At 73.2% G+C, this 222,732-nt stretch carries 216 protein-coding genes and 1 pseudogene (1 of these 217 running past the window's edge); 103 read left to right on the forward strand and 114 right to left on the reverse strand.

Annotated elements, in window-relative coordinates; genetic code table 11:
* The first annotated feature begins 16 nt into the window (after positions 1-16).
* The 3 genes from SLAV_RS16185 to SLAV_RS16195 all read left to right on the forward strand — a co-directional run bounded on the left by SLAV_RS16185 (position 17) and on the right by SLAV_RS16195 (position 2,060).
* On the forward strand, positions 17-637 hold the full coding sequence (locus SLAV_RS16185) for a hypothetical protein (RefSeq protein WP_030236309.1): 621 nt from the start codon (positions 17-19) through the stop codon (positions 635-637).
* A gap of 96 nt (positions 638-733) precedes the next feature.
* On the forward strand, positions 734-1,351 hold the full coding sequence (locus SLAV_RS16190; RefSeq protein ID WP_030236312.1) for a hypothetical protein: 618 nt from the start codon (positions 734-736) through the stop codon (positions 1,349-1,351).
* A gap of 109 nt (positions 1,352-1,460) precedes the next feature.
* Positions 1,461-2,060, forward strand: a complete 600-nt coding sequence (locus SLAV_RS16195) for a Uma2 family endonuclease (RefSeq protein ID WP_100660891.1) — start codon at positions 1,461-1,463, stop codon at positions 2,058-2,060.
* A 63-nt stretch (positions 2,061-2,123) separates the two neighbouring features.
* Here the strand turns inward: SLAV_RS16195 and nuoN are convergent, their stop codons facing one another.
* Genes nuoN through SLAV_RS16265 form a run of 14 tightly spaced genes read right to left on the reverse strand, consistent with a single transcriptional unit; the run spans position 2,124 to position 17,963 of the window.
* Positions 2,124-3,779, reverse strand: a complete 1,656-nt coding sequence (gene nuoN / locus SLAV_RS16200; RefSeq protein ID WP_037688037.1) for an NADH-quinone oxidoreductase subunit NuoN — start codon at positions 3,777-3,779, stop codon at positions 2,124-2,126.
* Positions 3,776-5,368 (reverse strand): NADH-quinone oxidoreductase subunit M, encoded by a 1,593-nt coding sequence (locus tag SLAV_RS16205; RefSeq protein WP_030236320.1) that lies wholly within the window; start codon positions 5,366-5,368, stop codon positions 3,776-3,778. Before SLAV_RS16205 ends, nuoN begins: the two co-directional genes overlap by 4 nt.
* 1 nt (position 5,369) lies before the next feature.
* Positions 5,370-7,265 (reverse strand): NADH-quinone oxidoreductase subunit L, encoded by a 1,896-nt coding sequence (gene nuoL, locus SLAV_RS16210; RefSeq protein ID WP_030236322.1) that lies wholly within the window; start codon positions 7,263-7,265, stop codon positions 5,370-5,372.
* 14 nt (positions 7,266-7,279) lie between these two features.
* A complete protein-coding gene (nuoK, locus tag SLAV_RS16215) occupies positions 7,280-7,579 on the reverse strand; it encodes an NADH-quinone oxidoreductase subunit NuoK (protein WP_030236326.1) in 300 nt (99 codons plus the stop codon).
* Positions 7,576-8,391, reverse strand: coding sequence for an NADH-quinone oxidoreductase subunit J (locus SLAV_RS16220; protein ID WP_030236329.1), 816 nt, complete (start codon positions 8,389-8,391; stop codon positions 7,576-7,578). The genes nuoK and SLAV_RS16220 overlap by 4 nt, the downstream gene beginning before the upstream one ends.
* Positions 8,388-8,921: an NADH-quinone oxidoreductase subunit NuoI gene (nuoI, locus tag SLAV_RS16225; protein WP_234333797.1), complete on the reverse strand. Its 534-nt coding sequence runs from the start codon at positions 8,919-8,921 to the stop codon at positions 8,388-8,390. Before nuoI ends, SLAV_RS16220 begins: the two co-directional genes overlap by 4 nt.
* 60 nt (positions 8,922-8,981) lie before the next feature.
* Positions 8,982-10,340: an NADH-quinone oxidoreductase subunit NuoH gene (nuoH, locus tag SLAV_RS16230; protein ID WP_030236334.1), complete on the reverse strand. Its 1,359-nt coding sequence runs from the start codon at positions 10,338-10,340 to the stop codon at positions 8,982-8,984.
* Positions 10,337-12,841: an NADH-quinone oxidoreductase subunit G gene (locus tag SLAV_RS16235; RefSeq protein ID WP_030236338.1), complete on the reverse strand. Its 2,505-nt coding sequence runs from the start codon at positions 12,839-12,841 to the stop codon at positions 10,337-10,339. Before SLAV_RS16235 ends, nuoH begins: the two co-directional genes overlap by 4 nt.
* A complete protein-coding gene (nuoF, locus tag SLAV_RS16240) occupies positions 12,838-14,217 on the reverse strand; it encodes an NADH-quinone oxidoreductase subunit NuoF (protein WP_030236341.1) in 1,380 nt (459 codons plus the stop codon). The genes SLAV_RS16235 and nuoF overlap by 4 nt, the downstream gene beginning before the upstream one ends.
* Entirely contained in the window at positions 14,217-14,984 is a 768-nt protein-coding gene (nuoE, locus tag SLAV_RS16245; protein ID WP_030236342.1) for an NADH-quinone oxidoreductase subunit NuoE, read from the reverse strand. The genes nuoF and nuoE overlap by 1 nt, the downstream gene beginning before the upstream one ends.
* A complete protein-coding gene (locus SLAV_RS16250) occupies positions 14,981-16,315 on the reverse strand; it encodes an NADH-quinone oxidoreductase subunit D (protein WP_030236345.1) in 1,335 nt (444 codons plus the stop codon). The genes nuoE and SLAV_RS16250 overlap by 4 nt, the downstream gene beginning before the upstream one ends.
* Positions 16,315-17,037 (reverse strand): NADH-quinone oxidoreductase subunit C, encoded by a 723-nt coding sequence (locus SLAV_RS16255; protein WP_030236347.1) that lies wholly within the window; start codon positions 17,035-17,037, stop codon positions 16,315-16,317. The genes SLAV_RS16250 and SLAV_RS16255 overlap by 1 nt, the downstream gene beginning before the upstream one ends.
* A complete protein-coding gene (locus SLAV_RS16260) occupies positions 17,034-17,588 on the reverse strand; it encodes a NuoB/complex I 20 kDa subunit family protein (protein WP_007265818.1) in 555 nt (184 codons plus the stop codon). Before SLAV_RS16260 ends, SLAV_RS16255 begins: the two co-directional genes overlap by 4 nt.
* A gap of 15 nt (positions 17,589-17,603) precedes the next feature.
* Positions 17,604-17,963, reverse strand: a complete 360-nt coding sequence (locus SLAV_RS16265; protein ID WP_030236351.1) for an NADH-quinone oxidoreductase subunit A — start codon at positions 17,961-17,963, stop codon at positions 17,604-17,606.
* 790 nt (positions 17,964-18,753) lie between these two features.
* On the opposite strand from SLAV_RS16265, the gene SLAV_RS16270 reads away from it, so the two are divergent.
* Both SLAV_RS16270 and SLAV_RS16275 read left to right on the forward strand, forming a co-directional pair.
* Positions 18,754-19,629 (forward strand): C40 family peptidase, encoded by an 876-nt coding sequence (locus tag SLAV_RS16270; protein WP_030236353.1) that lies wholly within the window; start codon positions 18,754-18,756, stop codon positions 19,627-19,629.
* 172 nt (positions 19,630-19,801) lie between these two features.
* Positions 19,802-20,065, forward strand: a complete 264-nt coding sequence (locus SLAV_RS16275; RefSeq protein ID WP_030236356.1) for an LPXTG cell wall anchor domain-containing protein — start codon at positions 19,802-19,804, stop codon at positions 20,063-20,065.
* 51 nt (positions 20,066-20,116) lie between these two features.
* Here the strand turns inward: SLAV_RS16275 and SLAV_RS16280 are convergent, their stop codons facing one another.
* Positions 20,117-21,400, reverse strand: coding sequence for a geranylgeranyl reductase family protein (locus SLAV_RS16280; protein ID WP_030236359.1), 1,284 nt, complete (start codon positions 21,398-21,400; stop codon positions 20,117-20,119).
* Positions 21,401-21,499: 99 nt separating this feature from the next.
* Between SLAV_RS16280 and SLAV_RS16285 the strand changes: the two genes are divergently transcribed.
* Positions 21,500-22,030 carry a GNAT family N-acetyltransferase gene (locus tag SLAV_RS16285; RefSeq protein ID WP_030236362.1) on the forward strand — a complete coding sequence of 177 codons (531 nt, stop codon included), beginning with the start codon at positions 21,500-21,502 and terminating at the stop codon, positions 22,028-22,030.
* A gap of 322 nt (positions 22,031-22,352) precedes the next feature.
* Here the strand turns inward: SLAV_RS16285 and SLAV_RS16290 are convergent, their stop codons facing one another.
* Together SLAV_RS16290 and SLAV_RS16295 are read right to left on the reverse strand one after the other, a co-directional pair.
* Positions 22,353-23,279: a glutaminase gene (locus SLAV_RS16290; protein ID WP_030236364.1), complete on the reverse strand. Its 927-nt coding sequence runs from the start codon at positions 23,277-23,279 to the stop codon at positions 22,353-22,355.
* 6 nt (positions 23,280-23,285) lie between these two features.
* Positions 23,286-23,978 (reverse strand): demethylmenaquinone methyltransferase, encoded by a 693-nt coding sequence (locus SLAV_RS16295; protein WP_030236367.1) that lies wholly within the window; start codon positions 23,976-23,978, stop codon positions 23,286-23,288.
* Between the two features lie 167 nt (positions 23,979-24,145).
* Here SLAV_RS16295 and SLAV_RS16300 point away from each other — a divergent pair, with 167 nt between their 5' ends.
* On the forward strand, positions 24,146-24,922 hold the full coding sequence (locus SLAV_RS16300) for a DUF3152 domain-containing protein (RefSeq protein WP_030236370.1): 777 nt from the start codon (positions 24,146-24,148) through the stop codon (positions 24,920-24,922).
* 11 nt (positions 24,923-24,933) lie between these two features.
* Here SLAV_RS16300 and SLAV_RS16305 read toward each other — a convergent pair whose 3' ends face one another.
* The 5 genes from SLAV_RS16305 to SLAV_RS16325 form a co-directional block, all read right to left on the reverse strand.
* Positions 24,934-25,578, reverse strand: coding sequence for an imidazolonepropionase-like domain-containing protein (locus SLAV_RS16305; protein WP_030236372.1), 645 nt, complete (start codon positions 25,576-25,578; stop codon positions 24,934-24,936).
* A 9-nt stretch (positions 25,579-25,587) separates the two neighbouring features.
* Complete coding sequence (gene mqnC / locus SLAV_RS16310) at positions 25,588-26,787, reverse strand: cyclic dehypoxanthinyl futalosine synthase (RefSeq protein WP_030236374.1); 1,200 nt, start codon at positions 26,785-26,787, stop codon at positions 25,588-25,590.
* A gap of 96 nt (positions 26,788-26,883) precedes the next feature.
* Complete coding sequence (locus SLAV_RS16315; protein WP_030236377.1) at positions 26,884-28,692, reverse strand: serine/threonine-protein kinase; 1,809 nt, start codon at positions 28,690-28,692, stop codon at positions 26,884-26,886.
* A gap of 325 nt (positions 28,693-29,017) precedes the next feature.
* Positions 29,018-29,725 carry a hypothetical protein gene (locus tag SLAV_RS16320; protein WP_158740797.1) on the reverse strand — a complete coding sequence of 236 codons (708 nt, stop codon included), beginning with the start codon at positions 29,723-29,725 and terminating at the stop codon, positions 29,018-29,020.
* A 122-nt stretch (positions 29,726-29,847) separates the two neighbouring features.
* Positions 29,848-30,711 carry a menaquinone biosynthetic enzyme MqnA/MqnD family protein gene (locus SLAV_RS16325; RefSeq protein WP_030236383.1) on the reverse strand — a complete coding sequence of 288 codons (864 nt, stop codon included), beginning with the start codon at positions 30,709-30,711 and terminating at the stop codon, positions 29,848-29,850.
* A 237-nt stretch (positions 30,712-30,948) separates the two neighbouring features.
* On the opposite strand from SLAV_RS16325, the gene SLAV_RS16330 reads away from it, so the two are divergent.
* A complete protein-coding gene (locus tag SLAV_RS16330; protein ID WP_007265804.1) occupies positions 30,949-31,152 on the forward strand; it encodes a cold-shock protein in 204 nt (67 codons plus the stop codon).
* A gap of 198 nt (positions 31,153-31,350) precedes the next feature.
* Here the strand turns inward: SLAV_RS16330 and SLAV_RS16335 are convergent, their stop codons facing one another.
* Complete coding sequence (locus tag SLAV_RS16335; RefSeq protein WP_100660892.1) at positions 31,351-33,069, reverse strand: lytic transglycosylase domain-containing protein; 1,719 nt, start codon at positions 33,067-33,069, stop codon at positions 31,351-31,353.
* 446 nt (positions 33,070-33,515) lie between these two features.
* Here SLAV_RS16335 and SLAV_RS16340 point away from each other — a divergent pair, with 446 nt between their 5' ends.
* From SLAV_RS16340 to SLAV_RS16350, 3 genes are all read left to right on the forward strand, one after another.
* The gene (locus SLAV_RS16340; protein WP_100660893.1) at positions 33,516-34,151 is read left to right on the forward strand and encodes a hypothetical protein; all 636 of its coding nucleotides are present in this window, start codon (positions 33,516-33,518) and stop codon (positions 34,149-34,151) included.
* Positions 34,152-34,302: 151 nt separating this feature from the next.
* The gene (locus SLAV_RS16345) at positions 34,303-35,088 is read left to right on the forward strand and encodes an SDR family oxidoreductase (RefSeq protein WP_030236390.1); all 786 of its coding nucleotides are present in this window, start codon (positions 34,303-34,305) and stop codon (positions 35,086-35,088) included.
* A 40-nt stretch (positions 35,089-35,128) separates the two neighbouring features.
* Positions 35,129-37,705 carry a bifunctional FO biosynthesis protein CofGH gene (locus SLAV_RS16350; protein WP_030236397.1) on the forward strand — a complete coding sequence of 859 codons (2,577 nt, stop codon included), beginning with the start codon at positions 35,129-35,131 and terminating at the stop codon, positions 37,703-37,705.
* 64 nt (positions 37,706-37,769) lie between these two features.
* Here the strand turns inward: SLAV_RS16350 and SLAV_RS16355 are convergent, their stop codons facing one another.
* Complete coding sequence (locus tag SLAV_RS16355; protein WP_030236400.1) at positions 37,770-38,852, reverse strand: tyrosine-protein phosphatase; 1,083 nt, start codon at positions 38,850-38,852, stop codon at positions 37,770-37,772.
* A 201-nt stretch (positions 38,853-39,053) separates the two neighbouring features.
* Here SLAV_RS16355 and SLAV_RS16360 point away from each other — a divergent pair, with 201 nt between their 5' ends.
* From SLAV_RS16360 to SLAV_RS16380, 5 genes are all read left to right on the forward strand, one after another.
* Positions 39,054-40,289 (forward strand): ADP-ribosylglycohydrolase family protein, encoded by a 1,236-nt coding sequence (locus SLAV_RS16360; RefSeq protein ID WP_078950530.1) that lies wholly within the window; start codon positions 39,054-39,056, stop codon positions 40,287-40,289.
* Positions 40,290-40,391: 102 nt separating this feature from the next.
* Positions 40,392-41,252 carry a TIGR03619 family F420-dependent LLM class oxidoreductase gene (locus SLAV_RS16365; protein ID WP_030236405.1) on the forward strand — a complete coding sequence of 287 codons (861 nt, stop codon included), beginning with the start codon at positions 40,392-40,394 and terminating at the stop codon, positions 41,250-41,252.
* 124 nt (positions 41,253-41,376) lie between these two features.
* Positions 41,377-41,868, forward strand: a complete 492-nt coding sequence (locus tag SLAV_RS16370) for a hypothetical protein (protein ID WP_234333791.1) — start codon at positions 41,377-41,379, stop codon at positions 41,866-41,868.
* Between the two features lie 16 nt (positions 41,869-41,884).
* Positions 41,885-42,139 carry a hypothetical protein gene (locus tag SLAV_RS16375; protein WP_030236411.1) on the forward strand — a complete coding sequence of 85 codons (255 nt, stop codon included), beginning with the start codon at positions 41,885-41,887 and terminating at the stop codon, positions 42,137-42,139.
* A gap of 74 nt (positions 42,140-42,213) precedes the next feature.
* Complete coding sequence (locus SLAV_RS16380) at positions 42,214-42,846, forward strand: GNAT family N-acetyltransferase (protein WP_078950531.1); 633 nt, start codon at positions 42,214-42,216, stop codon at positions 42,844-42,846.
* A 155-nt stretch (positions 42,847-43,001) separates the two neighbouring features.
* Here SLAV_RS16380 and SLAV_RS16385 read toward each other — a convergent pair whose 3' ends face one another.
* Positions 43,002-43,340, reverse strand: a complete 339-nt coding sequence (locus SLAV_RS16385; protein WP_030236416.1) for a hypothetical protein — start codon at positions 43,338-43,340, stop codon at positions 43,002-43,004.
* Between the two features lie 212 nt (positions 43,341-43,552).
* Here SLAV_RS16385 and SLAV_RS16390 point away from each other — a divergent pair, with 212 nt between their 5' ends.
* Positions 43,553-43,951 carry a VOC family protein gene (locus tag SLAV_RS16390; RefSeq protein ID WP_030236420.1) on the forward strand — a complete coding sequence of 133 codons (399 nt, stop codon included), beginning with the start codon at positions 43,553-43,555 and terminating at the stop codon, positions 43,949-43,951.
* A gap of 37 nt (positions 43,952-43,988) precedes the next feature.
* Here the strand turns inward: SLAV_RS16390 and SLAV_RS16395 are convergent, their stop codons facing one another.
* The 7 genes from SLAV_RS16395 to SLAV_RS16425 form a co-directional block, all read right to left on the reverse strand.
* Positions 43,989-44,285 carry a hypothetical protein gene (locus tag SLAV_RS16395; RefSeq protein ID WP_030236421.1) on the reverse strand — a complete coding sequence of 99 codons (297 nt, stop codon included), beginning with the start codon at positions 44,283-44,285 and terminating at the stop codon, positions 43,989-43,991.
* A 149-nt stretch (positions 44,286-44,434) separates the two neighbouring features.
* Complete coding sequence (locus SLAV_RS16400; protein ID WP_030236423.1) at positions 44,435-46,018, reverse strand: APC family permease; 1,584 nt, start codon at positions 46,016-46,018, stop codon at positions 44,435-44,437.
* Between the two features lie 230 nt (positions 46,019-46,248).
* On the reverse strand, positions 46,249-47,718 hold the full coding sequence (locus tag SLAV_RS16405; RefSeq protein ID WP_030236425.1) for an aldehyde dehydrogenase family protein: 1,470 nt from the start codon (positions 47,716-47,718) through the stop codon (positions 46,249-46,251).
* The gene (locus SLAV_RS16410) at positions 47,715-49,454 is read right to left on the reverse strand and encodes an N-acyl-D-amino-acid deacylase family protein (protein ID WP_030236427.1); all 1,740 of its coding nucleotides are present in this window, start codon (positions 49,452-49,454) and stop codon (positions 47,715-47,717) included. Before SLAV_RS16410 ends, SLAV_RS16405 begins: the two co-directional genes overlap by 4 nt.
* A gap of 166 nt (positions 49,455-49,620) precedes the next feature.
* Positions 49,621-50,742: an LLM class flavin-dependent oxidoreductase gene (locus SLAV_RS16415; protein WP_030236428.1), complete on the reverse strand. Its 1,122-nt coding sequence runs from the start codon at positions 50,740-50,742 to the stop codon at positions 49,621-49,623.
* 110 nt (positions 50,743-50,852) lie between these two features.
* Positions 50,853-51,638: an SDR family NAD(P)-dependent oxidoreductase gene (locus tag SLAV_RS16420; protein WP_030236429.1), complete on the reverse strand. Its 786-nt coding sequence runs from the start codon at positions 51,636-51,638 to the stop codon at positions 50,853-50,855.
* Positions 51,639-51,652: 14 nt separating this feature from the next.
* A complete protein-coding gene (locus tag SLAV_RS16425) occupies positions 51,653-52,600 on the reverse strand; it encodes a TIGR03619 family F420-dependent LLM class oxidoreductase (RefSeq protein WP_234333792.1) in 948 nt (315 codons plus the stop codon).
* Positions 52,601-52,676: 76 nt separating this feature from the next.
* On the opposite strand from SLAV_RS16425, the gene SLAV_RS16430 reads away from it, so the two are divergent.
* Positions 52,677-53,441 (forward strand): transmembrane-type terpene cyclase, encoded by a 765-nt coding sequence (locus tag SLAV_RS16430; protein WP_435846469.1) that lies wholly within the window; start codon positions 52,677-52,679, stop codon positions 53,439-53,441.
* Here SLAV_RS16430 and SLAV_RS16435 read toward each other — a convergent pair.
* The 3 genes from SLAV_RS16435 to SLAV_RS16445 all read right to left on the reverse strand — a co-directional run bounded on the left by SLAV_RS16435 (position 53,413) and on the right by SLAV_RS16445 (position 56,332).
* Entirely contained in the window at positions 53,413-54,246 is an 834-nt protein-coding gene (locus SLAV_RS16435) for a hypothetical protein (RefSeq protein ID WP_030236438.1), read from the reverse strand. The two genes, SLAV_RS16430 and SLAV_RS16435, sit on opposite strands and share 29 nt — an antisense overlap.
* 65 nt (positions 54,247-54,311) lie before the next feature.
* The gene (locus SLAV_RS16440) at positions 54,312-55,637 is read right to left on the reverse strand and encodes a sensor histidine kinase (protein ID WP_078950533.1); all 1,326 of its coding nucleotides are present in this window, start codon (positions 55,635-55,637) and stop codon (positions 54,312-54,314) included.
* Entirely contained in the window at positions 55,634-56,332 is a 699-nt protein-coding gene (locus SLAV_RS16445; RefSeq protein WP_030236443.1) for a response regulator transcription factor, read from the reverse strand. Before SLAV_RS16445 ends, SLAV_RS16440 begins: the two co-directional genes overlap by 4 nt.
* A gap of 89 nt (positions 56,333-56,421) precedes the next feature.
* Between SLAV_RS16445 and SLAV_RS16450 the strand changes: the two genes are divergently transcribed.
* The 6 genes from SLAV_RS16450 to SLAV_RS16475 all read left to right on the forward strand — a co-directional run bounded on the left by SLAV_RS16450 (position 56,422) and on the right by SLAV_RS16475 (position 61,124).
* Positions 56,422-56,952 carry a hypothetical protein gene (locus tag SLAV_RS16450; RefSeq protein ID WP_051841264.1) on the forward strand — a complete coding sequence of 177 codons (531 nt, stop codon included), beginning with the start codon at positions 56,422-56,424 and terminating at the stop codon, positions 56,950-56,952.
* Positions 56,937-58,103: a peptidoglycan-binding protein gene (locus SLAV_RS16455; RefSeq protein WP_234333793.1), complete on the forward strand. Its 1,167-nt coding sequence runs from the start codon at positions 56,937-56,939 to the stop codon at positions 58,101-58,103. The genes SLAV_RS16450 and SLAV_RS16455 overlap by 16 nt, the downstream gene beginning before the upstream one ends.
* Entirely contained in the window at positions 58,100-58,831 is a 732-nt protein-coding gene (locus SLAV_RS16460; RefSeq protein ID WP_030236452.1) for an ABC transporter ATP-binding protein, read from the forward strand. The genes SLAV_RS16455 and SLAV_RS16460 overlap by 4 nt, the downstream gene beginning before the upstream one ends.
* Positions 58,831-60,045 (forward strand): ABC transporter permease, encoded by a 1,215-nt coding sequence (locus SLAV_RS16465; RefSeq protein WP_030236455.1) that lies wholly within the window; start codon positions 58,831-58,833, stop codon positions 60,043-60,045. The genes SLAV_RS16460 and SLAV_RS16465 overlap by 1 nt, the downstream gene beginning before the upstream one ends.
* A 182-nt stretch (positions 60,046-60,227) precedes the next feature.
* Entirely contained in the window at positions 60,228-60,557 is a 330-nt protein-coding gene (locus SLAV_RS16470) for a hypothetical protein (protein WP_030236457.1), read from the forward strand.
* A gap of 126 nt (positions 60,558-60,683) precedes the next feature.
* Entirely contained in the window at positions 60,684-61,124 is a 441-nt protein-coding gene (locus SLAV_RS16475; RefSeq protein ID WP_030236459.1) for an NUDIX hydrolase, read from the forward strand.
* A 51-nt stretch (positions 61,125-61,175) separates the two neighbouring features.
* On the opposite strand, the gene SLAV_RS41030 is transcribed toward SLAV_RS16475, so the two are convergent.
* The 3 genes from SLAV_RS41030 to SLAV_RS16500 all read right to left on the reverse strand — a co-directional run bounded on the left by SLAV_RS41030 (position 61,176) and on the right by SLAV_RS16500 (position 64,581).
* Positions 61,176-61,799 (reverse strand): hypothetical protein, encoded by a 624-nt coding sequence (locus SLAV_RS41030; protein WP_158740799.1) that lies wholly within the window; start codon positions 61,797-61,799, stop codon positions 61,176-61,178.
* 155 nt (positions 61,800-61,954) lie between these two features.
* Positions 61,955-62,797, reverse strand: coding sequence for a trypsin-like serine peptidase (locus tag SLAV_RS16490; protein WP_234333794.1), 843 nt, complete (start codon positions 62,795-62,797; stop codon positions 61,955-61,957).
* 545 nt (positions 62,798-63,342) lie between these two features.
* Positions 63,343-64,581: a glycosyltransferase gene (locus tag SLAV_RS16500; protein WP_030236466.1), complete on the reverse strand. Its 1,239-nt coding sequence runs from the start codon at positions 64,579-64,581 to the stop codon at positions 63,343-63,345.
* A 661-nt stretch (positions 64,582-65,242) separates the two neighbouring features.
* Here SLAV_RS16500 and SLAV_RS16510 point away from each other — a divergent pair.
* Entirely contained in the window at positions 65,243-66,325 is a 1,083-nt protein-coding gene (locus tag SLAV_RS16510; protein WP_030236469.1) for an alpha/beta fold hydrolase, read from the forward strand.
* Positions 66,326-66,341: 16 nt separating this feature from the next.
* On the opposite strand, the gene SLAV_RS16515 is transcribed toward SLAV_RS16510, so the two are convergent.
* The 3 genes from SLAV_RS16515 to SLAV_RS16525 form a co-directional block, all read right to left on the reverse strand.
* A complete protein-coding gene (locus SLAV_RS16515) occupies positions 66,342-66,758 on the reverse strand; it encodes a PIN domain nuclease (protein ID WP_030236472.1) in 417 nt (138 codons plus the stop codon).
* On the reverse strand, positions 66,755-66,985 hold the full coding sequence (locus SLAV_RS16520; RefSeq protein ID WP_030236475.1) for a type II toxin-antitoxin system VapB family antitoxin: 231 nt from the start codon (positions 66,983-66,985) through the stop codon (positions 66,755-66,757). The genes SLAV_RS16515 and SLAV_RS16520 overlap by 4 nt, the downstream gene beginning before the upstream one ends.
* A 106-nt stretch (positions 66,986-67,091) precedes the next feature.
* The gene (locus SLAV_RS16525; protein ID WP_030236479.1) at positions 67,092-68,312 is read right to left on the reverse strand and encodes an amidohydrolase family protein; all 1,221 of its coding nucleotides are present in this window, start codon (positions 68,310-68,312) and stop codon (positions 67,092-67,094) included.
* A gap of 155 nt (positions 68,313-68,467) precedes the next feature.
* On the opposite strand from SLAV_RS16525, the gene afsR reads away from it, so the two are divergent.
* From afsR to SLAV_RS16540, 3 genes are all read left to right on the forward strand, one after another.
* A complete protein-coding gene (gene afsR, locus SLAV_RS16530; protein WP_030236481.1) occupies positions 68,468-71,545 on the forward strand; it encodes an SARP-family global regulator AfsR in 3,078 nt (1,025 codons plus the stop codon).
* Positions 71,546-71,741: 196 nt separating this feature from the next.
* A complete protein-coding gene (locus SLAV_RS16535; RefSeq protein WP_030236484.1) occupies positions 71,742-71,942 on the forward strand; it encodes a hypothetical protein in 201 nt (66 codons plus the stop codon).
* A gap of 373 nt (positions 71,943-72,315) precedes the next feature.
* The gene (locus SLAV_RS16540; protein WP_030236487.1) at positions 72,316-73,050 is read left to right on the forward strand and encodes a class I SAM-dependent methyltransferase; all 735 of its coding nucleotides are present in this window, start codon (positions 72,316-72,318) and stop codon (positions 73,048-73,050) included.
* On the opposite strand, the gene SLAV_RS16545 is transcribed toward SLAV_RS16540, so the two are convergent.
* Complete coding sequence (locus SLAV_RS16545) at positions 73,051-74,997, reverse strand: sialidase family protein (protein WP_078950534.1); 1,947 nt, start codon at positions 74,995-74,997, stop codon at positions 73,051-73,053.
* Between the two features lie 107 nt (positions 74,998-75,104).
* Positions 75,105-76,940, reverse strand: coding sequence for a FadD3 family acyl-CoA ligase (locus SLAV_RS16550; protein WP_234333796.1), 1,836 nt, complete (start codon positions 76,938-76,940; stop codon positions 75,105-75,107).
* A 94-nt stretch (positions 76,941-77,034) separates the two neighbouring features.
* On the opposite strand from SLAV_RS16550, the gene SLAV_RS16555 reads away from it, so the two are divergent.
* Genes SLAV_RS16555 through SLAV_RS16565 form a run of 3 tightly spaced genes read left to right on the forward strand, consistent with a single transcriptional unit; the run spans position 77,035 to position 79,422 of the window.
* Positions 77,035-78,186: a lipid-transfer protein gene (locus SLAV_RS16555; RefSeq protein WP_030236493.1), complete on the forward strand. Its 1,152-nt coding sequence runs from the start codon at positions 77,035-77,037 to the stop codon at positions 78,184-78,186.
* 10 nt (positions 78,187-78,196) lie between these two features.
* A complete protein-coding gene (locus tag SLAV_RS16560; protein ID WP_030236495.1) occupies positions 78,197-78,649 on the forward strand; it encodes a Zn-ribbon domain-containing OB-fold protein in 453 nt (150 codons plus the stop codon).
* The gene (locus tag SLAV_RS16565; protein ID WP_030236498.1) at positions 78,646-79,422 is read left to right on the forward strand and encodes an enoyl-CoA hydratase/isomerase family protein; all 777 of its coding nucleotides are present in this window, start codon (positions 78,646-78,648) and stop codon (positions 79,420-79,422) included. Before SLAV_RS16560 ends, SLAV_RS16565 begins: the two co-directional genes overlap by 4 nt.
* Here SLAV_RS16565 and SLAV_RS16570 read toward each other — a convergent pair whose 3' ends face one another.
* Complete coding sequence (locus tag SLAV_RS16570) at positions 79,423-80,049, reverse strand: hypothetical protein (RefSeq protein ID WP_051841266.1); 627 nt, start codon at positions 80,047-80,049, stop codon at positions 79,423-79,425.
* Between the two features lie 270 nt (positions 80,050-80,319).
* On the opposite strand from SLAV_RS16570, the gene SLAV_RS16575 reads away from it, so the two are divergent.
* The gene (locus SLAV_RS16575) at positions 80,320-80,763 is read left to right on the forward strand and encodes an SRPBCC domain-containing protein (protein ID WP_030236503.1); all 444 of its coding nucleotides are present in this window, start codon (positions 80,320-80,322) and stop codon (positions 80,761-80,763) included.
* Between the two features lie 11 nt (positions 80,764-80,774).
* Here SLAV_RS16575 and SLAV_RS16580 read toward each other — a convergent pair whose 3' ends face one another.
* The gene (locus SLAV_RS16580; RefSeq protein ID WP_030236507.1) at positions 80,775-81,590 is read right to left on the reverse strand and encodes a class I SAM-dependent methyltransferase; all 816 of its coding nucleotides are present in this window, start codon (positions 81,588-81,590) and stop codon (positions 80,775-80,777) included.
* Between the two features lie 86 nt (positions 81,591-81,676).
* Between SLAV_RS16580 and SLAV_RS16585 the strand changes: the two genes are divergently transcribed.
* Positions 81,677-82,447: a GntR family transcriptional regulator gene (locus SLAV_RS16585; RefSeq protein WP_051841267.1), complete on the forward strand. Its 771-nt coding sequence runs from the start codon at positions 81,677-81,679 to the stop codon at positions 82,445-82,447.
* Between the two features lie 83 nt (positions 82,448-82,530).
* The gene (locus SLAV_RS16590; RefSeq protein ID WP_244225242.1) at positions 82,531-82,929 is read left to right on the forward strand and encodes an ATP-binding protein; all 399 of its coding nucleotides are present in this window, start codon (positions 82,531-82,533) and stop codon (positions 82,927-82,929) included.
* 94 nt (positions 82,930-83,023) lie between these two features.
* Here the strand turns inward: SLAV_RS16590 and SLAV_RS16595 are convergent, their stop codons facing one another.
* The 3 genes from SLAV_RS16595 to SLAV_RS16605 form a co-directional block, all read right to left on the reverse strand.
* Positions 83,024-83,521, reverse strand: coding sequence for a peptidylprolyl isomerase (locus SLAV_RS16595; RefSeq protein WP_030236514.1), 498 nt, complete (start codon positions 83,519-83,521; stop codon positions 83,024-83,026).
* A 99-nt stretch (positions 83,522-83,620) separates the two neighbouring features.
* Positions 83,621-86,074 carry a protein serine/threonine kinase AfsK gene (gene afsK, locus SLAV_RS16600; RefSeq protein ID WP_208754736.1) on the reverse strand — a complete coding sequence of 818 codons (2,454 nt, stop codon included), beginning with the start codon at positions 86,072-86,074 and terminating at the stop codon, positions 83,621-83,623.
* A 131-nt stretch (positions 86,075-86,205) separates the two neighbouring features.
* Positions 86,206-87,006 carry a VOC family protein gene (locus SLAV_RS16605; protein WP_030236519.1) on the reverse strand — a complete coding sequence of 267 codons (801 nt, stop codon included), beginning with the start codon at positions 87,004-87,006 and terminating at the stop codon, positions 86,206-86,208.
* A 316-nt stretch (positions 87,007-87,322) separates the two neighbouring features.
* Here SLAV_RS16605 and SLAV_RS16615 point away from each other — a divergent pair, with 316 nt between their 5' ends.
* Entirely contained in the window at positions 87,323-87,970 is a 648-nt protein-coding gene (locus SLAV_RS16615) for a TetR family transcriptional regulator (protein ID WP_030236522.1), read from the forward strand.
* Between the two features lie 129 nt (positions 87,971-88,099).
* Here SLAV_RS16615 and SLAV_RS16620 read toward each other — a convergent pair whose 3' ends face one another.
* Positions 88,100-88,573 (reverse strand): nitroreductase family deazaflavin-dependent oxidoreductase, encoded by a 474-nt coding sequence (locus SLAV_RS16620; RefSeq protein ID WP_030236531.1) that lies wholly within the window; start codon positions 88,571-88,573, stop codon positions 88,100-88,102.
* Positions 88,573-89,817, reverse strand: a complete 1,245-nt coding sequence (locus tag SLAV_RS16625) for an acyl-CoA dehydrogenase family protein (RefSeq protein ID WP_030236539.1) — start codon at positions 89,815-89,817, stop codon at positions 88,573-88,575. The genes SLAV_RS16620 and SLAV_RS16625 overlap by 1 nt, the downstream gene beginning before the upstream one ends.
* 148 nt (positions 89,818-89,965) lie before the next feature.
* Here SLAV_RS16625 and SLAV_RS16630 point away from each other — a divergent pair, with 148 nt between their 5' ends.
* Positions 89,966-91,186, forward strand: coding sequence for a thiolase C-terminal domain-containing protein (locus tag SLAV_RS16630; protein ID WP_051841268.1), 1,221 nt, complete (start codon positions 89,966-89,968; stop codon positions 91,184-91,186).
* 1,065 nt (positions 91,187-92,251) lie between these two features.
* On the opposite strand, the gene SLAV_RS16635 is transcribed toward SLAV_RS16630, so the two are convergent.
* Positions 92,252-92,605, reverse strand: a complete 354-nt coding sequence (locus tag SLAV_RS16635) for a hypothetical protein (protein WP_030241104.1) — start codon at positions 92,603-92,605, stop codon at positions 92,252-92,254.
* A gap of 97 nt (positions 92,606-92,702) precedes the next feature.
* On the opposite strand from SLAV_RS16635, the gene SLAV_RS16640 reads away from it, so the two are divergent.
* Positions 92,703-93,542 carry a PhzF family phenazine biosynthesis protein gene (locus SLAV_RS16640; RefSeq protein ID WP_030241106.1) on the forward strand — a complete coding sequence of 280 codons (840 nt, stop codon included), beginning with the start codon at positions 92,703-92,705 and terminating at the stop codon, positions 93,540-93,542.
* Between the two features lie 39 nt (positions 93,543-93,581).
* Here SLAV_RS16640 and SLAV_RS16645 read toward each other — a convergent pair whose 3' ends face one another.
* The gene (locus tag SLAV_RS16645) at positions 93,582-94,157 is read right to left on the reverse strand and encodes a hypothetical protein (RefSeq protein WP_158741003.1); all 576 of its coding nucleotides are present in this window, start codon (positions 94,155-94,157) and stop codon (positions 93,582-93,584) included.
* Between the two features lie 24 nt (positions 94,158-94,181).
* Here SLAV_RS16645 and SLAV_RS16650 point away from each other — a divergent pair, with 24 nt between their 5' ends.
* Entirely contained in the window at positions 94,182-94,841 is a 660-nt protein-coding gene (locus tag SLAV_RS16650) for a pyridoxine/pyridoxamine 5'-phosphate oxidase (protein ID WP_030241110.1), read from the forward strand.
* 23 nt (positions 94,842-94,864) lie between these two features.
* On the opposite strand, the gene SLAV_RS16655 is transcribed toward SLAV_RS16650, so the two are convergent.
* From SLAV_RS16655 to SLAV_RS16665, 3 genes are all read right to left on the reverse strand, one after another.
* Positions 94,865-95,278 carry a Zn-ribbon domain-containing OB-fold protein gene (locus SLAV_RS16655; RefSeq protein WP_030241112.1) on the reverse strand — a complete coding sequence of 138 codons (414 nt, stop codon included), beginning with the start codon at positions 95,276-95,278 and terminating at the stop codon, positions 94,865-94,867.
* Entirely contained in the window at positions 95,275-95,727 is a 453-nt protein-coding gene (locus SLAV_RS16660; protein WP_030241115.1) for a DoxX family membrane protein, read from the reverse strand. The genes SLAV_RS16655 and SLAV_RS16660 overlap by 4 nt, the downstream gene beginning before the upstream one ends.
* A 177-nt stretch (positions 95,728-95,904) precedes the next feature.
* On the reverse strand, positions 95,905-96,675 hold the full coding sequence (locus SLAV_RS16665; RefSeq protein ID WP_030241117.1) for a maleate cis-trans isomerase family protein: 771 nt from the start codon (positions 96,673-96,675) through the stop codon (positions 95,905-95,907).
* 169 nt (positions 96,676-96,844) lie between these two features.
* Between SLAV_RS16665 and SLAV_RS16670 the strand changes: the two genes are divergently transcribed.
* The 3 genes from SLAV_RS16670 (at position 96,845) to SLAV_RS16680 (ending at position 101,586) form a co-directional block, all read left to right on the forward strand.
* Complete coding sequence (locus tag SLAV_RS16670) at positions 96,845-98,035, forward strand: flavin-containing monooxygenase (protein WP_030241119.1); 1,191 nt, start codon at positions 96,845-96,847, stop codon at positions 98,033-98,035.
* Positions 98,036-98,406: 371 nt separating this feature from the next.
* Complete coding sequence (locus SLAV_RS16675; protein WP_030241121.1) at positions 98,407-100,641, forward strand: acetate--CoA ligase family protein; 2,235 nt, start codon at positions 98,407-98,409, stop codon at positions 100,639-100,641.
* A gap of 129 nt (positions 100,642-100,770) precedes the next feature.
* Positions 100,771-101,586: an enoyl-CoA hydratase/isomerase family protein gene (locus SLAV_RS16680; RefSeq protein WP_030241123.1), complete on the forward strand. Its 816-nt coding sequence runs from the start codon at positions 100,771-100,773 to the stop codon at positions 101,584-101,586.
* Between the two features lie 7 nt (positions 101,587-101,593).
* On the opposite strand, the gene SLAV_RS16685 is transcribed toward SLAV_RS16680, so the two are convergent.
* Entirely contained in the window at positions 101,594-102,388 is a 795-nt protein-coding gene (locus SLAV_RS16685; RefSeq protein WP_030241125.1) for a VOC family protein, read from the reverse strand.
* A 163-nt stretch (positions 102,389-102,551) separates the two neighbouring features.
* Between SLAV_RS16685 and SLAV_RS16690 the strand changes: the two genes are divergently transcribed.
* The 3 genes from SLAV_RS16690 (at position 102,552) to SLAV_RS16700 (ending at position 104,691) form a co-directional block, all read left to right on the forward strand.
* Positions 102,552-103,178, forward strand: a complete 627-nt coding sequence (locus SLAV_RS16690; protein WP_234333954.1) for a flavin reductase family protein — start codon at positions 102,552-102,554, stop codon at positions 103,176-103,178.
* Positions 103,179-103,337: 159 nt separating this feature from the next.
* Positions 103,338-103,892, forward strand: a complete 555-nt coding sequence (locus SLAV_RS16695) for a hypothetical protein (RefSeq protein ID WP_051841518.1) — start codon at positions 103,338-103,340, stop codon at positions 103,890-103,892.
* Between the two features lie 43 nt (positions 103,893-103,935).
* On the forward strand, positions 103,936-104,691 hold the full coding sequence (locus SLAV_RS16700) for a hypothetical protein (RefSeq protein WP_037689173.1): 756 nt from the start codon (positions 103,936-103,938) through the stop codon (positions 104,689-104,691).
* Here the strand turns inward: SLAV_RS16700 and SLAV_RS16705 are convergent.
* From SLAV_RS16705 to SLAV_RS16715, 3 genes are read right to left on the reverse strand one after another with little or no spacing between them, the layout of a single operon-like run.
* On the reverse strand, positions 104,688-105,755 hold the full coding sequence (locus SLAV_RS16705; RefSeq protein WP_030241140.1) for a Zn-dependent alcohol dehydrogenase: 1,068 nt from the start codon (positions 105,753-105,755) through the stop codon (positions 104,688-104,690). The two genes, SLAV_RS16700 and SLAV_RS16705, sit on opposite strands and share 4 nt — an antisense overlap.
* Positions 105,752-106,951 (reverse strand): acyl-CoA dehydrogenase family protein, encoded by a 1,200-nt coding sequence (locus SLAV_RS16710; RefSeq protein ID WP_030241142.1) that lies wholly within the window; start codon positions 106,949-106,951, stop codon positions 105,752-105,754. The genes SLAV_RS16705 and SLAV_RS16710 overlap by 4 nt, the downstream gene beginning before the upstream one ends.
* 10 nt (positions 106,952-106,961) lie before the next feature.
* Positions 106,962-107,873, reverse strand: a complete 912-nt coding sequence (locus SLAV_RS16715) for an SDR family NAD(P)-dependent oxidoreductase (RefSeq protein ID WP_030241144.1) — start codon at positions 107,871-107,873, stop codon at positions 106,962-106,964.
* Between the two features lie 107 nt (positions 107,874-107,980).
* On the opposite strand from SLAV_RS16715, the gene SLAV_RS16720 reads away from it, so the two are divergent.
* The 3 genes from SLAV_RS16720 (at position 107,981) to SLAV_RS16730 (ending at position 110,653) form a co-directional block, all read left to right on the forward strand.
* Complete coding sequence (locus tag SLAV_RS16720) at positions 107,981-108,910, forward strand: cyclase family protein (protein WP_030241146.1); 930 nt, start codon at positions 107,981-107,983, stop codon at positions 108,908-108,910.
* Positions 108,911-108,981: 71 nt separating this feature from the next.
* A complete protein-coding gene (locus tag SLAV_RS16725) occupies positions 108,982-109,773 on the forward strand; it encodes a DUF2785 domain-containing protein (RefSeq protein WP_030241149.1) in 792 nt (263 codons plus the stop codon).
* Positions 109,774-110,107: 334 nt separating this feature from the next.
* Positions 110,108-110,653, forward strand: coding sequence for a hypothetical protein (locus tag SLAV_RS16730; RefSeq protein ID WP_030241152.1), 546 nt, complete (start codon positions 110,108-110,110; stop codon positions 110,651-110,653).
* A gap of 63 nt (positions 110,654-110,716) precedes the next feature.
* Here the strand turns inward: SLAV_RS16730 and SLAV_RS16735 are convergent, their stop codons facing one another.
* Positions 110,717-111,157: an ATP-binding protein gene (locus SLAV_RS16735; RefSeq protein ID WP_063760389.1), complete on the reverse strand. Its 441-nt coding sequence runs from the start codon at positions 111,155-111,157 to the stop codon at positions 110,717-110,719.
* Positions 111,158-111,394: 237 nt separating this feature from the next.
* Here SLAV_RS16735 and SLAV_RS16740 point away from each other — a divergent pair, with 237 nt between their 5' ends.
* The 9 genes from SLAV_RS16740 to SLAV_RS16780 all read left to right on the forward strand — a co-directional run bounded on the left by SLAV_RS16740 (position 111,395) and on the right by SLAV_RS16780 (position 119,029).
* Positions 111,395-112,246: a Scr1 family TA system antitoxin-like transcriptional regulator gene (locus tag SLAV_RS16740; protein WP_030241157.1), complete on the forward strand. Its 852-nt coding sequence runs from the start codon at positions 111,395-111,397 to the stop codon at positions 112,244-112,246.
* Between the two features lie 13 nt (positions 112,247-112,259).
* The gene (locus tag SLAV_RS42445) at positions 112,260-112,451 is read left to right on the forward strand and encodes a DUF397 domain-containing protein (RefSeq protein ID WP_030241160.1); all 192 of its coding nucleotides are present in this window, start codon (positions 112,260-112,262) and stop codon (positions 112,449-112,451) included.
* A 286-nt stretch (positions 112,452-112,737) separates the two neighbouring features.
* A complete protein-coding gene (locus SLAV_RS16750; RefSeq protein WP_051841520.1) occupies positions 112,738-113,142 on the forward strand; it encodes a hypothetical protein in 405 nt (134 codons plus the stop codon).
* An 83-nt stretch (positions 113,143-113,225) separates the two neighbouring features.
* Positions 113,226-113,426: a DUF397 domain-containing protein gene (locus SLAV_RS16755; protein WP_030241176.1), complete on the forward strand. Its 201-nt coding sequence runs from the start codon at positions 113,226-113,228 to the stop codon at positions 113,424-113,426.
* A gap of 61 nt (positions 113,427-113,487) precedes the next feature.
* Positions 113,488-113,688 (forward strand): DUF397 domain-containing protein, encoded by a 201-nt coding sequence (locus tag SLAV_RS16760; RefSeq protein WP_030241178.1) that lies wholly within the window; start codon positions 113,488-113,490, stop codon positions 113,686-113,688.
* An 87-nt stretch (positions 113,689-113,775) separates the two neighbouring features.
* A complete protein-coding gene (locus SLAV_RS42450; RefSeq protein WP_234333953.1) occupies positions 113,776-115,191 on the forward strand; it encodes a pentapeptide repeat-containing protein in 1,416 nt (471 codons plus the stop codon).
* Positions 115,192-115,353: 162 nt separating this feature from the next.
* Positions 115,354-117,705: a hypothetical protein gene (locus SLAV_RS16770; RefSeq protein WP_100660897.1), complete on the forward strand. Its 2,352-nt coding sequence runs from the start codon at positions 115,354-115,356 to the stop codon at positions 117,703-117,705.
* Positions 117,702-118,463 carry a hypothetical protein gene (locus tag SLAV_RS16775; RefSeq protein ID WP_051841553.1) on the forward strand — a complete coding sequence of 254 codons (762 nt, stop codon included), beginning with the start codon at positions 117,702-117,704 and terminating at the stop codon, positions 118,461-118,463. Before SLAV_RS16770 ends, SLAV_RS16775 begins: the two co-directional genes overlap by 4 nt.
* A gap of 32 nt (positions 118,464-118,495) precedes the next feature.
* Positions 118,496-119,029 (forward strand): hypothetical protein, encoded by a 534-nt coding sequence (locus tag SLAV_RS16780; RefSeq protein ID WP_158741025.1) that lies wholly within the window; start codon positions 118,496-118,498, stop codon positions 119,027-119,029.
* A gap of 12 nt (positions 119,030-119,041) precedes the next feature.
* Here SLAV_RS16780 and SLAV_RS16785 read toward each other — a convergent pair whose 3' ends face one another.
* Complete coding sequence (locus tag SLAV_RS16785) at positions 119,042-121,324, reverse strand: S9 family peptidase (protein ID WP_030241740.1); 2,283 nt, start codon at positions 121,322-121,324, stop codon at positions 119,042-119,044.
* A 49-nt stretch (positions 121,325-121,373) separates the two neighbouring features.
* On the reverse strand, positions 121,374-122,042 hold the full coding sequence (locus SLAV_RS16790; protein ID WP_030241743.1) for a DUF4097 family beta strand repeat-containing protein: 669 nt from the start codon (positions 122,040-122,042) through the stop codon (positions 121,374-121,376).
* Between the two features lie 262 nt (positions 122,043-122,304).
* Here SLAV_RS16790 and SLAV_RS16795 point away from each other — a divergent pair, with 262 nt between their 5' ends.
* Positions 122,305-123,108: a GbsR/MarR family transcriptional regulator gene (locus SLAV_RS16795; protein WP_051841555.1), complete on the forward strand. Its 804-nt coding sequence runs from the start codon at positions 122,305-122,307 to the stop codon at positions 123,106-123,108.
* 48 nt (positions 123,109-123,156) lie between these two features.
* Here SLAV_RS16795 and SLAV_RS16800 read toward each other — a convergent pair whose 3' ends face one another.
* Positions 123,157-123,519, reverse strand: a complete 363-nt coding sequence (locus SLAV_RS16800) for an ArsR/SmtB family transcription factor (protein ID WP_030241747.1) — start codon at positions 123,517-123,519, stop codon at positions 123,157-123,159.
* A complete protein-coding gene (locus SLAV_RS16805) occupies positions 123,516-123,962 on the reverse strand; it encodes an SRPBCC domain-containing protein (RefSeq protein ID WP_030241750.1) in 447 nt (148 codons plus the stop codon). The genes SLAV_RS16800 and SLAV_RS16805 overlap by 4 nt, the downstream gene beginning before the upstream one ends.
* Before the next feature lie 142 nt (positions 123,963-124,104).
* Between SLAV_RS16805 and SLAV_RS16810 the strand changes: the two genes are divergently transcribed.
* Positions 124,105-124,536: a pentapeptide repeat-containing protein gene (locus tag SLAV_RS16810; RefSeq protein ID WP_051841556.1), complete on the forward strand. Its 432-nt coding sequence runs from the start codon at positions 124,105-124,107 to the stop codon at positions 124,534-124,536.
* A 182-nt stretch (positions 124,537-124,718) separates the two neighbouring features.
* Here the strand turns inward: SLAV_RS16810 and SLAV_RS16815 are convergent, their stop codons facing one another.
* The 6 genes and pseudogenes from SLAV_RS16815 to SLAV_RS16840 form a co-directional block, all read right to left on the reverse strand.
* A complete protein-coding gene (locus SLAV_RS16815) occupies positions 124,719-125,111 on the reverse strand; it encodes a CAP domain-containing protein (RefSeq protein WP_158741027.1) in 393 nt (130 codons plus the stop codon).
* 243 nt (positions 125,112-125,354) lie between these two features.
* Positions 125,355-125,420: pseudogene (locus tag SLAV_RS42455) on the reverse strand (DUF4291 domain-containing protein); the annotation flags it as partial.
* 237 nt (positions 125,421-125,657) lie between these two features.
* Positions 125,658-126,113: an ATP-binding protein gene (locus SLAV_RS16825; RefSeq protein WP_030241756.1), complete on the reverse strand. Its 456-nt coding sequence runs from the start codon at positions 126,111-126,113 to the stop codon at positions 125,658-125,660.
* Between the two features lie 372 nt (positions 126,114-126,485).
* The gene (locus SLAV_RS16830) at positions 126,486-127,394 is read right to left on the reverse strand and encodes an acyl-CoA dehydrogenase family protein (RefSeq protein WP_030241758.1); all 909 of its coding nucleotides are present in this window, start codon (positions 127,392-127,394) and stop codon (positions 126,486-126,488) included.
* Positions 127,395-127,399: 5 nt separating this feature from the next.
* Positions 127,400-128,554 (reverse strand): acyl-CoA dehydrogenase, encoded by a 1,155-nt coding sequence (locus SLAV_RS16835; RefSeq protein WP_030241761.1) that lies wholly within the window; start codon positions 128,552-128,554, stop codon positions 127,400-127,402.
* Positions 128,554-129,741 (reverse strand): amidohydrolase family protein, encoded by a 1,188-nt coding sequence (locus tag SLAV_RS16840; protein ID WP_030241762.1) that lies wholly within the window; start codon positions 129,739-129,741, stop codon positions 128,554-128,556. The genes SLAV_RS16835 and SLAV_RS16840 overlap by 1 nt, the downstream gene beginning before the upstream one ends.
* Positions 129,742-129,895: 154 nt before the next feature.
* Here SLAV_RS16840 and SLAV_RS16845 point away from each other — a divergent pair, with 154 nt between their 5' ends.
* The 4 genes from SLAV_RS16845 (at position 129,896) to SLAV_RS43155 (ending at position 135,117) form a co-directional block, all read left to right on the forward strand.
* A complete protein-coding gene (locus SLAV_RS16845; RefSeq protein ID WP_030241765.1) occupies positions 129,896-131,449 on the forward strand; it encodes an AMP-binding protein in 1,554 nt (517 codons plus the stop codon).
* Between the two features lie 289 nt (positions 131,450-131,738).
* The gene (locus SLAV_RS16850) at positions 131,739-132,017 is read left to right on the forward strand and encodes a hypothetical protein (RefSeq protein WP_030241766.1); all 279 of its coding nucleotides are present in this window, start codon (positions 131,739-131,741) and stop codon (positions 132,015-132,017) included.
* 241 nt (positions 132,018-132,258) lie between these two features.
* Positions 132,259-133,710: a CHAP domain-containing protein gene (locus tag SLAV_RS16855; protein WP_100660898.1), complete on the forward strand. Its 1,452-nt coding sequence runs from the start codon at positions 132,259-132,261 to the stop codon at positions 133,708-133,710.
* Positions 133,711-133,812: 102 nt separating this feature from the next.
* Complete coding sequence (locus SLAV_RS43155; RefSeq protein ID WP_100660899.1) at positions 133,813-135,117, forward strand: transglycosylase family protein; 1,305 nt, start codon at positions 133,813-133,815, stop codon at positions 135,115-135,117.
* Positions 135,118-135,174: 57 nt separating this feature from the next.
* On the opposite strand, the gene SLAV_RS16865 is transcribed toward SLAV_RS43155, so the two are convergent.
* Both SLAV_RS16865 and SLAV_RS16870 read right to left on the reverse strand, forming a co-directional pair.
* On the reverse strand, positions 135,175-136,437 hold the full coding sequence (locus SLAV_RS16865; RefSeq protein ID WP_106979801.1) for a maleylpyruvate isomerase N-terminal domain-containing protein: 1,263 nt from the start codon (positions 136,435-136,437) through the stop codon (positions 135,175-135,177).
* Complete coding sequence (locus SLAV_RS16870; RefSeq protein ID WP_030241695.1) at positions 136,437-136,997, reverse strand: sigma-70 family RNA polymerase sigma factor; 561 nt, start codon at positions 136,995-136,997, stop codon at positions 136,437-136,439. The genes SLAV_RS16865 and SLAV_RS16870 overlap by 1 nt, the downstream gene beginning before the upstream one ends.
* Before the next feature lie 267 nt (positions 136,998-137,264).
* Here SLAV_RS16870 and SLAV_RS16875 point away from each other — a divergent pair, with 267 nt between their 5' ends.
* Positions 137,265-137,786: an EF-hand domain-containing protein gene (locus SLAV_RS16875; protein WP_100660900.1), complete on the forward strand. Its 522-nt coding sequence runs from the start codon at positions 137,265-137,267 to the stop codon at positions 137,784-137,786.
* A 64-nt stretch (positions 137,787-137,850) separates the two neighbouring features.
* Here SLAV_RS16875 and purU read toward each other — a convergent pair whose 3' ends face one another.
* Both purU and SLAV_RS16885 read right to left on the reverse strand, forming a co-directional pair.
* The gene (gene purU / locus SLAV_RS16880; protein WP_030241701.1) at positions 137,851-138,729 is read right to left on the reverse strand and encodes a formyltetrahydrofolate deformylase; all 879 of its coding nucleotides are present in this window, start codon (positions 138,727-138,729) and stop codon (positions 137,851-137,853) included.
* A gap of 14 nt (positions 138,730-138,743) precedes the next feature.
* Positions 138,744-139,190, reverse strand: a complete 447-nt coding sequence (locus tag SLAV_RS16885) for an SCO4402 family protein (protein WP_030241704.1) — start codon at positions 139,188-139,190, stop codon at positions 138,744-138,746.
* A gap of 196 nt (positions 139,191-139,386) precedes the next feature.
* On the opposite strand from SLAV_RS16885, the gene SLAV_RS16890 reads away from it, so the two are divergent.
* The gene (locus SLAV_RS16890) at positions 139,387-140,856 is read left to right on the forward strand and encodes an ABC transporter substrate-binding protein (protein ID WP_030241707.1); all 1,470 of its coding nucleotides are present in this window, start codon (positions 139,387-139,389) and stop codon (positions 140,854-140,856) included.
* Between the two features lie 8 nt (positions 140,857-140,864).
* Here the strand turns inward: SLAV_RS16890 and SLAV_RS16895 are convergent, their stop codons facing one another.
* Together SLAV_RS16895 and SLAV_RS16900 are read right to left on the reverse strand one after the other, a co-directional pair.
* Positions 140,865-142,460, reverse strand: a complete 1,596-nt coding sequence (locus SLAV_RS16895; protein WP_234333972.1) for a hypothetical protein — start codon at positions 142,458-142,460, stop codon at positions 140,865-140,867.
* A gap of 78 nt (positions 142,461-142,538) precedes the next feature.
* The gene (locus SLAV_RS16900) at positions 142,539-143,921 is read right to left on the reverse strand and encodes an NsdA family TPR-like regulatory protein (RefSeq protein ID WP_030241711.1); all 1,383 of its coding nucleotides are present in this window, start codon (positions 143,919-143,921) and stop codon (positions 142,539-142,541) included.
* A 215-nt stretch (positions 143,922-144,136) separates the two neighbouring features.
* On the opposite strand from SLAV_RS16900, the gene SLAV_RS16905 reads away from it, so the two are divergent.
* From SLAV_RS16905 to SLAV_RS16935, 7 genes are all read left to right on the forward strand, one after another.
* The gene (locus tag SLAV_RS16905; protein WP_030241713.1) at positions 144,137-144,823 is read left to right on the forward strand and encodes a bifunctional DNA primase/polymerase; all 687 of its coding nucleotides are present in this window, start codon (positions 144,137-144,139) and stop codon (positions 144,821-144,823) included.
* A gap of 105 nt (positions 144,824-144,928) precedes the next feature.
* A complete protein-coding gene (locus SLAV_RS16910) occupies positions 144,929-145,759 on the forward strand; it encodes an ABC transporter ATP-binding protein (RefSeq protein ID WP_030241716.1) in 831 nt (276 codons plus the stop codon).
* Positions 145,756-147,399 (forward strand): hypothetical protein, encoded by a 1,644-nt coding sequence (locus SLAV_RS16915; RefSeq protein WP_030241718.1) that lies wholly within the window; start codon positions 145,756-145,758, stop codon positions 147,397-147,399. The genes SLAV_RS16910 and SLAV_RS16915 overlap by 4 nt, the downstream gene beginning before the upstream one ends.
* Before the next feature lie 118 nt (positions 147,400-147,517).
* The gene (locus SLAV_RS16920) at positions 147,518-147,916 is read left to right on the forward strand and encodes a contact-dependent growth inhibition system immunity protein (RefSeq protein WP_051841550.1); all 399 of its coding nucleotides are present in this window, start codon (positions 147,518-147,520) and stop codon (positions 147,914-147,916) included.
* A 9-nt stretch (positions 147,917-147,925) separates the two neighbouring features.
* Positions 147,926-148,282, forward strand: a complete 357-nt coding sequence (locus tag SLAV_RS16925) for a colicin immunity domain-containing protein (protein ID WP_106979802.1) — start codon at positions 147,926-147,928, stop codon at positions 148,280-148,282.
* A gap of 2 nt (positions 148,283-148,284) precedes the next feature.
* On the forward strand, positions 148,285-148,716 hold the full coding sequence (locus SLAV_RS16930) for a hypothetical protein (RefSeq protein ID WP_030241722.1): 432 nt from the start codon (positions 148,285-148,287) through the stop codon (positions 148,714-148,716).
* 120 nt (positions 148,717-148,836) lie between these two features.
* Positions 148,837-149,901 (forward strand): hypothetical protein, encoded by a 1,065-nt coding sequence (locus tag SLAV_RS16935; protein ID WP_030241724.1) that lies wholly within the window; start codon positions 148,837-148,839, stop codon positions 149,899-149,901.
* 6 nt (positions 149,902-149,907) lie between these two features.
* On the opposite strand, the gene SLAV_RS16940 is transcribed toward SLAV_RS16935, so the two are convergent.
* The gene (locus tag SLAV_RS16940; RefSeq protein ID WP_030241725.1) at positions 149,908-150,312 is read right to left on the reverse strand and encodes an ATP-binding protein; all 405 of its coding nucleotides are present in this window, start codon (positions 150,310-150,312) and stop codon (positions 149,908-149,910) included.
* A gap of 199 nt (positions 150,313-150,511) precedes the next feature.
* On the opposite strand from SLAV_RS16940, the gene SLAV_RS16945 reads away from it, so the two are divergent.
* Both SLAV_RS16945 and SLAV_RS16950 read left to right on the forward strand, forming a co-directional pair.
* A complete protein-coding gene (locus SLAV_RS16945) occupies positions 150,512-151,366 on the forward strand; it encodes a helix-turn-helix domain-containing protein (protein WP_030241728.1) in 855 nt (284 codons plus the stop codon).
* Between the two features lie 10 nt (positions 151,367-151,376).
* On the forward strand, positions 151,377-151,559 hold the full coding sequence (locus SLAV_RS16950) for a DUF397 domain-containing protein (RefSeq protein WP_030241730.1): 183 nt from the start codon (positions 151,377-151,379) through the stop codon (positions 151,557-151,559).
* A 97-nt stretch (positions 151,560-151,656) separates the two neighbouring features.
* Here the strand turns inward: SLAV_RS16950 and SLAV_RS16955 are convergent, their stop codons facing one another.
* Genes SLAV_RS16955 through SLAV_RS16965 form a run of 3 tightly spaced genes read right to left on the reverse strand, consistent with a single transcriptional unit; the run spans position 151,657 to position 154,101 of the window.
* Positions 151,657-152,448, reverse strand: a complete 792-nt coding sequence (locus SLAV_RS16955; protein ID WP_030242446.1) for an ABC transporter permease — start codon at positions 152,446-152,448, stop codon at positions 151,657-151,659.
* Positions 152,445-153,401, reverse strand: coding sequence for an ATP-binding cassette domain-containing protein (locus SLAV_RS16960; protein WP_100660901.1), 957 nt, complete (start codon positions 153,399-153,401; stop codon positions 152,445-152,447). The genes SLAV_RS16955 and SLAV_RS16960 overlap by 4 nt, the downstream gene beginning before the upstream one ends.
* 28 nt (positions 153,402-153,429) lie before the next feature.
* Positions 153,430-154,101, reverse strand: coding sequence for a DUF4097 family beta strand repeat-containing protein (locus SLAV_RS16965; protein WP_030241406.1), 672 nt, complete (start codon positions 154,099-154,101; stop codon positions 153,430-153,432).
* A 52-nt stretch (positions 154,102-154,153) separates the two neighbouring features.
* Here SLAV_RS16965 and SLAV_RS41035 point away from each other — a divergent pair, with 52 nt between their 5' ends.
* Both SLAV_RS41035 and SLAV_RS16970 read left to right on the forward strand, forming a co-directional pair.
* Positions 154,154-154,327, forward strand: coding sequence for a hypothetical protein (locus SLAV_RS41035; RefSeq protein ID WP_158741005.1), 174 nt, complete (start codon positions 154,154-154,156; stop codon positions 154,325-154,327).
* A 26-nt stretch (positions 154,328-154,353) separates the two neighbouring features.
* Positions 154,354-155,022 carry an alpha/beta fold hydrolase gene (locus tag SLAV_RS16970; RefSeq protein ID WP_030241403.1) on the forward strand — a complete coding sequence of 223 codons (669 nt, stop codon included), beginning with the start codon at positions 154,354-154,356 and terminating at the stop codon, positions 155,020-155,022.
* On the opposite strand, the gene SLAV_RS16975 is transcribed toward SLAV_RS16970, so the two are convergent.
* Positions 155,019-155,846, reverse strand: coding sequence for a DUF2182 domain-containing protein (locus SLAV_RS16975; protein WP_030241402.1), 828 nt, complete (start codon positions 155,844-155,846; stop codon positions 155,019-155,021). The genes SLAV_RS16970 and SLAV_RS16975 overlap by 4 nt on opposite strands.
* 240 nt (positions 155,847-156,086) lie before the next feature.
* On the opposite strand from SLAV_RS16975, the gene SLAV_RS16980 reads away from it, so the two are divergent.
* On the forward strand, positions 156,087-156,740 hold the full coding sequence (locus SLAV_RS16980) for a DUF1326 domain-containing protein (protein ID WP_030241398.1): 654 nt from the start codon (positions 156,087-156,089) through the stop codon (positions 156,738-156,740).
* 5 nt (positions 156,741-156,745) lie between these two features.
* On the opposite strand, the gene SLAV_RS16985 is transcribed toward SLAV_RS16980, so the two are convergent.
* A complete protein-coding gene (locus tag SLAV_RS16985; RefSeq protein WP_030241396.1) occupies positions 156,746-157,618 on the reverse strand; it encodes an AraC family transcriptional regulator in 873 nt (290 codons plus the stop codon).
* 257 nt (positions 157,619-157,875) lie between these two features.
* On the opposite strand from SLAV_RS16985, the gene SLAV_RS16990 reads away from it, so the two are divergent.
* On the forward strand, positions 157,876-158,247 hold the full coding sequence (locus tag SLAV_RS16990) for a hypothetical protein (protein ID WP_030241394.1): 372 nt from the start codon (positions 157,876-157,878) through the stop codon (positions 158,245-158,247).
* A 96-nt stretch (positions 158,248-158,343) separates the two neighbouring features.
* Here the strand turns inward: SLAV_RS16990 and SLAV_RS16995 are convergent, their stop codons facing one another.
* Both SLAV_RS16995 and SLAV_RS17000 read right to left on the reverse strand, forming a co-directional pair.
* Entirely contained in the window at positions 158,344-159,216 is an 873-nt protein-coding gene (locus SLAV_RS16995) for an alpha/beta fold hydrolase (protein ID WP_030241391.1), read from the reverse strand.
* A gap of 276 nt (positions 159,217-159,492) precedes the next feature.
* Positions 159,493-160,185, reverse strand: coding sequence for an iron-dependent transcriptional repressor DtxR (locus SLAV_RS17000; RefSeq protein ID WP_030241389.1), 693 nt, complete (start codon positions 160,183-160,185; stop codon positions 159,493-159,495).
* Between the two features lie 267 nt (positions 160,186-160,452).
* Between SLAV_RS17000 and SLAV_RS17005 the strand changes: the two genes are divergently transcribed.
* Both SLAV_RS17005 and SLAV_RS17010 read left to right on the forward strand, forming a co-directional pair.
* Positions 160,453-161,208, forward strand: coding sequence for an SIS domain-containing protein (locus SLAV_RS17005; RefSeq protein ID WP_030241386.1), 756 nt, complete (start codon positions 160,453-160,455; stop codon positions 161,206-161,208).
* Between the two features lie 123 nt (positions 161,209-161,331).
* The gene (locus SLAV_RS17010; protein ID WP_100660902.1) at positions 161,332-162,585 is read left to right on the forward strand and encodes a serine hydrolase domain-containing protein; all 1,254 of its coding nucleotides are present in this window, start codon (positions 161,332-161,334) and stop codon (positions 162,583-162,585) included.
* Positions 162,586-162,592: 7 nt separating this feature from the next.
* Here the strand turns inward: SLAV_RS17010 and SLAV_RS17015 are convergent, their stop codons facing one another.
* The 3 genes from SLAV_RS17015 to pdxH all read right to left on the reverse strand — a co-directional run bounded on the left by SLAV_RS17015 (position 162,593) and on the right by pdxH (position 165,688).
* Positions 162,593-163,918: a PAS domain-containing protein gene (locus tag SLAV_RS17015; protein WP_030241382.1), complete on the reverse strand. Its 1,326-nt coding sequence runs from the start codon at positions 163,916-163,918 to the stop codon at positions 162,593-162,595.
* Between the two features lie 112 nt (positions 163,919-164,030).
* Positions 164,031-164,636 (reverse strand): PH domain-containing protein, encoded by a 606-nt coding sequence (locus tag SLAV_RS17020; protein WP_030241379.1) that lies wholly within the window; start codon positions 164,634-164,636, stop codon positions 164,031-164,033.
* A 389-nt stretch (positions 164,637-165,025) separates the two neighbouring features.
* The gene (gene pdxH, locus SLAV_RS17025; protein WP_030241377.1) at positions 165,026-165,688 is read right to left on the reverse strand and encodes a pyridoxamine 5'-phosphate oxidase; all 663 of its coding nucleotides are present in this window, start codon (positions 165,686-165,688) and stop codon (positions 165,026-165,028) included.
* 200 nt (positions 165,689-165,888) lie between these two features.
* Here pdxH and SLAV_RS17030 point away from each other — a divergent pair, with 200 nt between their 5' ends.
* The gene (locus SLAV_RS17030; RefSeq protein WP_030241373.1) at positions 165,889-166,995 is read left to right on the forward strand and encodes a citrate synthase 2; all 1,107 of its coding nucleotides are present in this window, start codon (positions 165,889-165,891) and stop codon (positions 166,993-166,995) included.
* Between the two features lie 54 nt (positions 166,996-167,049).
* Here the strand turns inward: SLAV_RS17030 and SLAV_RS17035 are convergent, their stop codons facing one another.
* The 7 genes from SLAV_RS17035 to SLAV_RS17065 form a co-directional block, all read right to left on the reverse strand.
* Entirely contained in the window at positions 167,050-167,673 is a 624-nt protein-coding gene (locus SLAV_RS17035; RefSeq protein WP_030241370.1) for a TetR/AcrR family transcriptional regulator, read from the reverse strand.
* Positions 167,661-168,401: an enoyl-CoA hydratase family protein gene (locus SLAV_RS17040; protein WP_030241369.1), complete on the reverse strand. Its 741-nt coding sequence runs from the start codon at positions 168,399-168,401 to the stop codon at positions 167,661-167,663. The genes SLAV_RS17035 and SLAV_RS17040 overlap by 13 nt, the downstream gene beginning before the upstream one ends.
* 204 nt (positions 168,402-168,605) lie before the next feature.
* A complete protein-coding gene (locus SLAV_RS17045; RefSeq protein WP_030241366.1) occupies positions 168,606-169,766 on the reverse strand; it encodes an acyl-CoA dehydrogenase family protein in 1,161 nt (386 codons plus the stop codon).
* The gene (locus SLAV_RS17050; protein ID WP_030241364.1) at positions 169,763-171,664 is read right to left on the reverse strand and encodes an acetyl/propionyl/methylcrotonyl-CoA carboxylase subunit alpha; all 1,902 of its coding nucleotides are present in this window, start codon (positions 171,662-171,664) and stop codon (positions 169,763-169,765) included. Before SLAV_RS17050 ends, SLAV_RS17045 begins: the two co-directional genes overlap by 4 nt.
* A gap of 8 nt (positions 171,665-171,672) precedes the next feature.
* The gene (locus SLAV_RS17055; RefSeq protein WP_030241362.1) at positions 171,673-173,271 is read right to left on the reverse strand and encodes an acyl-CoA carboxylase subunit beta; all 1,599 of its coding nucleotides are present in this window, start codon (positions 173,269-173,271) and stop codon (positions 171,673-171,675) included.
* Positions 173,268-174,977, reverse strand: coding sequence for an acyclic terpene utilization AtuA family protein (locus SLAV_RS17060; RefSeq protein WP_244225286.1), 1,710 nt, complete (start codon positions 174,975-174,977; stop codon positions 173,268-173,270). The genes SLAV_RS17055 and SLAV_RS17060 overlap by 4 nt, the downstream gene beginning before the upstream one ends.
* A 68-nt stretch (positions 174,978-175,045) precedes the next feature.
* Positions 175,046-175,846 (reverse strand): TIGR03084 family metal-binding protein, encoded by an 801-nt coding sequence (locus tag SLAV_RS17065; RefSeq protein ID WP_030239325.1) that lies wholly within the window; start codon positions 175,844-175,846, stop codon positions 175,046-175,048.
* 313 nt (positions 175,847-176,159) lie between these two features.
* Here SLAV_RS17065 and SLAV_RS17070 point away from each other — a divergent pair, with 313 nt between their 5' ends.
* The gene (locus tag SLAV_RS17070) at positions 176,160-177,782 is read left to right on the forward strand and encodes a CocE/NonD family hydrolase (protein WP_030239322.1); all 1,623 of its coding nucleotides are present in this window, start codon (positions 176,160-176,162) and stop codon (positions 177,780-177,782) included.
* 26 nt (positions 177,783-177,808) lie between these two features.
* Here the strand turns inward: SLAV_RS17070 and SLAV_RS17075 are convergent, their stop codons facing one another.
* From SLAV_RS17075 to SLAV_RS17095, 5 genes are all read right to left on the reverse strand, one after another.
* Positions 177,809-178,396, reverse strand: a complete 588-nt coding sequence (locus SLAV_RS17075) for an isochorismatase family protein (RefSeq protein WP_030239321.1) — start codon at positions 178,394-178,396, stop codon at positions 177,809-177,811.
* Positions 178,397-178,498: 102 nt separating this feature from the next.
* Positions 178,499-179,482, reverse strand: a complete 984-nt coding sequence (locus SLAV_RS17080) for a GlxA family transcriptional regulator (protein WP_030239319.1) — start codon at positions 179,480-179,482, stop codon at positions 178,499-178,501.
* A 77-nt stretch (positions 179,483-179,559) separates the two neighbouring features.
* Positions 179,560-179,919, reverse strand: a complete 360-nt coding sequence (locus SLAV_RS17085; protein ID WP_030239316.1) for an iron chaperone — start codon at positions 179,917-179,919, stop codon at positions 179,560-179,562.
* Positions 179,916-180,881, reverse strand: coding sequence for an EamA family transporter (locus SLAV_RS17090; protein WP_030239315.1), 966 nt, complete (start codon positions 180,879-180,881; stop codon positions 179,916-179,918). Before SLAV_RS17090 ends, SLAV_RS17085 begins: the two co-directional genes overlap by 4 nt.
* A 118-nt stretch (positions 180,882-180,999) precedes the next feature.
* A complete protein-coding gene (locus SLAV_RS17095; protein WP_234333869.1) occupies positions 181,000-183,660 on the reverse strand; it encodes an FAD-binding and (Fe-S)-binding domain-containing protein in 2,661 nt (886 codons plus the stop codon).
* Between the two features lie 174 nt (positions 183,661-183,834).
* Here SLAV_RS17095 and serC point away from each other — a divergent pair, with 174 nt between their 5' ends.
* The 4 genes from serC (at position 183,835) to SLAV_RS17115 (ending at position 189,918) form a co-directional block, all read left to right on the forward strand.
* Positions 183,835-184,953, forward strand: a complete 1,119-nt coding sequence (gene serC / locus SLAV_RS17100) for a phosphoserine transaminase (protein ID WP_030239310.1) — start codon at positions 183,835-183,837, stop codon at positions 184,951-184,953.
* A gap of 317 nt (positions 184,954-185,270) precedes the next feature.
* A complete protein-coding gene (locus tag SLAV_RS17105) occupies positions 185,271-186,092 on the forward strand; it encodes a hypothetical protein (protein ID WP_030239307.1) in 822 nt (273 codons plus the stop codon).
* Positions 186,085-186,723, forward strand: a complete 639-nt coding sequence (locus SLAV_RS17110) for a class F sortase (RefSeq protein WP_051841382.1) — start codon at positions 186,085-186,087, stop codon at positions 186,721-186,723. Before SLAV_RS17105 ends, SLAV_RS17110 begins: the two co-directional genes overlap by 8 nt.
* A gap of 111 nt (positions 186,724-186,834) precedes the next feature.
* Complete coding sequence (locus SLAV_RS17115; RefSeq protein WP_030239302.1) at positions 186,835-189,918, forward strand: sacsin N-terminal ATP-binding-like domain-containing protein; 3,084 nt, start codon at positions 186,835-186,837, stop codon at positions 189,916-189,918.
* A gap of 19 nt (positions 189,919-189,937) precedes the next feature.
* Here the strand turns inward: SLAV_RS17115 and SLAV_RS17120 are convergent, their stop codons facing one another.
* The 3 genes from SLAV_RS17120 to SLAV_RS17130 all read right to left on the reverse strand — a co-directional run bounded on the left by SLAV_RS17120 (position 189,938) and on the right by SLAV_RS17130 (position 194,211).
* Positions 189,938-191,128, reverse strand: coding sequence for a serine hydrolase domain-containing protein (locus SLAV_RS17120; RefSeq protein ID WP_030239298.1), 1,191 nt, complete (start codon positions 191,126-191,128; stop codon positions 189,938-189,940).
* Between the two features lie 172 nt (positions 191,129-191,300).
* Positions 191,301-193,760: an HAD-IC family P-type ATPase gene (locus tag SLAV_RS17125; RefSeq protein ID WP_030239296.1), complete on the reverse strand. Its 2,460-nt coding sequence runs from the start codon at positions 193,758-193,760 to the stop codon at positions 191,301-191,303.
* Between the two features lie 130 nt (positions 193,761-193,890).
* Positions 193,891-194,211: a DUF2530 domain-containing protein gene (locus tag SLAV_RS17130; RefSeq protein WP_037688675.1), complete on the reverse strand. Its 321-nt coding sequence runs from the start codon at positions 194,209-194,211 to the stop codon at positions 193,891-193,893.
* Between the two features lie 139 nt (positions 194,212-194,350).
* Here SLAV_RS17130 and SLAV_RS17135 point away from each other — a divergent pair, with 139 nt between their 5' ends.
* Positions 194,351-195,778 (forward strand): NCS2 family permease, encoded by a 1,428-nt coding sequence (locus SLAV_RS17135; protein WP_030239292.1) that lies wholly within the window; start codon positions 194,351-194,353, stop codon positions 195,776-195,778.
* 38 nt (positions 195,779-195,816) lie between these two features.
* On the opposite strand, the gene SLAV_RS17140 is transcribed toward SLAV_RS17135, so the two are convergent.
* Positions 195,817-195,999 (reverse strand): ribbon-helix-helix protein, CopG family, encoded by a 183-nt coding sequence (locus tag SLAV_RS17140; RefSeq protein WP_030239290.1) that lies wholly within the window; start codon positions 195,997-195,999, stop codon positions 195,817-195,819.
* A 119-nt stretch (positions 196,000-196,118) separates the two neighbouring features.
* Here SLAV_RS17140 and SLAV_RS17145 point away from each other — a divergent pair, with 119 nt between their 5' ends.
* From SLAV_RS17145 to SLAV_RS17165, 5 genes are all read left to right on the forward strand, one after another.
* Positions 196,119-196,556 (forward strand): MarR family winged helix-turn-helix transcriptional regulator, encoded by a 438-nt coding sequence (locus SLAV_RS17145; RefSeq protein ID WP_030239287.1) that lies wholly within the window; start codon positions 196,119-196,121, stop codon positions 196,554-196,556.
* Between the two features lie 25 nt (positions 196,557-196,581).
* Complete coding sequence (locus SLAV_RS17150; RefSeq protein WP_030239284.1) at positions 196,582-197,928, forward strand: MFS transporter; 1,347 nt, start codon at positions 196,582-196,584, stop codon at positions 197,926-197,928.
* A gap of 94 nt (positions 197,929-198,022) precedes the next feature.
* Positions 198,023-198,577, forward strand: coding sequence for an RNA 2',3'-cyclic phosphodiesterase (gene thpR, locus SLAV_RS17155; RefSeq protein WP_030239281.1), 555 nt, complete (start codon positions 198,023-198,025; stop codon positions 198,575-198,577).
* A gap of 239 nt (positions 198,578-198,816) precedes the next feature.
* The gene (gene ddaH, locus SLAV_RS17160) at positions 198,817-199,665 is read left to right on the forward strand and encodes a dimethylargininase (protein ID WP_030239278.1); all 849 of its coding nucleotides are present in this window, start codon (positions 198,817-198,819) and stop codon (positions 199,663-199,665) included.
* A 32-nt stretch (positions 199,666-199,697) separates the two neighbouring features.
* Positions 199,698-200,222 (forward strand): YbaK/EbsC family protein, encoded by a 525-nt coding sequence (locus SLAV_RS17165; RefSeq protein ID WP_030239277.1) that lies wholly within the window; start codon positions 199,698-199,700, stop codon positions 200,220-200,222.
* Positions 200,223-200,228: 6 nt separating this feature from the next.
* On the opposite strand, the gene SLAV_RS17170 is transcribed toward SLAV_RS17165, so the two are convergent.
* From SLAV_RS17170 to SLAV_RS17180, 3 genes are all read right to left on the reverse strand, one after another.
* The gene (locus SLAV_RS17170) at positions 200,229-201,200 is read right to left on the reverse strand and encodes an MmcQ/YjbR family DNA-binding protein (protein WP_234333867.1); all 972 of its coding nucleotides are present in this window, start codon (positions 201,198-201,200) and stop codon (positions 200,229-200,231) included.
* Between the two features lie 181 nt (positions 201,201-201,381).
* Positions 201,382-202,371: an aldo/keto reductase gene (locus SLAV_RS17175; RefSeq protein WP_030239271.1), complete on the reverse strand. Its 990-nt coding sequence runs from the start codon at positions 202,369-202,371 to the stop codon at positions 201,382-201,384.
* A gap of 59 nt (positions 202,372-202,430) precedes the next feature.
* Positions 202,431-203,123: a GDSL-type esterase/lipase family protein gene (locus SLAV_RS17180; protein WP_030239267.1), complete on the reverse strand. Its 693-nt coding sequence runs from the start codon at positions 203,121-203,123 to the stop codon at positions 202,431-202,433.
* Between the two features lie 84 nt (positions 203,124-203,207).
* Here SLAV_RS17180 and SLAV_RS17185 point away from each other — a divergent pair, with 84 nt between their 5' ends.
* Both SLAV_RS17185 and SLAV_RS17190 read left to right on the forward strand, forming a co-directional pair.
* Complete coding sequence (locus tag SLAV_RS17185; RefSeq protein WP_030239264.1) at positions 203,208-204,266, forward strand: hypothetical protein; 1,059 nt, start codon at positions 203,208-203,210, stop codon at positions 204,264-204,266.
* Positions 204,267-204,367: 101 nt separating this feature from the next.
* Complete coding sequence (locus SLAV_RS17190; protein WP_030239261.1) at positions 204,368-205,348, forward strand: AraC-like ligand-binding domain-containing protein; 981 nt, start codon at positions 204,368-204,370, stop codon at positions 205,346-205,348.
* 225 nt (positions 205,349-205,573) lie between these two features.
* Here the strand turns inward: SLAV_RS17190 and SLAV_RS17195 are convergent, their stop codons facing one another.
* A complete protein-coding gene (locus SLAV_RS17195) occupies positions 205,574-207,088 on the reverse strand; it encodes an SPFH domain-containing protein (protein ID WP_037688668.1) in 1,515 nt (504 codons plus the stop codon).
* A gap of 204 nt (positions 207,089-207,292) precedes the next feature.
* Here SLAV_RS17195 and SLAV_RS17200 point away from each other — a divergent pair, with 204 nt between their 5' ends.
* On the forward strand, positions 207,293-207,817 hold the full coding sequence (locus tag SLAV_RS17200) for a MepB family protein (protein ID WP_030239245.1): 525 nt from the start codon (positions 207,293-207,295) through the stop codon (positions 207,815-207,817).
* Here SLAV_RS17200 and SLAV_RS17205 read toward each other — a convergent pair.
* Both SLAV_RS17205 and SLAV_RS17210 read right to left on the reverse strand, forming a co-directional pair.
* Positions 207,802-208,029: an NfeD C-terminal domain-containing protein gene (locus SLAV_RS17205; protein WP_030239242.1), complete on the reverse strand. Its 228-nt coding sequence runs from the start codon at positions 208,027-208,029 to the stop codon at positions 207,802-207,804. The genes SLAV_RS17200 and SLAV_RS17205 overlap by 16 nt on opposite strands.
* Before the next feature lie 39 nt (positions 208,030-208,068).
* Positions 208,069-208,989, reverse strand: coding sequence for a DUF3027 domain-containing protein (locus tag SLAV_RS17210; RefSeq protein WP_030239239.1), 921 nt, complete (start codon positions 208,987-208,989; stop codon positions 208,069-208,071).
* A 333-nt stretch (positions 208,990-209,322) separates the two neighbouring features.
* On the opposite strand from SLAV_RS17210, the gene SLAV_RS17220 reads away from it, so the two are divergent.
* The 4 genes from SLAV_RS17220 to SLAV_RS17235 all read left to right on the forward strand — a co-directional run bounded on the left by SLAV_RS17220 (position 209,323) and on the right by SLAV_RS17235 (position 212,902).
* The gene (locus SLAV_RS17220; RefSeq protein ID WP_030239237.1) at positions 209,323-210,687 is read left to right on the forward strand and encodes an MFS transporter; all 1,365 of its coding nucleotides are present in this window, start codon (positions 209,323-209,325) and stop codon (positions 210,685-210,687) included.
* 149 nt (positions 210,688-210,836) lie between these two features.
* Positions 210,837-211,325, forward strand: a complete 489-nt coding sequence (locus tag SLAV_RS17225; protein ID WP_030239234.1) for a hypothetical protein — start codon at positions 210,837-210,839, stop codon at positions 211,323-211,325.
* 13 nt (positions 211,326-211,338) lie between these two features.
* Positions 211,339-212,064, forward strand: a complete 726-nt coding sequence (locus SLAV_RS17230; protein ID WP_037688665.1) for a futalosine hydrolase — start codon at positions 211,339-211,341, stop codon at positions 212,062-212,064.
* Entirely contained in the window at positions 212,051-212,902 is an 852-nt protein-coding gene (locus SLAV_RS17235) for a 1,4-dihydroxy-6-naphtoate synthase (protein WP_030239230.1), read from the forward strand. The genes SLAV_RS17230 and SLAV_RS17235 overlap by 14 nt, the downstream gene beginning before the upstream one ends.
* A gap of 80 nt (positions 212,903-212,982) precedes the next feature.
* Here SLAV_RS17235 and SLAV_RS43160 read toward each other — a convergent pair whose 3' ends face one another.
* Positions 212,983-213,366 (reverse strand): cold-shock protein, encoded by a 384-nt coding sequence (locus SLAV_RS43160; RefSeq protein WP_030239227.1) that lies wholly within the window; start codon positions 213,364-213,366, stop codon positions 212,983-212,985.
* Positions 213,367-213,543: 177 nt separating this feature from the next.
* Here SLAV_RS43160 and SLAV_RS17245 point away from each other — a divergent pair, with 177 nt between their 5' ends.
* Positions 213,544-213,798 carry a hypothetical protein gene (locus SLAV_RS17245; protein ID WP_030239224.1) on the forward strand — a complete coding sequence of 85 codons (255 nt, stop codon included), beginning with the start codon at positions 213,544-213,546 and terminating at the stop codon, positions 213,796-213,798.
* Positions 213,799-213,815: 17 nt separating this feature from the next.
* Here SLAV_RS17245 and SLAV_RS17250 read toward each other — a convergent pair whose 3' ends face one another.
* The gene (locus SLAV_RS17250) at positions 213,816-214,475 is read right to left on the reverse strand and encodes an HAD family hydrolase (RefSeq protein ID WP_167456793.1); all 660 of its coding nucleotides are present in this window, start codon (positions 214,473-214,475) and stop codon (positions 213,816-213,818) included.
* A gap of 315 nt (positions 214,476-214,790) precedes the next feature.
* Positions 214,791-215,792: a hypothetical protein gene (locus SLAV_RS17255; protein WP_030239219.1), complete on the reverse strand. Its 1,002-nt coding sequence runs from the start codon at positions 215,790-215,792 to the stop codon at positions 214,791-214,793.
* Positions 215,793-215,925: 133 nt separating this feature from the next.
* Between SLAV_RS17255 and SLAV_RS17260 the strand changes: the two genes are divergently transcribed.
* The 3 genes from SLAV_RS17260 (at position 215,926) to SLAV_RS17270 (ending at position 220,981) form a co-directional block, all read left to right on the forward strand.
* On the forward strand, positions 215,926-218,355 hold the full coding sequence (locus SLAV_RS17260; RefSeq protein ID WP_030239217.1) for a helicase C-terminal domain-containing protein: 2,430 nt from the start codon (positions 215,926-215,928) through the stop codon (positions 218,353-218,355).
* 43 nt (positions 218,356-218,398) lie between these two features.
* The gene (locus tag SLAV_RS17265; protein WP_078950626.1) at positions 218,399-219,082 is read left to right on the forward strand and encodes a DUF4291 domain-containing protein; all 684 of its coding nucleotides are present in this window, start codon (positions 218,399-218,401) and stop codon (positions 219,080-219,082) included.
* Positions 219,083-219,337: 255 nt separating this feature from the next.
* The gene (locus tag SLAV_RS17270; RefSeq protein ID WP_030239212.1) at positions 219,338-220,981 is read left to right on the forward strand and encodes a DNA repair helicase XPB; all 1,644 of its coding nucleotides are present in this window, start codon (positions 219,338-219,340) and stop codon (positions 220,979-220,981) included.
* Here the strand turns inward: SLAV_RS17270 and SLAV_RS17275 are convergent.
* A complete protein-coding gene (locus SLAV_RS17275; RefSeq protein WP_051841381.1) occupies positions 220,947-221,786 on the reverse strand; it encodes a glycosyltransferase family 87 protein in 840 nt (279 codons plus the stop codon). The two genes, SLAV_RS17270 and SLAV_RS17275, sit on opposite strands and share 35 nt — an antisense overlap.
* Before the next feature lie 64 nt (positions 221,787-221,850).
* Positions 221,851-222,036 carry a hypothetical protein gene (locus tag SLAV_RS17280; RefSeq protein ID WP_030239208.1) on the reverse strand — a complete coding sequence of 62 codons (186 nt, stop codon included), beginning with the start codon at positions 222,034-222,036 and terminating at the stop codon, positions 221,851-221,853.
* 405 nt (positions 222,037-222,441) lie between these two features.
* Here SLAV_RS17280 and SLAV_RS17285 point away from each other — a divergent pair, with 405 nt between their 5' ends.
* A protein-coding gene (locus tag SLAV_RS17285; protein ID WP_394298632.1) for a HelD family protein crosses the window boundary here: on the forward strand, positions 222,442-222,732 show its beginning. Its footprint extends 1,683 nt past the window's final position; 291 of the gene's 1,974 nt are visible here — the first part of the coding sequence; its start codon is at positions 222,442-222,444; the stop codon falls past the right edge of the window.

The following is a 222,732-nucleotide window of genomic DNA, read 5'->3' on the forward strand; positions in this document are numbered from 1 at the left end:
AGGCGACGCTGCTGGCATGTCCCCTCGCCACGCGAAGCGCTTCCCCCTGGTCCCCCTGGCCCTCGCGGCCGCCGCGACGCTGGCGGCCGCACCGTCGGCCGCCGCCGCCGCGCCGACCCCGCCCGCCCCGCCCGCCGGGCCGTCGTCCCGGCTCGCGCCCTCCGCCCAGCTGGCCCTGACCTACCGGGCCACCGCGAAGTACCACCGGCACAGCGTCGGCGTCGCCGCCGGGTACGTCCCCGACAAGTACTGCGTCACGAACCCGTCCGGCGGCACCGGGTCCCTCGGCTACCCGCACTTCAACCACGCCTACGACGGCTCGCTCGACCCGCAGAAGCCCACCGCCCTGCTCTACGAGGGCGACGGCAAGGGCCGCTGGCGCCTGGCCGGCCTCGAATGGATGGTCGTGGACAAGGACGGCCTGGTGGAGACCGACGACGACCGCCCGTCCCTGTTCGGGGAGCCCTTCCGCGGCCCGCTGCCGCCCCGCTTCCCGGGCCAGAAGGTGCACTACTCGCTGCACCTGTGGCTGTGGAAGGACAACCCCGCCGGACGGTTCGAGCCCTTCAACACCGCGATCACCTGCCGCCCCGGCACCACCAGACCCCGCCCGGTCGCCCCCGCCACCACCCCGTAGGGACGGGGGCGGCCCCCGTTCGGGGGCCCGCCGCGTGCAGGGCGTCCCGAGCACCGTGATGGTGGACGAAACGGCCCCACGCCTCCAGGAGTTCCGATGTCCGTACGCAGCCTGAAGCCCGTTCTCGCCTGCGCGGCCGCCGTGTCGCTCGGCCTCGCCGCCGTGCCGGCGGCCCACGCGGTGGACGGTCCCGCGCCCGACCCGCGCAACCGGCAGGCCATGCGGGACATGGCGACGGCGATGGCGGTGACGGCCAAGTACGTGGACGAGCGGGAGGCCATCAAGGACGGCTACGTCCCGCACGGCGAGGCGTGCATGAGCAACCCGTTCGGGGTCGGCTCCATGGGCTACCACTACGTCAAGGAGGCCTACTGGGGTTCGAAGGACCCCGCCAAGCCGACGGCCCTCCTCTACAGCTACACGAAGGACCGCAACGGCCGGCGCAAGCTCCAGACCGTGGAGTGGATGTCCACCGACCGCGACCAGGACCTGAAGACCACCGACGACCGGCCGAGCATGTTCGGGCTGCCCTTCGACGGGCCGATGCCGGGCCACTGGGCGGGCATGCCCAAGCACTACGACCTCCACATGTGGGCGTACGAGAAGAACCCGGCGGGCCGCTTCCACAACTGGAACCCGGCCCTGCCCTGCCCGAACAAGCCCCCGGTGGTACCGGGCGCCACCAGCCCGTCGACGCACGCGCACGGCCATTAGCCTGTACCCAAACCGTCCGTCAAGTGCTTCTCGCATATGCCTCACCCGTAAGGACGGTGTTCCGCGGATCCCCGGCGATACGCTGGTCGCACTCGCGAGACTGCGGCTCATGGGAGCACTGATGAACCCGGAACACAGCTGGCCGATCCCGCCTGCGGGCGGCTGGACCGCGGACGACCTGGACACGCTTCCGAATCTGCCTCCGCACACGGAGCTGATCGACGGGAGCCTGATCTTCGTGAGTCCGCAGACCCGATTCCACTCAGAGACGGTCGACCATGTGACCTGGGAACTGCGTTCTCAGGTCCCCGAGTCCCTCGGAGTCCTGCGCGAATTCACGATCGACATCGACCGGCGCAATCGTCCCGAACCCGACGTCATCGTGTTCCGTGACGATGTCAGCCATGGCCTCGAACAGACCCGTCTGCCTGCCGAGTCTGTTCTCCTGGCCATCGAAGTCGTATCTCCGGAGTCGATCGACCGGGATCGCGAGACCAAGCCGATCAAATACGCGCGGGCGGGAATCCTCCACTACTGGCGAGTGGAGAACAAGGACGGCCGCGCCGTCGTCTACGTGTACGAGCTCGACCCGGCGACCAAGGCGTACGTCGCCACCGGCATCTTCCACGACCGGCTGAAGGTCTCGGCCCCCTTCCCCATCGACCTCGACCTCACCGCCATCACGGCCAAGCGGACACGGCCCGAGTAGACGACCGCACACGCCAGGGCCCGGCTCCCCCGAGGGAGCCGGGCCCTGTCGCGTACAGCAGGATCAGCGGACGAACGTGCTCGCCTGCCCCGCGAGGTCCAGGAAGTACTGCGGGGCCAGACCCAGCACCAGGGTGACGGCCACGCCGACCGCGATGGTCGTCATCGTCAGCGGCGAGGGGACGGCCACGGTCGGGCCGTCTGCCTTCGGCTCGCTGAAGAACATCAGCACGATCACCCGGATGTAGAAGAACGCGGCGATCGCGGACGAGAGCACACCGACCACGACCAGCACCCCCGCACCGCCGTCCGCCGCCGCCTTGAACACGGCGAACTTGCCCGCGAAGCCCGAGGTCAGCGGGATGCCCGCGAAGGCCAGCAGGAACACCGCGAAGACCGCCGCCGTCAGCGGGGAGCGCCGGCCGAGGCCCGCCCACTTCGACAGGTGCGTGGCCTCGCCGCCCGCGTCGCGCACCAGCGTGACCACCGCGAAGGCGCCGATCGTCACGAAGGAGTAGGCCAGCAGGTAGAAGAGGACGGACTGGACGCCCTGCGCCGAGGTGGCGATCACACCGGCCAGGATGAAGCCCGCGTGCGCGATCGAGGAGTACGCCAGGAGCCGCTTCACGTCGGTCTGGGTCACGGCGATCACCGCGCCCGCCAGCATCGTGACGATCGCGACGCCCCACATGACCGGCCGCCAGTCCCAGCGCAGGCCGGGCAGGACCACGTAGAGCAGGCGCAGCAGCGCGCCGAAGGCGGCCACCTTGGTCGCGGCGGCCATGAAGCCGGTGACCGGGGTCGGGGCGCCCTGGTAGACGTCCGGGGTCCACATGTGGAAGGGGACCGCGCCGACCTTGAACAGCAGGCCCATCAGGATCAGCGCGCCGCCGATCAGCAGCAGCGCGTCGTTGCCCATGGTGGAGGCGAGGGCCGGGTCGAGCTTGGCGACGGTGCCGTCGACCACGTCGGCGATCACCGCGTAGGAGACCGAGCCCGCGTAGCCGTAGATCAGCGCGATGCCGAAGAGGAGGAAGGCGGAGGAGAACGCGCCGAGCAGGAAGTACTTGACCGCGGCCTCCTGCGACATCAGCCGCTGGCGGCGGGCGACGGCGCAGAGCAGGTACAGCGGGAGGGAGAAGACCTCCAGGGCGATGAACAGCGTCAGCAGGTCGTTGGCCGCCGGGAAGATCAGCATGCCGGCGATGGCGAACAGCGCCAGCGGGAAGACCTCGGTGGTGGTGAACCCGGCCTTGACGGCGGCCTTCTCGCTGTCGCTGCCCGGTACGGACGCGGCCTGGGCGGCGAAGGAGTCCACCCGGTTGCCGTGCGCCTTCGGGTCGAGGCGGCGCTCGGCGAAGGTGAACACGGCCACGATGGAGGCCAGCAGGATCGTGCCCTGGAGGAACAGGGCCGGGCCGTCCACGGCGATGGCGCCCATCGCCGCGATGTGCGCCTTGGTGCTGCCGTAGCCGCCGGCGGCGAGGCCGACGACCGCCGCGAAGGCCGAGGCCAGCGCGGCGACGGCGAGGAACACCTGGACGTAGTAGCGGGACCTGCGCGGGACGAAGGCCTCGACGAGGACTCCGAGGACGGCCGCGCCCACCACGATCAGCGTGGGCGCCAGCTGCGCGTACTCGATGTGCGGGGCCGGGATCTTGTCGGCCGGTCCGTTGGCCGCCAGGGTCAGCAGGGCCTGGGCAGCAGTCGCGGTGCTCACTTCGCCGCCTCCCCATTCTTGGCCTCGACGGCCACCTCGGGCTTCGGGTCGGTCTGCTTCACGTCCGACATGGTGTGCTCCACCGCCGGGTTGACGATCGTGGTGAGCGGCTGCGGGTAGACGCCCAGTGCGATCAGCAGCGCGATCAGCGGGGCGACCACGAGGACCTCGCGCAGGCGCAGGTCCCGCATGCCGGAGACCTCCTCCTTGACGGGGCCGGTCATGGTGCGCTGGTACAGGACCAGGGTGTAGAGCGCCGCCAGCACGATGCCGACGGTGGCGATGATCCCGACGACCGGGTAGCGGGCGAACGTGCCGACCAGGACGAGGAATTCGCTGACGAAGGGCGCCAGGCCCGGCAGCGACAGGGTGGCGAGGCCGCCGATCAGGAAGGTGCCGGCGAGGACCGGGGCCACCTTCTGGACACCGCCGTAGTCGGCGATGAGCCGCGAGCCGCGCCGGGAGATCAGGAATCCGGCGACGAGCATCAGCGCGGCCGTCGAGATGCCGTGGTTGACCATGTAGAGCGTCGCGCCCGACTGGCCCTGGGAGGTCATCGCGAAGATGCCCAGGATGATGAAGCCGAAGTGCGAGATCGACGCGTACGCGACCAGCCGCTTGATGTCCCGCTGCCCGACCGCGAGGAGGGCGCCGTAGACGATGCTGATCAGGGCCAGGACGAGGATCACCGGGGTGGCCCACTTGCTGGCGTCGGGGAAGAGCCCGAGGCAGAAGCGGAGCATCGCGAAGGTGCCGACCTTGTCGACGACCGCGGTGATCAGGACGGCGACCGGGGCGGTGGCCTCGCCCATCGCGTTCGGCAGCCAGGTGTGCAGCGGCCACAGCGGGGCCTTCACCGCGAAGGCGAAGAAGAAGCCGAGGAAGAGCAGCCGCTCGGTGTTGGTGGCCATGTCCAGGGTGCCCGCGGCGCGGGCGGCGGTGATCTCCTGGAGGGAGAAGTTCCCGGCGACCACGTACAGCCCGATGACGGCGGCCAGCATGATCAGGCCGCCGACCAGGTTGTAGAGGAGGAACTTGACCGCCGCGTACGAGCGCTGCGCGGCCGCGTTCTCGTCGGTCCCGGAGTGCGCCCGGTCCCCGAAGCCGCCGATGAGGAAGTACATCGGGATCAGCATGGCTTCGAAGAAGACGTAGAAGAGGAAGACGTCGGTGGCCTCGAAGGAGATGATCACCATCGCCTCGACCATCAGGATCAGGGCGAAGAAGCCCTGCGTCGGCCGCCAGCGGGAGGAGTTGGTCTCCAGCGGGTCGGCGTCGTTCCAGCCGGCGCCGATCACGAAGGGGATCAGCAGGGCGGTGAGCGCGATCAGCGCCACCCCGATGCCGTCGACGCCCAGTTCGTAGCGGACGCCGAAGTCCTTGATCCAGGCGTGGGACTCGGTGAGCTGGTAGCGGTCGCCACCGGGCTCGAAGCGGACCGCGACCAGCACGGCCAGGGCCAGCGTGGCCAGGGAGAACAGCAGCGCGAGCCACTTGGCGGCGGTCCTGCGGGAGGCCGGGACGGCCGCCGTGAGGATCGCGCCGACCGCGGGCACGGCCGCCGTCACCGTCAGAAGCGGGAAGTTCATGTCACACCGCCCTCATCAGCAGGGTCGCGGCGATCAGGATCGCCGTGCCCCCGAACATCGAGACCGCGTAGCTGCGGGCGTAGCCGTTCTGCAGCTTGCGCAGCCGGCCCGAGAGCCCGCCGACCGAGGCGGCCGTCCCGTTGACGACTCCGTCGACCAGGCTGTGGTCCACGTAGACGAGCGAGCGGGTCAGGTGCTCTCCGCCGCGCACCAGCACGACGTGGTTGAAGTCGTCCTGGTACAGGTCGCGGCGGGCCGCCCGGGTGAGGAGCGAGCCGCGCGGGGCGACGACCGGGACGGGCTTCCTGCCGTACATCCCCCAGGCGATGGCGACACCGATCACCAGGACCACCATGGTGGACAGGGTGACCGTCAGGGCGCTGATCGGCGGGTTGCCGTGCGCCTCGCCGGTGACCGGCTCCAGCCAGTCCACGAAGCGGTCGCCGATCGAGAAGAACCCGCCGGCGAAGACCGATCCGAAGGCGAGGACGATCATCGGGAAGGTCATGGACTTCGGGGACTCGTGCGGGTGCGGGGCGTGGCCCTCAGCGTCCGGCTGCCAGCGCTTCTCGCCGAAGAAGGTGAGGAGCATGACCCGGGTCATGTAGAAGGCGGTGATCGCCGCGCCCAGCAGGGCCACTCCGCCGAGGATCCAGCCCTCGGTGCCGCCCTTCGCGAAGGCCGCCTCGATGATCTTGTCCTTGGAGAAGAAGCCCGACAGGCCCGGGAAGCCGATGATGGCGAGGTAGCCGAGACCGAAGGTCACGAAGGTGATCGGCATGTACGTCCGCAGACCGCCGTACCTGCGCATGTCCACCTCGTCGTTCATCCCGTGCATCACGGAACCGGCGCCGAGGAAGAGGCCCGCCTTGAAGAAGCCGTGCGTGACCAGGTGCATGATCGCGAAGACGTAGCCGATCGGGCCGAGGCCCGCCGCGAGGATCATGTAGCCGATCTGCGACATCGTGGACCCGGCGAGGGCCTTCTTGATGTCGTCCTTCGCGCAACCGACGATCGCACCGAAGAGCAGCGTGACCGCGCCGACGACCGTGACCACCAGCTGGGCGTCCGGCGCCCCGTTGAAGATCGCGGCCGAGCGGACGATCAGGTAGACGCCGGCGGTGACCATCGTCGCCGCGTGGATCAGGGCCGAGACCGGGGTCGGGCCCTCCATCGCGTCACCGAGCCAGGACTGCAGCGGCACCTGCGCCGACTTGCCGCAGGCGGCCAGCAGCAGCATCAGGCCGATCGCCGTCAGCTTGCCCTCGCTCGCCTGGCCCACCGCGCCGAAGACCGGCCCGAAGGCGAAGGTCCCGAACGTGGTGAACATCAGCATGATCGCGATCGACAGGCCGATGTCACCGACGCGGTTGACCAGGAAGGCCTTCTTCGCGGCCGTGGCCGCGCTGGGCTTGTGCTGCCAGAAACCGATCAGGAGGTACGAGGCCAGGCCCACGCCCTCCCAGCCGAAGTACAGCAGCAGGTAGTTGTCGGCGAGGACGAGCAGCAGCATCGCCGCGACGAACAGGTTGAGGTAGCCGAAGAAGCGGCGGCGGCGCTCGTCGTGCTCCATGTAGCCGATGGAGTAGATGTGGATGAGCGTGCCCACGCCGGAGATCAGCAGGACGAAGGTCAGCGACAGCTGGTCCAGCTGGAACGCCATGTCCGCCTGGAAGCCCTCCACCGGGATCCAGGTGTACAGGCGCTGGAACATCGTCCGGTCGTCGGCGCTGCGCCCCAGCATGTCGATGAACAGGGCCACGCCGATGCCGAAGGAGACGGCGGCGAACAGGGTGCCGAGCCAGTGCCCGGCCTTGTCGAGGCGCCGGCCGCCGCAGAGCAGCACCACCGCTCCGAGCAGGGGCGCCGCGATCAGCAGCGCAATCAGATTCTCCACTGTGTGAACGCCCCTTACAGCTTCATCAGGCTGGCGTCGTCGACCGAGGCCGAGTGGCGGGTACGGAACAGCGACACGATGATCGCGAGGCCCACCACGACCTCCGCGGCGGCGACGACCATCGTGAAGAAGGCGATGATCTGGCCGTCGAGGTTGCCGTGCATCCGGGAGAAGGCCACGAACGCGAGGTTGCAGGCGTTGAGCATCAGCTCGATGCACATGAACAGCACGATCGCGTTCTTCCGGACGAGCACGCCGGCCGCGCCGATGGTGAACAGCAGGGCCGCCAGGTACAGGTAGTTGACCGGGTTCACTTCGAGGCCTCCTCACGGCCGAGGCGCTCCGCGGAGGCCTGCTCCAGCGCCTTGAGGTCCTCCAAGGCCTGGCCCGACACGTCGCGTACCTGACCGCGGGCCCGCAGGGTCTTGCTGACGGTCAGCTCGGACGGGGTGCCGTCCGGGAGCAGGCCGGCCACGTCGACCGCGTTGTGCCGGGCGTAGACGCCGGGCGCCGGCAGCGGCGGGAGCTGTACGCCCTCGCGCACGCGCTTCTCGGCGAGTTCGCGCTGGGTGGCGGCCCGCTCGGTGCGCTCGCGGTGGGTGAGCACCATCGCGCCGACGGCCGCCGTGATCAGCAGGGCGCCGGTGATCTCGAAGGCGAAGATGTAACGGGTGAAGATCAGCTCGGCCAGGCCCTGGACGTGCCCGGCGGAGTTGACCCGGCCGAGCCCGTTGAAGTGGGTGAGCCCGGCGTTGGCGATGCCGGCGATCAGCAGGATGCCGAAGCCGAGCCCGCACAGGACGGCCAGCCAGCGCTGCCCCTTGAGGGTCTCCTTCAGCGAGTCCGCCGCCGTGACGCCGACGAGCATGACCACGAAGAGGAAGAGCATCATGATGGCGCCGGTGTAGACGATGACCTGGACGACGCCCAGGAAGTACGCCCCGTTGGCGAGGTAGAACACCGCCAGGATGATCATCGTCCCGGCGAGGCAGAGGGCGCTGTGGACGGCCTTGCGCATCAGGACCGTGCACAGCGCGCCGATGACGGCGACGGTGCCCAGCACCCAGAACTGCACGGCCTCGCCCGTGGACGTGAGGGTGGCACCGGAGGCTGCGAGGGCGCTCATGCCTGCACCTCCCCGGCGGGGTCCGCGGCCGTCTCGCCCTTGGAGACCGCCACCTGCCGGACCGTGCCCGGGGCGGCGCCCGTCACCAGCCCTCGGTAGTAGTCCTGCTCGTCCGTCCCGGGGAAGATCGAGTGCGGGGTCTCCACCATGCCCTCGGTCAGACCCGCGAGGAGCTGCTCCTTGGTGTAGATCAGCGCCTCGCGGCTGGAGTCGGCGAGTTCGAACTCGTTCGTCATCGTCAGCGCCCGGGTGGGGCAGGCCTCGATGCACAGCCCGCACAGGATGCAGCGGGCGTAGTTGATCTGGTAGACGCGGCCGTACCGCTCGCCCGGGGAGTAGCGCTCCTCCTCGGTGTTGTCCGCGCCCTCCACGTAGATCGCGTCGGCGGGACAGGCCCAGGCGCACAGCTCGCACCCGATGCACTTCTCCAGACCGTCGGGGTGGCGGTTGAGCTGGTGCCGTCCGTGGAAGCGCGGAGCGGTGGTCTTCTCCTGCTCCGGGTACTGCTCGGTGAGGCGCTTCTTGAACATGGCCTTGAAGGTCACGCCGAACCCGGCGACCGGGTTCTGCCACTTTTCGTCGGACACGTCTCAACCCTCCTCTCGGTCACTGTCGGGGTTCGCCCCGCCGCTGACGATCAGCTCCCGCTCCGCGCGGGGCCGCCGGCGCGGTACGGGCGCCAGGTGCTGGCCGGGCTTGGGCGGTACGGGGAAGCCGCCCGCCATCGGGTCGAAGGACGAGGCCGCCTCGGCCTGGCCGGCCTCCTCGGCCGCCGCCTTCTCCCGCTTGTCGCGGAAGAGGTCCGCGACGAAGGAGAGCAGCAGGATCGCGACGACCGCCCCGCCCACGTAGAGGACGATCTCGCTGAAGTCGTAGCGCTCGTTGCGCAGCGCCCGGACGGTGGCGACCAGCATCAGCCAGACCACGGAGACCGGGATCAGCACCTTCCAGCCGAGCTTCATCAGCTGGTCGTAGCGCACGCGGGGCAGCGTGCCGCGCAGCCAGATGAAGAAGAACAGCAGCAGCTGGACCTTGATGACGAACCAGAGCATCGGCCACCAGCCGTGGTTCGCGCCTTCCCAGAAGTGGCTGATCGGGTACGGGGCCCGCCAGCCGCCGAGGAAGAGGGTGACCGACACCGCCGAGACGGTGACCATGTTGACGTACTCGGCCAGCATGAACAGCGCGAACTTGATGGAGGAGTACTCGGTGTTGAAACCGCCGACCAGGTCGCCCTCGGACTCCGGCATGTCGAAGGGAGCGCGGTTGGTCTCGCCGACCATCGTGATCACGTAGATGATGAAGGACACCGGCAGCAGCACGATGTACCAGCGGTCCGCCTGCGCCTCCACGATCGCCGAGGTCGACATCGACCCGGAGTAGAGGAACACCGAGGCGAAGGCCGCGCCCATCGCGATCTCGTACGAGATCATCTGCGCGCAGGAGCGCAGGCCGCCGAGGAGCGGGTACGTGGAGCCGGAGGACCAGCCCGCGAGGACGATGCCGTAGATGCCGACGGAGGCCACGGCGAGGACGTAGAGCATCGCGATGGGCAGGTCGGTCAGCTGCATCGTGGTGCGCTGGCCGAAGATGGAGACCTGGTCGTCGGCCGGCCCGAAGGGGATCACCGCGATGGCCATGAAGGCCGGGATCGCCGCGATGATCGGGGCCAGGACGTAGACCACCTTGTCGGCCCGCTTGACGACGAGGTCTTCCTTCAGCATCAGCTTCACGCCGTCGGCGAGCGACTGGAGCATGCCCCAGGGGCCGTGCCGGTTGGGGCCGATGCGCAACTGCATCCAGGCGACGACCTTGCGCTCCCACACGATGGAGAAGAGCACGGTCACCATCAGGAAGGCGAAGCAGAACACCGCCTTGACGAGGACCAGCCACCAGACGTCCCTGCCGAACAGGGAGAGGTCCTCGGCAGCGAGCTGTACCGCGTTCACGCGCCCACCTCCGCATCGGGGTCGCTGCTGTCGGCCGGGGTCGCCGGGCCGATCCGCACGAGGGTGCCCGGACGGGCGCCGGTGTCGGCGAGGACGCCCCGTCCGGTGGAGTTCAGCGGGAGCCAGACCACCCGGTCGGGCATCTCGGTGACCCGCAGCGGGAGTTCCACCGAGCCGGCCGGGCCGGTGACGGCGAGGACGTCCCCGTCCTTGACGCCGGTCTCGGCGGCCGTGGCGGCCGACAGCCGGGCGTTCGCCTCGTGCCGGGTACCGGCCAGGGCGTCGTCGCCCTGCTGGAGCAGGCCCTGGTCCAGCAGCAGCCGGTGGCCCGCGAGGACCGCCTCGCCCGCGCCGGGGCGGGGCAGCGGCTCGGTGGCCGTGGACTGCTCGGCCGCGAGCTCCCCCTCCCAGGGGCCGAGCCGCTCCAGCTCGCGCCGTACGGCGTGTACGTCGGGCAGCGCGATCGGCCGGTCGGCCGCGTCGGCCAGCATGTGCAGCACGCGGGCGTCGGCGGGGGCGAGCCGGCGGGTCATCTGGTCGGGCTTGAGGGCGGCCTCGAACGGCCGGACCCTGCCTTCCCAGTTGATGAACGTGCCGGCCTTCTCGGCGACGGCGGCGACCGGCAGGACCACGTCCGCGTGGTCGGTGACCGCGCCGGGCCGCAGCTCCAGGGAGACCACGAAGGCCTCCTCCAGGGCGGTCCGCGCCCGCTGCGGGTCCGGCAGGTCGGCGAGCTCGACGCCCGCGACCAGCAGGGCGGACAGCTCGCGGGTGGCGGCGGCCTCCACGATCTGCCCGGTGTCCCGGCCGTAGCGGTGCGGGAGTTCGTCCAGCCCCCAGGCGGTGGCGACCTCGGCGCGGGCCCGCGGGTCGGTGGCCGGGCGGCCGCCCGGCAGCAGGGACGGCAGCGCGCCCGCCTCGACGGCGGCCCGCTCACCGGCCCGGCGCGGGATCCACACCAGCCGGGCCCCGGTCGCGGTCGCGGCCCGTACGGCGGCGGTCAGCGCGCCGGGCACGGCCGCCAGCCGTTCCCCGACCACGAGGACCGCGCCGGGCTTGCGCAGCGCCTCGGCGGCCTCGGCGCCGCCGGCCTCCAGTCCGGTCCGGGTCGCGAGGGCCTCCAGCCACTCGGGCTCGGTGCCGGGGGCGGCGGCCAGCAGGGTGCCGCCCGCCTTGGCGAGGCCGCGGGTGGCGAAGGGGGCCAGGGCGAAGGTGTGCTGCTTGTGCCTGCGGTGGGCCTTGCGCAGCCGCAGGAAGACCCCGGGGGCCTCCTCCTCGGCCTCGATCCCGGCGAGCAGCACGGTGGGCGCCGCCTCCAGGGAGGCGTACGTGACGCCCGTGCCGTCGAGGTCCTTGCCGGTGCCCGCCACGGTGGCGGCCAGGAAGTCGGCCTCCTCCGCGCTGTGCACCCGGGCCCGGAAGTCGATGTCGTTGGTGTCGAGCACGACCCGGGCGAACTTGGCGTACGCGTAGGCGTCCTCGACGGTGAGCCGGCCTCCGGTCAGCACCCCGGCCCGGCCGCGCGCGGCGGCCAGCCCCTTCGCGGCGGCCTCCAGGGCCTCCGGCCAGCTCGCCGGGGCCAGGACCCCGTCGGCGCCGCGCACCAGCGGGGTGGTCAGCCGGTCCGGGCGCTGCGCGTAGCGGAACCCGAAGCGGCCCTTGTCACAGATCCACTCCTCGTTGACCTCGGGGTCCTCGGCGGCGAGGCGGCGCATCACCTTGCCGCGCCGGTGGTCGGTCCGGGTCGCGCAGCCGCCCGCGCAGTGCTCGCACACGCTCGGGGAGGAGACGAGGTCGAAGGGGCGGGAGCGGAAGCGGTAGGCGGCCGAGGTGAGGGCGCCGACGGGGCAGATCTGGATGGTGTTGCCGGAGAAGTACGACTGGAAGGGGTCGCCCTCGCCGGTGCCGACCTGCTGGAGCGCGCCGCGTTCGAGCAGCTCGATCATGGGGTCGCCGGCGATCTCGTTGGAGAAGCGGGTGCAGCGCGCGCACAGGACGCACCGCTCGCGGTCCAGGAGCACCTGCGTGGAGATCGGGACGGGCTTCTCGTAGGTGCGCTTGTGGCCCTCGAAGCGGGATTCGGCGTTGCCGTGGGTCATCGCCTGGTTCTGCAGGGGGCATTCGCCGCCCTTGTCGCAGACGGGGCAGTCCAGCGGGTGGTTGATGAGCAGCAGCTCCATCACCCCGCGCTGGGCCTTGTCGGCGACCGGGGAGGTCAGCTGGGTCTTGACGACCATGCCGTCGGTGCAGGTGATCGTGCAGGAGGCCATCGGCTTGCGCTGGCCCTCGACCTCGACGATGCACTGGCGGCAGGCGCCGGCCGGGGGGAGGAGGGGGTGGTCGCAGAACCGGGGGATCTCGATGCCGAGCTGTTCGGCGGCCCGGATGACGAGGGTGCCCTTGGGGACCGACAGTTCGAGTCCGTCGATGGTCAGGGTGACGGAGTCGGGGGGTACGGCGGCCTCTCCGCCACCGGTCGGAGCGTTCGTGGTGACGGTCATGCGTTCACCTCCGTGTCAGCCCAGAGGGTCGACTTCCTGGGGTCGAAGGGGCAGCCCTTGCCCGTGATGTGCTGTTCGTACTCGGCGCGGAAGTACTTCAGCGAGGAGAAGATGGGGCTGGCGGCGCCGTCGCCGAGGGCGCAGAAGGACTTGCCGTTGATGTTGTCGGCGATGTCGTTCAGCTTGTCGAGGTCGGACATGACGCCCTTGCCGGCCTCGATGTCGCGCAGCAGCTGGACGAGCCAGTACGTGCCCTCGCGGCAGGGGGTGCACTTGCCGCAGGACTCGTGGGCGTAGAACTCGGTCCAGCGGGTGACGGCGCGCACCACGCAGGTGGTCTCGTCGAAGCACTGCAGAGCCTTGGTGCCGAGCATGGACCCGGCCGCGCCGACGCCCTCGTAGTCCAGCGGGACGTCGAGGTGCTCGTCGGTGAACATGGGGGTGGAGGAGCCGCCGGGGGTCCAGAACTTCAGCCGGTGGCCGGGGCGCATGCCGCCGCTCATGTCGAGGAGCTGGCGCAGGGTGATGCCGAGGGGGGCCTCGTACTGGCCGGGGCCCGCGACGTGCCCGGACAGCGAATAGAGCGTGAAGCCGGGGGACTTCTCCGTCCCCATCGCCTTGAACCAGTCCTTGCCCTTGTTGAGGATCGCGGGAACCGAGGCGATGGATTCGACGTTGTTGACGACAGTGGGGCACGCGTAGAGCCCCTCGACCGCGGGGAAGGGAGGGCGCAGCCGGGGCTGACCGCGCCGGCCTTCGAGGGAGTCGAGCAGTGCCGTCTCCTCGCCGCAGATGTACGCGCCCGCTCCCGCGTGCACGGTGATGTCGAGGTTGCGTCCGCTGCCGCCGATGTCCTTGCCGAGGTACCCGGCCGCGTACGCCTCGCGCACGGCCTCGTGCAGGCGCCGCAGCACGGGGACGGTCTCGCCGCGCAGGTAGATGAAGGCGTGCTCCGACCGGATCGCGTAACAGGCGATGATCATTCCCTCGACGAGGGAGTGCGGGTTGGCGAAGAGGAGGGGAATGTCCTTGCAGGTTCCCGGCTCCGACTCGTCCGCGTTCACGACGAGGTAGTGGGGCTTGCCGTCACCCTGCGGGATGAACTGCCACTTCATTCCGGTGGGGAAGCCCGCGCCGCCGCGTCCGCGCAGTCCGGAGTCCTTGACGTAGGCGATCACCTCGTCCGGGGTCATCGCGAGCGCCTTGCGCAGGCCCTCGTAGCCCTCGTGGCGCCGGTAGGTCTCCAGCGTCCACGACTCGGGCTCGTCCCAGAACGCCGACAGGACGGGCGCGAGGAGTTTCTCCGGGCTGGTGCCTCCCCCAGCCTCCGGCTGGGAGGTGCCCCCGTGCCTTTCCTTCGGGGTGGACACGCTCATCACTCCCCTCCCTCTGTGGTGGTCTCGCCGCGGGCCTCGCCGCGAGGGTGCACGACCGGGGCGTGCGGGGACTCGCCGCGGGCGATGCGCAGTCCGATCAGGGAGGCGGGTCCGGCGCCGCCGCTCGCGGCCACCGCGCCCTCGCGCTCGTCCGGGAAGCCCGCCAGGATCCGGGCGGTCTCCTTGTACGTGCACAGCGGCGCGCCCCGGGTCGGTTCGACGGGGCGCCCGGCCAGCAGGTCGTCGACGAGGGCCTTGGCGGATTCGGGGGTCTGGTTGTCGAAGAACTCCCAGTTGACCATCACCACGGGGGCGTAGTCGCAGGCCGCGTTGCACTCGATGTGCTCCAGCGTCACCTTGCCGTCGGGGGTGGTCTCGTTGTTGCCGACCCCCAGGTGCTGCTTGAGCTCGTCGAAGATGGCGTCGCCGCCCATGACGGCGCACAGGGTGTTGGTGCAGACGCCGACCTGGTAGTCGCCGGAGGGCTTACGGCGGTACATCGTGTAGAAGGTGGCGACCGCGGTGACCTCGGCGGTGGTCAGCCCCAGCACCTCGGCGCAGAAGCGGATGCCGGTGCGCGAGACGTGGCCCTCCTCGGACTGCGTCAGGTGCAGCAGCGGCAGCAGCGCGGAGCGGCTGTCGGGGTAGCGGGCGATGACCTCGGCGGCGTCGGCCTCCAGCCGGGCGCGTACGTCGGCCGGGAAGTCGGGGGCCGGAAGCTGGGGCATCCCCAGACTCACCCCTTGACCAGTCGGATTGGCTGTCATCGGTCGACGCCTCCCATCACGGGGTCGATGGAGGCGACGGCGACGATGACGTCGGCGACCTGGCCGCCTTCGCACATCGCGGCCATGGCCTGCAGGTTGGTGAAGGACGGGTCGCGGAAGTGGACCCGGTAGGGGCGGGTTCCGCCGTCGGAGACGACGTGGACGCCGAGCTCGCCCTTGGGGGACTCGACGGCGGCGTAGGCCTGTCCGGCCGGTACCCGGAAGCCCTCGGTGACGAGCTTGAAGTGGTGGATCAGGGCCTCCATGGAGGTGCCCATGATGTTCTTGATGTGGTCGAGGGAGTTGCCGAGGCCGTCGGGTCCCATCGCGAGCTGCGCGGGCCAGGCGATCTTCTTGTCGGCGACCATGACCGGGCCGGGCTCCAGCCGGTCCAGGCACTGCTCGACGATCCGCAGGGACTGGCGCATCTCCTCCAGGCGGACCAGGAAGCGTCCGTAGGAGTCGCAGCTCTCGGTGGTGGGGACGTCGAACTCGTAGGTGTCGTAGCCGCAGTACGGGTCCGACTTGCGCAGGTCGTGCGGCAGGCCGGCGGAGCGCAGGATCGGGCCGGTGGCGCCGAGGGCCATGCAGCCGGTGAGGTCGAGGTAGCCGACGTCCTGCATGCGGGCCTTGAAGATGGGGTTGCCGGTGGCGAGCTTGTCGTACTCCGGCAGGTTCTTCTTCATGGTCTTCACGAACTCGCGCAGCTGGTCGACCGCGCCGGGGGGCAGGTCCTGGGCGAGGCCGCCGGGGCGGACGAACGCGTGGTTCATGCGCAGGCCGGTGATCAGCTCGAAGACGTCGAGGATCAGCTCGCGGTCCCGGAACCCGTAGATCATGATCGTGGTCGCGCCCAGTTCCATGCCGCCGGTGGCGATGCACACCAGGTGGGAGGAGAGCCGGTTGAGCTCCATCAGCAGGACGCGGATGACGGAGGCGCGGTCCGGGATCTGGTCGGTGATGCCGAGGAGCTTCTCGACGCCGAGGCAGTACGCCGTCTCGTTGAAGAACGGCGTCAGGTAGTCCATGCGCGTGACGAAGGTGGTGCCCTGCGTCCAGTTGCGGAATTCGAGGTTCTTCTCGATGCCGGTGTGCAGGTAGCCGATGCCGCAGCGGGCTTCGGTGACCGTCTCGCCGTCGATCTCCAGGATCAGGCGGAGCACCCCGTGGGTGGAGGGGTGCTGGGGGCCCATGTTGACGACGATGCGCTCGTCGTCCGCGCGGGCCGCCGACTGGACGATCTCGTCCCAGTCGCCGCCGGTGACGGTGTAGACGGTGCCCTCGGTGGTCTCGCGGGAGGACGCGGGGTGCGATGCGTTCGGGGTGTTCATCAGCTGTACGACCTCCGCTGGTCGGGAGCCGGGATCTGGGCGCCCTTGTACTCGACGGCGATGCCGCCGAGCGGGTAGTCCTTGCGCTGGGGGAAGCCCTGCCAGTCGTCCGGCATCATGATCCGCGTGAGGGCCGGGTGGCCGTCGAAGACGATCCCGAAGAAGTCGTAGGCCTCGCGCTCGTGCCAGTCGTTGGTCGGGTACACCTTCACCAGGGACGGCAGGTGCGGGTCGGCGTCGGGGACCGACACCTCCAGGCGGAGGAGCCTGCCGTGGGTGAGCGAGCGCAGGTGGTAGACGGCGTGCAGCTCGCGGCCCTTGTCGCCGGGGTAGTGGACCCCGCTGACGCCGGTGCAGAGCTCGAAGCGCAGCGCCGGGTCGTCGCGCAGGGTGGAGGCCACCCGTACGAGGTGCTCGCGGGCGATGTGGAAGGTGAGCTCGCCGCGGTCCACCACCGTCTTCTCGATGGCGTGGGCGGGGAGCAGGTCCTGCTCCTCCAGGGCGCCTTCGAGCTCGTCGGCCACCTCGTCGAACCAGGAGCCGTAGGGGCGCGCGGACGCCCCGGGCAGGGCCACGGTGCGGACGAGGCCGCTGTAGCCGCTGGTGTCGCCGCCGTTGTTCGCCCCGAACATGCCCTTGCGCACGCCGATCACCTCGGGCCCGGCCGAGGTGCGGGGAGCGGGGACGTTGTTGCCGTTCTCGACGGCCGGGTCGTCGCTCACCGGAGGAGCCCCTTCATCTCGATGGTGGGGAGGGCCTTCAGGGCCGCCTCCTCCGCCTCGCGCGCCGCCTCTTCCCGGTTCACGCCGAGCTTGGAGCCCTGGATCTTCTGGTGGAGCTTGAGGATCGCGTCCATCAGCATCTCGGGGCGGGGCGGGCAGCCGGGGAGGTAGATGTCCACCGGGACGATGTGGTCGACGCCCTGGACGATCGCGTAGTTGTTGAACATTCCGCCCGAAGATGCGCAAACACCCATGGAGATGACCCACTTGGGAGCGGGCATCTGGTCGTACACCTGGCGCAGCACCGGCGCCATCTTCTGGCTGACCCGTCCGGCCACGATCATCAGGTCGGCCTGGCGCGGGGAGCCGCGGAAGACCTCCATGCCGAAGCGGGCCAGGTCGTAGCGGCCGGCTCCGGTGGTCATCATCTCGATGGCGCAGCACGCCAGGCCGAAGGTGGCCGGGAAGACGGATGACTTGCGCACCCAGCCCGCGGCCTGTTCGACGGTGGTCAGCAGGAAGCCGCTCGGCAGCTTCTCTTCCAGTCCCATGGAAAATTCAGCCCCTCAGTCCCATTCCAGGCCGCCGCGGCGCCAGACGTAGGCGTAGGCGACGAAGACGGTGAGCACGAAGAGCAGCATCTCGACGAGCCCGAAGATCCCCAGGGAGTCGAAGGTGACGGCCCAGGGGTAGAGGAAGACGATCTCGATGTCGAAGACGATGAAGAGCATCGCCGTCAGGTAGTACTTGATGGGGAAGCGTCCGCCGCCGGCAGGCAGCGGGGTGGGTTCGATGCCGCATTCGTAGGCTTCGAGCTTCGCCCGGTTGTACCGTTTTGGGCCGATCAGCGTGGCCATGACCACGGAGAAGATCGCAAACCCTGCGCCGATGGCGCCGAGCACGAGGATGGGTGCGTACGCATTCACGCTCCTCGCTCCTTCCAGTCGTCCTTGACCGTTGGACCGCTGCGCCGGCGACGGGTGAGCTCCGCCTCGTGAAGATCACCCCGGGAGCCGGGGGACCGCATGTGAGGCAGTTCACAAGCCGGGCTGGTGCGCATCTTATGCCTGCCGGTCTGTGATCTGCGACACGGGTAACAACACCGAGTTTGTGATCTCCACCACCTGACGAACGATCATGAAGCCCGCCGAGGGGTGATCTTCGTACGCAAGGCATCCACATGATCACCAAAGGTGACATCCGGGCCCGTCATCCCAGGTGAATGGCGTGTCGCCCTATCAAATGATGGCCCTCGCAAGCAAATTGGCCCCGCATCCGCCCAGGTGGTAAGGGAACCCGTGTCCCTCCACCGGGGGAGTCCGGGGGTACGGGAGTGGACGCGGTGGCCGGGAGTCGACGGTGGGGGCGGCGGGGGCCGACGCTGTGCATCCGTTCACGAACCGCACGGCAAGTTCACGGTCGGATCACGGACCGGCCACAGCGCCCTCACGACGAGAGGTAACTGTGACCTGCACCACACCGGATCGAGACCGTGAAAAGGGGGCTTGGCCATCTGTGCGGGTCGATGGTAGTCAGTGGATCAATTCGGACTTAATACTGAAACCCCATGATCACAGCCTTGTGAAGGGGTGTCCGTTTCGCCCGTTACGGCGTCAATAAGAGTCACGACGCGCCCGGTTCGGGCCCGGATTCAGCAACTGTGGCGCAGACCACGTTTCTTGAAGGAAACCCGGCAGCCCTGATAGCGGTTGTCCCATGTCCCACACCGCTCACATACCCAGCCACCGGAAGCCGCGCCGTAGCGCCTCGAAGCTCGCGGTTCGCGCCGGAGTTGCCGGTGGCGTCCTCAGCACCCTCGCCATGGCCGGCACCGCGAGCGCGACCCCTTCGTCCCCCGAGCCCGTGGCCGAGACGACGCTCGAAATGCCCGTCCTCGACCTGAACCTCGGCGCCGAGGTCTCCAGCGCCGTGAACACGGCCGCCGAGAACACCCGCGTCGCCGCCGTCGAGGCCGCCGTCACCGGCGAGCTGAACGCCCAGGAGGAGAGCGCCCGTACGGGTGCCGCCGCCGAGGCGAAGCAGGCCAAGGAAGACGCCACCAAGGCCGCCGAGCAGAAGGCGAAGCAGGAGGCCGACCGCAAGGCCGAGGCCGAGCGCGCCACCCGCGGCGCCGGCCGCACCTCGCTCACCAACGCCTCCGCGTCCGACGACAGCGGCTTCACGTCCAACGGCTCGGGCAGCGGTTCCACCAGCACCGGTTCCTCCTCCAAGGCCACCGGTTCCGCCGCCGCCATCGTGAACTTCGCCCGCGCCCAGATCGGCAAGGCGTACGTCATGGGCGCCACCGGCTCCTCCGCGTACGACTGCTCGGGCCTCGTCCAGGCCGCCTACCGCCAGGCCGGCATCTCCCTGGACCGCACCTCCCAGGACCAGTCGCTGGCCGGCAGCTCGGTCTCGCTGAGCAACCTGCAGCCCGGCGACATCCTCTACTGGGGCCCCAAGGGCAGCGCCTACCACGTCGCCATCTACGTCGGCGGCGGCAAGTTCGTCGGCGCGCAGAACCCCAGCACCGGCATCGTCGAGCGCAACCTCAGCTACGACATGCCGACGGGCGCCGTCCGCGTCCTCTGATCCTTCCGGTCGCCCCGAGGGCCGGCACTCCCCCGCTCGGGGGCGGAGTGCCGGCCCTCGGGCGCGCCCGCGCGCGGACGGCCGCGCACCGGTTCGGCCACGCGGTACCCAAGCCCCCGGGGCCCTGAGAAGATGGGCGGGCGCCGGACCGAGACCTGGAGGTGGTGACCCGGTGAGCAGACGGTCCTACGAGGACCACGGCACCGGCGACGACCCCACCGCCGTCCCGGCCGCCGCCGGGCTCGCCCTCCTCGCCGTCGGCGGCTGGCTGTTGACCACCGCCCGTCCCTGGCAGAAACCGGGACATCCCCTCACCCTGGCCCTCGGCTGGACCCTCTCGGGCGCCCTGCTGGTCTCCGGCCTGGTCCTCCTGACCCGCTGCGTCCGCGCGGTCCACGACCCGCAGGACGCCCCGGAGGGCCCCGGAAACGACTGAGCCGCCCCCCGGAGACCCGGGAGGCGGCTCGACGGCCCCACAGCCGGCACCTCAGGCCTTCGGGGCCACCTTCGAGAGGCCGTTGATGATGCGGTCCATGGCGTCCCCGCCCGTCGGGTCCGTCAGGTTCGCCAGCATCTTCAGGGTGAAGCGCATCAGCACCGGGTGCGTCAGACCGCGCTGCGCGGCGATCTTCATGACCGTCGGGTTGCCGATCAGCTTCACGAAGGCGCGGCCCAGTGTGTAGTAGCCGCCGTACGTCTCCTTCAGCACCTTCGGGTAACCGTGCAGCGCCAGTTCGCGCTGCGCCGGAGTGGCCCGCGCGTGCGCCTGCACGATCACCTCGGCGGCGATCTGCCCCGACTCCATCGCGTAGGCGATGCCCTCGCCGTTGAACGGGTTGACGAGCCCGCCCGCGTCACCGACCAGCAGCAGGCCCTTGGTGTAGTGCGGCTGGCGGTTGAACGCCATCGGCAGGGCCGCGCCGCGGATCGGCTGCGTCATGTTCTCCGGGGTGTAGCCCCAGTCCTCCGGCATCGACGCGCACCAGGCCTTGAGGACCTCGCGCCAGTCCAGCTCCTTGAACGCGGAGGAGGAGTTGAGGATGCCGAGGCCGACGTTGGAGGTGCCGTCGCCCATGCCGAAGATCCAGCCGTAGCCGGGCAGCAGCCGGTCCTGCGGGCCGCGCCGGTCCCACAGCTCCAGCCAGGACTCCAGGTAGTCGTCGTCGTGGCGGGGGGAGGTGAAGTAGGTGCGCACGGCCACGCCCATCGGACGGTCCTCGCGCCGGTGCAGGCCCATCGCCAGGGACAGCCGCGAGGAGTTGCCGTCGGCCGCGACCACGAGCGGGGCGTGGAAGGTGACCGGGGTCTTCTCCTCGCCCAGCTTGGCGTGCACGCCCGTGATGTGCCCGGTGCGGGGGTCGCGGACGGGCTCGCCGACGTTGCAGCGCTCGTACAGCCGGGCACCGGCCTTCTGCGCCTGGCGGGCCAGGGTCTCGTCGAAGTCGTCACGCTTTCGGACGAGTCCGTAGTCCGGGTACGAGGCCAGTTCCGGCCAGTCCAGCTGGAGCCGCTGCCCGCCGCCGATGATGCGCAGACCCTTGTTGCGGAGCCAGCCGGCCTCTTCGGAGATGTCGATGCCCATCGACACCAGCTGCTTGGTCGCCCGCGGGGTCAGACCGTCACCGCAGACCTTCTCGCGCGGGAACGCCGTCTTCTCCAGCAGCAGGACGTCCAGTCCGGCCTGGGCGAGGTGGTAGGCGGTCGTGGAGCCGGCGGGCCCGGCCCCGACGACGATCACATCCGCGGAGTGTTCGGAGAGGGGCTCGGTCACTGCGGGGTCTCCCGAAGGCTCGATAAGGGGTGCCCAACGGCACGGGACATGACGCAGTCTATGCAGCGAGAGAGATCGCGATCCCGAAGGGCTGCCCCGATGACCACCTCACCGACCCGGCCACTCCCCGACGTCACGCTGCGCGTGCCGACGGACGAGGACGCGCACGCCTGGCACCACGTCTTCGACGACCCCGACGTGATGGAGTTCCTCGGCGGCCCGGCCGAGCTGTCCCACTACGAGGAGATCACCGCCCGGCAGCGGATGCACGACGCGCAGCTCGGGTACTGCCTGTGGACGCTCCTGGACGCCGAGGGCCAGGTCCTCGGCTTCACCGGGGCGCAGCCGTGGCCCGCGCACAAGGAGTGGGGCCCGGTCGGCGAGATCGAGATCGGCTGGCGGCTCGGGCGCGAGGCGTGGGGACGGGGCTACGCGTACGCCGCGGCGCTGGCGACGCTGGAGCGGGTGCGGGGGGCGGGAGTGCCGAAGGTGGTGGCGATGATCGACGATGCGAACGTCCGCTCGGCGGCGGTCGCGGAACGGCTGGGCATGACGCTGGCCGAGACCTTTCCCCTGCCGGGGGGTCGGCGGGTGGGGCGGCGCTACGAACTCTCCCTCGCGGCGGGGTAGGGGTCGGTCCCCCCGGGGGCGGGTTCCGGCCCCCCGACGGGGACGAGTCGTGTACCGGGCGGTGGCGCACCGCGCGGGGTGCGGATGCGGGTGCGGGTGCGCTGCCGTCTGCGGCTGAGTGGCCGCTGCGCGGGGCTGGTCCCCTGCCCGCCCTTCCCCCATCCCCCGGACCCCTTCGGGGGCTCCGCCCCCGGACCCCCGCGCCTCAAACGCCGGCGAGGCTGGATCTTCCAGCCCCGCCGGACCAGCCCCGCGCAGCGGCGACGCACCCGCACACGAAGGCCCGGCACCGGCCACGGGCAGCGGCCCGCCCAGCCGCGCGTCAGAAAATGGAGAGGCCCGTCAGGGTGGTGAAGCGGTCCAGGGCGGCGACGCCTGCGACCGAGTTGCCCTGGGCGTCGAGGCCCGGGCTCCAGACCGCGAGGGTGCAGCGGCCCGGGACGACCGCGACGATGCCGCCGCCGACCCCGCTCTTGCCCGGCAGCCCGACCCGGTACGCGAACTCGCCCGCCGCGTCGTACGTCCCGCAGGTCAGCATCACCGCGTTGATCTGCTTCGCCTCGCTGCGCGTGAGGAGACGGGAGCCGTCCGCGCGCAGGCCGTGCCGGGCCAGGAAGCCGCCCGCCAGGGCCAGGTCGGCGCAGCTCATCTCGATGGAGCACTGCCAGAAGTAGTGGTCCAGCAGCGCCGGTACGGGGTTGTCGATGTTCCCGTAGGAGGCCATGAAGTGCGCGACGGCCGCGTTGCGGTCCCCGTGCTCGTGCTCCGAGGCGGCCACCTCCGCGTCGAAGCCGATGCCGGGGTTGCCGCTCTCCTGCCTCAGGAAGTCCAGGAGTTCGCTGCTCGCGTCGCCGGTCAGGGTCTGCAGCCGGTCGGTGACGACGAGCGCCCCCGCGTTGATGAAGGGGTTGCGGGGGATGCCGTTCTCGTACTCCAGCTGGACCAGGGAGTTGAACGGGTTGCCCGACGGCTCCCGGCCCACCCGCTCCCACAGGCTGTCGCCGCCCTCCGCGAGCGCCAGGGCGAGCGCGAAGACCTTGGTGACGGACTGGGCGGAGAAGGGGACCCGCCAGTCCCCCGCTCCGTAGACGTTGCCGTCCAGGTCGGCGAGCGCCATCCCGAACTGCCCGGGGTCCACGGACGCCAGTGCCGGGATGTACTCGGCGGGGGTGCCGCTGCCCACCAGCGGGGCGACGTCGGCCGCGACCCGCTCCAGCAGCGCCGCGTAGTCGAAGGGCCGGGTCTCCACCGTGCGCTACTCCTTGACCCCGCGGTGCAGCGCCACGATGCCGCCGCTCAGGTTGCGCCAGGCGACCTTGCCCCAGCCGGCCTTCTGCAGCAGGGCGGCGAGCGCGGGCTGGTCGGGCCACTCGCGGATGGACTCGGCGAGGTACACGTACGCGTCGGGGTTGGAGGAGACCGCGCGGGCCACCGGCGGCAGCGCCCGCATCAGGTACTCGGTGTAGACCGTGCGGAAGGGCGCCCAGGTCGGCTGCGAGAACTCGCAGATCACGACCTGCCCGCCGGGCTTGGTCACCCGGTACAGCTCGCGCAGCGCGGCGTCGGTGTCCTGGACGTTGCGCAGCCCGAAGGAGATCGTCACGGTGTCGAAGACGTCGTCCTTGAAGGGCAGCTTCGTCGCGTCGCCCGCCGTCAGCGGCAGCCACGGGTTGCGCTTCTTGCCCTCGCGCAGCATGCCGAGCGAGAAGTCACAGGGCACGACGTAGGCGCCGGTCGCGGCGAAGGGCAGCGAGGAGGTCGCGGTCCCGGCGGCCAGGTCGAGCACCTGCTGGCCGGGGCGGGCGGCGACCGCCTTGGCGACCTCCTTGCGCCACAGCCGGGCCTGGCCGAGGGACAGGACGTCGTTGGTGAGGTCGTAGTTGGCGGCCACACCGTCGAACATGGAGGCGACTTCGTGCGGCTGCTTGTCCAGGGAAGCCCTTGTCACTGGCGTTGGCCCCTCGGTGCTCGGTGGATCTGCGGTTCGGCGGGTACGGGCCCATCCTCTCAGGCCCCCGCCCCGCCCGAACGGCTGCCCCGCCCCGGTCCGGGGTCCGGCGGGGCCACAGGGGCCCGGGGCACACTGGACGGACGGAGCGAACGAGGGGTTCGAGGATGCCGACAGGCAGGTCACTCAGCGCGGGACGGATCGAGCGGCGCAGGCGGTTGCGCCGCACGGTCCTGTGGGCGGCGGCGTTAGCCGCCCTGTCGGTGGCCGCCTACCGGCTCGAACCGGCGCACGACGGCCCCGCCGGCGCACGCCCCCCGGCGCACACCGAGCAGGGGACGGGGCAGGGGAAGGGGCAGGGGAGCACGCAGGGGCCCGGTGGGTCGCCCTCGGTGGGGTTCACGGGATCCTCGGCCGGCGGGAAGGCCCAGGGGCGGGGGCCGGCGCTGCGCTGGCGGGTGGAGGTGGAGAACGGCAGCGGGGTCGACCCGGACGACGCGGCCCGCGCCGTCGAGGCGATCCTCGGGGACCGGCGCGGCTGGATACGCGACCCCGCGTACGGCTTCCGGCTGGCCGGGCGCGGGGAACCCGTGGACTTCGTCGTCAAGATCGCCACCCCCGGGACCACCGACCGGCTGTGCGAGGTGGTCACCCCGGAGCTCGTCGGGGAGACGAACTGCCGGGTCGGCCACACCGTCGTGGTGAACCTCAAGCGCTGGCAGGAGGGTTCGCCCCAGTTCAGCGGATCCCCGCAGGAGTACCGGGCGCTGATCGTCAACCACGAGGTGGGCCACGAACTCGGCCACGAGCACGAGACCTGCCCGCGCCCGGGGGCGCCCGCCCCCGCGATGATGCAGCAGATCAAGGGCCTGCTCGGCTGTACCTCGAACGCCTGGCCCTACTCCGCCGACGGCACCTACCTGGCCGGACCCCGCGTGCCCTGAAGAGGCACCGCTCAGCGGCGGCGGTGCAGCAGCCGGCCCCCGATGACGGTGGCCACGCAGGTGCTCGCGCCCCGCTCCGGCAGCTCCGCGGGCCCGGCGACGGCGAACACCGCGAACCGGGCCGCGGCGCCCTCCCGCAGCTCCCCGTGGAAGGCCCCGTCCGGCGCGCCGAGCCCGGCGAGCGGGTCGAGGGAGGGCGGGCCCGCGTACGGGGCGGGGGGCACGACCGTGAGGCCCGAGCGGACCACCGCGGCGCGCACCGAGGGGATCGTGAACCGCCCGGCCACCGCGACGACCCCGCGCGCGAGCAGCTTCTGCGTACCGCGCCGGGCGCTGTTGCCCCAGCGGGCCTCGGTCATCCCCAGGGCGGCCAGCGCCTCGGCGCCGGTGATCGGTCCGGCGCCGAGCTCGGTGGTCTCGGACGGGTCGTCGGGGTAGTAGGTCCCCTCCAGCAGGACGTCCGCCCCGCGGGCCAGCAGCCCCGGGGTGAGCACCCCGGGCCAGCGCCGGACCCGGGCGTGCGGGGCTGCCGCGGCGAGCTCCCCGTACGGGCCGACGCGGACGATCCGGTCGCCCTCGACCAGGACCGCGCCGCCCTCGACGGGGGCGGATCCCGGTCCCGCGACGAGCAGCTCGGCGGTGTGCAGCGTCAGCATCGGCCTGCGTCAGTTCGTGGAGATGAGCTTCAGCTCGGGGTGCGCCGTGCCGCCCTCGATCGCGGTCGAGGAGATGTGCGAGACGACGCGGTCGTCGACCGGGTCGTTGGCCGGGTCGTCGTGCACCAGCAGGTGCTCGTACGTCGTCGCGCGCTGCGCGGGGACGCGGCCCGCCTTGCGGATCAGGTCGATGATCTCCTGGCGGTTCGAGCGGTGCTTGGCACCGGCCGAGGAGACGACGTTCTCCTCCAGCATGATCGAACCGAGGTCGTCGGCGCCGTAGTGCAGCGAGAGCTGGCCCGCCTCCTTGCCGACGGTCAGCCAGGAGCCCTGGATGTGGGCGATGTTGTCGAGGAAGAGCCGCGCGATCGCGATCATGCGCAGGTACTCGAAGACGGTCGCCTGGGTCCGGCCCTTGAGGTGGTTGTTCTCGGGCTGGTACGTGTACGGGATGAAGGCGCGGAAGCCGCCCGTGCGGTCCTGCGTGTCCCGGATCATCGCGATGTGCTCGATGCGCTCGGCGTTGGTCTCGCCGGTGCCCATCAGCATGGTGGAGGTGGACTCCACGCCCAGCCCGTGGGCGAGCTCCATGATCTCCAGCCAGCGCTCGCCGGACTCCTTGAGCGGGGCGATCGCCTTGCGCGGCCGCTCCGGCAGCAGCTCGGCGCCGGCGCCCGCGAAGGAGTCGAGACCCGCCGCGTGGATCCGCTTGATGGCCTCCTCGGCGCTGACGCCGGAGATGCGGGCCATGTGGTCCACCTCGGACGCGCCGAGGGAGTGGATCACCAGCTGCGGGAAGGCCTTCTTGATGGCGGAGAAGTGCTCCTCGTAGTACTCCACGCCGTAGTCCGGGTGGTGGCCGCCCTGGAACATGATCTGGGTGCCGCCCAGTTCGACGGTCTCCGCGCAGCGGCGCAGGATGTCGTCGAGGTCGCGGGACCAGCCCTTCTTCGTGTCCTTGGGGGCAGCGTAGAAGGCGCAGAACTTGCACGCCGTGACGCACACGTTGGTGTAGTTGATGTTGCGCTCGATGATGTACGTCGCGATGTGCTCCGTACCGGCGTAGCGCAGCCGGCGCGCGGCGTCGGCGGCCTGGCCGAGCGCGTGCAGCGGGGCGTGCCGGTAGAGGTCGAGGGCCTCTTCCTTGGTGATCCGGCCCCCTGCGGCGGCACGGTCGAGGACAGACTGGAGAGCGGCCTGGTCGGTCACCGGTGCGTCACCTTTCGGCGGTGTGTCAAGGGGTTCGGACCGATCCAGCCTACGCCAGGGACCGTGCCGGGCTCCTCCAGGGGGCGCGGACCCGCGTCAGGTGCTGCGGGTGAGGTCCCCCTCGGGGTTTCCGGCCGCCTTGTCGCCCGACTTGTAGTGCAGCGTGCCACCGGGGTTGAGGGTGAACCGCTCGTCGGCGGAGCCCCCGGCGCAGATGCCCGGGGCCGGGTTGGGGCCGCCCGCGGTGTCCAGGACCAGGGAGCGGTCGGTGGCGGAGGAGAGCTTCCAGTCGCCGCTGCAGTCGGTGCCGAGGATCGGCATGACGGACTTGTCCCGGGCGACGACCTCGCCGACCCTGCCGCCCCGGATGGTGATCTCGAACTCGGTGGTGGCCCCGAGGTTGGTGGTGACGGTGCCCTTCCACGTGCCGGTGAGTTCCCTGGGGACGTCGTTGCGGCTCCCCTTGGGCGGGACCGAGGGGGAGGCCGACGGGGAGGACGACGGGGACGGGGCGGAGGCCGCGGCGTCCGGTGCCGAGGAGGCCGGGGGCTTGCCCGCCGCCGCCTCCCGGGTGCCGTCCTGCCACGGCAGCACCCCCGCGTACAGCCCGCCGGAGAGCGCCACCGCCACGGCCGCCGCGCCGAGCACCAGGGTGCAGCTGAAGCGGCGGCCCGCCACGCTGAGGCTGGCCCGGCGGCCTTCGGGACCGGCCGTCCGCTGGCCCGGCACCGCCGCGCCGGGGTGCGGGGCCGCGCCGCCCGCCGTCTCGGTGGGGACCCCGTACATGCCGCCCGGCGCGCCGAAGGAGCCGTACGGACCCGCCGGGGCGGAGTAGGGCGAGCCGCCCGGGACCCGTCCCCCGTAGGAGGGATCGGGGGTGCCGAAGCCGACGCCCACGGGCCCCCCGAAGGACCCTTCCGTGAACGGCACCGGCCCGGAGCCGGAGCCCGGACCGGCCCCGAAGCCGGCCCCGGAGCCCGCGAACGCCGCTCCCCCGCCACCGCCCCCGGAGGTATCGGCGTCCAGGTCCAGCAGGGCCACCGCCGCACGGCTGGCCTCCTCCACCAGCGGTCCCGGCAGCCACCCCCGGCCACCGCCCGGGGCCCAGCCCAGGGCCGCCACGAGCGCCTCGGGCGCCGGCCGCCGCTCCGCCGCCTTCTCCAGGCAGGACCCGATGAGTTCGCGCAGTTCCCCGGCGGGGACCCCGTCCAGCTCCGGCGGCTCGTGGACCACCTTGTAGAGGAGGGTCGCGGAGTTGTCCCCGGTGAACGGCGGCCGCCCGGTCGCCGCGAAGGCCAGCACCGCGCCCAGCGAGAACACGTCCGAGGCGCCGGTGACGCCCTTGCCCAGGATCTGCTCCGGCGACATGTACCCGGGCGAACCGATGGACACCCCGGTGGAGGTCAGCGAGGCCGTGCCGTCCGTCGCCCGCGCGATCCCGAAGTCGATCAGCCGCGGCCCGTCGAGGGTCAGCATCACGTTGGACGGCTTCACGTCCCGGTGGACGAGTCCCAGCGCGTGCACCGCCACCAGCGCCCGGGCCAGTCCCGCGCCCGCCGCCCGTACCGACGCCTCCGGCAGCGGACCGTGCCCGGCCACCGCCCGGTCCAGCGACGGCCCCGCCACGTACCCCGTCGCCACCCACGGCACGGCCGCCTCCGGATCGGCGTCCAGCACGGGCGCCGTCCACTCGCCGCCCACCCGCCGCGCGGCCTCCACCTCGCGGCGGAAGCGGGCGCGGAACTCCTCGTCGGCGGCGAAGTGCGGGTGCACGATCTTGACGGCGACGGTCCGGCCGCCCGCGCTGCGCCCCAGGTAGACCCGGCCCATCCCGCCGGCGCCGAGCCGGCCCAGCAGCCGGTACGCGCCGATGGTCCGGGGCTCCCCGGCTTCGAGCGGCTGCATGACGTCCCCGTCCCCCGTCCCCCGGTGTGTGGTGTCCCTGTATCCCCCGGGGAACCGCATCGGGTACAGGCCGCGGCCGGGGTCGCGTCCGATCCGGCCTCCGGCGGCGCCTGCCGCACCCGAGCAGGCTACTCCCCAACTCGATCCGCCCACCTGCGTCTTCACCGGGCCCGCACGACCGCCCGCCGGTGGCCGCGGGCATCACGGTGACCGGCGCGCCCGGGTGCTGCGCGTCTTCGCCGTGCCGACGGGTGTTCGTGGGACGGTCGGGGCGGCGGACGGCGCCGGTCCGCGGTCGGCGGCGGTCGGCAGCCGTCAGCGGCAGTCAGCGCCGGTCCCCGCCCCACACCTCGCTCTCGCGCAGCACCGCCAGGGCGAAGGCCAGCCGCAGGTCGAGCGGGCCGTCCCGGTCCACCGTGTACCAACGCGGGCCCTGGGAGGGCTGGAAGGTGAGCACGGGCCGGTCACCGGCCCGCCAGACCACCGGCGCCAGGCCGCCGGCCGCCTCGTCCTCGGCGCCCAGGCTCAGCAGGTTGTCGACGACGCCGCCCAGCAGCTTGCCGGCGCCCCGCTCCAGCGTCCGCCGGGGGCCGCCGCGGGCCCAGCCGCGCACGGCCACCGCCTCCGGCTGCCCGGGGCGCTCCAGCCACCAGCCGTGGCGGAGCAGCCGCTGCGCGGCCGGGGTCCGGTGCACGGCGCCCAGCTCCCGCCCGTCGGGGGCGGTGACCCGGTAGGGGCCCTCCCCCGGCTCGGGACCGGTCGGGGCCACCGAGCACAGCGGGCGCGGACCGCCTTCGTCCGCGGACAACCGGAATCCCCGGCGCGGCGGGGCGCCGGGCACGGCCGGTGTGATGAACACGGCCGGGACCATGTCCCCGCCGAGTGCCCGTGGAACACGTATCGCGTACGGTCCCGCGCCGCGCCGGGAGGCGCGCACGGCGTCGCGCAGCGTCCGGCCGACGGTGAACCGGGTGATCTCTTCCCAGGGCACCTGTTCTATCGGTCCGGCCGGCCGGTTCCTGCCGAATGCCATGGGATCCCCCGTCCCTCGTTCGTATTCACCTTCGACGGACGAGAATACGAAAGGGGAACGAATTCCCGGCAAACGGAACAATCGCCGGTTTCGCAGCGCCGGAGATCATGCGGATAAGACCGTCACCGGTCCGCGACGGCCGCCTTCAGCAGCTCTACGGTGACATCCGTCGGGTACCCGGTGTCGGCTCCCGTCCGGTGTGCGAATTCCCGTACGCCGGCCAGCTGCTCGGGGCCGAAGCGGAAGTCGAGGGTGGTGAAGTAACGCTCCAGCAGCTCGGCGTCGAAGGCCTCCCAGCGGGCCGCCTGGTCGGCCACCTTCGTCACCTCTTCGAGGGAGAGGTCACGGGAGGCGAGGAAGGCCTCGTGGACCTCACGGACCACCTGCGGCTCACGGGCGAGGTAGTCCTTGCGGGCCGCCCAGACGGCGAAGACGAACGGCAGTCCCGTCCAGTCCTTCCACATCTGTCCGAGGTCGTGCACGGCCAGGCCGAGCCGGGGGGCGTCGTGCAGCGAGGCGCGCAGCGCGGTGTCGCCGATCAGCACCGCCGCCTCGGCCTCCTGCATCATCAGCCCCAGGTCAGGGGGGCAGGAGTAGTAGTCGGGGCGGACGCCGTACTGCTCGGCGAGCAGCAGCTGGGCCAGCCGTACGGAGGTGCGCGAGGTCGATCCGAGGGCCACCCGGGCGCCGTCGAGCTGGTCCAGCGGGACCTGCGAGACGATCACGCAGGACATGACGGGACCGTCGCAGCCGACCGCGAGGTCGGGGAAGGCGACGAGCTGGTCGGCGTTGCGGAGGAACTCCACGAGGGTGATCGGGGCGATGTCCAGCTCACCCCGCACGAGGCGCTCACTGAGCTTCTCGGGGGTGTCCTTGGTCAGGTCCATGTCCAGCAGCGTGCCGGTTCTGGCCAGCCCCCAGTAGAGGGGCAGGCAGTTCAGGAACTGGATGTGGCCGACACGGGGCCGGCTGCGATAGACGTCCACATCGCGAGACTAGCCCCCGGCTCTCCGTCAGCGATCAGGCGGGTCTCAAACGTCCGGGTGACGTGATCTTTCCCTCTGGTCTCGCCCCGAGGGTGCGTGCTAGGCTCGACGCAAGTTGCAGTTTGGTTTCCCTTGCAGTACGAGGCCTGCGGAGCATGTAACCCGCAGGCTTTTGTAGTTTTCAGACTTCTTAGCAGGTTCTGGAGCAGGGCGACCCTTTGGCCCATAGGAGGGCTCATGGCTACCGGAACCGTGAAGTGGTTCAACGCTGAAAAGGGCTTCGGCTTCATCGCCCAGGACGGCGGCGGCCCGGATGTCTTCGTCCACTACTCCGCGATCAACGCCTCTGGCTTCCGCTCCCTGGAGGAGAACCAGCAGGTGAACTTCGACGTCACGCAGGGTCCGAAGGGCCCGCAGGCGGAGAACGTCACCCCGGCCTAGTCGCCTGGCCGGCCGGATCGCGGCTGGATTAAGCAGTACCCAAGGAGCCCTGTCTCCCCCGCCCAGGCGGGGGAGACAGGGCTCCTGCCTTTGTTTCCCCCGGCCGGCCCGCCGGGGGGAACGGCCGTGGCCCGGTCACCGTCCCCTGGACGGTGACCGGGCCACGGCCGTTCGTACGCGTACGGACCCTCCCGGCGGCTACTGCTTGGCGGCCGGCGGGGTGGCGGGGGCGGGCGCGGGGGCGGTGATCTTGAGGTCCAGGATCAGCTCCGTGCCGTCCGCGGTGCTCAGGCGGAGGTGGTAGGTGCCCGCGGGCACGTCCGTCGTGAGCAGCTCCGGCAGCTTGAACGTGCCGTCGGCGCCGGTCTTGGGCAGCTCCAGGGAGAACAGCTTCGCGCCGTCCTTGCCCGCGAAGTACGGCCCCTTGGCCTTCTTGGCGTCCACCGGGGTCCAGGCGCCCGGCTTGCCCTCCACCAGCGCGGCGGTGACCTGCGTACCCGCCACCGGCTTCCCGCCCGCGGCAGCCAGGAACTCCAGACCCTTCACCGCGGTGCCGGCCGCCGCCTCGACCGGGGCGGCGCCGTCGGTGCGGGTGAGGACGAGCGGCTTGGCCTTCTCGGTGACCTTGCCGTCCAGCGTCAGCGTGAACTGGTTCTTCTGGTCATAGGCCGTGGCCCGCAGGGTGAACGTGCCCGCCTTGGTGCCCGCCTTCAGCCGGGGCGCGGTGGCGATGCCCTCGGAGTCCGTACGGACGACCACGCTCGACTCGTCACCGAAGACGAAGCCCGTGCGGTCGGTGCCGTCCCGCTCGACGGCGATGACGACGGGCTGGTCCACGGCCGGCTTGCCGTCGCTGAGCAGCGCCTTGAAGCGGACGCCCTCGGCGAACAGGCTCCCGGTCTCGGCCTCCAGCTTGGCGTCGCCCACCCGCTCCAGCTTGGCGAGGGTCGCGGGCGCCGGGGTCGGCTTGGTCGGCTCGCTCGGCGTGGGCGTCGGCGTGGGCGTGGGCTTCGGAGTCGGGGTGGGCGTCGGGGTCGGCTTCGGAGCGGGGTTCGGCTTCGAGGCCGGCGGGTTCGGCGTCGGTACGTGCGGCGCGGTGGGCAGGGTCGGCGCGGGCGGCGTCGGGTAGGTGCCGACCGGCGGGTTCGGGACGCCGGTGGTGCCTTCCTGGTACTGGCGCATGTAGCCGAGGACGCTGTTCACGTACTCGCGCGAGCTGTTGTAGCTGAGGATCGCGCGGTCCAGGTCGGCCGGGACCGACAGGTCCTTGCCGCCGGAGCAGAGGTACAGGCCGGCGCCGAGGGCGGCGTCGTAGATGTTGTTCGCGTCGCGCTGGCCGTCGCCGTTGCCGTCGGCCTTCCAGTCCTTCCACGTGGAGGGGATGAACTGGAGCGGGCCGAAGGCGCGGTCGTACTCGGTGTCGCCGTCCCACTCGCCCTTGTCGGTGTCGGTGATCTTCGCGAAGCCGTTGCCGTCGAGGCGGGGGCCGCGGATCGGCCGCTCGGTGGTGCCGTCGGCCTTGAGCCCGTAGCCGGAGGCGTGGACGGACTCGACCCGGCCTATGCCGGCGACCAGCGCCCAGGGCAGGTTGCACTTGGGCAGGGCCGCCTTCACCGCCACCTCGGCGCGCTTGTAGGCGTCGAGGGCGGTGGCGGGGATGCCGGAGGCCCCTTCGGTCGCGGCGCCGCCGGCACCGCCGGCGGGCGGCACCACGGGGTCGGCGAGCGGGGCCGGCAGGTCGAGGCGGGCGTCACCGCGGTCGGCGGCCTGCGGACTGTCCGGGGTCGGTTCGGCCTCTCCGGCACCGGCGACCGGCGTATTGGTCACGACGGCGGCGGTGGTCAGGCTGGCCGCGAGTGCGGCCGTGCACAGGACCTTGCGCGAGGTGTTGACTACATGACGGTGAAGCGGCTTCACAGTGCGGCGATCCCCCCAAGGCGGCCGGCGAAGGCGTCGGCTGGTCGAGCCGTGATTCTTCTGTCTATCAGGTATTCGGATACGACTCGCCGTCACCCCCGTACATATGACGCACCATTCGTCTCGGCTTCACCCGTCTGTGGCCCAGTGCGTCCAGCCTGCCTCGTCCGCGCCTCCGGTGGGGCGGTGGAACCGCCCAAGACCCGGACCGATACGCCCCATTAGCCCACTCTGGCACAGAACTGACCTCCATGTCCCGGGTGTCCACGGCCCCCCGGGGCGCGAGGAACCGGGACTGTCCGCCCCGGCTGGTACGTTCGGGCCGCACGAGAGCACTGGCGTTCGGTTCCGCTCCCCGCCGTGAAGGCACCCTCCGGCGGGGGACGCGGGCCGTCATCCCGGCTGTTCGCCGCTCCCCGCCACCCGCAGAACCCGAAGGCCCTCCCATGAGCACTCCCCCGCCCAACCCGCACTCGGGCGCACCCGTCCCGCCCAACCCGTACGCCCAGGGCCCCGGCGCGCCCAACCCGTACGTCCAGCCCCAGCCCCAGCCCCAGCCCGGCGGACCGGTCCCGGCGCAGCAGTCCCCGTACGCCCAGCCGTACCCGCAGCAGCAGCCGTACCCGCAGCAGCAGCCGCACCCCCAGTACGCCCACCCCCAGCACCCCCCGTACCTGGTGCCCGGCCCCACCGGCTGCCGCAACTGCGGGGCGCCCGAGGCCGTGAACTTCGCCGTCCGGGCGCACGTCGGCGTGCTCGTCGTGATGCGCTTCCACCGCCTCGACGGGCCCTTCTGCCGCCGGTGCGGGCGGGCCCTGGTGCGGATCATGACCACCAAGACGCTGTGCCAGGGCTGGTGGAGCCCGCTGTCCCTGGTGCTCTTCACACCCTTCACCCTGTTCTGGAACCTGATCGCCGCGGCCAGGTTCGCCAAGCTCGAACCGTCGGACCCGGCCCCCGGCCGTCAGCAGCTCGACGAGGGGCAGCCGGTGCACGCGCGCCCGCTGGCGTACGTGGCGATCGTGCCGCTGCTCTGGGCGGTCTGGGTGATCACGAACATCATCGCGGACGTCAGCGGCTGACCCCGGGCGGATCCACCGCCCGGACACGCCGCGGGCCGACCGCCCCGGATCCACCGCCCCGGGCCCGCCACCCCTTCACAACCCCGCCCCGCGCACCTACCCTGACGCCCCGTCAGATCCATCGCCGGATCCAGCCGCCAGGGGGCGCGTCATGCTGCTGCGAGGGAAGACCGTCATCGTCTCCGGGGTCGGGGCCGGGCTCGGGCACCAGGTGGCCTCGGCCGTGGTCCGCGACGGCGGCAACGCCGTGCTCGGGGCCCGGACCGAGGCCAATCTGGCCAAGACCGCCGCCGAGATCGACCCCGACGGCACCCACACCGCCCACCGGCCGACCGACATCACCGACGAGTCCCAGTGCCGGGCCCTGGCCGAGCTGGCCGTCGAGCGGTTCGGCGGGGTCGACGCCGTCGTGCACGTCGCCGCCTGGGACTCGTACTTCGGCGGGCTCCAGGACGCCGACTTCGGGACCTGGCAGCAGATCCTCGACGTCAACCTGCTCGGCACCCTGCGCATGACCCGCGCCTGCCTGCCCGCCCTCAAGGCCGCGGGCGGCGGCTCCGTCGTCATCATCGGCACCCAGTCCGCGGTGGCCGCCCCCAACGAGGTGCGCCAGGCCGCCTACGCCGCCTCCAAGGGGGCGCTGACCTCCGCCATGTACTCCCTGGCCCGCGAGCTCGGACCGGACCGGATCCGCGTCAACACCGTGCTGCCGGGCTGGATGTGGGGACCGCCCGTCCAGGCCTTCGTCACCTTCACCGCCCACACCGAGAACGTCCCGGAGGCCGAGGTCCACGCCCGCCTCACCGAGCGGATGGCGCTGCCCGACCTCGCCACCGACGGGGACGTCGCCGACGCCGCCGTCTTCCTCGCCAGCGACCGGGCGCGGGCGATAACCGGCCAGTCCCTGCTGGTCAACGCCGGTGAGCTGATGCGATGACGCGCTCCGCGGGACACCGGCCGACTCGTATGCTCGCCACATGACCACTCCGAGCGACGCTCCCACCGACAACGCCATGCGCCGCGCGCTCCGGCGGGCCCGCGACGGCGTCGCGCTGGACGCGACCGAGGCCGCCGTGCTCCTGCGGGCCCGCGGCGAGGCCCTCAAGGACCTCTCCGCCTCCGCCGCCCGGGTCCGGGACTCCGGGCTCGCCGCCGCCGGGCGGCCCGGCGTGATCACGTACTCGCGCAAGGTCTTCATCCCCCTCACCCGCCTGTGCCGCGACAAGTGCCACTACTGCACCTTCGTGACGGTGCCCGGCAAGCTCCGCAAGGCCGGGCACGGCATGTACCTCTCCCCCGACGAGGTCCTCGACATCGCCCGCCGGGGCGCGGAGACGGGCTGCAAGGAGGCCCTGTTCACCCTCGGCGACCGCCCGGAGGAGCGCTGGCCCGAGGCCCGCGAGTGGCTGGACGCGCACGGCTACGACGACACCCTCGCCTACGTACGGGCCATGGCGATCCGGGTGCTGGAGGAGACGGGCCTCCTGCCCCACCTCAACCCGGGCGTGCTGTCGTGGGCGGACCTCCAGCGCCTCAAGCCCGTCGCCCCGTCCATGGGCATGATGCTGGAGACCACCGCGACCCGCCTGTGGTCCGAGCCCGGCGGCCCGCACCACGGCTCCCCCGACAAGGAGCCCGCCGTCCGGCTGCGGGTCCTGGAGGACGCGGGCCGCTCCAACGTCCCCTTCACCACCGGGGTGCTCATCGGGATCGGCGAGTCCTACGAGGAGCGCGCCGAGGCCTTCTTCGAGCTGCGCCGGATCCAGCGCAGCTACCAGGGCATCCAGGAGGTCATCGTCCAGAACTTCCGCGCCAAGCCGGACACGGCCATGCGCGGGATGCCGGACGCGGAGCTGGAGGAGCTGGCCGCCGCCATCGCCGTGGCCCGGCACATCCTGGGCCCGAGCGCCCGCATCCAGGCGCCGCCGAACCTGGTGGACGCCGAGTACGCCCTGCTGATCGGCGCCGGGATCGACGACTGGGGCGGGGTCTCCCCGCTGACCCCGGACCACGTGAACCCGGAGCGGCCCTGGCCGCACATCGAGGAGCTCGCGGAGCGCACCGCCGCCGCCGGCTTCGAGCTGCGCGAACGGCTCACGATCTACCCGGAGTTCCTCCGGCGCGGCGAGCCGTGGCTGGACCCGCGGCTGCTGCCGCACGTGCGGGCGCTGGCCGACCCGCAGACGGGTCTGGCCGACGAGGCGGCGACGGTGGAGGGCCGCCCGTGGCAGGAGCCCGACGAGGGGTTCGCCGCGTACGGGCGCACCGACCTGCACACCGCCATCGACACCGAGGGCCGCACCGGTGACCGGCGCGAGGACTTCGACCACGTCTACGGCGACTGGGAGGCCCTGCGCGAGGCCGCGGCCCCCGGGATGGTCCCCGAGCGCATCGACACCGACGTACGGGCGGCCCTGGCGCAGGCCGCCGACGATCCGACGCGGCTCACGGACGCGCAGGCCCTCGCCCTGCTGCACGCGGACGGGCCGGCGCTGGACGCGCTGTGCCGGATCGCGGACGAGCTGCGCAAGTCGGTGGTGGGCGACGAGGTCACGTACGTCGTCACGCGGAACATCAACTTCACCAACGTCTGCTACACCGGCTGCCGGTTCTGCGCCTTCGCACAGCGCCGTACGGACGCCGACGCCTACACCCTCTCCCTGGAGCAGGTCGCCGACCGGGCCGCGCAGGCCTGGGACGTGGGCGCCGTCGAGGTGTGCATGCAGGGCGGCATCCACCCCGACCTGCCCGGGACCGCCTACTTCGACATCGCGCGCGCGGTGAAGGAACGGGTCCCCGGCATGCACGTGCACGCCTTCTCCCCGATGGAGGTCGTCAACGGCGCCACCCGGACGGGGATGTCGGTGCGGGACTGGCTCACGGCCGCGAAGGAGGCCGGGCTGGACTCGATCCCGGGCACGGCGGCCGAGATCCTGGACGACGAGGTGCGCTGGGTCCTGACCAAGGGGAAGCTGCCGACGGCGGACTGGATCGATGTGATCACCACCGCGCACGAGCTCGGCATCCGCTCCTCGTCCACCATGATGTACGGGCACGTGGACCAGCCCCGGCACTGGCTGGGGCACCTGCGCACGCTGGCCCGGATCCAGGAGCGGACCGGCGGTTTCACGGAGTTCGTGACGCTCCCCTTCATCCACACCAACGCCCCGGTGTACCTGGCGGGCATCGCCCGGCCCGGCCCGACGGTCCGGGACAACCGGGCGGTCACGGCGATGGCCCGGCTGCTGCTGCACCCGCACATCACCAACATCCAGACCAGCTGGGTGAAGCTGGGCGCGGAGGGCGCGGCCGAGATGCTCCGCTCCGGGGCGAACGACCTGGGCGGGACGCTGATGGAGGAGACGATCTCCCGGATGGCGGGGTCGGGCTGGGGCTCGTACAAGTCCGTCCGGGACCTGGTCGCGGTCGCGGAGGCGGCCGGCCGGCCCGCGAAGGCCCGTACGACGCTGTACGGGGAGGTGCCGCGGGAGCGGCAGGAGGCGGCGCGCGCCTCGGACGGCCACCTGCCGCAGCTGCTGCCGGTGCTGGACTGAGCGGGAACGCGGGAGCCCGGCCGGTGTGGCGCCCGGCCGGGCCCGTGGTGCGTCGTGGCGGGGATCAGCCGACGAGGAGGTCCTTCTTGAGCTGCTTCAGCTCGCGGGCGTCGATGCCGAGGCCGTCCTTGAGGTAGCGGTCGAAGGAGCCGTACTCCGCCTTGACCTCGTCGTAGCCGGAGTTGAGGTACTCGGGGCGCACGTCGAGCATCGGCTTGTAGACGGCGGCCTGCGGGGCGGGCAGGTGCGCGAGGACGGCGTCGTTGGCGGCCTTGCGGTAGTCGTTGCTGGCCAGGTAGTCGGCCATGACCGTCTCCTGCGGGACGCCGAGGGCGGTCAGCAGGGTGGCGTTCGCCCAGCCCGTGCGGTCCTTGCCGGCGGTGCAGTGGAAGAGGACGGAGCGGCTGCGGTCCTTCTCGATCCCTTCGAAGACCTGCGCGTAGGCCTTCTTGCCGCCTTCGCCGCCGACCATGGCCTTCTCGGCGTCGACCATGGCCTTGACGGCCTCGTCGGGGCTCTTGGGCAGGGTCTGGAAGGAACCGGAGCCGGCGAAGACGTCGGCGACGACGTAGGAGGCGCCCGCCGGGACCTTGTCGGCGTCCTTGGTGCGCTCGTCCTGCATGCGCAGGTCGAAGACCGTCCTGACGCGCAGCCGCTGGAGCTTGGCGAGGTCGTCGGCGGTGAGCTTGTCGAGGGCGTCGGAGCGGTAGATCTCGCCCATCTTGACCCACTGGCCGCTCGCGGTGCGGTAGCCGCCCGCGTCGCGGAAGTTGACCGTGCCCTCCAGCTTGATCAGGCGGTCGGCCAGGCGCAGGCCCTCGCCGCGCTCCGGCCGGAACTCGAACCACTGGCGGTCGGCGGCGGGCAGGCCCTTGACCACGGCCCGGCCCTGGGCGCCGCCCTTGGCGACGACCTTGCCGTTGGCCTTGATCTCGACGCGCTTGGTGCCCTTGGCGCTCCACTTGAGGGTGTACGAGCCGTCGGCTCCGGCGGTGACCGTGGCCTCGGTGAAGGGGATGGCGGAGTGGCCCTGGTGGCCGTTGCTCCAGGGGAGCTCCCATCCGGCGGCGGTGGCGGCGGGAGCCGCGACCAGGGAGGCGGCGAGTGCGGAGGCGACGACGGTCGCGGCGAGGAGTGCCTTCTTCATGGCTACGAGGCTCTGGGCGGCCGGAGAACGCCGTGTGAACGAGGCATGGCCGAAACCAGCCGACTGGAAGGCAGGTGGCAAAACGTGCCATGCGCCGGGGTGGCGGCCGGAACCGGTCAGTTGGGGGGCGATCTGTCGAAGGCCTTCCGGATGTGACCGAACCTGTCCATTACAGTGCGCGAGAGCCTGGGGGGAAACGACATGGACACGACGATCACAGCGGGCACGCCGACCACGCCCGAACCCGCGCCCACCGCCCCACCGACCCCGCCGGCGCCCCCGGCCCCCGTCGCCGGCGGACCGGGCGGCGCCACCCTCGGCGGTCTCGGTACCGCGCTCTGGGGCCGGGCCGAGCAGCAGGACTTCCGCAGCCGCGTGCGCGGCACGCTCCTCGGCGCCGCCCTCGGCGACGCCCTCGGCGCACCGCTCGCCGGACTCTCCCTCGACGCCGTCCGCGCGGCCCACGGCCCGGCGGGCCTCACCGCCCCGGCCCCCGGCCGGCGGGGCGCCGTCACCGCCGCCACCCAGCTGACCCTGTTCACCGTGGACGGCCTGATACGGGCGCACGTCCGCCGGGACACCGGCGCCTGGCACCCGCCGACCGACGTCCACCGCGCTCACCTCCGCTGGGCCGCGACCCAGCACGACTGGGGCCCCGACGAGCGCCGCGAGGACAACGGCTGGCTCGCGCAGGAGGAGTGGCTCTACGTCCGCCGCGACCCCGACCGCGCCTGCCTGACCGGCTTCGCCGACACCACCCTCGGCACCCCCGAACAGCCGAAGAACCCCACCGCCCGGAACGCCGCCGCCGCCACCCGCTCGGCCCCCTTCGGGCTGCTGGTCGGCTGGGACCCCGCCCTGGTGCTGCAACTGGCCGTCGAATGCGCCGCCCAGAGCCACGGCCACCCCACCGCCCGGCTGTCCGCCGGCGCACTCGCCGTGACCGTCCACGGCCTGACCCGGGGCGAGTCCCTCGACGCCGCGGTCCGGCGCACCCTGGCCCTGCTCGACGGCAGGCCCGGCCACCAGCCGGTGACGGACGCCCTCCTGCGCGCCCTCGCCGCCGTCACCCGGGGCGCGCCCGGCACCGGGGCCGTCGAGGCCCTCGCCGTCTCCGAGGACCCCGACGCCGCGGACACCCTCGCCATCGCCGTCTACTGCGCCCTCGTCGCGCAGGACGTCCCGCACGGGCTGCGCCTCGCCGTCAACCACGGCGGGGACTCCGCCGCCGCCGGCGCCCTGTGCGGATCCCTGCTCGGCGCCCTGCACGGGGAGACGGCCCTGCCCGCGGCCTGGCTGGCCGGGCTGGAGGGCCGCGGCACGCTCCTGGAACTCGCCGACGACTTCGCACTGGAGATGACCCAGGGCCCCGCCCTCCACGGCCCCGCGGCCGCCGCCCCCGGCTGGTCGGCCCGCTACCCGGTCCCGGCGTCCTGAACCCCTGATCCCCGGTGCCCCGCCGCGGCGCGGCGCACCCTGCCCTCTTCACGCGGAACGCCGTACCTTGGCCCTCCCCACGACTCGGAGGTGCCCTCGCCCATGCGGATCGCCACGACCGTCTTCCTCACCGACCGCACCGTCACCCCCGTCCGCCTCGCCCGCGCCCTGGAGGAGCGCGGCTTCAGCGGCCTCTACCTCCCCGAGCACACCCACATCCCCGTCAGCCGCGCCACCGCCGCCCCCATGGGCGGCGAGCTCCCCGAGGAGTACGGCCGCACCCTCGACCCCTTCGTCGCCCTCGGGCAGGCCGCCGCCGTCACCGAACGCCTGCACCTCGGCACGGGCATCACCCTGGTCGCCCAGCACGACCCGATCGGCCTCGCGAAGCAGGCCGCGACCCTCGACCACCTCAGCGGCGGCCGCGTCACCCTCGGCATCGGCTACGGCTGGAACGTCGAGGAGGCCGCCGACCACGGCGTCGAGTGGCGCACCCGGCGCGAACGCGTCCGCGACCACATGGCCCTCATGCGCGCCCTGTGGGCCCCGCAGGCGACCGGTCACGAGGGCCCGTACGCGTCCGTCCGGCCGAGCTCCGCCCACCCCAAGCCGGTCCAGGCCCCGCGCGAACTCGCCCCCGGGCGGCCCCTGTACGGACCCCGGACCCTGATCGGCGGCTCGGCCGGCCCGAAGCTCTTCGCCGCCATCGCCGACCACGCCGACGGCTGGCTCCCCATCGGCGGCCGCGGCCTCACCGAATCGGTGCCGGTCCTGCGGCGGTCCTGGGAGGCCGCCGGACGTGATCCGAAGACCCTCCAGGTGGTCCCGTACGCCGTCCAGCCCACTCCGGGGAAGATGGGCCACTACGCCGAACTCGGCCTGGAAGAGGTCGTCCTGCAGCTCCCCTCGGCGCCCGAGGAGGAGGTGCTGCGGGTCCTGGACGGCTTCGCCCAGTACCTCTGATCCCCGGCCGGCGGGAACCGCCGGACCGTCCCCGCGCGTGTCTTCGGGTGCCTCCGCCTGCCCGTACGGCTGGTAATTTGGCGCGTTCCACTCGATCAACTCGCTTTCCCTGGGGGACTTTCCCGTGCACAACCACCTGCGCCTGACCATCGCCGCCGCCACCGGGGCCGCGGCCCTGCTGACCCTGACCGGCTGCGGCAGCGACTCCTCCCCCGCCGCGGACAAGAAGCCCTCCGCCGCCGCCTCCGCCCCGGCCGCCGCCACCACCCCCTCGGCGGGCGGGACGGGCGGCGCGGGCGGCGCGGCGAAGGCCGGCACCCTGGAGGGTGGCTGGATCTCCATGCAGAACCCGGGCAAGGGCGTGGTCCTCACGGTCAAGGGCCAGACGGCGTTCGTCGTCGAGGCCGCCACGGGCCTGACCTGCGAGGGCACCAGCACGGGCGCCGCCCTGGACCTGAAGTGCCCGACGGGCGCCACCCGTTCGAAGGGCAAGGTCGACTCGGTCGACGCCACCACCCTGAAGGTCACCTGGGAGGGCCCGGCCGGCACGGACACCTTCCAGCGCAGCGAACCGGGCAAGCTCCCCTCGCTCCCGGCCCTGCCGACCAAGAAGTAACCGGAAGGCGTCCGCGGTGCCGGGCCAGCGCAAGCGGAAGGCGCAGCGGCGCAGGGAGTCCGAGGCGTGGCGGAAGGCCCGGCAGGACGGCCGCTGGGAACGCCGTTTCGCCACCCAGGACCAGGCGGAGTTCAGGGCGTACGTCCACGAGCTGCTGCGCGGCGGCGACCTGCGCCCGGAGGACGTCCGCCTGGACATGCTGTGCGGCCGCCTGACCCACCCGACGACCCACGTGGTGAGCGTGTGGGTGAGTGACGCCCCGCCGAAATGACAGGAAGCGGGCGTCATTCGCCCCTGCCCGGCGGACCCGGTTCTTCGAACACCTGTGAGATCTATGATCTGCGCATGATCGAAGGCACGTTGGTGAGGTTGCGCGCGCTGCGTGCCCAGGATGCGTCGCACCATCTGCGATGGCGCAACGATCCGGAGGTGGTCCACTGGGCCGCCGGTGGCGATCCGCGCTTCGGCCCGGTCACGGCGGAGGCCATCGGGCTCGGCTTCGAGACGATGCTGCGGCTGAACCCGAGGGAATCGGCCGTCTTCACGGTCGAGGACCTGGCCGACGGCACGGTGATCGGCATGGTGGACTACCGCGACCTGGACCCGTTCGCCGGGCTGGCCACGGTGGGTGTCACCATCGGCGAGCGTGACCGATGGGGCCTCGGCCACGGCTCCGAGGCACTGTGCCTGCTGGTGGGCCACCTGTTCGGGGCCTTCGGGCTGCACCGGATCGAGCTCGACACCTGGAGCGGCAACGAACGGGCCGTCCGCGCCTTCACCCGGGCGGGCTTCCGCGAGGAGGGCCGCCGCCGGTCCACCGTACTGGTGGCGGGCGAGCGCTACGACACCGTGCTGTTCGGAGTCCTGCGCGAGGAGTGGCCGCACCGGACGCACCACCGGGCGCCGGTTCCTCCGGGCATCGGACACCTCCCCCCGCGAACACCCCCTCCGGCATCGGCGTCTTCGCGGCCGGGATAGGTGCGCAGGTACGCCGTGGGGCCGGGCACGGGGTTTCCGTGCGGATCGATCAGTGCCGGCCGCTCGCTTCGCCTCCGTGTAGCGGGAGCCGAGGTGCAGCAGGCCGTCCGTGCGGCGGAAGCGCCGCGTGTTCTTCCCCGACCCGAACGTGCCCTTCACGGGGGCGGTACGGGCCCCGGCGTCGCCGTGCCCGGGGCCGGACGCCAGAAGCGCCCGTCAGGCAGGGCCTGACGGGCGCCGAGGAAGTAGTCCGCGTCGCGCTGGAACCGCAGACCCGGGACGGCGTCGCGCACGTGCCCCCAGATGCCGGGCGCCACGCGGTACTCGCCCGCCACCATCCAGGGGTCGTCACCCAGCGCGAAGAGGTGTCTGATCGCCAGGAACTGGTCCCGCGAGAGGGAGACGGACTCGACTATCTCCTCGTCCGCGCCACCGAAGCCGGTCAGATCCCAGGCGAGGTTGTACCCGTCGGCGAATGGATAGTCGCTGCTCACGGCCTCAAGCTAGGCGCCCCTCCCGAAGCCCCGCACCTGCTTTTAGCCCCGCGGGGCGGCCGGTGGGTGCACACGTTCACGCCCCCCGGGCTGGTGGCCGTCGCGACGAGGATCCGGACCACACGACCGTACGGGCCCCGGGGAGCCCCGCACCTGACAGACCGCCGGGCGGACGGATCCGGCCGCCCGGGGTGGTGCCGTACCCTCCGCGCATGATCGATTCACTCACCCACGTCCGCGTCGCCCGGCCCTCCTTCGACCTGGAGGCCGCCGAGCGGTTCTACGTCCAGGGGCTCGGCCTGGACGTCCTGTGGCGGACGGCCGGTCACGTCCCGGGCGAGCACGACCTCCTCATGGTCGGGCCCGCCGGCGGCGGCTGGCACTTCGAGCTGACCCGGGACCCCGGGAACCCGATCGCCCCCTGCCCCACCGTGGACGACCTGTTCGTCGTCTACCTCGGCGAGGCCCCCGACGAGGACCTCGTGAACCGGCTGACCGACCACGGCGGGACCCGCGTCCCCTCGCACAACCCGTACTGGGACCGGTACGGGGTCACGGTCGCCGACCCGGACGGCTACCGGCTCGTGCTCTGCTCCCGCACCTGGGGCTGAGCCCGGCGGGCGGATGCGGGGAGCTGGAGGCCCGCCGTCAGCCGCCTACCTCGGGGGCCTTGGGCAGTCCGGCGGAGAGCGCGGTGCCTGCGCCCGTGAGGGAGGCGTCGGTGGCCTTGGAGGCGGTTCCGGCCGCCTGGGCGGTCACGCCGACGGCGGTCTTGGTGTCCTGCACGGCCTGCCCGGGGTGGTCGACGATCTGACCGACCCGCTTGGCGAGGGGCTTCACGGCGGTGGCGTTGCCGTCCGCGGCGTGGGCGGCGGCGGGGGTGAGTGCGATCGCGGCGCCGCCGGACAGGAGCAGGGCGGTGAGGGTGCGCTTCATGGCCTTCATGCACGGCCCAACGACCTCACCGCGCCCCGGGTCACCGCTCGCCGCGGGCGTTCCGCGCATCGGGTTATTCCGGCACCGGCGCCCCGGCGCGCCCGGCCGGCCCGCACCCCGGGGCCCGCGCCCCGGCGCACGCCCGCCGGGCGGCGGGGTCAGTCCTCGACGACCAGGGACGGGGTGGACTTGGTGAGGACCTCGCCACGGAAGAAGGCGGGGCTGCGGCGTTCGGTGACGACCATGATGACCAGGCCGAGGGCGAGCAGGCCGACGCCGATGACGAAGACGCTGCCGACGCCGAGGCCGGGGATGGTCGAGCCGGATCCGTAGGAGGGGTTCCAGGCGTCGGTGAGGGTCTTGAAGAAGACCGCGGCGAGGAGGAGGCCGCCGGTCACCGGGAGGATCCCCTTGAAGAGCAGGTCGCGCACGGAGCGGCGCAGCTCGCCGCGGAAGTACCAGGCGCAGGCGAAGGCCGTCAGCGAGTAGTAGAAGCAGATCATCAGGCCGAGCGCGAAGATCGTGTCGGTGAGGACGTTCTCGCTGACCAGGGTCATGACCGTGTAGAAGGCGCCGGTCGCGACACCCGCCGTGACGGTGGCGCGGCCCGGGGTCTTGAACTTGGGGTGGACCTTGGCGTAGGAGGCGGGCAGGGCCTCGTACGTGGACATGGCCAGGACCGTGCGGGCCACCGGGATGAAGGTGGTCTGCAGGGAGGCGGCGGCCGAGGCGAGGACGGCGACGAAGAGCAGGATGCCGAGCACGGGGCCCATGACGGGGCCGGCGAGGGCGGCGAAGACGTTGGCGGAGGTCTCCGGGTTGCCGAGGCCGAGGCCGGAGGTGCCGGAGCCGACGGCCATCTGCGCGGCGACGCCGGTGGCCAGGTAGGAGCCGACGAGGACGACCATCGCGATGAGCGAGGCGCGGCCGGGGGTCTTGGAGGACCCGATGGTCTCCTCGTTCGCGGTGAGGCAGGTGTCCCAGCCCCAGTACATGAAGATCGAGAGCGAGAGCCCGGCGGTGAAGGCGGCCATGGAGCCGACCGCGAAGGGGTTCATCCACTCCCACGAGAAGCTCAGTCCCGTGTCGAAGGTGCCCGCGGAGGCCTTCTGGAAGGCCATCGCGACGAAGACCGCGAGAACGAGGAGCTGGAGGCCGACCAGGGTGTACTGGATGCCCTTGGTGGCGGTCATGCCGCGGTAGCTGATGGCGGTGGCGACGGCGATCAGCGTCAGACAGGTGGTGATGTGGACGAGTTTGCTGTCGTCCAGGGCCGCGATCGACGGATTGTTCGTGATCTCGCCGGCCAGCAGCCAGAAGTAGGACGTGGCGACGCCCGCCAGGTTGGAGAGCACGATGATCGTGGCGATCACCAGGCCCCAGCCGCACATCCAGCCGATCCGCGGGCCGAAGGCCTTGACGGTCCAGGTGAAGGAGGTGCCGCAGTCCGGCATGGCCTTGTTGAGCTCGCGGTAGGCGAAGGCCACCAGCAGCATCGGGAGGAACCCGGCCAGGAAGACGGCCGGCATCTGGACGCCGACCTCGCCGGCGGTGGAGCCGAGGGTGGACGTCAGGCAGTAGACGGGGGCGACGGTGGAGATTCCGAGGACGGCGCTGCCCACCAGGCCGACCGACCCCTTGCCGAGGCCCTTGCCGCGGACCTCGCCGTCGGCTCCGCCCTCGCCCTGTGCGACGCCGCTTCCCGTGTCTCCGACCTGTGGCCGAACGTCCAGCTGTGTCATGGGTCAGGACGTTAGACGGTGCGGTTTCCACATTCGGAAGACTTAAGTCCGGATCCGGAGACCCCAAAATGCCTTGAATCTTGAGGTCGAGAGAGTTAACGATCACGCAATGAAAGGTTCACGGGTCCGCCGGACATCGTTTCGGCGGACCCGGAGCCCCCCTTTCACCATGCGGAAACCGCAGCTGTGTCCGTTTTGAGGCTTTTCAAACTTTCCAGATCAATTTTTGGTCAAGCCCATACGATCGACTGGATCTCGCTGTATGCGTGCAGCGCGTACGAGCCCACGTCCCGCCCCACGCCGCTCTGCTTGAACCCGCCGAACGGCGCCTCCATGTTCCGGCCGATCGTGTTCACCCCGACCCCGCCCGCCCGCAGCCGCCGCGCCACGCGGAACGCGCGGGCCGCGTCCCCCGACCAGACGTAGCTCAGCAGCCCGAAGTCGCTGTCGTTGGCCAGCCGGACCGCCTCCTCCTCGTCCCCGTCGAACGGAACGACCACCACCACCGGGCCGAAGATCTCCTCCCGGACCACCCGCATGTCGTTGGTGCAGTCGACCAGGAGGGTCGGCGCCACGTAGAAGCCGCGGCCGTCCCCGACCACGGGACGCTCCCCGCCGTACGCGATCCGCGCCCCCTCCTTCCGGCCCAGCTCCACGTACGACTCCACCCGGTCCCGGTGCGCCCCCGAGATCACCGGGCCGACCACCGTGCCCCGCTCCCCCGGATCACCCACCTTCATGAAGGCCAGGTAGCCCGTCAGCTTCTCCACCAGCTCCGCGTACACCGACCGGTGGACGATCACCCGCGTCGGCGCCGTGCAGATCTGGCCGGAGTAGAAGGAGAACGTCGTCCCGATGCCCAGCACCGCCGCGTCGAGGTCCGCGTCCTCCAGGACCACCGCCGCACCCTTCCCGCCCAGCTCCATCAACTGCCGCTTCATGCTCCGCCCGCACACCTCGGCGATGCGCCGCCCGACGCCCGTGGAGCCGGTGAAGGACACCATGTCCACGTACGGGGAGTCCACCGCCGCCTCGCCGACCTCCACCGAGGCGCCCGAGACCACGTTCACCACCCCGGCCGGCACCCCCGCCTCGTGCAGCGCCTCGGCCATCTTGAACACCGACAGCGGATCCTGCGGGGCCGGCTTGACCACCACCGTGTTCCCCATCGCCAGGGCCGGGGCCACCTTGCCCGCCGGGTTCGCCCACGGGTTGTTGTACGAGGTGATGCACGTGACCACCCCGACCGGCTGGCGCACCTCCAGCGCGCCCAGCACGCTCGCCCGCCCCATCGGGCCCGCCTCGGTCACCTGCGGCGGCAGCCCGCGCTCCACCGGCTCCAGCGCGCCGCGCGCGTACCGCCGGAAGCGGGACACCCCGACGCCCACCTGCATCCCGCGCGCGATGCCCGTCGGCGCGCCCGTCTCGGCCCGCGCCAGCGCCGCCCACGGTTCGAACTCCCGCTGCATGACGTCCGCGGCCCGGTCCAGGATCGCCGCCCGCTCCTGCGGCGCCGTACGGGACCAGCCCTCGAAGGCCTCGGCGGCCGCCCGGGCCGCCTCCTCCACCTGCGCCCGGGAGGCCTCGGGGGCCAGCCCGACCACGGACTCGTCCGCCGGGTTCACCACCTCGTAGTGGCCGCCGTCCGGCTCCACCCACTCGCCGCCGACGTAGAGCCGCTGCGCCGCGCCACCGCTCATCGGGTGCTCACCGTCCTCGTGTCCCGGCCCGAACGGAGCACGGTCCCCGGGACCGCCCCCGTCACCTCGTCGTCGCGGATGGTCTCCACACCGTTGACCCGTACCGAGACGATCCCGATGGCACGGGCGTCCAGGCGCGGGCTGTTCCCCGGCAGGTCGTGCACGAGCGTCGCCGGCCCGGCCTCGATCCGCTCCGGGTCGAAGAGCACCAGGTCCGCGTGGAAGCCCTCGGCGATCCGGCCGCGCCCGCGCAGCCCGAACAGCTGCGCCGGGTCGTCCGTCAGCATCTTCACGGCCCGTTCGAGGGGGACCAGCCTGCGGCCGCGCAGACAGTCCCCGAGGAACCGGGTCGTGTACGGGGCCCCGCACATCCGGTCCAGGTGCGCGCCGGCGTCGGAGCCGCCCAGCATGACGTCCTCGTGCCGCCAGGTCTCGGCGCGCAGCGCCCAGCTCGCCGGGTCGTTGTCGGTGGGCATCGGCCACAGCACGGTGCGCAGCTCGTCGTTGGCGCAGATCTCCACCAGGCACTGGAAGGCGTCCTGGCCGCGCTCGGCGGCGATGTCGCGCACGACCCGGCCCGAGAGGCCCTCGTTCTCCTTGCTGTAGGTGTCCCCGATGACGTAGCGGCCGAAGTCGGCCAGGCGGCGGAAGACCCCGGCCTCCTTGCTGTCGGCGCGGCGGAGCATCACGGCGCGGACGTCCGGGTCGCGGAGCCGGTCGATCCGCTCGGGGACGGGGAGGGCGAGGACCTCGCCCCAGCCGGGGATGAGGTTGAGGGCGCAGAAGGTGCCGAGGGACATGTTCATCGGGGTGAGGATCGGCATCGTGAGCGCCACGATCCGGCCCCCGGCCGCGCGGGCGCGCTCGCTGGCGAGCAGCTGGCGCGGGACGCGTTCGGGGACGGCGGCGTCGATGGTGAGGACGTTCCAGTTCAGGGGCCGGCCCGCGGTGGCGCTCATCTGCACGAAGAGGTCGATCTCGGCGTCGGAGAACCGGTCGAGGCAGCCCGCGACGATGGCCTCCAGCTGGGTGCCCTCGTGCTCGGCGACGGCCGCGCAGAGGGCGAGCAGCTCGGCGGGCTCCGCGTGGCGGGAGGCGACGGGGGCGCCGGAGCCGTCGGTGTGCGTGGAGGACTGGGTGGTGGACAGCCCCCAGGCACCCGCGTCCATGGCCTCGTGGAGGAGGCCGACCATCTGCCGGAGCTGTTCGGGGGTGGGCCGGCCGCCGACCGCGGCCTCGCCCATGACGTGCCGGCGCAGGGCGCAGTGGCCGACCATGAAACCGGCGTTGACGGCGATGCGGCCTTCGAGGGCGTCGAGGTACTCGCCGAAGGTGGACCAGGTCCAGTCGACGCCTTCCTCCAGGGCGGCGAGGGCCATCCCCTCGACCTTGCTCATCATGCGCCGCGTGTAGTCGGCGTCCTCGGGGCGGGCGGGGTTGAGGGGGGCCAGGGTGAAGCCGCAGTTGCCGCCCGCGACGGTGGTGACGCCGTGGTTCATGGAGGGGGTGGCGTACGGGTCCCAGAACAGCTGGGCGTCGTAGTGGGTGTGGGGGTCGATGAAGCCGGGGGTCAGGACGAGCCCGGTCGCGTCCTCGCTCGTACGGGCCGCCTCGGTGACGGTGCCGGGGGCGGCCACGGTGACGATGCGGCCGTCGCGGAGGCCGACGTCCGCGAGGCGCGGGGGCGTGCCGGTCCCGTCGACGACGGTCGCTCCGCGGATGAGGTGGTCGAGCATGACGGTTCCCCTCCTGGGTGGTGGTGGTCCGCGTCGGGCCGGAGCGGGCGGCGGGCCGCCGCCGGCCGCTCCGGCCCTCGGCGATGCCCTGCCGGGACGGCGGTCCGGGAAGACGCCGCCCCGGCGGGGGTCTGTCGGGGCCCGGGGGCGGCCGGGCCCCGGAGGGTCACGCCGACTGGCGGAAGCGGGTCGTGCGGTGGACCGGGTCCGTGTCGATGTGGGGGATGACGTGTTCGCCGATCAGCTTGATCGTGGTCAGCGTGTCCTCCTTCGACACCCCCGTCGGCAGGCCGAAGGACAGCTGGTCCGCGCCCGCCTGCTCCCAGCGCTTGCACTGGGCCCGCACCTCCGACGGGTCGCCGCAGATGAGGAGTTCCTCCGCGATGAGGAGCTCGATGATCTCCGCGTTGTACTCGGGGAGGGTCTCCGGCCACTGCGGGATCGCCTCGGGGCGCGGGAAGGTGTCGTGGTAGCGGAAGACCAGCGACTGGAAGCGGTTCATGTTCGCGTTGACCGCGATCTCCACGGCCTTCTCGTGGGTCTCGGCACAGATCGCCGTCGAGGTGACCATGACGTTGTCGTTGACGAAGGCGCCGATGGCCTTCGCCTCCCGGATCGCCGTCTTGTACTGGTCGAGGACCCACTCCATGTCCGAGACCTTCTGGACGCTGAAGCCGAGGACGCCGAGGCCCTTCTTCGCCGCCATCGCGTACGAGGAGGGGGAGCCGGCCGCGTACCACATGGCCGGGTGGGCCTTGCCGTACGGCTTGGGGAAGACCTTGCGCGGCGGCAGCGACCAGTGCTTGCCCTGGAACCCCTCGTACTCCTCCTGGAGGAACATCTTGGGGAACTCCGCGATGGTCTCCTCCCAGATCTCCTTGGTGTGGTTCATGTCCGTGATGCCGGGCATGAAGCCGAGGATCTCGTGGCTGCCGGCGCCGCGTCCGGTGCCGAACTCGAAGCGGCCCTTGGAGAGGTGGTCGAGCATGGTGACCTTCTCGGCCACCTTCACCGGGTGGTTGACCGGGGCGAGGGGGTTGAAGATGCCCGAGCCGAGGTGGATCCGCTCGGTCGCGGCGGCGAGGTAGCCGAGGAAGACCTCGTTCGCCGAGAGGTGCGAGTACTCCTCCAGGAAGTGGTGCTCGGAGGCCCAGGCGTACTTGAAGCCGGACTGGTCGGCCTGGATGACGTACTCGGTCTCCTCCAGCAGCGCCTTGTGCTCCGCCTCGGGATCGACCTTGGACCGCGCCTGGGGCACGTATCCCTGCACGAAGAGCCCGAATTCCAAGGGGGTCACCGTCCTTAGGTTTCTGACATGTCGTCAGATTTGATGGGTCCGACTGTTCCACCGCGGGCCGGGACCGTCAATACCCGTACCTGACGGTCCATCAGAAACTGTCAGAGGATGCTCACCCCGGCCATCCAGCCCCCGTCGACGACGAACGGCTGGCCGGTGATGTACGAGGAGTCGTCGCCGGTCAGGAAGAGGGCCAGGCGCGCGATCTCCTCCGGCCGCCCGACCCGCCCCAGCGGGACCACCCGCTTGTACAGCTCCGCCATCGCGTCCCGGGCCTCGTCCGTGATCCCCGCCGGGTCCAGGAGCCCGGGGTTGGCCATCGGGGTGTCCACCGCCCCCGGGCACATGGCGTTGACCCGGATGTTCCTCGCGGCCAGCTCCAGCGCGGCGACCCGGGTCAGGCCCAGGATCGCCGCCTTGGTCGCCGCGTACGCGCCCACGTACGCCATGCCCGTCAGCCCCGTGTAGGAGGAGGTGTTGACGATGGTCCCGCCGCCCGCCGCCCCGATCTCGGGGGCGAGCGTCTTGATCCCGAGGAAGGCGCCGACCTGGTTGACCTCGATCACCTGGCGGAACTCCTCCAGCGGGGTCGCGGTCAGCTCGTTGAAGCGCAGGATCCCCGCGTTGTTCACCAGGCCGCTGACCGGGCCGAAGGCCTCCTTCGCGACGGCCACCGCGGCCGCCCAGTCCTCCTCCCGGCTCACGTCCAGCCGTACGTACCGCGCGCGGTCCCCGCCGATGTCCTCGGCGACGGCGGCGCCCTGCTCGTCCAGTACGTCGCCCAGCACCACCCGCGCGCCCTCGGCGGCGAAGAGGCGGGCCTCCTGCTCGCCCTGGCCGCGCGCCGCACCGGTGATCAGGACTACGCGCCCGTCCAGCTTGCCCATGGCCACTACACCCTTCAGTCGTTGAGGAGGGGGGCCACCTCGGCCCCGAAAGCGGTGATCTGGTCGGTCAGTTCGGCGCGGTCGCGGCTGCGGAAGCGGACCTGGATCTGGTCCACGCCCAGCGCCCGGTACTCCCGCAGCGACTCCGCGAGCGCTTCCGCCTTGCCGGTCAGGGCCCGGCGGCCGGTGTCCCACGCGGGCTCGCCGACGTAGAGGGCCTCGGTGATCGCGCCGAACTCGACGGGGCCGGGAACCCCGGCCGCCGCGCGCAGCTCCTTGATCCGGGCGATCTGCGCCGGGAGCTTCCCGCGGGGGTCGCCCTGCGGGAGCCAGCCGTCGCCGCGCTCGGCGGCCCGGCGGACGGCGGCGGGCGAGGACCCGCCGACCCAGACGGGGATCCGCTCCTGGGCGGGCCGCGGGAGCTGGCCGAGGTCCCGGAAGGAGAACCGTTCCCCCTCGAACTCGGGGAACTCCTCGGGGCCGAGGGCCGCGCGCAGGGCGTCGAGGGTCTCGTCGAGCAGGGCGCCCCGGCGGGGGAAGTCCGCGCCGACGGCCTCGAACTCCTCCTGGACGTGCCCGGCGCCCACCCCGAGGATCAGGCGGCCGCCGCTGAGGTGGTCGAGGGTCGCGTACTGCTTGGCGGTGACGAGCGGGTGGCGCAGCCCGACGACCGCGACGTGGCTCAGCAGCCGGACGCGCTCGGTGATCCCGGCCAGGAAGGCCAGGGTGGCGACCGGGTCGTACCAGATGGTGCTCATGGGGCCGGCGAGGCGGCGCGGGATCGCCACGTGGTCGCAGGTGGCGAGGTACCCGAAGCCCGCCCGGTCGGCGGCGCGGGCCACCTCGGCGAGGTCGGCGGCGCCGGCCGAGGCCTCCCAGGGTTCCGCGTAGAGGGTGCTCTGCGACTGGACGGGGAGCTGCATCCCGTACGCCAGCCGGCCTTCCGGAAACACGCGTGCCATGGCGGGCCCGCCTCGCCTTCGTCTGCCGGGTGCGTCGTGCGCCGGCGCGGCGCGCCGGTGCCGGCCATCGTCGTAGCTGACGGACCGTCAGGCAAGAGGCGGGGGCGATCCGCACGGTCCGGCCGCACGGTCCGGCCGCACGCGCCGACCGCCGGCGCCGACCGCCGGCGCCCCGCCGCACGCGCCGTTCCGCGCGCGGCCTCCAGCGCCTAGGGTGCGGCGCGTGGAACTGATGCTCACCCTCGTCAGCGGACTCGCCTGGACCGTCGTGTACGTGGAGGCGATCCGCGTCGGGCTGCGGGACCGGACGTACGCGATGCCCGTCGCCGCGCTCGCGCTCAACCTCGCCTGGGAGACCACCTACGCCGTGGACGAGTTCCGCACCGGCGTCTCCGCGCAGGGCGTGGTCAACGTGGTGTGGGCGCTCGCCGACCTCGTGATCGTGTACACCTACCTGCGCTTCGGGCGCGCCGAACTGCCCGGCTTCGTGACCCGGCCGCTGTTCGCCGCCTGGAACGTGCTCCTGTTCGCCACCGCGTTCGCCGTGCAGTGGCTCTTCCTGGCCCAGTTCGGGACGCACGACGCCACCCGCTACTCGGCGTTCCTCCAGAACCTGCTGATGTCCGGGCTGTTCATCGCCTTCTTCGTCGCCCGGCGCGGTCCGCGCGGGCAGTCCCTGCTCATCGCCGTCGCCAAATGGCTCGGCACGCTCGCCCCGACCGTGCTGTTCGGGGTGCTGGAGGGGTCCGGCTTCGTCCTGGGACTGGGCGTGCTGTGCAGCGTGTTCGACGTCGTCTACATCGGCCTGCTGCTCAGAAGCCGGCCGGCCCCATCGCGATGACCGGGTGCGCCGCCGGGTCCAGGGTCTCCAGAAGCTTGCGCATCGCCTCCTTCGGCAGGCCGACGCAGCCCTGCGAGGGGCCGTCGTGGTCCACGTGGAGCCAGATGTTGCCGCCCTTGCGCTCGCCGTCCGGCTTGGCCGGGTCCAGCGGGGACACGCCCTGGCGGCGGTTGTAGTCGATCGCCACGACGTAGTCGAAGGAGCCCGCCAGGGACTCCCCGTTGACCCCGCGGCCGGAGGCCACGAAGGCCGCGTCCCGGTCGTACGGGAGCTTCGTACCGGGCGGCGCGGGCAGCCGCCCGCCCGCGTCGCTGAGGGAGAACACCCCCTGCGGGGAGGTCAGGTCCCCGTACTCGCGCTCGGTGGACCAGCCCTTGGCGCCGTTGCGGGCGGGCCAGTGCCCGGCCGCCGTCCAGTCGGCGCCCGCCGCGGCCCGCGTGTAGAAGGTGACGTCCGACTCCGAGGAGTCCTTCGCCCGGCCGGTGACCAGCACCAGCTGCCGGCTCTCGGCGGGGATCCGGGCGCGGGCCGCGTCGCTGAGCGAGGCCGGCAGCCCGTGGCGGGCGTCGGGGCGGTGCGCGTCGCGCGCGGCCCGGTCGGGGGTCTGCGGGCGGGAGTCCGAACGGGCCGGCGGCGGCACGGGCGCCCCCGGCTGCTCGTGGAGGGCCTGCACCCAGCCGGCACCGAAGGCCAGCAGACCGAAGGCGGCGACGGCGGTCAGCGCCCGCGGCCTGCGGGCGGCCGAACGGGAGCGCGTCCGGGTACGGCCGCGGGAACTGGAGCGGGCTCGGGCGTGCTTGCTCATTGACCCGACCGTACAGGAGGCGATCTTCGTTCCCGCCGAACGGGCGCCGCGCGGGCGCCGCGCGGCTACCCCGGGCGGGCCACGGACCCCGCGCCGGACCCGGCCGCGCGCCCCGCCGCGGACCCGGCCGCGCGCCCCGCCGCGCGCCGCGCCGCGGACCCCGCCGTGCGCCCCGCCGTCGGCTCCGCCGGGAAGCGGACGCGGACCGTCAGGCCGCCGTCCGGTGCCGGGTTGGCCTCGGCCAGCAGCCGCGCCCCGTGCGCCCGCGCGATCGAGGCGACGATCGACAGGCCCAGCCCCGCCCCCTCCCCCGCGGTGTGGCGGCGCTCGGCGCGGCGGCGGAACGGCTCCAGCAGCCGCGGCACCTCCCCCGGACCGATCACCGGCCCGGTGTTCGACACCGTCAGCACCCCCGACGGGGAGGTCCGCACGCGCAGCCGGCCGCCCGGCCGGTTGTGCCGCACCGCGTTGGCCAGCAGGTTGCGCACCAGGTGGCCGAGCAGGGTCCCGTCGCCGCTCACCGTCAGCGGCGCCAGTTCCCGTACGACGGCCACTCCGGCGTCCGCCGCACCGTCCGCGACCGCCGCCGACTCGGCCCGCACCAGTGCCGCCAGGTCCACCGGCCGCGCCGACTCCAGGCCCTCCTCGGAGACGGCCAGCAGCAGCAGCGACTCCACCAGGTGCTCGCTGGAGTCGGCCACCGCGATGAGCCGCTCCCGGATCCGGGCCACCTTCGCCGGGTCCGGCTCCCCGGCCAGCCCGATCTCGGCGGCGGCCCGCTGGACGGCCAGCGGGGTGCGCAGCTCGTGGGCGGCGTTGGCCGCGAAGCGGCGCTGCGCTCCCACGAGGTCCTCCATCCGGTCGAGCATCCCGTCGAAGGTGTCGGCGAGCCGCTTGAGCTCACCGGGCGGGGCCTGGAGGGCGATCCGTTCGTGCAGGTTCGCCCCGGACAGGCGGCGGGCCGTCTCGGTGATCACCCCGACGGGGCGCAGCACGCGGCCGGCCATCCACCAGGCGAGCCAGGCCGACAGGACGGCGAAGAGGGCGAGGGCCACGAGCGAGACGAGGGTCAGCTCGTGCAGGGCCGCCCCGGAGGCGGCGGTGGTCAGGTTGCGGGTGACGCGCCACTGCTCGACCTGCTCGGCGGTGGGGGCGGTGCCCGGCGGGAGCCTGTGGGCGGGCTCGAAGACCTTCTCCCCGGCGGCGGGATCGCGGCCCTCGGCCGGGACGCCGCCGGGCAGGACGGTGGTGACGGCCCCGTTGACGCGGGAGTACAGGCCCCGGCGCAGGAGCAGGTTGACCAGTGCGACGAGGCCGCCGCCCGCGAGGAGCAGCAGGGAGCCGTAGAGCGCGGTGAGACGGGCGCGCTCGGAGTGGAGCACCGCTCTCATCGCGGACCGGTGCTTCCTGCGCGGGGCGGTGCTTCCCCCGCGGCGATCCGGTAGCCCGCTCCCGGCACCGTCTCGATCAGCGGCGGCTCGCCGAGCTTGGCGCGCAGCTTGCTGAGGGTGACCCGGACGGCGTTGGTGCTGTAGGCGGTGTCCTGCTCCCACACCTGCTCGATCAGGTCGTCGCTGCTCAGTACCGCCCCCTCCGCCCGCAGCAGCGCCTCCAGCACGGCGAACTCCTTGCGCGAGAGCGCGAGGCGGTGTCCGTCGCGGGCGGCGGAGCGCCGCGCGGTGTCCAGGGCGAGCCCGGCGCGTTCCAGCACCGGCGGCAGGGCCGGACGGGTGCGCCGGCCCAGGGCCAGGACGCGGGCGAGGAGCTCGTCGTAGGCGAAGGGCTTGGTGAGGTAGTCGTCGGCGCCCAGGCCGAGGCCCTCCACCCGGTCCCGTACGGTCCCGGAGGCGGTCAGCATCAGCACCCGGGTCAGCAGCCGCTCGCGCACCACCTGGCGGCAGACCTCGTCTCCGTGGAGTCCGGGCAGGTCCCGGTCGAGGACGAGGACGTCGTACTCGCCCAGGCGCAGGCGGCGCAGCGCCTCCAGGCCGTCGCCCGCCTCGTCGACGGCCAGCGCGTCGCGGCGCAGCCCCTCGGCGATCATCTCCCGGAGGAACTCCTCGTCCTCCACCACCAGTACTCGCATCCTCCCTCTCTACAGGAGGAGGACATTTCGGCGTTGTAAGCGATCCGCGAGAGGGAAGCGAAACCGCCTCCTCCCGCACGCTCGGGCCCATGAAGCGATCCCTGACCATGACCACGGCGGCCGTCCTGACCGGCCTCACCCTCTTCGTCACGGCCTGCGCGAACAGCGGGACGTCGGACGGGAAGGAGGGGAAGGAGGGCAACGGGACCGGGACCGGGACCGGCTCCGCGAGCGGCGGGTCCGGCGGGTCCGGCGGGTCCGGCACGGGCGCCGACGCCGACAAGGCCCTGAAGGTGCGCAAGTGCCTGCGCGAACACGGCATCGACGCCCCGGACCCGGAGCCCGGCCAGGACCCGCGCGGCATGACCCTCGGCGGGGGCGCCGACCCGCAGAAGACGGAGGAGGCCATGAAGGCCTGCGGGCTCCAGGCTCCCGGGTCCGGCAAGGAGCCCACGCAGGAGCAGAAGGACAAGGAGCTGCGCTGGGTCAGGTGCATGCGCGAGAACGGCGTGGACCTCAAGGACCCCGAGTACAACGGCGGCGCCAAGAGCGCGACCGAGATCCCCAAGGGGCAGGAGAAGGCCTTCGAGGCGGCCCAGAAGAAGTGCGAAGCGGCCTGATGGCGCGGCGCGGCAGGTGGCTGGTGGCCGCCCTGGCGGTGGTGCTGGCCGTCTCGGGCGGCGGGTACGTCCTCCTCGACCGGCCCGCGCGGGACGACGGGCGCCGGCAGCACGCCGACGGCCTTCCCCCGGCCACGGACGAGGTCCGGCGCGGGGACCTGAGCTCGGGCAGCCAGGTGGACGGCACCCTCGGGTACGCGGGCGAACGCAAGCTGAGCACGTCCGGGCCGGGCGTCCTGACCTGGGCCGCGGCCGAGGGCTCGGCCGTGGAGCGGGACGGGAGGCTCTACGAGGTCAACGGCAGGGCGGTGCGCCTGATGTACGGGACCGTGCCGATGTACCGGCCGCTGAAGGCGGGGGACAAGGGCGAGGACGTCAAGCAGCTCAAGCGGAACCTGGTGGCCCTCGGCCACGGGGCCGGTCTGGACGCTTCGGACGGGACCTTCACGCAGGGCACGGCGGCGGCGGTGAAGCGCTGGCAGAAGGCGCACAAGGAGAAGGAGACGGGCGAGGTCGCCAGGGAGGACATCGCCTTCGCCCCGGGCCCGCAGCGGGTCAAGCGGGGCGACGCGGCGGTCGGTGACGAGCCGGGGCCGGGCAAGCCCGTGCTGACCGTGACGGGCACCGAGCGGATCGTCCGCTTCCAGCTGGACGCGGCGAAGGCCGGCTCGGCGAAGACCGGCGACAAGGTGACGGTCCGCCTCCCGGGCGGCACCGGCGCGAGCGGAAAGATCGACTCGGTGGGCAGCACCGCGGCCCCCGACGACCAGAACGGCGGCCCCGGCGGGGGAGGTGGCGGCGGCGGGGGAGGTGGCGGCGGCGGGGGAGGTGGCGGCGGCGGGGGAGGTGGCGGCGGTGACAAGAAGGCCAAGGTCGAGGTGATCGTCGTCTTCGACAGCCCCGGCGACGTCAAGGGCCCCGACCAGTCCCCGGTGTCGGTGTCCCTGACCGGCGAGACCCGTACCGGCGTGCTGTCCGTACCGGTGGGCGCGCTGCTGGCGCTGTCCGGTGGCGGCTTCGGCGTCCAGGTCGTGGAGAACGGCCGGGCGCGCGACGTGAAGGTGGAGCTGGGCATGTTCGGCAACGGCCGGGTCGAGGTGACCGGCGGCGACCTCAAGGAGGGCATGCGGGTGGGGGTGCCGAAGATATGACGGACCACGCCGTCCGCCACGGGCCTCCCGTCGTCGAACTGGCCGGGGTCACCAAGGAGTACCCCGGCGGGGTCACGGCCCTGCGCGGGGTGGACCTCACCGTCCTGAGCGGGGAACTCCTCGCCATCGTCGGCCCGTCGGGCTCCGGCAAGTCCACCCTGCTGCACGTCGTCGGCACCCTGGACCGGCCCACCTCGGGCCGCGTCGCCATCGCGGGGCACGACGTGGCGGCCCTGTCCGACCGGGCCCTGTCGGCGCTGCGCTCGCGCCACGTCGGCTTCGTCTTCCAGTCCTTCCACCTGGTCCCGGGCCTCAGCGCGCGGGCGAACGTCGCCGAGGGACTGCTGTACTCCGGACTCCCGCGCGCCGAGCGAGGGCGCCGGGCGGAGCGGGCCCTGGCACGGGTCGGCCTCGGCGACCGGATGGACCACCGGCCGCACGAGCTGTCGGGCGGGCAGAAACAGCGGGTGGCCATCGCCCGCGCGGTGGCGGGCGAACCGGACCTGCTGCTGGCCGACGAGCCGACGGGGGCCCTGGACACGGCTTCGGGGCGGTCGGTGATGGAACTGCTGCACGAGCTGAACGAGGACGGGGCCACCATCGCCGTGATCACCCACGACCAGGAGATCGCCGCCGCCCTGCCCCGCCGGGTCCGCATCCGCGACGGCGAGGTCGTCGCGGACGCCCGGAACCCGGAGGCCGGGGCCGCCGGGACGGAGGCCGGGTGATGGGGCGCCGTTCGAGGGGCCGCACCCGGCTCACGCCCCCCAGGCTCACCCCCCGCGACGTCCTGCACGCCGGTTCGGCGGGGCTGCGCTCGCGCCCGACGCGGGTCTTCCTCTCCGCCCTCGGGATCGCCATCGGCATCGCGACGATGATCGCGGTGGTCGGGATCTCCTCGTCCAGCCAGGCCAAGCTCCTGCGGGAGCTGGACCGGCTGGGCACGAACATGCTGGTGGCCACCCCCGGCCAGTCCATGTTCTCGGGGCAGGACACGAAGCTGCCCCCGGAGGCCCCGGGCATGATCTCCCGCATCGACGGGGTCGAGTCGGTCGGTACGACGGGGGACGTGGCGCAGTCCGTCCGCCGGTCGGAGAACATCCCGGCCGGGGAGACGGGCGGGATCGCCCTCAAGGCCGTCAAGGACGACCTCCTCGGCACGCTGCGGGCGGGCGTGCGCAGCGGGACCTGGCTGAACGCCGCCAACGGCCGCTACCCCTCGGTGGTGCTCGGGCACGTCTCGGCGCAGCGCCTGGGCATCACGCAGCCGGGGCAGCAGGTCTTCATCGGAGGCCGCTACTTCACGGTGGTCGGGATCCTGGAGCCGGTCCCGCTGGCCCCGGAGGTCGAACGCTCGGCCCTGATCGGCTGGGAGGCGGCGACGGGGCTGCTGGGCTTCGACGGTCACCCGACCGCGGTCTACGAACGCTCCGCGGACGACCGGGTCGCGGAGGTCCGCGGGCTCATCGCCCGGAGCGCGAACCCCCGGACGCCGGGCGCGGTCTCGGTGACCGACCCCTCGGCGGCGCTCCAGGCGAAGGCGGCCACCGAGGGGGCGTTCAGCACGCTGCTGCTCGGGCTGGGCGGGATCGCGCTCCTGGTGGGCGGGGTCGGCGTCGCCAACACCATGATCATCTCGGTGCTGGAACGCCGCCACGAGATCGGGCTGCGCCGCTCGCTCGGTGCCACCAAGGGGCAGATCCGGATCCAGTTCGTCACCGAGTCGCTGCTGCTGTCCGGACTCGGCGGCCTGGCGGGGATCGCACTGGGCGGCGCCGCGACGGGGATCTACGCCCGGGCGGCCGACCTCCCCTGGGTGGTCCCCCCGTGGGCGGTCACGGGCGGCTTCGCGGCCACCCTGGCCATCGGCACCCTGGCGGGCCTCTACCCGGCGGTCAGGGCGGCCCGCCTCTCCCCGACGCTGGCGCTCCAGGCGGCGTAGGGGGGCGGGGAGGGGAGGAGCCGCATAAACGATACGGCGGGCGCGCCGGTCGCATGATCAGACGGCAAATGCCACCTGATCAGGGGAAATGATGGCCGGAACGGCCTTCCCGGGGGCGCGGGGCGATCTACTGGACGGGCCGGCCGCACGGGGGTGCGGCCGACCGAACAGGAGGATCTGTCATGCGGAAGTCCGCGACCGTGCTCGCCGCCCTCGCCTTCGCCCTCGCGGGAGCATCGCCCGCCAACGCCGCGGTGGACAGCCAGTGCGGTCGGTACATCTGCGTCATGACGGCGCACCACAACCGGTTCGTGCAGGACATCACCGTCCAGACCCGCGACGGCAACCCCGGCGTCCTGCGCGCCTACTGGGGGGAGTTCCGTTCGGGGCGGGTCACCGCCGCCTCCCACCGCTGGAACGTCGGCTACGAACAGGCCGGAGCCAAGCTCGTCTGCGGCGGCCTGGAGCGCGACGGCCGCACCATCGAGGACGGCATCTGCGTCACCATCTGAATTCCTGGCGCGGGCGGGGCGGGTGGGGCGGGACCGGCCCGTCCCGCCGGTCACACCGGTCCAGCCGGGTCCCGCCGAGCCCGCCGACCCCTCCCGCCCGCAGGGGCCCGGACGTACCCTGAACTGATGAGAACTCCTCGTCAGGCAGCGCGCATTGTCGTCCTCTCCCCCAGCGGATCGGTGTTCCTGTTCCGGGAGAACAACAGCGAAGTCGGCATCCACTGGCTGCCGCCGGGCGGCGGGATCGATCCCGGCGAGAGCCCGGAGGAGTGCGTGCGGCGCGAGTTGCGCGAGGAGACCGGGTGGACCGACCTGGAGCCGCAGCGGCTGCTGTGCACCTGGGAGCACGACTTCACCCACCAGGGCGTCCCGGTCCGCCAGCACGAGCACATCTACGTCACCACGGGCCCCCGTCGCGAACCGCGGCTCGAAGCCCCCGACATCCACTGGCAGTGGCTCTCCCAGCAGCGCCTCGCCACCCTCGGCGAACCCCTCTGGCCCCCGCGCCTGCCCCAGCTCCTCGCCGGCACCCCGGCCGAACCGGTCCACCTGGGGCTCGTGACGTAACCCCGGGCGGGGAGGGTCCGCGCAGCCGGCCGCCCCCGCATTCCGCCCGGATCACCCGGACCGGCGGCGGGTGTCCGTGAGGGTGTAGCCACCCGCGGTCGTACCGGCGTCGGCGGGCCCGGCCGCGCAGGGCGCCAACTCGGGCGCACCGGCCGGGGGCGGCGCCGTGATCCCGATCCGGGTCTCCCCGGTCCCCGGCGCGGCGACGTGGAAACTCACCCCCATCCGGGCGGGCGGCGTACCGTGCAGGAACTCCTCCCAGTCCGGTCCGGCGTCGACGAGCCTGCCCGTCACGGCCACGTCGGCGCCGTCGACGCGTACGCAGTCGACCCGGAAGTCACCCCAGTTGAAGCCCGGCCGCGGCCCGTCGGAGCCGTCGGAGGGGCCGCCCATGAAGTGCTGGATGCGGAACGTCCCCCAGGAGCGCGCCGCCACGGCCGGATCGCGGCCGTCGAAAGAGCCGTGCGCGTCGACGAGGATCCGGACGTCGTCCCGCGGATCCCCGTACGCCATACGGGCCCAGCCGCGGATGCCGGCGAAGGCGGTGGCTGAGGCCGCTGGGGCGGGGGCGGCTGCGGCGGTCGTGGCGGCCGCGGCGGTGGCCGTCGGCGCGGCCGCCGCTACGGCCAGGGCGAGGACGAGCGGAACGGTACGGCGCGGGGTCGACTCGATCACGGTGGTTTCCCCTCCGGAAGCGGTGGTGCGGTCGCCTCCGATCCTGTCGGGCCGCCGCTCCCCCGCCATCGCGCCCGGGAGCGACCCACCCTCCCCCGGTTGGGGGAGGAAGGGTCAGCGGGGGGGGAGCGTGGGGGTGGTCAGCGTGGGGGTGGTCAGCGCTTGGCGGTGGCCTTCGCGTAGAGCTGCGCCGCGTAGTCGCCGAGGACGGTGCTCGTGGACACGTCGTCCGTGTCCCCGCCCGTCAGGATGCCGATGATCTTCCCGTCGCGGCCGATCCAGGCGCTGCCGCTGGTGCCGCCCGGGAAGTCGGAGCAGTCGAAGCGCTGTTCCGTCGGGCTGAGGCGGACGGAGACGGCCGTGCAGGTGCGGGGAACCTTGCGGTCGGCGGGGTAGCCCGTCACCGTGACCTCCTCGCCCGCGCGGCCGGAGGTGTCCAGGGGGGCGCCGCCTATGACGTCCTCGATGTTGCGGCCCTTGGCGTCGGGGGCCACGCGGGCGAAGGCGAGGTCGTAGTCGTCGTCCGTGCCGTCCGCCCAGCGCTCGTCCTCGTAGACCTGCTCTATCTTCCAGGTCCCGTACGGGGCCACGCCGTTCGCGTACGCGGGCGCGAAGACCGCACCGCCGTCGCGGGTCTGCTCGCCCTCCATGAGGCAGTGACCGGCGGTGATCAGCAGGTTCTTGCCGGGGCTGCGGACGACGGTGGCGGTGCAGAAGTGATCGCCGTCCAGGCCGCCCGTGAACAGGGCGCCGGTGAAGGCGGCGGGCCCGCCCGGCTTGGGGGTCACGGCGGCCGGCGGCGGCGAGGCGAGCTGGGGCTTGGAGGCCTTGGACCGCGACTGCCCGGTGGGCGAGCCGGACGGGGTGGCCGACTTGGCGCGCACGGGGGCGTCGGCCCCGTCGGGCGGCGGCACCAGCTCGGCCACCGCGGCGGAGGCGCCCAAGGCAGCCACCGCACACAGCACCGCCGTCACCACGGTCCGCTTGTCCACCGCCATGATCCCTCCCGCTTCGCCCTCGCGAAGCATGCCCCGGAGGCGGGGCGAGGTGCAAGGGGAGAGGGTGGGGCGGGGGCGGAGTCGGGGGACAGCGGGACTTGACCTGGTCCGTGTCAGGGAGGGTTTGGGGGTTTCCCGTCAGTCTCATCGTCCTTCCGCGTCGGGCCGGGCTGTCAAGGGCGCTCCTTCGTCGCGTCGCTTCGCGATGGCCTTCGGCCACCCTTGACAGCCCGTCCCGCCACGGAATGCCAAAGACTGCCGGGAAACCCCCAAAAGAACGGTCACGGGGGAAGTGAGGGAGGGGCGGGTGGCTCAGTGATGCGAGACCCGTCTCCGCCCGGTCCCGCATTTCCGGCCCCGAATAGCCATCGGCCCCAGGCCCGGGGCAGCCCAGACCACCCGACAGGACGACCAGAGCGTCCAACGAACCTCACGGGCGCGTCGGATCGCTACGCGCTTCTCTCGGCATGGCGTCCGGCGGCCGTCTGGGGCCGGACACAAGCCGCCCACGGCCGGGAGTCCCTCACGCGAGCGCGGGCTGTTTGTCAGTTCTTCGTCGTCGGGGTCTGACGAACGAGGTCGAAGAGGAGTTGGGCGGCCACTGCTGCTCCGTCGGCCTGGAACGCGGCGGCCACGGCTGTGGCGCGGGCGCTGGTGTCGGGAGTGAGGGCGGTCTTGAGTGCGGCGGACAGGGACTCGACCGTGGGGGTCGGGCCTTCGTGGGCGGCGCCTATGCCCAGGTCGGCCACGCGGGCGGCGAAGTAGGGCTGGTCGGCCCCCTGGGGCACGATCACCTGGGGGGTACCGGACCAGGTGGCGGTGGCCGTCGTGCCCGCGCCGCCGTGGTGCACGACGGCGGCCGTGCGGCGGAACAGGGCCTGGTGGTTGGCCTCGCCGACGACGAAGCAGTCGTCCTGGTCGTCGATCAGGGCCAGGTCGGCCCAGCCGCGGGAGAGGACCGCGCGGCGGCCCTGCGCGCGGATGGCCTCGATGGCGACGCGTGCGACGTCCTGCGGATCGCGCATGGGGATGCTTCCGAAGCCCACGTAGACCGGCGGCGCACCGGCGTCCAGGAACTCCACCAGGTCAGCGGGCAGCGGGCGTTCGTCCGGGAGGACCCAGGCACCGGTCTGCACGACATGGAGATCGGCCGGCTGCACCCACGGGGCCAGGGTCGGGTCGGTGGCCAGCCACGGCCGGTCGGTGAAGACGTGGTCACGGACGTTGTCCAGTACCGGCAGGCCGATCGACGCCCGGTGGGTGTTGATCGCCTCCCCGAACACCTCCTGCGCGTCCCGGGCGTCCTGCTCCCACAGCGCGACGTTGTCCGTCACATCCGGCGCGAGCGGACGTCCCGGGCGTGCCATCGGCTGATGGTGCGGGGACGGCAGGCTCACCGGCTGGTAGCTGGCGTAGACGTAGGGGATGCCCAGCTTCTCGGAGACGGCCTTCACGCCGGCCACGGCCGGCACCAGGCCGGTCGCCACCAGTACGTCGCACCCCTCGGCAGCGGCCCTGGCCTGCTCATAGAAGGCGGCGACCAGCGCGGCCGCCCGCTTCGGTACCCCTCCCGGCGACGGCGGCGTCTTCCCGGTCACCAAGTCGCGCACCGACTGTCCGGTCGGGGTCATCTCCACACCGATCGTCGCCAGCCGCTTCGCGAACTCCTCGTCCGGCGGTGCGCACACCCGCACCTCCGCACCGAGTTCCAGCAACCGCACCGCGAGTCCCACGAGCGGCTCGACTCCCCCGCGCGAATCGTACGCAGACAACAACACACGCATTCGTGACGCCCATTTCCCTTGACTGTGGCTGAGGTTGGCGATTCTGCGGCATGCCGGGGGCCTTGCCGCAATCCCCCCTGCCCGCTATACCTTGAGAGTGGAAAGGCGTGACCACTCCCCCTTTCCCCCGGACTTCCCCTCTCCCCCGGCCGGCTCATGCCCAGCCCCAGACGGCCGCCGGACGCCAAGCCGTGCGAAGCGCGTAGCGATCCGATGCGCCTGTCCGGCCCGTTGAACGCTCTGATCGCCGTGTCGGGCGGTCTGGGTCGCCCCGGGCCTGGGGCCGATGAAGTATCGGTCCGGCTTTGGGGGACTGGGCGGAGACGGCTCGCACATCTCTGGGACGCCCGCCCCTCCTCCTCTTCCCCCGTGACCGTTCTTTTGGGGGTTTCCCGGCAGTCTTTGGCATTCCGTGGCGGGACGGGCTGTCAAGGGTGGCCGAAGGCCATCGCGAAGCGACGCGACGAAGGAGCGCCCTTGACAGCCCGGCCCGACGCGGAAGGACGATGAGACTGACGGGAAACCCCCAAACCCTCCCTGACACGGACCAGGTCGAGTACCGCCGCTTCCCGCCCCCGCCCCGCCCCCAACCCCCTTTACAACCCCCCGCTTTCGCGTATGCTCCCCCTCGACGCCAAAACAGTATCCGGGGGAAACAGTAATGATCGGGATCATCGCCGCCGCCACCGCCGCCTCCTTCGCCGCGCCCGTCGCGGGGCTCTTCGCCCATCGGGCCGTGCGGCGGGCCGGACACGCGCGGCTGATGCGGATCGGGACGCCGAACGGCATCGACGAGCAGGGCCTCGTCCGGATCGGCGGGATTGAGCAGTGGATCTCGGTGCGCGGCGAGGACCGCGCCAACCCCGTCCTGCTGGAGATCCACGGCGGCCCGGGCGCGGCCAACTCCCCCTACGGGGCCCGCACCCGGTCCTGGGAGAAGCACTTCACCCTGGTGCGCTGGGACATGCGCGGCGCCGGGCTGACCTTCGCGCACGGCGGGCCGGAGGGCCAGGGGGAGATCACCTTCGAGCGGGTCTACGAGGACGCCGTCGAGGTCACCCGGCACGTCCTGGCGCGGCTGGGCGTGGAGCGGGTGGTGCTGATGCCGAACTCCTTCGGCACGGTCTTCGGCCTGCGGCTGGCCCGCAACCACCCCGAGCTGTACTCCGCGTACGTCGGCACCGACCAGAACATCCAGGAGGCGGGCCGGGACACCTCCGCCTACGACGCCACCCTGGAGCGACTGCGGACCGCGGGGAAGGCCAAGGACGTGGCCACGGTCGAAGCGATGGGGTGCGACCCCCGCCGGTGGACCCCGGCGCAGCGGTCCTCGTACGACAAGCTGTGTGCGGGCAGCGACCCGCTGACGCTGGACACGGTGAAGAAGGTGATCGTGGGCTCGCTGTGGCTGTCGCCGCTGTACTCGCTCGGGCGGGTGAAGGCCTACTTCAAGGGCCAGGGCTTCTCGGAGCCCCTCACCGAGGGGACGGGCGGCTTCGACGACTTCGCCGACGGGACCCGTTTCGAGGTGCCGTTCTTCGTCTTCCAGGGCGAGCGGGACGTGATCACGCCGGCCGCCCGCGCCCGGCTGTTCTTCGACGCGGTCGAGGCGCCGGTGAAGGCGTTCGAGCTGATCGGGGACGCGAGCCACTTCGCGGCGCTGCGCCGCCCGGAGCGGTTCCTGGAGCTGCTGCTCCAGCACGTCCGCCCGGTGGTGACGGCCGGGCGGAACGTCACGGCCTGAGCGGCCGACCCGCGGGTCAGTCCGCCGTGCCCGGGGGTACGACCCAGCGCGTCGGCTGGCCCGTGACCTTGGCGATCATGTCGTAGTCGCCGTCGTAGTGCAGCACGGTCGCCTCGTGGCGCTCCGCGGTCGCCGCGATGATCAGGTCCGGAAGGGACACCGCTTTCCAGTTGCCCGCCACGATGAGCTGCTCCTGGACCTCCAGGGCCCGGTCCCACGCCTCGTCCGGGGTCGAGAGCCACGCGAAGGCCCCCAGCCCCGCGCGGACCCGGTCGGCGTCCGACTTGGAGCGGGCGCTGTAGAGCACCTCCAGCTCCACCGCGCCGCACACGGCGAGTACACCTGCCGTGTGCAGCGGATTGACGACGGCGCGCACGGCCGGCTTGGGATAGCGCGCGAGGGCTGACTTGTCGATCAGGAAGTGCCTGGTCATGCCGCCCTGTCCTGGACGTGCCCACCCTCGGCCGCGAGCAGCTCGACCGGGCCCGTCAGGTCCGGCAGTCCACCCTCGGCGAGCCAGTTCAGGAACTCTTCCCTCTTGCGCCGGTTGACGGCGTCCCGAAGGGCCGCGTTGACGGTGGCGACCTTCGTCTTCGTTCCGAAGAGCTCGGCGGCCTCCGCCAGCAGGGCGTCGTCCACGTCGATCACGGTTCTGGCCATGGGAAACCTCCTCAGCGCGGCGCGACCCGCCCGGGCCACACTTAAACGATATCAAGATCACCGTCAAGAGATATCGTTTCTGCAGCCAAGGCAACGGCCCCCGCCCCTACGCCCCCGCCCAGAGCCCCTCCCCCGTGAGCCCCAGCAGGTCGATCGCGTTGCCGCGCACGATGCGTTCGACCACGTCCGGCGCCAGGTGGCCCATCTGGGACTCGCCCACCTCCCGGGACTTCGGCCAGGTGGAGTCCGAGTGGGGGTAGTCGGTCTCGTAGAGGACGTTGGCGACGCCGATGGCGTCCAGGTTCCGCAGGCCGAACGCGTCGTCGAAGAAGCAGCCGAAGACGTGCTCGGCGAAGAGCTCCGACGGCGGGCGGTGGACCTTGTCGGCGACGCCGCCCCAGCCCCGGTTCTCCTCCCAGACCACGTTCGCGCGTTCCAGGATGTACGGGATCCAGCCGATCTGGCCCTCCGCGTACATGATCCTCAGGTTCGGGAAGCGCTCGAACTTTCCGCTCATCAGCCAGTCGACCATCGAGAAGCAGCAGTTGGCGAAGGTGATGGTGGACCCCACGGCCGGCGGGGCGTCCGCCGAGGTGGAGGGCATCCGCGACGAGGAGCCGATGTGCATGGCGATGACCGTGCCGGTCTCGTCACAGGCCTGGAGGAAGGGGTCCCAGTCGTCGGTGTGGATCGACGGCAGCCCCAGGTGCGGCGGTATCTCGGAGAACGCGACCGCCCGGACCCCGCGCGCCGCGTTGCGGCGGACCTCGGCGGCGGCCAGGCGGGCGTCCCAGAGGGGGACGAGGGTGAGCGGGATGAGCCGGCCCCGCGCCTCGGGGCCGCACCACTCCTCCACCATCCAGTCGTTGTAGGCCCGTACCCCGAGGAGTCCGAGCTCGCGGTCCTTGGCCTCGGTGAAGGTCTGGCCGCAGAAGCGCGGGAAGGTGGGGAAGCACAGGGCGGACTGGACGTGGTTGACGTCCATGTCGGCGAGGCGGTCGGGAACCGAGAAGGAGCCCGGGCGCATCTGCTCGTAGGTGATGACTTCCAGTTTGATCTCGTCGCGGTCGTACCCGACCGCGGTGTCGAGGCGGGTGAGCGGCCGGTGCAGGTCCTCGTACACCCACCAGTCGCCGATCGGGCCGTCGTCCCCCTTGGCCCCCATCACGGGGGCGAACTTCCCGCCGAGGAAGGTCATTTCCTTGAGGGGGGCCCGGACGATCCGGGGCCCGGTGTCGCGGTACTTCGACGGGAGCCGGTCCCGCCAGACGTGAGGGGGCTCCACCGTGTGGTCGTCCACCGAGATGATCTTCGGGAAGGTCTCCATGCCCTCCACGGTAGCGTTGATCTGACGAACCGTCAGCTATCTGTCCCACACTCGCCGTTGTGACGAGGAGTGACCGCCTCCGCTGCGGGCTGACGTGTGCGTGCAAGACAGGGCAGACTGACCCTTAAACCGACGGAAGGCAGGGGGGACGACAGATGGACGGCATACCGGCCATCCCGCACCAGCGGAACCACCCCGAGGCAGCCCGGTCCCGGAACTCCGCAGACGCGCCCGCAGCCCCCGAGCCCCCGGCCCCTCCCGAGACCCCGGCCCAGGCCCCCGCGGCCCCGGCCGCCGCGGAGCCCCCGCACGCCCCGGGGGCCCCGGAGCCCTCCCCCGCCGACAACCGGTTCGCCGTCCTCGGCCCCATCCGGGCCTGGCGCGGCCCCGAGGCCCTGCCCTCCGGCAGCCCCCAGCAGCGCGCCCTGCTCGCCGTACTGCTGCTGCGCGACGGCCGCACCGCGACCGCCCCCGAGCTGATCGACGCCATCTGGGGCGAGGACCCGCCCCCGCAGGCCCTGGCCACCATCCGCACGTACGCCTCCCGGCTGCGCAAGGTGCTCCACCCCGGGCTGCTCGTCAGCGACGCCGGCGGCTACGCGATCCGGCTGCGCCACCAGGAGGCCCTCGACCTCGGCATCGCCCGCAGCCTCGCCGCCGACGCCGAGGCGGCCCGCTCCGCCGGCGACCGCGCCCTGGCCCGCACCCTCCTCGCCCGCGCCCTGGACCTCTGGGACGGCGAACCCCTCGCCGGGGTCCCCGGCCCGCACGCCGACACCGAGCGGACCCGGCTCGCCGAATGGCGCCTCCAGCTCCTGGAGACCCGCCTCGACCTGGACCTGGAGGTCGGCCACCACGCCGAGGCCGTCTCCGAGCTCACCGCCCTCACCGCCGCCCACCCGCTGCGCGAACGGCTCCGCGAGCTGCTGATGCTCGCCCTGTACCGCAGCGGCCGCCAGGCCGAGGCCCTCGCCGTGTACGCCGACACCCGCCGCCTCCTCGCCGACGAACTCGGCGTCGACCCTCGGCCCGAACTCTCCGCCCTCCAGCAGCGCATCCTGAACGCGGACGCCGAGCTCGCCCGCGCCGAGGCCCCCGTCACCACCGCCGCCCCCGCACCCGTAAGGCCCGCGCAATTGCCCGCCACCGTCCCGGACTTCACCGGCCGCGCCCCCTTCGTCAGCGAGCTCGGGGAGATCCTCGCCGGTGCGGAGGGCCAGGTCATGGCCGTCTCGGCGCTCGCGGGCATAGGCGGTGTCGGCAAGACCACCCTCGCCGTGCACGTCGCGCACGCCGCCCGGCCCCACTTCCCCGACGGCCAGCTCTACGCCGACCTCCAGGGCACCGACCCCCGCCCCGCGCAGCCCGAGGCCGTCCTCGGCTCCTTCCTGCGCGCCCTCGGCATCCCCGACAGCTCCATCCCCGATTCCGCCGCGGACCGGGCCGCCCTCTACCGCACGGTCCTCGACGGCCGCCGCGTCCTGGTGCTGCTCGACAACGCCCGCGACGCCGCCCAGGTCCGCCCGCTGCTGCCCGGCACCGCGGGCTGCGCCGCCCTCGTCACCAGCCGGGTCCGGATGTCGGGCCTCGCCGGGGCCCATCTCGTCGACCTCGACGTGATGAGCCCCGAGGAGGCCCTGCAGCTGTTCACCCGCATCGTCGGCGCCGAACGGGTCGGCGCCGAACGCCAGGCCGCCCTCGACGTCGTCGGCGCCTGCGGGTTCCTGCCGCTCGCCATCCGCATCGCCGCCTCCCGGCTGGCCGCCCGCCGCACCTGGACCGTCTCCGTCCTCGCCGCCAAACTCGCCGACGAACGCCGCCGCCTCGACGAGCTCCAGGCCGGAGACCTCGCCGTCAAGGCCACCTTCGAGCTGGGCTACGGCCAGCTGGAGCCCGCCCAGCAGCGCGCCTTCCGCCTCCTCGGCCTCGCCGACGGCCCCGACATCTCGCTCTGCGCCGCGGCCGCGGTCCTCGACCTGCCCGAGCACGACACCGAGGACCTCCTCGAAGCTTTAGTCGACTGCTCCCTGCTCGAATCGGCCGCGCCCGGCCGCTACCGCTTCCACGACCTCGTCCGCCTCTACGCGCGTGCCTGCGCCGAACGCGACGAGCAGCCCGCCCGGGGGCAGGACGCCGCCCTCGACCGGCTCCTCGACTTCTACCTCGCCACCGCCTCCCGGGTGTACGCCGTCGAGCGCCCCGGCGACCGGCTTCCGGCCCACCTCTCCCCCACCCGCCACCCCGGCCTGGTCCTGACCGAGCCCCGCGCCGCCCTGGACTGGCTGTTCGCCGAGGCCGACCCGCTGCTGGCCTGCGTACGGCAGGCGGCCGGGCGGCCCGCCGCGCTGCGCCGGGCCGTGGACCTGCTGTGGGCGGCCAAGGACCTCGCCGAGTCGGGCGCCAACTCCAAGCAGTACGAGTCCGCCGCCCTGACCCTGCGCGAGGCCGCGCGGTCGGCGAAGGACCCGCGGGCCGAGGGCCGCGCCCGAACCGCGCTCACCATGGTCCACCTCGTCGCGGGCCGCTTCACCGAGGGCGACGAGGAGGCCCGCCAGGCCATGGACCTGGCCCGCGAGGCCGGTGACCCGCTGCCCAGCTGCTGGGCGCCCAACGACCGCGGGATCATCGCCCTCTACCAGGGCCGCTACCGCGACGGCGAGCGCTACCTGCTGGAGGCCATCGAGAACTTCCGGGCCGACGCGAACTTCATCGGCGAGGCCAGCGCCCTGTGCAACCTCTCCCGGATCCACGTCGAACTGGGCCGCCTGCCCAGCGCCATCGACCTGGCGCAGCAGGGCATCGCCATCTACGACCGGATGGGCCTGACCCTGCGCCTGGCCAACGGCCGCTACGCGCTGGGCATCGCGCTGACCCAGGCCGGACGGCTGCGCGAGGCGCTGATCCAGCTCGGGGAGGCGCTGTCGCTGTTCCACGACAACCGCCAGCCGCTGTGGGAGGGCGTGACCCACTTCCGGCTCGCCGAGGCGCACCTGGCGGCCCGGCGGCCGACCCTGGCCGCCAAGCACGCCGAGCAGGCGATCGCGCTGCGCGGGATCGGCGGGGAGTGGCGCCGGGCGACGGTGCTGACGGTACTGGGCAAGGCGCTGCGGCGGCTGGGCCAGCCGGACCGGGCGCAGGCCTGCTGGCGGGACGCGGAGACGGTGTTCACGCAGCTGGGCTCGTCCGAACTGGCCGAGGTACAGGCTCTGTTGGCGGCGGAGCTGGCCGCCTGACGGGTGCCGGTCCGGGGCCGGGAACGGACCCGGGCCGGATGGACGGCCGCGTTCATCGTTCGTTTATCGCCACGCGCCACGATGGATCCATCGACTCGGCGCGTCGGGGGGACGCCCGGGCCGGCTGGAGGACCACCCGTTCGGCGGTCCGCGGGGGAATCGCCGAACGGGCCCGACTCATCCATCAGGAGATCCGATGACGACGAACGAGAACAGCCTGCCGCTCGACGGCGACATCAGACCGCTCGACAACCACGCTTCGGGCGTCGAGATCAATCCGCTGGATCCGCTCGACCCTCCGGCCCCGAAGCAGCCGGGCGAGAAGCCGCTCGACAACCACGCCTCGGGCGAGGACATCGTGACGATGGACAACCACGCGTCCGGCTCCCTCCCGTAACACCAGCGGCCTTCGGGCAGTACGGCACGACGTACGGGGGAGACGTACGGGGGAGACGTACGGGGGACCCGCGGGCGGGCGTACAGGGGGAACGTACGGGGGCCGCTCGCGGGAAGTACGGGGGAAGTACGGGGGAAGTACGGGGGAAGTACGGGGGAAGTACGGGGGGGGACGTACGGGGGATCCTCCCCCGGGGGAACGTACGGGGGACGTACGGGGGACCCACGGGGGAAGACGTACGGGGGATCTGCACGGGGGAACGGCGGCCGCGGTGGCCAGGAGGGGGACCACCGCGGCCGCCGCACGCCCATGTCCGGGCCGGGGCGTCCCTGAAACCGGTCCCCACCGGACCGCCGGTGACTACGCTGGCACCGTGTTCACCTCCCAGGGCCCGAGCCTGCGCGAACTGGCCGTCCAGGCCCTCTCCTCCGTCGAGCACGGCTACGACCTGCTCGCCCCGAAGTTCGACCGCACCCCGTTCCGCACCCCGGACCGGATGCTCGACGCCGTCGAGGAGACCCTCGCCCAGCGGGAGGGGTCCTTCTCCGACGGCCTCGACCTGTGCTGCGGCACCGGTGCGGGCCTGCCGATGCTGCGCCGCCTGTGCCGGGAGCGGGTCACGGGGGTCGACCTCAGCACGGGCATGCTCGCCGAGGCCGCGCGGCAGCACCCCGAGGGGGTGGACCTCCTGCGGGGCGACGCGCTGGCGCTGCCGGAGGCGCTCACGGACTCGTACGACCTGGCGGTGAGCTTCGGGGCCTTTGGGCACTTCCTGCCGGCCGAGCGGCCCGCCCTCTTCGCGAACGTGCACCGGGCGCTGCGGCCCGGCGGGGTCTTCGCCTTCCCCGTGGGCGCCCCGATCCCGCTCTCCTCGCCCCTGGGGTGGGCGGTGGCCGGGTTCGACGCGGCGATGCGGGTGCGCAACGCCGTGTGGCGGCCGCCCTTCGTCATGTACTACCGCACCTTCCCGCTGGGCCCCGTCCGCGCGGACCTGGCGGCAGCGGGCTTCGGCGTGGAGACGGTCCCGCTGGAGCACTTCGGGTACCGGGAGGACGGCAGCCCGCGCTGGCGGCTGCTGCTGGCCCGCAAGTCCGGCCCGGCCGGCTGATCACCGGATCCGGTCGAAGGCGAGCCGGACCCGCTCCTGGTCGGTGACGTCGCTGCCGTCGCGCAGCCGGGCCGTGTCGTTGCCGGACAGGGCCCGCCCGTAGATCCGTACGTCGTCCAGGGCGCCCGCGTAGAAGGCCTTGTAGTCGGGCTGCGTGCCGAGGTGGATCGTGAAGGCTCCGGTGGGCCGGAAGTCGGGCCGGCCGGGGCCCAGCGGCGCGGTGGCGGCCGGTCCGCCGTCCACGGCCAGTTCGAGGCGGTCGCCCCGGCGCTGGAAGACCACGTGGTGCCAGGCGTCGTCGTCGGTCCGCCGCGCGGCGGTGACGGAGACGGGCCCCGTCCCGTCGTTGACGGTGGCTTCGAGGCGGCCGGTCTCCGGGTCGGCCTCGATGCGGAACTGCTTGGCGGCCGGGCCCTGGCCGTAGGCCCACAGCAGCGGCTGGCGCAGGCCGCTCTCCCGGTCCTGGCCGCGGGTCTTGTACTTGACCCAGGTGGCGACGGCGAAGTCCCCGTCGCCCACGCGCAGTGCGTCGGGGCAGTCGGTCAGGCGCAGGAAGTCGTCCTTGCCGTCGAAGCGCATGGTCTTGCCGCCGTCGGGCCGGTTGCCGAGGCGGGGCGCGCCGTGGACGATGGCGTCGTGGTGGCCGGCGCTGGTGTCGGCGGTGCGCCGGGGGGTGAGGTCCTCCGCGGCGGCGCGCAGTTCCTGGGGGCCGAAGGCGGTGAACTTGATGTAGCCGTGCGGGGTGCCGTTGGCGGTCTCGTAGAGCATGCCGATCCGGCCGCCGGGCAGGACGGCCATGTCGGAGTAGCCGGCGCGTTCGCGCAGGACGACGGCGCCGTTGGCGGACCAGGTGCGTCCGCCGTCCTCGGAGGTGCGCACGGCCAGGGTCCAGCGGTCGGAGAACTCGGCGCCGGGGCGGCTGGGTGCCGACAGCAGGAGGGGGCCGCCGGGCAGTTGGAGGAGGGATCCGGAGGCGGGCGGCGCGATCAGGCCGGTGACGGGCTGGAAGCCGGGGGCGGGGAAGGCCGGGGCGGCGGCGTCGTCGACGAGGGCGGCGATGCGGTGGTCGTCGGTGCCGCAGGTTGCGGTGGAGCGGGCGTTGACGTAGATCCTGCCGTCGGGGAGCTGGGTGAGGGCGGGCTCGTTGGGGGCGGGGGTGCCCTCGGGGGCGCCCCAGCGGGCGCCGGCCTGCCAGGTGAGGCCGCCGTCGTCGCTGTAGAGGAGCTGGGCCCCCGATTCGTTGGACTCGGTGCGGTAGTCGGCGCCGACGACGAGCCGGCCGGGGCGGTCGGGGCGGGTGGGGGTGAGCTGGATGCCGTGCCCGGGGCCGACCGAGACCCAGGCCCAGTCGGCGCCCTTGAGCTGGGGCTGCGGGTTGGGTTCGGTGCTCCAGTGGACGCCGTCGTCGGTGCTGTGGGCCAGGCGCAGTTCGCGGGGGCCGCGGACGCGGTTGCCCGCGGCGTCGGGGGCCCAGGTGCTGTAGGCGTAGAGGAGGGAGATCCGGCCGGAGGCGGAGTCGACGACCGGGGCGGGGTTGCCGTAGGCGCCGGGGTCACCGGTGCCGCGGATGACCTCCATCGGGCCCCAGGTGCGGCCCTCGTCGGTGGAGCGCTTCATGACGAGGTCGATGTCGCCGATGTCGTTGCAACTCGCGGTGCGGGCCTCGGCGATGGCCAGCAGGGTGCCGTCCTTGGTGGTGGTGAGGGTGGGGATGCGGTAGCAGTCGTAGCCCTCGGTGAAGGCGTTGAAGGGCGCGGACACGGCGGCGGTCAGCCCGCGGCGTCCGCCGCCGCTGCCGTCGCCGTCCGGACCGTCCGGGGCGGCGGGCGGGTCGGGCAGGAGGGCCAGGAGCAGGACCACGGCAAGGGCGGCCGCGGCCCCGGCCACCGCCCACAGCCGGGCCCGGGCGCCTCCGGGGAATCGGACAACCGGCTGGTGCGAGCTCACCCGTGCAGGCTAACGCGGCCGGGACCAGCGCCGTTGCCCCGGGGACACCGGCCGCGCCGTTCTCCGTCACGGCCGGTTCACGGCAACGGCAGCCGAGTCGCCGTCTCCTACGCGGAACGGCGCCGGGACCTGAGCTCGGTCTTGAGGACCTTGCCGCTCGCATTGCGCGGGAGGTCCGCGACGAACTCCACCTCCCTCGGCACCTTGTAGTTGGCCATCTCCCGGCGGGACCAGGCGATCAGGTCGTCGGCGGTGAGGGTGGAGCCGGGGCGCCGCACGGCGTACGCCTTGCCGACCTCGCCGAGGCGGGGGTCGGGGACGCCGACGACGGCGACGTCGGCGACGTCCGGGTGCAGGCCGAGGAGCTGCTCGATCTCGGCGGGGTAGGCGTTGAAGCCGCCGACGATGAACATGTCCTTGATCCGGTCGGTGATGCGGAGGTTGCCGTCCGCGTCGAGGACGCCGACGTCGCCGGTGCGCAGCCAGCCGTCGGGGGTGATGGCGCCGGCGGTGGCGTCCGGGTCCTCGAAGTAGCCCCGCATCACGTGGTGTCCGCTGACCCAGATCTCGCCGGCGGTGCCGTCGGGCCGTGCGGTTCCGTCGGGGGCGGCGATCCGCAGGCGGGTGTCGGGGATGGCGCGTCCGGAGGTCTCCGAGACCACCTCGGCCGGGTCGCCGCGGCGGCACATGGTGACGATGCCGCTGGCCTCGGAGAGCCCGTAGGCGGTGAGCACGGTGGCGATGTGCAGTTCGGCGCGGAGCCGCTCGACGAGCTGGAGGGGGACGACCGCCGCCCCGGTGACGACCAGGCGCAGGGCCGACAGGTCGTGGTGGTCGCGCTGGGGGTGGTCGAGGAGGGACTGGTGGAGGGTGGGCGGCCCGGGGAGTACGGAGATCCGCTCGGCGGCGACGTTGGCGAGGACGGTGTCCACGTTGAAGACGGACTGCGGGACCATCGTGGCGCCGCGCATCAGGCAGGCGATGATCCCGGCCTTGTAGCCGAAGGTGTGGAAGAACGGGTTCACGATGAGGTAGCGGTCGCCCTCGCGCAGGCCGGCGAGTTCGCTCCAGACGGCGTAGCAGCGCAGGGTCTGGGCGTGGGTGATGACGGCGCCCTTGGGGCTGCCGGTGGTGCCGGAGGTGTAGATGATGTCGGAGGGGGCGTCGGACGGTATCGCCTCGGCGCGGGCGCGGACGGCCTCGGCGGGGACGGAGTCGCCGTCGGCGAGGAAGTCCTTCCAGGTGCGGAAGGACTCGGGGGCGTCGTCGGCGAGGACCACGACCTGTTCCAGGTGCGGCAGGCCGGGCAGGGGTCCGGTGCCGGGGCCTTCGGCGGCGGCGCGGCGCAGGGAGGCGACGTAGGAGGTGCCGAGGAAGGTGCCGGTGACGAAGAGCAGGCGGGCGCGGCTGCGCTGGAGCACGTAGGCGGCTTCGGCGCCCTTGAAGCGGGTGTTGAGGGGGACGAGCACCGCGCCCGCGCTGACGGCGCCGAGGGCGCAGACGATCCAGTCGAGGGTGTTGGGCGCCCAGACGGCGACGCGGTCGCCGGGTTCGACGCCGGCGGCGAGGCAGGCGGCGGCGGCGTGCTCGACCCGCTCGCCGAGCTGCCGGTAGTCGAGCCGCAGCCGCCCGTCGACGACGGCTTCCCGCTCACCGAAGCGGGCAGCGGCGTCCTGGACGAGCCCGGCGATGCTGCCCCACCGAAGATCCCCCCGGGGGTCGGGCACGTCGCCGCACCCCCCGGCCGCTGGTCCGGAACCGGCACCGGCGTCACCCGCGGCCGCGCCCCCGGCCGCCCCCGCGCCGGCGGCCGCCACTGCGGCTCCGGTCTCGCCCGTCACCGCGACCCCGGCCCCGGGTCCGGCCCCGACCCCGGCTTCAGCACCGGCACCGGCACCGGTTCCGCCCCGCCCGAACCCGTCCGCGTCCGCGACTTCGTTCATCGCCCGCCCCTCCCCGCGATCCCAGTAGCTGACTATCCGTCAGATTAGCTGTAGCCTTCGCGGCTGTCAGTACTGGCACACCCCGGAGGTGGCGATGGCGGCAACGCTCAAGGACGCTACGGCAATCGTCGGCATCGGCCAGACCGCCTTTGCCAAACAACTGCCCCAGTCCGAAAAGGAATTGGCCTGCCGCGCCATCCTCGCGGCGCTCGCCGACGCCGGCATCGCCCCCGCCGAGGTGGACGCCTTCGCCTCCTACACCATGGAGGAGACCGACGAGGTCGAGGTCGCCAAGGCGATAGGCGCCGGCGACGTCACCTTCTTCTCCAAGGTCGGCTACGGCGGCGGCGGCTCCTGCGCCACCGTCGGCCACCTCGCCGCCGCCGTCGCCACCGGCCAGGCCACCGTCGGCGTCGCCTGGCGCTCCCGCAAGCGCGGCTCCGGCCCCCGCCCCTGGAAGAACACCGCCGTCCAGCTCCCCACCCCCGGCCAGTGGACCCGCCCCTTCGGCCTGCTGCGCCCCGCCGACGAGATCGGCATGCTGGCCCGCCGCTACATGCACGAGTACGGCGCCACCCGCGACCACCTCTTCAACGTCGCGATGGCCTGCCGCAACCGGGCCAACGAGAACCCGGCCGCCATGATGTACGAGCGCCCGCTGACCCGCGAGATGTACATGACCTCCCGCATGATCAGCGACCCGCTCTGCCTCTTCGACAACTGCCTGGAGACGGACGGCGCCCTGGCCTGCGTGATCGTCTCCGCCGAGCGGGCCCGCGACTGCCGGCAGAAGCCCGTCTACGTGCACTCCGTCGCCCAGGGCCTGCCCGCCCAGCACCACGGGATGGTCAACTACTGGAACGACGACCCCCTCTCCGGCCCCGCCTGGACCGCCGCCCGCCACCTGTGGAAGCAGGCCGACTTCGGGCCGCAGGACGTGGACGTCGCCCAGATCTACGACGCCTTCACCCCCCTGATCCCGCTCTCCCTGGAGGGCTACGGCTTCTGCGGGCGCGGCGAGGGCGCGGCCTTCACCGAGGGCGGCGCCCTGGAGATGGGCGGCCGGCTCCCGATCAACACCGGCGGCGGCGGCCTCTCCGAGGCCTACGTGCACGGCTTCAACCTGATCAACGAGGGCGTCAAGCAGCTGCGCGGCATCTCCACCGCCCAGGTGCCGGACGCCGCGACCTGCCTGGTGACGGCGGGCGAGGGTGTCCCGACGTCCGCGATCCTGCTGCGAGCCTGAGGAGCCGACCATGACGACGACCGCGCCCGCCGACGGGCTGCTCCTGCCCGTCCCCGACGAGGACGGCGCCCCCTTCTGGGAGTACGCCGCCCGGGGCGAACTGCGGATCCAGGCCTGCGCCGCCTGTGGCCGCCTGCGGTTCCCGCCCCGCCCCTGCTGCCCGCACTGCCAGTCCTTCGAGAGCGAGTGGCGCCCGATGAGCGGGCGGGGCCGGATCTGGTCCTACGTACGGCCGCACCCCCCGCTGCTGCCCGCGTACGCCGCGCAGGCCCCGTACAACGTCATCCTCGTGGAGCTCGCCGAGGCCCCCCACATCCGGCTCGCCGGGAACCTGGTCACCTCCGCCGACGCCCCGCTGGACTCGGTGGACCCGGCCCGGCTGCGCATCGGGGCCAAGGTCCAGGTCGTCTTCGCCGAGACCGGCGGGGTGACCGTGCCGCGCTGGATCCTGGAGAAGGCGTGACGGTACGGGTGGAGCGGGAGAAGGAGGCCGGGGTCGCCGTCGTCACCCTGGACCGCGAGCACCGGCACAACGCCGTCGACCTCGACACCGCCGCCGAACTGAGCGCGGTGTGGCGGGAGTTCCGCTCGGACGAGGAGGTACGGGCGGTGGTGCTCACGGGCGCGGGGACGGCCGCGTTCTGCACCGGGATCGACCGCTCGGCGCGGGTTCCGCAGCCCGCCTCCCCGTACTCGGTGGACGACCCGCTGCTCACCATCGGGCCGAAGTCCTGCGACCTGTGGAAGCCGGTGATCGCCGCGGTCAACGGCATGGCCTGCGGCGGGGCCTTCTACCTGCTGGGCGAGGCGGAGTTCATCGTGTCCTCCACGGAGGCCACCTACTTCGACCCGCACACCTCCTACGGCATGGTCAGCGCCTACGAGGCCGTGTACATGGCGCAGCGCATGCCCTTCGGGGAGGTCGCCCGGATGTCCCTGATGGGCACGGCGGAACGGCTCTCCGCGCGGCGGGCCCACGAGATCGGCCTCGTCTCGGAGCTGGCGGAGCCGGGGGAACTGCTGGAGGCGGCGCTGCGGTCGGCGCGGACGCTGGCCGGGTTCCCGACGGAGGCCGTGCAGGGGACGGTACGGGCACTGTGGTCGGCGAAGCGGGCCGCGCTGGCGCAGGCCCTGGACCAGGCGCCGGCGCTGATCGCCCTGGGGAACCTGCCGCCGGAGCGGCAGCCCGAGCTCTTCGGGTCCCGGCGGGCGGGGGCGGGGTTCCGGCTGCGCTGATCAGGGGCGGGACGTGGCGGCGGCCTTGCCGGTGGCCTTCGGCCCGGGCTTCGGGGTGGACTTGGAGCCGGACCTGTCCGTGCCGGGCGCGGGGCTCGGCGTGGCGCCGGGGGTGGCGCTCGCGTCCGGGACCACGTGCACGGCGCTGATCCGGCACGCCGCCACGGCGTCGGCCCGGGCCCGGTTCTTCATGGCGATGACGGTCCTGCCGGTCCCGTGCGCCGGCAGGGCGATCCTGCCGGAGGTCGTCTCGATGACGGCGCCGCCCGCTTCCTCGCGGTACATGGACACCTCGAAGGTGGCGGCCCGGCCGAGGAGGGAGGTCACCTCGACGGTGGTGGACGGGTCGGTCACGTCACCGCAGGAGATCAGGGTGGTCGTGGCGGGGGGTCCGGTGGGCGAGGGCGAGGCGGCCGGGGTGGCGTCGGTGCCGCCGTAGCTCTTCTTGGTGGTCTTGCTGCTGCTCTTGCCGCTGCTCTTGGCCGTGCCGGAGCTCTTCGAGCTGGAGCAGCCGCCGCCGCTGCCGCTGCCGCTGCTCCCCCCATGGGTGGAGAACCCGGTCAGGCTCAGGACCACCACCGCGAGCACCGTGCCGAACCTGACGCGGCGTGCCGTTCCAGCCAGCATGACGTGGACCCTCCCCCTGAGACCGATGGCGGGTCACGCTATCAAGCCCGGCCCGCCCCGGTTCGAACGCCCGCCCGACGTATCGGCACACACCCACCCCACAACCGGAGCGCCCTTCTCCACTCTCTGCGCCACCAGCGAAGACGTACCCGAGAGGCACCTCCCCACCCCGGAAACCGTGGTTCCATCCCGGGACACCCGAACCCGGCGGCACCCGCACCACCCGCGTCCCTTCGGTGAGCACCGACCACCACGAGGAGCACGGCACCAGTGCGCACCATCGCCACCGAGATCACCATCGACGCGTCGCCCGAAGAGGTCTGGGCGACGCTGATCGACCTGCCCCGCTACTGCGTCTGGAACCCGTACATCCGCCAGGCCGTCGGCGAGGCCGTGCCCGGCACCCGGCTGGAGCTGATGGCGTACCCGGAGTCGGGGAAGCCGGCCACCTTCCGGCCGACCGTCCTGCTGGTCGCACGCAACGTCGAGTTCCGCTGGGCCCACCGCCTCCCGGTCCGCGGGCTCTTCGACCGCCTCCACTACTTCCGCCTCGCCGAGGGCCCGAACCGCACCACCCGCCTGGAACACGGCGAACGCTTCCGCGGCCTCCTCGTCCCCTTCCGCACCAAGACCCTGAACGCCACGGCCCGCAACCTCACAAGAATGAACGAGGCCCTCCGCACCCGCGTCGAATCGGCCCGCAGCACCCCGTAAAACGGCGACGGCTACGGCACCGTGGCCACGGCGAGCATGTGCGAGCTCGCGGCGAGCAGGTCGGGGTGGGGCTCGGCCAGACGCGCGGCGGTCAGGGCCGCGTCGAACAGCTTCGAGCCGGCCAGACCGTCCCCGCTGTGCTGTTCGGCCGCCTTCAGCGCGGCCCAGGCCGGGCCCTCGACGCCGTACACGACCGGCGTCCGGAGTCCGGCCTCGCGCATCTCCCCGTGCAGGCTCTCGCCGGTGTGGAAGTAGGCGCTGGTGAAGCCCTTGCGGCCCGCTTCGTGGATCCCGCTGACGAGGACGTCGGCGACGGCGTCCCGTACCGCGTCGATCGCCAGCCTGGTGGTGGCGACGTGCTCGAAGAGGGACGCGTAGCGGCCGATGGCGGCGGCCGCCACGGTCCCGCCCGGGCGGACGACGCGGGCGGCCTCGCGCAGTGCCCGGATCCGGTCGCCGTGGTCGATCAGGTGGTACAGCGGGCCCAGCACGAGCGCGACGTCGTAGGTGTCGTCATCGGCGGTCAGCGCACGGGCGTCGCCGATGACGCTGTGCAACCCTGCGGCCGTGGCCTCCTCGACGTGCCGCGGCACCGGGTCGACGAGGTCGACGGCGTACCCGTCCTCGACCAGCCACCGGGCGTGCGCGCCGGGGCCTGCCCCGATGTCGATGATCCGGGCTGGCGCGGCGGGGAGATGACGCCTCAGGAGTTCTTGGGTACGGACCATTTCGAGCACTCCGTCCGCACTGGTGCTCAGCCGGTCGGATTCGTCGATCGTCTCGCTGTAGAAGGCGATGATCTCTGGGCCAACGGAGTAGGGAGGCATGTCCCGATTCTCGACGCTGGCCGCAAGGTGCGGTACCCCCTAGCCTGACCGGTCAACCGGTTGGCCCTTCGCATCGAGGAACGCACATGCCTCTTCTGAAGTACGAACACATCGCGGAAAGCCTGCGACGCAGGGTCGCTGACGGCGAGTTCGGTCCCGGGGACCTCCTCCCGTCCAGCCGTGACCTGTGCGAGCAGTGGGCGGTCTCGCGGGCGACGGCCATCAAGGCCATGGAGGTGTTGCGAGCCGATGGGCTCGTGGTGCCGCACCAGGGCCGCGGATTCGTCGTGACGCAGGCGCCGCTGGCCCGGCCGGCGGGAGGCCGGGGCACGGGAACCAGCCGGCTCCAGGGAGCCGCCCCGTACCGTCGGCTCGGTACGCCGGAGATGCTGGTGCCTCCGTCCCACGTCGCCGATGCCCTCGGTCTGGCGCCGGGCCTGCGGGCTCTGCACCGGGCCCGGCTGATCCTCGCCGAGGACGGCGGGCCGCATTCGCACGTGGCCGCCTGGTTCCCGCCGGAGATCGCGGACGCGTGCCCGCGCCTGCACCAGAACGGGCCGATCGCCGAAGGCACGACGCACTACGTACGCCGCACCACGGGCCGCCTGCCGGTCAGTGGGACCGATACGACATCGGTGCGCCTGGCGACGACCGCGGAGGCGGAACTCCTTCAGGTGAAACGCCCCTGCGCCGTCGCGGTGGTCCTGCACACCGCCCATGACGCAGCCGGAGGGGTCCTGGTCTGCGAGGAAGGCGTCACCCCGGAGGGCCTGTGGGAGCGCACGGACAACTATGCGATGGGCCAGGGGGGGGTGACTGGACCGGTCCACCGGTCCAATCTCTCGATGCACGCATAAACCCCCGCGACCGCGCCAACGGTCCGGGGGCATGGCCAGCGCTTCGAAGGAGCGTCAGCATGGAGAATTTTATCGGTTTACCGGTGGGTCACGTCGAAGTGGTACGACGATGGCGGCGCGAGACGCGGTGCGTACCGCTGGCACGTGCCGAGCTCCGCAAGGCCCTGGCCGCCTGGGGACTCTCCGAGCTGGAGGGGGACGCGCTGCTGGTGGCGTCCGAGCTGCTCACCAACGCGGTTCGGCACGCCGCCACACCCCGGGACCGGGAGATCGAGACCCGGTACGTGCGGCGGAGCGACGGAGTGCGCATCGAGGTCCACGACGCGTGCGCCGGACAGCCGCAGGCCAGGCCGCCGGAGCCCGACGCGGACGGCGGGCGCGGGCTGTTTCTGGTGGAGGCCATCGCCGACCGCTGGGCCGTCGCGGCCCGCGGGGGTCCCGGCAAGCAGGTCTGGGCCGAGCTGTCCGTGAAGGGACGGTGACCTCGACCGGATGCCGGGAGGGCTGCAGCGCTCCCTGAAACGGCGACGGCCCCGGCCCCCGGTGAGGGGGGCGGGGCCGGGCGGGAAGGAGGGGTCAGGCGGCGTCGACGACGCCGGAGGACGCGATCTCGACCTTGCCCTTGGGGGCGCCGGACTGGGAGCCCAGGGCCTCGATCTGGTCGACCAGGGCCTGGCCCTCGACGACCTCGCCGAAGACAACGTGCTTGCCGTCCAGCCACGGGGTGACGACGGTGGTGATGAAGAACTGCGAGCCGTTGGTGTTGCGGCCGGCGTTCGCCATCGACAGCAGGTACGGGCGGTCGTGCTTCAGGTTGAAGTTCTCGTCGGCGAACTTCTCGCCGTAGATGCTCTTGCCACCGGTGCCGTTGTGGTTGGTGAAGTCACCGCCCTGCAGCATGAACTGCGGGATGATGCGGTGGAAGCCGGAGCCGGCGTAGCCGAAGCCGTTCTGGCCGGTGGCCAGCTCGCGGAAGTTGCGCGCGGTCTGCGGGACGACATCGTCGAACAGGTTGAAGACGATGCGGCCGGCCGGGGCGCCGTTGATGTTGATGTCGAAGAAGACGTTGCTCATGGGGTCCATCCTGTCACTCCTGGTGCCGTGCGCTACCTGGAGGGGGGCGGGTCGCCTTACGCGCACCGCGTAAGGCGACCCCGCCGGACCCGCCGGAGCTCAGGAGGACGTACGGGTGCCCGTGCCCTTCGCCGCGTCCAGGGCGTACACGCAGCGGTCCTTGCTGCACGCGTACACCACGCCCGCCTCCGCCACCGGCGCACCGGTGATCTCGCCGCCCGTGGCCAGCTTCCAGCGGAGCTGGCCGCCCGCCGCGTCCAGGGTGTAGAGGCAGTGGTCGGCGGAGCCGAAGTGGACCCGGCCGTCCGCGACCGCCGGGGAGCCGGTGATCTCGCCGCCCGCCGCGAACCGCCACTTCGGGGTGCCGGTGACCGCGTCGAGCGTGTACAGGGCGCTGCCCGCGCCGAGGTGCACGTTGCCCGCCGCGACCAGCACCGGGTCCGCGGCCGGGCGCGGCTCGGTGGCGATGCGCCAGCGGTCCTTGCCGGTGGCGGCGTCCAGGGCGTAGACGGTGCCCAGGTAGTCGGCGAGGTAGACCCCGCCGCCCGTGACGGCGGGGCCGGGGGCGAAGGCCGGGGGCGCCAGGAAGACGGCCGGGGCCTCGAAGTGCCAGCGGACCCGGCCGGAGGCCCGGTCGACGGACAGGACGCGGGTGCCGGCGCTGACGTAGACGTTGCCGTCGGGGGCCGGGGTGACGCGGACGGGGACGTTGCCGCAGGAGGCCGCGTCGCCGACCGGGTAGGACCAGGCCTCCTGGCCGGAGCGGGCGTCGAGGGCGCGCAGCCGGGCGTCCTGCCAGACGTAGACGGTGCCGTCCTTCAGGACGGGGGCCGCCTCCGGGGTCTCGAAGTCGGACTGCGCGCCGGTCAGCTCCCACAGCTTCTGGCCGTTGGAGGCCTCCCAGCCCTGTACGCCGCCGCCGCGCGTGGCGGTGATGACGGTGCCCCGCTCGGCGCGCAGGGCGTACACCCAGGCGTCGGTGGACAGCCGCCACCGCTCGGAGCCGTCGGTGGCGTCGAGCGCGTAGAGGGACGGCCCGTCGGAGGCGTGGATGCGGCCGTCGGCCACGGCCATGGACCAGGCGACGTCGCGCGTCTTGAACTGGCGGCGGCCGCTGCCGACGTCCAGGGCGTGCACCTCGAAGGAGGTGACGTAGAGCAGGTCACCCGCGACGGTGGGGGTGCCCCACACCTCGTTGGACATGCGGAAGCGCCACGGGCGCCAGCGGCCGCTGTCCGGGGACGGTCCGGGGGCCGGGACCGAGGCCGAGGAGACGGGCGCCTGCGCGGCGGCGGCCGGGGTACCGGCCGGCGGGCGGACCCAGCCGGTCGCGGAATCGGCGCCGGTGTGCCCGGCGGCGGAGGCGGCCGTGGCACGCGGGCCGGGCCCGATCGGAACCGGGGAACCGCCGACCAGGACGGGCGCGCCCGGCGCCGAGGAGGCGGCGACCGGGGCCATCGGCGGGCGGTCCGGGCGCGGCGGGAGCGCCTGCCCGGTGCGCGGGTCGACCCACGGGTCGGCGGCGCCGCGCGGCCGGCGGTGCGTGGCCCCCTCGGAAGCCGGCCCGGACTGCGGACCGGAAGCCGGCCCGGACCGCGGAGCCGACCGGGGCCCGGCCGGGGGCTGGGCCGGGACGACCGGCGCGGTGGCGGCCGTACGGTGGCCCGCGCGGCGGGCCTCGATCATCGCGACGGCCCGCTCCGGGAGCCACGCCGAGGCCGTGCCGCTCTCGTCGCCGCCCTCGAAGAGGTGCGGGGCCAGCTGCGCCTGGAGGTCGGCGGGGGTGGGACGCAAGGTGGCGTCCATCTGCATGCAGGAGTCGATGAGCGGCCGCAGCTCGTCGGGGAGGCCCTCCAGGTTGGGGCCCTCGCGCAGCAGCATGAACACCGTCTCGACGGGGTTGGCCCCGTGGTACGGCGGGTGCCCGGTCGCGGCGAAGACGAGGGTGGAGCCGAGGGAGAAGATGTCGCTGGCGCCCTTGACGCTGCGCGAGTCCTTCGCCTGCTCGGGCGACATGTAGGCGGGGGTGCCGACGGCCACGTTCGTCATGGTCAGGCGGGTGTTGGAGACCCCGCTCGCGATACCGAAGTCGATCACGCGCGGGCCGTCCTCGACGACGAGCACGTTGGAGGGCTTCAGGTCGCGGTGGCCCAGGCCCGCGCCGTGGATGGACTGGAGGGCCTCGGCGATGCCGGCCGCGAGCCACCGTACGGCCTGGGCGGGCATGGGCCCGCACTCGTTGACGATCTCCTCCAGGGAGGGCGCCGGGACGTACGCGGTGGCCAGCCACGGGACGGCGGCCCGCGGGTCGGCGTCCACGACGGCGGCCGTGTAGAAGCCGGAGACGGCGCGCGCCGCCTCCACCTCGCGGGTGAAGCGCACCCGGAACAGCTGGTCCTCGGCGAGCTCGGTGCGCACCGTCTTGATGGCCACCCTGCGGCCGGATGCCGACCGTGCGAGATAGACCAGCCCCATGCCGCCGGCGCCGAGCCGTCCCAGCACCTCGAAGGGGCCGATCCGTCTCGGGTCGTGCTGCGTCAGCTGCTCCACCACTCGCCTCCACACCTCCCCGTACGGGTCCCCTGCCGGACCCGCTCCACCTCACCGCGGGCGTGGCCCGCGGTCGCGCATGCCCGATTCTGTCAGGCCCGCGCCCGGTCCGGCCCCGGCTCCCGCCCCCGCCTTCACGCGCCGGTCTTCACCCGGGGCTCCGAGAGCAGTCCGAACACGGCTCCCTGATTGTCGGCGACGACCGCGATCCGCCCGTACGGCGTGTCGAACGGGTCGGCCGTGACGCGTCCGCCGAGCCGCTGGACGGTGGCGACGGACTGGTCGCAGTCGGGGACGGCGAAGTAGGCGAGGAAGTGCGCCGGCATGATCTCCGGGAACGCGTCGGTGATCAGGGTGCGGCCGAGGACGGCGGTGTCGGAGCCAGGGGCGGCGCCGGGCGGGGACCAGACGCGGTAGGCGATGCCGGTCTCGGGGTCGTCCTGGTCCTCGGGGACGTAGCCGAAGACCTTGGCGTAGAAGGCGTCGACGGCGTCCCGGGCCCGGGTGTAGACCTCGGACCAGCAGTACGTGTACGGCTCCTGCTGGGCGTCGAAGCCGTGGTGGGTGCCGGGCTGCCAGAGGCCGAAGACGGCGCCGCCGGGGTCGGCGGCCATCGCGGCGGTGCCGTAGGGGCCCACGGGCTGGGGGTCCATGACCATCTGGCCGCCGGCGGCGCGGATGCGCTGGGCGCAGGCGTAGGCGTCGGTGGTGTACAGGTACACGCCCCAGACGGTGGGCATGCGGCCGTCGGGCTTGGGGGCGAGGGCGGCGACGTTGCGGCCGCGGCTGTAGGCCTGGGTGTAGTGGCCGTACGCGGGTCCCGCGCTGTCGGCGAAGGTCCACCCGAAGAGCTCACCGTAGAACCGCTTGCCCGCCTCGACGTCGGGGAGCGAGGCGTCGACCCAGCAGGGCGAGCCTTCCGCGAATGCGGCCATGGGGCGGATTCCCTTCCGTTGCCGGGATCGTACTGTTTTCGTGCGTATCAGACATGATCCGCACGAAAACTTGTCCACAGCCTGTTGATAAGACTATTCGGGGGATACGCCACGATACGTGTGGACCCGTACGGCCCGCACGCCCGGGTCGGGCCGCCCGCACGCCCGGCCCCGACCGCGGCCGGGGCCGGCCCGCCCCGGCCGGAATTCGCCGTCCGGCGCTCCGCGCGGGCGCTTCCCACCAGGTCGGCGGGTGCGTAACCCCATTTGCAGGCGGCCGAATAGCGCGCCGATCCCCCCTCGGTAAGCTGACGGCATGACAGGACAAGTACGCACCGTCGACGGGCGTGTCGCCGGCCGGCGCGGCCAGGCGACGCGGCAGAAGCTGCTCGACTGCCTCAGTGAGATGCTCAGCTCCTCGCCGTACCGTGACGTCAAAGTGATCGACGTCGCCCGCAAGGCCGGCACCTCCCCCGCGACCTTCTACCAGTACTTCCCGGACGTCGAAGGCGCCGTCCTGGAGATCGCCGAGGAAATGGCCACGGAGGGCGCGCAGTTGACCGCGCTCGTCGAGGGCCGCAACTGGGTCGGCAAGGCCGGCTGGGCGACCGCCGAGGAACTCGTCGAGGGATTCCTGGAGTTCTGGCGGCGCAACGACGCCATCCTGCGGGTGGTCGACCTGGGCGCGGCCGAGGGCGACAAGCGGTTCTACAAGATCCGCATGAAGATCCTGAACTCCGTCACCAACTCCCTCACGGAGTCGATGAAGGAACTCCAGGCCAAGGGCAAGGTCGACAAGGACCTCAGCCCGGCGGCCATGGCGGGATCACTGGTCGCGATGCTGGCCGCGGTCGCCTCGCACCAGAAGGGTTTCCAGACCTGGGGCGTCAAGCAGGCCGAACTCAAGCCCAACCTGGCACTGCTCGTGCACCTGGGCATCACCGGGAAGAAGCCCACCAAGTGACGGCGGACCCTCACCGAGGGTCCGCCGGCCTTGCCCGCCCGTCCGCCACTTCCGCCACGTCCGCGATCAGCGCCGCCCGCGCCGCTGTCGCCGTCAGCTCCGTCAGCGCCGCCAGCGCCGTCAGCGCCGTCAGCGCCGCTCCAGACGGAACAGCCTGATCTCGCGCTCGATGCGCGCCTGGTACGTCGCATACGGCGGCCAGAACCTCAGCACCGCCTGCCACGCCGCCGCGCGCTCGGCCCCCTCCAGCAGCCGCGCCCGTACGGCGATGTCCCGCCCCTGCCAGTTCACGTCCGCGTCCGGATGCTTGAGCAGGTTCCCGGTCCAGGCCGGGTGGCCGGGGCGGCCGAAGTTGGAGCCGATCAGCAGCCAGCTCACGCCTCCGTCCTCCGGCATGCACGCGAGCGGTGTGGTCCGCGGTTCACCCGTCTTCGCACCCTTCGCGGTGAGGATCACCCCGGGCAGCATCCGGGCGCTGAGCAGGACCTTTCCACGGGTCAGGCGGTGCACCGCCTTGTCCATGGCGGGGATGAAGTGGGGTGCGATCCTCGCGAACAGGAGGGTGGAGGAGACCTTCTGGATCAACTTGACGCCGGGAGCCATCAGACGGCCGCCTTCTCGTTGCCGGTCGTGCCGGAGGTCGGGGTGAAGAGCCCGGACCGCTGCGCGGCGTGGGCGCGGAGCCGGTGGACGGGGCCGAAGAGCAGGTCGTCGGCCGCCGCCCGCTTGAAGTACAGGTGGGCGTCGTGCTCCCAGGTGAACCCGATGCCGCCGTGCAACTGGACCGCCTCGCCCGCCGTGGCCCGCAGGGCCTCCAGGGCCTGGGCCAGGGCCAGTGCGCCCTGGTCCGGGTCCCAGGCGGCGTAGTAGGCGGCGGAACGCGCCGCCTGGATCTGTACGTAGAGGTCGGCGAGGCGGTGCTTGACCGCCTGGAAGGAGCCGATGGCCCGGCCGAACTGCTCGCGCCGGCAGACGTGCTCGACCGTACGGGCCAGCGCCCGGTCCGCCGCACCGACCGCCTCGGCGGCCAGGACGGCGGCGGCGGTGCGCCCGGTCGCGGCGAGGGCGGGCAGCGGATCGGCGCCTTCCGCGCCGAGCGGTTCCGCGGGTACGTCGCGCAGTTGGACCCGGCCCTGGGGGCGGGTCTCGTCGAGGGTGGGCTGCCGGGTGCGTACGAGACCGGGCGCATCCGCCCGCACCAGGAACAGCAGGGTCCGGCTGCGGGCGAAGCCTCCGGCGTGCGCGGCGACGAGGAGCAGGTCGGCGCTGTGGCCGTCGAGCACCTGCGCGACCTCTCCGTAGAGCCGCCAGGCGGGAGCCCCTGCGGGGTCGCCGCCGACGGGTTCGCTCCCGGCCGAACCGCTCCCGGCGGCGCGGGCCTGGACCCCGCCCGCGCGGCCCCCGCCCGCCCAGTCGCCGGGGGCGTTCTCGCCGGTCAGGCCGAGGGCGGTGGCCAGGGCGGGGCCCGGGACCGCGAGCGCCGCCGTCCACTCCCCCGCGGCGAGCGGGGGCAGCAGTGCGGCGCGCTGGGCGGCGGTGCCGAGGGCCGCGATCAGCGGAACGGCGAGCGCGGCGGTGGCGAGCAGGGGGGAGGGCAGCAGGGCGCGGCCGGTCTCCTCGCAGGCCAGGGCCAGGTCGGCGGGGGTGCAGCCGACGCCGCCGTACTCCTCGGCGACGGCGACGCCCGGCAGGCCGAGCTCCCGGGCGAGCCGCTGCCACAGCTCCCGGTCGTGCCCGGTGTCGGTCCGGGCGGCGGCCTTGACCTCGTCGGGGCCGCAGCGTTTGCCCAGGATCTCGCGCAGGGTGCGGCGCATCTCGTCCTGCTCCGCGGTGAAGGCGGCGTCCATCGTCGGGCTCCTCCCGGGGGCACCTCCCGGCGGTGGCCGGGAGGCGAATCTGACGGGGCGTCATGTTAGGCCGCCGGAACCCAGATGCACAGGGGTCGGGCGGCACGCGGTCTAGCATCTGACGTACCGTCAGATGTACCGTCCCCCCATGCCTGGACCCACACCCGGACCCGCCTCCGGCCCCCTGTCCCACGCACCCGAACCCCGCCCCCGCCGCCGGGTCGCGGTGGCGGGCGTCGCGCTCTCGGAATGCGGCCGGGTCGACGGCCCGACCCCCTACGCCCTGCACGCACAGGCGGCCCGGCGGGCCCTGGCCGACTCCGGCCTGGACCGCTCCGTCATCGACGGCTTCGCCTCGGCCGGCCTGGGCACCCTCGCACCCGTCGAGGTGGCCGAGTACCTGGGCCTGCGCCCCACCTGGGTGGACTCCACCTCGGTCGGCGGCTCGACCTGGGAGGTCATGGCCGCCCACGCGGCCGACGCCATCGCGGCGGGGCACGCCAACGCCGTACTGCTGGTCTACGGATCCACCGCCCGCGCCGACATCAAGGCCCGCCGCCGCACCTCGAACCTCTCCTTCGGCGCCCGGGGGCCCCTCCAGTTCGAGGTCCCTTACGGCCACACGCTGATCTCCAAGTACGCGATGGCCGCGCGCCGCCACATGCACGAGTACGGGACGACGCTGGAGCAGCTCGCCTCGGTGGCCGTCCAGGCCCGCGCGAACGCGGCCACCAACCCGGACGCGATGTTCCGCGCGCCGCTGACCGTGGACGAGGTCCTCTCCTCGGAGATGATCGCCGACCCCTTCACCAAGCTGCACTGCTGCATCCGCTCGGACGGCGGCTGCGCGGTCCTCCTGGTGGCCCAGGACCTGGTGCCCGACACGGCGAAGACCCCGGTGTGGGTGCTGGGCACGGGCACCTCCGTCTCGCACACCACGATGTCGGAGTGGGCGGACTTCACCGTCTCCCCGGCCGCCGTCTCGGGCCGGCTGGCCTTCGAACGCGCCGGCCTGACCCCGGCGGACGTGGACCTGGCGGAGATCTACGACGCCTTCACGTACATGACCCTGGTGACCCTGGAGGACCTCGGCTTCTGCGCGAAGGGTGAGGGCGGGGCCTACGTGGAGAAGGGCCGCCTGCTGCGGGAGGGCGAGCTCCCCGTCAACACGGACGGGGGCGGCCTGTCGGCCTGCCACCCGGGGATGCGCGGCCTGTTCCTGCTGGTCGAGGCCGTACGCCAACTCCGCGGCGAAGCGGGCCCGGGCCAGGTCACCAAACGGGACGGCCACCTCCCCGAGGTGGCCCTGGCCTCGGGCACGGGAGGCTGGTTCTGCTCCTCGGGAACGGTGATCCTGGGGCGGGGGTAGGGGCGGGCGGGGCGGGGGCGGGGTCGGGGGGCGGCGGCGCACCCTTGGCCGGGATCAGGGAAGGGCTGGGGGCGTCCCGCCAGTCCACTGTCCTTCCGTGCCGCGCCGGCCCGTCAAGGGCGCTCCTTCGTCGCGTCGCTTCGCGATGGCCTTCGGCCACCCTTGACAGACCGACCCGTCCCGGAATGCCAAAGACTGTCGGGAAGCCCCCAGGGAAACGGCCGGGAGGAAGAGTGGACGTGCGGGTGTCTCAGGGATGCCCATGCCGACCCGCCTGGGTGGACCCGAGATGCGGCCCCACTTCCATCAGATTCCGGGCCGGGGGCCGCCAGACCACCCCAAACGGCGACCGAATCGACCAACCGCTCCCTCCCGGCCCCTGCGCGTCAGATCGCTACGCGCTTCACTCGGCATGGCGTCTGCCGCCCGCCTGGGGCTGGACATAAGCCGCCAAAGACGAGCAATTGTCCCGCTTGTCGGGCGGCTGACGGCCGCCTGGGGCCTTTCCTGTTCCCCTGAGGACTCTTGTCGGACTCTGCGGACGACAAAGTCGTCCGCAGAGTCCGAGAGACGCGACCAGAGCCCCTTCGGGGCCCATCCAGCACCCCAAAAAGGACAAACGACCCGCGCTCGCGTGAGGGACAGAGACTCTCGGCCGTGGGCGGCTTATGTCCAGCCCCAGACGGCCGCCGGACGCCATGCCGAGAGAAGCGCGTAGCGACCCGACGCGCCCTGGGGCCCGCAGGACGCCCTGGTCGTCCTGTCGGGCGGTCTGGGCCGGCCCTGGCCTCGGGCCGATGCCCATTCGGGGCCGGAATGCGGGACCGGGCGAAGACGGGTCTCGCATCACTGAGCCACCCGCCCCTCCCTCACTTCCCCCGTGACCGTTCTTTTGGGGGTTTCCCGGCAGTCTTTGGCATTCCGTGGCGGGACGGGCTGTCAAGGGTGGCCGAAGGCCATCGCGAAGCGACGCGACCGAAGGGAGCGCCCTTGACAGCCCGGCCCGACGCGGAAGGACGATGAGACTGACGGGAAACCCCCAAACCCTCCCTGACACGGACCAGGTCAAGTCCCGCCGTCTCCCGACCCCGCCCCCGACCCCGCCCCCGCCCCCGCCGGTAGCCCCAAATCGAAGCCGCAGATCTCCATCCCGGCGAACGACTCACGCTCCCGGTCCGGCTGGAGCCACACCCCCGGCGCCACGTCGCCGTCGAAGTGGATCCAGGTGCTGCCCGCCCGGCCCTCGGGAGCAGTCCGGAGGTGGACGCAGGCCGGGCTGCACCTGGACCACCCGTGCAGGCGCAGCCCCGCCAGGGAGCGGGCCAGAGCGGGCTCGCCCTCGGCGACCAGTGCCGCGTCCAGGAACGACACCAGCGCGGGATGGACGTCCACGAGCAGCGGCGGTTCGATCTCGCTCACCCGCCCAGGTTAGCCACCCCGGCCACCCGCCCGACCGGGTACACGCACGGGTACACGCACCTTTGACGCCCCATGGCCGTACGTCTACGTTCGGGGAATGGATCTCTTGCGCTACGTCGCCTTCAGCACCGACCCGCGGGGCGGGAACCCCGCGGGTGTGGTGCTGGACGCCACCGGCCTCGACGAGGCGACGATGGCCGCCACCGCGGCGGAAGTCGGCTACTCGGAGACGGCGTTCGTCGTGCCGCGCCAGGACGGCGCCTTCGACATCCGCTACTTCAGCCCGAAGAACGAGGTGCCCTTCTGCGGGCACGCCACCATCGCCACCGCCGTCGCCCACGCCCGCCTGCACGGCGCCGGTGACCTGCTGCTGCACACCCAGGCGGGCCCGGTCCCGGTGACCACCTCGGTGGGCCCGGACGGCGCCGTCACGGCCACGCTGGTGAGCGTGGAGCCCCGTACGGAGGCCCTCGCGGAGGCCGACCTGGCCGAGCTGCTGGCCGCGCTGCGCTGGTCCCCCGCCGATCTCGACCCGGCCCTGCCGCCGCGGGCGGCGTACGCCGGTGCATGGCATCCGGTGATCGCGGCGGCGAGCCGGGAGCGGCTCGCGGACCTCGACTACGACCGGGCCGCGCTCGCCGATCTGATGGCGCGCCGGGACTGGACCACGATCACCCTCGTGCGGCGCGAGTCGGAGTCGGTCTTCCACGCCCGCAACCCCTTCCCGCCCGGCGGCGTGGTCGAGGACCCGGCGACGGGCGCGGCGGCCGCGGCCCTCGGCGGCTACCTGCGCGCCCTCGGCCTGATCGGCACCCCGGCCCGCCTGACCGTCCACCAGGGCGCGGACATGGGCCGCCCGAGCCTGATCACGGTCGGCGTACCGGCAGACCCCGCAGCGGGCATCGAGGTCACGGGCACGGCGGTCCCGATCGCCTGACGGAATGCCGGCCCCCGGCGCAGGCCCCCGCCCGTCCCGCTACCAGGTCAGGCGGTCCAGGGGGCGGCCGTCGGGGGTGATGCGCAGGTCGTGGTGGGTGTGGTCGAGGTCGATCAGTCTGATGTGGGACGCGTCCGTCCAGCCGGCTTCCAGGACGCCCCGGGGGTAGCCGGCGGCGTACTCGGCGACGGGGTGGCGGCGGGTGTTCGGGAAGCGGCCGGAGTCCACGTAGATCCGCCAGACCGGGTCGCCCAGGCCCAGGCCCCGTTCCACGACGAGGCGTCGGCCGGACCCGTCGGGGGCGGGGACGTCCCACTCGCGGTCCGGGAAGGGGTCGGCGACCACCGCGTAGGCGGGGACGGCGAGCACGCCCAGGACGGCCGCCCCGGCCAGCGCGAGCCCCGCGCCCTTGCGGACGGCGGCCCGGCGGGAGGCGAGCAGGGCCGCTCCGGCGAGGAGGACGGCGGCCAGGCAGGCGAGCAGGACGGGGTGGTTCAGCTCGGCCAGCAGGGCCAGGCCCCCGGGCCGGTCGAAGAAGGGGACGGCGGCCGCCGCGGCGCCGGCCGTCACGGCGAGGGCCAGCAGCCCCCGCGCCACAACTCTGTGCATGTCCATGGCCGGGCACCCTAGCCTGGGCGCATGACCAGCGACTTCCACAGCACCCTGCACTCCCTGCGGGTGTGGGACACCGAGCTCCCCGGCTTCGACCCCGAGGCCGCTCCCGACGGGCCGCTGGCCCTGTTCCGGGAGTGGTTCGTCCAGGCCGCCCGGTCCGGGCAGACCGAGCCGCACACCATGAGCCTGGCGACCGTGGACGCAGAGGGGCGGCCCGACGTCCGGATCCTGATGCTGCACGACGCCGACGAGCGCGGCTGGCACTTCGCCTCGCACGCCACCAGCGCCAAGGGGCGCCAGCTGGCGGAGCACCCGCAGGCGGCGCTGTGCTTCTACTGGCCCGCGGTGGGCCGGCAGGTCCGGATCCGGGGGCGGGTCGTCGCGTGCGGGCCCGAGGAGAGCCGGGCGGACCTGGCGGTGCGCTCGCGCGGGGCGCTCGCGGCCGCGCTGACCGGGCGGCAGAGCGAGGTACTGGGCTCGGCCGGGGAGCTGGCGCGGGCCTCGGCGGCGGCGTGGGAGCGGGCCGGGACCGAACCGGACGCGCCCGCGCCGACCTGGACCCGGTACGTGCTCGATCCCGCCGAGGCGGAGTTCTTCCAGGGGGACGCAGCCCGGCGCCACGTCCGCCTGCGCTACTGGCGCGCGGCCGGCGGGGCGTGGGAGCGCGAACTGCTCTGGCCGTAGGGCCCCTGCCCCGCGCGGCGGGTTCAGGCCGCGCGGAAGACGGCCACGCGGACCCCGTCCGACGCCTCCCGGAAGGTGACCTCCAGGGGCATGCCGATGCGGAGGCCGTCGTGCGGGCAGTCGACGACCTCCGTCATCATCCGGGGTCCCTCCGCGAGGTCGACGACGGCGGCCACGTACGGGACGCGCTCGCCGAAGGGCGGGAGGTCGTTGCGGTGGACCACCGACCAGGTGTAGAGGCTCGCCCGGCCGCTCGCCTCCTCCCACGCGACCCGGTCCTCTCCGGCCCAGCAGAAGGGGCAGAACTCGCGCGGGTAGTGGTGGGCCCGCCCGCAGTCGGCGCAGCGGCGCAGCAGGAGCCGGTCGGCCGCGGCGGCGTCCCAGTAGGGGCGGGTGAACTCGTCCGGCTCCGGGAGGTCGTGGCGCGGGGTGCTCACAGGAGGATTCCGATCGTCGCGTCGAGGGACCAGGTCTGCCAGGCCATGGCGAAGAGGGCGACGAGGGAGATGAGCGCCATCATCGCGTTCTGGCCCTGCTCGGCCCAGTCGTGGATCATCAGCACCAGGTAGAGCAGGTTCAGCAGCAGTCCGCCGATCAGGGCCACCGGGGTCAGGAAGCCGAGGACCAGGCCGAGTCCCAGGGCGAGTTCGGCGTAGACGACGACGTACGCCATCAGTTTCGGGCGGGGCCGGACGACCTTGTCGAAGCCGCTGCGCACGAAGGGCCAGCGGTGCTTTCCGGCGACGTCGGCGGCCCAGGCGATGCCGGTGCCGCGCTCGAACCAGCCCTTCTTGTCCTTGTGGCGCCAGCTCTCCAGCCACCACAGGCCGAGTCCGATGCGCAGCACGGCGAGCCACTCGGCGCCGCTGAGCCAGATGGTCTGCATCCCTCACCCACCCACTCGACCCACTGATCTGACGGTACGTCAGTTCAGCGGATCGGCGGCGATCCCGCAAGGGGGGCCGCACGGGGGGCCGCGCCCCGGGGCCGGCGGGCCGGGCGCGGCGGCGGGCTCAGGGGGTGGGCTCAGGGGGCGGGCTCAGGGGCGGCCTCATGGGCGGGCTCAGGGGTGGGCGAACAGCCGCCCGTACCCGGCGACACCGCCCGTCTCCGCGCCCGCCGCGCGCAGCGCGGCCCACAGCAGGACCTGGTTCGCGCTCAGGACCGGCCGGCCGAGGGTGGCCTCCAGGGCCCCGATCGCCCCGACGGCGCGGAAGCCGTTGCCGCCGATCACCAGCGCCTCGGCGGCGTCGGGCACGCGTGGCGCCACCCAGTCGTGCAGGGCCGCGGGCCCGATCAGTGTCTGGCCGCTGGGGAGGCCGCACGGGGCGGCGTACGCGACCTCGAACCCGCAGTCCTCGTAGTAGCCGCGCCCCAGGTCGCTGAGGGTGTCGTCGAACCACGGCGGGTCCACGAGGGCGATCCGCCCGGCCCCCAGCACCCGCAGGGCCTCGACCGCGGCGGCGCAGGTGGCGACCACCGGCAGCCCGTGGGCCCGCTCCCCCAGCCGGGCCAGCATGTGGCCCTCGCCGCGCGGCCCGATGACGTAGGCGGAGGAGGTGAAGGCGAAGGCGATCGCCGCCACCGGCGCCGCGGCGAGCAGCGCGGCGGCCTCGTCCACGCCCGGGGGCTCGGCGAAGGCGCGTACGGGGGCCAGCGGGAGGACCGGGTCCATCGCACCCCCGCGGCCCATCGCGGCGAACGGCACCCGGGCGGTGTGCAGGCCCACGTCGGGCGGGGCCATGGCGCGCAGCTCCGACTCGGGGCCGACGTCGGCGTGCGGGGTGAGGATTCCGAGGCGGACGCGTACGTCCCACCCGTCGGGCTGCCACATCGCGCGTTCCTCTCGGGGACGGGCCGGGGCCCTCCACTGTGGCAGCGCGGCGGCCCGGCGGTCGCGCAGCAACGCCGGGAGGGGCGCTGCGACGGCCGTGATCGATCCGCAATCGATTCCCTCCTCGTCCGAGACCCATCAACGCTGTGTGTCGATACGATCACTGCTCATGTCCGAGCCCGACCTGACCACCACCGAACCCCGCCCCGTGTACGTGATCGGCGCGGGCCCGGGCGGCCTCGCCGTCGCCGCCGCGCTGCGCGCCCGGGGGGTGCGCGCGGTGGTCGTCGAGAAGTCCGGCTCCGTCGGCGCCTCCTGGCGGGGGCACTACGAGCGGCTGCACCTGCACACCACCCGGCGCCTGTCGGCCCTGCCCGGACTGGCGATACCGAGGCGGTTCGGGCGCTGGGTCGCCCGGGCGGACGTGGTGCGCTACCTGGAGAAGTACGCGGAGTTCCACGCCCTGGAGATGGTCACGGGCGTGGAGGTGACCCGGATCGAGCGGGCCGCCGACGGGGAGGGCTGGACCCTGCACGCCTCGGGCGGGCGGATGCTGGCCGCGGGGGCCGTGGTCGTGGCCACCGGTTTCAACCACACGCCGGCGCTCCCCGACTGGCCGGGCCGCGCGGGGTACACGGGGCGGCTGCTGCACGCGGCCGCCTACCGGGAGCCGGGGCCGTACGCCGGGCAGGACGTGCTCGTCGTCGGGGCCGGCAACACGGGCGCCGAGATTGCCGTGGACCTGGTGGAGGGCGGGGCCGCGCGGGTGCGGCTGGCGGTGCGCACCGTCCCGCACATCGTGCGCCGCTCGACGGCCGGGTGGCCGGCGCAGCGCACGGGGATCCTCGTACGGAGGCTGCCGGTGCGGTTCGTGGACCGGCTGGGGGCGCTGGTCGCGCGGGCCTCGGTCCCGGACCTGTCGGCGTACGGGCTGCCGCGGCCCCCGGCCGGCCTGTACAGCAGGGTGCGGCAGGGGGCGATCCCGGTGCAGGACGTGGGCCTGATCGAGGCGGTGCGCCGGGGCCGGGTGGAGCCGGTGGCGGCCGTCGCCTCCTTCGACGGGGACGCGGTGGTGCTGGCGGACGGTACGCGGATCACCCCGGACGCGGTGATCGCGGCGACCGGTTACCGGCGGGCCCTGGAGGGCCTGGTGGGCCACCTCGGCGTCCTGGACGAGCGCGGCCGCCCCCTCGTCCACGGCCCCCGCACCCCGGCGCGGGCCCCCGGCCTGTACTTCACCGGGTTCACCAACCCCATCAGCGGGATGCTCCGCGAGCTCGCCCGGGACGCGGAACGGATCGCGAAGGCCCTGTCCCGGCGAGAGCGCCGGACCCGCTCCCGCACGGGGCCCCGCCCCTAGGCCGTCTCTTCCGGATCTTGCCTTCGTCGACAGGGGCTTCCCGCCGGGCGGGGTCAGCCGAGGAGTTCCGCCAGGCCGCCCAGGACGAGCACGCACCCGCACAGGCCGATCACCGTGCCGAAGAGCCGGAAGAGGCGGGCCGACATGCGCCGCTCGGGCTCGCGGACGGCGGGGCGGTCCGGGCCGGCGGGGCCAGGCCGAAAGGGGTCTGGACCGGCCCGGGGCGGTTCTGCCACCGTTCAGGCACACACACAGCACCTCCACCACCTTTCCTGCGCATCCCTGTTCCTGACGGCGCGTCAGTTCAGTAATCTGACTACGCGTCAGCTATGGATTTCATCGAGGTTCATCGAGCAGGAGCGGGCGGAACGATGCTTGGATCTACTCACGGCACCCTCACCACCGACTTCCGCGCACGTGTCGAGGCCTGCGGGGAGACCCCCAGGACGGCCGTCCACTCCACGGCGGCGCCGGCCGACGGGGACGCGGCCGAGCTGGACGTCAGCGGACGGCCCCTGCACTCCGATGTGCCCGACCTGGACCGGTTCTTCCGGCCCGAGTCCGTGGCGGTCATCGGCGCCTCCGACGCCGACGGCAGACCCAACACCGGCATCACGCGGCAGCTCATCGCCTGGGCCGGGCGCGTCGGGGCCCGCATCCACCCCGTGCACCCCACCCGCGCCACCGTCTTCGGGCTGCCCTGCCACGCCTCCGTGGCCGACCTCCCCGAACAGGTGGACCTCGCCGTCCTGCTCGTCTCGGACCCGGTCCCCGTCATCGAGCAACTCGCCGACACCAAGGTGAAGTTCGCGGTGGCCTTCGCCTCCGGCTTCGCCGAAACCGGCGCCGCGGGAGCAGCCGCCCAGGCCCGCCTGACGACCGCCGTCCAGCGCTCCGGCCTGCGCCTGCTGGGCCCGAACACCAACCTCAACGCCTTCGAGGAGTTCCGCGAGGACCTCGACGGCCCCGCCATCGCCCTCATCACCCAGTCCGGCCACCAGGGCCGCCCCGTCTACACCCTCCAGGAGCTCGGCATCCGCCTCTCCCACTGGGCGCCGACGGGCAACGAGGCCGACCTGGAGACCTCCGACTTCATCTCGTACTTCGCCGAACAGCCCGAGATCGGGGCCATCGCCTGCTACGTCGAGGGCCTCAAGGACGGCCGCCAGTTCCTCCTCGCCGCCGACCGGGCCGCCCGCAACGGGGTACCCGTCGTCGCCGTCAAGGTCGGCCGCACCGAGACCGGCGCCCGTACGGCCGCCTCCCACACCGGCAAGCTCACCGGGGCCGACACCGTCGTGGACGCCGCCATGCGGCAGTTCGGCGTGATCCGCGTCGACGGACTCGACGAGCTCCAGGACACCGCCGCCCTCCTCGCCCGGGCCCGCCCGCCCCGCGCCGACGGGGTCGTCGTCTACTCCATCTCCGGCGGCACCGGCGCCCACTTCTCCGACCTCGCCACCGAGGCGGGCCTCACCCTGCCCACCCTCTCCGCGGCCAAGCAGCAGGAACTCCACCAGTGGATCCCCGACTACCTGGGCGTGGCCAACCCCGTCGACAACGGCGGCCACCCCGTCGGCGACTGGCGCGGCCGCAAGATCATCGACGCGATCCTCGCCGACCCCTCCGTAGGCGTCCTGATCTGTCCGATCACCGGCCCCTTCCCGCCGATGAGCGACAAGCTCGCCCAGGACCTGGTGGACGCGGCGGAAGCCACCGACAAACTCGTCTGCGTCATCTGGGGCTCCCCCGTCGGCACCGAGGAGGCCTACCGCACCACCCTGCTCGGCTCCTCCCGCGTGGCCACCTTCCGCACCTTCGGCAACTGCATCACCGCCGTCCGCGCCTACCTCGGCCACCACCGCTTCACCGCCTCCTACCGCTCCCCCTTCGACGACGCCCCCCGTACCCCCTCCCCGTCCTTCCGCAAGGCCCAGGCCCTGATGCGGCCCGGCCAGCAGCTCAGCGAACACGCGGCCAAGCAGCTCCTGCGGGCCTACGGGATCCGGGTCCCCCGCGAGCAGCTCGTCACCAGCGCGGCGGCGGCCGTCCGGGCCGCCGGCCTGGTCGGCTACCCCGTGGTCATGAAGGCCTCGGGCCCCCAGCTGGGCCACAAGACCGAACTGGGCCTGGTCAAGATCGGCCTCACCTCGGCGAGCCAGATCCGCGACGCGTACCGGGAACTCACCGACATCGCCCGCTACGAGAACATCCCGCTGGACGGGATCCTCGTCTGCCAGATGGTCGAACGGGGCGTCGAGATGGTCGTCGGCGTCACCCAGGACGACCTCTTCGGCCCCACCGTCACCGTCGGCCTCGGGGGCGTCCTGGTGGAGGTACTGCACGACGCCGCCGTCCGCGTACCGCCCTTCGGGGAGGACCAGGCCCGCCACATGCTGACCGAGCTGCGCGGCCACCCGCTCCTGGAGGGGGTCAGGGGCGCACCCCCGGCGGACGTGGACGCGCTGGTGGAGGTCATCCTCCGGGTCCAGCGGATGGCGCTGGAACTGGGTGACGTCCTGTCCGAGCTGGACATCAACCCCCTGATGGTGCTTCCCCGGGGGCAGGGGGCGGTGGCTCTGGACGCCCTCGCCATCTGCCGCTGACCTGGCCGGTCGCTCCCCGGAACCCGGGGGCTGCGCCCCCGGCCCCCTGGGGCTCCGCCCCGGAACCCGCGCCTCAACGCCGGCGAGGCTGGAATTTGCCGCACCCCACCCCCGACCGAACGGAGTCCCATGGACGAGGTCCTGCACCGCCTGGAGGGTGGTGTCTCCTGGATCACCCTCAACCGCCCCGAGGCCATGAACGCCGTCACCTGGGAGCAGCGCGAGCACGTCATCGCCCTGCTCGCCGAGGCCTCCGCCGACCCCGCCGTACGGGCCGTCGTCCTCACCGCCACCGGCGCCGGCTTCTGCGCGGGCGCCGACCTGCGCAGCCAGCCCCCCGCCACCCCCACCGCACCGCCGGCCCCGGCCCCGGCCCCCCGCCTGGCCGGCGACGTCTCCCGCATGATCCGCCTCGGCGCGCAGCGCCTGATCACCGCGGTCCTCGACTGCGAGAAACCCGTCATCGCCGCCGTCAACGGCACCGCCGCCGGCATCGGCGCCCACCTCGCGCTCGCCTGCGACCTGGTGATCGCCGCCGAAGGCGCCCGCTTCATCGAGGTGTTCGTCCGCCGCGGCCTCGTCCCCGACGGCGGCGGCGCCTACCTCCTGCCCCGCCTCCTCGGCCCGCAGAAGGCCAAGGAGCTGCTGTTCTTCGGCGACGCCGTCCCCGCCGAGGAGGCGGCCCGGCTCGGCCTCGTCAACAAGGTGGTGCCCGCCGACGGGCTGGAGGGGACCGCCCGCGCCTGGGCCGAGCGCCTCGCGGCAGGCCCGACCCGCGCCCTGGCACTGACCAAGCAGCTGGTCAACGCCTCCCTGGACAGCGACCGCGCCACCGCACTGGCCGCCGAGGCCACCGCCCAGGAGCTGAACATGACCACGGCCGACGCGAACGAGGGCGTGGCCAGCTTCAGGGAGCGCCGCACGCCGAAGTACCGGGGCCACTGAGACCGGCCTACATCTGCGGGTCCGGCTTCAGCAGGGCGAACACCGCCCCGGCCGGGTCGGAGGCCCACGCGATCCGGCCGACCGCCGGCACGTCCACGGCCGGCATCAGGACCTCGCCGCCCCCGCCCTCGGCGGCGATGACGGTGGCGTCCACGTCGGCGACGTTGAAGTAGGGCACCCAGCGCGGCACGATGGACGATCCCCCGCCCGCGCCCTCGCCCTGCGGGGCGACGCCGCCGAAGGAGCCCTCCTGCTGGTCGCCGTCGGCGATGCTGAGCACCCGGTACAGCATGCCGGGGGTCCGCATCTCCGAGTGCCGCCACCCGAACAGGCCGCGGTAGAAGGCGATGTCGGCGACCGGGTCCGGCACGTGCAGCTCCACCCACACCAGGGAGTTCACGTCGGAGGTCAGGCCCAGGCCACCGGTCTTGCCGGGCTGCCAGCAGGCGAACTCCACGCCCTGCGGGTCGGTGAACTGGGCGAGCCAGCCCTCCCCCATGACGTCCATGGGCTCCATCCGTACGGTCCCGCCCCCGGCCCGTACCGCTTCGGCGGTGGCGCGGGCGTCGGGGGTCTGGAAGTGCACCATCCAGGCGGAGCGCGCGCCCTCCTCGGTGAGCGGGCCGAGCGCGGCGACGGTCTTGCCCTGGAGCTGGAAGAAGCCGTACCCGCCGGCCTCGGGCCCGGCGGAGACGAACTTCCAGCCGAAGACCCGGGCGTAGAACGCGGCGGCGGCCGCGGTGTCGGGGCTGCCGAGGTCGAGCCAGTTGGGTGATCCGGTGCGGAAGTCGGTGCCGAGCATGGCTTCTCCTCCTGGAGTACGGGGACGCCGGTACGAGTCCACCCGCCACCATGCCGAGCCCCCGCGTACGAGGGCCCGTACGGGCCACGGGGGCCGGGTCGTTTCACCCGTTCGGGCGCCCCTCTTCCTATCTGACGCACCGTCAGGTTCAATCGGTGGCGTGATGGGACACGCAGGGATGGCGGCCACCGTCGTCCGATACCTCAGGTCGGTCGGCTCCCCCACCTCCACGGGGCCGGAGCCCGACCGCGTCGACGCCCTGCCCCGCCCCGACCTGCGGGCCGTCGGGGAGGACGAGCGGGCGCCGGTCAGCCCCGCCGAGTTCCGGGCCGTCCTCGGGAACTTCGCGAGCGGGGTCACCGTCATCACCGCCCCGGCGGCGGAGGGCGAGGAGGGCCCGGCGGGCTTCGCCTGCCAGTCCTTCGCCTCGCTCTCCCTGGACCCGCCCCTGGTCACCTTCATGGTGGCCCGCACGTCGACCACCTGGCCGCGGATCGCCCGCGCCGGGGTGTTCTGCGTCAACGTCCTCGGGGCCGAGCAGGGCGAGCTGTGCCGGTCCTTCGCGGTGAGCGGCGCCGACAAGTTCGCCGGGGTCGCGCACCGGCCCGCGCCCGTCACCGGATCGCCCCGGCTCGACGACGTGCCCGCCTGGATCGACTGCCGGATCCACGCCGTCCACACCGGCGGGGACCACCTGATCGTGGTGGGCCGGGTCGTGGCCATGGGCGCGGCGGGCGAGGGCGACCCGCTCCTCTTCCACAAGGGCCGCTTCGGCCGCTTGGCCGACTGACCGCTGCGCCCCCGCACCCGCACCCCTCACACCACTCGGAGCACCCCAAGCCCCATCCCCCACAGGGAGATTGACGGAAAACCTCCACGCCCGCGACCGCCGCCGCGTGATGGGCTGGGCCGCGCGACTCCACGCGCCCTTCCACCCGGAGGTCCGGTCATGCGCCCCACGCTCCGTACGTTCTCCCTCGCTCTCGGCATCGCGAGCGCGGCCCTGCTCGGCACGTCCCAGTCCGTCTCCGCCGCCTCCCCCGGTCCCGTACCCGCCGTGGCCCCCGCCTCCGCGCGGGCCGGCTCCGACGGCGGCCTCGTGCTCCAGGGCACCGGCAGCTCCGCCGAGGGGACTCAGGAGCCCTCCGCCGCCGAGGTGTGCGTCTTCGAGACCCGGGGCGACTACGTGCACGTGTCCTCGTCGGCCTTCGAGGCCTCGGGCCACGGCTGGTGGGTCAACGGCAACTGCCCCACCACCACGGCGGTCGTCACCGTCCAGCTCCAGGAGTACTACAGCGACGGGGTCTGGCGGAACGTCGGCAGCAAGGGCAAGTCCACCGTCCGCTCCGGCGGCGGCTCCCAGGGCCGGGCCACCGGCCGCGGCCCCTGCAAGAGCAGCGCGGTGACCAGCTGGCGCAGTGTCGTCGACGTGGACCTCGTCGGCCTGTCAGACTCCCCGGAGAAGCTGGTCACCGCCGGGCGGGACCTGGCCTGCCGGCTCTGACCCGCCCGCGCGTCCCCGGCCGACGGAGCGAAGGAGAGGCGACATGACCTCCAGGCCCGACCCCACCCTGTTCGCGGCCCTGCACGGCGAGCTCGCCCCGCACCCGGCGCCCCCCGGTGGCGGCGCCGACGCGTACGGGCTCTTCCTCGCCCGGTCCTCAGCCCTGGGCTGGCTCGACACCCTCTGGGGCATGAACGACGCCGGCCGGGACCCGGCACCCGGCTCCCGCGCGGCGTGGTTCCAGGTGGCGCCGCTGGGCGGCGCGGTGCCGGTGCAGCCGTTCCTGGCCTGCGCCGGGGAGGTCGTGGCGCGGCTCGGGACCCTGCGGCTGGACGCGCTGCGGCTCCTGCTGCCGCTCCCTCGGGGCGGCGGCCCGGCCGGGGGCGCCGTCTTGGGGCTGCTCCAGGAGGCGGGCTGGTTCGCGGGTGGCGCGGAGGGCGCCGCCGTCCCCGTACGCGTCACCCTGGACAGCGGGGCCGCCGCGGACGGCGCCGCGCTGCCCGGGGCGGTGCCCGCCCTGTTGCCCTGGCTGCGGGGCTTCAAGCAGACGGTGTTCGACTGCGCGTCCGTCACCGCCGGGGAGCCGGACGAAGCCGGCGCGGCGGACGCCGCCTACGGCCCCGCGCCCGTCGACGCGCTGTGGGGAGGACCCGCCCGGCACCGGATCGTGGTGACGGGCGGGCTCGCCGAATGGTCCCTGGACGCCCTGGGCTGGCTGGCCGCGTTCCTCGCGGAGGGCGTCGCCGCGCAGGGCGTGAGCGGCCCGCTGCTGCTCACGGCCACCGCGTCGAGCGCCTAGAACGTGAGCACCCCGCGCGCCACCCGGCCGTGGTGGGCGTCGTCGACGGCCTTGGCGAAGTCCTCCACCGGGTAGGTCTCCGTCACCAGCTCGTCCAGCAGCAGTTTCCCCTGCCGGTACAGCTCGGCGTACAGGGCGATGTCGCGCTGGGGGCGCGAGGACCCGTACCGGCAGCCCATGATCGTCTTGTCCAGGTACAGGGACGACACGAGGAAGGACGCCTCCTCCTTGAAGCCCGGCACGCCGAGCAGGACGGCCTGCCCGTGCCGGTCCAGCAGGTCGATCGCCTGCCGGATCAGCTTGACGCTGCCCACGCACTCGAAGGCGTGGTCCGCGCCCGTCGGCAGGATCTCGCGGACGGCGGCCGGGGCGTCCGCCACCTGCGAGGCATCGATGAAGTGGGTGGCGCCGAACTGCCGGGCCACCGCCTCCTTGGCCGGGTTGGCGTCCACCGCCACGATGGTGGTGGCCCCGGCGATCCGCGCGCCCTGGAGCACGTTGAGCCCGATGCCGCCGGTGCCGATGACGACCACCGACTCGCCCCGGTCCACCCTGGCCCGGTTCAGGACGGCCCCGACGCCCGTGAGCACCCCGCAGCCGATCAGCGCGGCCGAGGTCAGCGGAATGTCCCCGGGGATCTTCACCGCCTGGACGGCCTTGACGATCGTGCGCTCGGCGAAGGCCGAGTTGGAGGCGAACTGGTAGAGCGGCTTCCCGCCCCGGGAGAACGGCTGCTTCGGCATCCCGATCGCCTTGCGGCACATGGTGGGCCGGCCCCGGTCACAGTCGGCGCAGGCCCCGCAGTTCGCGAGGGTCGACAGGGCCACGTGGTCGCCGGGCGCCACGTGCGCGACCCCCGCGCCGACCGCCTCCACCACCCCCGCCCCCTCGTGCCCGAGCACCACCGGCGGCGGGAACGGGATCGTCCCGTCGATCACCGACAGGTCGCTGTGGCACAGTCCCGCCGCACCGATCGCGACGAGCACCTCCCCCGGCCCCGGGTCCCGGATCTCCAGGTCCGCGACCACCTGGGCCTGCTTGCCGTCGAACACGACGCCTCTCACCTGGGCTCCTTAGGCAGGCCGAGCACCCGCTCGGCGATGATGTTCCGCTGGATCTCGTCCGAGCCGCCGTAGATGGTGTCGGCGCGGGTGAACAGGAACAGGCGCTGTTCCTCGTCGAGCGCCGCCCCGTACGGGGCCTGCGGCGACCACGGGCCGGTTCCGGCGGTCGCCGCCGCGCCCCGTACGGCCACGGCCAGTTCGCCGAGCCGCCGGTGCCAGCGGCCCCACAGCAGCTTGGCCACGCTGGGCGCGCCCGGGTCCCCGGTGGTCCCGAGGGTGCGCAGGGCGTTCCACCGCATGGTGCGCAGTTCGGCCCACTGCCGTACGAGCTCGTCGCGCAGGGCGGGGTCGGGGGCGGCGGAGGTCGCGTAGGCGTGGACCACCCGTTCCAGTTCGGCCGCGAAGCCGATCTGCTGGACGAGGGTGGACACGCCCCGTTCGAGGGCGAGCAGGCCCATGGCGACGGTCCAGCCGTTGCCTTCCCCGCCGACGACGTCGGTGGCGACGGCGCCGTCGAAGAAGACCTCGTTGAACTCGGCGGTGCCGGACATCTGGCGGATGGGCCGGACCTCGATCCGGCCGGGCTGGTCCATGGGGACGAGGAGGAAGGACAGGCCCCGGTGGCGGCGCGAGCCGGCTTCGGTGCGGGCCAGGACGAAGCACCGGTCTGCGTCGTGGGCGAGGGAGGTCCAGATCTTCTGCCCGGTGACGCGCGGCAGCCCGTCGGCCGGGTCGCGCACGGCGGTGGTGCGCACCGCGGCGAGGTCGGATCCGGCGCCGGGTTCGCTGTAGCCCTGGCACCACAGTTCCTCGCCTCGGGCGATGGCGGGGAGGTGGCGGGCCTGCTGTTCGGGGGTGCCGTAGGCGATCAGGGTGGGGGCGAGGAGGTTCTCGCCGATGTGGCCGACCCGGCCGGGTGCGCGCAGCGCCGCGTACTCCTCGGCCCAGACGACCTGGCCGGTGAGGGAGAGCCGCTGCTGTCCGTAGGTCCCGGCGGGCAGGTCCCAGCCGGTGCCGATCCAGCCGCCGCGGCCGAGTTCCCGTTCCCAGGCGCGGCGGGTGGCCACCTCCTGGTGCTCGCTGCCGGGACCGCCGAGGCCGACGGCCCGTTCGTAGGGGCCTGTGAGGTGCTGTGCGAGCCAGGCGCGGGCCCGGGGTCGCAGTTCCTCGGCCTCGGTCCCGAAGCTGAAGTCCACGGGCTTCCCTTCACGCGTTGGGGCGGTCCTTGGCGGCCGCCGCCCTGGCCATGGCCTCCAGTTGCGCGAGCATCGGCATCGGGTCGGTGCCGACGGTGCCGGGCAGGAAGTCGGCGATCTTCTCGGGGGTCCAGGAGCCTTCGGCGTAGCCGGCGCGCAGTTCGCGGGGCTGCGCCCAGACGGCGATCTTGGGTCCGGCGATCGTGTAGACCTGCCCGGTGATGCCCTCGTCCTTGGCGCGGTCGCTGAGGAGGTAGGTGACGAGGGCGGCGACGTCCTCGGGCTCGCCGATCTCCTTGAGCTCCATGGGGACGTTCGCGGACATGCGGGTGCGGGCGACGGGGGCGACGGCGTTGGCGGTGACCCCGTACTTGTGGAGGCCGAGGGCGGCGCTGCGGACGAGGGAGATGATCCCGCCCTTGGCGGCGCTGTAGTTGGCCTGGGCTACGGAGCCCTGGTGGTTGCCGCTGGTGAAGCCGATGAGGGTGCCGGTGCCCTGCTTGCGCATGACGGCGGAGGCGGCCCGGAAGACGGTGAAGGTGCCCTTGAGGTGGGTGGCGAGGACCGGGTCCCATTCGGCTTCGGACATGTTGAACAGCATCCGTTCGCGCAGGATGCCGGCGACGCAGACGACGCCGTCGATGCGCCCGTACTCGGCGAGGGCGGTGTCGACGATGCGCTGTCCGCCCTCCATGGTGGAGATGTCGTCCGCGACGGCGACGGCCCGCCCTCCGGCGGCGGTGATCTCCTTGACCACGGCCTCGGCGACCTCGCTGGTGGGCTCGCCGCCCTCGATCCCGACGCCGTAGTCGTTGACGACGACCCGGGCGCCCTCGGCGGCGGCGGCGAGTGCCACGGCCCGCCCGATGCCCCGGCCCGCGCCGGTGACGGCGACGACCTTGCCTGCCAAGAAGTTCCCCACGTCCGGCCCCTTCCCGCGTTTTCTGACGGTCCGTTAGATTCTATGACCAGTCAGATCCCTTCGCACAAGCCCCCGTTGCCCCCGCACCTCAGGAGCTGATGAAAACCATGAGCAGCCTGCCCGCCGAGTTCCACGAGATCGCCAAGCGCGTCAACAACTGGGGCCGCTGGGGCGCCGACGACGAGATCGGCACCCTGAACCTGATCACCGGGGAGGTCGTCCGGGCGGCCGCCGCCGAGGTCCGCGCGGGCCGCCGCGTCCCGCTCGCCCTGCCGCTGAAGGAGGACGGGGTGCAGGCCGGGATGATCCCCGGCCGGATCAACCCGCTGCACACGATGGTCCAGATCAACCAGGAGCTGTTCGGGCCGGGCACGGTGGCGTGCAGCGACGACGCCGTGACGATGGGGCTCCAGTCGGCCACCCACTGGGACGCCCTGACGCACGTCTCCCACTCCGGGCGGATCTACAACGGCCGCCCGGCGTCCACGATCACCGCGCACGCGCGCGCCGAGTTCAGCGGCATCGACAAGGCCACCCCCATCGTCTCGCGCGGGGTCCTCCTCGACGTCGCCCGCGCGAAGGGCCTGGACCGGCTGCCCGGGGACCACGCCGTCACCCCGGAGGACCTTGCGGAGGCGGAGGAGTTCGCGGGGGTGCAGGTCCGCACGGGCGACATCGTCCTCGTCCGCACCGGCCAGATCCGGACCTATCTGGCGGGCGACCGGCACGGCTACGGCTTCCCGTCCCCCGGGCTCTCGGTGCGCACCCCGCAGTGGTTCCACGCCCGCGACGTGGCGGCGGTCGCGAACGACACCCTGACCTTCGAGATCTTCCCGCCGGAGATCGAGAACCTGTGGCTGCCGGTGCACGCCCTCCACCTGGTCGAGATGGGCATGCACCAGGGCCAGAACTGGAACCTGGAGGAACTGTCCACAGCCTGTGCGGAAGCCGGGCGGTACTCCTTCCTCCTCTCCGCGATGCCGGAACCCTTCGTCGGCGGGACCGGCACCCCGGTGGCCCCGGTGGCCATCCTCTGACCCCCGCGACAAGGGGCCCGCGGCCGATATTGCGTGGTGCGCGGCGACGGCGGGCCCTATCGTCCCGGCAGGTGACCGACTGGACCGAGATCGAAGCCGCGGGCTGCCCCGCGCCCGCCGACCGCCCCCTGGAAGAACTGGTACGAGAGCTCTCGCAGGCCCTCGCGGACCCCGATCCGCGGATCCGGGACGGAGCCCCGTACTCCGTCCTCGCGTCCTGGATAGCGGACGGGGTGATCGGCCCGGCCCGGCGGCTGGAGCTGGGTGACGAGATGGCCGCCCGCTTCCGCCACCCGCAGGTCCAGGCCCGTACCTTCGTCCCCCTCGTCCTCGACATGCTCGTGACCAGGGGGGACTTCAGGGCCGGCTGGGTGGACGCGTTCGAGCGCTGGTACCCCGCGGAGGAGGACCTGCGCGGCCACGACCCGGAGCTGGGCTGGCTCCACGCCGTCGCGCACGGGGCCGACCTGCTGGGCACGCTCGGGAGCCACCCCGAGGTGGACCCGGCGCGGATGCTGCACCTGGCCGCCGCCCGGCTGACGGCCCCCACCACCCACGTGTACGACCAGTTGGAGGACGACCGGCTGGCGCGGGGCGTCGCCCGCGTCCTGACCCGGCCGGACCTGGGCGAGGACGACGCGACGGCATGGCTGGACCCGATCGCCGCCGCGTTCGGCGCCGACAGCATCAGCACCCCGGTCCCCGCCCACATCAGCAACTGCCTGCGCACCCTGCGCCTGCTCTACGTCCTCGCGGACCGCGGGGCACGCCTGGACCAGACGTCCCCCCGCACCCCCCTGCGCCACCGCGAGGCGCTCAAGTCCCGGCTCGCCGACACCCTCGACCGCATCGTCGAACGCTGAACCCGCGGGGGGGGAGCCGAGCGATGGGCCCTCCGACCCCCTCCGACCCCCTTCGCCCTGTTTCGCGCCATGCGGCATGGGCGGCCGGGCCCGGTGGGCGAACCCGCACGCCAGGGGCGGAAGAATCGTTGCCCTGTACACCGAGATGCGTACGCCTGTACGAGACGGCCGTGGCCGGTGGGGCCGGGCGATAGGGCTGGTGGATAGACAAAGAGCGCAGAGCGACCGATTCCCCCCTTCTTGCGACGCACGACCCTCGGGAGGATGGTCCCGACAATCCGGGCCGCCCGCGCGGACGGGCGGCCACCGGTCGCCGAAGCAGAGGGGAACCACCATGTCAGCGCGCAAGACCCTGGCGATCATGACCGCCACCGCGGCCCTGATCGCGGGCCCCGTCCTGTCCGCCCACGCCTCGACCGCCACCCCGACCGACCAGCAGACCGCCTACGCCGCGCAGGCGCGGACCGCCGGCCTCTCCGACCGGCAGGCCGGGGAGCTCCAGCGCCGGGTCGACGCCGAGACCGCGCGGGATCCGCAGGCCCGCCAGATCTCCGCGAACCGGCTCACCACCGCCGGCGGCACGGTGACCGTCGCCGTTCCCGGCCGCGCCGAGACCCGTGACCTCGCCTCCCCCGAAACGGCCCTGGCCTGCAACAACGGCCACCTGTGCATCGTCGACGGGCGCGGCTACTCCTACGACTACTACCAGTGCGGCTACTACAGCTTCGACGGCGTCGGCAACGGCACGTTCAACAACAACCAGACCTCCGGCACCCGGGCCCGCTTCTACAACTCCGACGGCAGCGAGCGCTGGTCGAACGTGGCCAAGTCCACCGGCACGGCCTCCTGGACCCCGGTCTTCTACATCCGCCCCTGCTGACCCGCCCCCTCGCCGGCGCCCCCGCCCCACCCCGGGCGGGGGCGCCTCCCCGCGCCGCGGGCCTCACTCCCGCGCCCCTGCCACGAAGCCGAACCAGACGACCTTGACGCAGTCCCCCTGGGACACCGCCGCCCAGTCGTCGGCACAGGCGGCGACGAGCCCGAGCCCGCGACCGCGGGTGTCGAGGAGCCCGGGGCTCACGCCCTGCGGCCGCCGCTCGGGCGCGCAGTCGTAGACGTGGACGGCGACCCGCCGGTCCCCCAGCACGACCTCGACGGCGATCTCGGGGCTGTCGGTGTGCCGGTAGGCGTTGGTCACCACCTCGGACGCGCAGAGCCGCGCCCGCTCCTCCAACTCCCGGTACCCGGCCGCACGCAGCACGGACACCACCCAGTCCCGCGCGATCCGCGGCGTGTCGGCCCGGCTCGGCGCGGCCATCCGGTAGATGGACGTGCGGTGGGCGGGCGGGTCTCCGCCACGACCCAAGGCGCTCGTCTGCTCCATTGCGAACCTCCAGTGGAGTACGGGTCCGAGCCGCCGCCCCCGTGGCATCGGCCGACCGGATCGCCTTCAAGGCGCGCTCCAGCGGCTGCACTTCGGACTGACCGGCATGCGACGCGGTATGCGGAGACGACAGTAGCGGTTGCGTATCAAACTTGAGACGGCTTTCCTCAAACCGTAGGACTTGGTGGACCCGGTACCGCCCACGGTCCACACTGAGACCCGACAGGAGGGGAGCCGATGCCACCCAGGAAGGCCCCGACGGCACGCCAACGCCGCTTGGGTTCCGAACTACGGAAGATCCGCGAGCACGCCGGGATTTCACTCACGGACGCGGCGGCGCAGCTGAGCACCGACCGGACCACCATGAGCAGCATCGAGAGTGGTCGCTTCGGCGTGAGCAGCGAGCGGGTGCGGACCTGGGCCGGTCATTACGGCTGCCCCGACTCCGATTACGTCGAGGCCCTGGCAGCCATCGCCGACGAGCGCGGTCGTGGCTGGTGGGACGATTACCGTGACGAGCTGTCCGCGGGAGCGCTCGACCTCTCCGAGCTGGAGCACCACGCCGTCGCGCTCCGCGCCGTGCAAATCATGCACATGCCGGGCCTGCTCCAGACCGAGGACTACGCGCGCGCCGTATTCGAGGAGGCCGTTCCGGCCCTGCGTCCTCCGGAGCTCCGCCGGAGACTGTCGCACCGGATGCGACGTCGCGACGTGCTCGACCGCGCGGACACGCCATCCTTCACCTTTCTGATCCACGAGGCGGCGCTGCGCATGAGGTTCGGAAGCCGCGAGATCACCGCCAACCAGCTCGACTACCTCCTCAAGCAGTCCGAGCGGGACAACGTCACCGTCCGCGTGATCCCATTCGAGGTGGGCGGCTTCCCTAACGCCGGAAGTTCGACACTCTATGCACACGGCCCGGTGCCACAGCTCGACACCGTACAGACGGACACTCCCACCGGTCCGGCGTTCCTCGATGCCGAAACGAGGCTCGCCAACTACCGGGCCGTCCTGGATCGGACCGAGGAGCGGTCCTACGACCCCGAACGCTCTCGCGATTTCGTTCGCGGGATGGCGCGACAAGTGTGAAGGCGTGAGAACAGTGGAAATTCAATGGCGCAAGTCCTCGAAGTCGACGGACGCCGAAGGTAACTGCCTGGAAGTCGCGATTCTGGACGGCGAGATCCTGATGCGCGAGAGCGACGACCCCAGCGTGATCATCCGGACCTCCCGGGCGAAGCTCAGGGCCTTCATCGAGGGCGCAGCCGCCGGCGAGTTCGACGATCTCGCCTGACGCTCCGGCACTCCGGCCCTCTGACCACTGCGGACAGGGGGCCGTTCCATGCCTGCAGGGTTCCACGTATCACTCGTCGGCATATGCCGTCTCACTCGTAAGACGTCAAAAGGTTGATACGGATCTGTAGCCAGCGCTAACGTCGAAGAGCGGCGCGCCGGATCGGCCCGGCGCGATGCAAATCCCCCTGCCCTTGCGCCGGTTGGGGGAACCCGCCGCCGCCTCTTCCCGCCGCTCGTCACGGCTCGAAGGGGCGGCGGTCCGCCGCAACGGCAGGAGTGCACGCATGCCCCGTACACGACCCCCCGCACCCGCGCCGCCGCCTCAGACCGGCGTCGACCACGCCGCAGCCATCCGCACCGGCTACTGGTTCCAGGCGCTGTGCCACCACGACGCGTACGACGCGCCCCCTGAACTGCTCTACCGGGTCATGCTGGACACCCCTGAGCGCGCCATCCGGCTGATCGGCCACCAGATCCGGGCCATGCGCCCCTTCGCCCTGAACCCCGACGAGGTGACCCGCGCCCTCGCCTGGGCCGACGGCGGCGGCCGGATCCACGCCCTGGCCGCCCTCCACCGCAGCGAACCCGCCGGCTTCAGCATCGTCCTGCGCGACGGCACCCGCCCCGAATGGCGCGTCCGCCCCGTCAGACACCTCGCCCTGGACGCCGCCCCTTGCACGGGACGCTGACGCCGTACGTGTCACGGCGCGGAGGGCCCCCCAGCGCGCGCCCCCTGCCAGGCCAAGGCCCCTCGCGCCTATAGTCGGTGCGCATGACCGACGGAAGCACCTGGCAGAAGTCCTCGTTCTCGGGACCGGACGACAATCAGAGCTGCATCGAGCTGACACTCGTCGCCGGTGCGATCAAGCTGCGCGAGAGCGACCAACCCGAGGTGGTGGTCACCACGTCGGCGGCGAAGCTCCATGCATTCATCCTCGGTGTCAAGGCGGGCGAATTCGATCACTTGATCTGACATGTCCCATCGCGCGGCGGTACACCCATCACATCGCACGCGAACCGTGAAAGGCAGCGACATGAGCGCACCCATCCGCTGGCAGAAGGCCTCGTTCTCGGGTGGTAACGGCGAGAACTGCATTGAGGTCGGTCGGCAGAACGACAGCATCGTGCTGCGCGAGAGCGATGATCCTGCCTGGGTCATCACCACCACTCCGGCCAAGCTCGCAGGGTTCATCAAGGGCGTGAAGGCCGGAGAGTTCGACCACTTCACGGACTGAACGGGGCGTCCGCCCCGTCAGACACCTCGCCCTGGACGCCGCCCACCGCCCGGCCCGCTGACACAGGGCCCGCCTAACGTGGCCCCCATGGCAGAACTGAGTGGAACCGCGTACGGGTTCCTGGTCGCCGGGCGGCCGGAGGCCGGGGAGTTGGCCCGGGTGCTCGGAGCGGTACTGGGGGTCGGCGCCGCCGGTGTGGAGGTCGGGCCCGAGGGGGAGAGCGACGGCTGGCGGTGGGACACCCCCGTCCAGTGCGGGATCCGCCGGTACGCGCGGGGCGACCTCCCGTACTCCCTGGAGGTGTACGCGGGCCCCTCCGTCCCGGGGGTGCCCGGCACCGCCGAGGTGGGCCGGGCCCTGGCGCGCGGGCTGGGCATGACCGTACTGACCGACTTCGGTGACGTCCTGCCCTGGATCGCCCGGGTGCTGACCCCCACCGGCGGAGAGACCTTCGCCCGCGTCGAGGAGCCGGAGGACCCCGAGAGTTCGGGCCTGCGGGTGACGGCCACGCAGGCCCGGGTCGACGCCTTCCCGCATGCCGGGGTGCACGGGCTGCCCGAGCTGGTCCGGGCGGCGCCGGCCGCCCCGGCCGGTACCGACCGGCGGCTGTGGAGCTGGGCCGACCTGATCTGCCGCATGGAGGCCGACTGGCCGCCCCTGCGCTGGTACGGGCTGGACGAGTACCGCCAGGACCTCGCGGCCCGGGACGCGCTGTCGGACCTGGAAGGGCATCCGGAACTGGATGCGCTCGACGCGCGGTTCCGGGCCGTCACCGTGGCGGACGGCGGCGAGGAGATCGGCCCCGGACCGGCGGCCGGCGCCTGGTACTGGCACCGGCGCCCCGCGGTCCTGCCCTGGCGCGTGCTGCCGCCCGCCGACCCGGAGGCTGCCGACCGGCTGTGGGAGTGGGTACGGGAGGGCGCCGGGGCCCACGGCGGCACCGACATGGCCGGGCTCGACCTCGGCGGGGCGGTTCTGGACGGCGCCGACTTCGCGGAGTCCTGGTTCGCCGGTACCCGGCTCGCCGGCGCGCGGCTGGTCGGCACCGAGTTCTACCGCGCCCACCTCGCCGGGGCCGACCTCAGCGGCGCCGACGCCACCGGGGCCTGTTTCGTACGGGCCGACCTGGACGGGGCCGACCTGCGCGGAGCCGTCCTCGACGGGGCCGACCTCGTCCGGGCGGAGCTCTACGGCACCGACGCGCGCGGGGCCCGCCTGCGCGGCGCCCGCATCCTCGGCGCCTCACTGCTGGACACCGACCTGCGCGGGGCGGACCTCAGCGGCGCGGAGCTACGGGAGAACTCCTTCTGCGTGCTCCTGGACGACTCCACCCAAGTGGCGGGCCTGACGGGCACCGTGTTCGGGCCGGCCACCCTCGTGACCCCGGACGGCACCCGACACCCCCTGGGCGGGCGGGACTTGGAGGACTGGCTCCGCGCCCGCGGCGCCGACGTACGGGCCATCCCCCCCGGCGGCCCGCCCGGTGACGCCCCACACCGGTGAGGGCGGACACGACCCGTCACCGGGCCCGCGCGGCGCGTTGCATGGCCACCGCCGTTTTTCAGCCACACCTCCCCACCACCCCGTTTCCTCTTTGCCGTTGACCGGATCCGGCCGGTAGACATGAACTCGCGCAGTAGAGCGATTCCTGGGGGCGGAGAAGAAGTGACGGACCACGTACCGATCAATCCGTGCACGATCCCGCAGTTCACGGGTGACCTGGACGCGTTGGAGCAGGACAAGAACGCGATCACGGCCGCGGCGGGGACCTTCCGTGACGCGGGATCGAACGTGGACTCCGAGTTCCAGGGCCTGTCGGCGTTCTACTCGGCGCCCGAGGCGGCGCAGCTGTTCGCGACGACCAAGCCGGTGAAGACGGACAGTGACTTCTTCGCCGACCAGCTGGAGTCGGCGGCGACGGCGCTGGGCGAGTACATCACCGAGGCGCGGCCGATCGTGGCGCGGCTGAAGGAACTGCAGACGAAGGCGACCACGTTCAGCAGCAAGATCAGTGGGGATGCGCACTGGAAGGACGACGGGGACAAGATCGATGAGAACAACGATCTGATCCACGACGTCAACGCGGCCGTCTCCGCGTTCTGGGCCGCGGAGCGGACCTGCGCGAACAAGATCCGCGCCCTGTACTGTGCGCCGCCGCTGACCGCTGATGACGGTTCGCACGGCGCGAACATGTACGGGTACAAGGGCGAGGACCTGAACAAGGCGCAGGACCTGCCGTGGGGTTCGCAGCTGGAGGAGACGCACCGGGCCTGGGAGGTCGGTTACTGGGTCAAGTCGTTCGTCTGGGACGGTCTGATCGTCGACGGGATCTGGGGCACGATCCGCGGCCTGGGCACCCTCGTCGGTGTGGACGGCTGGGACAAGGCCGGTCAGGCGTGGACGGGTCTGGCGAAGCTGGCGACGGGTCTGGCGATCATGTCGGTGCCGGGTATGAGCACCGCGTTCTGGATGGCCGACGACAAGGACCTGCCGGGCTGGATCCGTGATTCGCGCACCGCGGTGAAGGAGACGGGCAAGGCGCTGGTCGCGTGGGACGAGTGGGGCAAGAACCCCGCCCGTGCCGCGGGTGCGGTCACCTTCAACGTGCTGACCACCGTGTTCACCGGTGGTGCGGGTACGGCGGCCAAGGCGGGCACGGTGGCGAAGGTCATCAGCGTGGCCGGCAAGGCGGGCCGTCTCATCGACCCGATCACCTACATCGGCAAGGCCGGCTCCCTCGCCAAGATGAAGATCGGTGACCTGTTCGCGAACCTGGGGAAGGTCGACGGCGCGTTCCCGAAGATCGACGACGTGATCTGGAAGGACCTTCCGAAGGCCGACGCGCCCGGGATCACCTTCCCGCACCCGGAGGACACGGTCCGTCTTCCCGACGATGCGCTGGGCCGCCCCCAGTACTTCGACAAGACCACGAACCAGCTCCTGGACCACAACGGCCTGCCCAAGCAGGACCTCACCTCGGTCCCCAAGGGCGGCGACCACCCCCTGGCCGAGGTCCCCAAGCAGGAGAAGGTCCCGGTCGGCGTCGGCGCCCACACCGCCGACGTCACCTCCCACACCCCCGGCGGCCCGGCCGCCCACACCCCCGGCGGCGCAGCCGACCACACCCCGGGCGGAATCGCCGACAACGGCGCCCACAACAGCCACACCGAACCCGGCGGCGGCACAGGCACGGGCGGCCACGGCGGCACGGACACCCACACCACCGGCACCCACACCGACGGCCCGAGCACAGGCGGCAGCCACGACGGCCCCTCGACAGGCGGCGGCCACGACGGCCCGACCGTCCCCCACCAGGGCGAAGGCCCGGGCGGTTCGCTTCCGGACGGTCCCGTTGGCGCTGCCGATGACGGAGTGCTCCCCGGCGGGTCGGAGGTGAGGCCGGACGGCGCGCGCTACATCGAAGAGCCGACCGTGGAGCACGTGCAGGCGGCGGAGTTCTACGACGGGGTCAGAGCGAACCCGGAGTCCCTCGACATCTCGGCGATTTCCGACAACACCGGTATCAGCCCGCAGGTGCTGGACCGCGTCCGCACGCACTTCTTCCTGACCGAACACGTGGTGGCCGAGGCTCCTGGTGTCGCCAGGAGCGGGTACTTCACGCCGCGCGCGGACATCGCGGAGATCTGGGAAGCCGCCGGTCAGCGGAGCCTCAGCCCGGAGGAAGCCACCAAGTTCGAGCGTTACATCGCGCACGAGTACGTCGAGAGCCACTTGATGGACGCCGGGCTGCCTTATCTCGTCGATTCCCCGCATCTGTGGGGGAGCTACGAGAACGAGCTCGGGCTAACGGAGCATTACCACGAATTCCCCCATGACCCCCGGGACGCCGGTGCGCATGACCTTGCCCTGAACGAGAACAAGGGCAACTTCAATCACTGGCGGGCGGTAGGGTTCGACGTTCCGAAGATCGAGCTGGCGTCCGATCTGTCCAATATCGACGAGATGGTGGCGGCTCTGAAGGACGAGCTGCGCGCGAAGGGAATTGAACTCAAGTGACCGACCGGACGGCATTCCCTGTCCTGTACCGCCTCCGGGCCGTGGAGTGGCCGGGCGACTGGGACTTCGCGTTCGACCGGGTCAAGTCGCGCCGGGTCCTGTTCCGCGAGTACATGCGGCGGGCGGCGGTGTGGGCCCAGGCGTACTCGGCAGAAACCGCCTGGCCCTTCTTCGACATCACCTCGTACGTGGATCCCGCGTTCCGGCTCCCTCCGGAAGCCGAGGCCGAGCTCGCGGAGCTGCTGGTGCGGCTGCCCAACGTGGAGGTGAGGAACACCTGCGCGGGGGCGGTGCGCCTGGCGGAGCTCCGCGGGCAGAACCCGGACGCGTTCTCCGGCCTTCCCGACCTCTACGAGCCGCTGGTCCGCTTCTACGAGCGGGGCGCGGAATTCGCCCGGGACGATGCCGGATTCCTCGACCTGACGGGCATGCGGTTCCGGCCCGGCCCGCTGGCCGTCTACCTCACCACCGTGCCCGTCACGCTGCTCGACGACGCGGTCCTCGACGCCCTCGACGCCGCCGGGCGGGTCACCTACTACATGTCGGAGGACGGCCAGGGCCCCCTCCTGCGGCGGCGGGCGTTGCGGGACGAGCAGACGGACGAGCTGTTCGGCCGTGACCTGCGCTGGGAGCCGACCGACCTGATCCCGGAGTCCGACGAGGCGGTCAAGGCCGCGGGCCTGGCCCCGCTGGACGAACTCGCGGCGGCCCGCCTCATCGGAACGATCGTCGCCGCCGCCCCGGGTGCGGTCGGCTGACCGGCCCCGGAAGGGCCTGCGCGTGGGCCGTGGTGCAGAGGATCTCTTCCATCGACTGGCGGGCCGCGGAGGAGGGTTTCGAACACGGCACCTCCAGCGCCCGCCTCATGCGGGAGCATCTGCGCCGGATGGCGGTCTGGGTCCGGGAACTCCAGAAGGCGCAGCCTGCTGCTCCGTTCTTCGACGTGGCGCAGTCCGACCGCTGGCCGTTCTTCGACCTCGCACGCTACGTCGAACCCTCCGCCCGGCCCGACAGCGAACCGGCGGCGGCTCTCGGAGCGTTCCTTTCCGAGCACGCGAGCAGTCCGCTCACCGGCCGGACCTGCCGAGCCGCCCTGACCTGGGCATCGCTTTCCCCCCGGTCCCTCGCCGGGTTCGATGGTCTGCCCGATCCGTTCGAGCCGCTCCTTCTGGTCTTCGAGCGGAGCGGAGCCTTCTGGATCGAGAACGGGTTCATCGACTTCGTCGCCAGTCGGGTCCGGCTGGGCTCCTGGGAGGACCACGTGGCGGCGGAGCCTCTGCTGTCGCTCGACGGGGCGGCCCTCGATGCCATGGATCGGGCCTAGGTTTCGACCGGGTCAGGCGAAGAGTTCCGCGAGCATGTCCGGGCCGATGGGGATCGGGGCCGGGCGGTAGGAGGGGGGCCGGGTGTCCGTGAGTTCTCGGACCAGGAAGTCCCAGCAGCGCTTGCGGACGTAGGACAGGCAGTCGAGGAAGGTGTGCTCGGCGCCGGGGACGAGGAGCAGTTCGAAGCCCTTGTCCGCGGCGAAGAGCCGGTCGGCGAGGCGCAGCGTGTGGTCGGGGTGGACCTGGTCGTCCATTTCGCCGTGGATGAGGAGCAGCTTGCCCTCCAGCCGGTCGGCGAGGTCCACGTTGGAGGTGCGGGCCCAGGCTTCGGGGTTGGCCGCGCCGTCGTAGGTCTCGACGAAGCCCAGGTTGAAGTGGCGGGCGTCGTGCGGGCCGGACAGGGCTACGCCGGCCTTGTAGACGTCGGGGAAGTCCAGCATGGCGCGGGCCGCGGCGAAGCCGCCGCCCGAGTGGCCGAGGACGCCGACGCGGTCGAGGTCCATCCACGGCCGGGTCCTGGCGAGCTGCCGCAGTGCCACCGCGTGGTCGGCGAGGGAGCCGGCGTCGGCGAGGTTCCCGTACGAGGCGTCGTGGAAGGCCTTGCTGCGGCCGGGGGTGCCGCGTCCGTCCAGGGCGATCACCACGAAGCCGAGCGCCGCGAGGGGTTCGGCGTCGAGGCCCATGCCGCCGGGGTCGAAGCAGGGGGCGACGCGGGTGACCTGGGGGCCGGGGTAGAGGTGGTCCACCACCGGGTAGCGGTGGGCGGGGTCGAAGCCGTGGGGGTGGTGGAGGATGCCGTAGATGTCGGTGACGCCGTCGGCCGCCTTGACGCGGAAACGTTCCGGCGCGGTCCAGCCGGTGGCGGTGAGACGGCTGGTGTCGGCGCGCTCCAGGTGGATGAGGACGTGCCCGGACCAGTCGCGGACCGTGGTGACGGGAGGGGTGTCCACGGTGGACGCGGAGTCGATGAAGCAGTCCCGGCCCGGGGAGAGGGTGACGACGTGGTCGAGGCCGTCGTCGGTGACCTTGGTGAAGCCGGAGCCGTCGAGGGCGGCTCGGCAGACCGTGCGCCGGTACGGGTCCTCCTCGACCAGCCCGGAGGCGGTGAAGTACACGACCCGCTCGGTCTCGTCGACGTGCAGGATCTGCCGTACGGCCCACTCGCCGGAGGTCACCTGCCCGAGGAGGGCGCCGGTGTGCAGGTCGTAGCGGTAGAGGTGGCCCCAGCCGTCGCGCTGTGAGTACCAGAGCACCTCGTCGGCCAGGATCTCGACGATGGGCGGTTCGTAGGCCCACTGGTTGGGTTCGACGCGGGTGGCGCCGCTTTCGCCGAGGACGGTGGTGACCTCGCCGGTGGCCGGGTCCATCCGGTGGAGGGTGAGGGTGCGCAGGTCGCGGGGCCGGTCCAGGTAGTACACGGCCGTGCCGTCCGGGGCCCACCAGGCCCACTTCGTCGCGATCGGCGACAGCTGCGGCATGAGGAGCGGGTCGGCCTGCGCGCGGACGACGGTGCCTTCGGCGACGTCGAGCACGACGAGGCGGGCCAGCGGCACGTGCTCGTCGCCGGGGTAGGCGTAGCGCTGGGTGTGCAGGAGGGGCGCTCCGCCGTCGGCGGGCCGGGCCTGTACGAGGTGGGTCTCGCGGACCTCGCGTTCGTCGGTCTGGTGGGCCAGCACCTTCGTGGAGTCGGGCGACCAGGCCAGCGCGGGCGGCAGGTGCGGCAGGCCGATCTTGGTCAGCAGGGTGGTGTTGGCTGTGGCTTCGGGGCCGGGGCCGTACTGGTTGGCGGGCTCGCCGTCGGTGGTCAGCGGCCATTCGCGGCCGTCGGACAGCGAGCGGGCCCACAGGTCGTGCCCACGGCGGGACACCGCGACCCGGCCGTCGGGGGAGGTGACCTCCAGGGGGCTGCCCGGCGGGGCGGACTCGGCGCGCTCGCAGACGTAGCCGTCCAGTCCGCAGCGCCAGTACTCGCCCAGCGCGTGGAACTCGACCGCGTTGGCGGCCGGCCGGAGGTCGATGGCGGCGAACGGCAGGGCCTGGGGGTCGACCGGCTGCCCGGAGGCGTCGGCCAGTGCGGCGGCGAGCCGCGCGTGGTCGAAGGCCGGCTCGCGGGTGCCCGCCGCCGGGTCGGCGAGGACGAAGCGCCGGCCGGCGCCGTCGCTCACCGCGTACCAGAACCGGGCGCCCCCGTCGATCCACTGCGGCCTGATCCTGTCGGCCGTGACGAGCTCGCCGGGGCGGGCCGGGCGGCGCAGGAGCTGTTCGGCGGTCTGGTAGTCCTGATCGGTGGTCATTCTTCTCGCCCTTTGCCGGAGTCGGTATCGATTGCGGGGGGGGTGGGCGTCACAGGCTGCGGGCGGTGATGTCCCCGTAGCCGGTGGTCGCGTGGACGGTGAGGGCGGCGGCGCCCCCGGTGTTCTTGAGGGCGTTGTGGACGCGGCCGTGGCCGGTGCCGGCATCGAGGGAGGCGGCGACGCCCGGGGCGGCCCCGACGGTCACGTCGCCGGCCTGGGTGCGCAGGATGAGGGCGCCTTCGTGGGCTTCCCCGACGCGGATGTCGCCCTTCTGGGTGCTGATGTCGGCGTCGCCGCGCAGGCGGCCGACGCGGATGTCGCCCGCGAGGGCGGTGAGGCGGGCGCCCGCCGCCTCGTCGAGCTCGATCGAGCCCTGGGAGACCTCGAAGGCGACCTCGCCGAGGCGTCCGGCGCCGCGGAGTTCGCCGGCGGCGGCCTTGGCCTCGACCCGGGAGCCGGCGGGCAGTTCGACGGTCACCTCGACGGAGCCGGTGGCGGTGAGGATCTGGTTCTTCGGCGCCGGGGTGACGATCCGCAGGACGCCGTCGTGGAAGTCGACGGCGGTCTGCTGCGCGACCTTGACGTCACGGCTCCTGGTGGCGTCCGCGGGCCGGACCTCGACGGTGGTGTCGTCCCGGTCGGTGGCGATGAAGCGGACGTGTCCGGCGGGGATGTCGAGGATGGCGACGATCGGGGCGGGGGTCTGGAACTTCTGCATGATGCTGCGTCCTTCGGCTGGCTTCGTTTTCCGACATCGCAAAAGCTACGTTGCGTTCGAAGGCTGCGCAACATACTCGTTGCGCAGAAACGGCATAAGCACAGGTCAGATAGCAGAGATCGTTGCAACGATCTGCAATTTAACGCAACACCCATAGCCATGGACGTTGCAATGGACTGGATGTGAACGCTATGCTGGGGCGCCGGGGCCACGAAGGGCCGCCGCCGGAGGCCGCCGAAGGCCACGCACGAAGGAGACCGCGATGCCGGGAGGCAGGCTCACCCAGCAGGAACGCCAGCAGATCGCGCTGGGGGTGGCCGACGGCCTCGCCTACGCGGAGATCGCCAGGCGGCTCGACCGCCCCACCTCGACGGTCACCCGCGAGGTCATGCGCAACGGCGGCCCCGCCGGCTACCGCGCCGACCTGGCCCAGCGCGCCACCGAACGCCGCACCCAGCGGCGCGGCCAGACCCCGTCCCGAAGCCCCCAGGCACCCGAGCCCGCGCACGGGCGCGACCCGGAGGCGCTGCGCGCGTACGAGGAGACGTTCACCACCGTCCTCGTGCAGTCGGGCATGCCCACGATGATGGCCCGGGTGCTGACCTGCCTGTTCACCACCGACGAGGGCAGCCTCACCGCGTCGGAACTCGTCCGGCGCCTCCAGGTCAGCCCGGCGTCCGTCTCCAAGGCGATCAGCTACCTGGACGGCCAGGGCCTCGTCCGCCGCGAACGCGACGAACGGCGGCGCGAGCGCTACGTCGCCGACAACGACGTCTGGTACCAGTCCATGATGGCGAGCGCCCGCGGCACCGCCGTGCTCGCCGAGACCGCCCGCCAGGGCGTCGGCATCCTCGGCGCCGACACCCCCGCCGCGGTCCGCCTCGAAAACATCGCCCGCTTCGTCGACTTCGTCTCCGAGAGCATCTCCCGGGCCGCCGACCAGGCGCGCGAGATCCTGCACACGAAGCCCGAAAGCACCCCGGACGGGGACACGGCGGCCGACGGCCCCGCGGCGGACGACGGCCCCGCCGCCGACGCCGCCGCGCCGGGCCCCGGGCGCGGCTAGCGCCGGGCCGCGACACGCGCGTACGGCCGAGGCCGCGGACGGGCCGCCCTAAGGGGCGTCCCGTTCCGCGGCCTCGGCCGTCTCCGCGAGGAGCTTGATGCGGGCCAGACGGCGGTCCCAGTCGGCCGCGAGGGCGGCCATCCAGCGGGCCGTCGCGTCCAGCGCGGCGGGCCGGACCGCGTACCGCACCTCACGCCCCACCCGGCCCCCGCGCACCAGGCCGGCGGCCTCCAGCACGGCGAGGTGCTTGACCACGGCCTGGCGCGAGACGGGGACCCCCTCGGCGAGGGCGGTCGCGCTGGCCTCGCCCCGCGCGGCGAGGAGGTCGAGCAGCAGGCGCCGCGTGGGGTCGGCGAGCGCGGCGAGTACGGAATCCACACCCTCCGCGCCGCCCGGCCTCGGGTCCGTCACGCCGAGGACTCCTCGGCCCGCTTCTTGAAGGCGTCGAGCACCTGCGGCCAGCCGCCGGTGTTGTCCTCCAGCGCCTTGGCGCGCAGCTCCTCGGCCCCGGCGAGCGCCGCGAAGCCGCTCTCGACGACGCGCAGCCGCGTCCCGTCGCCCTCCGGCGTCAGGGTGAACTCCACGAGGGTGGTGTTGTCCCCGCGCAGCTCCTCGCCCGGGAAGGCGCTGGCCCAGCGGTAGGCGACGTACGTCGGCGGTTCGACCTTCTCCACGCGCACCGGGAAGTCACCGTACTGCGCGTTCTTCGCCAGCACCGACTCGCCCTCCCGGGCGACGGTCCCGGCGACCTGCTCCGGTTCGGCGACCCAGAACCCGGGCTCGGTCACCAGCGACCAGACCCGCTCCAGCGGCGCTTCGATCAGGGTTTCGCGTTCGATCCTGTCCTGGATCATGACGAGCCTCTTTCCTCGACACCATTGATGCAACTCCAGGGTTGCACCTAACCCCCTCCTCGCGCAACCGGAGGGTTGCACATCCTCTGATGGATACCCTCGTCCGGACGACGGGCCGCAGCCGACGAGAGGGGGAGGCGCGATGGAACTCCGGGCCGCCGACCCCGAAGCCGCCCACTGGCCGGCGCGCCGGCTGGAGGACGGAAGTCCGTACGGGGCCGACCTGCGCGGAGCCGTCCTCGACGGGGCCGACCTCGTCAGCGCGGAGCTCCACGGCACCGACGCCCGGGGCGCCCGCCTGCGCGGCGCCCGCATCATGGGCGCGTCCCTCCTGGACACCGACCTGCGCGGCGCGGACCTCAGCGGGGCGCGGCTACGGGAGAACTTCTTCGAGGTGCTCCTGGACGACGAAACCCGCGTGGCGGGCCTGACGGGAACGGTCTTCGGCCCGGCCCGGCTGGAGGACCCGGCCGGCACCCACCACGCCCTGACCGGCGCCGACTTGGAGGACTGGCTCCGCTCCCGCGGAGCCACGGCGAGCGTCATCGCACCCCTCGGCCCGCGCCGGCCGTAGGCCATAGGCCATAGGCCATGGACCCAGCGCCGACCCCCGGCACCCACACCCGGCACCACGGTCGTGGTCGCCCACGACGAGCGCGGAGGTCCCGCCGTTCCGCCCCCGGACGGGCCGGGGGCGGAACGTCCGTGAAGCGGGAGGAACGACGGGATCCGTGCGCGGCGTCCTGGTCCGCCGGATCAGTCGGTGAACACCTGGACGATCCGGTTGCCCGAGACGGCGACGCCGGTCTTGGTGAAGCTGCAGTTCTTGATGTTGCCGGCGTGGCCTGCGCTTCCGAGCCAGCCGTCGACGTGCACCTTCTCGTCGCCCGAGCCCCAGGCGATGTTCTCGGCGGACGCGTTGAACGTCGCCCCGGCCTTCTTCAGCCGGTCCTGGATGCTGGATCCGTCCGAGCCCGTGTGGTTGGTGGTGGTGTCGTTGGCGTACTCCTGTGCCGCCGCGACCACCTTGGGGTCGACGGTCAGCGGCGGACAGCCTGCGGCCTTGCGGGCATCGTTGACGAGTTCGAGGACCTTGTTGGGGTCGTTCTGGAGCGGAACCACGGCGTGCGTGCCCACGGCCGTGGGCACGGTGGCGGTAGCCGCTCCGGCGCCGACGGCACCCGAGAGGACCAGCAACGATGAGGCACACACCACGGTGCACCCACGCCGTATCCGAGCGGATCGGGAAACCATGGAATCACCATCCTTCTCGTCGAGAAGCGGCGAACGCCGCAACGCCGCCGCCGGTCACCCCCCGCCTCGCCGATTCTCCGCCGCACCCCACCCACCCGCATCTCCTCACGACGAACCCCCCAGGTGAGAGGGGTCGCCGCTGTAGTGGTTGAGCGCCGCGCCGCGCGCCGATCGTTCCGGGTCCCATTGGACGTGCACGGCCGCCCCGCCGGCCCCGCGAGCCGTTTTCGCGGGCCGGCCCGCCCCCGGAGCCGCGCGGGCGGCCCGTCCGGAAAGGACCTGCGGGTGGCGGCGTGCGTTCGTGCACGCCCCGAGCGCGGCACGGCAGCCGCCACCCCACGACCCGCACTCGTCAAGGCAGGAAACACTCCCTTGGCGTCCCCTCGCGACGAATCGCTCACCACCAGGGTGATCAACAGGTGACGAACCGTCAACACCTCGTTAGAGGTACACGCGCGGTTCCCGCCTCCAGGCAAATTCTTGGTCGGGGCGCGTGGCGGGCGCCGCCGGCTGCGCGCGGTCGACCTCGCACCAGATCCGTTTGCCCGCGCCCTCGCGCTGCCAGCCCCACCGGTCGGCGAGCCCGTCCACCAGCTCCAGCCCGCGCCCGCCGGTGTCCTCGCCGCAGGCCTGCCGGCGGGCCGGCGCCCGGTCGCTCGTGTCGGCGACCTCGACCCGCACGCCCGGCCCGCCGAACAGCATCCGCAGCACCGCGGGACAGCCCGTGTGCACGACCGCGTTCGTGACCAGCTCGGAGATCAGCAGGACCAGCGTCTCGGCGAGCGGCTCGTCGTCCCCTATGCCGGACCCCGCCAGCCTGGACCGGGCCCACCTGCGGGCCCGGCCGACCTCGGCGGGATCCGGTCCTACCTCCAGCTGCACCTGAAGCACCTGCACCGCTCACACCATCCGAACCGGCGGACACTTCGCCTCGCGACGGGGCGGGATCACCGCTCGTGATCCCCTTGCCGAGCAGCATGGTTGACATACAGTCACCACAACAAGCGCTTCGGGCATATTCCAGCGCGAAGGAGTAGGCGTGGTGCATACTGTGCGACGCTCACGCCGCTCAACCGCTCGCATTCGTCGGAGCGTACCGGAGCACACCCCTGCCTCCGGCCCGCATCGGGGCGGCCGAAGGACACAAACCGATATCAACTCTCCGTAATCGGACATGCGTCCCGCGTCGTTCCTCCCGTGCCCCGGGCCCACCGGGCCCGGCCCGGCCGGCCCCGACCGGCCCGGGTCCGGTCACGGACTGCTACCTTCCTACCCCGCAACCGCCTCCTCCAGCAGCCGCTCCGCCAGGAGTTCCTCCGCCCCCGCCGCCGTCCGCCACTGCCGGGCCCGCACCCACGCCCGTTTCAGGTGCAGGTGCACGTCCGCCTCCCAGGTGAAACCCATCCCGCCGTGCACCTGGAGGCAGTCCCGGGCACCCCGTACCGCCGCCCCGTCGGCCAGCAGCTTGGCCGCCGCGATCTCCGCGCCGTCCGCCGTCACCGCCGCCGCGTAGACCGCCGTACGGGCCACCTCCGCCCGCACCAGCATGTCCGCGCACAGGTGCTTGACCGCCTGGAACGCCCCGATCGGCTGCCCGAACTGCTCGCGCTCCCCCGCGTACCGCACCGCCAGCTCCACCGTCCGCAGCGCGCTGCCGACCTGGAGGGCCGCCGTCAGCAGCGCCCCCTCCTCCCGGTACGCCTCCACCCCCGCGCCCCCGGCCGCCTCCGCCCGCCACAGCGGGGTCAGCGGGTCCGCCGAGCGCACCGGGGTCCCGGCGGGGAGCGGGTCGGCGCCGAGCACCGCGTCGGCGTCGCCCAGGTGCGCCACCAGCGGCCCGTCCAGGTCGAAGGCGGTGACCACGGCCGTCCCCTCCGCCGCGCCGGGGACCGTCCCGGCGGCCAGGTGGGTGGCCACCAGCGGCCCCGGCAGCAGGGCCCGCCCGGCCTCCTCGAAGACGAGGACCGCCTCGGGCAGGCCGAGCCCGACCCCGCCCCCGGACTCCGCCAGCCGCAGCGCGAAGAGGCCCGCCGCGCCCAGCTCCCGCCACAGGTCCCGGTCCAGGGCGCCGTCGGCTTCCACCGACGCCCGCAGGGCCTCGCGCCCGTAGCGTCCGGCGAGGAGGTCCCGTACGCCCGCCCGCAGGTCCCGCTGGTCCTGCGTCAGCCGGAAGTCCACGGCGCTCACCGCCCCTTCGGAAGGCCGAGGATCCGCTCGGCGACGATGTTCCGCTGGATCTGCGAGGTGCCCGCCGCGATCGTGTACGAGAGGGACGAGAGCCGGTCCAGGGTCCACTCCTCCTCCAGCGAGAGGGAGTCCGCGCCCAGCACCTCCGCGGCGACGTCGTAGAGCTCCTGGCGGGCGTGGGAGTACGCCAGCTTGAAGACGCTGCCGCCCGTGCCGGGGATGCCGCCGGAGCGCTGCGCCTCGCTGACGTTCCACTGCGTCAGCCGCCACAGGGCCCCGAACTCCCCGTGCAGCCGCCCGAGGGTGCGCCGCAGCACCGGGTCGTCCCAGCGGCCGTTCGCCTGCGCGGTGCGGGCCAGCCGCGTCAGGGTGCGCCGGCAGGCGACGACCTCGCCGACGAAGGCGGTGCCCCGCTCGAAGGACAGGGTCACCATCGTCACGCGCCAGCCGTCGTTCTCCGCCCCGACCCGGTTGGCGACCGGGACCCGCACCTCGTCGAGGAAGACCTCCGCGAACTCGGCCGACCCGGCGAGGGTGCGCAGCGGCCGGACCGTGATCCCGGGCGCGTCCATCGGCAGGGCCAGCCAGGAGATCCCGCGGTGCCGGGGGGCCTGCGGGTCCGTGCGCACCAGCAGCTCGCACCAGTCGGCGACCTCCGCGTGCGAGGTCCAGATCTTCGATCCGGTGACGACGTACGCGTCCCCGTCGCGCACCGCCCGCGTGCGCAGGGAGGCCAGGTCGGAGCCGGCGCCGGGCTCGCTGAAGCCCTGGCACCACACCTCGTCGCCGCGCAGGACGGGCGGCAGCCAGCGGGCCCGCTGCTCGGCGGTGCCCTCGGCGGCGATGGTGGGTCCGGCGTGCAGCAGGCCGACGAAGTTCGCGCCGACGTAGGGGGCGCCGGCCCGCTCGGTCTCCTCCAGGAAGATCAGGTGCTGGGTCGGGGTGGCGCCGCGGCCGCCGGCGTCGACGGGCCAGTGCAGGCCCGCGTACCCGGCGTCGTGGAGCCTGCGCTGCCAGCCCAGGTCGTAGGCGCGGCGGCCGGGCCAGTCGTCCGGGGAGGGCCGGGCGGGCAGCTCGGGCAGGGTCTTGCCCAGCCACTCGCGCAGCCGGGCCCGGAAGTCCCGCTCCTCCTCGGTGTAGGTGAGGTCCATCAGGTGAGGTCCAGGCCGAGCATGCGGATGGCGTTGCCGCGCATCAGTTTGTGGACGGTCTCCGCGTCGAGGTCCTTCACGTGGTCGAGGGCGACCTCCCTGGTGTGCGGGAAGGTCGAGTCCACGTGCGGGTAGTCGGTCTCGAAGGTGGCGTTGTCGCGGCCGACGACGTCGAGGGAGGCGATCCCGTGCTTGTCGCGGAAGAAGCAGCAGTAGATCTGGCGGTAGTAGTACGTGGACGGCGGCTCGGGGATCAGGTCGCGGACCCCGCCCCAGGCGCGGTGCTCGCGCCAGACGTCGTCGGCGCGTTCGAGGGCGTACGGGATCCAGCCCATCTGGCCCTCGCTGTAGGCGAGGGTGAGCCGCGGGAACTTCACCAGGACCCCGCTGAAGAGGAAGTCCATCATCGAGGCCATGGCGTTGTTGAAGCTCAGCGAGGCCTGGACGGCGGGCGGGGCGTCCGGGGAGGCGGCGGGCATCTGGGACGAGGACCCGATGTGCATGTTCACGACCGTGCCGGTCTCCTGGCAGACGGCGAAGAAGGGGTCCCAGTAGCCGGAGTGGATGGACGGCAGGCCCAGGTGGGTGGGGATCTCGGAGAAGGTCACCGCGCGGACGCCGCGGGCGGCGTTGCGGCGGATCTCGGCGACCGCCAGGTCGATGTCCCAGAGCGGGATGATGCACAGCGGGATGAGCCGGCCGCCGCTGTCGCCGCACCACTCCTCGACCATCCAGTCGTTGTAGGCGCGCACGCAGGCGAGCGCGACCTCCTTGTCGTGGGCCTCGGCGAAGGTCTGGCCGCAGAAGCGCGGGAAGGTGGGGAAGCAGAGGGAGGCCTCGACGTGGTTGAGGTCCATGTCGGCGAGGCGCGCCTTGGGGTCCCAGCAGCCGCGCCGCATCTCCTCGCGGGTGATGCCCTCCAGCGTCATGTCGTCGCGGTCGAAGCCGACGGCGGCGATGTTGCGCTTGTACGGGAACTTCAGGTCCTCGTAGATCCACCAGTCGGTCGGCGGGCCGTCGGGGTCCATGGAGATCACGTACTTGCCGCCGGTGTAGACGAGGTCGCCGATGCCCGCCGTGAGGGGCTTGGGGCCGCGGTCCCGGTACTTGGCCGGCAGCCACACGTCGAACAGGTGGGCCGGTTCGATCACGTGGTCGTCGACGCTGATGATCCGAGGCAGTTCCATGGTCTCCCCAATCCGATCTGATGGATCGTCAGAAACAAGCTAGCCCCGCCACCCCTGGACCGACAAGCGTCCGAGGCCTACGCTCTGCGCTTGACCTGACTACCCGTCAGACTCGTTGGCCACCGTCGACTGCCACGCCCAGGGGAGGTCCGGGATGACGGACACCGTGACGGATCCGAGCAGCTGCGCCACCCTGTGGGAACTGGTCTCCCGGCGGGCCGACCGCACCCCGGACGCACCCGTCCTCATCGAGGCCGCCGAGGACCCCGCCGACGACCGCACCCTGACCTTCGGCGCCCTGCGCGAGCGCGCCGAACGCGCCGCGGCGGGCCTGTACGCGATGGGGGTGCGCCCCGGCACGGTCGTCGCCTGGCAGCTGCCCACCCGCATCGAGACGGTGCTGCTCTCGCTCGCCCTGGCCCGGATCGGCGCCGTCCAGTCGCCGGTGATCCCCTTCTACCGCGACCGCGAGGTGGGCTTCGCGCTGCGCGAGGCCAAGGCCGGGTTCTTCGCCGTGCCCGGCGTCTGGCGCGGCTTCGACCACACCGCGATGGCCGCCCGGATCGGCGCCCGCGGGGTCTTCGAGGCCTACGACTCCCTCCCCGACGGCGACCCCGCCGTGCTGCCCCCGCCGCCGGCCGACGGGACCTCCGTACGGTGGATCTACTGGACCTCCGGCACCACCTCCGACCCCAAGGGCGTCCTGCACACCGACCGCTCGCTCATCGCGGGCGGCACCTGCCTCGCCGACGCGCTGCGGCTGACCCCCGCCGACGTCGGCTCGATCGCCTTCCCGTACGCGCACATAGGCGGCCCCGACTACCTGGTGATGCTGCTGCTGTACGGGTTCCCGGCGGTGCTCTTCGAGAAGTTCGCGCTGCCCGGCGCACTGGACGGCTACCGGCGCCACGGGGTCACCGTCGCGGGCGGCTCCACCGCCTTCTACTCCCTCTTCCTCGCCGAACAGCGCAAGGACCCCGGGACGCGCCTCATCCCCACCCTGCGCCTGCTGGCCGGCGGCGGCGCCCCCAAGCCCCCGGAGATCTACCACGCGGTGGTGCGCGAACTGGGCTGCCAGCTCACCCACGGGTACGGCATGACCGAGGTCCCGATGATCACCATGGGCTCCCCGGACGACACCCCGGAGAACCTCGCCACCACCGAGGGTCGCCCCCCGCGCACCATGTCCGTCCGCATCACCACCCCCGACGGCACCCCCCTGCCCGCCGGGACCGACGGGGAGGTGCGGCTGCGCGGCGAGGCCGTCTGCCGGGGCTACCTGGGCCGCCAGGACTCCGCGGAGGTCTTCGACGCCGACGGCTACCTGATCACCGGCGACCTCGGCCACCTCACCGCCGACGGCCACCTGGTCCTCACCGGCCGCAGCAAGGACGTGATCATCCGCAAGGGCGAGAACATCTCGGCGAAGGAGATCGAGGACCTCCTGCACCTGCTCCCGGCCGTGGGCGACGTCGCCGTCATCGGCCTCCCCGACCCCGAACGCGGGGAGCGGGTCTGCGCCGTGATCGAGCAGCCGCCGGGGGCCGCGCCCCTGACCCTGCCCCAGCTGACGGCCCACCTCCGGGCCCAGGGCCTGTCCCCCCACAAGCTCCCCGAGCAGCTGGAGCTGGTCGACGCCCTGCCCCGCAACGACGCGCTGCGCAAGGTCCTCAAGTACCGCCTGCGGGAGCGCTATTCACGCCCCTGACGGACCCTCGGGCGACCGCCCCGCGGGCTCCGCTGACACCAAGGTGCCAGGCCCCTTGGTGCCGGTCGCAAAGCCTTCCCCGGGGCTTCCCGACGCAGCAGGATAGTGCTCACCGGAACGGCGGCGGGAAAAGAAAACCCCAGGCCGGGGCCCACGAGGGCCGGCCAGCCGCCTCCGGCGACACCGTCCGAAACACGTCAGAAGCCCGGGGGCACAGCCATGCCGAAAACCACTCGCACGCACCGCAGCGACTGCGCCGCCGGCGACGTCATCGGCTGGGACTGACACCGTGCTCCTCGTCCGCACGCCCCTCCACAGCGACACCGGGGCACCGGGGACCGAGAGCGGGGCGAGCCTCCTCCAGGACGCCCTCTGGGCCCACGCCGGCCCGCACCACGCACTGGAACACGTACGGGTCCGCCCGGTACCGCAGGGCCTGCACGTCGCACTGTTCGTCCGGGCGGAGCACACCGCCGCCGCCCACGAAAAGGCCCACGACCTCCTCACCCTCGTCCTCGCGACCGGCGCCGCCCGCGGCTACACCCCGGGCCCGCTGATCCGCCACTGAACCACCACCGATCCACCGCCACGGCCCCGGGCCGTGCGCTCCGGCCGCCGGCCGTCCGACCGCTGTTCCTGCAGGGCAGCCGTCACCACCGGCGACCAGGCCACCGCACCGTCCGCCCCCACCCGGGCTCCGGACGAGAACGCGAACCGGCCCACACCACTTGGCAACACCCGCACCACCCTTCGTCCTTCTTCCCCGGCCCTGACGCCTCGGGCCGCCCTGTCCTCACGGAGACACCACCATGACCTCGCGTCGCTCCTCCCGCATGCTCACCGTCGCCCTCACCACCTTCGTCGCCGCGCCGATGCTGGCCGTCGCCCTGCCCGCCGTCTCGGCGCAGGCCGAGTCCCAGACCGTCGCCTCGATCGCCCGGGGCCAGGTCGGCGGCACGTGCGGCGACTACAACTGCCAGTACCCCGGCGCCTGGTGCGCCGAGTTCACCCGCTGGGTGTGGAACAAGGCCGGCGCGAACACCTCCGGCATCAGCGCGGCGGCCGTCAGCATCTACCAGTACGGCAAGAACAAGGGGACGCTGCACGGCAGCCCGCAGGTCGGCGACGCGGTCCTCTACGACAAGGACGGCAGCCTGAACGACGGCGACGCCGACCACGTCAACATCGTCGTCGCGGTCGACGGGGACAGCATCCAGACCGTCGGCGGCAACGAGAGCGGCGGCGTGCGCTTCCGCAGCTGGTTCAACTGGAAGACCAACTCCAGCCCGGTGGGCGCCGGCCGGGCCCTGGCCTTCGTCGGCCCGTCCGGTCTGTCGGAGACCCCCACCGCGCCGGTCAGCAAGGCCGGTGACCTCTTCCACGCCACCCGTCTCGCCGACGGCAACTGGGAGGGCTTCGCCCCGCTGAACGGCTTCGGCGGCGCGGCGTTCTTCAACGCCTCCCAGGAATCCATCGCGGCGACCCCGGACGGCTCGACGCAGACCCTGGCCACCGGGAACGACGGCAACCTCTACCACACCGCCCGCTACGCGGACCGTTCCTGGACGGGCTGGGCCAAGGTCGACGGTTACGCCGGCGCCGCGAACTTCGGCGCGAGGGACCAGGCGATGGCCGGCATGCCCAACGGCGACGCCCAGCTCATGGCCATCGGCAACGACGGCAAGATCTACCAGAACACCCGCTACAAGGCCGGCAACTGGCAGGGCTGGTCCCCCGTCGGCACCTGGCAGGCCAAGAAGATCGCCGTCGCCGGCCTCCCCGACGGCTCCACCCAGACCCTCATCATCGGCAACGACGGCAACATCTACCACGCCATCCGCTCCACCGACGGCACCTGGACCGGCTGGAACGCCGTCGACGGCCTCGGCGACGCCACCTTCCAGGCCGGCAACATCGCCATCGCCGCACTCCCCAACGGCGACACCCAGCTCCTCGCCACCGGCAGCGACGGCCTCGTCTACCACAACATCCGCAACGCCAACGGAACCTGGCAGGGCTGGAGCAAGGTCGACGGCTACGGCGGCGCCCCCGGCTTCGCCGCCAGCAGCCTCGCCATCACCGGCCTGCCCAACGGCGACACCCAGATGCTCGCCGTAGGCAACGACGGCAAGACCTACCACGCCGCCCGCTACGCCAACGGCAGCTGGCAGGGCTGGTGGGCCACCGGAATGGGCGCCCAGAAGGTCGCCATCACCGGCCTCACCGACGGCAGCACCCAGATGCTCGCCACCCGCAACTGAGTCCGCGGGGCCGGCCCACCACACCCGGTGGGCCGGCCCCCGCCGCACCGCCGTCGCAGCCCGCCGCCGCCCTTCCGCCCGTAGCAGAGAGAGACCTCCGCGATGTCCCGCAACGCCGTTCGCCGCCCCCGCCTCGCCGTCATCACCGCCACCGCGCTCGCAGCCGTCGCCCTCTCGACGATCGGCGCCGGGTCCGCGCAGGCCGCCTCCGTCTCCACCTGGGACAAGGTGGCGCAGTGCGAGAGCACCAACAACTGGAGCATCAACACCGGCAACGGCTACTACGGCGGTCTCCAGATACTCAAGAGCACCTGGGACTCCTTCGGCGGGCGGGCCTACGCCGCCTACCCCCACCAGGCCACGAAGAAGCAGCAGATCCTGATCGCCGAGAAGATCCTGGCCGGCCAGGGCGCCGGCGCCTGGGGCAGCTGCGGCGCGGCCGCGAGCCTGGGCTCGGACCACTCGGACCCGTACCCCGGCGACACCGCCCCGCCGGCGCCGGTCAGCAAGGCCGGTGACCTCTTCCACGCCATCCGTCTCGCCGACGGGAACTGGACCCCGTTCCAGGCGCTGAACGGCTTCGGCGGCGCGGCGTTCTTCAACGCCTCCCAGGAATCCATCGCGGCGACCCCGGACGGCTCGACGCAGACCCTGGCCACCGGGAACGACGGCAACCTCTACCACACCGCCCGCTACACCAACGGCCAGTGGACCGGGTGGGCGGCCCTCCCCGGCTTCGCCGGCGCCGCGAACTTCGGCGCGAGGGACCAGGCGATGGCCGGCATGCCCAACGGCGACGCCCAGCTCATGGCCATCGGCAACGACGGCAAGATCTACCAGAACACCCGCTACAAGGCCGGCAACTGGCAGGGCTGGTCCCCCGTCGGCACCTGGCAGGCCAAGAAGATCGCCGTCGCCGGCCTCCCCGACGGCTCCACCCAGACCCTCATCATCGGCAACGACGGCAACATCTACCACGCCATCCGCTCCACCGACGGCACCTGGACCGGCTGGAACGCCGTCGACGGCCTCGGCGACGCCACCTTCCAGGCCGGCAACATTGCCATCGCCGCACTCCCCAACGGCGACACCCAGCTCCTCGCCACCGGCAGCGACGGCCTCGTCTACCACAACATCCGCAACGCCAACGGAACCTGGCAGGGCTGGAGCAAGGTCGACGGCTACGGCGGCGCCCCCGGCTTCGCCGCCAGCAGCCTCGCCATCACCGGCCTGCCCAACGGCGACACCCAGATGCTCGCCGTAGGCAACGACGGCAAGACCTACCACGCCGCCCGCTACGCCAACGGCAGCTGGCAGGGCTGGTGGGCCACCGGAATGGGCGCCCAGAAGGTCGCCATCACCGGCCTCACCGACGGCAGCACCCAGATGCTCGCCACCCGCAACTGATCACCGCACCACCCCGTACGCGGTTCCGGTTCCCCGGAGCCGCGTACGCGCGTACCCCTACAGCCGGCTCAGCGAAGCCGCCGCGAACAGGACGTCGCGGATCGCCTCGCGGTCGCCGGTCTGGCCGACGGCGGCGTCCTCCGGGGAGATGTGCCCGGCGGCGAGCTGGCAGAACTCGACGCCGTCCAGCGCGACCTCCGCCACCGTGTGCTCCCGCGACGGCTTCGCCGCCGGGGAGTCCAGGGCGATGTCCCAGGAGCCGCCGCCCGCCCCCTCGATCTCCAGGTGCAGGGTCCGCCCCGGAGCGCCCGCCGCGACCAGGCCGCGCGGCGGCGCCGCCAGCCCCGAGCGCCGGCGGCCCGCCAGGGCGGTGGGGAGCAGCCGCGCCGCGAGGTCGATCATGCGGTGCAGGTGCGGGCCCGACGGCGGCCCGTACGGGTAGTCCACGGCCTCGGCGATGTCCGAGGCGTGCACCCAGCACTCGAAGGCCCGCTCCAGGAAGGCGTCGGCGAGCGGCAGCGCGAAGGGCCCGTAGTCGACGGCGAGTTCGGCGGCGCCCCGGCCCGCGAAGGAGACCGTACGGACCAGGGTGTGGCCCTGCTCCCGCCAGGGGTCGCGGACCGCGCCGGTGCCCGGGCGGGCGTCGGAGCTCCAGAAGTGCTCCGTGCGCCCCGCGGGTCCGCCCGGGGGTGCGTGCGGCCCCAGCGGATCGTCGAGGCCGAGGGCGGTGGCGACGAGCCCGTCCACCGTCAGCAGGTGGCCGATCACCCCGGACACGGTGGTCCGGCGGGTGCGGCGGCGCTCCTCCTGGAACCACTTCAGCCGGACGGGGGTGTCCCACTCCGCCTCGCCGAAGTCCCGCAGCAGCGCGTCGAGGCGCGCGGTCTCGGTGTCGTACGGGCCCGCCCACACCGGTACCGGGATGCGGGCGGGGCGCCTGCCCAGGCAGTCCTCCAGCACCCGCGAACGCAGCAGCGGCTTGAGGTCGAGGGTCTCCTCGGGGTGCAGCAGCCCCACGGCGTCCCGCAGCCGCAGCGCCTCCTCCGCGCAGGGCGCGCACTCGGTGAGGTGGTCCTCCACGGCCTGGGTCTCCTCGGCGGAGCAGGCGGCGAGCGCCCACGCTCCGAGCAGGGACTTCAGTACGCGGTGCGGGGGCGGCGGTGCGGGCACCGGCTCGGGCGGTTCCAGGTCGTCACCGGCCGGGCGGGGTCCCGGTATCCGCGGCGCGCGGCCCGCCGCGTACTCGTGGGCCGCGTCGTGGGCCGCGTCGTGGGCTTCGCCGGGGGTGCCTTCGGGGGTGCCTTCGGAGGGGGCGGTCATCAGGTGGTTCCGTATCCGCGAGGGGCAGGGTCCTCCCGGGGGAGGACGTTGGCGGTCGACAGCAGCTGGAGGCCGAGCCGCAGCCGGCGGCGCGCCTCGTCCTCGCTGATCTGCAGGTCGGCGGCGGCCTGCCGGTAGTCGCGCCGCTTGAAGTAGGCGAGTTCCAGGGCGGCGCGCAGCGGCGCGGGCATGGAGGTGACGATGTAGTCGGCGCGGGCGGCGGCGTTGGCGCTGCGCACCTTCTGCTCCAGCTCCTCGTGGGAGCCCCGGCCGAATTCGACCTGGCGCAGCCGGGCGACGGCCTGGCCCTGGGCGATCCGGGCGACCCAGGAGCGCATGGAGCCCTGCTTGGGGTCGTAGGCGTCGGGGTTCTCCCAGATGTAGCCGAAGACCTCGCGGGTGATCCGGTCCGCGGCCTTCTCGTCGCCCAGCACCCGGTGCGCCAGGCCGTGCACGAGGGAGGCGAAGCGGTCGTAGAGCTCGCCGAGCGCGGCGGCCTCACCGCGCGCGAGACGCTGCTGCATGCGGCGGTCCCAACGCGGTGGAACGTCCTTCGCCATGCCGCCTCCCGCCGTGTGCCGACCCGTCAAATGTAGTGCGCAACCGATGGAACGCGCCTGTTTTGGGCGAACCCCGTCCGCGGACCACGCCTTACGTGCTAGGGCCACCGTTGGCACAGGTGTACGCGCCCTGCCGCGCTCCCCGTGCGCGGGTTCGATGCGGCCACCTCCTTGACCGCTTCGCTTAACGCTCAGGCCACCGAGGCCTTACGCTCCTGCCTGTCTTGAACTGCACTCCCTCGCACACGTGAAGGCGGAACTCCGCATATGGACAGCGCAGAATACGAGCGCAAGATCGCCGCCCGATTCGCCACTTTCGACCAGGACGGATCCGGCTACATCGATCGGGAGGACTTCAGTACGGCGGCCAGGGCCGTACTGGCCGAATTCGGCACCACCGCGCGGTCGGACAAGGGCCAGGCCGTCTTCAACGGGGCGGAGGCGTTCTGGCAGGGGATGGCCGGGATCGCCGACGTGGACGGGGACCAGCGGGTGTCCCGGGAGGAGTTCGTCACCGGGGCGGCCAAGCGGCTGCGGGACAGTCCGCAGCGGTTCGCGGAGATCGCGCGCCCGTTCTTGGCCGCGGTGATCGCGGTGGCGGACGAGGACGGCACCGGCGCCGCGACCCCGACGGCCGCGGCCCGCGTCCTGCGGGTGCTCGGCACCGCGCCGGAGCTGGCCGGCCCGGTGGCGCGGGCGCTGGACGCGGACGGCGACGGCCTGATCTCCGAGGACGAGATCCTGGCGGCCTTCGCGGGCTACTGCGGGGTGGAGGCACCCGACGCGTGACAGCGCGCGCGGCGGGCCGGGCGGTGTCCGCCCGGCCCGCCGCGCGGGCTCGCTCGGTGCGCCGTCAGGCGAAGACGACGGTGCGGCTGCCGTTCAGCAGGACGCGGTGCTCGCTGTGCCACTTCACCGCGCGGGCGAGCGCCTGGCACTCCACGTCGCGGCCGATGGCGACCAGCTGGTCGGGCGTGACCTCGTGGCCGACGCGCTCGACCTCCTGCTCGATGATCGGGCCCTCGTCGAGGTCGGCGGTCACGTAGTGCGCGGTGGCGCCGATGAGCTTCACACCGCGGGCGTGCGCCTGGTGGTAGGGCTTGGCGCCCTTGAAGCTCGGCAGGAAGGAGTGGTGGATGTTGATGATCCGCCCGCTCAGTTCCTTGCACAGGGTGTCGGACAGCACCTGCATGTAGCGGGCGAGGACGACGAGCTGGACGTCCTGCGCGCGGACCAGTTCGAGCAGCTGCGCCTCGGCGTCCGCCTTGGTGTCCTTGGTGACCGGGATGTGCACGAAGGGCACGTCGTACGAGCCGACCAGCTCGGCGAAGTCGGTGTGGTTCGAGACCACGGCCGCGATCTCCACGGGCAGCGCGCCGATCCGCGAGCGGAACAGCAGGTCGTTCAGGCAGTGGCCGAACTTCGACACCATGAGGACGATCCGCATGCGCTCGTCGGAGCGGTGGATCTGCCAGTCCATACGGAAGGAGTCGCCGATCGCGGCGAAGCTCGCGCGCAGCTTCTCCACGGTGACCGCCGGCTCGGCCTCGAAGTGCACCCGCATGAAGAAGAGGCCGGTCTCCCGGTCTCCGAACTGCTGGCTGTCCACGATGTTGCAGCCGGTCATGAAGAGGTAACTCGACACGGCGTGCACGATGCCCTGCTTGTCGGGGCAGGACACGGTCAGGACGTACTGGGGCTGGGCAGTGGCCTCGGGCTGCGGGTCGCTCATGACGGCATAGCCTTTCACACCGCGCGGGTGAGCATCCTCAGTACGTCGACCGAGGTGGGCGCCTCGTCCGGATCCTCCCCGTCCGCCGTCGCCATCCGTACGTGCGCCTCGCGCGCGGCCCGTACCGCCTCGGGCCAGGCGTGGTGCTCCAGGTACGTGGAGACGGGGGCGTCGGGGCCGACCTGGTGCAGGATCCGCAGCACCCGCAGGACGGCGAGGTCCACGAGGGCGGCCTCCTGTGCGTCCCGGAAGATCGTGCCGACGTACTTGTCGGCGGACCAGCTGTCGAGCCAGGTGTCCTCGACGAGCCGGTACACGGCGTCGGTGACGTCCCCGTAGCCTTCCGCGCCGGTCAGCCAGACCTCCTCCTGGAACACCGGGTCGGAGAGCATGTGCAGCGCGGAGCGCACGTTCGCGCGCCAGCGCCACCACGGCATGTCGTTGAGGGGCATGCCGCCCATGGTGGAGGAGCGGCCGCCGCGGCGGGAAGAGTTCTTCGAACCTTGGGCGAATGTCACGCTTTCGATCGTACGTTCCCCCGCGTCCCGATCTTGAAGCGCCTGTGGAGGACGACTCCCCAGCAATTCACCTGGGCGTCACCCAATGTTGTGTACACCTCACCATCCAGTTCCCCGGCGAGCGGAATGGTCGGTGGACATGACCGATCGCCGACGCGCAACTGCCCTGTCCCGTCTGCTCCTTGCCTCGGCGATGGGCGCGTGTCTGACCACCGCGTGCGGGGTGCTCCCCGGGGGCTCGGGGGGCTCCGGGGGCACCCTCACGGTCATGACGTTCGCACCGATGGGCACGAAAGCGACGAACATGCCGGGAATGCCCGGCATGGCGAAGGCCTACGAACGCTGGGTCAACGCCAACGGCGGCATCCACGGCCACAAGCTGCGCGTCCTGACCTGCAACGAGAAGAACACCCCGACCAGCGCCGCCGACTGCGCCCGCCAGGCCATCGCCGAGAAGGCCGTCGCCGTCGTCGGCTCGTACAGCCAGCACGGACGTGCCTTCATGGCCCCGCTGGAGGCCGAGGGCATCCCCTTCATCGGCGGCTACGGGGTCTCCTCCGAGGAGTTCCAGAGCCCCCTGTCCTACCCGGTCAACGGCGGCCAGCCCGCCCTGCTCGCCGGCGCCGGGCACCAGCTGGGCAAGGCCTGCGCCCAGGTGTCGCTGGTACGCCCGGACACCCTCGCCGGTGACACCATGCCGGTCCTGCTGAACGCGGGGCTGCGGGCCAACAAGATGCCGGACGCCTCCGACATCCGGGCCGCCGAGGACTCCGCGGACCTGACCCCGCAGGCGCGCGAGGCGCTGGCCGACGGGTCGGCGGGCGGCCCGGCCAAGGACACGGCGAAGGGCGGCGCCAAGGACGCGGGGGCGGGGTCGGGGGCCGGAGCCGCAGCGGGGACCGGAACCGCAGCGGGGGCCGGAGCCGCAGCGGGGGCCGGAGCCGCAGCGGGGGCCGGAGCCGCAGCGGGGGCCGGCGGGGCAGCGGGGGCCGGCGGGGCCAAGGATTCCGCGCCCAAGGAGGGCAAGCCCTGCGTCACGGCCGTCCTCGGCGAGCGCACCGAGACCTTCTTCGACGCCTTCCGCCGCCTCGACACCCAGCACCGCGACCCGCAGATCGCCTCCGTCCTCGGCAGCGTCAGCCAGGCCCTCGTCGACCGCACCGGCGGCAAGGAGAGCCCCTTCGAGGGGGCCTTCGTCACCAGCTGGTACCCGGTCTCGACCGACCCGCTGTGGGCCCCGATGCGGAAGGTGATCACCGAGCAGGCGTTCGGCGACGACACCGTCGACCCCGACGACAGCGGGGCCCAGACCACCTGGATCGCGTACACCGTGCTGAACGAGATCGTGCAGCGCTTCAAGGCCGACGAGGACGTCACGGCCCGCAAGGTGGCCCGGGCGCTCAACGAGTCCGAGGGCGTCAAGACGGCCGGCCTCACCCCCGACCTCAGCTGGCGCTACCAGGACATGCGGGCCGTGGCGGGCTTCCCCCGCCTGGTCAACGGCCGGGTCAGCTTCCAGATCGTCCGGGCGGGCCGCATCGTCGACCAGCCCGGCGAGCCTGCCCAGGACATGACCTCGACCCTGGAACAGGCTCCCCGCTCGGCCTGATCACCCGGTCACAGCTCGGACGTGTCGCGGCGGGTGAGGCCGTACTTGACGGCGAGCGGGTTCCACAGCGCCGCCGCCGTCTGCTTGGCCTTCGTGGCCTCACCGCTCGACTTGTTGCCGTCGGCGGCGTTGTCGGTGGCCTTGGCCTTGCCGTCCTTGCAGCCGCCCTTGTCGTGGCCCGCGTCGTCCGCCCAGTCCGCGTAGCTGTTGTCGGCGTCCGCGGAGGCCTTCCAGGCCTTGGTGAGGGCGGCCGAGAGCCTCGCGTGGTTCGGGAGCTGGTCCGTCTTGAGCTCCTGGAGCCGGGTGACCAGCTCCTCGCGCTGGCGGGCCGCGTCGCGCAGGTCCTGGGCCGCCTGACCGAGGTTCTTGCAGTCCTTGATGTCGTCCACGGCCTTGATCACCGAGGCCCGGCTGTCGTTGCTGTCCGCGAGGAGCTTGTCCAGCTGGACGGCCTGCGGGCGGGCCGGGTCCACGGGGGCCTCCCCCACCGGTGCGCCCGAGGCTCCGGAGCCCGTGCTCGCGGGGGCCACGGCGCCCGGGTCGCTGTTCGAGGCCTTGCCGTCGCTGAGCAGCGCGCCCACCCCGAGTCCGGCCACGGCCAGTCCGAAGACCCCGGCCGCGATGACCGCGGGCGGCACCCGGCGCGGGGCCGGGGCGGGGGCGGGGGGCGGCGGCGCGTACTGCTGCTGGGGCGGCTGCGGCTGCCTCTGCTGGGGCCGGCGCGGTCCGTACTGCTGGGGCGGCGCGGGCGGCGGCGTACGCCGGGGGGCCGGAGCCGTCACCGACGACATCGCCTGGGTGGGCGCCGCGGCGATGCCCTCGTCGGCCCGGAACAACGCGTCGAAGCCGTCCACGGGCGGGGGGCCCGGGGCCGCGGGGACGGGCGGTATGTACTGCGTCGCCGCCTCACCGGGGTGCGCGCCGTCGGCCGGGACGGGCGGTATGTACTGGGTGGCCGCCTCACCGGGGTGCGGGCCACCTGCCGGGACCGGGGGAATGTACTGGGTGGCCGCCTCACCGGGGTGCGGGCCACCTGCCGGGACCGGCGGGATGAACTGGGTCGCGGCCTCACCCGGGTGCGCACCGCCTGCCGGGACCGGGGGGATGTACTGGGTGGCCGCCTCACCGGGGTGCGGGCCACCTGCCGGGACCGGCGGGATGTACTGGGTCGCGGCCTCCCCCGGGTGCCCGCCACCTGCCGGAACCGGCGGGATGTACTGGGTGGCCGCGTCGGGCAGCGGCGGGTAGCCGTAGCCGTGCGGTTGGCCCGGCCCCTCGAAGCCCGGACCCACGACGTGCCCCTCGGGCGGGTACCCGTACGCGGGCTGCCCCTGCGGCGGGTATCCGTACGCGGGCTGTCCCTGCTGCTGCCCGTACTGCGGCTGCCCGCCGTACGGTTCCTGACCGTACGGTTCCTGACCGTACTGCCCCTCCCCGTACGCCGGAGGCTGCGGCTGCGTCGGCTGCCCGTACGGCGCGGGCGCGCCCCACGGCTCTCCCGCCGCCGGACCCGGCTGCCCGGGGTGACCCGGGTCCGCGTCGGGCCGTGCCGGATCCGCCGCCCCGGGCCGGGGGACGCCCCCTTGTCCGCTCTGCGTCGTCACCGGGACTCCTCTGCCTTCTCCGACTTTCCGGAACCAACGGAACGTCGGACCACGCTACCCGGTCGCGCCACGGGCCCGTCAGGCCACCTGAGCCTCCAGCCGCGAGCCGAACTCCCTGACGGCCGCTTCCTCCCGGTACGGCTCCAGCCGCGCGCGGAAGTCCTCCAGGTACTCCGCACCCCGCCGCGACCTCAGCGTGCCCAGCAGTTCGGCGGCCGTCGTGGCCGTCTGGCAGGCCTGCTCCACCTCTCTCTGCTGCACCTGCGCCGCCGCCAGCAGCAGCAGCCCGATCGCCCGACGGCGCGCCTTGGCCGCGGGCAGCCCGCGCAGGGCCTCCTCCGCGCGCCGTGCCGCCGCCTCGGCCTGGCCGAGGTCCCGGTGGCAGTGGGCGAGCTCGTCCGCCAGGTAGGCCTGGTCGAAATGCCGGATCCACACCGGGTCGTCCCCCGACTCCGGCTCGGCCCGCTCCAGCGCCGTGAGCGCCCGCCCCGACAGCACCGCCGTGGCGCGGGCGTCGCCCAGCAGCGCGTGCCCGCGCGCCTCGGCGGCGTAGAACATGGCCTCCACCCGCGGGGTGACCTGCCCCCGCGTGCCCTCCTGGGCGGCCCGCGCCAGCTGCGCGATCTCGCGCGGGTTGCCCAGCTCGGCGGCGAGGTGGCTCATGGACGCGGCCAGCACGTAGCCCCCGTACGCGCGGTCGCCCGCGGCCTGGGCCAGGCGCAGGGCCTGGATGTAGTAGCGCTGGGCCAGGCCGGGCTGGCCCGTGTCCACGGCCATGTACCCGGCGAGTTCGGTGAGCCGGGCGACGGCCGCGAACAGGGCCCGCCCGACCGGTTCCCGGTAGGAGCCGCCGATCAGCCCGGAGACCACGGAGTTGAGGTAGTGCACGACCACGGGGCGTACGTGCCCGCTGCCGAAGCGGTGGTCGAGCTCGGTCAGCGCCTGCGTCGTCGCGCGGACGGCCTCCACGTCGGACATCCCCACCCGGGCCCCGCCGTTGCGGGCCACCTGCGGGTCGGCTCCGGTGATCAGCCAGTCGCGGCTGGGCTCGACGAGCGCGGAGGCGGCCACGCTCGAACCGGCGAGGAAGTCGCGGCGCCCGACGTCGCTGCGCCACAGCTCGCAGACCTGCTCGATGGCGCCGACGACGGTCGGGGAGAACTGCAGGCCCACGCCGGAGGCGAGGTTCTTGCCGTTCGCCATGCCGATCTCGTCGATGGTGACGGTACGGCCGAGTTTGCGGCCGAGGGCCTCGGCGATGATGCCGGGCGCCCGGCCGCGCGGCTGCTGGCCGCGCAGCCAGCGGGCCACGGAGGTCTTGTCGTAGCGGAGATCGAGGCCGTGCTCGGCCCCGCACATGTTGACGCGCCGGGCTAGCCCGGCGTTGGAGCACCCGGCTTCCTGGATGAGCGCCTGCAGCCGTTCGTTCGGCTGACGGGCGACGAGAGGCCTGGCTGCCATTGAAAACCCCCTGAAGCCACGGGAGAGCGATGGAATGATCACTTCCCGCCTGATGTGCGGAGAATCTTCGTCTCTGCGTCGTGTCGTTACCCAACGTCCGCGCCCCGGCCTCCTACGCGCCCCCGTACATGCACCGGTGCGCCCCGCGTGCAGGATCGATGCACCGCCCACCGGCTGGTTTACGCCCGTAACCCCCGGTGACAGCGGGAGTTGTGATGGGCGTGGAAGAGACCATCGGAGTCACGGAGACCGCGCCCATCCCCAAGCAGCGGGGGGAGCAGCTGCTGGACCATGCCGTGCGGTACGTGGAAGAGCGGCACTGGGACGTCTTCGCGGGCACCTGGCTGGAGCACGGCGACGGCCGCGAGGTGTGCTCCTGCGGTGCGGCGGACTGCCCGGCACCCGGCGCGCACCCCGCAGTGAAGGACTGGGCGGGGCTGGCCACGGGCAGCGCGGTCGGCGTGCGCCGGATCTGGGCGAAGCACCCCGGCGCCTCGATCCTGCTGCCGACGGGCCGCACCTTCGACGCGCTGGACGTCCCCGACTCCGCCGGTTTCCTCGCGCTGGCGCGGCTGGAGCGGATGCAGCGCACCCTCGGGCCGGTCACCCTCACCCCCGGTCACCGGATGCTGTTCTTCGTCCTGCCCGGTGCCGGGGCGAAGGTGACGGACCTGGTGCGCAAGCTGGGCTGGCTCCCGCACGCCATCGACCTCGTCGCGCGGGGCGAGGGCGAGTACGTGGCCGCGCCGCCCACCCGCTTCGGCGGGAAGGGGCCGGTGCAGTGGGCCCGCAAGCCCACTCCCGCGAACCGGTGGCTGCCGGACACCGAGGAGCTGATCGACGCCCTCGCGTACGCGTGCGGCAGCGAGGCCGCGGCCTCCCGGGGGCGCCGCCAGGCCTGACATTCGTGTCCGCCGGTTCATGACATTCGTAACTGCCGCCCCTCTCCCCCGTCCTCCTATCGTGAGGAAAGTAGGACCACGGGGATCAGAACGAGAGGCAGGCGCATGCCGGACCAGGGTTATGCGGCAGGCGGCACGAACGGTACGGACGGCGCGCGACCCGCGCCGTCCACCGCTGCGGTGCGCGTAGAGGGACTGTGGAAGCGCTTCGGCGAGCAGGTCGCGGTCGGGGGGATCGACCTGGAGCTGCCCGCGGGCCGCTTCATCGGGCTCGTCGGCCCCAACGGCGCCGGCAAGACCACCACGCTGTCGATGATCACCGGGCTGCTGCGCCCGGACATGGGCCGGGTGATCGTCGCCGGCCACGACGTGTGGGCCGACACGGTCGAGGTGAAGAAGCGCATCGGCGTGCTGCCCGAAGGCCTGCGGATGTTCGAGCGCCTCTCCGGCCGCGAACTGCTCGGCTACATGGGCCGGATGCGCGGGCTCCCCGGCGAGGAGACCGACAAGCGGGCCACGCAGCTCCTCGACGTCCTGGACCTCGCGGGCTCGCAGCACAAGCTGGTCGTCGACTACTCCACGGGCATGCGCAAGAAGATCGGCCTGGCGGCCGCGCTCCTGCACAACCCCGAAGTCCTCTTCCTGGACGAGCCGTTCGAGGGCGTCGACCCGGTGTCGGCGCAGACCATCCGCGGGGTGCTGGAGCGCTACACCGCCTCCGGCGCCACCGTGGTGTTCTCCTCCCACGTGATGGAGCTCGTCGAATCGCTCTGCGACTGGGTGGCCGTGATGGCCGCCGGGCAGATCCGCGCCGCCGGCCCGCTGGCCGACGTACGGGGCTCCGCGCCCTCCCTGCAGAGCGCCTTCCTCGAACTGGTCGGCGCGCAGGACCGCGGTGCCGGGGACTCCCTCGACTGGCTCGGCGGCGCCCGATGAGCGCCACCGGCACCCTGACCGCGACGGCTCCCGTGAGCGGAGCCGCCGAGGCCTCCCTCACCCCGCTGTTCGTCCGGCTGAAGCTCTCGCTGCTGCGCAACGGCCTCAAGGGCTCCTCGAAGCGCAGGGCCGTCTGGATCGGCAACCTGGTCTTCTGCCTCGTCGTCGGCCTCTTCGCCGCCCTGGGCCTGGCCATGCTGCACGGCCACGCCCACGCCGCCACCGCCGTCGTGCTGCTGGCCGCGCTCCTGGCCCTCGGCTGGACCTTCATGCCGCTGTTCTTCCCCACCGGGGACGAGACGCTCGACCCGAGCCGGCTCGTGATGCTGCCGCTGCGCCCGCGTCCGCTGGTACGGGCCCTGCTGGCCTCCTCGCTCGTCGGCATCGGCCCGCTGTTCACGCTCTGCCTGGCCGTCGGCTCGGTGGTGGCGGTGGCCCGCGGCGCGGCCGGCGCGGTGGCGGCGGTGGTGGCCGTACCGCTGCTGCTCCTCGGCTGCGTGGCGCTCGCCCGCGCCATGGCCACCGCGAACGTACGGCTGCTGTCCAGCCGCAAGGGGCGCGACCTCGCGCTGCTGAGCGGGCTGCTGATCGCGGTCGGCGGGCAGGCGGTCAACTTCGGCGGCCAGCGGCTGTTCCAGCAGGGCGGCCTGGGCGAACTGGAGCCGGCCGCGGCCGTGGTGCGGTGGCTGCCGCCCGCGACGGCCATCGGCATGGTCGACTCCGCCGGCCGGGGCGCGTACGCGGAGGCGGCCGGACAGCTGCTGCTGACCCTGGCCGCGCTGGCGGGGCTGCTGTGGTTCTGGGAGCGCAGCCTGACGAAGCTGATGGTCACCCCGGACGGCTCGACCCTCGTGGCCGCGGCGCCGCGCAAGGTGCGGGACGGCGCGGGCGGCGTCTGGTCCTTCCTTCCGGCCGGGCGCACGGGCGCGGTCATGCAGCGCACCCTGCGCTACACCGTGCGCGACCCGAAGACGAAGGCCGCCTGGGTGACCGCGCTGGCGGTCGGCATGATCATCCCGGTCTTCAACGCCCTGCAGGGCAGCGGGTCCGTGTACCTGGCCTGCTTCGGCGCGGGGATGCTCGGCGTCCAGATGTACAACCAGTTCGGGCAGGACACCTCCGCCTTCTGGATGGTCGCGCAGACCATCTCCGGCCCGCGTGACGCGTACGAGGAACTGCGCGCCCGGGCGGCCGCCCTGGCCCTGGTCACCGTCCCGTACACGGCCCTGGTCACGGCCGTCACCGCCGGCCTGCTCGGCGACTGGGCCGGCTTCCCGGGGGGCCTGGGCGTCTCCCTGGCCGTGGTGGGCGCGATGCTGTGCACGGGCGCACTGGCCTCCGCGCACTACCCGTACTCCATCCCGTCGGACGGCGCCTTCAAGAACGTCGCCCCGGGGCAGGCCGGCCTGGCCTGGATGGGCATCTTCATCGGCATGTTCGCCTCGGCGGCGATCTGCTCCCCGGTGATCGCCCTGGCGATCTGGCTGAACGTCGCCGACGACCTGCACGGGCTGCGCTGGATCCTCCTCCCGGCCGGCATCGCCTGGGGCACCCTGTCCACCTGGGCGGGCCTGCGCCTGGCGGCCCCGAGGGTGGCCCGCACCCTCCCGGAAATCCTCACGGCGGTCAGCAAGGGCTGACCACCCGCTCCCACCCCCAGGGGGTGGCCGGCCCCCGGGCCTGCCACCCCCTGCGGCGTTCCCGCGGCCGACGCCGCGATCGGCGGCAACCCGTACCCATCCGCAAAGGACGAGAGCCGTGCCCATCGACTTCAACCCCGACCGCTCGATCCAGGAACTGGAGGGGGACGACTGGGGAAACCCTCCGGAGGATTCCACAGGGCTGGTCCAGGCTGTGTACACCCTTCGACGGCGCCCCCTCAGCCGTCTGTCGGCCTACGAATTGGGGAGGTTGATCGGGCAGGACGTCGGACTCCGCTGGACACTTCCCCTCGCACTGAAGGTGCTGCGCGACACGGTGGACGACCACAATCGGGGTGGCTTCTACGACGATGACCTACTGTCAGCCGTCCTCGGCCGGAAACCTGACACATGGAAGGAATTCCCCGAACTGGCGCAGGAGGCAAACGAAATCATCGACCTGCTGTCCAACCTCACTCCGAACATGGCACGCCAAGTGAAGCGCTTCCGACCCTGAGGAGTGACCATGGAAGCAATGACAAACGGTATGCGAACGTGGAAAACAGCCGAAGAAGTCCCACACGATTCGGCAACCGGGCGACAGCTGAGCCTGATGGGAGACCTGTCACGGGGGTCCGTCTCCCCACCGGAATTCGCCAAGGCGTGGCTGAATTGCCGGAGAAGGGCGCTGAACGATGGAGAGCGAGTCGCGGAGGCCCTGTCGCGCCGACTGGACCAAGTCTTCTACGCCCTGGACGACTACCCGATCGACCCGGCGTTCCGGGAAGCCGGTGATGTGACGGACGCCGAGCTGCTCTCGGTGGTGGTCACCGCGCTCGATCAGTTCCGACACGACGGAGAGCCCCGGACGGACGCTACCTGAGCATGCTCATACGAGACGAAAAGGACGCCCCGCGAGATCGTACCCGGTACGCACTGACGATCCTCAGGCGTTTCGCCCCGCTCGCCTGGTACCGGTCGCCCGTCGAGCGTCATGAGTTCGGGTACCTGCAGGTGGCGCATCTGGGCTGGCGTTTCACCGAGCCTCATGACGAGTTCAGGCCCGTCTTCGAGGAAACGGTGCGTGACGCACCCCTCCTGCTCGACTGGCGGTTCGAGGTCAAGAGGAACTGGCTGATCCTTCCCGTGCGCCTCACCGAGGAGACGGCGCGGTGCGGGGACAACTTCAGCGAGGCGCAGTCCCGGCTCTTGGAGGATCAGGAGTTCTGCCTCGCCACGTCTGCGGGCCTGGAGCTGATCCTGCAGGCGCTGGATGCCGCCGCGCCTCCCGCTCCGACAACCCCTGAAACGCTTTAGGCGCTGCGGTCAGGGCCGGGACGGGGTGTTGTGGCTGCGGGCCGGGGACTCCTGGGTGTGCGTCGAGGCCTGAGGCGGGCGCGGGCGGCCGGTGTCAGTGGGGGTCGCTACGTTCGGGGCATGTCGATCTCCGTACATCTGCGCGACTCCGTGGTGCTGCCGGGTGGCGGCGCCCTCGTCAACGGCTACGGCTTCGAGAGCCGGGCGGGCGGCCCGCGCCGGGCCCTGCTGCCGCACGGGCACGAGCTGGAGGTGCACGACCTGGACGGGCTCTTCGCGGGCGAGCGCGCCCCGGCCGCCACCTTCCCGCTGCCCTGGCCCGGCTGGGACCGCGGGGTCCACTCCGTGAGTCCGGACGCCTCGTACGCCGTGTTCTCGGGCCAGCGCGCCGTCCGGGCCGTCGGCGCGGGAGGGGAGACCCTCTGGGAGTACCGGCACGACTGCTGGGGACCCGAGCTCGGTCACCCGCACACCGGGGACGAGCAGGAGGTGTGCCGGGGCCTCGAACACGGGTCCTGCCGGGTCTCGGACGACGGCCGGACCGTCTGGGCCCACGTCGTGATCGGCGAACAGGAGCACTGGGTCGTCCTCGACGCCGGGAACGGGCGGGAGCTGGCCCGCCTGCCCCTGGACAGCGCCGCCGCCGGCTCGCACCACCTCTCCCACCCCGACGGCGTGCACATGGGCCTGTCCATCGGCATGGGCCAGGACGGCATCCTGCTCCACTGGGCCCGCTGGGACGGCACGCAGCTGGTCGACTGGGACCTCAACGAGTCGATGGACCGCATCCTGATGGACGTCCACCCGGGCCACCGGGGCTTCCTCACGGTCGAGCACTACGGGAGCGACCTGCGCCTGCACACGCTGGACGGTGACGTCCTCGCCACGGGATCCCCGGACCCGGCCGACGCGGACGAGGACGAGGACCGGCCCTGCTGGGACTACGGCTGCGGCTTCGTCGACGCCGACACGGTCATCGCCTCCACCGTCGACTGCGACGACGAGGAGGACCCGGCCCTGTCCCGCCACTGGCTGCTCGACGCCCGCACCCTGGAGGTCCGCGGCCGCGTCACCTACCCCGGCACCCCCGCCACCGGCTACCTGCTCCCCCTCGGCGACGGCACCTGGCTCACCCACGACGGCGAGACCCAGACCCTCAACCGCTGGACCGAAGAGACGCCTTGAGCGCGGTCACACGCACTCGACCCACAGCAGCTTCCCCGCGTGCGCCCCGTTCAGGCGGTACGAGCCGTAGCGGTCCGCGCAGAGGCGTACGAGGACCAGGCCGCGGCCGTCCTCCGCGTCCCCGGCCGGTTCCGGGCCGAAGGGGGACGGGATGTCCGGACCCGTGTCCCAGACCCCGACCCCCAGCCGCCCGGCGGCCATCGCCCGCAGCCGGAGCGCGCAGGGGCCGCGGGTGTGGCGGTAGGCGTTCGACACCAGTTCGCTCGTGAGCAGTTCGGCGGTGTCCGCGAGAGCGGTCATGCCGTGGCGGTGGAGCACGGCCCGCAGGGTGGTCCGGGCGATGCCCGCGGCGCGGGGATCGTGCGCGAGGTGGAGGGTGTAGGCCCAGGACGGAGTTACGGTAGCGCCCATGGAAGTCTCCTATCGAGGAGGAGAGTTGGACCCTGTGCATGCGGCGCCCGGTGACCAGGTCGCTCCGTCGAGCGGGGTTCTTCCAGGCGGTGGCCTGACAGCAACGATAGAGAGGTTCGCTTAATGAGTTAGGCGCTTCGCGCTAAATGCAGGCAACGCCCACTCGTGTGGGTGACACTTCCTCGCGGAGGAACGCACGATGCCCATTCGCAGCAGCCCCACCGCGCGTCAACTGCGCTTCGCAGCCGAGCTGCGCCGGATGCGCGAGCGCGCGGGGCTCACGTCCGCCGAGGCCGCCGGGCTCCTCGGCATCAAGCCGAACCAGATCAGCAACATGGAGGCCGCACGGTTCGGCGTCAGCCCCGAGCGGATCCGCATCCTCGCCCGCCACTACGACTGCTCCGACACCGCGTTGGTCGACGCGCTGATCGCGATGACCGGCGAGCGCAAGGGAGCCGGCTGGTGGGAGGAGTACCGTGACCGGCTGCCCGCGGCCTGGCTGGACCTCGCGGAGCTGGAGCACCACGGGCGCATGCTCCGGGACGCCATCACCGTGCACGTCCCCGGACTGCTCCAGACGCCCGAACACGCACGCGAGGTCTTCCGGCAGGCCGTTCCGGCGCTCCCCCCGCCCGGCATCGAGGACCGCGTCTCGTTTCGCGTCCGACGGCAGCGGGTCCTCTACGAGGACGACCCGACCCCGTACCGGGCGACGATCCACGAGGCCGCCCTGCGCATCGCCGTGGGCGGTCCGGCCGTCTTCGCGGCCCAGTTGAAGCACCTGCTCGACATGAGCGAGCGCAGCCACATCACCCTGCGCGTGATTCCGTTCTCGGTGGGCACCTTCCCCGGATCCGGGCAGTCCGTCTACTGCGTCCACGGGACGGTGCCCCGCCTCGACACCGTCTACCTGGACCAGTCGCACGGGCTCGCCTTCCTCGACGCCGAGCCCCAACTGGCCAAGTACCGGCTGCTCTTCGACCGGCTCGACGCGGTCGCCCTGCCACCGGGGCGGACCCGCGACCTGATCCATGACATCGCCCGCAAACTGTGAGGGGAACCCCGTGCCCGAACCCGACTGGCAGCGGTCCTCGTACTGCGCCGAAGGCAGCTCCTGCGTCTACGTGGCCAGGCCCCGCCAAGACCGGGTGCTGATAGCCGACAGCCCCGCCCCCCGCACCACCCTCGCCCTCTCCCCCGCCGCCTGGGCCGTCTTCCTCGGGGCCGTCCGGGGTGGCGGGGCCTGAAGAACGCCGACGGGGCGGCGTCTCCCGCGTCGGTGGCGGGGTACGCCGCCCCTGGGGCGGGACGGGGTGCGGGGCGTGGCCCGCGCTGTCACGGCGGTTACTTCGGGTCGGTGTTGAACCTGGCGGTCGACCAGAGGTAGCCGAGGGCGGTGAGGCCGACGCACCAGGCGACGGCGAGCCAGGCGTTGTTGCCGATCCCGGTGCCGAGGAGGAGGCCGCGGAGGGTTTCGATGGCGGGGGTGAAGGGCTGGTACTGGGCGATGGGCTGGAACCAGCCGGGCATGGAGTGGACCGGGGTGAAGGCGCTGGAGAGCAGGGGCAGCAGGATCAGCGGCATGGCGGAGTTGCTGGCGGCCTCGGCGTTGGGGCTGGCCAGGCCCATGCCGACGGCGATCCAGGTGAGGGCGGTGGCGAAGAGCACGAGGAGGGCGAAGGCCGCGAGCCATTCCAGGGCGGTGGCGTGGGTGGAGCGGAAGCCGATGGCGAGGGCGACGGCCCCGACGAGGACCACGCTGGTGACGCATTGCAGGACGCTGCCGAGGACGTGTCCGACGAGGACGGAGGGGCGGTGGATGGCCATGGTGCGGAAGCGGGCGATGATCCCTTCGGTCATGTCGTTGGAGACGGAGACGGCGGTGCCGATGGTGGTGCTGCCGATGGTCATCAGGAGCAGGCCGGGGACGACGTAGGCGATGTAGGCGGAGCGGTCGGGGGTGCCGCCGCCGATGCCGGCGCTCATGGTGTCGCCCAGGATGTAGACGAAGAGCAGGAGCAGCATGACGGGGGTGAGGAGGAGGTTGAGGGTGAGGGAGGGGTAGCGGCGGGCGTGCAGGAGGTTGCGGCGCAGCATGGTGGAGGAGTCGCGCAGGGCGAGGGTGAGGGTGCTCATCGGGTGGCCTCCGTCGGCTGGTGGGGGATGTGCGCGGTGTCGGTGAGGGCGAAGAAGACGTCGTCGAGGTCGGGGGTGTGGACGGTGAGTTCGTCGGCTTCGATGCCGGTGGTGTGGAGGTGGTCGAGGAGGGTGCGCAGTTCGTGCTGGGTGGCGCCGCTGGGGATCTGGAGGGTGAGGGACTCGTTGTCCCCGGTGGCGGTGGGCAGGGTGTGGGTGGCGGTGCGGTAGGCGGTGGGGTCGGTGAAGCGCAGGCGTACGTGTCCGCCGGGGACGAGGCGTTTGAGCTGCTCGGCGGTGCCTTCGGCGGCGATCTTGCCGTTGTTGAGGACGGCGATGCGGTCGGCGAGCTGGTCGGCTTCTTCGAGGTACTGGGTGGTGAGGAAGACGGTGACGCCGCCGGTGACGAGTTCGCGGATGATCTGCCACATGGTGTGGCGGGAGCGGGGGTCGAGGCCGGTGGTGGGTTCGTCGAGGAAGATGATGCGGGGGCTGCCGACCAGGGTCATGGCGATGTCCAGGCGGCGTTTCATGCCGCCTGAGTAGGTGGAGGCGGGCTTCTTCGCGGCGGCGGTGAGGTCGAAGCGTTCCAGGAGCTCGGCGGCGACCCGCCGGCCCTCGGGCTTGGGCAGGTGGTGCAGGTCCGCCATGAGGAGCATGTTCTCCTCGCCGGTGATCAGCCCGTCGACGGCGGAGAACTGGCCGGTGACACCGATGGCGGCACGGACGGCCTGGGGGTTGGCGGTCAGGTCGTGGCCCCCGACCCGGGCCTGCCCGGCGTCGGCGGTGATGAGGGTGGAGAGGATCTTCACGGCGGTGGTCTTGCCCGCGCCGTTCGGCCCGAGCAGGGCGAAGACGGTTCCTTCGGCGACGGCCAGGTCGATGCCGTCCAGGACGGTCTTGTCGCCGTAGGACTTGCGCAGCCCGTTCGCCGCGATGGCCAGGTCGGTCATGAGAGGTGTTCCCTTCGGGGGCTGCGGATCAGAGGCTGCGGGCGGTGATGTCGCCGTAGGAGGTGGTGGCGCGGATGTCGAGGGCGGCGTGGGCGCCGTCGGCGTTGCTGAGGCTGTTGTGGATGCGGCCGTAGGCAGTGCCGGCGTCGAGGGTGGCGGAGGTCCCGCGGGCGGCGCCGATCGCGATCTCGCCGTGCTCGGTGCGCAGTTCGACGGTGCCGCGGCGGGCCTCGTCGATACGGAGGTCGCCCTGCCGGGTGCTGATGTGGGCGGGGCCGGTGAGGCGGCCGACGGTGATGTCGCCGGCCTGGACGGTGAGGCGGGTGCTCGCGCTCTCGTCGAGCTTGACGGTGGCCTGGGCGCCTTCGAAGGTCACGTCGCCGAGGCGTCCGACGCCGCGGAGTTCGGCGGCGGCCGCCTTCGCCTCGACGTGGGAGCCGGCGGGGAGCTGGATGGTCAGCTCGACGGATCCGGAGTTGCCGAGCAGCCGGTTCTTCGCCGGTGCGGCGGCGACGTGCAGGACGCCGTCGCGGAACTCGACGGTGATCTGCTCGGCGGCCTTCACGTCGCGGCTCTTGGTGGCGTTCGCGGGCCGGACCTCGACGGTGGTGTCGCTCCGGTCGGCGGCGATGAGCCGGATGTGTCCCGCGGGGATGTCGAGGACGGCGGCGACCGGGGCGGGGGTGTCGAACTTCTGCATGATGTCGTTTCCTTCAGCTCGTTTTCCGATGACTGAAAGCTACGTTGCGTTCATGGATCCAGCAACACTCTCGTTGCGCAGGATCGGCATCAATGCAGGTCAAGGCTATGAAATCATTGCAACGAGTCTGAATTTAATGCAACGCCCGGCAGCACTATCGTTGCAATGGATGCGTGTGAACGCTATCGGCGGCGCGCCTGGCAGGATCGTTGCGTCCGTCGCGTGACGGACCCGACCGCCCAGGAGAACCGGATGACCACTTTCGTCCTCGTACCCGGCGCATGGCACGGCGCCTGGACCTTCGAACCGCTCGCACGACAGCTGCGCGCCCACGGCCACCAGGCGTTCCCGCTGACCCTGACCGGGGTCGGCGACCGCAAGCACCTGATCGGCTCCTCGGTGAACCTGGACACCCACATCCAGGACGTGGTCGGCGTCCTCGCCGAGCAGCAGGTCACCGACGCCGTGCTGGTCGGCCACAGTTACGGCGGCATGGTCATAACCGGCGCCGCCGACCGCGCCGCGGAACGGGTGGCGGGCCTGGTCTACGTCGACGCGATGGTGCCCGTCGACGGGGACTCCTGCTGGTCCCTGGTCACCGAGCAGGAGCGCGGCTGGTACCTGAACGGCGTCGGCGAGACGGGCTACGCGAGCGCCCCGCTGCCGTTCTTCGACCCGCGGGCCACCCCGCACCCGCTGGCCTCCCTGCTCCAGGCCGTCCGCCTGGAGGCCGGGCTCGACGGCTTCCGCAGCCGGGACTACGTCTACGCCACCGGCTGGGACGGCGCCTCCCCCTTCACCGCGACCTACGACCGCCTCACCGCGGACCCCTCCTGGCGTACGCACGCCCTCGCGTCGGGCCACAACGTGATGCGGGACGCCCCCGAGGACCTGCTGAAGGTGCTGTTGGCGGCGGCCTAAGGGCTCAGCATCTCCGTCATGGGCGACTGCGGCGGGATCAGGCCCGGCAGCAGCCAGGGCTGGAAGAGGCTCAGTACCGCGAGCACGAGGAAGGCCGCCCCGACGGCGCGCGAGAAGACGGGGCCCAGCCGCCAGAGCTTCTCCACGAAGATCACCACGGCGACCGCGGCCATCGCCAGGACGTTCATGACGCCCAGCGGGACGAGCACGACCATCAGCCCCCAGCAGCAGCCCACGCAGTACGCCCCGTGGTGGGCCCCGACCCGCAGATCGCGGGCTCGGGGCCGGAAGCCCGCGTAGCGCACGAGCTGGCCCATCGGGCTCCGGCAGTGCCGCAGGCAGAGGTCCTTCCACGCACCGAACTGGTACAGCCCGGCGAGCAGGAAGGCCCCGGCGCCGATCCAGCGGCCGGCGCCCGGGTGCCCGTCCACCAGGGCGCCGGTCGCGGCGAGGAGCCCGTAGGCGATCAGGCCGAAGGCCGTCCAGGCCAGCAGGTACCCGCCGACGAACTGGGCGGTACGCGCCGCCCGCACCGCTCCCGTGGGCGCCTGGCGCCCGATCGCCCGTGCCCAGGTGAGGGCCACCGGGGCCACCGACGGGAACATCATGGCGATCATCATGACCAGCCACAGCAGCAGGAACAGCGGGACGCCCATGCCCATGGTCCCCGGCTCGACCCCCATGCCGCGGGCCTGGTCGACCACCAGCACCCAGGCGAGGAGGGCGATCGACGCCATCACGGACCAGGCGAACGCGAGCTGCCGGGCCGACTGCAGGTTCGCCGGACGCAGAGGGGGTGACAGGGCCTTCCGGTCGAGGCGCACCCCTCCAGCACATCACGGCGGACCTGCGCCTGCGCGCGGGAAGCCGGGTAGCCGGGTACCCGGGAAGACAGGTACCCGGGTACGCGTGTACGCGGAAAGCACCTCCTCCGGGTGGCCCACGCGGTGGGACAATCGGGGTGGATACCCCGTACGACCCGGGCGTGGGCCGGCGATGGTGCCCGGGGGCCCTGCCGTCCTCCCGAGACCGACGTCCCGGCACGGTCACGAGGAGGCAGGGAGATGTCCGAGACGACGGCGACCGTTCCCAGGTGGCATGTGGCGGGCGACTGGTTCGACACCTGCAAGTGCAGCGTCCCCTGCCCCTGCTCGTTCGCGCAGCCGCCCACCCACGGCGACTGCGACGGCATCCTGGCCTGGCACATCCGCGAGGGCCGCTACGGCGACGTGGGGCTGGACGGCCTGAACGTGCTGATGCTGAGCTCGTTCGTCGGCAACATCTGGGCCGAGCACACGGACACGTACGCCGCGGTCTTCGTCGACGAGCGCGCCGACGGCCCCCAGCGCGAGGCGCTCCAGATGATCTTCAGTGGGCAGGCGGGCAGCTGGCCCGCCGAGATGGTGGGCATGATGGGCGCCGAAATGCGCGGCATGGAGTTCGCCCCCATCGAGATCGAGGTCGCCGAGGACCTCGCGAGCTGGCGGGCCGTGGTGCCCGGCCGGGCCGAGGCGGGCGCGGTCGCGCTCACGGGACCCACGACCCCGCAGGGCGCGCGCGTCCAGTCGACGAACCTGCCGGGTGCGGAGACCGGACCGGGCCAGGTCGCGACCTGGGGCCGCTCGACGGTGGACCGCGCCGATGCCCACGGCTTCCGCTGGAGCCGCGAAGGCCTGTCCAGCAAGCACATCACCTTCGACTGGACCGGGCCCGACTAGCCGGGTCAGACCGCGGTACGGGCCACCGGGATCCACAGCTGGGCGTCGGACCACGCCGGGTCGTCCTGCGAGGGACGGGTGCGCAGGATCTCCGGCCCGGGGCGGTACTCGTACGGGTTGGACGGGATCCACCGGGCGGCCACGTCCCCCCACATCTGCTGCAACGCCTCGGGGAACGGACCGGAGTTGTCGAACACGGCCCAGGTGCCGGCCGGGCAGTCCAGTACGTCGAGGTCCTCGGGCGGCTCGGCGGCGGTGCTCACCACCGCGTGGTAGTAGTCGAGTTCGCTTCCCTCCTCGAATCCGTCCGACAGGCGTACGGTTGCCGACACCACCCCCTCCGGGTCCTGGTCCGAGAGGGCGGCGATCCGCAGCATCGTCTCCGGCGGGATGCCCCGGATGTGCTCGGCGATGTGCGGGTTGACGCCCTGGTAGATCAACGGGACGCGGGCCTTCTTGCCCACGACCCGGAACGCTTCCTTCTCCACGATGCGGTACCACATGGTGCTGTTCCCTTCGACGGTGAGGCGGAAGGACAGCCGGGGCTGCGCGTTCAGAGCCGCGCCGGTGCGCCTGGCCTCGCCGGGACCGACCCCGTGCAGGGCGCGGAACGCCCGGGCGAAGGCCTCCCCCGAGGTGTAGCCGTAGCGGACCGCGATCTCCAGCAAGGTCGGTTTCCCGGCCAGCACGTCGGCCGCCGCGACGGTGAGCCGCCGGCGCCGGACGTACTCCGACAGCGGCATCCCCGCGAGCGAGGAGAACAGCCGCCGGAAGTGGTACTCCGACGTGACCGTGATCCGCGCCAGCTCGGACACCTCGACGTGCCCGTCGAGGTGACCCTCGATGTGCTCCATGGCCTGGTTCAGCCGATCCAGCAACCCCGGCCTCCTTCCCTATCGATCACCGACGTTAGGAGGGGCCAAGCCTGCCGCACCCGACATCCCGTGCCCGCTCCGGTCGGGTGCGCAAGGGCCGCCCGGTTTGCACTGCGCGCAGGATGTGTTGACGATGCACGCAGATCCGGGGCCCGCGGGCAGCCGCCCCTGCCCCGATTCCCTTGTGGCGTACGGGAGTTGACGGAGGGGGCGCGGGCGGGGCGGGCCGGCGGACCTTCAAGATCATCTAGCGTCGGGGTATGACCTCATCCAAGAAGTTCCTCATGGGCCTGGCCGCCGCCGGCCTGGCCGCCTCCTCCGTCATCGGTGGCGCGGGTGCCGCCTTCGCCGGGTCGAACGGCCAGCAGATCGTCTTCCACGACGTACAGGCGCCCAACGCCCCGCACGCCTACTCGATCAAGATCACCGGCACGAACCAGAACGGCCAGCCGGTCAGCCGCTGCTTCTTCACCGAAGGTGAGGAGTGGTACAACGTCAACGGCTACTGGTGGGTCGGCCAGGTCTCCTACCAGACCTACTACAACGCCAAGTGCACCGGCGCCACGATCGTCTCGCGCACCGCGTGGATCCCCAAGGAGCGCACCGGCGACTGGGTCGCCATCGCCGGCTGATCCGCCGCCGGGCCGCCGCCCCCGCCGCCGGCTTCCCCGACTTCCCCGGCTCCCCCCGGACCGCTCGCCGGGGGAAGCCGTGGAGTGTGACGGGGCTCAGGGGGCGGCGGCCGTGACGGAGTCCAGGAAGGGTTCCAGGGCGGCCCGCCAGGCGGCCGGCTGGTCGTAGTGGAGGTAGTGGCCGGCGTCGGGGATCTCGGCGTACCGGCCGGCCGGCAGGACGCGGACCATCTCCTGCGCCTCCGCGCGGCCCAGCTCGCCGTCGAGACCGCGGACGACCAGGGTGGGGCAGCGGACCTGGGCCAGCTCCTCCCAGTGGGCGTCGTGGACCCAGGTCGCGCGGGCCGTCAGCATCTGGTGGCGGGAGAAGAGCGGGCGCCAGCCGTCCGGGGCGCGGTGCATGACCTCGGCGAAGAAGGCGCCGCGGCCGGGGTCGGGGCGCTCCACCCGGGGATCGTCCTCGCCGAACCAGCGGCGGGCGGCGTCCTGGGTGGGGAAGGGCAGCGGCCAGCGCCGGAACCATTCCTCCCACTCCTGCTGCGAGGCCTCGCCGAGCGCGGAGGCCCTCATGTCGCAGATGACCACGGCCTGGACGAGCTCGGGGCGGCGGGCCGCGAGCTGCCAGGCGGTGAGGGCGCCCATGGAATGGCCGATCAGGACCACGGGGGCGAGGCCGAGCCGCTCGATGACGGCCTCGGCGTCGGCCACGAAGGCCTCGCGGCCCAGGGCTCCGCGGAGGTCGGCGTCTGCGGGCGGCCACTCGCTCTGGCCGTGCCCGCGCTGGTCCAGGGCCACGACCCGGCGGTCCTCGCCGAGCCAGCGCGCCGTGCCGGCCCAGTGCAGGGCACGGCCCATCAGGCCATGGAGTAACAGGACCGGCGGATGCCGTGGCTCCGCGGGCGGTTCACGGAACTCCCAGGCGGCAAGGCGGACGCCGTCGGCCCCCGTCACATCGATGCGCTGTACCACCGCAGATGCACCCCCTTCGCTCCCGGCCAGACTATCGAACCCGCATTCGAAACCGGGCTTCTCGTCGACAACACCGCTCTTTCGAGTGACCTTGCTCAAGGATTGGCCGCCGCTGCCGATGGAGATCCTTTCCACAGGGAGGCGGGCCGCTCGGGGAAGACGGTCCGAAGGGGATGACCTTGAGAGCTCGGGGCTCCAGGTCAGCCGGGGGAGGAAGGGTCCCGGCGCCGTGAGGCGCCGGGACCCTTCGCACGACCCCGCCCCGTACGGCGGACGTCAGCGCTTGGCGACGAAGACGTGCGAGGCGATCTCGGCGTCCAGCTCGGCGGCCTCGCCGCCGCTGCCGACCAGCACCCCGCCCGGGGACTCCGTCACGCTCACCACCGAACCGGGCTGCACGCCCGCCCGGCGCAGCGTGTACATCAGCTGGGCGTCGGTCTGGATCGGCTCCCCGATCCGGCGGACGACGACCGTCTTGCCCTCGCTGCCCGGAGCCAGCTCCGACAGGCTGACCATGCCGTCCTCCAGGAACGGATCGGCCTCGGCCTTCTCCCCCAGTTCCTCCAGCCCCGGGATCGGGTTCCCGTACGGCGACTCGGTCGGGTGGCGCAGCAGTTCGAGCACGCGCCGCTCCACCGCCTCGCTCATCACGTGCTCCCAGCGGCAGGCCTCGGCGTGCACCTGCTCCCATTCCAGCCCGATGACGTCGACGAGCAGGCACTCGGCGAGGCGGTGCTTGCGCATCACCCGCGTCGCGAGCTTGCGGCCCTCGTCCGTCAGCTCAAGGTGCCGGTCGCTGGCGACCGCCACCAGGCCGTCACGCTCCATGCGCGCCACCGTCTGGCTCACCGTCGGGCCGCTCTGGTCCAGCCGCTCGGCGATCCGGGCGCGCATGGGGACCACACCTTCCTCTTCCAGCTCCAGGATGGTGCGGAGATACATCTCCGTGGTGTCGATCAGTCCGGACATTCGTGCCCCTCGGATTGCGTGCGCTGGCCCTGTCCCCAATTCTGACGCATCGGGCCGACAACCGTCCCGCGCCGAGCGTCAAGGCATGTACGGGACATCTCCCGGGAAGCCCTCCGATACTCCCCGGGAACGGCACGCGCACGTGTACCAGGCCTTCGGTCCGCGGATTGACGTCCGTATTGACACGCCCTTGGTCCAGACCGCACGGTGAGCGGCGGACACCGACGACGCACCCACCGCACCCCACCCTGGAAGGGCCTTCGGCGTATGAGCGAGAGCAAGCTGGCCGGGCAGTTCTTCGACGCCGCCATCGGCCTGCTGGAGCGGGTCCGGGACGAGGAGGGGGCCCGGATCGCCGAGGCCGGGACGGTGATCGCGGAGGCCGTCGCGGGCGGGAAGCGGCTGTTCGCCTTCGGCGCCGGACACTCCTCGCTGCCGGCCCAGGACGTGGTCTACCGGGCGGGGGGCCTCGCCCTGATGAACTTCCTGGCCGTCCCCGGCACGGCCGGCGTCGACGTCATGCCCGCCACCCTGGGCAGCGCGCTGGAGCGGGTCGACGGCCTGGCCGGGGCGGTCCTGGACAGCAGCCCCGCCTCCGAGGGCGACGTCCTCGTGATCATCTCCCTCTCGGGCCGCAACGCGCTGCCGGTCGAGATGGCCATGAACGCGCGGGCCATCGGCCTCAAGGTCATCGGGGTGACCTCGGTGGCCTACGCGACGGGGACCAAGTCCCGGCACGTGTCGGGCACGTACCTCAAGGACCACTGCGACATCGTCCTCGACAGCAAGATCGCGGTCGGTGACGCCGAGCTGACGGCCGACGGCATCGACGCCCCCTTCGCCCCCGCCTCCACGGTGGTGACCAGCGCGATCATGCAGGCGGTCATGGCGGCGGCGGCCGGCGAGATCGCCGCGCGCGGCCTGGAGCCGCCGCTGCTGCGCTCGGGCAACGTGGACGGCGGCCACGAATGGAACGGCCGCGTCATGCAGGAGTACGGCGACCGGATCTTCTTCCGCCACTGAGGGGCGCGGCGCGGCGCGCAACGGGCGCACGGGGTGCCTGCGCGCCGCGGGTCGCCCGGGGCGGCGGGGCTTCCTACGATGGAGTGATCGCCGCTCGGGGCCCCGGGGACCGGAGGTACCCCCATGCGCACGCCCCGCCCCACCCCCCGCGCACCCCGCGCCCGCACCCGCCGGGCGAGTGCGCCCGCCGCCTGCGCCGCCGCCCTCCTGCTGGCCCTCGCCGGCACCGCGGCCGCCCCGGCCGCCCCCGCCGCCGCCCCGGCCCCGGCGGCCCTCCTGACGACCGCCGCCCCCGCCCGCGACGCCTTCGACCCCGCGACCGTCCAACGGCTCGACGCCGCGATCGCCGCCGTCCTGAAGAAGACCGGCGCCCCGGGCGTCACCGTGGGCCTGTGGATCCCCGGCCGCGGCGCGTACGCCAAGGCCTTCGGGGTCTCCGACACCAGGACCCGCGCCCCGATGAAGACCGACATGTACACGCGGATCGGCAGCGTCACCAAGACCTTCGCCGTCACCGCCGTCCTCCAGCTCGTCGACCGGGGCCGGGTGCGCCTGGACGACCCGGTCTCGAAGTACGTCGACGGGGTCCCCGGCGGCGGGAACATCACCGTGCGCCAGCTCGCGGGCATGCGCAGCGGGCTCTACAACTACACCGACGACCCGAAGTTCCTCGACGCGCTGCGCGCCGACCCCCACCGCTCCTTCACCCCGCGGGAGGTCCTCGGCTACGCCTTCGCCCACCCGCCGGACTTCGCCCCGGACGCGAAGTGGCAGTACAGCAACACCAACACGGTCCTCCTCGGCCTGCTGGTGGAGAAGGTCTCCGGGCAGCCGCTGGCCGGCTACCTCCGGGAGCACGTGCTCGACCCGCTGAAGCTGTCCGCCACCGCCCTGCCGTCCGGCAGCGAGTTCCCCGAACCGCACTCCCGGGGCTACACGGACTTCAGCCCGGACGGGGCCGTCACCGACGCCACCGACTGGAACCCCTCCTGGGGCTGGGCCGCCGGGGCGATGACCTCCGACCTGGAGGACCTGCGGGCCTGGGTGCCCGCGCTGGTCGGCGGAAAGCTGCTGAGCCCGGCGACGCAGGCGCAGCGGCTGCGCCTGCGGCCGACGGGCGTCTCCGACGTCTCGTACGGGCTGGGGATCGCGGAGTTCGACGGCTGGGTCGGGCACAACGGCGAACTGCCCGGCTACGAGACGATCGCCGTCGGGCTCCCCGGGAACAAGGGCACGCTCGTGGTCCTGGTCAACTCCGACATCGACCGGGGCGGCTCGCTCAGCGGCCAGTTCGCGCGCGCCGTGACGAAGATCGTCACCCCGGCCCACGTATGGGGTCCGCCCACCCCCGCCCCGAGCGGCCGGAGCACCCCCTAGCGGCCCCTCAGCCGGTGCCCGGGCGCGCCGCCAGGTCGAGGTCGGCCGCGACGCGGGCCGCCACCTCCTCCGCGTACAGGGCGTCCGTGCGGTCGAAGGCGGGGCGGGAGGGGCCCCGCAGGAAGGTCAGGGTGCCCAGGGTCCGGCCGCGGCTGCGCAGGACCGTGCACAGCGCGTGCGCCGCCCCGGCCGGCCACCGCCGGGTCCGGGCCCAGTTCCCGTCCGGGCCGGTGCCGGTGGCGGGGGCGCTGGCCCGGACCGGGCCGATCCGGTCCAGGGCCTGGAACGCCGGGTGCGCCGCCTCGTAGCGGACCGGGACCGCGCCCGGTCCGGGCAGCAGCAGGGCCAGCCCGGACGGCGACGCGCCCGACCGGACGAGCCTGCGCTGCGGCCCGTCCGCCTCCAGTACGTCGACCAGCGCGTGTTCCGCGAAGCCCGCCAGGGCGAAGTCCAGCCGGACGGAGGCCGCCTCCGCCGGGTCCTCGCACTCGGCGGCGGCCCGCCCCGCCCGGTGCAGCTGGTGGGCGCGGAAGCGCAGCTGCCCGGTGTCCAGCTCGGCCTGCCGGGCCTCGGTGACGTCCTGGAACAGCCAGCCGACCCCCAGCGGCACCGGCTCCTCCGCGAGCGGCGAGGCCAGCCGCAGGAACCCGCAGCGCCAGCAGCGCCGCCGGATGCCCTCGGGGGTCTTCACCGACACCCACAGCTCCAGCGGGGCCGGCGGCGCCCCCTCGGCCAGCACGTGCTGGAGCGCGCCCTCCAGCTCCTCGACGCCCTGCGCCAGCAGGTCCCCGAGCGGGCGGCCGAGCAGCGCGGTGCGCCCGGATCCGAAGGCGCGGGCGGCGTGCGCGTTGACCACCGCCGGGCGCAGGTCGACGTCGACGAGGACGACGCCCCAGGAGGCGTCCTCCAGCAGCGCCTCGCTGAGGGCGATGGACCGTTCCAGGTCGATCTGGGCGTGCACCTCGCTGAAGGCGCAGTAGACGCCCGCCGGTTTCCCGTCGGCGCCCGGCACCCCGGCGGACTGGGTCCGTACGAGGATCCGTCCGCCGTCCTTGGTCAGCAGGGCGAACTCGTGGACCTGGCGGCCGGGCACGTGCTGGGCGGACATCAGCCGCTCCTGCACGTCGTCCGCGTCGGCGGCGCGCACCGCCCAGCCGGCGAAGCCCTTGCGGCCGACCGCCTCGATCGCGGTCCAGCCGAGGATCCGCTCGGCCTCGCGGTTCCAGTGGGTGATCACGCCGTCGGAGTCGAACGCGCACAAGGCGGCGTCCATCCCGTCGAGCAGCGCTGCGAGCAGATCGTCGGCGGTATCGGAACGTCCGGAAGCACTCACCTGGCACCCCCTGCAGGTGTTCGCGTGTGCGGCACGTCAGATCATTGAACTGGAACGTGACCCACACCACACCCACTTCCCGGAATCATCCAGGAATGTCCGTTCTGCCCGGTCAGCTGCCGGCGATGACGACGACCAGCACGATGACGAGGGCCACGAAGAAGATCCCGCACCCCCAGAGCATCCCGGCCATCATCCGGCCCTCGCGGACCGCCTGCCGCTCCATGCGGGCCAGCGCCTGCGGATCCCGCTCCCAGTCCGGGCCGCGCAGCTCCTCCCAGGCGGCCCGGATCAGGCCGATCTCGCGCGCGACGTCGACGTGGTTGTCGTCCACGTACATGAGCTGGACGCGGCGGCCCGTGGAGTCGTAGGCGTACGAGATCACGCGCGGCTGGTTCTTGTTCATCGCGGCATTCGGATTGGGCACGGCCCGGATCTCCTGGATCTCCTCCCAGGCCAGGCGACGGCTCCCGGTGAAGCGGCGGACCCGCACGCCCTTGAGGTCGGCGGAGGTCGCGCAGCGCTTGGAGGCCCACAGCAGCCAGCCGAAGAGGACCAGGACCACCGCGATGAGCACCAGTTTCACCCCGGCGGCCACGTCGTCCAGGTTGAGCACGGACAGGACGACGCCCGGCGTACCGATGCCGACCGCGACGTACGCGGCGGACATCTGCCGGGATCCGATCCGGTAGTCGCGCGGCAGCAGCTCGGCGCTCATGCACACCCCTCCCCCGATGGCGGAGGGCCAGTGTAGGGAGTAACCGCTCTGCGAAGAAGGGGAGTTGAGGGGGTCGATCGGAGCCCGATAAATAGGGTTGAGGACCTCCGGCAGGAGGCCTAGGCTCTGCCGTACACGAGAAGGGAGGTGGTTCCCGAAATGTACGGAAACCGGACGCGTGAGGTGGCTGCGGGCTAAGGGCCCGTCGTCGCACGCACCCAGTGCGGTGCCCGGCGGGATCGCCGAGCGCCAATCCCAAGCAGTCACCCGACCCGCGGGCTCGCCGGTACGTCCGGCCGGCTCCTCTCACTGCAGGAGAGGAACCCGAGCCCGCGGGTCGTCTGCATGTCCCGCCCCGGCGCCGCGGTACCGCCCGGGCGGGCCCGCCGTCAGGGGCAGAGACGGTCCACGCGCCACTTCCCGTCCTCCAGGGCGTAGCGCAGCCGGTCGTGCAGCCGGTTCTCGTGCCCCTGCCAGAACTCCACCATGTCGGGCTCCACGCGCAGCCCGCCCCACTCCGTCGGCACCGGGACCTGCTCGCCCTCCGGGTAGCGGGCCTCCAGCTCCGCGTACCGGCGGTCCAGCTCCGCCCGCGAGCCGATCACCCGGGACTGCTCGCTCGCCCAGGCGCCCAGCTGGGAGCCGTGGGGGCGGGAGCGGAAGTAGGCGGCCGTCTCGTCGCGGCCGACCCGGGAGGCCGTGCCGGTGACGACGACCTGGCGGGCGATCGGATGCCAGGGGAAGAGCAGCGAGACGTACGGGTTCGCCTCGATCTCGCGGCCCTTGCGGGAGCCGTAGTTCGTGAAGAACACGAAGCCCCGCTCGTCGAACTGCTTCAGCAGCACCGTGCGGGAGCTGGGGCGGCCCTCGGGGGTGGCCGTCGAGACGACCATCGCGTTGGGCTCGAAGACGTGCGCGTCCGCGGCCTGCTGGAACCAGCGGGCGAACTGCGCCATGGGGGTGTCGGCGAGGCTCCCCTCCTCGACGATCTCGGAGCGGTACTGCTTGCGCATGACGGCGGGGTCAAGGTCCTGATCGGTCACGCGGGCCATCCTGCCGCAGGACGGCACCCGGGGGTGTGCCGTATGTCACGCTTCCGAACCCCCGGTGGAACGGACAAAATCTTGGGGCCGGTCCGAGGGTCCCCGCACGGATGACCATCGGCCGTGCCGGGCATCAACGGGGATGACCGCGCCGGACCGCGAATCACGCCGGGAACCGCGCGTGTTCGCACTATCTGAGGAGCCGCCTGATGTCCGATTTCGTACCCGGACTCGAAGGGGTCGTCGCGTTCGAGACGGAGATCGCCGAGCCCGACAAGGAAGGCGGATCGCTCCGCTACCGGGGGGTGGACATCGAAGACCTGGTCGGCCACGTCTCCTTCGGGAACGTGTGGGGCCTGCTGGTCGACGGAGCGTTCAACCCCGGCCTGCCGGCCGCCGAGCCCTTCCCCATCCCGGTGCACTCGGGCGACATCCGCGTCGACGTGCAGTCCGCCCTGGCCATGCTCGCGCCGGTCTGGGGCCTGAAACCGCTGCTGGACATCGACGAGCGGACCGCGCGCGACGACCTGGCGCGGGCCGCCGTCATGGCGCTGTCCTACGTCGCCCAGTCCGCCCGCGGCCAGGGCCTGCCGATGGTGCCGCAGCGCGAGATCGACAAGGCCGAGTCCGTCGTCGAGCGGTTCATGATCCGCTGGCGGGGCGAGCCCGACCCCAAGCACGTCAAGGCCGTCGACGCCTACTGGACCTCGGCCGCCGAGCACGGCATGAACGCCTCCACCTTCACCGCCCGGGTGATCGCCTCGACCGGTGCCGACGTCGCCGCGGCGCTGTCCGGCGCCGTGGGCGCGATGTCCGGGCCGCTGCACGGCGGGGCGCCCTCGCGCGTCCTCGGCATGATCGAGGAGATCGAGCGCACCGGCGACGCCGTGGCCTACGTGAAGAAGGCCCTGGACAAGGGCGAGCGGCTGATGGGCTTCGGGCACCGCGTCTACCGCGCCGAGGACCCCCGCGCCCGCGTGCTGCGGCGCACCGCCAAGGAGCTGGACGCCCCGCGCTACGAGGTCGCCGCCGCCCTGGAGAAGGCCGCCCTGGAGGAGCTGCACGCCCGCCGCCCCGACCGGGTGCTGGCGACCAACGTGGAGTTCTGGGCCGCGATCATGCTGGACTTCGCGGAGGTCCCGGCGCACATGTTCACCTCCATGTTCAGCTGCGCCCGTACCGCCGGCTGGTCGGCGCACATCCTGGAGCAGAAGCGCACCGGGCGGCTGGTGCGGCCGTCGGCCCGCTACGTGGGGCCGGGGCGCCGCAACCCCGCCGACATCGAGGGCTACGCGGACATCGCCGAGACCGCCTGATCCGGGCGTACGCGGAGGGCGCCGTACCCGGTCCGGGTGCGGCGCCCCCGTGCGTCACGTGAGCGCGTCCTCGATGATCCGGGACCACTGGGCCACCACCCGGGCCCGGCGGGCCGTGTCGTCGGTGAGGACGTTGGCCAGGCCCAGGCCCCGGGCCATGTCCAGGAGGCCCTGCACGGTCTCCCGTACGCCGGGGACCGACTCGTCCGCCCCCAGCAGCTCCACCGCGATCCGGTGCGTCTCACGGCCCACGCGGGCCTCCAGCTCGGTGACCCGGGGGCGCAGCTGCTCCTCGTTGGAGGCCGCGACCCACAGCTGGAGCGCGGCCCGGAAGAGCGCGCCCGTGTACAGGTCGACCAGGGCCTCGACGACCGCCGGACGCGGGGCCGGGGCCGAGTGGAAGAGTTCGCGCAGGGCGGTGGAGCGCTCCTCGGAGACGTACTCCACGGCCGCCGTGAAGAGGACCTCGCGGGTCGGGAAGTGGTGCTGGGCGGCGCCGCGCGAGACGCCGGCGCGTTCGGCGACCACGCCGACCGTGGAGCCCGCCCAGCCGTGCTCCGCGAGGCAGGAGACGGCCGCCTCCAGGAGGTGGCGGCGGGTGACCCGGCTGCGGGCCTGCTTGGGTTCCTGGCGGGCGCGCGGGATGCCGCCCTGCGGGGTGTCGGTCATCGTGCCCATGACGGGTCCCTGCGCTCGAAGCGGGCGGTGATGCCCTCGCGGGCCTCCGCGGAGGCGAAGAGGCGCGCGGAGAGTTCCGTCAGGCGTGCGCCGTCCCGGTCCAGGGTCTCCCGCAGCCCGGCGGTGACCAGGGCCTTGGTCTCGGCCAGGGCCTGCGGGGAGGCCTTGCGCAGGCCGTCCAGGACGGGGCGCAGCGCCGCGTCGACGTCGTCGGGGGCGTGCAGCGTGAGCAGGCCGATGCGGGTCGCCTCGGCGGCGTCGAAGGGCTCCGCGGTCAGGAAGTAGCGGGACGCGGCGCGCGGGTCGAGCCGCGGCAGCAGGGACATCGAGATCACGGCGGGGGCCAGGCCGAGGTGGGTCTCGGTGAAGGCGTACGAGGATCCCGGGCCGGCGGCGGCGATGTCGCAGGCGCCGAGCAGGCCGAGGCCGCCGGCCCGGACGTGTCCGGTGACGCGGGCGACGACGGGCTTGGGCAGCTCGGCGAGTTCGCGGAGCAGGGCGAGGAAGTCGGCCGGATCGCAGGGGGACTTGAGGTCGGCGCCCGCGCAGAAGGTGCTGCCGGTGTGGGTCAGGACGACCGCGCGGGTCCCGGGGTCGGCCGCGGCGGCGGCGAGGGCCGCACGGAGGCCTGCGACGAGGTCCGTGGAGAGGGCGTTGCGGTTGGCCGGGGAGTCGAGGGTGAGCGTGGTGATGCCGGTCGCCCGGGCGGCGTGCACTGGTGGGGCCATGTCTCCTCCGGAGGGGGTCTGCGGGCGCCCTGGCCGGGCGGGTCGGGGGCTGGGGACGGGGCCGGGGCGGGGTGTCGTCCGGGACTGCATGATGTAGGGCGCCCCTCCGTATCCGAGTGTGCGGGCGGCACCTCGCGCCAACAAATCACGTTCTACGTCCCGGACGACACCCCGCCCCGTCCCCGGCCCCGGCAGGGGCACGGCTCAGTAGGACTTGGGGAGGCCCAGGGACTGGTGGGAGACGAAGTTGAGGATCATTTCGCGGCTGACCGGGGCGATGCGGGCGACGCGGGACGCGGTGATGAGGGAGGCCAGGCCGTACTCGCGGGTGAGGCCGTTGCCGCCCAGGGTGTGGACGGACTGGTCCACCGCCTTGACGCAGGCTTCGGCGGCGGCGTACTTGGCCATGTTGGCGGCCTCGCCCGCGCCCATGTCGTCGCCCGCGTCGTAGAGCTGGGCCGCCTTCTGCATCATCAGGCGGGCCAGTTCCAGGTCGATGTGGGCGGCCGCCAGGGGGTGGGCGATGGCCTGGTGGGCGCCGATGGGCTGCTTCCAGACCTGGCGGGTGCGGGCGTAGTCCACCGCCTTGGCGAGGGCGTAGCGGCCCATCCCGATGGCGAAGGCGGCCGTCATGATGCGCTCGGGGTTCAGGCCCGCGAAGAGTTGCAGGAGGCCCGCGTCCTCGTCGCCGACCAGGGCGTCCGCCGGCAGGCGGACTTCGTCCAGGGTGAGTTCGAACTGCTTTTCCGCGGCCTGGAGTTCCATGTCGATCACCGAGCGGCCGAAGCCGGGGGCGTCGCGGGGGACGATGAAGAGGCAGGGCTTGAGGCTGCCGGTCTTCGCGTCCTCGGTGCGGCCCACGATCAGGGTGGCGTCGGCGATGTCCACGCCGGATATGAAGACCTTGCGGCCGGTGAGGACCCACTCGTCGCCGTCGCGGCGGGCCGTGGTGGTGATGCGGTGGGAGTTGGAGCCGGCGTCGGGTTCGGTGATGCCGAAGGCCATGGTGCGGGTGCCGTCGGCGAGGCCGGGGAGCCAGGTCCGCTTCTGGGCGTCGGTGCCGAAGCGGGCGATGACCGTGCCGCAGATGGCGGGCGAGACGACCATCATCAGGAGGGGGCAGCCGGCGGCCCCGAGTTCTTCGAGGACGAGGGAGAGTTCGGTGATGCCGCCGCCCCCGCCGCCGTACTCCTCGGGGATGCTGACGCCGAGGTAGCCGAGCCGGGCGGCGTCCGCCCACAGCTCGTCGGGGTGGCCGCCCTCCCGGGCGGTGCGGGCCAGGTACTCGCGGCCGTACTTCTGGCCGAGGGCGGCCACCGCCGCGCGCAGGGCCTGGTGTTCCTTGGATTCGAGGGTGGAGCTCATCGTGGCGTTTCCTCCTGGACTACGGCGAGCAGGGCGCCGAACTCGACCTGTTGGCCGGTGGCGGCGTGGAGCGCGGTGAGCGTGCCGGAGGCCGGAGCGAGGATGCGGTGCTCCATCTTCATGGCCTCCAGCCAGAGCAGAGGCTGCCCGGCGGTGACGGCGGTGCCGGGGGCGAGTCCCTCGGCGACGCGGACGACGGTGCCGGGCATGGGGGCGAGCAGGGAGCCCGGTTCGGTGCGGTCCTGAGGATCGGGGAACCGGGGGACGGGGACGAGGGCGTGGGCGCCGAGGACGGAGTCGACGTAGAGCGTGTTCGATTCGCGTTTCACGTGGAACACGCGCCTGACGCCGTCGACTTCGAGGGTGACGAGGGTGGGCGTGGCGGCCAGGACGCGGACGCCGGGACGGTTCACGGGGTGGTACTGGACCTCGTGCTCGGTGCCCGCCGCGGTGTAGCGGCGGGTGTGGGGCCGGGAGCGGAGGTTGCGCCAGCCGCCCAGCCGGGAGGCCAGCGGGGCGTCGGCCTCCGGGGCGGCTTCGGCGAGGGCGGCGGCCAGGGCGGCCAGGGCGGGATCGGGGGTCTCCTCGGTGAGGGCGGCGAGGTGGCGGTCGTAGAAGCCGGTGTCGACGCTGCCGGAGGCGAAGTCCGGGTGGCGCAGGGAGCCCACGAGGAGTTCGCGGTTGGTGGTCAGGCCGTGGATGCGGGCGCCCGCGAGGGCGTGGGCGAGGATCCGGACCGCCTCGGCGCGGGTCGGCGCGTGCGCGACGACCTTGGCCAGCATCGGGTCGTAGTGGACGCCGACCTGGTCGCCCGCGCTGAAGCCGGTGTCGACGCGGACCCCGGCGGGGAAGTCCAGGGTGTGCAGGACCCCGGTCTGCGGGCGCCAGTCCCTCGCCGGGTCCTCGGCGTAGAGGCGGGCCTCCACGGCGTGGCCGGAGGGCTCCGGGGGCGTGACGGGCAGGGCCGTCCCCTCGGCGACGCGGAGCTGGAGGGCGACGAGGTCGAGCCCGAAGACGGCTTCGGTGACCGGGTGTTCGACCTGGAGGCGGGTGTTCATCTCCAGGAAGTACGGGCGGCCGTCCTCGGTGACGAGGAACTCGACGGTGCCGGCGCCCCGGTAGGAGACGGCGCGGGCGGCGGCGACGGCCGCGGTGTGCAGGGCGTCGCGCAGGGCGGCGGGCAGGCCGGGGGCGGGGGCCTCCTCGATGACCTTCTGGTGGCGGCGCTGGAGGGAGCAGTCGCGGGTGCCGAGCGCCCAGACGGTGCCGTGGGCGTCGGCGAGGACCTGCACCTCGACGTGGCGGCCGCGTTCCACGTAGGGCTCCGCGAAGACCTCCCCGTCCCCGAAGGCCGAGAGGGCCTCGGCGGACGCGGCGTCGAGGGACTCCTTGAGGGAGTCCAGGTCGCGTACGACGCGCATGCCGCGGCCCCCGCCGCCCGCCGCGGCCTTGAGGAGCAGGGGGAGGTCCGCGGGGGTGGCGCCGGCCGGGTCGACGGGGTCGAGGAGGGGGACTCCGGCGGCGCGCATCAGCTCCTTGGCCCGGGTCTTGGAGGCCATGGCCTCGATGGCCTCCGGCGGCGGGCCGACCCAGGTCAGACCGGCCGCGCGGACCTGCCGGGCGAAGTCGGCGTTCTCTGAGAGGAAGCCGTAGCCGGGATGGACGGCGTCGGCGCCCGCGGCGAGGGCGGCCCCGATGATCAGGTCGCCGCGCAGGTAGGTGTCGGCGGGGGCGGCGCCGGGCAGCCGGACGGCCGCGTCGGCCTCGCGGACGTGCAGGGCGTCCGCGTCGGGGTCGGAGTGGACGGCGACGGTGGCCAGGCCCAGGGCGCGCGCCGTGCGGAAGATCCGGACGGCGATCTCGCCCCGGTTGGCGACGAGGAGGGAGGTGATGGTCATCTGCGGGCTCACATCCGGAAGACGCCGAAGCCGCCACGGGCGCCCTCGACGGGGGCGTTGTGGACGGCCGAGAGGCACAGGCCGAGGACGGTGCGGGTGTCGCGCGGGTCGATGACCCCGTCGTCGTACAGCCGCCCCGAGAGGAAGAGGGGGAGGGACTCGGATTCGATCTGCGCCTCGACGAAGGCGCGCATCCCCGCGTCCTGTTCCTCGTCGTACGGGAGCCCCTTGGCGGCGGCGGACTGCCGGGACACGATCGAGAGCACGCCGGCGAGCTGGGCGGGGCCCATGACGGCGGACTTGGCGCTGGGCCAGGCGAAGAGGAAGCGGGGCTCGTAGGCGCGCCCGCACATGCCGTAGTGGCCGGCGCCGTAGCTGGCGCCGATGAGGACGGACAGGTGCGGGACGCGGGAGTTGGAGACCGCGTTGATCATCATCGAGCCGTGTTTGACGATGCCGCCCTGCTCGTACTCCTTGCCGACCATGTAGCCGGTGGTGTTGTGGAGGAAGAGCAGCGGGATGTCGCGCTGGTTGGCGAGCTGGATGAACTGGGCGGCCTTCTGCGACTCGGCGCTGAACAGCACCCCCTGGGCGTTGGCGAGGATGCCGACCGGGTAGCCGTGCAGGGTGGCCCAGCCGGTGACCAGGCTGGTGCCGTACAGGGGCTTGAACTCGTCGAAGTCGGAGGCGTCGACGATGCGCGCGATGACCTCGCGGGGGTCGAAGGGGGTCTTCAGGTCCGGCGGGACGATGCCGAGCAGCTCCTCCGGGTCGTGGAGGGGTTCGGCGGCCCGCGGCGGATCGGCGTACGGCTTGCGGTGGTTGAGGCGGGCCACGATGCGGCGGGCCTGGCGGATGGCGTCGTACTCGTCGAGGGCGTAGTGGTCGGCGAGGCCGGAGACGCGGGCGTGCATGTCGGCGCCGCCGAGGGACTCGTCGTCGCTCTCCTCGCCGGTGGCCATCTTGACGAGGGGCGGGCCACCGAGGAAGACCTTGGAACGGTCCTTGATCATGACGGTGTGGTCGGACATCCCGGGGATGTAGGCGCCGCCCGCGGTGGAGTTGCCGAAGACGACGGCGACGGTCGGGACGCCCTCGGCGGAGAGCCGGGTCAGGTCGCGGAAGACCGCCCCGCCCGGGATGAAGATCTCCTTCTGGGAGGGCAGGTCGGCGCCGCCGGACTCCACGAGGCTGATGCAGGGCAGGCGGTTCTGGCGGGCGATCTCGTTGGCGCGCAGGGCCTTCTTGAGGGTCCACGGGTTGCTGGCGCCGCCGCGCACGGTCGGGTCGTTGGCGGTGATCAGGCACTCGACGCCCTCGACGGTGCCGATGCCGGTGACCATCGAGGCGCCGACCGGGTAGTCGCTGCCCCAGCCGGCGAGCGGGGACAGCTCCAGGAAGGGGGTGTCGGGGTCGAGGAGCAGCTCGACGCGCTCGCGGGCCAGGAGCTTGCCGCGGTCGCGGTGGCGGGCGGTGTACTTCTCGCCGCCGCCGGCCAGGGCCTTGGCGTGTTCCGCGTCGAGCGCGGCGAGCCGTTCCAGGGCCTCGGTACGGGCCTCGGTGTGCTCGGGGGAGCGGGGGTCGACGGTGGTGCCGAGACGGGTCATGGGCGGGTCCCCTCCGGGGCGGGCGGCGGCAGGAGGTGCGTCGGGATGTCGAGGTGGCGGGCACGCAGCCATTCCCCGAGGGCCTTGGCCTGGGGGTCGAAGCGGTGTCCGGAGGCGACCCCGGCGCCGAGGAGGCCGGGGACGGTGAAGTTGAGGGCGCGGAGGTTCGGGAGCTCGTGGCGGGTGACGGGGAGGGGGGCGGTCTCGGGGAGCAGGTCCCTCAGGAGGTCGGTGGTGAGGGTGTCCCGCAGCCACTGCCAGGCGGCTTCGTCGGCGACCCAGACACCGATGTTGGCGTCGCCGCCCTTGTCGCCGCTGCGGGCTCCGGCGACGGTGCCGAGGGGGGCTCGGGTGGTGGGGGCGCCGCCGGGGCGGGCGCGGGGGGTGGGCCCTGCGGGGCTCTCCCCCACCCCGCCCCTTCCCGTAACCGGGGGCTGCGCCCCCGGCCCCCCGTCCCGGGGCTCCGCCCCGGACCCCCGCGCCTCGAACGCCGGCGAGGCCGAATCCACCGCCACCCGCGTGCCGTCCGGGAGGGTCGCCGTGTGGGGGACGCGGGTGGCTTCGATCGTTGCCGAGGTGAAGACCCCGTACGGCTGGGCCGGGCCCGGTGGGGCCGTGACGTGGAAGCCGGGGTAGCTGCCGAGGGCCAGTTCGACCGCCGACGAGGTCAGGGCGCGCCCGACCCGGTCGGGGGACGGGTCGCGGACCACCAGACGCAGCAGGGCGCTCGCGGTCTCCTCGGTGGCGGCGTCCTCGTGGTCGGTCCGGGCCAGGGTCCAGTCGGCGGACTCCACCCCGGCGAGCGGGCCCGCCAGCTGTTCTCTCACCAGGGCGGCCTTGGCCTCGATGTCGAGGCCGGTCAGGACGAAGACGACCTCGTTGCGCCAGCCGCCGATGCGGGTGACGCCCACCTTGAGGGTCGGCGGCGGGGGCTCGCCGAGGACTCCGCTGATCCGGACCCGGTCCGGGCCGTCGGGCTCCAGGCGGACGGTGTCCAGGCGGGCGGTGACGTCGGGGCCGAGGTAGCGGGGGCCCTGGGTCTCGTAGAGGAGCTGGGCGGTGACGGTTCCGGTGGTGACGGCCCCGCCGGTGCCCGGGTGTTTGGTGATGACCGCCGAGCCGTCCTCGGCGACCTCCGCGAGCGGGAAGCCGGGGCGGCGCACGTCGTGGGCGGTGAAGAAGGAGTAGTTGCCGCCCGTGGCCTGGGTGCCGCACTCCAGGACGTGCCCGGCGACCACCGCCCCGGCCAGCCGGTCGTACGCGTCCGGCGCCCAGTCGAACCACCAGGCGGCGGGCCCGCTGACCAGCGCCGCGTCGGTGACCCGGCCCGTGACCACCACGTCCGCGCCCGCCCGCAGGCAGGCGGTGATCCCGGCGCCGCCGAGGTAGGCGTTGGCGGTGAGGGCGCCCTCCTCGTAGGGCATGAGGTCGTCGCCCTCGACGTGGGCCACGGAGACGGGGACGCCCGCCTTGGCGGCCAGTTCCCGTACGGCGTCGGCGAGGGCGGCCGGGTGGAGTCCGCCGGCGTTCGTGACGATCCGTACGCCCTTCTCGTGCGCGAGGCCCAGGCAGTCCTCCAGTTGCCGCAGGAAGGTCTTGGCGTAGCCGAGGCCGGGGTCCTTGAGGCGGTCGCGGCCGAGGATCAACATGGTGAGCTCTGCCAGGTAGTCCCCGGTCAGGACGTCCAGCGGGCCGCCGGTCAGCATCTCGCGCAGGGCGCCGAGGCGGTCCCCGTAGAAGCCGGAGGCGTTGCCGATGCGCAGCGGGCGGCGGTTCACCGGGCGTCCCGCGGGGCGCGGCCGGAGCCCGCGGGGCCGGCGAAGGCCTGGGCGATGTCGAGCCAGCGGTCGGCGTCGGGTCCGGTGGCGGTGAGGGCGAGGTCGGCGCGGTGGGCGCGCTGGGTGACCAGCAGGCAGAAGTCCAGGGCGGGGCCGGTGACCCGCTGCGGGGCGTCGGCGGGTCCGTACTCCCACACCTCGTGGCCGTCCGGGGCGGTGAGTTCCACCCGTACCTCCGCTTCGGGCACGGGCAGTCCGCGCACGGCGTAGGCGTAGGCGCGGGCCCGTACGCCGATCCGCGCGACGTGCCGCAGCCGGGGGCCGGGGGTGCGGCGGACACCGAGGGCGTCGGCGACGTCCTGGCCGTGCGCCCAGGTCTCCATCAGGCGGGCGCTGGCCATGGAGGCGGCCTTCATCGGGGGCCCGTACCAGGGGAAGCGGGCGTCGGGCGAGGCGGCGGCGAGGGCCGCGTCGAGCGCGCGGCGGCCCTCCCGCCAGCGGGCGAGCAGGTCGGCGGGGTCCAGCCGGGCCCCTTCCTCGGCGCCCTCGTCGACGAAGGAGTCGGGGGCCTTCAGGGCCTCTTCGACCCTGAGGGCGAATCCGTCGGGGTCGGTGAGGGCGAGCAGCGCGGCCTGGTCGGTCCAGTGCAGGTGGGCGATCTGGTGGGCGATGGTCCAGCCGCTCGCGGGGGTGGGAGCGGCCCAGTCGGCGGCGGGCAACTCCCCCACGAGGGCGTCGAGTTCCCCGCTCTCCTCCCGTAGATCGGTGAAGACGGCGACGGCGGACGGATCGGGCACGGTGTGCTCCCCTCTCGGCGTGAGGGGAAGCCTGGCAGCCTCCACTTAAACAATCAAGCATGCTTGCATGATTTTTGCAGCGCCCATCCGGTTCCCGCCACCCCATCTAACCTCGTTCGGGTGAGCGCGAGTTGACGCATTGACCGCGCCACCCGCCCGCTCCCCCGGACGCCCCCGCACCGGGCCGGGGAGGCTTTCGGCCGTCCGCCGGGAAGCCGCCGGACAGCGCCGTGCGGCCCACCGATACTGAACGCTCCGCCGCGCCCTCCCCCACAGCCGCATCCGAACACGTCCACGCCCATCGACGAAGAGGATGAACGCCGTGAACCCAGCGTCCTTGCCGCTCCATCCCGAACTCGACGTGACGGCCCTCGGCGCCTTCGCGGCCGCCCTGGAGAGCGGTGATCCCGCCGGACTGGCGCCCGCCCGCGCCGCCGAGGTGGAGGCCGTCCGGGCCGTCACCGTCTTCAGCCGGGGCAAGGTGGCCGGCGCGGGCGGGGACCTGCTCGACGCCGCGCTCTGGCGGCACACCGGCTCCGGGCCGCGACCGGTGGTGGTGGTGCCCGCCTCGTGGACGGACCAGGGCTGGGTCACGTACGCCGTCCAGGCGAGCCTCTTCGCCGCGCGCGGCTACGACGTCCTCGCCTACAGCGCCCGCGGGTTCGCCGCCTCGGGGGGCCAGGTGGACGCCGCCGGGCCGCTCGACGTCGCCGACGCCGGACACGCCCTGGACCACCTGCTGGAGCGCACCGCCGGGCCCGTCACCCGGATCGGCTTCCTGGGCCACTCCTACGGCTCGGGCATCGCCCAGCTCGCCGCCGCGCACGACAGCCGGGTGGACGCGGTCGCCGCGCTCGGCGCCTGGGGCGACCTCGGCGAGGTCCTCTACGAGAACTCCACCGCCCGCGCCTCCGCCGTCCAGGCCCTCTACGCGGCGGCGGCCCGCGCCCGGCTGGGCCGGCGGACCGAGCGGGTGCTGGAGAACGTCCTGGCCGGCCGGGAGCGGGAGGAGAACCTGCGGTGGGCGGAGCAGCGCTCGCCCACCACCCACCTCAAGGAGCTCAACCGCCGCCGGGTGCCGGTCTTCCTCTCCCTCGCCTGGCACGAGACCCTCTTCCCGGTCAACCAGACGCTGAAGCTGTTCGGCGAACTCACCGGCCCCAAGCGGCTCGACGCCTCCGTCGGCGACCACGCGGGCCGCGAGACGACCGGCCTGCTCGGCCTGCCGAACCGGATCTGGACCGACGCCCACCGCTGGTTCGACCACCACCTGCGGGACGTCGACAACGGCATCGCCGACGAGGGGCAGGTGCTCGGGGAGGTGATGTGGACCCGCGCCCTGGAACGCCACCCCACCTGGCCCTCCCTCACTCATCGCGTCCGCCGCCTGCACCTGACCGGCGGCGGGGAGCTGGCCGACGCGCCCGAACCGGGCTGGTCGGCCGGGGTGGTGTGCGGGGTGGAGACGGCGGTGCGGGTCGCCGAGGAGGTCGTGCGCTCCGGTTCCGCGGAGCTGGCCGGCCGCCCGGCGGTCCACCGGGCCGAGGCCATCGACCGTACGGTGGCCGCCGTCTGGACCGCCCCGGCGGCGGCGGAGACCGTCCGGCTGCGCGGCACCCCCCGGCTGCGGGTGACCTACCGCGCCGCGAACCCCGGGTCCACGTTCGTGGCGTACCTCATGGACCTGGCGCCCGACGGCTCGGCGCACCTGGTCACGCACGCCCCGTTCAGCGACCTCCACTCGGCCCCGGACAGCCTGATCGGCGCGGACATCGCCCTCCAGGCCACGGCCTACGACGTCCCGCCCGGCCACCGCGTGATGCTGGTGCTGGCCGCCCGCGACCCCTTCTACGGCGACGCCAACCTCCCCCGCGCCACCCTCTCCTTCACCTCCCCCGAGCCCACCCCCTCGTTCCTGGAGCTGCCCCTGTCCTGACCCCCGTACAGGTCGGGGTGCGAAGGTCAGGGCGCGAGATCGGCGACGGTGGGGACCACGACCCCGAAGACGTCGGCGATGGTGGTCAGGGCCGCCGTCCGGAGGGCGGCGGCGGGCACGACCGTGCCGTCCGGCGCGGCCAGGGACCGGGTGGCGGTCGCCTCGGCGACGACGGTGGGCCGGTAGCCCAGGTTGAAGGCGCCCTGGGCGGTGAAGGCGACGCACATGTGCGTCATGAACCCGGCCAGCACCAGGTCGGGGCCCGCGCCCAGGTCGCGCAGGACCTTCTCCAGGTCGGTGGCGTGGAAGGCGTTCGGCACCTGCTTGACCACGACCGGCTCACCCTCCGCGGGCGCCACCTCGGCGCTGATGGAGCCGAGCTCGGTCGTGAGGTCGTAGCCGGCGTCCGCGACATGGACGACCGGGGTGCCGGCCGCGCGGGCGGCGGCGAGCAGCCGGGCCCCGGCGGCCAGGGCCTCCTCGGCGCCGTCGAGGGCCATGACGCCGGAGCGGTAGGTGTTCTGGAAGTCGATCAGCACCAGGGTGCTCTCTGCCAGGCGGGGCGGCGTGTTGTCGAGGCCGATGACGTCGCGCAGGCTCACGGAGGCGGTCATGGGGGTGTTCCTTTCGGTGGGAGGGCACGGCGGAGCCACGGCCCGCGTGCCGCGGATCGGTGAGAAGGCGGTATGAAGCGAGGGGAAGCGGTACGAAGGTGGTCAGGAGGCCGTGCGGAAACGGCGCCGGTAGGACGCCGGGGTGATGTCGAGCTGCTTGCGGAAGGCGCGGTGCAGGGTTTCCACCGAGCCCATCCCGGTGGCCGCCGCGACCCGTTCCAGCGGCTCGTCGGTGGTCTCCAGCAGCCTGCGGGCCGCCTCGACCCGGGCGGCCTCCACGTAGGCGGCCGGACTGGTGCCCGTCTCCTGCCGGAAGACCCGGGCGAAGTGCCGCTCGCTCAGGCACATGCGCTCGGCCAGCACGGCCGCCGACAGTTCCCCGTCGAGGTGTTCGGTGATGAACAGGCGCAGCTCGTCGATGTCCCTGCGGGCCGCCGCGGGCCGGCTCAACGGCACGCTGAACTGGCTCTGGCCGCCCTGCCGGCGCAGGTACATCACCAGCTGCCGGGCCACCGCGAGCGCCAGCTCCTCGCCGTGGTCCTCGGCGACCAGCGCGAGCGCGAGGTCCATGCAGGCGCTGATGCCCGCCCCGGTCCACACCCGGCCGGACCGGACGAAGATCGGATCGGCGTCGACCCGTACCCGCGGGTGTTCGGCCGCGAGCTGGGCGGCGGTCGACCAGTGCGTGGTCGCCCGGCGGCCGTCCAGCAGCCCGGCCGCCGCGAGCAGGTGCGCGCCCACGCACACGGAGGCGATCCTGCGGGCGTGCGGCGCGGTGGCCCTCACCCACTCGACGACGTCCTCGTCGACCCGGGCCAGCGGCCCGTCCGGGCCCGGCCGCACCGCGCCGGGCACCAGCAGGGTGTCCACGGCGGCCCCGACCTCACCGAAGGCCAGGTCCGCGACCAGACGCACCCCGGCCGCGGTGCGCACCGGGCCGGCGTCGGGGGCCGCGAGGCGGACCTCGTAGCCCGCGCGGCCCCCGCTCTCCCGGTTGGCCAGGGCGAAGACCTCGGCCGGGCCGGTGACGTCGAGCAGGTCGACGTCCGGGAAGACCGCGATCACGACGCGGTGGGAAGGGGACATGCGTCCATGGTCACGGGGGCGCCGGATGGCCGCAATGACGGCTCTCTGTCACATCCGGACACGGCCGTGCGGACCGCTCAGCAGACCGGTCCCGGCCCTGCCGCCGCGGTGGCGCGCAGGAGGTCGCGCAGGAGGAGGAAGTCGATGCGGTCCGGGTGGCGCAGGCGCAGACAGCCCTTGCCCATGTCGTGGCCGGCCAGCCGGTCGGCGAAGGCGTCGCGGACGTCCGTGCGCAGCAGGTAGAAGGAGACGTACTGCTTCTGGTTCGCCCAGGCGATCTCCCCGGCGGGCGCGCCGGGGCGGACGTACGCGGGCATCCCGTACGCCATGACCTCCTCGAAGCCGGTCAGCTCCGCCCGGCACAGCTCGCGCAGCCGGGTCAGCGCGCCGCGGCGCGCGTCGGGGACGGCGGCCAGGTAGGCGTCCACGCCGCTCACGGCGCCGCCTGGGCCTTCCTGCCGATCTGGGAGCGGACGGCGCCCATGCTGGCGGCGATCACCAGGGCGATCGCGAGGCCGTCGAGCACCGACATCGCCTGCCCCAGCACCAGGAACCCGGCGCTCGCCGCGATGGCCGGCTCCAGGCTCATCAGGATCGCGAAGGTCGGGGCGGGCAGCCTGCGCAGGGCGAGCAGTTCCAGCGTGTACGGGAGCACGGAGGACAGCACCGCCACGCCCAGCCCGAGGGCGAGGGTGCTCGGCACGAGCAGGGCGGACCCCGACTGCGCGACGCCCAGCGGCAGCGAGATGACGGCGGCCACCGCCATGGCCAGGGCGAGGCCGTCGGCCTGCGGGAAGCGGCGGCCGGTGCGGGCGCTGAAGACGATGTACGCGGCCCACATGGCGCCCGCCCCGACCGCGAAGGCCGCGCCCGCCGGGTCGAGGGAGCCGAAGCCGAAGCCGCCCCCGCCGTGCCCGGACAGCAGGACGACGCCGGCGAGGGCGAGGCCCGCCCACAGCAGGTTCACCGGGCGGCGGGAGACGATCACCGAGAGGGCCAGCGGGCCGAGGACCTCCAGGGTCACGGCCGGGCCGAGCGGGATGCGGTCGATGGCCTGGTAGAAGAGGCCGTTCATGCCCGCCATGGCCACGCCGAAGGCGACGACCGTGCCCCAGTCCGAGCGGGTGTAGCCGCGCAGCTTCGGCCGGCACACCACCAGCAGCACCAGCGCGGCCGCGGCGAGGCGCAGGGTGACCACGCCCGCGGCGCCCGCCCGGGGCATCAGCGTGACCGCGAGGGCCGCCCCGAACTGCACCGAGACACCGGCCGAGACCACCAGGGCGACCGGCCCGAACCGGCCGCGCGAGGGGGCCGGGGCCTTCGTGGCGGGGGCCGCGGTGGTGCCGGGGGTGACGCTGGTGCCGGGGGTGGTCGTCGGGGACGAGGAGGGTGCGGGCATGAATCCAGCCTAAGGGGTATGTAAGGGCCATCCCTCCGTGTTTTGCCTTACAGCCACACACTCTTAACGACCTGCTCGACGGCGCGCCCGCTCACGGCTCCCCGTTCACGGCTCCTGCTCACAGCGCCTCCGCCAGGAGTTCCGCGAGGTGCCGGGCCCGGTGGCCTTCGGACAGCTGCGCGATCTGGGTGCGGCAGGAGAAGCCGTCGGCGAGGACGGCCGTACCGGGGGCGGCCGCCCGCAGGGACGGCAGCAGCTGTTCCTCCGCGCAGGCCACCGAGACGGCATGGTGGCCGGGTTCGAAGCCGAAGTTGCCCGCGAGGCCGCAGCAGCCCCCGCTGAGCTCCCCGCTCAGCCCGGCGCGCTCGCGCAGCCGCCGGTCGGCGGCGTCGCCGAGGACGGCGTGCTGGTGGCAGTGGGTCTGGCCGGCCACGGGCCGGTCCAGCCGGGGCGGGGTCCAGTGCGGGGCGTACTCCTCCAGGGTCTCCGCGAAGGTGCGCACGGCCGCCGCGAGGCGGTGGGCGCGGGGGTCGTCGGGGAACAGCGCGGGGAGGTCGGTGCGCAGGGCGGCCGCGCAGCTGGGTTCGAGGACCAGCACGGGTCCCGGCACCTCCCCCACGGCGTCCAGGGTGCGGCGCAGGACCGTACGGGCCCGGTCCAGGCGGCCGGTGGAGACGTACGTCAGCCCGCAGCACACCCGGCCGGCGGGGACGGCGACGCCGAGGCCCGCGGCCTCCAGGACCCGTACCGCCGCGCGGCCCGCCTCGGGGGCCAGGTACTCCGAGAAGGTGTCGGGCCACAGGGTCACCGTCACGGCAGGCGTCACCGTCGACCCGCCCCGCACGCCCGGGCCCCGCCCGCGCCACCACCGGGTGAACGGCACCGGCGCCAGCGGCGGCAGGGCCCGCTCCCGGGCCAGCCCCGGCAGCGGGATCCGGCGGGCGGCCGCGTTCACGGCCCGGGTCGCGCGCAGGGCGGTGATCAGGCGGAGCCAGCCGGGCAGGCCGCCCAGCACGTAGTGGGAGACGGGCCGCAGCCGGCCCGCCCAGTGGCGGTACAGGAACTCCGCCTTGTACGCGGCCACGTCCACACCGACCGGGCAGTCGCTGCGGCAGCCCTTGCAGCCCAGGCACAGGTCCAGGGCCTCGGCGACCTCCGGGGAGCGCCACCCGTCGGTGATCGTCTCCCCGGCCAGCATCTCGTGCAGCAGCCGGGCCCGGCCGCGCGTGGAGTGCCGCTCCTCGCCCGTGGCCCGGTACGAGGGGCACATCACGCCCGCCCCGCCGACCTCCGTGGAGCGGCACTTCGCGACGCCGACGCAGGTGGCCACCTCCCCGGCGAAGGGGGTCCGGGGCAGCACCGCGAAGCGGAGGTTCTCGTCGAGGCGGGCCGGGCGGACCAGGATCCCGGGGTTCATCCCGCCGGCCGGGTCCCAGACGTCCTTGTACGCCGCGAAGAGCGCGATGACCTCGGGGCCGTACATGCGCCCCAGCAGCTCCGCCCGCGCCTGGCCGTCGCCGTGCTCCCCGGAGAGGGACCCGCCGTGGGCCGCGACCAGGTCGGCGAGCTCCTCGGAGAAGGTCCGGAAGCGGGCCACGCCCTCCCGGGTGACCAGGTCGAAGTCGATCCGGACGTGGACGCAGCCCTCCCCGAAGTGCCCGTACGGGGTGCCGCGCAGCCCGTGCGCCGCCAGCAGCGCCCGGAACTCCCTCAGGTACCCGCCCAGCCGGGCGGGCGGCACCGCGCAGTCCTCCCAGCCCGGCCAGGCCATGGTGCCTCCCCCGGACTCCGTCCGGGAGGGACCCCCGGGCATCCGCGTCGCCGTCCCGGCCGCGTCCTCGCGCAGCCGCCACAGGGCCCGCTGCCCGGCCGGGTCGGTGACGAGCGCCGCGTCGAGGGCGTCGGCGCCGCGCAGCAGGGCGCGGGCCGCCCCTTCGTCGGGCATCTCCACGAACAGCCAGGCGCCGCCCCGGGGGAGCCCGGCGGGGCTGCGGACCAGGTCCTCGGCCATGCCCTCGACGGTGAGCGGCCCGTGGGGCAGCAGCCCGGCGGCCGCGTCCGCCGCCGCGCCCTCGTCGGCGTAGCCGAGGACGACGAGCACGGGCGCGGCCGGGAGCTCCACGAGCCGGACCACCGCCTCGGTGACCACGGCGAGGGTGCCCTCGGAGCCGCAGAAGGCGCGGGCGAGGTCGGCGCCCCGCTCGGGCAGAAGCGCGTCCAGCCCGCCGTAGCCGGAGATCCGGCGGGAGAAGCCGCCGGACATGCCGGTGCGCAGCACGGCGAGGTTCCCCTCGACGAGCTCCCGCAGGCCCGCGGGGGCGCCCGCCCAGCCGCGGGCGAGGCGGTGCGCGGTGCCCCCGTAGGCGGTGACGGCGAGTTCGGCGACGTTGTCGGCGGTGGTGCCCCAGGCGACCGAGTGGGCGCCGCAGGCGTTGTTGCCGATCATCCCGCCGAGGGTGCAGCGGGAGTGGGTGGAGGGGTCGGGGCCGAAGGTCAGCCCGTGGGGGCGGACGGCGTCGCGGAGCCGGTCGAGGACCAGTCCGGGCTGGACGACGGCGGTCCGGGCGGCGGGGTCGACGGCGAGCAGCGCGTCCATGTGCCGGTTGAGGTCGAGGACGACGCCGGTGCCGGTGGCCTGTCCGGCGGTGGAGGTGCCGCCGCCGCGCGGTACGACGGGGACGCCCGCCTCCGCGCACAGCGCGAGGGCGGCGGCCACGTCGTCGGCGTCGCGCGGGGCGACGACCCCGACGGGGACGCGCCGGTAGTTGGAGGCGTCCATGGTCGTCAACGCCCGCGCGGCGGCCCCGAAGTCCACCTCCCCGCGCAGGTTCGCCCGCAATGTCCGTTCGAGTTCCCCGGGTGACGTCACGGTGTCCAGCCTGCCACCGTGCGGTGCGTCTCATCGGGTGGACGCGCCTCCGACAGCCGGTCCCGGACCCGATACGCTCCGCTCGTGGCTGAGATCCAGATTCCCGCTGACATCAAGCCCGCCGACGGACGCTTCGGCGCGGGCCCCTCCAAGGTGCGGACCGAGGCGCTGGACGCCCTCGCCGCCACCGGTACCTCCCTGCTCGGAACATCGCACCGCCAGGCCCCGGTCAAGAACCTGGTCGGTTCGGTGCGCCAGGGACTCCGGGACCTCTTCTCCCTCCCCGAGGGCTACGAGGTGATCCTGGGCAACGGCGGCTCCACCGCCTTCTGGGACATCGCGACCGCCGGTCTCATCGAGCGGAAGTCGCAGCACCTCACCTTCGGCGAGTTCTCCTCCAAGTTCGCCAAGGCCGCGAAGCTCGCGCCGTGGCTGGACGAGCCGTCGGTGATCTCCTCCGAGCCGGGCACGCACCCCGAGCCGGTCGCCGAGGCGGGCGTGGACGTGTACGCGTACACGCACAACGAGACCTCGACGGGTGTCGCGGCACCGATCGCGCGCGTCGCGGGTGCCGACGCCGGGTCCCTCGTCCTGGTGGACGCGACCTCGGGCGCCGGCGGCCTCCCGGTGGACATCACCGAGACCGACGTCTACTACTTCGCCCCGCAGAAGTCCTTCGCCTCCGACGGCGGCCTGTGGCTGGCGGCGTTCTCCCCGGCGGCCCTGGAGCGCGCGGCGCGCGTCCACGCGTCCGGGCGGCACATCCCCGAGTTCTTCTCGCTGCCGACGGCGATCGACAACTCGCTGAAGAACCAGACGTACAACACCCCGGCGCTGTCCACGCTGTTCCTGCTGGACCAGCAGCTGCGGTGGATGAACTCCCAGGGCGGCCTGGAGTTCACGACCGGCCGTACCGCGGCCAGCGCGCGCAACCTGTACGGCTGGGCGGAGGCGTCGAAGTACGCCACCCCCTTCGTGCAGGACGCCGCCAAGCGTTCGGCCGTCATCGGCACGATCGACTTCTCGGACGACATCGACGCGGCGGCGGTCGCCAAGGTGCTGCGCGCCAACGGGATCGTGGACACCGAGCCGTACCGCAAGCTGGGCCGCAACCAGCTGCGCATCGCGATGTTCCCGGCGATCGACCCGGCGGACGTGCAGGCGCTGACCACGTGCATCGACTACGTGATCGAGCAGCTCTGATCCGGCGCGCCCGGGCCTGACCGGCATCCGGAGCCCCCGGCGACCACGTGTCGCCGGGGGCTCCGGCGTTCGCGGGGCCCGCCCGGGGGCGGACGCTGCACGCCGGGGGACTTTGGTCCCGAAAATCGGGGCAAAGGGAGCGCAAACAGACCCTCCGCACCCACCCCGCGGCCTGCGGGTTCGTGTCGCGGGACCTTCGGCAGGGGGTCCGCCGGGCCCGGAGCGCGGCCGCAACCGAACGACCTGGATGTCCCTCATGTCTGGTGTGCCGGGAAAGACCCCGGCCCGTTCAGCCGGCCCGTTCAGGAGGACCCCTCATGCTCAAGGCACTCACCGTCCCCGCCCTCGCCCTCGCTTCCGCGCTGGCCCTCGGCAGCACCGCATCCGCCTTCGCGGCCACCGCCCCGACGGCTCCCGCCCCCTCGGCGAGCGCCACCGCGACCACCCCGGCGGCCGTCGTCGGCATGGACCTCCCCTCCGCCGTCAAGCCCGGCGACGCGATCGCCTTCAGCGTCTCGGCCCCCGCCGGGTCCCGGTTCGCGATCTCCTCCGCCGCCCTGGACGGCGTACGGATCACCGAGGGCAAGGGCGGCTGGACGGCCTCCGCCACGGTCGCCCGCGTCAAGGACGGCTCCTACGGCGTCTCCCTCACCGGCACCGGCCCCGACGGCGCGAAGATCCGGGCCGCCGCACAGCTCAAGGTCGGCGCGGACGCCCCGAAGCCCACCCCGGCGCCGTCCACCGTCCACCTCTCCAAGGACTTCGGCCGCCCCGGCGACCAGGTCGTCGTCACGGTCCGGACCTCCGCGAAGGACGCGTACGTCTCCTCGCGCGCCTTCGCCGGCGGCCACGTCGGCCTCAAGGGCGACGGCAAGGGCACCTTCACCGGCACCGCGACCGTCGGAGCCGACGTCACGACCGGCTACTACGGCGTCGACGCCTTCGCGGGCGGCACGAAGTTCGACACGGTGAAGTTCTCCACCGAAGCCGCGGCCACCCCCGTGAAGCCGCACGTCGACCCGAACCTCAAGCCGCTGCGCCCGGCCGAGCACCAGAAGCCCAAGGGCTCCGTGAACACCGGCCAGGCCCCCGCCGCCACCCTCGCTGCCGCCGCCACCGCCGAGACCGGCCGTGGCTGAGCCCGCCCCCGCCCTCCGGGCCGGCCGCACGCGCCGTGTGCGCCGTGCGGCCGCCCTGGCCGGGGTCCCGGCCCTCGCCGTGGTCCTCCTCTCCGGCTGCTCCTCCGGCACCGCCGCCGCGCACGGGCCCGCCGACGCGGCGGCCCCCGCCCCCACCGCCGCCGCCCTCGCCCCGTCCGTCCCGGACCGCATCACCGTCCCCGACATCAAGGTCGACGCCCCCCTCGACGCCGTCGGCCTCGACGACCGGGGCGTCATGCGGGAACCGGACTTCGCCAAACCCGACGACGCCGCCTGGTACAAGGAGGGCCCCACCCCCGGCGAACCCGGCGCGGCGGCCATCGTCGGCCACATGGACACCCCGAAGGCACCCGAAGCGGTCTTCTTCAACCTCAAGCGGCTGAAGAAGAACGAACGGATCGAGGTCCACCGCACCGACGGGACCACCGCCGTCTTCGCCGTCGACTCCGTGGACACCTTCAAGAAGGCGGCCTTCCCCACCGACAAGGTCTACGGGGACACCCACGGCACGCCCGAGCTCCGCCTGATCACCTGCGGCGGCGAACTCACCGCCGACCGCCACTGGGACTCCAACGTCGTCGTGTTCGCCCACCTGACGGGCACGGCGTAGGGGGTGCCCCCGCACGCGATACCTTCAGGCGTCCGGGGCAGGAGGTTTCCAGGCCCAGCACATCTTGGAGGCAGCGGCGTGAACGTGCGAGTGACGGCGGCCCAGAGCGGCATGGACCCTTTCAGCACGGCCCGGCTGCGGCGTTCGGTGCTCGACGCCTGGGGCTCGGGCCCGGCCCGCTTCCGCGAGGACGCCAACGCCGAGGAGGACCTGGCGCTCGGCGGCTACCGCGACCGGCTCGTCGTCGAACTGGCCCAGAACGCCGCCGACGCCGCGGCCCGCGCCCGGGTCCCCGGCCGGCTGCGGCTGACCCTGCACCCCGCCGGCCCGGACGGCCCCGCCGTGCTCGCCGCCGCCAACACCGGCGCCCCGCTGGACGCGACGGGCGTGGAATCGCTCAGCACCCTGCGCGCCTCCGCCAAGCGGGAGGAGGCCCGGGACTCCGTCGGCCGCTTCGGCGTCGGCTTCGCCGCCGTCCTCGCCGTCTCCGACGAACCGGCCGTCCTCGGCCGCCACGGCGGTGTGCGCTGGTCCCTGGCCGAAGCCCGCGAAATGGCCCGCGAGGCCGCCGCGTTCAGCCCCGGCCTCGGCGACGAACTGCGCCGCCGCGACGGCCACGTCCCGCTGCTGCGCCTGCCGCTGCCCGCCGAGGGCACCGCTCCCGAGGGCTACGACACCGTCGTCGTCCTCCCCCTGCGCGACAGCGCCGCCGAGGAACTCGCGCGGCGGCTGCTGTCCGGCGTCGACGACGCCCTGCTCCTGACCCTGCCCGGACTGCGCGAGATCGTCGTCGAGACCCCCGCCGACGGCGCCCGCACCCTCTACCGGCGCACCGAGGGCCCGTACACCGTCATCGAGGACTCCGCCTCCGGCACCCACCGCTGGCGCACCGTCCGCCACAGCGGCCCCATCGAGCGGGAACTGCTCGCCGACCGGCCCGTCGAGGAACGGCTGCGGCCCGTCTGGACCGTCACCTGGGCCGTGCCCGTGGACCCCGACGGCGCGCCCGAACGCCCCCGCACCGCCCCCGTCGTCCACGCGCCGACCCCCACCGACGAACCGCTCGTCATCCCCGCCCTGCTCATCGCCTCCCTGCCGCTGGACACCTCCCGCCGCCACCCCGCGCCGGGGCCGCTGACCGACTTCCTCGTCGAGCGCGCCGCGGACGCGTACGCCGAACTCCTGGGCGCCTGGGACCCGGTGGGCACCGCCCTGATCGACCTGGTGCCCGGCCCGCTCGGCAAGGGCGAACTCGACGGCGCCCTGCGCGCCGCCGTCCTGACGCGCCTGCCCCGCACCGCCTTCCTCGCCCCGGCCGCCCCCTCCGAGGAACTCACCCGGCTGCGGCCCTTCGAGGCCGAGGTCGTCGAGGGCGCGGGCGCCGACACCGTACGGGTCCTCGCCGAAGTGCTCCCGACCCTGCTCCCCGCAGGCCTGGAGCGGCGCCCCGAGCTGCGCACCCTGGGCGTGGGCCGGCTGCCGCTCGGCGACGCCATCGAGCGGATCGCCGGCATCGAACGCACCCCCGACTGGTGGCACCGCCTGTACGACACCCTCGCCGGGGTGGACCCCGACCGGCTGTCCGGGCTGCCCGTCCCCCTCGCCGACGGCCGCACCACGATCGGCCCCCGCCACGTCCTGCTGCCCTACGCCGACACCCCCGCGTCCCTGGCCCGCCTGGGTCTGAAGGTGGCCCACCCGGACGCCGCGCACCCGCTGCTGGAGAAGCTCGGCGCCCTCCCCGCCACCGCCCGCGCCGTCCTGACGACCCCGCAGATCAGGGCCGCCGTCGCGGGCTCCCTGGACGCGGGCGAGATCTGGGACGAGGACGCCGACGCCCTGGACGCCGACGAGCTGGCCGAGGTGGTCCTCACCCTGGTCCGCGACTCCGCCCTGGCCCCCGGCGACGAGCCCTGGCTGGGCGCGCTGGCCCTGCCCGACGAGGACGGCGAACCGACCCCGGCCGGGGAACTCCTCCTCGCCGGAAGCCCGCTGGCCTCCGTACTGCGCGAGGACGAGATCCCGTACCTGGACGCCGACCTCGCCGAGCGCTGGGACGCCGACGTGCTGGCCGCCGTCGGGGTGCTGACCGCCTTCCAGCTGGTCCGCGCCACCGACGTGGTCCTGGACCCGGACGAACTGGAGCCCCGCGACGGGGACTTCGCCGAGCCGGACGACGCGGGGCTGCTCGACGCGGTCGACGTGTGGTGCGAGGACCTCCTCGACCAGCTGCCCGACACCCCGGTGCCCCCGGTGGCCACCGAGCTGGTCGCCGTCCGCGACCTGGACCTCGTCGACGACGACCGGTGGCCCCGGGCCCTGGCGATGCTCGCGCAGCCCCCGCTGCGCGACGCCCTGACCCAGCCCGTGCGGATCCTGCTCCCGGACGGCACCACGCAGTCCGTGCGCCCGTACACCGCCTGGTGGCTGCGCGACCACCCCGTGCTCGACGGCCGCCGCCCCGCCGGACTGCGCGCCGCCGGCGGCGACCCGCTCCTGGAGGGGCTCTACACCCCGGCCGACGCCACCGGCTTCGAGGACGAGCAGGTCCTGCGCGCCCTGGGCGTGCGCACCACGGTCGCCGCGCTCCTGGACGAGCCCGGCGGCGCGGCCGAGCTCCTGTCCCGCCTGGCCGACCCGGACCGCGAGGTGACCGGCCGCCAGCTGCACGGCCTCTACGGGGCCCTGGCCGATCTGGACCCCGAGCAGGTCACCCTCCCCGACGAGCTGCGGGCCGTGGTCGACGGGGAGGTGGTCGTGGTGGACGCGGCCGACGCCGTCATCGCCGACGCCCCGGACCTGCTCCCCCTCGCCGGGGGCCTGCCGCTCCTGCCGGTCGCCCCGTCCCGCGCGGCCGACCTGGCCGACCTCCTCCAGGTGCGCCGCCTCTCGGACACCGTCCCGGCGGAGGTGACCACCCCGGGCGAGGAGCACGAGGTGCCGGAGGCCGTACGGGTCCTCCTGGGCCCGGCCACCCCGCCGACGTACGTCGAGCACGAGGAACTGGTCGCGGGCGGCACGGAACTGGACTGGCGCCGCACCCCGGACGGCACCCTCCACGCGGCCACCCTGGAGGGCGTGGCGGCGGGCCTCGCCTGGTCCGCGGGCCAGTGGCCCCGCCGCTTCGAGGTCGCGGCCCTCCTGGAGGACCCGTCCCGGACGGCGGAACTGGCCCGCGACCGCTGGTTCGACTAGGCCCCGGCCCCGGCCGGGGTCAGTGCCCCTTCAGCAGGGCGCAGGCGAAGTCCTCCTGCACCGTACGGAGCCGGGCCAGCAGGGCGGGCTTGACGGCCTTGTTGGTCTGGGTGTTGATCGAGAAGGTCAGCGACCGGGAGCCGTCGGGCGTGGCGGCGGCGAGCTGCGTGTAGCCGGGGAAGTTCCCGGTGTGGCCGTACAGGACCCCGCAGCGGGTGGTGTACCGGAACAGCGCCAGCCCGGCGGCGTTGGTGCCGGGTCCGGCGGGCTCGGAGGAGTCGCCGGGCAGGAAGGCGTGCTGTTCCTCGCGGGTCCGCTCCGACAGCAGCCGGGGGCCGGCGTAGGCGCGGATGAAGGCACCCAGGTCCTCGGGGGTGGAGACGATGCCGCCGGAGGCCCAGACCCCGGAGGCGCCGACGGCCTCGCTGATGTCCTCGGGGCGGGCGGGCGGGGTGACGTCGTAGCCGTGCAGGTAGGGCTCGGGGAGGCGGTAGCCCAGGGGCAGGCTGGTGCGGCGCAGGCCCAGCGGCCGGTAGACGAGTTCCTTCAGGAGCTCCTCGTAGCGGCGGCCGGTGACGGCCTCGGCCATGAGCGCGACGGCGATGTTGTCGGAGTTGGCGTACTCGTACAGGGAGCCGGGGCGGAAGCGCAGCGGCTCGTCGGCCACGAAGCCGAGCAGGGTGCGCGGGTCGAAGACGTGACGCGGGTCGGCGGTGAGGATCTCCAGGAACCGGGGGTCGGCCGAGTACTCCGGCAGCCCGCTGGTGTGCTGGAGGAGCTGGCGCAGCGTCACCGCGTGCCAGGCCTCCGGCTGGTCCGGGAGCAGCTCTCCGATGGTGTCGTCGAGGGAGAGCCGCCCCTGGTCCACGAGCCGCAGGGCCACGGCCCCGCTGAAGGCCTTGGCGATGCTGGCGATGCGCATGTGGTCCTCGGGGTGCGGCGGGCGGCCGGTCCCGATGTCGCCGACCCCGGCGGTGTACACCTGCGTACGGCCGTCCCGGGTGAGCAGGGCGATCGCCCCGGGCGGGCCGTCGTCCTGGGCGACGAGCCGGTCGAGCTGCTGCTGCAGGTGCCGGCCGGGGTCCCGGGCCGGGTCGTCCGCGGCGGCCGAGACGGGCTGGAGCAGACCTCCGAGCGCGGCGGCGGTGAGGGCGGTGGTGGCCAGTGCGGTGCGCAGGCGGCGGCGGTGGCGGGCGCGGCGGGTCAGCACGTGCGTGTCTCCCGGTGTGCGGTGTGCGGCGGGGGTCGGCGACACCCGCCGGTGCGACTGCCTGCCTAGCAGCCCGCAGGCCGCGCACCCGGCACGGCACGCACCGGCACCCCCGGTCAGCGCACACGCCGCTCCCCCGTACCCCGGCGTGTCGCACCCCCGGCCGGAAGGGTCAGGCGGGGAACTTCCGGGTGACCCAGCGGAAGGCGAACTCGATCGCGCAGGCCGCGGCCGCCGCGACCGCCACCGCGATCCACGGCATCGTGACGCCCACCAGCTTGAGCTGGAAGAACTCCTGGAGCCACGGCACGGCGAGGACGATCAGGAAGGCCCCGCCCATCGCGCCGACCAGCCCCACCCGCCACCAGGTGTAGGGGCGGGCGATGATCGCCAGGACCCACATCGAGGTGAGGAACAGGGTCAGCGTCGCCGCGCTGGTCTCGGCCCGGATGGCGTCCGGGCCGCTGTAGTGGGCGCGGGCGAGCAGGTAGGTGACGAAGGTGGCGACGGCCGCGATCACCCCGCCGGGGATGGCGTACCGCATGACCCTCTTCACGAAGTGCGGCTTCGCGCGTTCGGTGTTCGGCGCCAGGGCCAGGAAGAAGGCGGGGATGCCGATGGTGAGCGTGGACAGCAGGGTCAGGTGGCGGGGCAGGAAGGGGTACTCGACCTGGGAGCAGACCACCAGGACGGCGAGGAGGACCGAGTAGACCGTCTTGGTGAGGAAGAGGGTCGCGACGCGCGTGATGTTGCCGATGACGCGGCGCCCCTCGGCGACCACCGAGGGGAGGGTGGAGAAGCTGTTGTTGAGGAGGACGATCTGCGCGACGGCGCGGGTGGCCTCCGAGCCGGAGCCCATCGAGACGCCGATGTCGGCGTCCTTGAGGGCGAGGACGTCGTTGACGCCGTCGCCGGTCATGGCGACCGTGTGGCCCCTGGACTGGAGGGCGGCGACCATCTCCCGCTTCTGCTGCGGGGTGACGCGGCCGAAGACGGCGTTCTCGTCGAGGACGGCGGCCATCCCCTCGCGTTCGGCGGGCAGCTTGCGGGCGTCGACGGTGTTCTGCGCGCCCGGCAGCCCGAGCTTGCCGGCGACCGCGCCGACGGAGACGGCGTTGTCACCGGAGATGACCTTGGCCTTGACCTGCTGGTCCTCGAAGTAGCGCAGGGTGTCGGCGGCGTCGGGGCGCAGCCGCTGTTCGAGGACGACGAGGGCGGTGGGCCTGCTCCCGGTGGCCACGGCGGCGTCGTCGAGCTCGCGGGCCGAGCGGGCCAGCAGGAGGACCCGCAGGCCCTGTTCGTTGAGGCCCTCGATCTCCTCCAGCGCCGGGTCCCCGGCGGGCAGCAGGACGTCGGGGGCGCCGAGCAGCCAGGTGTTGTTCTCGCCGTCGCCCTCGCTGAAGCTGGCGCCGCTGTACTTGCGGGCGGAGGAGAAGGGCAGGGACTCGGTGCAGCGCCACTCGGCGCTGTCGGGGTAGGCGTCGATGATGGCCTGGAGGCTGGCGTTGGGGCGCGGGTCGGATTCGCCGAGGGCGCCCAGCACCTTCCTGACGTAGGCCTGGTCCGCGCCGCCGAGGGGGCGCAGCTCGGTGACGTCCATGCCGCCCTCGGTGAGGGTGCCGGTCTTGTCGAGGCAGACGACGTCGACGCGGGCGAGTCCCTCGATGGCGGGGAGCTCCTGGACCAGGCACTGCTTGCGCCCGAGCCGGATGACGCCGACGGCGAAGGCGACGGAGGTGAGGAGGACGAGCCCCTCGGGGATCATCGGGACGATGCCGCCGACGGTGCGGGCGATGGCGTCCTTGACGTTGTTCTGCTTGACGACGAGCTGGCTGATGATCAGGCCGATGGAGGTCGGGATCATCATCCAGGTGACGTACTTGAGGATGGTGGAGATGCCGCTGCGCAGCTCGGAGTGGACGAGGGTGAAGCGGGAGGCCTCTTCGGCCAGCTGGGCGGCGTAGGCCTCGCGGCCGACCTTGGTGGCGGTGAAGGCGCCGCCGCCGGCGACGACGAACGACCCGGACATGACCTGGTCGCCGGGCTTCTTCAGGACGGGGTCGGCCTCGCCGGTGAGCAGGGACTCGTCGATCTCCAGGCCGTCGGCCTCGCCGACGGTGCCGTCGACGACGACCTTGTCGCCGGGTCCGAGTTCGATGACGTCGTCGAGGACGATCTCGGAGGTGGAGATCTCCGTGGTGGCACCGTCCCGGCGGACGCTGGGTTTGGCCTCTCCGATGACGGCCAGCCCGTCGAGGGTCTTCTTGGCGCGCATTTCCTGGATGATGCCGATGCCGGTGTTCGCGACGATCACGAAACCGAAGAGGCTGTCCTGGATGGGCGCGACGATGAGCATGATCACCCAGAGGACGCCGATGATGGCGTTGAAGCGGGTGAAGACGTTGGCGCGGACGATCTCGGCCGTGGAGCGGGAGGAACGGACGGGCACGTCGTTGACGTCGCCGCGGGCGACCCGTTCGGCGACCTCGGCGCTGAGCAGGCCGCCCGGCTTGAAGCGGGGGGCGGGGGGCTTCACCGGGTGGACGGGGTCCAGCTCGGCTCCCGCGTCGATGGCGGGGCCGGCGCCGGAGCGCTCCGGCCCGTCCTGGTCGATCTTCGCCCGCTGCGTCATGTTTTCGACGGTAAAGGGCGCCGGGACGGTTCACCCGCCGAGAAGTCGGAAGATCCGACTTCAGGATGAGCGGAATCGTCCCCTGGTCGGGGTCGGGGTCGCCGTGGAGGTCGGGGCCGGCGTCCGGGCCCTAGCCCTCGGAGCCGGGCGCGGCGGGGGACGCCGGATCCGGGCCGGTGCCCGGGGCGGCAGCGGCGGCCGCCCGCTCGGCGGCGTGGCGCTTGAGGGCGGCGTCGCGGCCGCGGACGTACCAGATGCCGATGAGGCCGAGCCCGCCGCCGGCCGCGCAGGTCCACACCCACCAGAGCAGGTCCCGGTCCGCGAACCACCCGTAGAAGGGCAGCTGGACCAGGAACATGGCGAACCAGAGGATCGTGCCGCCGGTGATGGTGGCGACCACCGGGCCCTCAAGGGGCTCGGGCGCCTCGTGCTGAGCAGTCCACTTCGCCATGGAGACCAGTCTAGGTGGCCGGATTTGGGGTCTACGCGCGGAGATGGACTGCCTCTCGTTCATGTGTTCATACTGAAACGGTTTGCCTACGGCCGGTTTCGTTCGTATGAACCACCCAATCAACCCGTTTGAGGACCGCATGAGCACCTCGGCACCCGCCGCGGCCCCCACCACCCGCCTCGACCGCTACTTCAAGATCTCGGAGCGCGGTTCGACCGTGGCCCGGGAGTTCCGGGGCGGCTTCGCGACCTTCTTCGCGATGGCCTACATCATCGTGCTGAACCCGATCATCCTGGGCAGCGCGAAGGACATGTACGGGCACCAGCTCGACAGCGGCCAGCTCGTCACGGCCACCGTGCTGACGGCGGCCTTCACCACCCTCCTCATGGGCGTGATCGGCAACGTCCCGATCGCCCTCGCGGCCGGTCTCGGCGTCAACACCGTCGTCGCCCTCCAGCTCGCCCCGCGCATGAGCTGGCCCGACGCCATGGGCATGGTGGTCCTGGCGGGCTTCGTGGTGATGCTGCTGGTCGCCACCGGCCTGCGCGAGCGGGTCATGAACGCGGTCCCGCTGAGCCTGCGCAAGGGCATCGCGATCGGCATCGGCCTCTTCATCATGCTGATCGGCCTGGTCGACTCGGGCTTCGTCACCCGCATCCCGGACGCCGCGCACACCACCGTCCCGCTCCAGCTCGGCAGCAACGGCCACCTGCACGGCTGGCCGGTCCTGATCTTCGTGTTCGGCGTGCTGCTCACGCTCGCCCTGCTGATCCGCAAGACGCCCGGCGCGATCCTGATCTCCATCGTCGTCATGACCCTGATCGCGGTCGCCGTGCAGCTCGTCGCCGACCTGCCGGACCTGGCCTGGGGCCTGACCGTCCCGCAGTGGCCCGGCAACCCGGTGGCCGCGCCCGACTTCGGCCTCGTCGGGCAGGTCAGCCTGTTCGGCGGCTTCGGCAAGGTCGGCGTGCTGACCGGCGTGCTCTTCGTCTTCACCGTGCTGCTGTCGTGCTTCTTCGACGCGATGGGCACGATCCTCGGCGTCGGCGACGAGGCCAAGCTGACGCAGCCGGACGGCACCTTCCCCGGCATCAACCGGGTCCTGCTGGTGGACGGCCTGGCCGTCGCCGCGGGCGGCGCGACCTCCTCCTCCGCCACCACCTGCTTCGTGGAGTCCACGGCGGGCGTCGGCGAGGGCGCCCGCACGGGCCTGGCGAACATCGTGACGGGCGGCCTCTTCGCCGTCTCGCTGTTCCTGACCCCACTGGCCACGATGGTGCCCTCGCAGGCCGCCACCCCCGCCCTCGTGGCGGTCGGCTTCCTGATCCTGGCCGGCTCGGTCCGGGAGATCGACTGGAACGACTTCACCGTCGCCGTCCCGGCCTTCCTGGCCATGGTGATGATGGCCTTCACCTACTCGATCACCAACGGCATCGGCATCAGCTTCATCAGCTTCAGCGTGCTGCGCCTGGCGACCGGCCGGGGCCGCGAGGTACCGGCCCCCATGTACGTGGTCTCGGCGGTGTTCGTCTTCTACTACGCGATGCCGGCCCTCGGCCTCACGTAGCCCCGCGCAACCGCCCGCACCACACGGAGAACGCGCGGTCACGTCAGACCGTAGAACTTCTCCGTCTCGTCGACCGCGGTCTTGAACCGCTCGTCGAAGTCATCGCGAATGAGCGTCCGGACGACATAGTCCTGGACGCTCATTCCGCGTTTGGCGGCATGGTTCCGGAGCCGCTCCAGCAGCTCCCCGTCTATGCGCACGCTCAGCACATGTGTCCCCATGCCGAAAGGGTCGGGCCAGACGGCGTGGACGCGGGTCGCTTTCCGCCGCCGACTCACCCGTACGAGTGACGCCCCCCACCCCGTGTTCCTTAGGAAAAGTAATGAGTTATTCTAAGTACATGCCTGACCTCTCCCATGGCGACGATGCTGCCGCCGTGAACGACCTCCGCTCCGCCGTCATGCGGCTGGGCCGGCGCCTGAAGCACCAGCGCGTCGACGAATCGCTGAGCCCGACCGAGATGTCGGTGCTCGGCACCCTCGCCCGCTGCGGCCAGGCCACCCCCGGTGAGCTGGCCCGTCGCGAGCACGTCCAGCCCCCGTCGATGACCCGCATCGTCGCCCTGCTGGAGGCCAAGGGTCTGGTCAGGCTGGAGCCGCACCCCGAGGACCGCCGCCAGAAGGTGGTCAGCCAGACCGAGGAGGCCGAGGCGATGCTCGAAGAGAGCCGTCGCAAGCGCAACGCCTTCCTGGCCGGGCTCGCGGCCGAGCTCACCGAGGACGAATGGGCCAAGCTCCGCGAGGCCGCACCCGTCCTGGAGAAGCTCGCGCACCTGTAGGAACGACGCCAGGAGGCGAACGCTTTTGAGTACGGGAACCGGAGCAGACTCCGCACCCGGCCACACATCCACCCCCTCTAGCGCGGTACCCGCGGGCAGGAACTCCATGTTCAGCTCGCTGCGGATCCGCAACTACCGGCTCTTCGCGGCCGGCCAGGCGGTCTCGAACACGGGCACCTGGATGCAGCGCATCGCCCAGGACTGGCTGGTCCTCTCCCTGACCGGCTCCGCCTCCGCGGTCGGCATCACCATCGCCCTGCAGTTCCTGCCGATGCTCGTGTTCGGCCTCTACGGGGGCGTCCTCGCCGACCGGCTGCCCAAGCGGCCGCTGCTCCTCGCCACCCAGAGCGCCATGGGCCTGACCGGCATCGCGCTCGCCGTCCTCACCCTGGCCGGACACGTCCAGGTCTGGCACGTCTACCTCGCGGCCTTCCTGCTCGGCCTGGTCACCGTCCTCGACAACCCGGCCCGGCAGACGTTCGTCTCCGAGATGGTCGGCCCCGCGCAGGTCGCCAACGCGGTCAGCCTGAACTCCGCCAACTTCCAGTCCGCGCGGCTGGTCGGCCCGGCGATCGCCGGCGTGCTGATCACCGCCGTCGGCTCCGGCTGGGCCTTCCTGCTGAACGGGCTGTCCTTCGCGGCGCCCATCGCGGGCCTGCTGATGATGCGGACGCGCGAACTGCACCCCGTCACGCCGCAGCCGCGCGCCAAGGGCCAGCTGCGGGAGGGCCTGCGGTACGTCGCGGGCCGGCCGGAGCTCGTCTGGCCCATCGTGCTCGTCGGCTTCATCGGCACCTTCGGGTTCAACTTCCCGATCTGGCTGTCGGCCTTCGTCGGCGACGTCTTCCACGGCGACGCCGGCACGTACGGGCTGTTCAACACCCTGATCGCGGCGGGCTCCCTGGTCGGCGCCCTGCTGGCCGCGCGCCGGGGCCGGGCACGGCTGCGGCTGCTGGTGACGGCCGCCGCGCTCTTCTCCGTCCTGCTGGTGATGACGGCGCTCGCCCCGTCCTTCTGGCTGTTCGCGGTGCTGCTGGTGCCCGTCGGGGTGTTCGGCCTGACCGTGAACGTGGTGGCCAACTCCAGCGTCCAGATGGCCACCGACCCCGAGATGCGGGGGCGGGTCATGGCGCTGTTCATGATGGTCTTCACCGGCGGAACCCCGGTCGGGGCCCCGCTCGTGGGGTGGATCACCGACACCTACGGAGCCCGCCTCGGCATGGCCGCCGGCGGCCTGGTCTCGCTCGCCGCGGCGCTCGGCGTCGCGGTGGTCCTCTCCCGGGTCGGCAACCTCCGCCTGCGCGTGGACCGCCGCGGCATCACCTTCGCCCCGGCCACCGCCCGCTCCGGCGCCCTGGTCAAGGCGGCGTAACCCCTCCCCTGCCGGCCTCCACCGGCCTCCACCGGGCCGGGAGGGAGTGCCGGTGCGGGGCCGCGGGGACCGCGTGCGGGGATATCGTCGGGGCATGAGGCTGTTCGCCGCCGTGTTGCCGTCCGACGGGGCCGTCCGGGAGTTGCGGGCCGCGCTCGCCGGGGTGCCCCGCGGGGACGGGCTGCGGTGGACCGCCGAGGCGGGCTGGCACTTCACGCTCGCCTTCCTCGGCGAGGTCCCCGACCGGCTCCTCCCCGACCTGCACGCCCGCCTGGCCCGCGCGGCCGCCCGTACCGAACCCTTCTCGCTGCGCCTGCACGGCGCGGGCCACTTCGGCGACCGCGCCCTGTGGGCCGGAGCCGCCGGCGGGCTCGACGCCCTGCGGCTGCTCGCCGAACGGGCCGACGCCGCCGCCCGGCGGGCCGGGATCCCGATGGAGCAGCACCGCCGCTACACCCCCCACCTCACCCTCGCCCGCAGCCGGGGCGCCGCCGACCTGCGGCCCTTCCTCGACGCCCTCGCGGGCTTCGAGGGCACGCCCTGGCGGGTCGACACCCTCAGCCTCGTCCGCAGCAACCTCCCCACCAGCGGTGTCCCCGGCGAGCAGCCCCGGTACGAGGTCGCCCGGGCCTGGCCCCTGACGGGCTGACCCCGCCCCCGACCCCGCCGGTGAGGCGCAGGGTTCCGGGACGGTTCATGTTCCGGTGGCCCGGACTTCGGGGGGCGGAATCCGGATTCCGGTGAAAAAGGAGCAGTAGAGGCGATCCCGGCATGCTCACGCCGAGTACCCGCCCGTCTCCGCCCGCTGACGCACCGTGTCCCGATGACGGCCGCCCACCCCATCCCGTGGGCGGCCCGGCCCCTCCAGTCACCCTTGAAGGAGTCCCCGTGCCGTTCACCGAGCCCGCCACCACCCTCCCGGCCCCCTCCCGCGTCGCCACCCGGCGAAGGCTGCTGATGTGCCGTCCCCAGCACTACGACGTCACGTACTCGATCAACCCCTGGATGCACCCGGAGCACCGCACCGACACCGCCCTGGCCCTGCGCCAGTGGGAGCGGCTGCGCGACCTGTACCTCGACCTCGGCCACCTCGTGGAGGAGATCGACCCGGTCGGCGGCCTCCCCGACATGGTGTTCGCCGCCAACGGCGCCACCGTCGTCGACGGCAAGGTCTACGGGGCCCGCTTCCGCCACGCGCAGCGCACCGCGGAGGGCCCGGCGTACCTCGACTGGTTCGAGCGCCGGGGCTACCGCGAGGTGTTGTGGCCCGAGTTCATCAACGAGGGCGAGGGCGACATCCTCACCGTCGGCCGCCGGCTGCTGGCCGGCACCGGCTTCCGCACCGATCCGCGCTCGCACGCCGAGGCCCAGGAGTTCTTCGGCCTGCCGGTGACGAGCCTGACCCTCGTCGACCCGGAGTTCTACCACCTCGACACGGCCCTGGCCGTGCTCTCCGACGACGAGGTCATGTACTACCCGGCCGCCTTCTCCGAGGGCAGCCGGTCCGTGCTCCGCACCCTGTTCCCCCGGGCGATCCTCGCCACCGCCGAGGACGCCGCGGTCTTCGGGCTGAACGCCTTCTCCGACGGCCGCCACGTGCTGCTGCCGGAGGCGGCGACCGGTCTGCGGGCCCAGCTCAGCGCGCGCGGCTTCGAGCCGATCGGGGTCGACCTCTCCGAGCTCCTCAAGGCGGGCGGCAGCGTCAAGTGCTGCACCCTGGAGCTGCGCGACCGCTGAGTCACCCGACGAAGTTTCCGGAAAGGACCGTTGTGACCTCTGCGACCGCGATCGCGGACAGCTACACCCGCCTGCTCGACCTCCTGGGCGACGGAGGGGCCGACTACCGGCTGCTCCACCACGCCCCGGAGGGCCAGACCGAACTCGCCAGCCTCATCCGCGGCCACCGCCTCGAAGAGGCCGCCAAGTGCCTGGTCATCAGAGTGGCGCTGGGACGCAAACGCCGCCGCTACGTCATCGCCGTGGTGCCGGGACACCGCCGCGTCGACCTGGAAGCGGTACGGGCGGCGTACGGGGGCACCAACGCCTCCTTCGCCGTGCGGGCGGTCGCCGAGGAGCTGACGGGCTGCGCCAGCGGCTCGATCATGCCGGTGAGCTTCGACCCGTCCGTGGAGGTGGTCGTCGATCCGGAGCTGCTGGAGCAGGAGGAGATCTGGTTCAACGCGGGCCGGCTCGACGTGTCGGTGGCCCTGCGCACGTCGAGCTACCTGGCACTGGCCCGGCCCCGGCCGGCCCGGATCGCCGAGGAGCCCGCGCCGGTCCCCGCGGGCGGCTGAGCCCGCTCAGCCACCGCCACCGTGGCTGAGGGTGACGTACAGGTACTCGTCGAGGACCTTGGCCAGCGGGAGTCCGGGCCGGCCCAGCCGGGCCGTCAGCTCCTCCTCGTCCAGTCCGCTCTCGGCGAGCGCGGCCCGCGCCCAGGCCCGGCCGGTGCGCAGGTGCCGGTCGAAGGCGGCGGCGTCCCGCGCACCGTGCAGCCGGGTCGCGATCGCCGCGTCCCAGGGCATCACGGTGCGCGGCCGCAGCGCGAACAGGGCCTTGGCGGCGGCGGTCGGCCCGAGGGTGCGGCGGCCCAGCGGAAGCGCCGCCAGCTCCCCGTACGCGGCCGCGAGCCGGGCCACGTCCCGGTCGGCGAGGGCCGCGAGCGGGGCCCCCGGCAGGGTGTGGCGGCCCCACCAGTCGGCGAGCCCGGCCCCCAGCGGGTCGGGCTCGCCGACCCGGGGGTAGCGGATCCGGCAGCCCCAGGCGTTGAGCCAGCGGTGCAGGGCGGCGCGGTGCGCGGCCCTGGACAGGTCCAGGCCGGGGGCGGTGTCCGCGACCAGCGCGAGCCAGCTGCGGTCGACGCCGGGGAAGGCCCCGAACACCGCGGCGGCCTCGCCCAGCCCGGCGAGACCGGGCGCGGGCGGCAGCCCGCCCTCCAGGTGAGCGCGGGCCACCTTCGCCGGTACGCACATCCGCCAGGCGTCGGTGACCAGCTCGGCCAGCTCCCCGTGACCGAGGGCCGACATCCGGGCGTGCACCCAGTTGTAGCGCAGGTCACCGGCGCCGGGCAGGGAGAACTTCGCCGGCTCGGACGCGACCAGCGCGGCCCGCTCCTCCTTGGGGAAGGCGAACCCGAGCTCGCTCTCGTCCCGTGAGAGGGCCAGGTAGACGATCCGCCCGATCCGGAACTTCACCCGGTCCCGGACCAGGTGCTCCTCGGTGCGCGGCAGCGCGAGCGCGAGCCGCCGTACGTCTTCCACGGTCACCACCATGGCGAAAGTCTCGCAGCCCCCGGCGCCGGGTGCGGGGGCGGTCGCGTTAGTCTCGACGGGTGGATCCGAAGACCAGAAACCGTGTCATGGCCGGTGTGCTCGTGCTGATGTTCGTCGTCGTCGCCGTGGCGGCCGCCGTCGGGCAGTAGGACCCGCCCGGCGACCGCCCCCGGCGGACCCGCTACCAGGCGAAGGCCTCCGGCGAGGCCCCCGGCCCCGGGAAGACCTCGTCCAGGGAGGCGAGGAGTTCCGCGGGGAGTTCCAGCTCCACCGCGCGCAGCGCCGAGGCGAGCTGCTCGGCGGTGCGTGGGCCGACGATGGGTCCGGTGACCCCGGGCCGGGTCAGCAGCCAGGCCAGGGCCACCTCGCCGGGCTCCAGGCCGTGCTTGTCGAGCAGGTCCTCGTACGCCTGCACCTGCGCCCGTACCGAACTGTTGGCCAGCGCGTCCGCCGAGCGGCCCGAGGCGCTGCGCCCCGACTCGGCCGCCTTGCGGATCGCGCCGCCCAGCAGGCCGCCGTGCAGCGGGGACCAGGGGATGACGCCGAGTCCGTACGCCTCGGCGGCCGGGATGACCTCCATCTCGGCGCGCCGCTCCGCGAGGTTGTAGAGGCACTGCTCGCTGACCAGTCCGAGCCGCCCGGTGCGCGCGGCGGTCTCGTTGGCCTGGGCGATCTTCCAGCCGGGGAAGTTGGAGGAGCCCGCGTAGAGGATCTTGCCCTGCTGGACCAGGACCTCGATGGCCTGCCAGATCTCCTCGAAGGGGGTCTGCCGGTCGACGTGGTGGAACTGGTAGACGTCGATGTGGTCGGTCCGCATCCGCCTGAGGCTGTCGTCGACGGCGCGGCGGATGTTCAGGGCCGAGAGCCGGTCGTAGTTGGGCCACGGCGCGCCCTCGGGGGCCATCGACCCGTAGACCTTGGTGGCGAGCACCGTCTTGTCCCGACGCCCGCCGCCCTGGGCGAACCAGGTACCGATGATCTCCTCGGTACGGCCCTTGTTCTCACCCCAGCCGTACACATTGGCCGTGTCGAAGAAATTGATGCCGGCGTCGTGGGCCGCGTCCATCAGGGCGTGGCTTTCGGCTTCGCCCGTCTGGGGGCCGAAGTTCATCGTGCCGAGGACGAGTCGGCTGACCTTGAGTCCGGTGCGTCCGAGCTGCGTGTACTTCATGGACCCCAAGCCAACTGCTTCGAGTCCACTCCAGGCAAGACCCCGTCCGCGTCGGCGTGTTACGGCCCGTCGGCCGGGCGGTAGGGGGCGCCGATGCCCCAGGCCTGGTGGAGGACGGCCGCGAACTCGCCCGCCAGGCGGTGTTCGCCGGAGGCGTTGGGGTGGGTGCCGTCGTAGGTGTCGTGGGCGATCTCGTACGCGTCCGGGCGGGCGGCCAGCAGGACCGGCGAGGCGTCGGTGGTGAGGTCGGCGACGGCCTTGGCGAGGAGTTCGTTGAACCGGGTGACCTCCGCCGCGAAGGGCGGGTCGTCCTGGGCGCGGACGTTGGGGATGACGGGGAGGAACACCATGCGGATCCCGGGGCGGGCCCGGCGTGCCGCGTCGACGAAGAGGCGGACGTTGGCGGCGGTCTGGTCGGCCTTCGTGTAGAAGCCGAGGTCGATCAGGCCGAGGGAGACGAGCAGGACGTCGGCGCGGCCCTCGTGGGCGGCGGGGCCGATGAGGGGGGCCATGTGCTGCCAGCCCTCGCCCCAGCCGGCGAGGTGGCGGCGGGCGTCGGCGGGGAAGCCGGGGGCGGCGTAGGCGTGGCTGGTCGCCGCGCCGGTGGAGGTCTCGTAGAGCGCGGTGCGCGGGCCGACGATCTCGAACGGGCCGTCCAGGGTGGCGGTCAGGTGCTGCCACATCCGGTAGCGCCAGGTGTAGTCGCCGGCGCGTCCGATGGTCATGGAGTCGCCGACGAACATGAAACGCATCCGGTCATCATCGCGGATCACGCGACAGGAACTCCTGTGATGCCGGACACGCCCGGCGGGCCGGCAGGCTGGCAGGCTGGGGGGATGCGCCTGTTGCCCGTGCGGACCGCCGTCCCCGCAGCCCTCGCCCCCGCCGCCCTCGTGGCCGCCGTCCTGCTGGCGGGTCCGGCCGCGGGGCCCGCCGCGGCCGACGACCGGCCCGGCGCGTCCGGGTTCACCATCACCGATCCGCGGATCACGGAGTCGAGCGGGCTGGCGGCGAGCCGGATCCACCCGGGCGTCTACTGGACGCACAACGACAGCGACGACGGCCCGTACGTGTACGCGGTGGACTCGGCGACGGGCCGGACCGTGGCCCGGGTGACGATGAGCGGCATCGGGACCCCCCGCGACGTCGAGGCCATCTCGCTGGGCCCCGACGGGCAGTTGTACGTCGGGGACGTCGGGGACAACCGGGACGGCACCTGGGACCACGTGTGGATCTACCGCTTCCCGGAGCCGAAGGAGCTGCGCGACACCACCGTCAAGGCCGAGCAGTTCACGGTGACGTACGCCGACGGGCCGCGCAACGCCGAGGCCCTGATGGTGCATCCGGTGACGGGCCGGGCGTACATCGCGAGCAAGAACGAGCAGCGGGGCGGCCTGTACGAGGGGCCGGAGCGCCTGTCGGCGGACGGGCCCAACGTCTTCCGGCGGATCGCGGACGTGCCGTGGGTGACGGACGGGGCGTTCTCGCCGGACGGCGGGCACCTGACGCTGCGCGGCTACTTCACGGCCCGTACCTACCCGTGGCGGGACGGCCGGCCCGAAGGCGGGGGCGAGCGGGTGGACGCGCCCTGGCAGGGGCAGGCGGAGTCGGTGACGTACACCCCGGACGGGAAGACGCTGATGTTCGGGGCGGAGGGCGCGAACAGCAAGGTGGTGGCCGTTCCGGTGGCCCCGGCCGGGCCCGCCGCCGGGGGCGGCCCCTCCGCCCCCGGCCCGGCCCCCTCGGGCGCGGCGGGCGGCGGGAGCGGGGACCGGGCGGCCGGCGGGCCGGCCGGCCAGGGCGGCGGCTACGGCAAGGGGGTGCTCGTGCTGGCGGCCGCCACGGCCCTGGTCGTCGGGGGAAAGCGGCTGTTCAGGCGGCGTTCCGACAGCTGAACTCCCGCGGAACCAGGGGGAGCCGGTCGGCGTCCCTGCCCACAGAACGGGACCGGTCATGTCCATGGCCGCCGTGACGTGGGGTGGGAGGGGTACCGGAAATGAGAGCGGCGATGTCCTCGGCCGCCGTGGCACCGCGGGACAGGTTCGACTGGTTCACGGACGTCGTGGCGCGCTCCCTCGCGCCGACCGCGCTCCGCTGCGAGGACCCCGGCGGTTTCCGCGCCGACGCCGCCGTGCTGGACCTGGGTCCCGTCCAGGTCTCCACCTTCGCCTACGCCCCGCTGCGCTCGCGCCGCACCCCGGAGCTCATCCGCCGGGGCGACCCCGAGCAGTACCAGCTGGCGCTGGTGACCGGCGGCCCCATGTGGATCGCCCAGGAGCGGGCCGGCTCGGGGCCGGTCAGCGGCGACCTGCTGCTGTGGGACACCTCCCACCCCTACGAGGCGGGCGCCCCCGGCGACGACGGCGCCGTGGTCCGCGCCGTGGTCCTGCAGATCCCCCGCACCGCGCTGCCGCTGCACCCCGACCGGGTGGACCGGCTGCTCGCCCAGCGGATCCCGGCCGGCCGGGGCACCGGCGCGGTGCTGGCCCAGTTCCTCGGCTCGGTCGACGCCCATGCGCAGGGCTGCGGGGAACGGGAACTGGCCCATCTGGGCAGCGCCGCCCTGAGACTCGCGGCGGCCTGCCTCGCCGAACGCCTCGACGTGTACGACGACCTGCCCGCCGAGGCCCGCGACGAGGTGCTGCTGCGGCAGATCGACGCCTTCATCGAGCACAACCTCGGCGACCCGGAGCTGACCCCCGGGATGGTCGCCGCCCGTCACCACATCTCGCTGCGCCGCCTGCACCTGCTGTTCCAGGGGCGGCCGGAGGGGGTCGCCGCCTCCATCCGGCGCCGCCGGCTGGAGGCCTGCCGCGCCGACCTGCTGCGGCCCGGGCCGGCCGGGCGGCCCATCCACGCGATCGCCGCCCGCTGGGGCTTCACCAGCGCGGCCGTCTTCAGCCGCGCCTTCCGCCGGGCCTACGGAACCAGCCCCTCAGAGTGCCGCCGGAGCGCCCCGCCCACCCGCCACCCGTAACGGGGCCGACGGCCCCCGTGCCGGGCGGGACGGGCGCCATGGCAGGGCTCGGGGCCCCCGGGCAGCAGCGTTGCGCGCAAGGTCAAGGATCCTTGCGCGCAACGTACGGGTGGGTGGCCGGTCAGGCCCTAAGCTCGATTTCCGGCCAGTGCCGGGGTGACCCGGCCGGGCCGCCCGCCGGGCCCCACGGGCCCCGGGCACCGGGGCCCGTGGGCCGGGCCGCGCTCAGGCGCGGTCGTCGATCGGGATCTGCTGGTGCGGGCCCTTGCCGTTCACGGGGGTGACGGCAGGGGCCTGGTGGGCTCCCGGAGACTGCTGGGCCATCGAGGCCAGCATCTGCCGGGCCATGCCCAGACCCGCGCCGCCCATCGTGAGGGCCTTCGCGAACATCTCCGACATCCCCTCGGCGCCGTTGAGCAGCACCATGTGCTCGACGTTCCCGAAGGCTCCCGCGCCCGCCTCGACGATCGCCGGCCAGTTCTCGGCCAGCTGCTGCGCGACCACCGCCTCCTGGTTCTCCGCCAGCGCGGCGGCCCGCGCCTTGATCGCCTCGGCCTCGGCGAGACCCTTCGCCTTCGCCGCCTCCGCCGCCGCCAGGCCGTTCGCCCGCGCCGACTCGGCCGCCGCGAGGCCCTTGGCCTGGGTGGCCGCCGCCTCTGCCTCACCGCTCGCCCGTGTCGCCGTCGCCGCCGCGAGCCCGCGCGCCTCGGTGGCCTGGGCCTCGGCGGCCGCGGCCGTCCGTACCCGGGTCGCCTCGGCGGCCGCCGCCAGCTCCGTCTCCTTCGCCTTGGCCTGCGCCGCCGAGATCCGGGCGTCGCGCTCCGCCTCGGCGAGGGTCCTCGTCTGGTACGCCGCCGCGTCCGCGGGCTTGCGCACGTCGGCCTGGAGCTGCTGCTCGCGCCGGTGCGCCTCCAGCTCCGCGACCCGGGTCTCCTGGACGACGACCTCCTGCTTGGCCGCCGCCTCCGACAGCGGGCCCGCCTGGCGGGCGGTGGCCGCGGCCTTGTCCCGCTCGGCCTGGTAGCCGGCCTGGAGGATCTCGCTGTCGCGGGTGGCCTCCGCCATCCGTGCGAAGGCCGTCTGCTCCGCCTCGGTGGCCAGCCGGTTCGCCTCGGCCTGCGCGATGCGCGCGTCCCGCTGCACGGCGGCCGCGTGCGGCATCGCCAGGTTCTTGATGTAGCCGGTCGGGTCCTCGATCTCGTGGATCTGGAGGGAGTCGACGATGAGGCCGAGCTTCTCCATCTCGGTGCCGCAGGCCGCCCGCGTCTGCCCGGTCAGCTTCTCCCGGTCACGGATCATGTCCTCGACCGTCAGACCGCCGACGATGGAGCGCAGATGGCCCGCGAAGACGATGTGCACCCGCTCGGGCATCATCTTCTGCTGGTCCAGGAAGCGGCGCGCGGCGTTGGCGATGGACACCATGTCGTCGCCGATCTTGAAGATCACGACGCCCTTCACCCGCAGCGGGATGCCCTGGTGGGTGACGCAGTCCACGTTCAGCTGGGTCTCGTTCAGATCCAGCGAGAGCTTGCGCACCGCCTGCACCCCGGGCAGCACCAGCGTTCCGCGCCCGGTGACGATCCGGAACCCCATGCCCTCGCCGATGCCCTCGGTCTTGTGCGTGGAGCCGGAGATGACGAGCGCCTCGTTCGGTTCGGCCACCCGCCACATGAGCTTGAACAGGCCGATCAAGGCAATGATTGCGGCGAGCACGATTCCCGCCACGACGCCGATAGCCATCGGCAACGCCCCCTTATCGCGGTGCCGTTCGACACCGACGAGGGCGAGTCTGCGCCCGGCCGGGCCGCCGGAGAAGTGGCGGGATCATTCTTGTCGCCATCTTGATACGCACGGTCGGCGCGAACGGCCCGGAGGGCACGGAGGGCGCGGACGGCCCGGACGGCAAGGACCCGCCCTGTCGGTGCGGCATGACAGGGTGGACGGATGAGCGCACACCCTTCCTGGCCCCCCGCGGACCTGCTCGCGGCGCGGGAGCGCGTCTACGGCCCCTGCGGGTTCGCCTGCTCGCCGCCGGTCCCGGAGGCGGAGAGCGCCGCCTACGACGCCTGCGCGTTCACCCTGGAGGGCCTCGCCGTCCGCTTCCGGTCGGCCAGGACGACGCCGACCAGGGCCGGCCAGTTCGTCACCGTGTGGAAGAGGTCCCCGGGCGGGCCCATCGCGCCCTTCGACGTGTCGGACCCGGTCGACCTCTTCGTCGTCAGCAGCCGCGACGGCGACGGCTTCGGCCAGTTCGTCCTGCCCGTCGACGCGCTCCGCCGCCGGGGCGTCGTCTCGGTGGACGGCGCCGGGGGCAAGCGGGCCTTCCGGGTCTACCCGCCGTGGGTGACCACCACCAGCCGGCAGGCGGAGCGTACGCAGGCCTGGCAGCTGGAGTACTTCCTGTCGCTGGACGGCGCCGTCGACACCGCCCGCGCGCGGGAGCTGTACCTCGCTCAGCCGGCCGGATAGGCGGCCATCACGTACACCGTGCGCGGCGGCAGGTGCTCGACGACCGTCACCAGGGTTCCGACCGTCAGCAGGCCCTCACCCGGGGCCGGATGGGCGAGGAAGTGCTCGGCCCCGCCCCGGATCCGTACGATGACCTCCCCGACCAGGCCCGGCCCGACGGTCCCCGTCACCCGCCCGGTCATCCCCACCATGTCCGCGTCCGTCTCCCCCATTCCCCGAGCGTACGCGGGGAACGTGTCCGGGGGACCGGGTCAGGAGTGGCCGAGGTCGGCGGACGGGAGGTCCGCCTCCGGCACCGAGCCGGTGCCCGCGGCGGGCCGCAGCGGGAACTCGTCCGTCGCCGTCGAGTCGAACACCGGCGGCGCGGGCCGCAGCGGCTTCGGCATGACGGCGGCCTCCGAATGGCCCCCGCACCCGTAGGAGAGGGAGACCAGCCGGCCGTCGGCCGGTCCGAACTCGTTCGCGCAGACGCCGAAGGCCTGGCCCAGCGAGCCGCCGATCGCGACGAGGAAGCCGCAGGAGACGCAGGACGCGGGCGCCGCCTGCGCCATCGGGGTCTTCGCGCCGAAGGACTCGTCCCAGCGGTCGGCCGCGCTGTGCAGCCCGTACCGCGAGAGCACCCGCGCCCGCCGCATGCCCAGTTCCTCGGCGACGGCCGTGATGGAGCCGCGTGCGGGGGCGACCACCCGGTCGGTGACGTCGGCGTCCTCGGCCTCGACCAGTTCGGCCATCTCGGTGGAGACCACCGCGTTCGGCGGCGGGGCGTCCTCGCCGGAGTAGCCCGGCTCCAGCCGCAGGTCGTCCGCGTCCGTCGGGAGCAGGTCGCCGGGGCCCATGTCCCCCGGCCGCAGCCGCTCGCTCCAGGGCACCCACTCGGGTGCCTGAAGGGCGTCCTCGCCCGGCAGCAGCACCGTTTCGTTGAGGGTGACGTTCTTCGCGCGGGAGGCGCGGGTCACGGTGACGGCCCAGCGCCAGCCGCGGTAGCCCGGTTCCTTGCACTCGAAGAAGTGTGTGACGACCCGGTCACCCTCCGCTACCGCGGAGACGTGCTCGCCCACCACGCCGGGGAACGCGGCCTCCTCGGCCGCCGCCCGGGCGAGTTCCACCGCCTCGACGCACAGGCGGTCGGGGGTACGCGGGGTACGGCTTCGCGTCGTCGTCGCAGCACTCACAGGTCTCGTTCTCTCCTACGCCGTCTCACGAGTGCGCCGTCCGTACTGTCGTCCACAACGACCCGTCGGTCTCGTCCGTACGTAGCGCGGGCGGAGCGGACCAGAGGGCCGCGTCGACGTCCGCGCCCGATCGGCCTCGGGCGCACCCCACTGCGATCCATTCTGCGGGATCGCGAAGAGGCGCGCGGCCAAGAGCAACCGCCGGTGGCGCGCTACGCACGCTACCTCCTCCGAAGCCTTCGGCCCACATGCGAGGTCCGATTCGCGGACAACGCGGTGGACCGCGACGCGCCGGGGCGGGTCCGGGAGGGGCCGGTGGGGCACTATGGCCACGTGGCACCCGTACGGTCGTCCGTCGACGGCTCGGGACCGGCCAGACGGGCCGGCCGGGCCGTCGGGCGCGCCCTGCACCTCCCCATCACCGGTACGGCGCGCGGGATCCGGCGGGCCACGCACGCCCACGGGGCGGGCGAATCGGGCCTCGGCCGGCTGATCGAACTGCACGCCATCAACAGCGCCGGCGATGTGATGATCACCGTCGCGCTGGCCTCAACGGTGTTCTTCTCCGTTCCCACGGACGAGGCGCGCGGCCGGGTGGCCCTGTACCTGGCCATCACCATGGCGCCGTTCACCCTGCTGGCCCCCGTGATCGGACCGCTGCTGGACCGGCTGCCGCACGGGCGGCGGGCGGCGATGGCGTGCGCGATGCTGGCGCGGGCCCTGCTGGCGGTGACGATGTCGGGCGCGGTGGCCACGGGCGGCCTGGAGCTGTACCCGGCGGCGCTGGGGGTGCTCGTCGCCTCGAAGGCGTACGGGGTCGTGCGCAGCGCCGTGGTGCCGCGGCTGCTCCCGCCGGCGTTCTCACTCGTCAAGGCGAACTCCCGGGTCACGCTCGCGGGCCTGCTCGCGACGGGCGCCGCCGCGCCGGTGGCGGCCGGGCTGCACGCGATCGGGCCGCCGTGGCCGCTGTACGGGGCCTGCGCGATCTTCGTGTGGGGGACGTTCGCGGCGTTCCAGCTGCCGCACAAGGTGGACGATGCGAAGGGGGAGCGGCGGGCGCGGCTGTCCACCCACGAGCCGCACTCGAAGCGTCCGGGGCTGCGGACGGTCAGCCGGCCGGTGCTGTGCGGGCTGCTGGCGAACGCGGCGATGCGCGCCCTGTCGGGGTTCCTGATCTTCTTCCTGGCGTTCCTGCTGCGCGAGCAGCCCCTGGCGGGGCAGAGCGCGGCGGTGTCGCTCGGGATCGTCGGCGTGTCGGCGGGAGTGGGCAACGCGGCGGGGACGGCCGTGGGCTCGTGGCTGCGGGACCGGGCCCCGGAGGCGATCATCGCGGCGGTGCTGGCGGTGACGCTCGCGGTGGCGGTGCTGGCGGCGGTGCTGTTCAGCGGGCTGCTGATGGCGGTGCTGGCCGGGACGGCGGGGTTCTGCCAGGCGCTGGCGAAACTGTCGCTGGACGCGATGATCCAGCGGGACGTGCCGGAGGCGGTGCGGACGTCGGCGTTCGCCCGGTCGGAGACGGCGCTGCAGATGGCGTGGGTGGTGGGGGGCGGGATCGGGATCGTGCTGCCGCTGAACGGGGTACTGGGGATGGCGGTCGCCGCGACGATGGTGGCCGCGGGCACCGTCATGGCCTTCCGCGGCCTCCTGGCCACCCCACGCCCCCACCGCCCGGGCTCCCCCCGCCCCCGCGTGGCCTGACGGCCCCCTGCGGACCGGTGCCGCCGGCGCGAGGCCGGCGGGCGGGGCGCCGCCGCGTGGGTGGTCCCGGGGGGTCCGGGGAGGGCCGTGGCGTGGCCGAAGACCCCCCGTGCGGCGGCGCGGGCCGGTGGCCCGATAGCCTTCGGCTCATGACCGCACCGCTTTTCCCGGGTAGGGCCCGCCGCAGCGTCGCGGCCCTCGGAGCCGTCTCTGCCGGCCTCCTCCTCCTGTCCGCCTGCGACAAGCCGACGCCGCTCGCGACGGTGACCGTCGGCAGCTCGTCGGTGTCCGCCGAGTCCGACTGCCGCGGCGACGGCAAGGAGCTCTCCATGGACAGGGTCCAGGAGTGCCTCACCGGCCTCAAGAACGCGAAGACCGTCGAGTACGGCCGCGGCGACACGCTGCGCCTGGGCGTCGAGCCCGCCGTCGTCGAGGACGGCAAGAAGTGGCAGGCGGTCCTCGACGGACAGCCGATCACCGAGCCCTCCAGCAACACCTACCGCAGCTTCCAGGGCGCCGACGTCTTCGCGACCGGCGGCCAGGGCGAGGCCCCGGCTTCGAAGATGCTCGGTCTCGTCCAGGTCGGCGAGGACGGCAAGCCGCTCGCCGTCTGGTCCTTCAAGCTCAAGCTGAAGTAAGCCGGGCACCGTCGTGCGCGCGCTCGTCGTGACCGCGGTGGCCGCGGAGGCCGACTCCGTGGCCACCGGTCTGACCCCTCATCCGGACCCGGTCACGCCCGAGCCGCGCACGCTGCGCGGCGGGTACCTCGTCACCCGCCGTGACCTGCCCGGCGGCGCCGTCGACGTGCTCGTCGGCGGTGTCGGCCCGGCCGCGGCCGCGGCCGCCACGGCCACCGCGCTCGCGCTGGCCGACTACTCCCTCGTGATCTCCGCCGGCATCGGCGGCGGGTTCGTGCCCGCCGCCCCGCTCGGCTCCCTCGTGGTCGCCGACGCGATCGTCGCCGCCGACCTGGGAGCCGGCACCCCCGACGGTTTCGTCCCCGTCGACGCGCTCGGCTTCGGCCGGAGCGTGCACCTGCCGCCCGCGGAGCTCGCCGCCCGGTGCGCCGAGGCCACCGGGGCGCTGCTCGCCCCCGTGCTGACCGTGTCCACCGTCACCGGCAGCGCCTCCCGCGCCGCCGAGCTGGCGGCCCGCCACCCGCTGGCCGGGGCCGAGGCCATGGAGGGGTTCGGGGTGGCGGAGGCAGCTGCCGCGTACGGGCTGCCCGTGCTGGAGGTCCGTGCCGTGTCCAACGCCGTCGGGCCGCGCGACCGGGACGCCTGGCGGATCGGGGACGCGCTGGGCGCGCTCGCCGCCGGGTTCCGCGCGATGGGCCCCGTACTCGTCTCCTGGGGAGAACGCCATGAGCACCGTTGAGCCGATCGGGATCGCCTACTCGCCCTGCCCGAACGACACCTTCGTCTTCGACGCGTGGACGCACGGCCGGGTCCCGGGCGCACCCGCCCTCGACGTGACCTTCGCCGACATCGACGTCACCAACGGCATGGCCGAGCGCGGCGAGCTGGACGTGCTGAAGGTGTCCTACGCGGTGCTCCCGTGGGTGCTGGAGGAGTACGCGCTGCTGCCCTGCGGCGGCGCCCTGGGGCGTGGCTGCGGTCCGCTGGTGCTGACCCGCGAGCCGGGCCTGGACCTGGGCGGGAAGACCGTCGCGGTACCGAGCGAGCGCTCGACGGCGTACCTGCTGTTCCGGCTGTGGGCGGCGGACGTGCTGCCGGCCGGGGTCGGCGAGGTGGTCGTGCTGCCGTTCCACGAGATCATGCCGGCGGTGCGCGACGGGCGGGTGGACGCGGGGCTGGTCATCCACGAGGCCCGGTTCACCTATCAGGACTACGGGCTGCACTGCCTGGCCGACATGGGCGAGCACTGGGAGTCCACGACCGGCCTGCCGATCCCGCTCGGCGCGATCATCGCCAAGCGCTCCCTGGGCGCCGGGACGCTGCGGGCGCTGGCCGAGTCGGCGCGGGCGTCGGTGCGGATGGCCTGGGAGGACCCGGAGGCGTCGCGGCCGTACGTCCGCGCGCACGCGCAGGAGCTGGACCCGGCGGTCGCCGACCAGCACATCGGGCTGTACGTCAACGAGTTCACCGCCGACCTGGGCGAAGCCGGGTACGCGGCGGTCCGCGGGCTGCTCACCAGGGCCGCCGCCGAGGGGCTGGTTCCGGCCATCGGCCCGGACGCGCTGCGCTTCCCGTAGCGCTGCGGCACCTCCGGCCCCGGACGCGCGCGTGCCCCGCGGCTCCGGGGAGCGGCGGGGCACGTGCGGACGCGACCGGATCAGACGTCGAGCTGGTCGGCCACCGCGCGCAGCAGGCCGGCGATCTTCGTGCCGTGCACCTTGTCGGGGTAGCGGCCCCGCTCCAGCATCGGGGTGATGTTCTCCAGCAGGGTCGTGAGGTCCTGCACGATCGAGGCGAGCTCGTCGGGCTTGCGGCGCTGGGCGGCCGCGACCGACGGCGCCGGGTCCAGGACCGTCACCGAAAGTGCCTGGTCACCGCGCTGTCCTGCGACGACGCCGAACTCGACGCGCTGCCCGGGCTTGAGGGCGTCGACCCCGTCGGGAAGCACCGACGAGTGGACGAAGACATCTCCGCCGTCGTCGCGGGAGAGAAAGCCGAAGCCCTTCTCGCTGTTGAACCACTTGACCTTGCCGGTAGGCACGTCCGTCCTCTGTCCTTGTACTCGTCGGGTCCGGTGGGCCGGGATGAGCGGCTCCGGATAGCAGTGCAGCGGGTCCTTCGACCCGCCCCCTCCAGGCTAGTGGTCCGGAAACGGGTGACAAGACGTTCCCCGGTCCTTCCCGCTTCACGGCTTCGGCCAGGGAACTACCCTGGTGGGGTGACTGTTACTCCTCATCCCGACGACGCGCGGCCCGGCGACGGGCTCGTCAAGGCCGGCGGCATCGTGTTCGCCCTCGGCGCCGTGGCGACCCTCGTGACGATGGCCCCGCTGTTCCTCGGCACCGATCCGTTCCCGTCGTACGCGTGGGCGGTGTGCATGCTCATGGGCGTCGGGTTCGCCATCTCCGCGGCGGGCGTGCTGCGTTCCGCCGCCGCGCAGCGCAAGGCGGCCCGGGCGTCCCAGGCCGCCTGACGGCGCGCGTACGGTGCTCAGACCTCGCGGGTGGCGACGTACTCGGCGAGCCACTGCGGCAGCGCGGTGAGGTCCGGCAGGACCACGTCGGCGCCGGCGGCGCGCAGTTCGTCCTCGGGACAGGGGCCCGTGGGAACCGCCACTGAGAGCGCTCCCGCGGTGCGGGCGCCGCGGACGTCGCCGACGTGGTCGCCCACGTAGATCTGGGCTCCGTGCTCGCGCAGGGCGCCCGCCTTGGCCTCGGCCCACAGCCAGCCGATGACGGCGTCGGGTTCGATGCCGAGGTGCTCCAGGTGGTGGACGGCGTTGGGCGTGTTCTTGGCGGTGACGACGATCGCGCGGCCGCCGAGGGCCTGGACGGCCTTGATCGCCTCGCGGGCGCCGGGCATGGCCGGGGTCGGCTCGATGGCGTGCGCGGGGTACATCTCCCGGTAGCGGTCCGTCATCTCCGGGATCTCCTCGGGCGTGAACCAGTACGCGAGTTCCTCCTCCAGCGGGGGGCCGAGACGGGTGATCGCCTGGTCGGCGTCGATGAACCTGCCCGTGGCGGCCGAAAGGGCCTGGTAGGCGGCCCTGATGCCGGGGCGGGAGTCGATGAGCGTCATGTCGAGGTCGAAACCGACCGTCAGCTGCGCGGGGACCGTGGGCTCTGGGGGGGTGGAAGTCATGGTTCCCATTTTGCAGAGGCCCGGCAAAGTCGAGGGAAAGTACACCGAGTCGCCTCCTGCCGCGCGCTGAAATTTAGCGAAATGTCAGCTCGCCCCCCTGGTGAATCCTCCAGGCAGTCTCCAACGACACTTAAATCGGCATGTCCGGGCGTGGCCACCCGGCCCGTCCGGAAGGCCCCGGCGGGGCTGCCCGAACGGTCGGGAACGGGCCACCCGGACAGCCCGGATGGCCCGAACGGCCCGGAGGGGCTTCCCGCCTGGGTGTCGTCGAAGTGGCGCCGCGGGCCAGGCGCCACTTCGACGACAGGGCCTAGACGACAGGGCCTAGCGGCGGCGGGAGCGCCAGGCCAGGTAGGCGGCCGTGGTGACGCCCGCCGTACGGGCCAGGGCGGGCCACAGGTCGCGGAAGGCGGCGCCCAGCTGCTCGCGCGGCAGCTGGGCGCCCCAGTTGCCCGCGGCCCGGCCCCACACCCACAGCATCCCGGCCGTGAAGACGGCTGCGGGCAGCCCGAGGACGACCCACTTGCGCTCGACGGGGCCGAGCACGCGGGAGGCGTAGGCCAGCAGCCCGCCGCCCACGAGCAGGGGCCAGTACGCGGTGATCGTCCCGGCGAGCAGCAGCAGGGCCGCCAGCAGCAGGAAGACGTGCGGGCGTGGGCGGGCCGCGGCCGCGGCGGGGGCCTCCTCCGGCCCGGCCGCCGCCTTCCGCAGCTCGCGGCGCTCCCGCAGGAACCGTACGAGCCGACGGGCCGAGGAAGGCGGCGGCGCGGGGGCCGTCCCGGCGGCGGGCGGCTCCTCTTCCTCCTCCTTCTCCGCCTTCTCCGGTTTCCGGAAGAGGTCCGGGATCTCGATGCCGCCGGCGAAGCCCTCCACCTGCGGCCCCGCCCCCGACGCGCCCGGGGCGAAACTCCACCAGTCGGGCTCGATGCCGTCGGCCGGGCCGAGTTCGTCGAGTCCGGCGAGGTGCGGCGGGACGTTCTGCGGCTCCCTCGGGGGCGGCGGCGCCGGCCTGCGCCGCAGTCCGCCGGCCCGCTGCACCGGGACCGCGGGGACCGTCGGCGCCGCGGGGGCGGGCGCGGGGGCGGAGGCGGGACGGGTCAGTTCGCCCAGGGTGTCCAGGACCTCCTCCGGCGTGCCGATCCGCTCCAGGATCCGCCGCACGGCCGCCGGGGTCTCCGGCTCGTACTTGGCGCGCCGACGGTCGATCTCATCCCGCAGCCCCGACACCAGCCGCATCCGGTCGCCCGACGACAGCTGCCTGCGCTGCGCCAAGTCCCCGACCCGGCTCAGATATTCGTAGACCAGATGGTCGCTCTCGATCCCCACGCCCCGGCTCCTCACGTCCCGCCTGACAGGAAGGTAGCGCGTGCGTCCATGGAGCAGCCGACGGCACAGCGGATACCGTTGACCGGATGGGGACCGGCCGACGACCGGCCGACGTGACCAGGAGGCGACCACCGTGCCCGAGGCAAGCACCGGCAGTACGACGGCGAACCCCCCGCGCTCCCTCGCCGAGGCGCTGCGCTCCCGCGACGACGTGGCGCTCGCCGCCCTGCTGCACGCCCGCCCCGACCTGCTGAACCCGGTGCCCGGCGACGTCACCCAGCTGGCCACCCGGGCCGGCACCCGCGCGTCGGTGGTGCGCGCCCTGGACCGGCTGGACCGGTTCGCCCTCCAGACGGCCGAGGCCCTCGCGGTGGCGCCCGACCCGTGCCCGTACCCGGTGCTGGAGTCGCTGCTGACCGGCGGCGAGGACGAGGCCGCCCGCGCCGCGCTCCCCCGGGCCCTCGGGACCCTGCGCGACCAGGCCCTGGTGTGGGGCGACGAGGAGCGGCTGCGCCTGGTCCGCACCGCCCGCGAGTTGCTGGCCCCGTCCGCGCAGCGGCCCTCGCCGACGGGGCTCGGGCCCACCGTCGCCGAGGCCACCGCCGGGATGTCGCCGACCCGGATCCAGGAGATCGTCGCGGCGGCGGGACTGCCCGCCACCCATGACCCGGTGTCGGCGGTGAGCGCCCTGACCGGGCTGTTCACCGACCCCGAGCGGATGTCGGCGCTGCTGGACGAGGCCCCGGCCGAGGTCCACCAGGTGCTGGAGCGGCTCGTGTGGGGGCCGCCGTACGGGGAGGTGACCCCCAATCCGACGCCGCCGGTGCGCTGGCTGCGCGACCGGGGGCTGCTGCTGCCGGCGACGGCCCGGACGGTGGTGCTGCCCCGCGAGGTGGCGCTGCACCTGCGCGGCGGGCTGGCGCACCGGCGGACGGCACCGCTGGCCCCGGAGGTCGGCGTGCACCGGGAACACCGTCCACAGCTTGTGGACGCGAACGCCGCCGGGCAGGCGCTGGCCGCGCTGGGGACCGTGGAGGAGCTGGTCAAGTCCTGGGAGCACGCCGGGCCGCTGGTGCTGCGGGCGGGCGGGCTGGCCGTACGCGACCTCAAGCGGGCGGCTTCCACACTGGACACCACCGAGGCCTCGGCGGCGTTCTGGGTGGAACTGGCCTACGCGGCCGGGCTGCTGGCCGGCGACGGCGAGGCCGACGAGCGGTACGCGCCCACGCCCGCCTTCGACGGCTGGTGCGAGCTGCCGCCCGCCGAGCGCTGGTCGGTGCTGGCCTCGGCCTGGCTGCCCGCCACCCGTACCGCCGGGCTGGTCGGCGAGCAGGACGCCAAGGGCCGCACCCTGTCGGCTCTCGGCCCCGACCTGGACCGCTCCGCCGCGCCCGAGGTCCGCCACCGGGTCCTGGACCTGCTGGCCGACCTGCCCGAGGGCGGCTCCCCCGACCCGGACGCGCTCCTGGACCGGCTCGCGTGGGAGCGGCCCGTACGCGGGGCCAGCGACCTGCGGGCCCGGCTCGCGCACTGGACCCTGACCGAGGCCGAGGTCCTGGGCGTCACCGGCCGGGGCGCGCTCAGCGCCTTCGGGCGGGCCCTGCTGCGCCGCCTCGACCCGGCGCCGCTGCTGGCCCCGCTGCTGCCGGAGCCGGTGGACCACGTCCTGCTCCAGGCCGACCTGACGGCGGTCGCGCCGGGGCCGCTGCGACGGCCGCTCGGCGACACCCTGGCGGTCCTGGCCGACGTGGAGTCCAAGGGCGGGGCGACGGTGTACCGCTTCACGCCCGGGTCGGTGCGCCGGGCCCTGGACGCCGGGCACACCGCCGTCGACCTGCACGCCTTCCTCGCCGAGCACAGCCGGACCCCGGTGCCCCAGCCGCTGGCGTACCTGATCGACGACGTGGCCCGGCGGCACGGGCACCTGCGGGTCGGGGCGGCCTCCTCGTACGTGCGCTGCGACGACGACGCCGTGCTGGGCGAGATCCTGGCCGACAAGCGGTCGGCCGGGCTGGGGCTGCGCCGTCTCGCGCCGACCGTGCTGGCGGCCCAGGCCGAACCGGGCGCGCTGCTGGAGGGGTTGCGGGCGATGGGCTACGCCCCGGCGGCGGAGTCCCGTACCGGCGACGTACTGGTGGCGCGGGCCGACGCGCACCGCACCCCGGCGCGGTCGGCGCCGGTGCCGGTCCCGGACGGGCCGCCGGTGCCAGACGCCACGCTGCTGGGCGCGGCGGTACGGGCGATCCGCGCGGGCGACCTCGCGGCGACGGCGGTCCGCAGGGAACCGGCCTCCTCGGGCGGCGGCGAGGTGCCGGCTCCGGGCGAACTCCCGCGCACGAGCGCGGCGGAGACCCTGGCGACGGTGCAGGCGGCGGCGCTGACCGGTTCGGCGGTGTGGATCGGGTACGTGAACGCGGAGGGGGCGGCGAGCCAGCGGGTCATCGCGCCCGTGCGCGTGGAGGGCGGCTTCGTCACCGGTTACGACCACACGGCGGACGAGGTGCGCACGTACGCCCTCCACCGGATCACGGGGGTCGCGGAGCTGGCGGAGGACCAGGTCTGAAATCCGCTGGCCACCGGGCCCGCGGGCGGGGCAGTCTGACGGCATGTCCGCACTTCCCGCCGCCCACGCCGCGCCCGGCGCGCCCGGCGCGACGCCCGTGCCGGCCGGCACCCCCGGCACCTCTGCCACACCCGCCACGCCCGCCACACCCGCGCACCAGATCCGCGCGGCCCACACCGGCACCACGGTCACCGTCTACCAGGCCTACTCCCCCGCCCTGGGCCTCCCGGCGGCCCGCGACGGCCGCTTCCCGCCCGCCTGGAAGCGCGAGCGAATGACGTGGATCAAACCGTCGTTCCTGTGGATGATGTACCGCTGCGGCTGGGCCACGAAGGCCGCCCAGGAGACCGTGCTCGCCGTCGAGATCACCCGCGCGGGCTTCGACCGGGCCCTCGCCGGCGCCTGCCTGTCGCACTACGCCCCCCGGGTGCACGCGGACCGCGACGCCTGGAAGGAGTCGGTGCGCAGCACGTACGCCCGGGTCCAGTGGGACCCGGAACGCGACCCGCACCTGAACCCGCTGCCGTACCGCTCGCTCCAGCTCGGCCTGTCGGGCCCCCTCTCGCGGGCCTACGCCGACGAGTGGACGGTCTCCATCCGCGACGTCACCCCGCTGGCCCGGGAGATCCACGGGCTGCTCCGGAGCGGCGACACCGGCGCCGCCCGGGCCCTCCTGCCCGTCGAGACCCCCTACCCGGCGGGACCGCTGCCCCACCTGGGCGCGTAGTCGATCCTCTCCGGGCCGAAGGGCCACGCCCCGGCGAGCCGGCGGGACACCGTCCGGTACGAAATCCCGCTGATCATCTTTGATGCCCGGACGGTACGCACGGCCTCCACGGCCGCGCACCGGATTTCCCGCCGGGCCGCCGGGCCGCCGGGCCGTCCGCGCGGCGCAGAACCCTCCCGCCCGCCCGGCGATACGGCAGACTGGAGGTTTGCCCGTCCTCGTCCGGACGGGCACCCACGCCGGAAAGGGGCGTTTGTGAACGGGCCTCTCATCGTCCAGAGCGACAAAACCCTCCTGCTGGAGGTCGACCACGAACTCGCCGGGGCCGCGCGCCGGGCCATCGCGCCCTTCGCCGAGCTGGAGCGGGCGCCCGAGCACATCCACACCTACCGGATCACCCCGCTCGGACTGTGGAACGCGCGGGCCGCCGGGCACGACGCCGAGCAGGTCGTCGACGCGCTCGTCGAGTTCTCCCGGTACCCCGTCCCGCACGCGCTGCTCGTCGACGTCGCCGAGACCATGGCCCGCTACGGGCGGCTCACCCTCTCCAAGCACCCCGTCCACGGGCTGGTGCTGACCAGCACCGACCGGCCCGTGCTGGAGGAGATCCTGCGGTCCAAGCGGATCACCCCGCTGGTCGGGGCCCGGATCGACGCCGACACGGTGGCCGTGCACCCCTCCGAGCGCGGGCAGATCAAGCAGACCCTGCTGAAGCTGGGCTGGCCCGCCGAGGACCTCGCCGGGTACGTCGACGGCGAGGCCCACGCGATCGACCTCGTCGAGGACGGCTGGGCACTGCGCCCGTACCAGCAGCAGGCCGTCGAGGGCTTCTGGCACGGCGGCTCCGGCGTGGTCGTCCTGCCCTGCGGCGCCGGAAAGACCCTGGTCGGCGCCGGGGCCATGGCCCAGGCCAAGGCGACCACGCTGATCCTGGTGACCAACACCGTCTCCGCGCGCCAGTGGAAGCACGAGCTGATCAAGCGGACCTCGCTGACGGAGGAGGAGATCGGCGAGTACTCCGGCACCCGCAAGGAGATCCGCCCGGTCACCATCGCCACCTACCAGGTCCTCACGACCAAGCGGAAGGGCGTCTACCCCCACCTGGAGCTCTTCGACTCCCGGGACTGGGGGCTGATCCTCTACGACGAGGTGCACCTGCTGCCCGCCCCCGTCTTCAAGTTCACCGCCGACCTCCAGGCCCGCCGCCGGCTCGGTCTGACCGCGACCCTGGTGCGGGAGGACGGCCGCGAGTCGGACGTGTTCTCGCTCATCGGGCCCAAGCGGTTCGACGCCCCCTGGAAGGAGATCGAGGCGCAGGGCTACATCGCGCCCGCCGACTGCGTGGAGGTCCGCGTCAACCTCACCGAGTCGGAGCGGCTCGCGTACGCGACCGCCGAGACCGAGGAGAAGTACCGCTTCTGCGCGACGACCGCGACGAAGCGCAAGGTCACCGAGGCCCTGGTGCGCAAGCACCAGGGCGAGCAGACCCTGGTCATCGGCCAGTACATCGACCAGCTCGACGAGCTGGGCGAGCACCTGGACGCGCCCGTCATCAAGGGCGAGACCTCCAACGCGCAGCGCGAGAAGCTCTTCGACGCGTTCCGCGAGGGCGAGATCAGCGTGCTGGTCGTCTCGAAGGTCGCCAACTTCTCCATCGACCTGCCCGAGGCCACCGTCGCCATCCAGGTGTCCGGCACCTTCGGCTCGCGCCAGGAGGAGGCACAGCGCCTGGGCCGGGTGCTGCGGCCGAAGGCGGACGGGCACGAGGCGCGGTTCTACTCGGTCGTCGCGCGCGACACGATCGACCAGGACTTCGCCGCGCACCGCCAGCGGTTCCTGGCCGAACAGGGCTACGCCTACCGGATCATGGACGCCGACGAGCTGCTGGCGAGTGACTGACCGCCCCCTCCAGGGGTGAGCGGGGCCCGGGAACCGAACCCGCCGGGAGCGGCTCCGGGCGCGGGCTCCCCGGCCGCCTCCGGCGGGCGGCCGCCCCGGCCAGGACGGCGAGCAGCGGTACGCACCACACCCACAGGTGCGGCCCGTCCAGCAGCAGGGCCCGCCCGGCGGCCGACAGGTGGCGGGCCCAGAAGTCGGCGGAGGCCTGCGGGAGGACCAGCAGCCCGAGCAGCGCCGTCCCGGCGAAGCCGGCCAGCGCCGTCAGCCCGGCCCGGACACGGCCGGTGAGCAGCAGGTACGGGATGAAGACCGCCGGGGTCAGGGTGATCCCGGCGGCGGTGCCCAGCGCGAAGCCCTTGCCGAGCGCGGCGCGCGGCCGGCCCAGGTCCCAGACGGCGAGGCAGGCGAGCGCCAGGTTGATCTGGCCGGGCAGCGGGCTCTGGAACAGCGGCTCCAGCCACAGACCGGCGATGGTGGCGGCGAGAACGGCACCCGGCCGCGCCCGCAGGCCCCCCAGGCGGCAGGAGAGCAGGACCAGCAGGGCGAGCAGGCAGCCGTTCCCGAGGACGAGGACGGCCTTGAGCACCCCGGCGGGCAGCCAGGCGGCGGGCGTGAACAGGATCGCCGCGAACGGCGGATAAGCGGCGGGCGGATGCCATTCGGCCCCGGAGAAGCCGTACAGCAGGGCGTCGGCGGTCGGGATGCGCAGGACCACGCACAGCACGCCCAGCGCGAGCAGTGAGCCCGTGACCAGCACACCGGCCAGGGGAGACGGCGAGCGGGCGGGATCGGAGCTGCGGGTCACGCGCGTGACCCTAGTGGATCAGCGCGGGGATGCCACCGGTATCAGGCCATCGCGGGCCGACCGGTCAGCGGCGTATGACGCCGGCGTCCTCGGAGTACTCGCCCAGGACGACGACGCTCACCGCGGCCGTGGCGAAGACCTTCGCGGCGCGCAGCACGTCGCCGACCAGGTGACGGTGCCGGGTATCGGAGGTGGCGGTGGCGCCGCTCGGGCGGCCGCCCTGAAGAGGAGTGAAGGTTGCGGTGCTCATGTATCCATGGTGCGCCCGCGCCTCCCGCTCCACATCGCCCTGCGGAGGGAACCGCACGGGCCCCGGCGTCCTCCTCACGGCGCATGCCGACCCCTACTGGCACCCCTGAGGTCTGACACTCCCCCGTATGACACCCGTACGGAGGTCCTGCCCCCACGGGACTTCCGCCCCGGTAATCCGTTCGCGCCGGACCGCCCCGCTGACTACAATCGCCGCTCTTGCCGCCTCCCGCCGCCGTACCGGGGAGAGCCACCCGCCGGACGGCAACCGGCGGGCTTCTGTTGCCGCACCGCTGGAGGCAGTCCCGTGCCCGCGCACGCCCCTGACACCACCCCCGACGCCGCAGCCGACCCGCTCGGCCGGGAACGCACCCACCTGAGCGCCTCGCGCGCCGCCCTGCGCGCCATGCGCGAGGACGTGGAGGCCCTCGACATCCGCGACGTCACCGCGAACTGGGTCAACGCCATCGTCCTCCAGGCGCAGATCGACGACCGCATCAAGGCCCTCGCCGACCTCACCCACACCCCGCTCTTCTTCGGCCGCCTCGACTACCTCCACGCCCCGGGCGCGGAACTGGCCGAAGGCGCGGAGGGCGAACAGTTCTACATCGGCCGCCGCCACGTCCACGACGCCGACGGCGACCCGATGGTGATCGACTGGCGCGCGCCCGTCTCCCAGCCCTTCTACCGCGCCTCC

This window comes from Streptomyces lavendulae subsp. lavendulae (assembly GCF_002803845.1).
GTDB lineage: Bacteria > Actinomycetota > Actinomycetes > Streptomycetales > Streptomycetaceae > Streptomyces > Streptomyces lavendulae.

Excerpts from the sequence above, each read along its gene's own strand:
- SLAV_RS17040 (WP_030241369.1), bottom strand. The coding sequence starts at position 168,401 with ATGGCCCCACCAGTGCACGCCGCCCGGGCGACCGGCATCACCACGCTC.
- SLAV_RS16785 (WP_030241740.1), bottom strand. The coding sequence starts at position 121,324 with ATGACCACCGATCAGGACTACCAGACCGCCGAACAGCTCCTGCGCCGC.
- SLAV_RS16855 (WP_100660898.1), top strand. The coding sequence starts at position 132,259 with ATGACCTCGCGTCGCTCCTCCCGCATGCTCACCGTCGCCCTCACCACC.
- nuoE (WP_030236342.1), bottom strand. The coding sequence starts at position 14,984 with ATGACAGCCAATCCGACTGGTCAAGGGGTGAGTCTGGGGATGCCCCAG.
- SLAV_RS16470 (WP_030236457.1), top strand. The coding sequence starts at position 60,228 with ATGCGGAAGTCCGCGACCGTGCTCGCCGCCCTCGCCTTCGCCCTCGCG.
- SLAV_RS17030 (WP_030241373.1), top strand. The coding sequence starts at position 165,889 with ATGTCCGATTTCGTACCCGGACTCGAAGGGGTCGTCGCGTTCGAGACG.
- SLAV_RS16685 (WP_030241125.1), bottom strand. The coding sequence starts at position 102,388 with ATGCTCGGCACCGACTTCCGCACCGGATCACCCAACTGGCTCGACCTC.
- SLAV_RS16525 (WP_030236479.1), bottom strand. The coding sequence starts at position 68,312 with ATGGAGACCTTCCCGAAGATCATCTCGGTGGACGACCACACGGTGGAG.
- SLAV_RS16205 (WP_030236320.1), bottom strand. The coding sequence starts at position 5,368 with ATGAACTTCCCGCTTCTGACGGTGACGGCGGCCGTGCCCGCGGTCGGC.
- SLAV_RS16560 (WP_030236495.1), top strand. The coding sequence starts at position 78,197 with ATGACGACGACCGCGCCCGCCGACGGGCTGCTCCTGCCCGTCCCCGAC.
- SLAV_RS16400 (WP_030236423.1), bottom strand. The coding sequence starts at position 46,018 with ATGACACAGCTGGACGTTCGGCCACAGGTCGGAGACACGGGAAGCGGC.
- SLAV_RS16630 (WP_051841268.1), top strand. The coding sequence starts at position 89,966 with ATGCCTGGACCCACACCCGGACCCGCCTCCGGCCCCCTGTCCCACGCA.
- SLAV_RS16500 (WP_030236466.1), bottom strand. The coding sequence starts at position 64,581 with ATGCGTGTGTTGTTGTCTGCGTACGATTCGCGCGGGGGAGTCGAGCCG.
- SLAV_RS16235 (WP_030236338.1), bottom strand. The coding sequence starts at position 12,841 with ATGACCGTCACCACGAACGCTCCGACCGGTGGCGGAGAGGCCGCCGTA.
- SLAV_RS17130 (WP_037688675.1), bottom strand. The coding sequence starts at position 194,211 with ATGGCGAAGTGGACTGCTCAGCACGAGGCGCCCGAGCCCCTTGAGGGC.
- SLAV_RS16965 (WP_030241406.1), bottom strand. The coding sequence starts at position 154,101 with ATGCAGAAGTTCGACACCCCCGCCCCGGTCGCCGCCGTCCTCGACATC.
- SLAV_RS16440 (WP_078950533.1), bottom strand. The coding sequence starts at position 55,637 with ATGAGAGCGGTGCTCCACTCCGAGCGCGCCCGTCTCACCGCGCTCTAC.
- SLAV_RS17190 (WP_030239261.1), top strand. The coding sequence starts at position 204,368 with ATGAGAGCGGCGATGTCCTCGGCCGCCGTGGCACCGCGGGACAGGTTC.
- SLAV_RS17010 (WP_100660902.1), top strand. The coding sequence starts at position 161,332 with ATGCGCACGCCCCGCCCCACCCCCCGCGCACCCCGCGCCCGCACCCGC.
- SLAV_RS16535 (WP_030236484.1), top strand. The coding sequence starts at position 71,742 with ATGACGACGAACGAGAACAGCCTGCCGCTCGACGGCGACATCAGACCG.
- SLAV_RS17280 (WP_030239208.1), bottom strand. The coding sequence starts at position 222,036 with ATGAGCACCGCAACCTTCACTCCTCTTCAGGGCGGCCGCCCGAGCGGC.
- SLAV_RS16695 (WP_051841518.1), top strand. The coding sequence starts at position 103,338 with ATGCGCCCCACGCTCCGTACGTTCTCCCTCGCTCTCGGCATCGCGAGC.
- SLAV_RS16300 (WP_030236370.1), top strand. The coding sequence starts at position 24,146 with ATGCCGACAGGCAGGTCACTCAGCGCGGGACGGATCGAGCGGCGCAGG.
- SLAV_RS16420 (WP_030236429.1), bottom strand. The coding sequence starts at position 51,638 with ATGGGCAAGCTGGACGGGCGCGTAGTCCTGATCACCGGTGCGGCGCGC.
- SLAV_RS16750 (WP_051841520.1), top strand. The coding sequence starts at position 112,738 with ATGCCCCGTACACGACCCCCCGCACCCGCGCCGCCGCCTCAGACCGGC.
- SLAV_RS16360 (WP_078950530.1), top strand. The coding sequence starts at position 39,054 with ATGGACACGACGATCACAGCGGGCACGCCGACCACGCCCGAACCCGCG.
- SLAV_RS16220 (WP_030236329.1), bottom strand. The coding sequence starts at position 8,391 with ATGAGCGCCCTCGCAGCCTCCGGTGCCACCCTCACGTCCACGGGCGAG.
- SLAV_RS17125 (WP_030239296.1), bottom strand. The coding sequence starts at position 193,760 with ATGACGCAGCGGGCGAAGATCGACCAGGACGGGCCGGAGCGCTCCGGC.
- SLAV_RS16380 (WP_078950531.1), top strand. The coding sequence starts at position 42,214 with ATGATCGAAGGCACGTTGGTGAGGTTGCGCGCGCTGCGTGCCCAGGAT.
- SLAV_RS16670 (WP_030241119.1), top strand. The coding sequence starts at position 96,845 with ATGTCCGAGCCCGACCTGACCACCACCGAACCCCGCCCCGTGTACGTG.
- purU (WP_030241701.1), bottom strand. The coding sequence starts at position 138,729 with ATGAGCGACCCGCAGCCCGAGGCCACTGCCCAGCCCCAGTACGTCCTG.
- SLAV_RS16520 (WP_030236475.1), bottom strand. The coding sequence starts at position 66,985 with ATGGCCAGAACCGTGATCGACGTGGACGACGCCCTGCTGGCGGAGGCC.
- SLAV_RS16260 (WP_007265818.1), bottom strand. The coding sequence starts at position 17,588 with ATGGGACTGGAAGAGAAGCTGCCGAGCGGCTTCCTGCTGACCACCGTC.
- SLAV_RS16915 (WP_030241718.1), top strand. The coding sequence starts at position 145,756 with ATGAGCGCCACCGGCACCCTGACCGCGACGGCTCCCGTGAGCGGAGCC.
- SLAV_RS17075 (WP_030239321.1), bottom strand. The coding sequence starts at position 178,396 with ATGACCGCCTCCGTGAGCCTGCGCGACGTCATCGGCCTCGACAACACG.
- SLAV_RS16870 (WP_030241695.1), bottom strand. The coding sequence starts at position 136,997 with ATGGCGAAGGACGTTCCACCGCGTTGGGACCGCCGCATGCAGCAGCGT.
- SLAV_RS16445 (WP_030236443.1), bottom strand. The coding sequence starts at position 56,332 with ATGCGAGTACTGGTGGTGGAGGACGAGGAGTTCCTCCGGGAGATGATC.
- SLAV_RS16690 (WP_234333954.1), top strand. The coding sequence starts at position 102,552 with ATGGGACACGCAGGGATGGCGGCCACCGTCGTCCGATACCTCAGGTCG.
- SLAV_RS16805 (WP_030241750.1), bottom strand. The coding sequence starts at position 123,962 with ATGATCCAGGACAGGATCGAACGCGAAACCCTGATCGAAGCGCCGCTG.
- SLAV_RS16700 (WP_037689173.1), top strand. The coding sequence starts at position 103,936 with ATGACCTCCAGGCCCGACCCCACCCTGTTCGCGGCCCTGCACGGCGAG.
- SLAV_RS16925 (WP_106979802.1), top strand. The coding sequence starts at position 147,926 with ATGGAAGCAATGACAAACGGTATGCGAACGTGGAAAACAGCCGAAGAA.
- SLAV_RS16570 (WP_051841266.1), bottom strand. The coding sequence starts at position 80,049 with ATGCTGGCTGGAACGGCACGCCGCGTCAGGTTCGGCACGGTGCTCGCG.
- nuoI (WP_234333797.1), bottom strand. The coding sequence starts at position 8,921 with ATGTTCAAGAAGCGCCTCACCGAGCAGTACCCGGAGCAGGAGAAGACC.
- SLAV_RS16195 (WP_100660891.1), top strand. The coding sequence starts at position 1,461 with ATGGGAGCACTGATGAACCCGGAACACAGCTGGCCGATCCCGCCTGCG.
- SLAV_RS17005 (WP_030241386.1), top strand. The coding sequence starts at position 160,453 with ATGAGCGAGAGCAAGCTGGCCGGGCAGTTCTTCGACGCCGCCATCGGC.
- SLAV_RS17055 (WP_030241362.1), bottom strand. The coding sequence starts at position 173,271 with ATGACCCGTCTCGGCACCACCGTCGACCCCCGCTCCCCCGAGCACACC.
- SLAV_RS16305 (WP_030236372.1), bottom strand. The coding sequence starts at position 25,578 with ATGCTGACGCTGCACACCGCCGAGCTGCTCGTCGCGGGACCGGGATCC.
- SLAV_RS16405 (WP_030236425.1), bottom strand. The coding sequence starts at position 47,718 with ATGAGCGGTGGCGCGGCGCAGCGGCTCTACGTCGGCGGCGAGTGGGTG.
- SLAV_RS17020 (WP_030241379.1), bottom strand. The coding sequence starts at position 164,636 with ATGAGCGCCGAGCTGCTGCCGCGCGACTACCGGATCGGATCCCGGCAG.
- SLAV_RS16315 (WP_030236377.1), bottom strand. The coding sequence starts at position 28,692 with ATGCAGCCGCTCGAAGCCGGGGAGCCCCGGACCATCGGCGCGTACCGG.
- SLAV_RS16680 (WP_030241123.1), top strand. The coding sequence starts at position 100,771 with ATGGACGAGGTCCTGCACCGCCTGGAGGGTGGTGTCTCCTGGATCACC.
- SLAV_RS17050 (WP_030241364.1), bottom strand. The coding sequence starts at position 171,664 with ATGACCATCACCTCCCTCCTCGTCGCCAACCGGGGCGAGATCGCCGTC.
- SLAV_RS16410 (WP_030236427.1), bottom strand. The coding sequence starts at position 49,454 with ATGCTCGACCACCTCATCCGCGGAGCGACCGTCGTCGACGGGACCGGC.
- SLAV_RS16395 (WP_030236421.1), bottom strand. The coding sequence starts at position 44,285 with ATGAAGGCCATGAAGCGCACCCTCACCGCCCTGCTCCTGTCCGGCGGC.
- SLAV_RS17035 (WP_030241370.1), bottom strand. The coding sequence starts at position 167,673 with ATGGGCACGATGACCGACACCCCGCAGGGCGGCATCCCGCGCGCCCGC.
- SLAV_RS16900 (WP_030241711.1), bottom strand. The coding sequence starts at position 143,921 with ATGGCAGCCAGGCCTCTCGTCGCCCGTCAGCCGAACGAACGGCTGCAG.
- SLAV_RS16905 (WP_030241713.1), top strand. The coding sequence starts at position 144,137 with ATGGGCGTGGAAGAGACCATCGGAGTCACGGAGACCGCGCCCATCCCC.
- SLAV_RS16720 (WP_030241146.1), top strand. The coding sequence starts at position 107,981 with ATGAGCAGCCTGCCCGCCGAGTTCCACGAGATCGCCAAGCGCGTCAAC.
- SLAV_RS17060 (WP_244225286.1), bottom strand. The coding sequence starts at position 174,977 with ATGCTGACCGGCGGCCCGCTGGACGTCCTGACCGGGGACTACCTGGCA.
- SLAV_RS17135 (WP_030239292.1), top strand. The coding sequence starts at position 194,351 with ATGAGCACCTCGGCACCCGCCGCGGCCCCCACCACCCGCCTCGACCGC.
- SLAV_RS17070 (WP_030239322.1), top strand. The coding sequence starts at position 176,160 with ATGAACGCCGTGAACCCAGCGTCCTTGCCGCTCCATCCCGAACTCGAC.
- SLAV_RS17265 (WP_078950626.1), top strand. The coding sequence starts at position 218,399 with ATGTCCGCACTTCCCGCCGCCCACGCCGCGCCCGGCGCGCCCGGCGCG.
- SLAV_RS16885 (WP_030241704.1), bottom strand. The coding sequence starts at position 139,190 with ATGGGCGGCATGCCCCTCAACGACATGCCGTGGTGGCGCTGGCGCGCG.
- SLAV_RS16795 (WP_051841555.1), top strand. The coding sequence starts at position 122,305 with ATGCCGGGAGGCAGGCTCACCCAGCAGGAACGCCAGCAGATCGCGCTG.
- SLAV_RS16760 (WP_030241178.1), top strand. The coding sequence starts at position 113,488 with ATGAGCGCACCCATCCGCTGGCAGAAGGCCTCGTTCTCGGGTGGTAAC.
- SLAV_RS16735 (WP_063760389.1), bottom strand. The coding sequence starts at position 111,157 with ATGGAGCAGACGAGCGCCTTGGGTCGTGGCGGAGACCCGCCCGCCCAC.
- SLAV_RS16435 (WP_030236438.1), bottom strand. The coding sequence starts at position 54,246 with ATGAGCAAGCACGCCCGAGCCCGCTCCAGTTCCCGCGGCCGTACCCGG.
- SLAV_RS17145 (WP_030239287.1), top strand. The coding sequence starts at position 196,119 with ATGCCTGACCTCTCCCATGGCGACGATGCTGCCGCCGTGAACGACCTC.
- SLAV_RS16810 (WP_051841556.1), top strand. The coding sequence starts at position 124,105 with ATGGAACTCCGGGCCGCCGACCCCGAAGCCGCCCACTGGCCGGCGCGC.
- SLAV_RS16340 (WP_100660893.1), top strand. The coding sequence starts at position 33,516 with ATGAGCACTCCCCCGCCCAACCCGCACTCGGGCGCACCCGTCCCGCCC.
- SLAV_RS16460 (WP_030236452.1), top strand. The coding sequence starts at position 58,100 with ATGACGGACCACGCCGTCCGCCACGGGCCTCCCGTCGTCGAACTGGCC.
- SLAV_RS17080 (WP_030239319.1), bottom strand. The coding sequence starts at position 179,482 with ATGTCCCCTTCCCACCGCGTCGTGATCGCGGTCTTCCCGGACGTCGAC.
- SLAV_RS16665 (WP_030241117.1), bottom strand. The coding sequence starts at position 96,675 with ATGTGGCAGCCCGACGGGTGGGACGTACGCGTCCGCCTCGGAATCCTC.
- SLAV_RS16660 (WP_030241115.1), bottom strand. The coding sequence starts at position 95,727 with ATGCAGACCATCTGGCTCAGCGGCGCCGAGTGGCTCGCCGTGCTGCGC.
- SLAV_RS16890 (WP_030241707.1), top strand. The coding sequence starts at position 139,387 with ATGACCGATCGCCGACGCGCAACTGCCCTGTCCCGTCTGCTCCTTGCC.
- thpR (WP_030239281.1), top strand. The coding sequence starts at position 198,023 with ATGAGGCTGTTCGCCGCCGTGTTGCCGTCCGACGGGGCCGTCCGGGAG.
- nuoF (WP_030236341.1), bottom strand. The coding sequence starts at position 14,217 with ATGAGCGTGTCCACCCCGAAGGAAAGGCACGGGGGCACCTCCCAGCCG.
- SLAV_RS16190 (WP_030236312.1), top strand. The coding sequence starts at position 734 with ATGTCCGTACGCAGCCTGAAGCCCGTTCTCGCCTGCGCGGCCGCCGTG.
- SLAV_RS17200 (WP_030239245.1), top strand. The coding sequence starts at position 207,293 with ATGAGCGCACACCCTTCCTGGCCCCCCGCGGACCTGCTCGCGGCGCGG.
- SLAV_RS16930 (WP_030241722.1), top strand. The coding sequence starts at position 148,285 with ATGCTCATACGAGACGAAAAGGACGCCCCGCGAGATCGTACCCGGTAC.
- SLAV_RS16620 (WP_030236531.1), bottom strand. The coding sequence starts at position 88,573 with ATGGCTCCCGGCGTCAAGTTGATCCAGAAGGTCTCCTCCACCCTCCTG.
- SLAV_RS16675 (WP_030241121.1), top strand. The coding sequence starts at position 98,407 with ATGCTTGGATCTACTCACGGCACCCTCACCACCGACTTCCGCGCACGT.
- SLAV_RS16990 (WP_030241394.1), top strand. The coding sequence starts at position 157,876 with ATGACCTCATCCAAGAAGTTCCTCATGGGCCTGGCCGCCGCCGGCCTG.
- SLAV_RS16320 (WP_158740797.1), bottom strand. The coding sequence starts at position 29,725 with ATGGCATTCGGCAGGAACCGGCCGGCCGGACCGATAGAACAGGTGCCC.
- SLAV_RS16835 (WP_030241761.1), bottom strand. The coding sequence starts at position 128,554 with ATGGACCTCACCTACACCGAGGAGGAGCGGGACTTCCGGGCCCGGCTG.
- SLAV_RS16730 (WP_030241152.1), top strand. The coding sequence starts at position 110,108 with ATGTCAGCGCGCAAGACCCTGGCGATCATGACCGCCACCGCGGCCCTG.
- SLAV_RS16945 (WP_030241728.1), top strand. The coding sequence starts at position 150,512 with ATGCCCATTCGCAGCAGCCCCACCGCGCGTCAACTGCGCTTCGCAGCC.
- SLAV_RS16595 (WP_030236514.1), bottom strand. The coding sequence starts at position 83,521 with ATGAGCAACGTCTTCTTCGACATCAACATCAACGGCGCCCCGGCCGGC.
- afsR (WP_030236481.1), top strand. The coding sequence starts at position 68,468 with ATGGACGGCATACCGGCCATCCCGCACCAGCGGAACCACCCCGAGGCA.
- SLAV_RS17115 (WP_030239302.1), top strand. The coding sequence starts at position 186,835 with ATGGACCCTTTCAGCACGGCCCGGCTGCGGCGTTCGGTGCTCGACGCC.
- SLAV_RS16510 (WP_030236469.1), top strand. The coding sequence starts at position 65,243 with ATGATCGGGATCATCGCCGCCGCCACCGCCGCCTCCTTCGCCGCGCCC.
- SLAV_RS16940 (WP_030241725.1), bottom strand. The coding sequence starts at position 150,312 with ATGGGCGCTACCGTAACTCCGTCCTGGGCCTACACCCTCCACCTCGCG.
- SLAV_RS16910 (WP_030241716.1), top strand. The coding sequence starts at position 144,929 with ATGCCGGACCAGGGTTATGCGGCAGGCGGCACGAACGGTACGGACGGC.
- SLAV_RS16580 (WP_030236507.1), bottom strand. The coding sequence starts at position 81,590 with ATGCCTCCCTACTCCGTTGGCCCAGAGATCATCGCCTTCTACAGCGAG.
- SLAV_RS16845 (WP_030241765.1), top strand. The coding sequence starts at position 129,896 with ATGACGGACACCGTGACGGATCCGAGCAGCTGCGCCACCCTGTGGGAA.
- SLAV_RS16515 (WP_030236472.1), bottom strand. The coding sequence starts at position 66,758 with ATGACCAGGCACTTCCTGATCGACAAGTCAGCCCTCGCGCGCTATCCC.
- SLAV_RS16960 (WP_100660901.1), bottom strand. The coding sequence starts at position 153,401 with ATGACCGACCTGGCCATCGCGGCGAACGGGCTGCGCAAGTCCTACGGC.
- SLAV_RS17235 (WP_030239230.1), top strand. The coding sequence starts at position 212,051 with ATGAGCACCGTTGAGCCGATCGGGATCGCCTACTCGCCCTGCCCGAAC.
- SLAV_RS16615 (WP_030236522.1), top strand. The coding sequence starts at position 87,323 with ATGACAGGACAAGTACGCACCGTCGACGGGCGTGTCGCCGGCCGGCGC.
- SLAV_RS17180 (WP_030239267.1), bottom strand. The coding sequence starts at position 203,123 with ATGCGTTTCATGTTCGTCGGCGACTCCATGACCATCGGACGCGCCGGC.
- SLAV_RS16625 (WP_030236539.1), bottom strand. The coding sequence starts at position 89,817 with ATGGACGCCGCCTTCACCGCGGAGCAGGACGAGATGCGCCGCACCCTG.
- SLAV_RS17140 (WP_030239290.1), bottom strand. The coding sequence starts at position 195,999 with ATGGGGACACATGTGCTGAGCGTGCGCATAGACGGGGAGCTGCTGGAG.
- SLAV_RS17175 (WP_030239271.1), bottom strand. The coding sequence starts at position 202,371 with ATGAAGTACACGCAGCTCGGACGCACCGGACTCAAGGTCAGCCGACTC.
- SLAV_RS16840 (WP_030241762.1), bottom strand. The coding sequence starts at position 129,741 with ATGGAACTGCCTCGGATCATCAGCGTCGACGACCACGTGATCGAACCG.
- SLAV_RS17045 (WP_030241366.1), bottom strand. The coding sequence starts at position 169,766 with ATGAGCTCCACCCTCGAATCCAAGGAACACCAGGCCCTGCGCGCGGCG.
- SLAV_RS16980 (WP_030241398.1), top strand. The coding sequence starts at position 156,087 with ATGTCCGAGACGACGGCGACCGTTCCCAGGTGGCATGTGGCGGGCGAC.
- SLAV_RS16270 (WP_030236353.1), top strand. The coding sequence starts at position 18,754 with ATGTCCCACACCGCTCACATACCCAGCCACCGGAAGCCGCGCCGTAGC.
- SLAV_RS16645 (WP_158741003.1), bottom strand. The coding sequence starts at position 94,157 with ATGGACATGCACAGAGTTGTGGCGCGGGGGCTGCTGGCCCTCGCCGTG.
- SLAV_RS16330 (WP_007265804.1), top strand. The coding sequence starts at position 30,949 with ATGGCTACCGGAACCGTGAAGTGGTTCAACGCTGAAAAGGGCTTCGGC.
- SLAV_RS16365 (WP_030236405.1), top strand. The coding sequence starts at position 40,392 with ATGCGGATCGCCACGACCGTCTTCCTCACCGACCGCACCGTCACCCCC.
- SLAV_RS17090 (WP_030239315.1), bottom strand. The coding sequence starts at position 180,881 with ATGCCCGCACCCTCCTCGTCCCCGACGACCACCCCCGGCACCAGCGTC.
- SLAV_RS16390 (WP_030236420.1), top strand. The coding sequence starts at position 43,553 with ATGATCGATTCACTCACCCACGTCCGCGTCGCCCGGCCCTCCTTCGAC.
- SLAV_RS17170 (WP_234333867.1), bottom strand. The coding sequence starts at position 201,200 with ATGGTGGTGACCGTGGAAGACGTACGGCGGCTCGCGCTCGCGCTGCCG.
- SLAV_RS16425 (WP_234333792.1), bottom strand. The coding sequence starts at position 52,600 with ATGGCACGCGTGTTTCCGGAAGGCCGGCTGGCGTACGGGATGCAGCTC.
- SLAV_RS16475 (WP_030236459.1), top strand. The coding sequence starts at position 60,684 with ATGAGAACTCCTCGTCAGGCAGCGCGCATTGTCGTCCTCTCCCCCAGC.
- SLAV_RS16650 (WP_030241110.1), top strand. The coding sequence starts at position 94,182 with ATGACCAGCGACTTCCACAGCACCCTGCACTCCCTGCGGGTGTGGGAC.
- SLAV_RS17000 (WP_030241389.1), bottom strand. The coding sequence starts at position 160,185 with ATGTCCGGACTGATCGACACCACGGAGATGTATCTCCGCACCATCCTG.
- SLAV_RS16970 (WP_030241403.1), top strand. The coding sequence starts at position 154,354 with ATGACCACTTTCGTCCTCGTACCCGGCGCATGGCACGGCGCCTGGACC.
- SLAV_RS16755 (WP_030241176.1), top strand. The coding sequence starts at position 113,226 with ATGACCGACGGAAGCACCTGGCAGAAGTCCTCGTTCTCGGGACCGGAC.
- SLAV_RS16605 (WP_030236519.1), bottom strand. The coding sequence starts at position 87,006 with ATGGCCGCATTCGCGGAAGGCTCGCCCTGCTGGGTCGACGCCTCGCTC.
- SLAV_RS17185 (WP_030239264.1), top strand. The coding sequence starts at position 203,208 with ATGCGCCTGTTGCCCGTGCGGACCGCCGTCCCCGCAGCCCTCGCCCCC.
- SLAV_RS16355 (WP_030236400.1), bottom strand. The coding sequence starts at position 38,852 with ATGAAGAAGGCACTCCTCGCCGCGACCGTCGTCGCCTCCGCACTCGCC.
- SLAV_RS17225 (WP_030239234.1), top strand. The coding sequence starts at position 210,837 with ATGACCGCACCGCTTTTCCCGGGTAGGGCCCGCCGCAGCGTCGCGGCC.
- SLAV_RS16555 (WP_030236493.1), top strand. The coding sequence starts at position 77,035 with ATGGCGGCAACGCTCAAGGACGCTACGGCAATCGTCGGCATCGGCCAG.
- SLAV_RS16790 (WP_030241743.1), bottom strand. The coding sequence starts at position 122,042 with ATGCAGAAGTTCCAGACCCCCGCCCCGATCGTCGCCATCCTCGACATC.
- SLAV_RS43155 (WP_100660899.1), top strand. The coding sequence starts at position 133,813 with ATGTCCCGCAACGCCGTTCGCCGCCCCCGCCTCGCCGTCATCACCGCC.
- SLAV_RS16550 (WP_234333796.1), bottom strand. The coding sequence starts at position 76,940 with ATGAACGAAGTCGCGGACGCGGACGGGTTCGGGCGGGGCGGAACCGGT.
- SLAV_RS16345 (WP_030236390.1), top strand. The coding sequence starts at position 34,303 with ATGCTGCTGCGAGGGAAGACCGTCATCGTCTCCGGGGTCGGGGCCGGG.
- SLAV_RS42450 (WP_234333953.1), top strand. The coding sequence starts at position 113,776 with ATGGCAGAACTGAGTGGAACCGCGTACGGGTTCCTGGTCGCCGGGCGG.
- SLAV_RS16465 (WP_030236455.1), top strand. The coding sequence starts at position 58,831 with ATGGGGCGCCGTTCGAGGGGCCGCACCCGGCTCACGCCCCCCAGGCTC.
- SLAV_RS16250 (WP_030236345.1), bottom strand. The coding sequence starts at position 16,315 with ATGAACACCCCGAACGCATCGCACCCCGCGTCCTCCCGCGAGACCACC.
- SLAV_RS16740 (WP_030241157.1), top strand. The coding sequence starts at position 111,395 with ATGCCACCCAGGAAGGCCCCGACGGCACGCCAACGCCGCTTGGGTTCC.
- SLAV_RS16935 (WP_030241724.1), top strand. The coding sequence starts at position 148,837 with ATGTCGATCTCCGTACATCTGCGCGACTCCGTGGTGCTGCCGGGTGGC.
- SLAV_RS16490 (WP_234333794.1), bottom strand. The coding sequence starts at position 62,797 with ATGGCGGTGGACAAGCGGACCGTGGTGACGGCGGTGCTGTGTGCGGTG.
- SLAV_RS16640 (WP_030241106.1), top strand. The coding sequence starts at position 92,703 with ATGGATCTCTTGCGCTACGTCGCCTTCAGCACCGACCCGCGGGGCGGG.
- pdxH (WP_030241377.1), bottom strand. The coding sequence starts at position 165,688 with ATGGCCCGCGTGACCGATCAGGACCTTGACCCCGCCGTCATGCGCAAG.
- SLAV_RS16350 (WP_030236397.1), top strand. The coding sequence starts at position 35,129 with ATGACCACTCCGAGCGACGCTCCCACCGACAACGCCATGCGCCGCGCG.
- SLAV_RS17205 (WP_030239242.1), bottom strand. The coding sequence starts at position 208,029 with ATGGGGGAGACGGACGCGGACATGGTGGGGATGACCGGGCGGGTGACG.
- SLAV_RS17095 (WP_234333869.1), bottom strand. The coding sequence starts at position 183,660 with ATGGACGCCTCCAACTACCGGCGCGTCCCCGTCGGGGTCGTCGCCCCG.
- SLAV_RS17250 (WP_167456793.1), bottom strand. The coding sequence starts at position 214,475 with ATGGGAACCATGACTTCCACCCCCCCAGAGCCCACGGTCCCCGCGCAG.
- SLAV_RS17105 (WP_030239307.1), top strand. The coding sequence starts at position 185,271 with ATGCTCAAGGCACTCACCGTCCCCGCCCTCGCCCTCGCTTCCGCGCTG.
- SLAV_RS16450 (WP_051841264.1), top strand. The coding sequence starts at position 56,422 with ATGAAGCGATCCCTGACCATGACCACGGCGGCCGTCCTGACCGGCCTC.
- SLAV_RS16865 (WP_106979801.1), bottom strand. The coding sequence starts at position 136,437 with ATGACCGCCCCCTCCGAAGGCACCCCCGAAGGCACCCCCGGCGAAGCC.
- SLAV_RS16585 (WP_051841267.1), top strand. The coding sequence starts at position 81,677 with ATGCCTCTTCTGAAGTACGAACACATCGCGGAAAGCCTGCGACGCAGG.
- SLAV_RS16875 (WP_100660900.1), top strand. The coding sequence starts at position 137,265 with ATGGACAGCGCAGAATACGAGCGCAAGATCGCCGCCCGATTCGCCACT.
- SLAV_RS17195 (WP_037688668.1), bottom strand. The coding sequence starts at position 207,088 with ATGGCTATCGGCGTCGTGGCGGGAATCGTGCTCGCCGCAATCATTGCC.
- SLAV_RS16955 (WP_030242446.1), bottom strand. The coding sequence starts at position 152,448 with ATGAGCACCCTCACCCTCGCCCTGCGCGACTCCTCCACCATGCTGCGC.
- SLAV_RS16285 (WP_030236362.1), top strand. The coding sequence starts at position 21,500 with ATGACCACCTCACCGACCCGGCCACTCCCCGACGTCACGCTGCGCGTG.
- SLAV_RS41035 (WP_158741005.1), top strand. The coding sequence starts at position 154,154 with ATGGATCCAGCAACACTCTCGTTGCGCAGGATCGGCATCAATGCAGGT.
- SLAV_RS16185 (WP_030236309.1), top strand. The coding sequence starts at position 17 with ATGTCCCCTCGCCACGCGAAGCGCTTCCCCCTGGTCCCCCTGGCCCTC.